The 224,922-nt window shown below is 63.5% G+C and carries 219 protein-coding genes, 1 tRNA gene, 3 pseudogenes and 1 riboswitch (1 of these 224 only partly in view); of the genes and pseudogenes, 129 read left to right on the forward strand and 94 right to left on the reverse strand.

Annotated features, from left to right (window positions below):
• Positions 1-175 precede the first annotated feature (175 nt).
• The 7 genes from M653_RS0100005 to M653_RS0100035 all read right to left on the reverse strand — a co-directional run bounded on the left by M653_RS0100005 (position 176) and on the right by M653_RS0100035 (position 8,348).
• The gene (locus M653_RS0100005; protein ID WP_027141424.1) at positions 176-1,147 is read right to left on the reverse strand and encodes an ABC transporter permease; all 972 of its coding nucleotides are present in this window, start codon (positions 1,145-1,147) and stop codon (positions 176-178) included.
• Positions 1,144-2,688, reverse strand: coding sequence for a sugar ABC transporter ATP-binding protein (locus M653_RS0100010; protein WP_027141425.1), 1,545 nt, complete (start codon positions 2,686-2,688; stop codon positions 1,144-1,146). The genes M653_RS0100005 and M653_RS0100010 overlap by 4 nt, the downstream gene beginning before the upstream one ends.
• Positions 2,689-2,989: 301 nt before the next feature.
• Positions 2,990-4,024 (reverse strand): ABC transporter substrate-binding protein, encoded by a 1,035-nt coding sequence (locus M653_RS0100015; RefSeq protein WP_027141426.1) that lies wholly within the window; start codon positions 4,022-4,024, stop codon positions 2,990-2,992.
• Between the two features lie 90 nt (positions 4,025-4,114).
• Positions 4,115-5,029, reverse strand: coding sequence for a sugar phosphate isomerase/epimerase (locus M653_RS0100020; protein ID WP_027141427.1), 915 nt, complete (start codon positions 5,027-5,029; stop codon positions 4,115-4,117).
• A 35-nt stretch (positions 5,030-5,064) separates the two neighbouring features.
• Entirely contained in the window at positions 5,065-6,597 is a 1,533-nt protein-coding gene (locus M653_RS0100025) for a mannitol dehydrogenase family protein (protein WP_027141428.1), read from the reverse strand.
• Positions 6,594-7,376: an SDR family oxidoreductase gene (locus tag M653_RS0100030; RefSeq protein WP_027141429.1), complete on the reverse strand. Its 783-nt coding sequence runs from the start codon at positions 7,374-7,376 to the stop codon at positions 6,594-6,596. The genes M653_RS0100025 and M653_RS0100030 overlap by 4 nt, the downstream gene beginning before the upstream one ends.
• Positions 7,377-7,454: 78 nt before the next feature.
• Complete coding sequence (locus M653_RS0100035; protein WP_027141430.1) at positions 7,455-8,348, reverse strand: MurR/RpiR family transcriptional regulator; 894 nt, start codon at positions 8,346-8,348, stop codon at positions 7,455-7,457.
• A gap of 179 nt (positions 8,349-8,527) precedes the next feature.
• On the opposite strand from M653_RS0100035, the gene M653_RS0100040 reads away from it, so the two are divergent.
• Entirely contained in the window at positions 8,528-9,712 is a 1,185-nt protein-coding gene (locus tag M653_RS0100040; RefSeq protein WP_027141431.1) for a Gfo/Idh/MocA family oxidoreductase, read from the forward strand.
• Positions 9,713-9,748: 36 nt separating this feature from the next.
• Here M653_RS0100040 and M653_RS0100045 read toward each other — a convergent pair whose 3' ends face one another.
• The 3 genes from M653_RS0100045 to M653_RS0100055 all read right to left on the reverse strand — a co-directional run bounded on the left by M653_RS0100045 (position 9,749) and on the right by M653_RS0100055 (position 14,155).
• Complete coding sequence (locus tag M653_RS0100045) at positions 9,749-12,385, reverse strand: EAL domain-containing protein (protein ID WP_198028671.1); 2,637 nt, start codon at positions 12,383-12,385, stop codon at positions 9,749-9,751.
• A gap of 179 nt (positions 12,386-12,564) precedes the next feature.
• Positions 12,565-13,425 (reverse strand): class I SAM-dependent methyltransferase, encoded by an 861-nt coding sequence (locus M653_RS0100050; RefSeq protein ID WP_027141433.1) that lies wholly within the window; start codon positions 13,423-13,425, stop codon positions 12,565-12,567.
• Positions 13,426-13,690: 265 nt separating this feature from the next.
• Entirely contained in the window at positions 13,691-14,155 is a 465-nt protein-coding gene (locus M653_RS0100055) for an NUDIX domain-containing protein (RefSeq protein WP_027141434.1), read from the reverse strand.
• 182 nt (positions 14,156-14,337) lie between these two features.
• Between M653_RS0100055 and M653_RS0100060 the strand changes: the two genes are divergently transcribed.
• Positions 14,338-14,871: a sterol desaturase family protein gene (locus M653_RS0100060; RefSeq protein ID WP_027141435.1), complete on the forward strand. Its 534-nt coding sequence runs from the start codon at positions 14,338-14,340 to the stop codon at positions 14,869-14,871.
• Between the two features lie 62 nt (positions 14,872-14,933).
• On the opposite strand, the gene M653_RS0100065 is transcribed toward M653_RS0100060, so the two are convergent.
• Positions 14,934-15,317 carry a YkvA family protein gene (locus M653_RS0100065; protein WP_027141436.1) on the reverse strand — a complete coding sequence of 128 codons (384 nt, stop codon included), beginning with the start codon at positions 15,315-15,317 and terminating at the stop codon, positions 14,934-14,936.
• Between the two features lie 230 nt (positions 15,318-15,547).
• Between M653_RS0100065 and M653_RS0100070 the strand changes: the two genes are divergently transcribed.
• Positions 15,548-15,880, forward strand: coding sequence for an excalibur calcium-binding domain-containing protein (locus tag M653_RS0100070; RefSeq protein ID WP_027141437.1), 333 nt, complete (start codon positions 15,548-15,550; stop codon positions 15,878-15,880).
• Positions 15,881-15,883: 3 nt separating this feature from the next.
• Here the strand turns inward: M653_RS0100070 and dinB are convergent, their stop codons facing one another.
• On the reverse strand, positions 15,884-17,131 hold the full coding sequence (dinB, locus tag M653_RS0100075) for a DNA polymerase IV (RefSeq protein ID WP_027141438.1): 1,248 nt from the start codon (positions 17,129-17,131) through the stop codon (positions 15,884-15,886).
• A gap of 116 nt (positions 17,132-17,247) precedes the next feature.
• Positions 17,248-17,664, reverse strand: a complete 417-nt coding sequence (locus M653_RS0100080; RefSeq protein WP_027141439.1) for a helix-turn-helix domain-containing protein — start codon at positions 17,662-17,664, stop codon at positions 17,248-17,250.
• A gap of 122 nt (positions 17,665-17,786) precedes the next feature.
• Here M653_RS0100080 and M653_RS0100085 point away from each other — a divergent pair, with 122 nt between their 5' ends.
• The 7 genes from M653_RS0100085 to M653_RS0100120 all read left to right on the forward strand — a co-directional run bounded on the left by M653_RS0100085 (position 17,787) and on the right by M653_RS0100120 (position 22,993).
• Entirely contained in the window at positions 17,787-18,659 is an 873-nt protein-coding gene (locus M653_RS0100085; RefSeq protein WP_027141440.1) for an NmrA family NAD(P)-binding protein, read from the forward strand.
• Between the two features lie 37 nt (positions 18,660-18,696).
• Positions 18,697-19,284, forward strand: coding sequence for a dihydrofolate reductase family protein (locus tag M653_RS0100090; RefSeq protein WP_027141441.1), 588 nt, complete (start codon positions 18,697-18,699; stop codon positions 19,282-19,284).
• 123 nt (positions 19,285-19,407) lie between these two features.
• Positions 19,408-20,283 carry an SDR family oxidoreductase gene (locus M653_RS0100100; protein ID WP_027141442.1) on the forward strand — a complete coding sequence of 292 codons (876 nt, stop codon included), beginning with the start codon at positions 19,408-19,410 and terminating at the stop codon, positions 20,281-20,283.
• Between the two features lie 108 nt (positions 20,284-20,391).
• Positions 20,392-21,330, forward strand: a complete 939-nt coding sequence (locus M653_RS01000000131860; protein WP_032934879.1) for an alpha/beta hydrolase — start codon at positions 20,392-20,394, stop codon at positions 21,328-21,330.
• 2 nt (positions 21,331-21,332) lie between these two features.
• Entirely contained in the window at positions 21,333-21,863 is a 531-nt protein-coding gene (locus M653_RS0100110) for a dihydrofolate reductase family protein (RefSeq protein ID WP_027141443.1), read from the forward strand.
• Complete coding sequence (locus M653_RS0100115; RefSeq protein ID WP_027141444.1) at positions 21,860-22,792, forward strand: sigma-70 family RNA polymerase sigma factor; 933 nt, start codon at positions 21,860-21,862, stop codon at positions 22,790-22,792. The genes M653_RS0100110 and M653_RS0100115 overlap by 4 nt, the downstream gene beginning before the upstream one ends.
• Before the next feature lie 12 nt (positions 22,793-22,804).
• Positions 22,805-22,993, forward strand: coding sequence for a hypothetical protein (locus tag M653_RS0100120; protein WP_027141445.1), 189 nt, complete (start codon positions 22,805-22,807; stop codon positions 22,991-22,993).
• 86 nt (positions 22,994-23,079) lie between these two features.
• On the opposite strand, the gene M653_RS0100125 is transcribed toward M653_RS0100120, so the two are convergent.
• The 4 genes from M653_RS0100125 to ada form a co-directional block, all read right to left on the reverse strand.
• Positions 23,080-23,823, reverse strand: a complete 744-nt coding sequence (locus M653_RS0100125; protein WP_027141446.1) for a 2OG-Fe(II) oxygenase — start codon at positions 23,821-23,823, stop codon at positions 23,080-23,082.
• Positions 23,820-24,371, reverse strand: coding sequence for a methylated-DNA--[protein]-cysteine S-methyltransferase (locus M653_RS0100130; RefSeq protein ID WP_027141447.1), 552 nt, complete (start codon positions 24,369-24,371; stop codon positions 23,820-23,822). Before M653_RS0100130 ends, M653_RS0100125 begins: the two co-directional genes overlap by 4 nt.
• Before the next feature lie 172 nt (positions 24,372-24,543).
• Complete coding sequence (locus M653_RS0100135; RefSeq protein WP_027141448.1) at positions 24,544-24,771, reverse strand: hypothetical protein; 228 nt, start codon at positions 24,769-24,771, stop codon at positions 24,544-24,546.
• A gap of 13 nt (positions 24,772-24,784) precedes the next feature.
• Positions 24,785-25,873: a bifunctional DNA-binding transcriptional regulator/O6-methylguanine-DNA methyltransferase Ada gene (gene ada, locus M653_RS0100140; RefSeq protein ID WP_027141449.1), complete on the reverse strand. Its 1,089-nt coding sequence runs from the start codon at positions 25,871-25,873 to the stop codon at positions 24,785-24,787.
• 229 nt (positions 25,874-26,102) lie between these two features.
• On the opposite strand from ada, the gene M653_RS1000000134235 reads away from it, so the two are divergent.
• Complete coding sequence (locus M653_RS1000000134235) at positions 26,103-26,285, forward strand: transcriptional regulator (RefSeq protein WP_051442578.1); 183 nt, start codon at positions 26,103-26,105, stop codon at positions 26,283-26,285.
• Between the two features lie 116 nt (positions 26,286-26,401).
• Here the strand turns inward: M653_RS1000000134235 and M653_RS0100150 are convergent, their stop codons facing one another.
• The gene (locus tag M653_RS0100150; protein WP_027141450.1) at positions 26,402-27,094 is read right to left on the reverse strand and encodes a helix-turn-helix domain-containing protein; all 693 of its coding nucleotides are present in this window, start codon (positions 27,092-27,094) and stop codon (positions 26,402-26,404) included.
• Positions 27,095-27,269: 175 nt separating this feature from the next.
• On the opposite strand from M653_RS0100150, the gene M653_RS0100155 reads away from it, so the two are divergent.
• The 3 genes from M653_RS0100155 (at position 27,270) to M653_RS0100165 (ending at position 30,540) form a co-directional block, all read left to right on the forward strand.
• Positions 27,270-27,596, forward strand: coding sequence for a DUF1330 domain-containing protein (locus tag M653_RS0100155; protein ID WP_027141451.1), 327 nt, complete (start codon positions 27,270-27,272; stop codon positions 27,594-27,596).
• Positions 27,597-27,711: 115 nt separating this feature from the next.
• Positions 27,712-28,248 carry a hypothetical protein gene (locus M653_RS0100160; protein WP_198028644.1) on the forward strand — a complete coding sequence of 179 codons (537 nt, stop codon included), beginning with the start codon at positions 27,712-27,714 and terminating at the stop codon, positions 28,246-28,248.
• A 186-nt stretch (positions 28,249-28,434) separates the two neighbouring features.
• Positions 28,435-30,540 (forward strand): EAL domain-containing protein, encoded by a 2,106-nt coding sequence (locus M653_RS0100165; RefSeq protein WP_027141453.1) that lies wholly within the window; start codon positions 28,435-28,437, stop codon positions 30,538-30,540.
• Positions 30,541-30,643: 103 nt separating this feature from the next.
• Here M653_RS0100165 and M653_RS0100170 read toward each other — a convergent pair whose 3' ends face one another.
• On the reverse strand, positions 30,644-30,838 hold the full coding sequence (locus M653_RS0100170; protein WP_032934891.1) for a hypothetical protein: 195 nt from the start codon (positions 30,836-30,838) through the stop codon (positions 30,644-30,646).
• A 403-nt stretch (positions 30,839-31,241) separates the two neighbouring features.
• Between M653_RS0100170 and M653_RS0100175 the strand changes: the two genes are divergently transcribed.
• Positions 31,242-31,805, forward strand: a complete 564-nt coding sequence (locus tag M653_RS0100175) for a cytochrome b (RefSeq protein ID WP_027141455.1) — start codon at positions 31,242-31,244, stop codon at positions 31,803-31,805.
• A gap of 6 nt (positions 31,806-31,811) precedes the next feature.
• Here the strand turns inward: M653_RS0100175 and M653_RS0100180 are convergent, their stop codons facing one another.
• The 3 genes from M653_RS0100180 to M653_RS0100190 form a co-directional block, all read right to left on the reverse strand.
• Positions 31,812-32,936, reverse strand: coding sequence for a serine hydrolase domain-containing protein (locus M653_RS0100180; protein WP_245262027.1), 1,125 nt, complete (start codon positions 32,934-32,936; stop codon positions 31,812-31,814).
• Between the two features lie 215 nt (positions 32,937-33,151).
• Positions 33,152-34,756: an ABC transporter substrate-binding protein gene (locus M653_RS0100185; protein ID WP_027141457.1), complete on the reverse strand. Its 1,605-nt coding sequence runs from the start codon at positions 34,754-34,756 to the stop codon at positions 33,152-33,154.
• Between the two features lie 48 nt (positions 34,757-34,804).
• Positions 34,805-35,938, reverse strand: coding sequence for an FAD-binding oxidoreductase (locus M653_RS0100190; RefSeq protein ID WP_027141458.1), 1,134 nt, complete (start codon positions 35,936-35,938; stop codon positions 34,805-34,807).
• Positions 35,939-36,080: 142 nt separating this feature from the next.
• Here M653_RS0100190 and M653_RS0100195 point away from each other — a divergent pair, with 142 nt between their 5' ends.
• The gene (locus M653_RS0100195) at positions 36,081-36,698 is read left to right on the forward strand and encodes an XRE family transcriptional regulator (protein WP_027141459.1); all 618 of its coding nucleotides are present in this window, start codon (positions 36,081-36,083) and stop codon (positions 36,696-36,698) included.
• A gap of 308 nt (positions 36,699-37,006) precedes the next feature.
• Entirely contained in the window at positions 37,007-37,711 is a 705-nt protein-coding gene (locus M653_RS0100200; protein WP_027141460.1) for an SDR family oxidoreductase, read from the forward strand.
• Between the two features lie 243 nt (positions 37,712-37,954).
• On the opposite strand, the gene M653_RS0100205 is transcribed toward M653_RS0100200, so the two are convergent.
• The gene (locus tag M653_RS0100205; RefSeq protein ID WP_051442579.1) at positions 37,955-39,184 is read right to left on the reverse strand and encodes a cytochrome-c peroxidase; all 1,230 of its coding nucleotides are present in this window, start codon (positions 39,182-39,184) and stop codon (positions 37,955-37,957) included.
• Between the two features lie 211 nt (positions 39,185-39,395).
• Here M653_RS0100205 and M653_RS0100210 point away from each other — a divergent pair, with 211 nt between their 5' ends.
• Positions 39,396-40,931, forward strand: coding sequence for an acid phosphatase (locus M653_RS0100210; protein WP_027141462.1), 1,536 nt, complete (start codon positions 39,396-39,398; stop codon positions 40,929-40,931).
• Between the two features lie 50 nt (positions 40,932-40,981).
• Here the strand turns inward: M653_RS0100210 and M653_RS0100215 are convergent, their stop codons facing one another.
• A complete protein-coding gene (locus tag M653_RS0100215) occupies positions 40,982-41,608 on the reverse strand; it encodes a DUF922 domain-containing Zn-dependent protease (protein WP_084636323.1) in 627 nt (208 codons plus the stop codon).
• Between the two features lie 58 nt (positions 41,609-41,666).
• Here M653_RS0100215 and M653_RS0100220 point away from each other — a divergent pair, with 58 nt between their 5' ends.
• Entirely contained in the window at positions 41,667-42,158 is a 492-nt protein-coding gene (locus M653_RS0100220; RefSeq protein WP_027141464.1) for a hypothetical protein, read from the forward strand.
• Positions 42,159-42,760: 602 nt separating this feature from the next.
• Positions 42,761-43,930, forward strand: coding sequence for a PLP-dependent aminotransferase family protein (locus tag M653_RS0100225; protein ID WP_198028673.1), 1,170 nt, complete (start codon positions 42,761-42,763; stop codon positions 43,928-43,930).
• 6 nt (positions 43,931-43,936) lie between these two features.
• On the opposite strand, the gene M653_RS01000000131870 is transcribed toward M653_RS0100225, so the two are convergent.
• Positions 43,937-44,191, reverse strand: coding sequence for a hypothetical protein (locus tag M653_RS01000000131870; protein ID WP_032934881.1), 255 nt, complete (start codon positions 44,189-44,191; stop codon positions 43,937-43,939).
• Between the two features lie 154 nt (positions 44,192-44,345).
• Between M653_RS01000000131870 and M653_RS0100235 the strand changes: the two genes are divergently transcribed.
• From M653_RS0100235 to M653_RS0100255, 5 genes are all read left to right on the forward strand, one after another.
• Positions 44,346-44,765, forward strand: a complete 420-nt coding sequence (locus M653_RS0100235) for a VOC family protein (RefSeq protein WP_027141466.1) — start codon at positions 44,346-44,348, stop codon at positions 44,763-44,765.
• 362 nt (positions 44,766-45,127) lie between these two features.
• Positions 45,128-46,087 carry an AraC family transcriptional regulator gene (locus M653_RS0100240; RefSeq protein WP_027141467.1) on the forward strand — a complete coding sequence of 320 codons (960 nt, stop codon included), beginning with the start codon at positions 45,128-45,130 and terminating at the stop codon, positions 46,085-46,087.
• Between the two features lie 244 nt (positions 46,088-46,331).
• The gene (locus tag M653_RS0100245; RefSeq protein ID WP_027141468.1) at positions 46,332-46,847 is read left to right on the forward strand and encodes a hypothetical protein; all 516 of its coding nucleotides are present in this window, start codon (positions 46,332-46,334) and stop codon (positions 46,845-46,847) included.
• Between the two features lie 80 nt (positions 46,848-46,927).
• Entirely contained in the window at positions 46,928-47,545 is a 618-nt protein-coding gene (locus M653_RS0100250; RefSeq protein ID WP_027141469.1) for a C39 family peptidase, read from the forward strand.
• Between the two features lie 23 nt (positions 47,546-47,568).
• Entirely contained in the window at positions 47,569-48,648 is a 1,080-nt protein-coding gene (locus tag M653_RS0100255; protein WP_027141470.1) for a D-alanine--D-alanine ligase family protein, read from the forward strand.
• A 54-nt stretch (positions 48,649-48,702) separates the two neighbouring features.
• Here M653_RS0100255 and M653_RS0100260 read toward each other — a convergent pair whose 3' ends face one another.
• Both M653_RS0100260 and M653_RS0100270 read right to left on the reverse strand, forming a co-directional pair.
• On the reverse strand, positions 48,703-49,704 hold the full coding sequence (locus M653_RS0100260) for an aldo/keto reductase (protein ID WP_027141471.1): 1,002 nt from the start codon (positions 49,702-49,704) through the stop codon (positions 48,703-48,705).
• A gap of 556 nt (positions 49,705-50,260) precedes the next feature.
• Entirely contained in the window at positions 50,261-50,569 is a 309-nt protein-coding gene (locus tag M653_RS0100270; RefSeq protein ID WP_027141472.1) for a hypothetical protein, read from the reverse strand.
• Between the two features lie 267 nt (positions 50,570-50,836).
• On the opposite strand from M653_RS0100270, the gene M653_RS0100275 reads away from it, so the two are divergent.
• Positions 50,837-51,079: a hypothetical protein gene (locus tag M653_RS0100275; protein ID WP_027141473.1), complete on the forward strand. Its 243-nt coding sequence runs from the start codon at positions 50,837-50,839 to the stop codon at positions 51,077-51,079.
• A gap of 74 nt (positions 51,080-51,153) precedes the next feature.
• Complete coding sequence (locus M653_RS0100280; RefSeq protein WP_084636327.1) at positions 51,154-52,248, forward strand: PAS domain S-box protein; 1,095 nt, start codon at positions 51,154-51,156, stop codon at positions 52,246-52,248.
• Between the two features lie 58 nt (positions 52,249-52,306).
• On the opposite strand, the gene M653_RS0100285 is transcribed toward M653_RS0100280, so the two are convergent.
• From M653_RS0100285 to M653_RS0100325, 8 genes are all read right to left on the reverse strand, one after another.
• Positions 52,307-52,552 (reverse strand): DUF982 domain-containing protein, encoded by a 246-nt coding sequence (locus tag M653_RS0100285; protein WP_027141475.1) that lies wholly within the window; start codon positions 52,550-52,552, stop codon positions 52,307-52,309.
• A gap of 108 nt (positions 52,553-52,660) precedes the next feature.
• Positions 52,661-52,867: a hypothetical protein gene (locus M653_RS0100290; RefSeq protein WP_027141476.1), complete on the reverse strand. Its 207-nt coding sequence runs from the start codon at positions 52,865-52,867 to the stop codon at positions 52,661-52,663.
• Positions 52,868-53,138: 271 nt separating this feature from the next.
• Complete coding sequence (locus tag M653_RS0100300) at positions 53,139-53,429, reverse strand: hypothetical protein (protein WP_027141477.1); 291 nt, start codon at positions 53,427-53,429, stop codon at positions 53,139-53,141.
• Positions 53,430-53,600: 171 nt separating this feature from the next.
• Positions 53,601-53,846 carry a hypothetical protein gene (locus M653_RS01000000131875; RefSeq protein ID WP_032934882.1) on the reverse strand — a complete coding sequence of 82 codons (246 nt, stop codon included), beginning with the start codon at positions 53,844-53,846 and terminating at the stop codon, positions 53,601-53,603.
• 1,106 nt (positions 53,847-54,952) lie between these two features.
• On the reverse strand, positions 54,953-55,309 hold the full coding sequence (locus tag M653_RS0100310) for a GNAT family N-acetyltransferase (protein WP_245262028.1): 357 nt from the start codon (positions 55,307-55,309) through the stop codon (positions 54,953-54,955).
• A gap of 147 nt (positions 55,310-55,456) precedes the next feature.
• Positions 55,457-55,530 (reverse strand) — tRNA-Gln (locus tag M653_RS0100315).
• 34 nt (positions 55,531-55,564) lie between these two features.
• Positions 55,565-55,861: a hypothetical protein gene (locus M653_RS0100320; protein WP_027141480.1), complete on the reverse strand. Its 297-nt coding sequence runs from the start codon at positions 55,859-55,861 to the stop codon at positions 55,565-55,567.
• A gap of 393 nt (positions 55,862-56,254) precedes the next feature.
• Positions 56,255-57,157 (reverse strand): alpha/beta hydrolase, encoded by a 903-nt coding sequence (locus M653_RS0100325; RefSeq protein ID WP_027141481.1) that lies wholly within the window; start codon positions 57,155-57,157, stop codon positions 56,255-56,257.
• A 336-nt stretch (positions 57,158-57,493) separates the two neighbouring features.
• Here M653_RS0100325 and M653_RS0100330 point away from each other — a divergent pair, with 336 nt between their 5' ends.
• Positions 57,494-57,790, forward strand: a complete 297-nt coding sequence (locus M653_RS0100330; protein WP_027141482.1) for a hypothetical protein — start codon at positions 57,494-57,496, stop codon at positions 57,788-57,790.
• 216 nt (positions 57,791-58,006) lie between these two features.
• On the opposite strand, the gene M653_RS0100335 is transcribed toward M653_RS0100330, so the two are convergent.
• From M653_RS0100335 to M653_RS0100355, 4 genes are all read right to left on the reverse strand, one after another.
• Positions 58,007-58,252, reverse strand: coding sequence for a DUF982 domain-containing protein (locus M653_RS0100335; protein ID WP_027141483.1), 246 nt, complete (start codon positions 58,250-58,252; stop codon positions 58,007-58,009).
• A gap of 12 nt (positions 58,253-58,264) precedes the next feature.
• On the reverse strand, positions 58,265-58,501 hold the full coding sequence (locus tag M653_RS0100340; RefSeq protein ID WP_027141484.1) for a DUF982 domain-containing protein: 237 nt from the start codon (positions 58,499-58,501) through the stop codon (positions 58,265-58,267).
• Between the two features lie 126 nt (positions 58,502-58,627).
• The gene (locus tag M653_RS0100345; protein ID WP_027141485.1) at positions 58,628-59,071 is read right to left on the reverse strand and encodes a GFA family protein; all 444 of its coding nucleotides are present in this window, start codon (positions 59,069-59,071) and stop codon (positions 58,628-58,630) included.
• 216 nt (positions 59,072-59,287) lie between these two features.
• Positions 59,288-59,467: a DUF3606 domain-containing protein gene (locus tag M653_RS0100355; RefSeq protein ID WP_015317039.1), complete on the reverse strand. Its 180-nt coding sequence runs from the start codon at positions 59,465-59,467 to the stop codon at positions 59,288-59,290.
• A 662-nt stretch (positions 59,468-60,129) separates the two neighbouring features.
• Here M653_RS0100355 and M653_RS0100360 point away from each other — a divergent pair.
• Entirely contained in the window at positions 60,130-60,558 is a 429-nt protein-coding gene (locus M653_RS0100360; RefSeq protein WP_027141486.1) for a DoxX family protein, read from the forward strand.
• A 103-nt stretch (positions 60,559-60,661) separates the two neighbouring features.
• On the opposite strand, the gene M653_RS0100365 is transcribed toward M653_RS0100360, so the two are convergent.
• Complete coding sequence (locus tag M653_RS0100365; RefSeq protein WP_027141487.1) at positions 60,662-60,967, reverse strand: hypothetical protein; 306 nt, start codon at positions 60,965-60,967, stop codon at positions 60,662-60,664.
• Positions 60,968-61,057: 90 nt separating this feature from the next.
• The gene (locus tag M653_RS0100370; RefSeq protein WP_027141488.1) at positions 61,058-61,327 is read right to left on the reverse strand and encodes a hypothetical protein; all 270 of its coding nucleotides are present in this window, start codon (positions 61,325-61,327) and stop codon (positions 61,058-61,060) included.
• Positions 61,328-61,812: 485 nt separating this feature from the next.
• Between M653_RS0100370 and M653_RS0100375 the strand changes: the two genes are divergently transcribed.
• The 6 genes from M653_RS0100375 (at position 61,813) to M653_RS01000000131895 (ending at position 67,315) form a co-directional block, all read left to right on the forward strand.
• Positions 61,813-62,211, forward strand: a complete 399-nt coding sequence (locus tag M653_RS0100375) for a hypothetical protein (RefSeq protein ID WP_027141489.1) — start codon at positions 61,813-61,815, stop codon at positions 62,209-62,211.
• A complete protein-coding gene (locus M653_RS1000000134880; RefSeq protein WP_245262029.1) occupies positions 62,204-62,599 on the forward strand; it encodes a hypothetical protein in 396 nt (131 codons plus the stop codon). Before M653_RS0100375 ends, M653_RS1000000134880 begins: the two co-directional genes overlap by 8 nt.
• On the forward strand, positions 62,556-63,251 hold the full coding sequence (locus tag M653_RS0100385; RefSeq protein WP_245262030.1) for a terminase family protein: 696 nt from the start codon (positions 62,556-62,558) through the stop codon (positions 63,249-63,251). Before M653_RS1000000134880 ends, M653_RS0100385 begins: the two co-directional genes overlap by 44 nt.
• A gap of 276 nt (positions 63,252-63,527) precedes the next feature.
• Complete coding sequence (locus tag M653_RS01000000131885; RefSeq protein WP_245262031.1) at positions 63,528-63,923, forward strand: terminase family protein; 396 nt, start codon at positions 63,528-63,530, stop codon at positions 63,921-63,923.
• Entirely contained in the window at positions 63,839-66,151 is a 2,313-nt protein-coding gene (locus M653_RS0100395; RefSeq protein WP_156938137.1) for an SGNH/GDSL hydrolase family protein, read from the forward strand. The genes M653_RS01000000131885 and M653_RS0100395 overlap by 85 nt, the downstream gene beginning before the upstream one ends.
• Positions 66,152-66,232: 81 nt before the next feature.
• A complete protein-coding gene (locus M653_RS01000000131895; RefSeq protein ID WP_051442583.1) occupies positions 66,233-67,315 on the forward strand; it encodes an acyltransferase in 1,083 nt (360 codons plus the stop codon).
• A 27-nt stretch (positions 67,316-67,342) separates the two neighbouring features.
• Here M653_RS01000000131895 and M653_RS0100405 read toward each other — a convergent pair whose 3' ends face one another.
• The gene (locus M653_RS0100405; RefSeq protein ID WP_156938138.1) at positions 67,343-67,633 is read right to left on the reverse strand and encodes a hypothetical protein; all 291 of its coding nucleotides are present in this window, start codon (positions 67,631-67,633) and stop codon (positions 67,343-67,345) included.
• Between the two features lie 205 nt (positions 67,634-67,838).
• On the opposite strand from M653_RS0100405, the gene M653_RS0100415 reads away from it, so the two are divergent.
• From M653_RS0100415 to M653_RS0100445, 6 genes are all read left to right on the forward strand, one after another.
• Entirely contained in the window at positions 67,839-68,552 is a 714-nt protein-coding gene (locus tag M653_RS0100415) for a glycosyl hydrolase 108 family protein (protein ID WP_027141493.1), read from the forward strand.
• Between the two features lie 2 nt (positions 68,553-68,554).
• Entirely contained in the window at positions 68,555-68,755 is a 201-nt protein-coding gene (locus tag M653_RS0100420; protein WP_027141494.1) for a hypothetical protein, read from the forward strand.
• The gene (locus M653_RS0100425) at positions 68,752-68,991 is read left to right on the forward strand and encodes a hypothetical protein (RefSeq protein ID WP_027141495.1); all 240 of its coding nucleotides are present in this window, start codon (positions 68,752-68,754) and stop codon (positions 68,989-68,991) included. The genes M653_RS0100420 and M653_RS0100425 overlap by 4 nt, the downstream gene beginning before the upstream one ends.
• On the forward strand, positions 68,976-69,170 hold the full coding sequence (locus M653_RS0100430; protein WP_027141496.1) for a hypothetical protein: 195 nt from the start codon (positions 68,976-68,978) through the stop codon (positions 69,168-69,170). Before M653_RS0100425 ends, M653_RS0100430 begins: the two co-directional genes overlap by 16 nt.
• A 103-nt stretch (positions 69,171-69,273) precedes the next feature.
• The gene (locus M653_RS0100440; RefSeq protein ID WP_027141497.1) at positions 69,274-69,591 is read left to right on the forward strand and encodes a hypothetical protein; all 318 of its coding nucleotides are present in this window, start codon (positions 69,274-69,276) and stop codon (positions 69,589-69,591) included.
• Between the two features lie 9 nt (positions 69,592-69,600).
• Complete coding sequence (locus tag M653_RS0100445) at positions 69,601-70,230, forward strand: GNAT family N-acetyltransferase (protein ID WP_245262032.1); 630 nt, start codon at positions 69,601-69,603, stop codon at positions 70,228-70,230.
• A gap of 146 nt (positions 70,231-70,376) precedes the next feature.
• Here M653_RS0100445 and M653_RS0100450 read toward each other — a convergent pair whose 3' ends face one another.
• A complete protein-coding gene (locus M653_RS0100450) occupies positions 70,377-71,084 on the reverse strand; it encodes a hypothetical protein (protein WP_027141499.1) in 708 nt (235 codons plus the stop codon).
• 231 nt (positions 71,085-71,315) lie between these two features.
• On the opposite strand from M653_RS0100450, the gene M653_RS0100455 reads away from it, so the two are divergent.
• Together M653_RS0100455 and msrA are read left to right on the forward strand one after the other, a co-directional pair.
• Positions 71,316-72,830, forward strand: a complete 1,515-nt coding sequence (locus tag M653_RS0100455; protein ID WP_245262033.1) for a glycosyltransferase family 39 protein — start codon at positions 71,316-71,318, stop codon at positions 72,828-72,830.
• Positions 72,831-73,017: 187 nt separating this feature from the next.
• Entirely contained in the window at positions 73,018-73,536 is a 519-nt protein-coding gene (gene msrA, locus M653_RS0100460) for a peptide-methionine (S)-S-oxide reductase MsrA (protein WP_027141501.1), read from the forward strand.
• 178 nt (positions 73,537-73,714) lie between these two features.
• On the opposite strand, the gene M653_RS01000000131900 is transcribed toward msrA, so the two are convergent.
• Positions 73,715-74,092, reverse strand: coding sequence for a hypothetical protein (locus M653_RS01000000131900; protein WP_245262034.1), 378 nt, complete (start codon positions 74,090-74,092; stop codon positions 73,715-73,717).
• A 133-nt stretch (positions 74,093-74,225) separates the two neighbouring features.
• A riboswitch (TPP riboswitch) is annotated at positions 74,226-74,339 on the forward strand.
• Here M653_RS01000000131900 and M653_RS0100470 point away from each other — a divergent pair.
• The 8 genes from M653_RS0100470 to M653_RS0100505 all read left to right on the forward strand — a co-directional run bounded on the left by M653_RS0100470 (position 74,330) and on the right by M653_RS0100505 (position 81,121).
• Positions 74,330-74,938, forward strand: coding sequence for a YkoF family thiamine/hydroxymethylpyrimidine-binding protein (locus M653_RS0100470; RefSeq protein ID WP_027141502.1), 609 nt, complete (start codon positions 74,330-74,332; stop codon positions 74,936-74,938). Its footprint overlaps the riboswitch before it by 10 nt.
• A gap of 41 nt (positions 74,939-74,979) precedes the next feature.
• On the forward strand, positions 74,980-75,798 hold the full coding sequence (locus tag M653_RS0100475; RefSeq protein WP_027141503.1) for an ABC transporter permease: 819 nt from the start codon (positions 74,980-74,982) through the stop codon (positions 75,796-75,798).
• Entirely contained in the window at positions 75,795-76,562 is a 768-nt protein-coding gene (locus tag M653_RS0100480) for an ABC transporter ATP-binding protein (RefSeq protein WP_027141504.1), read from the forward strand. Before M653_RS0100475 ends, M653_RS0100480 begins: the two co-directional genes overlap by 4 nt.
• A complete protein-coding gene (locus M653_RS0100485; RefSeq protein ID WP_027141505.1) occupies positions 76,555-77,571 on the forward strand; it encodes an ABC transporter substrate-binding protein in 1,017 nt (338 codons plus the stop codon). Before M653_RS0100480 ends, M653_RS0100485 begins: the two co-directional genes overlap by 8 nt.
• A gap of 244 nt (positions 77,572-77,815) precedes the next feature.
• A complete protein-coding gene (locus M653_RS0100490; protein ID WP_245262035.1) occupies positions 77,816-78,451 on the forward strand; it encodes an isoprenylcysteine carboxylmethyltransferase family protein in 636 nt (211 codons plus the stop codon).
• Between the two features lie 285 nt (positions 78,452-78,736).
• Positions 78,737-78,901, forward strand: a complete 165-nt coding sequence (locus tag M653_RS1000000135190) for a DUF3309 family protein (RefSeq protein ID WP_023768317.1) — start codon at positions 78,737-78,739, stop codon at positions 78,899-78,901.
• A 532-nt stretch (positions 78,902-79,433) separates the two neighbouring features.
• Positions 79,434-80,684, forward strand: coding sequence for an aconitase X (locus M653_RS0100500; RefSeq protein ID WP_027141507.1), 1,251 nt, complete (start codon positions 79,434-79,436; stop codon positions 80,682-80,684).
• Entirely contained in the window at positions 80,681-81,121 is a 441-nt protein-coding gene (locus M653_RS0100505; RefSeq protein ID WP_027141508.1) for a DUF126 domain-containing protein, read from the forward strand. Before M653_RS0100500 ends, M653_RS0100505 begins: the two co-directional genes overlap by 4 nt.
• Before the next feature lie 8 nt (positions 81,122-81,129).
• Here the strand turns inward: M653_RS0100505 and M653_RS0100510 are convergent, their stop codons facing one another.
• A complete protein-coding gene (locus M653_RS0100510) occupies positions 81,130-82,158 on the reverse strand; it encodes a LacI family DNA-binding transcriptional regulator (protein ID WP_027141509.1) in 1,029 nt (342 codons plus the stop codon).
• Positions 82,159-82,516: 358 nt separating this feature from the next.
• On the opposite strand from M653_RS0100510, the gene M653_RS0100515 reads away from it, so the two are divergent.
• From M653_RS0100515 to M653_RS0100580, 14 genes are all read left to right on the forward strand, one after another.
• On the forward strand, positions 82,517-84,130 hold the full coding sequence (locus M653_RS0100515; RefSeq protein ID WP_027141510.1) for an extracellular solute-binding protein: 1,614 nt from the start codon (positions 82,517-82,519) through the stop codon (positions 84,128-84,130).
• Between the two features lie 81 nt (positions 84,131-84,211).
• Entirely contained in the window at positions 84,212-85,072 is an 861-nt protein-coding gene (locus M653_RS0100520; RefSeq protein ID WP_027141511.1) for a carbohydrate ABC transporter permease, read from the forward strand.
• A complete protein-coding gene (locus tag M653_RS0100525) occupies positions 85,069-86,028 on the forward strand; it encodes a sugar ABC transporter permease (protein ID WP_027141512.1) in 960 nt (319 codons plus the stop codon). The genes M653_RS0100520 and M653_RS0100525 overlap by 4 nt, the downstream gene beginning before the upstream one ends.
• A complete protein-coding gene (locus M653_RS0100530) occupies positions 86,025-87,116 on the forward strand; it encodes an ABC transporter ATP-binding protein (protein ID WP_027141513.1) in 1,092 nt (363 codons plus the stop codon). Before M653_RS0100525 ends, M653_RS0100530 begins: the two co-directional genes overlap by 4 nt.
• A gap of 3 nt (positions 87,117-87,119) precedes the next feature.
• Entirely contained in the window at positions 87,120-88,181 is a 1,062-nt protein-coding gene (locus tag M653_RS0100535) for an ABC transporter ATP-binding protein (RefSeq protein WP_027141514.1), read from the forward strand.
• A gap of 35 nt (positions 88,182-88,216) precedes the next feature.
• Positions 88,217-89,314 carry a Gfo/Idh/MocA family oxidoreductase gene (locus M653_RS0100540; protein WP_027141515.1) on the forward strand — a complete coding sequence of 366 codons (1,098 nt, stop codon included), beginning with the start codon at positions 88,217-88,219 and terminating at the stop codon, positions 89,312-89,314.
• Between the two features lie 58 nt (positions 89,315-89,372).
• Positions 89,373-90,287, forward strand: a complete 915-nt coding sequence (locus tag M653_RS0100545) for a sugar phosphate isomerase/epimerase (RefSeq protein ID WP_027141516.1) — start codon at positions 89,373-89,375, stop codon at positions 90,285-90,287.
• Positions 90,288-90,343: 56 nt separating this feature from the next.
• Complete coding sequence (locus M653_RS0100550; RefSeq protein ID WP_027141517.1) at positions 90,344-91,288, forward strand: substrate-binding domain-containing protein; 945 nt, start codon at positions 90,344-90,346, stop codon at positions 91,286-91,288.
• A 58-nt stretch (positions 91,289-91,346) separates the two neighbouring features.
• Entirely contained in the window at positions 91,347-92,351 is a 1,005-nt protein-coding gene (locus tag M653_RS0100555; RefSeq protein ID WP_245262036.1) for an ABC transporter permease, read from the forward strand.
• A gap of 2 nt (positions 92,352-92,353) precedes the next feature.
• Positions 92,354-93,136 (forward strand): ATP-binding cassette domain-containing protein, encoded by a 783-nt coding sequence (locus tag M653_RS0100560; protein ID WP_027141519.1) that lies wholly within the window; start codon positions 92,354-92,356, stop codon positions 93,134-93,136.
• Positions 93,137-93,146: 10 nt separating this feature from the next.
• Positions 93,147-94,328: an aldose 1-epimerase family protein gene (locus M653_RS0100565; protein ID WP_027141520.1), complete on the forward strand. Its 1,182-nt coding sequence runs from the start codon at positions 93,147-93,149 to the stop codon at positions 94,326-94,328.
• An 85-nt stretch (positions 94,329-94,413) separates the two neighbouring features.
• The gene (locus M653_RS0100570) at positions 94,414-95,496 is read left to right on the forward strand and encodes a fatty acid desaturase family protein (protein WP_027141521.1); all 1,083 of its coding nucleotides are present in this window, start codon (positions 94,414-94,416) and stop codon (positions 95,494-95,496) included.
• A gap of 27 nt (positions 95,497-95,523) precedes the next feature.
• Positions 95,524-95,835 (forward strand): MocE family 2Fe-2S type ferredoxin, encoded by a 312-nt coding sequence (locus tag M653_RS0100575; protein ID WP_027141522.1) that lies wholly within the window; start codon positions 95,524-95,526, stop codon positions 95,833-95,835.
• A 58-nt stretch (positions 95,836-95,893) separates the two neighbouring features.
• Positions 95,894-96,694 carry a 3-methyl-2-oxobutanoate hydroxymethyltransferase gene (locus M653_RS0100580; RefSeq protein WP_027141523.1) on the forward strand — a complete coding sequence of 267 codons (801 nt, stop codon included), beginning with the start codon at positions 95,894-95,896 and terminating at the stop codon, positions 96,692-96,694.
• On the opposite strand, the gene hutH is transcribed toward M653_RS0100580, so the two are convergent.
• Together hutH and M653_RS0100590 are read right to left on the reverse strand one after the other, a co-directional pair.
• Positions 96,659-98,176 carry a histidine ammonia-lyase gene (hutH, locus tag M653_RS0100585; RefSeq protein WP_027141524.1) on the reverse strand — a complete coding sequence of 506 codons (1,518 nt, stop codon included), beginning with the start codon at positions 98,174-98,176 and terminating at the stop codon, positions 96,659-96,661. The two genes, M653_RS0100580 and hutH, sit on opposite strands and share 36 nt — an antisense overlap.
• On the reverse strand, positions 98,173-99,174 hold the full coding sequence (locus tag M653_RS0100590; RefSeq protein WP_027141525.1) for an ornithine cyclodeaminase family protein: 1,002 nt from the start codon (positions 99,172-99,174) through the stop codon (positions 98,173-98,175). The genes hutH and M653_RS0100590 overlap by 4 nt, the downstream gene beginning before the upstream one ends.
• Before the next feature lie 115 nt (positions 99,175-99,289).
• Between M653_RS0100590 and M653_RS0100595 the strand changes: the two genes are divergently transcribed.
• The 12 genes and pseudogenes from M653_RS0100595 to M653_RS0100650 all read left to right on the forward strand — a co-directional run bounded on the left by M653_RS0100595 (position 99,290) and on the right by M653_RS0100650 (position 113,655).
• Positions 99,290-100,723 carry a DHA2 family efflux MFS transporter permease subunit gene (locus M653_RS0100595; protein ID WP_027141526.1) on the forward strand — a complete coding sequence of 478 codons (1,434 nt, stop codon included), beginning with the start codon at positions 99,290-99,292 and terminating at the stop codon, positions 100,721-100,723.
• A 272-nt stretch (positions 100,724-100,995) separates the two neighbouring features.
• Positions 100,996-101,982, forward strand: a complete 987-nt coding sequence (locus M653_RS0100600) for an ABC transporter permease (RefSeq protein ID WP_027141527.1) — start codon at positions 100,996-100,998, stop codon at positions 101,980-101,982.
• Positions 101,983-102,069: 87 nt separating this feature from the next.
• Positions 102,070-103,095: a sugar ABC transporter substrate-binding protein gene (locus M653_RS0100605; protein ID WP_027141528.1), complete on the forward strand. Its 1,026-nt coding sequence runs from the start codon at positions 102,070-102,072 to the stop codon at positions 103,093-103,095.
• Between the two features lie 90 nt (positions 103,096-103,185).
• Positions 103,186-105,309, forward strand: a complete 2,124-nt coding sequence (locus M653_RS0100610) for an SMP-30/gluconolactonase/LRE family protein (protein WP_027141529.1) — start codon at positions 103,186-103,188, stop codon at positions 105,307-105,309.
• Positions 105,306-106,358 (forward strand): hypothetical protein, encoded by a 1,053-nt coding sequence (locus M653_RS0100615; RefSeq protein ID WP_027141530.1) that lies wholly within the window; start codon positions 105,306-105,308, stop codon positions 106,356-106,358. The genes M653_RS0100610 and M653_RS0100615 overlap by 4 nt, the downstream gene beginning before the upstream one ends.
• Positions 106,358-107,854, forward strand: coding sequence for a sugar ABC transporter ATP-binding protein (locus M653_RS0100620; protein WP_027141531.1), 1,497 nt, complete (start codon positions 106,358-106,360; stop codon positions 107,852-107,854). Before M653_RS0100615 ends, M653_RS0100620 begins: the two co-directional genes overlap by 1 nt.
• Before the next feature lie 218 nt (positions 107,855-108,072).
• Positions 108,073-108,483, forward strand: coding sequence for a carboxymuconolactone decarboxylase family protein (locus M653_RS0100625; protein WP_027141532.1), 411 nt, complete (start codon positions 108,073-108,075; stop codon positions 108,481-108,483).
• A gap of 146 nt (positions 108,484-108,629) precedes the next feature.
• Complete coding sequence (locus tag M653_RS0100630; RefSeq protein WP_027141533.1) at positions 108,630-109,466, forward strand: metallophosphoesterase; 837 nt, start codon at positions 108,630-108,632, stop codon at positions 109,464-109,466.
• Complete coding sequence (locus M653_RS0100635) at positions 109,463-110,620, forward strand: ABC transporter ATP-binding protein (protein WP_027141534.1); 1,158 nt, start codon at positions 109,463-109,465, stop codon at positions 110,618-110,620. The genes M653_RS0100630 and M653_RS0100635 overlap by 4 nt, the downstream gene beginning before the upstream one ends.
• Positions 110,613-111,536 carry a sugar ABC transporter permease gene (locus tag M653_RS0100640; protein WP_027141535.1) on the forward strand — a complete coding sequence of 308 codons (924 nt, stop codon included), beginning with the start codon at positions 110,613-110,615 and terminating at the stop codon, positions 111,534-111,536. Before M653_RS0100635 ends, M653_RS0100640 begins: the two co-directional genes overlap by 8 nt.
• Positions 111,533-112,363 (forward strand): annotated as a pseudogene (locus M653_RS1000000134240) (carbohydrate ABC transporter permease). The gene M653_RS0100640 and the pseudogene M653_RS1000000134240 overlap by 4 nt, the downstream one beginning before the upstream one ends.
• A 26-nt stretch (positions 112,364-112,389) precedes the next feature.
• The gene (locus M653_RS0100650; protein ID WP_027141536.1) at positions 112,390-113,655 is read left to right on the forward strand and encodes an ABC transporter substrate-binding protein; all 1,266 of its coding nucleotides are present in this window, start codon (positions 112,390-112,392) and stop codon (positions 113,653-113,655) included.
• 48 nt (positions 113,656-113,703) lie between these two features.
• On the opposite strand, the gene M653_RS0100655 is transcribed toward M653_RS0100650, so the two are convergent.
• From M653_RS0100655 to M653_RS0100705, 11 genes are all read right to left on the reverse strand, one after another.
• Positions 113,704-114,591, reverse strand: a complete 888-nt coding sequence (locus M653_RS0100655) for an amidohydrolase (protein WP_027141537.1) — start codon at positions 114,589-114,591, stop codon at positions 113,704-113,706.
• Positions 114,591-115,727: a VWA domain-containing protein gene (locus M653_RS0100660; RefSeq protein ID WP_027141538.1), complete on the reverse strand. Its 1,137-nt coding sequence runs from the start codon at positions 115,725-115,727 to the stop codon at positions 114,591-114,593. Before M653_RS0100660 ends, M653_RS0100655 begins: the two co-directional genes overlap by 1 nt.
• A gap of 92 nt (positions 115,728-115,819) precedes the next feature.
• Entirely contained in the window at positions 115,820-116,701 is an 882-nt protein-coding gene (locus M653_RS0100665) for a MoxR family ATPase (protein WP_027141539.1), read from the reverse strand.
• 9 nt (positions 116,702-116,710) lie between these two features.
• Complete coding sequence (locus M653_RS1000000138060) at positions 116,711-117,712, reverse strand: molybdopterin cofactor-binding domain-containing protein (protein WP_027141540.1); 1,002 nt, start codon at positions 117,710-117,712, stop codon at positions 116,711-116,713.
• A gap of 1 nt (position 117,713) precedes the next feature.
• Positions 117,714-119,081 carry a xanthine dehydrogenase family protein molybdopterin-binding subunit gene (locus M653_RS1000000138065; RefSeq protein WP_027141541.1) on the reverse strand — a complete coding sequence of 456 codons (1,368 nt, stop codon included), beginning with the start codon at positions 119,079-119,081 and terminating at the stop codon, positions 117,714-117,716.
• An 11-nt stretch (positions 119,082-119,092) separates the two neighbouring features.
• Entirely contained in the window at positions 119,093-119,575 is a 483-nt protein-coding gene (locus tag M653_RS0100680) for a (2Fe-2S)-binding protein (protein WP_027141542.1), read from the reverse strand.
• Between the two features lie 54 nt (positions 119,576-119,629).
• Positions 119,630-120,418 (reverse strand): FAD binding domain-containing protein, encoded by a 789-nt coding sequence (locus M653_RS0100685; protein ID WP_027141543.1) that lies wholly within the window; start codon positions 120,416-120,418, stop codon positions 119,630-119,632.
• Between the two features lie 11 nt (positions 120,419-120,429).
• Positions 120,430-120,873 carry an SRPBCC family protein gene (locus M653_RS0100690; RefSeq protein ID WP_027141544.1) on the reverse strand — a complete coding sequence of 148 codons (444 nt, stop codon included), beginning with the start codon at positions 120,871-120,873 and terminating at the stop codon, positions 120,430-120,432.
• Between the two features lie 115 nt (positions 120,874-120,988).
• Positions 120,989-121,816: an AraC family transcriptional regulator gene (locus M653_RS0100695; RefSeq protein ID WP_027141545.1), complete on the reverse strand. Its 828-nt coding sequence runs from the start codon at positions 121,814-121,816 to the stop codon at positions 120,989-120,991.
• A 272-nt stretch (positions 121,817-122,088) separates the two neighbouring features.
• Positions 122,089-123,087 (reverse strand): ABC transporter permease, encoded by a 999-nt coding sequence (locus M653_RS0100700; protein WP_027141546.1) that lies wholly within the window; start codon positions 123,085-123,087, stop codon positions 122,089-122,091.
• Between the two features lie 52 nt (positions 123,088-123,139).
• Positions 123,140-123,883 carry an ATP-binding cassette domain-containing protein gene (locus M653_RS0100705; RefSeq protein ID WP_027141547.1) on the reverse strand — a complete coding sequence of 248 codons (744 nt, stop codon included), beginning with the start codon at positions 123,881-123,883 and terminating at the stop codon, positions 123,140-123,142.
• Positions 123,884-124,330: 447 nt separating this feature from the next.
• Between M653_RS0100705 and M653_RS0100710 the strand changes: the two genes are divergently transcribed.
• Positions 124,331-125,320 (forward strand): sugar-binding protein, encoded by a 990-nt coding sequence (locus M653_RS0100710; protein ID WP_027141548.1) that lies wholly within the window; start codon positions 124,331-124,333, stop codon positions 125,318-125,320.
• A gap of 184 nt (positions 125,321-125,504) precedes the next feature.
• Positions 125,505-126,287 (forward strand): FadR/GntR family transcriptional regulator, encoded by a 783-nt coding sequence (locus M653_RS0100715; RefSeq protein ID WP_027141549.1) that lies wholly within the window; start codon positions 125,505-125,507, stop codon positions 126,285-126,287.
• 21 nt (positions 126,288-126,308) lie between these two features.
• Here the strand turns inward: M653_RS0100715 and M653_RS0100720 are convergent, their stop codons facing one another.
• Positions 126,309-127,247 carry an NAD(P)-dependent oxidoreductase gene (locus M653_RS0100720; RefSeq protein WP_027141550.1) on the reverse strand — a complete coding sequence of 313 codons (939 nt, stop codon included), beginning with the start codon at positions 127,245-127,247 and terminating at the stop codon, positions 126,309-126,311.
• A 120-nt stretch (positions 127,248-127,367) separates the two neighbouring features.
• On the opposite strand from M653_RS0100720, the gene M653_RS0100725 reads away from it, so the two are divergent.
• From M653_RS0100725 to M653_RS0100735, 3 genes are all read left to right on the forward strand, one after another.
• Complete coding sequence (locus M653_RS0100725) at positions 127,368-128,264, forward strand: NAD(P)-dependent oxidoreductase (RefSeq protein ID WP_027141551.1); 897 nt, start codon at positions 127,368-127,370, stop codon at positions 128,262-128,264.
• A 101-nt stretch (positions 128,265-128,365) separates the two neighbouring features.
• The gene (locus M653_RS0100730; protein ID WP_027141552.1) at positions 128,366-129,142 is read left to right on the forward strand and encodes a FadR/GntR family transcriptional regulator; all 777 of its coding nucleotides are present in this window, start codon (positions 128,366-128,368) and stop codon (positions 129,140-129,142) included.
• 162 nt (positions 129,143-129,304) lie between these two features.
• Positions 129,305-129,748, forward strand: a complete 444-nt coding sequence (locus M653_RS0100735; protein ID WP_027141553.1) for an SRPBCC family protein — start codon at positions 129,305-129,307, stop codon at positions 129,746-129,748.
• 41 nt (positions 129,749-129,789) lie between these two features.
• Here M653_RS0100735 and M653_RS0100740 read toward each other — a convergent pair whose 3' ends face one another.
• Positions 129,790-130,080 (reverse strand): DUF3175 domain-containing protein, encoded by a 291-nt coding sequence (locus M653_RS0100740; RefSeq protein ID WP_027141554.1) that lies wholly within the window; start codon positions 130,078-130,080, stop codon positions 129,790-129,792.
• 172 nt (positions 130,081-130,252) lie between these two features.
• Between M653_RS0100740 and M653_RS0100745 the strand changes: the two genes are divergently transcribed.
• The 7 genes from M653_RS0100745 to M653_RS0100775 all read left to right on the forward strand — a co-directional run bounded on the left by M653_RS0100745 (position 130,253) and on the right by M653_RS0100775 (position 138,224).
• Positions 130,253-131,482 carry an MFS transporter gene (locus M653_RS0100745; protein ID WP_027141555.1) on the forward strand — a complete coding sequence of 410 codons (1,230 nt, stop codon included), beginning with the start codon at positions 130,253-130,255 and terminating at the stop codon, positions 131,480-131,482.
• Between the two features lie 159 nt (positions 131,483-131,641).
• A complete protein-coding gene (locus tag M653_RS0100750) occupies positions 131,642-132,670 on the forward strand; it encodes a LacI family DNA-binding transcriptional regulator (RefSeq protein ID WP_027141556.1) in 1,029 nt (342 codons plus the stop codon).
• A 290-nt stretch (positions 132,671-132,960) separates the two neighbouring features.
• Positions 132,961-134,088, forward strand: a complete 1,128-nt coding sequence (locus M653_RS0100755; protein WP_027141557.1) for a sugar ABC transporter substrate-binding protein — start codon at positions 132,961-132,963, stop codon at positions 134,086-134,088.
• Positions 134,089-134,165: 77 nt separating this feature from the next.
• Complete coding sequence (locus M653_RS0100760; RefSeq protein WP_027141558.1) at positions 134,166-135,713, forward strand: sugar ABC transporter ATP-binding protein; 1,548 nt, start codon at positions 134,166-134,168, stop codon at positions 135,711-135,713.
• Positions 135,710-136,690, forward strand: a complete 981-nt coding sequence (locus tag M653_RS0100765) for an ABC transporter permease (protein WP_027141559.1) — start codon at positions 135,710-135,712, stop codon at positions 136,688-136,690. Before M653_RS0100760 ends, M653_RS0100765 begins: the two co-directional genes overlap by 4 nt.
• Positions 136,687-137,673, forward strand: a complete 987-nt coding sequence (locus M653_RS0100770; protein ID WP_027141560.1) for an ABC transporter permease — start codon at positions 136,687-136,689, stop codon at positions 137,671-137,673. Before M653_RS0100765 ends, M653_RS0100770 begins: the two co-directional genes overlap by 4 nt.
• A gap of 2 nt (positions 137,674-137,675) precedes the next feature.
• Complete coding sequence (locus M653_RS0100775) at positions 137,676-138,224, forward strand: gluconokinase (protein ID WP_027141561.1); 549 nt, start codon at positions 137,676-137,678, stop codon at positions 138,222-138,224.
• On the opposite strand, the gene M653_RS0100780 is transcribed toward M653_RS0100775, so the two are convergent.
• The 3 genes from M653_RS0100780 to M653_RS0100790 all read right to left on the reverse strand — a co-directional run bounded on the left by M653_RS0100780 (position 138,219) and on the right by M653_RS0100790 (position 141,067).
• Positions 138,219-139,370, reverse strand: coding sequence for a hypothetical protein (locus M653_RS0100780; RefSeq protein WP_027141562.1), 1,152 nt, complete (start codon positions 139,368-139,370; stop codon positions 138,219-138,221). The genes M653_RS0100775 and M653_RS0100780 overlap by 6 nt on opposite strands.
• 9 nt (positions 139,371-139,379) lie before the next feature.
• Positions 139,380-139,829: an Rrf2 family transcriptional regulator gene (locus M653_RS0100785; RefSeq protein ID WP_023769580.1), complete on the reverse strand. Its 450-nt coding sequence runs from the start codon at positions 139,827-139,829 to the stop codon at positions 139,380-139,382.
• Positions 139,830-140,080: 251 nt separating this feature from the next.
• The gene (locus M653_RS0100790; RefSeq protein WP_027141563.1) at positions 140,081-141,067 is read right to left on the reverse strand and encodes a sulfate ABC transporter substrate-binding protein; all 987 of its coding nucleotides are present in this window, start codon (positions 141,065-141,067) and stop codon (positions 140,081-140,083) included.
• 245 nt (positions 141,068-141,312) lie between these two features.
• Between M653_RS0100790 and M653_RS0100795 the strand changes: the two genes are divergently transcribed.
• Both M653_RS0100795 and M653_RS0100800 read left to right on the forward strand, forming a co-directional pair.
• Positions 141,313-141,594, forward strand: a complete 282-nt coding sequence (locus tag M653_RS0100795) for a DUF1778 domain-containing protein (RefSeq protein ID WP_027141564.1) — start codon at positions 141,313-141,315, stop codon at positions 141,592-141,594.
• Entirely contained in the window at positions 141,594-142,070 is a 477-nt protein-coding gene (locus tag M653_RS0100800; RefSeq protein ID WP_027141565.1) for a GNAT family N-acetyltransferase, read from the forward strand. Before M653_RS0100795 ends, M653_RS0100800 begins: the two co-directional genes overlap by 1 nt.
• A gap of 39 nt (positions 142,071-142,109) precedes the next feature.
• On the opposite strand, the gene M653_RS0100805 is transcribed toward M653_RS0100800, so the two are convergent.
• The 7 genes from M653_RS0100805 to M653_RS0100840 all read right to left on the reverse strand — a co-directional run bounded on the left by M653_RS0100805 (position 142,110) and on the right by M653_RS0100840 (position 154,788).
• Positions 142,110-143,150 carry a sulfate/molybdate ABC transporter ATP-binding protein gene (locus M653_RS0100805; RefSeq protein ID WP_027141566.1) on the reverse strand — a complete coding sequence of 347 codons (1,041 nt, stop codon included), beginning with the start codon at positions 143,148-143,150 and terminating at the stop codon, positions 142,110-142,112.
• A 12-nt stretch (positions 143,151-143,162) separates the two neighbouring features.
• Positions 143,163-144,047, reverse strand: coding sequence for a sulfate ABC transporter permease subunit CysW (gene cysW / locus M653_RS0100810; protein ID WP_027141567.1), 885 nt, complete (start codon positions 144,045-144,047; stop codon positions 143,163-143,165).
• Complete coding sequence (cysT, locus tag M653_RS0100815) at positions 144,040-144,891, reverse strand: sulfate ABC transporter permease subunit CysT (RefSeq protein WP_027141568.1); 852 nt, start codon at positions 144,889-144,891, stop codon at positions 144,040-144,042. Before cysT ends, cysW begins: the two co-directional genes overlap by 8 nt.
• Before the next feature lie 22 nt (positions 144,892-144,913).
• A complete protein-coding gene (locus M653_RS0100820; RefSeq protein ID WP_027141569.1) occupies positions 144,914-145,942 on the reverse strand; it encodes a sulfate ABC transporter substrate-binding protein in 1,029 nt (342 codons plus the stop codon).
• A gap of 213 nt (positions 145,943-146,155) precedes the next feature.
• Complete coding sequence (locus tag M653_RS0100830; protein ID WP_084636336.1) at positions 146,156-146,905, reverse strand: M15 family metallopeptidase; 750 nt, start codon at positions 146,903-146,905, stop codon at positions 146,156-146,158.
• 203 nt (positions 146,906-147,108) lie between these two features.
• Complete coding sequence (gene pbpC, locus M653_RS0100835) at positions 147,109-149,199, reverse strand: penicillin-binding protein 1C (protein ID WP_245262038.1); 2,091 nt, start codon at positions 149,197-149,199, stop codon at positions 147,109-147,111.
• 108 nt (positions 149,200-149,307) lie between these two features.
• Entirely contained in the window at positions 149,308-154,788 is a 5,481-nt protein-coding gene (locus tag M653_RS0100840; protein ID WP_027141572.1) for an alpha-2-macroglobulin family protein, read from the reverse strand.
• Between the two features lie 280 nt (positions 154,789-155,068).
• Between M653_RS0100840 and M653_RS0100845 the strand changes: the two genes are divergently transcribed.
• The 6 genes and pseudogenes from M653_RS0100845 to M653_RS0100870 form a co-directional block, all read left to right on the forward strand.
• Positions 155,069-156,997 carry an autotransporter assembly complex family protein gene (locus tag M653_RS0100845; protein WP_027141573.1) on the forward strand — a complete coding sequence of 643 codons (1,929 nt, stop codon included), beginning with the start codon at positions 155,069-155,071 and terminating at the stop codon, positions 156,995-156,997.
• A gap of 2 nt (positions 156,998-156,999) precedes the next feature.
• Positions 157,000-163,056, forward strand: coding sequence for a translocation/assembly module TamB domain-containing protein (locus M653_RS0100850; RefSeq protein WP_027141574.1), 6,057 nt, complete (start codon positions 157,000-157,002; stop codon positions 163,054-163,056).
• Between the two features lie 253 nt (positions 163,057-163,309).
• The gene (locus M653_RS0100855) at positions 163,310-164,968 is read left to right on the forward strand and encodes an ABC transporter substrate-binding protein (protein WP_027141575.1); all 1,659 of its coding nucleotides are present in this window, start codon (positions 163,310-163,312) and stop codon (positions 164,966-164,968) included.
• A gap of 149 nt (positions 164,969-165,117) precedes the next feature.
• Positions 165,118-166,152, forward strand: a complete 1,035-nt coding sequence (locus M653_RS0100860; protein WP_027141576.1) for an ABC transporter permease — start codon at positions 165,118-165,120, stop codon at positions 166,150-166,152.
• Positions 166,153-166,163: 11 nt separating this feature from the next.
• Positions 166,164-167,321, forward strand: coding sequence for an ABC transporter permease (locus tag M653_RS0100865; RefSeq protein ID WP_027141577.1), 1,158 nt, complete (start codon positions 166,164-166,166; stop codon positions 167,319-167,321).
• A 48-nt stretch (positions 167,322-167,369) separates the two neighbouring features.
• A pseudogene (locus tag M653_RS0100870) lies at positions 167,370-169,583 on the forward strand (ABC transporter ATP-binding protein); the annotation flags it as partial.
• 592 nt (positions 169,584-170,175) lie between these two features.
• Here M653_RS0100870 and M653_RS0100875 read toward each other — a convergent pair.
• On the reverse strand, positions 170,176-170,766 hold the full coding sequence (locus tag M653_RS0100875; RefSeq protein WP_027141579.1) for a transglycosylase SLT domain-containing protein: 591 nt from the start codon (positions 170,764-170,766) through the stop codon (positions 170,176-170,178).
• Positions 170,767-170,982: 216 nt separating this feature from the next.
• Between M653_RS0100875 and M653_RS0100880 the strand changes: the two genes are divergently transcribed.
• Both M653_RS0100880 and M653_RS0100885 read left to right on the forward strand, forming a co-directional pair.
• Positions 170,983-172,521 (forward strand): trimethylamine methyltransferase family protein, encoded by a 1,539-nt coding sequence (locus M653_RS0100880; protein ID WP_027141580.1) that lies wholly within the window; start codon positions 170,983-170,985, stop codon positions 172,519-172,521.
• A 79-nt stretch (positions 172,522-172,600) separates the two neighbouring features.
• A complete protein-coding gene (locus M653_RS0100885; protein WP_027141581.1) occupies positions 172,601-175,027 on the forward strand; it encodes an FAD-dependent oxidoreductase in 2,427 nt (808 codons plus the stop codon).
• Between the two features lie 20 nt (positions 175,028-175,047).
• On the opposite strand, the gene M653_RS0100890 is transcribed toward M653_RS0100885, so the two are convergent.
• Positions 175,048-175,443, reverse strand: coding sequence for a DoxX family protein (locus M653_RS0100890; protein WP_027141582.1), 396 nt, complete (start codon positions 175,441-175,443; stop codon positions 175,048-175,050).
• A 202-nt stretch (positions 175,444-175,645) separates the two neighbouring features.
• Here M653_RS0100890 and M653_RS0100895 point away from each other — a divergent pair, with 202 nt between their 5' ends.
• A complete protein-coding gene (locus M653_RS0100895) occupies positions 175,646-176,137 on the forward strand; it encodes a hypothetical protein (RefSeq protein ID WP_198028646.1) in 492 nt (163 codons plus the stop codon).
• A 45-nt stretch (positions 176,138-176,182) separates the two neighbouring features.
• Here M653_RS0100895 and M653_RS0100900 read toward each other — a convergent pair whose 3' ends face one another.
• Positions 176,183-176,959 carry a VOC family protein gene (locus M653_RS0100900; RefSeq protein ID WP_027141584.1) on the reverse strand — a complete coding sequence of 259 codons (777 nt, stop codon included), beginning with the start codon at positions 176,957-176,959 and terminating at the stop codon, positions 176,183-176,185.
• Between the two features lie 174 nt (positions 176,960-177,133).
• Between M653_RS0100900 and M653_RS1000000134245 the strand changes: the two are divergent.
• From M653_RS1000000134245 to M653_RS0100935, 7 genes and pseudogenes are all read left to right on the forward strand, one after another.
• A pseudogene (locus tag M653_RS1000000134245) lies at positions 177,134-177,650 on the forward strand (gamma-glutamylcyclotransferase).
• 127 nt (positions 177,651-177,777) lie between these two features.
• Positions 177,778-179,127 carry an NAD(P)-dependent oxidoreductase gene (locus tag M653_RS0100910; RefSeq protein ID WP_198028677.1) on the forward strand — a complete coding sequence of 450 codons (1,350 nt, stop codon included), beginning with the start codon at positions 177,778-177,780 and terminating at the stop codon, positions 179,125-179,127.
• A 5-nt stretch (positions 179,128-179,132) separates the two neighbouring features.
• Positions 179,133-179,972, forward strand: coding sequence for a methyltransferase domain-containing protein (locus tag M653_RS0100915; protein ID WP_027141586.1), 840 nt, complete (start codon positions 179,133-179,135; stop codon positions 179,970-179,972).
• 12 nt (positions 179,973-179,984) lie between these two features.
• Positions 179,985-181,298, forward strand: a complete 1,314-nt coding sequence (preA, locus tag M653_RS0100920; RefSeq protein WP_027141587.1) for an NAD-dependent dihydropyrimidine dehydrogenase subunit PreA — start codon at positions 179,985-179,987, stop codon at positions 181,296-181,298.
• 114 nt (positions 181,299-181,412) lie between these two features.
• The gene (locus M653_RS0100925) at positions 181,413-181,931 is read left to right on the forward strand and encodes an Rrf2 family transcriptional regulator (protein WP_027141588.1); all 519 of its coding nucleotides are present in this window, start codon (positions 181,413-181,415) and stop codon (positions 181,929-181,931) included.
• Positions 181,932-181,959: 28 nt separating this feature from the next.
• Positions 181,960-182,418 (forward strand): carboxymuconolactone decarboxylase family protein, encoded by a 459-nt coding sequence (locus tag M653_RS0100930; RefSeq protein ID WP_027141589.1) that lies wholly within the window; start codon positions 181,960-181,962, stop codon positions 182,416-182,418.
• A gap of 69 nt (positions 182,419-182,487) precedes the next feature.
• A complete protein-coding gene (locus M653_RS0100935) occupies positions 182,488-182,865 on the forward strand; it encodes a DoxX family protein (RefSeq protein ID WP_027141590.1) in 378 nt (125 codons plus the stop codon).
• 33 nt (positions 182,866-182,898) lie between these two features.
• Here the strand turns inward: M653_RS0100935 and M653_RS1000000136525 are convergent, their stop codons facing one another.
• The 3 genes from M653_RS1000000136525 to M653_RS0100945 form a co-directional block, all read right to left on the reverse strand.
• Complete coding sequence (locus M653_RS1000000136525) at positions 182,899-183,390, reverse strand: hypothetical protein (RefSeq protein ID WP_156938140.1); 492 nt, start codon at positions 183,388-183,390, stop codon at positions 182,899-182,901.
• Positions 183,391-183,880: 490 nt separating this feature from the next.
• A complete protein-coding gene (locus M653_RS0100940; RefSeq protein WP_027141591.1) occupies positions 183,881-184,603 on the reverse strand; it encodes an SDR family oxidoreductase in 723 nt (240 codons plus the stop codon).
• Positions 184,600-185,439, reverse strand: a complete 840-nt coding sequence (locus M653_RS0100945; protein WP_027141592.1) for an SDR family oxidoreductase — start codon at positions 185,437-185,439, stop codon at positions 184,600-184,602. Before M653_RS0100945 ends, M653_RS0100940 begins: the two co-directional genes overlap by 4 nt.
• Before the next feature lie 103 nt (positions 185,440-185,542).
• Between M653_RS0100945 and M653_RS01000000131915 the strand changes: the two genes are divergently transcribed.
• The gene (locus M653_RS01000000131915) at positions 185,543-186,424 is read left to right on the forward strand and encodes a helix-turn-helix transcriptional regulator (protein ID WP_032934887.1); all 882 of its coding nucleotides are present in this window, start codon (positions 185,543-185,545) and stop codon (positions 186,422-186,424) included.
• Positions 186,425-186,557: 133 nt separating this feature from the next.
• Here the strand turns inward: M653_RS01000000131915 and M653_RS0100965 are convergent, their stop codons facing one another.
• The gene (locus M653_RS0100965; RefSeq protein ID WP_027141594.1) at positions 186,558-187,193 is read right to left on the reverse strand and encodes a TetR family transcriptional regulator C-terminal domain-containing protein; all 636 of its coding nucleotides are present in this window, start codon (positions 187,191-187,193) and stop codon (positions 186,558-186,560) included.
• Between the two features lie 226 nt (positions 187,194-187,419).
• Here M653_RS0100965 and M653_RS0100970 point away from each other — a divergent pair, with 226 nt between their 5' ends.
• From M653_RS0100970 to M653_RS0100985, 4 genes are all read left to right on the forward strand, one after another.
• Positions 187,420-188,748: an aspartate aminotransferase family protein gene (locus tag M653_RS0100970; RefSeq protein WP_027141595.1), complete on the forward strand. Its 1,329-nt coding sequence runs from the start codon at positions 187,420-187,422 to the stop codon at positions 188,746-188,748.
• 71 nt (positions 188,749-188,819) lie between these two features.
• Positions 188,820-190,070, forward strand: coding sequence for a Zn-dependent hydrolase (locus M653_RS0100975; protein ID WP_027141596.1), 1,251 nt, complete (start codon positions 188,820-188,822; stop codon positions 190,068-190,070).
• Between the two features lie 66 nt (positions 190,071-190,136).
• On the forward strand, positions 190,137-191,588 hold the full coding sequence (gene hydA / locus M653_RS0100980) for a dihydropyrimidinase (RefSeq protein ID WP_027141597.1): 1,452 nt from the start codon (positions 190,137-190,139) through the stop codon (positions 191,586-191,588).
• A 2-nt stretch (positions 191,589-191,590) separates the two neighbouring features.
• Positions 191,591-191,968 (forward strand): hypothetical protein, encoded by a 378-nt coding sequence (locus M653_RS0100985; protein ID WP_027141598.1) that lies wholly within the window; start codon positions 191,591-191,593, stop codon positions 191,966-191,968.
• A gap of 26 nt (positions 191,969-191,994) precedes the next feature.
• Here the strand turns inward: M653_RS0100985 and M653_RS0100990 are convergent, their stop codons facing one another.
• Positions 191,995-192,399, reverse strand: a complete 405-nt coding sequence (locus M653_RS0100990) for a cupin domain-containing protein (protein ID WP_015317160.1) — start codon at positions 192,397-192,399, stop codon at positions 191,995-191,997.
• 139 nt (positions 192,400-192,538) lie between these two features.
• On the opposite strand from M653_RS0100990, the gene M653_RS0100995 reads away from it, so the two are divergent.
• From M653_RS0100995 to M653_RS0101020, 6 genes are all read left to right on the forward strand, one after another.
• The gene (locus M653_RS0100995) at positions 192,539-193,330 is read left to right on the forward strand and encodes an ABC transporter ATP-binding protein (RefSeq protein ID WP_027141599.1); all 792 of its coding nucleotides are present in this window, start codon (positions 192,539-192,541) and stop codon (positions 193,328-193,330) included.
• Between the two features lie 43 nt (positions 193,331-193,373).
• Positions 193,374-193,856 (forward strand): endonuclease domain-containing protein, encoded by a 483-nt coding sequence (locus tag M653_RS01000000131920; RefSeq protein WP_051442587.1) that lies wholly within the window; start codon positions 193,374-193,376, stop codon positions 193,854-193,856.
• Positions 193,857-194,735 (forward strand): ABC transporter permease, encoded by an 879-nt coding sequence (locus tag M653_RS0101005; RefSeq protein WP_027141600.1) that lies wholly within the window; start codon positions 193,857-193,859, stop codon positions 194,733-194,735.
• Positions 194,732-195,886: an ABC transporter permease gene (locus M653_RS0101010; protein ID WP_027141601.1), complete on the forward strand. Its 1,155-nt coding sequence runs from the start codon at positions 194,732-194,734 to the stop codon at positions 195,884-195,886. Before M653_RS0101005 ends, M653_RS0101010 begins: the two co-directional genes overlap by 4 nt.
• 40 nt (positions 195,887-195,926) lie before the next feature.
• Positions 195,927-196,898 (forward strand): ABC transporter substrate-binding protein, encoded by a 972-nt coding sequence (locus M653_RS0101015; protein WP_027141602.1) that lies wholly within the window; start codon positions 195,927-195,929, stop codon positions 196,896-196,898.
• A gap of 198 nt (positions 196,899-197,096) precedes the next feature.
• Positions 197,097-197,540 (forward strand): CHRD domain-containing protein, encoded by a 444-nt coding sequence (locus tag M653_RS0101020; protein ID WP_027141603.1) that lies wholly within the window; start codon positions 197,097-197,099, stop codon positions 197,538-197,540.
• A 44-nt stretch (positions 197,541-197,584) separates the two neighbouring features.
• Here the strand turns inward: M653_RS0101020 and M653_RS0101025 are convergent, their stop codons facing one another.
• From M653_RS0101025 to M653_RS0101035, 3 genes are all read right to left on the reverse strand, one after another.
• Positions 197,585-199,234: a thiamine pyrophosphate-binding protein gene (locus tag M653_RS0101025; protein ID WP_027141604.1), complete on the reverse strand. Its 1,650-nt coding sequence runs from the start codon at positions 199,232-199,234 to the stop codon at positions 197,585-197,587.
• Complete coding sequence (locus tag M653_RS0101030; protein WP_027141605.1) at positions 199,231-200,406, reverse strand: CaiB/BaiF CoA-transferase family protein; 1,176 nt, start codon at positions 200,404-200,406, stop codon at positions 199,231-199,233. Before M653_RS0101030 ends, M653_RS0101025 begins: the two co-directional genes overlap by 4 nt.
• A gap of 99 nt (positions 200,407-200,505) precedes the next feature.
• Entirely contained in the window at positions 200,506-201,438 is a 933-nt protein-coding gene (locus M653_RS0101035) for an alpha/beta hydrolase (RefSeq protein WP_027141606.1), read from the reverse strand.
• Positions 201,439-201,625: 187 nt separating this feature from the next.
• Here M653_RS0101035 and M653_RS0101040 point away from each other — a divergent pair, with 187 nt between their 5' ends.
• On the forward strand, positions 201,626-202,621 hold the full coding sequence (locus tag M653_RS0101040) for a ribonuclease (RefSeq protein ID WP_027141607.1): 996 nt from the start codon (positions 201,626-201,628) through the stop codon (positions 202,619-202,621).
• A gap of 49 nt (positions 202,622-202,670) precedes the next feature.
• Here the strand turns inward: M653_RS0101040 and M653_RS0101045 are convergent, their stop codons facing one another.
• Positions 202,671-203,957: a GGDEF domain-containing protein gene (locus M653_RS0101045; protein WP_027141608.1), complete on the reverse strand. Its 1,287-nt coding sequence runs from the start codon at positions 203,955-203,957 to the stop codon at positions 202,671-202,673.
• Between the two features lie 249 nt (positions 203,958-204,206).
• Between M653_RS0101045 and ettA the strand changes: the two genes are divergently transcribed.
• From ettA to M653_RS0101060, 3 genes are all read left to right on the forward strand, one after another.
• Positions 204,207-205,856, forward strand: coding sequence for an energy-dependent translational throttle protein EttA (ettA, locus tag M653_RS0101050; protein ID WP_027141609.1), 1,650 nt, complete (start codon positions 204,207-204,209; stop codon positions 205,854-205,856).
• A gap of 45 nt (positions 205,857-205,901) precedes the next feature.
• A complete protein-coding gene (gene tam, locus M653_RS0101055; protein WP_027141610.1) occupies positions 205,902-206,672 on the forward strand; it encodes a trans-aconitate 2-methyltransferase in 771 nt (256 codons plus the stop codon).
• 118 nt (positions 206,673-206,790) lie between these two features.
• Positions 206,791-207,912 carry a beta-ketoacyl-ACP synthase III gene (locus M653_RS0101060; RefSeq protein ID WP_027141611.1) on the forward strand — a complete coding sequence of 374 codons (1,122 nt, stop codon included), beginning with the start codon at positions 206,791-206,793 and terminating at the stop codon, positions 207,910-207,912.
• An 11-nt stretch (positions 207,913-207,923) separates the two neighbouring features.
• Here the strand turns inward: M653_RS0101060 and M653_RS0101065 are convergent, their stop codons facing one another.
• The 3 genes from M653_RS0101065 to M653_RS0101075 form a co-directional block, all read right to left on the reverse strand.
• Complete coding sequence (locus tag M653_RS0101065) at positions 207,924-208,490, reverse strand: isoprenylcysteine carboxylmethyltransferase family protein (RefSeq protein ID WP_051442589.1); 567 nt, start codon at positions 208,488-208,490, stop codon at positions 207,924-207,926.
• Between the two features lie 116 nt (positions 208,491-208,606).
• Positions 208,607-209,023, reverse strand: a complete 417-nt coding sequence (locus M653_RS0101070; protein ID WP_027141613.1) for a glyoxalase/bleomycin resistance/extradiol dioxygenase family protein — start codon at positions 209,021-209,023, stop codon at positions 208,607-208,609.
• A gap of 11 nt (positions 209,024-209,034) precedes the next feature.
• Positions 209,035-209,457: a hypothetical protein gene (locus M653_RS0101075; protein WP_027141614.1), complete on the reverse strand. Its 423-nt coding sequence runs from the start codon at positions 209,455-209,457 to the stop codon at positions 209,035-209,037.
• Between the two features lie 119 nt (positions 209,458-209,576).
• Here M653_RS0101075 and M653_RS0101080 point away from each other — a divergent pair, with 119 nt between their 5' ends.
• Both M653_RS0101080 and M653_RS0101085 read left to right on the forward strand, forming a co-directional pair.
• The gene (locus M653_RS0101080; RefSeq protein WP_027141615.1) at positions 209,577-210,215 is read left to right on the forward strand and encodes a TetR/AcrR family transcriptional regulator; all 639 of its coding nucleotides are present in this window, start codon (positions 209,577-209,579) and stop codon (positions 210,213-210,215) included.
• A gap of 4 nt (positions 210,216-210,219) precedes the next feature.
• A complete protein-coding gene (locus M653_RS0101085; RefSeq protein ID WP_027141616.1) occupies positions 210,220-210,837 on the forward strand; it encodes an MOSC domain-containing protein in 618 nt (205 codons plus the stop codon).
• Between the two features lie 73 nt (positions 210,838-210,910).
• Here M653_RS0101085 and M653_RS0101090 read toward each other — a convergent pair whose 3' ends face one another.
• The 4 genes from M653_RS0101090 to tsaA form a co-directional block, all read right to left on the reverse strand.
• Positions 210,911-211,750: an SDR family oxidoreductase gene (locus M653_RS0101090; RefSeq protein ID WP_027141617.1), complete on the reverse strand. Its 840-nt coding sequence runs from the start codon at positions 211,748-211,750 to the stop codon at positions 210,911-210,913.
• A gap of 154 nt (positions 211,751-211,904) precedes the next feature.
• Positions 211,905-212,861 carry a D-amino acid aminotransferase gene (locus M653_RS0101095; RefSeq protein WP_027141618.1) on the reverse strand — a complete coding sequence of 319 codons (957 nt, stop codon included), beginning with the start codon at positions 212,859-212,861 and terminating at the stop codon, positions 211,905-211,907.
• A gap of 138 nt (positions 212,862-212,999) precedes the next feature.
• Positions 213,000-213,314 carry a DUF2293 domain-containing protein gene (locus tag M653_RS0101100; protein ID WP_027141619.1) on the reverse strand — a complete coding sequence of 105 codons (315 nt, stop codon included), beginning with the start codon at positions 213,312-213,314 and terminating at the stop codon, positions 213,000-213,002.
• Complete coding sequence (gene tsaA, locus M653_RS0101105) at positions 213,311-213,835, reverse strand: tRNA (N6-threonylcarbamoyladenosine(37)-N6)-methyltransferase TrmO (protein WP_027141620.1); 525 nt, start codon at positions 213,833-213,835, stop codon at positions 213,311-213,313. Before tsaA ends, M653_RS0101100 begins: the two co-directional genes overlap by 4 nt.
• A 176-nt stretch (positions 213,836-214,011) precedes the next feature.
• Here tsaA and M653_RS0101110 point away from each other — a divergent pair, with 176 nt between their 5' ends.
• Both M653_RS0101110 and metF read left to right on the forward strand, forming a co-directional pair.
• Positions 214,012-215,034: a metalloregulator ArsR/SmtB family transcription factor gene (locus M653_RS0101110; protein WP_027141621.1), complete on the forward strand. Its 1,023-nt coding sequence runs from the start codon at positions 214,012-214,014 to the stop codon at positions 215,032-215,034.
• Positions 215,034-215,951 (forward strand): methylenetetrahydrofolate reductase [NAD(P)H], encoded by a 918-nt coding sequence (gene metF, locus M653_RS0101115; RefSeq protein WP_027141622.1) that lies wholly within the window; start codon positions 215,034-215,036, stop codon positions 215,949-215,951. The genes M653_RS0101110 and metF overlap by 1 nt, the downstream gene beginning before the upstream one ends.
• Positions 215,952-216,386: 435 nt before the next feature.
• Here metF and M653_RS0101120 read toward each other — a convergent pair whose 3' ends face one another.
• The gene (locus M653_RS0101120) at positions 216,387-217,304 is read right to left on the reverse strand and encodes a DMT family transporter (protein ID WP_027141623.1); all 918 of its coding nucleotides are present in this window, start codon (positions 217,302-217,304) and stop codon (positions 216,387-216,389) included.
• Between the two features lie 312 nt (positions 217,305-217,616).
• On the opposite strand from M653_RS0101120, the gene M653_RS0101125 reads away from it, so the two are divergent.
• A complete protein-coding gene (locus M653_RS0101125; RefSeq protein WP_027141624.1) occupies positions 217,617-218,837 on the forward strand; it encodes an alanine racemase in 1,221 nt (406 codons plus the stop codon).
• Here M653_RS0101125 and M653_RS0101130 read toward each other — a convergent pair.
• Entirely contained in the window at positions 218,834-219,565 is a 732-nt protein-coding gene (locus tag M653_RS0101130) for an SDR family oxidoreductase (RefSeq protein ID WP_027141625.1), read from the reverse strand. The two genes, M653_RS0101125 and M653_RS0101130, sit on opposite strands and share 4 nt — an antisense overlap.
• A 79-nt stretch (positions 219,566-219,644) precedes the next feature.
• Here M653_RS0101130 and M653_RS0101135 point away from each other — a divergent pair, with 79 nt between their 5' ends.
• Positions 219,645-220,595 (forward strand): LysR substrate-binding domain-containing protein, encoded by a 951-nt coding sequence (locus M653_RS0101135; protein WP_348626221.1) that lies wholly within the window; start codon positions 219,645-219,647, stop codon positions 220,593-220,595.
• A gap of 19 nt (positions 220,596-220,614) precedes the next feature.
• Here M653_RS0101135 and M653_RS0101140 read toward each other — a convergent pair whose 3' ends face one another.
• Both M653_RS0101140 and M653_RS0101145 read right to left on the reverse strand, forming a co-directional pair.
• Positions 220,615-221,793 (reverse strand): lytic murein transglycosylase, encoded by a 1,179-nt coding sequence (locus M653_RS0101140; protein ID WP_027141627.1) that lies wholly within the window; start codon positions 221,791-221,793, stop codon positions 220,615-220,617.
• Positions 221,794-222,017: 224 nt separating this feature from the next.
• A complete protein-coding gene (locus M653_RS0101145) occupies positions 222,018-222,818 on the reverse strand; it encodes a GH25 family lysozyme (RefSeq protein WP_027141628.1) in 801 nt (266 codons plus the stop codon).
• A 289-nt stretch (positions 222,819-223,107) separates the two neighbouring features.
• Here M653_RS0101145 and M653_RS0101150 point away from each other — a divergent pair, with 289 nt between their 5' ends.
• Positions 223,108-224,487 carry a serine hydrolase gene (locus M653_RS0101150; protein WP_027141629.1) on the forward strand — a complete coding sequence of 460 codons (1,380 nt, stop codon included), beginning with the start codon at positions 223,108-223,110 and terminating at the stop codon, positions 224,485-224,487.
• Here M653_RS0101150 and M653_RS0101155 read toward each other — a convergent pair whose 3' ends face one another.
• Positions 224,488-224,922, reverse strand: the 3' portion of a protein-coding gene (locus M653_RS0101155) for a class I SAM-dependent methyltransferase (protein WP_027141630.1). It continues 231 nt past the right edge of the window; 435 of the gene's 666 nt are visible here — the last part of the coding sequence; its start codon lies off the right edge, out of view — the gene reads right to left on this strand; the stop codon is at positions 224,488-224,490.

Consider the following 224,922-nt stretch of genomic DNA (forward strand, 5'->3'; position numbering starts at 1 on the left):
TCCCTTCTCCCCTTGTGGGAGAAGGTGGATCGGCGCGCAGCGCCGAGACGGATGAGGGGTGTGTGACGGAATGAGGCGTTTGCGTTCCCTGGAACACCCCTCATCCGACCTCGCTTCGCGAGGCCACCTTCTCCCACAAGGGGAGAAGGAAGAAGGGCGCGTCGATGTCCACTCATCATTGCCGCCTCCTCATCGTAATAAACGCGCCGAACATCACCACGGCGACCATGATCAGGCCTTCGATGATGGCGGTGACGTTGGGGTCGATGGCGAGCAAGGTGAGATCGGTGCGCACCAGGCGCAGCACGAAGACGGCGACGATGGGGCCGAGCAGGCCGCCCTTGCCGCCGCCGAGCGCCACGCCGCCCAGCACGACCGCGGCGACGCTGGCGAGCAGATAGGGGCCGGGGATGGGCGCGCCGATGCCGGTGCTCATGGTCAGCGCCAGCCCGCCCATGGCGGCGAAGAGGCCGGACAGCGCGTAGGCGATGATGCGTGTGCGGGCGACAGGCACGCCGCTGCGGAACGCCGCCAGTTCGCTCGAGCCGATGGCGTAGATGGAAAGGCCGAGGCGCGAGCGCCGGAGCGGGATCCAGATCACGCAGAGGCAGACGACCAGCACCACCAGCGCCTTGGGCAGCCAGGCATCGATGGTATCAGGCAGGCCCGGTATCGGCACGGTGCCCGAGATCAGCGCCATCAGCCATTCGGCCGCCGCGCCGCCCGGCGCGCCGAGCACCAGAAGGGCGGCGCCCTGCAGCACGAACAGCATGGCGAGTGTGACGACAATGTCGGGCACGCGGGTGACGACGATGAGCAGGCCGTTGAGCGCGCCCAGCACAAAACCCATGGCGAGCACGAAGGGCACCACGAACAGGGCGTATTCCTCCGAGGCGCCGTTCATCATCGAGGCGGCGGTGACGCTGGTCAGCGCCATCATGGCGGCGACCGAGAGGTCGATGCCGCCGGCGATGACGACAACGGTCTGCGCGGCGACGGCAAAGGCGTAGGGTAGCACGGCCCGCGCCAGCGAGCCGAAATCGCCGCTGCCATAGCCGGGCTGGATCAGTTTTGTCGCGATGAACAGAACGATCAGCAGGGTAAACAGGCCTGTTACCCAGCCCTGGCGGCGCAGGAAATGGCTCATGGCGTCGCCCCCGGCGCATCGGAGGTGTTGGCGGTGGGATCGGCCAAAATGCCGATATCGGCCTTGGCGCCGCGCGGCAGGCCGTAGGCGGCGCGCATCAGTGCCGGTTCATCCGCTTCCTCGACAGGGAAGACATCGACGAGGCGGCCGCCGAAGATGACGATGACGCGGTCGCAGACGCGCTGTACCTCTTCGAGTTCGGAGGTGTAGAACAGCACCGACTTGCCATTGCCGGCGAGCTCGCGCAGCAGCTTATAGATCTCCTGCTTGGTGCCGACATCGATGCCGCGTGTCGGGTCGAAGCACAGGATGGTGCGGGCATCCGCCGCGATCCAGCGGGCGATGGTCACCTTCTGCTGGTTGCCGCCGGAGAGGCGCTGCACCTCGCCCTGGGCGCGAGTATCGATCTGCAGGCGCTGGATGGCGCTCTGGACCGTGGCGCGCTCCTTGCGCATGGCAATTGGTCCCCAGTTGCGCAGGGCGGCGCTGAAGGGGAGCGCAATGTTCTCGCGCACCGAGCGCTGCATGGCGAGCGCCTCGGACCGGTCGCCCGGCACATAGGCGATCCCCGATCGGATGGCGTCGATGGGGTGGGCGAATTTCATCGGCTGGCCATCGACCTCGATCGTGCCGCCCGACGGTCTGATCGAACCGGCAAGAGCGGCGAACAGCTCGTCCTGGCCCTGGCCTTCCAGCGCCACCACGCCGGCGACCTCGCCATCCCCGAGATCGAAGGAGACGTCGCTGAGCTTGGTGCCGACGCGCAGGTTGCGTATGGCGATGCGCGGGCGGGCAGGGGGGCGGGCCTTTTCGCTGGCGCTGCGGCCGGCGACATGGGTCTTGAGAATGCGGCTGCCGAGCATCAGCTCGACGATCTTTTCTTCCACGCCCGGCACGATGTCGACGACGCCGACGGTTGCGCCGTCGCGCAGCACCGTGGCGCGGTCGCAGAGCGCGGCGATCTCGACAAAGCGATGCGAGATGAAGATCACGGCGCGGCCGGCGTCGCCCTGGCGGCGCACCACCTCCAGCACTTTTTCGGCGAGGTTGGCGGGCAGTGCCGCCGTCATCTCGTCGAGCAGCAGCACGTCGGGCTCTACGGCCAGCGCACGGGCAAGGTCCAGCACGCGCAGCACGGCCAGCGGAATGTCACGCGCGGTGTCACGCAGGTCGAGGTCGGGAATGCCGAGCTCGCGCACCCAGGCGCGGAACGGCTCGACCGGCGTGCCGGTCAGCCGCAGATTGGACAGCACGTCGAGATCGGGGATCAGCGACGGCTCCTGGTAGACGGGCAACAGCCCGGCGCGCCGCGCGGCGGCGGGCGAGCGTATGTCGCGTGCTTCGCCACGGATCAGGATGCTGCCGGCATTGGCTGATATGGCGCCGGTCAGGATCTTCACCAGCGTCGACTTGCCGGCGCCATTGGCGCCCATCAAGGCGTGCACCTCGCCCGGCAGGACGGAGAGCGACGCGTTGCGCAAGGCGGCAACCGCGCCGTAATTCTTGGCGACGCCCGTGGCGTCGAGGAGGAGATTGGTCAAATCGTGTGGTTCTCGATGAAGCTGTTCAGATGTTTGAAGGAGCTCAATTGCTTTGACAGGTTGGCACTCTACGAGGCCCCCCTCTGTCCTGCCGGACATCTCCCCCTCAAGGGGGGAGATTGGCAGTCGTTTCGACTTTCGCCAACTTTCAACGTTGCAAGACGAGAGCCGGCGCCGGAATTGTCAATCTCCCCCCTTGAGGGGGAGATGTCCGGCAGGACAGAGGGGGGCGACGTAGAACGCCGACCTTCGCATGACGAGGAGGCGACCCGCCGTCCTCGTCATGTAATTCAAACCCGGCTTACTCCCCCGGGCCCTTGCAGGCGACGATCTGGTCCTTGGTGTAAGTCGTCCAGTCCGGGATCGAGATCGAGACCGGCCATTCCGGGCTGAGCGACGGGTCGGCGGCGGCCTTCAGCTTGGCCTTGCCTTCGTCGGTGGCGTTGTCCCACAGCTGCGGGTCGACCAGCACGGTCTGCTGGGCCGGTTTCTTGCCGTCGAGGATCTGCAGGGCGAGCGTCACACCGGCGCCGCCGATCGAGCCGGGGTTGGTTACGGCAGCGCCGACGAGGCCCTTGACCGAGCTCAGCTGGCCGACGAAACCGGCATTGTCGGCGCCGACGACCGGCACCAGCGGCGCCTGCGATTCGACCAGCGCGTCGACGATGACGTTGTCGATGCCCGACGTCCACACGCCGTTGAACGGCGTGCCGGTGGCCAGGAACGACAGCATCTGCTGCTTGGCCTGGTCCTGCTGCCAGCCGGTGAAGACTTCCTGCGCGACCTTCACGTCGGGGAATTCGGCCAGCGCCTTCTTGAAGCCTTTGTCGCGATCGCTATCGGCGGACGCACCGGCCGCACCGCGCATATAAAACACCTCGCCCTTGCCGCCCATCTGGCCGAACAGCCATTTGGCGCCGAGATAGGCATATTGTTCCTGGTTGTTGGAAATGATGTAGGCCGACGGTTCGGTGACCGCCTGGTCGACGGCGACGACGACGATGCCGGCCTTGGTGGCTTCTTCCAGGCCGGCCTTGATGCCGGCCGGATCGGCGGGGTTGACGACGATGGCGTCGACCTTGGCGCTGATCAGGTTGCGAATGTCTTCCAGCTGGCCGGCGGCATCGGTGTTGCGGTGGGCGATGTTGAGCTTGGTCACTTCGCCGGAGGCGAGCGCCTGCGCCTTCATGGCGCACACCATCTCTTCGCGCCAGCCATTGCCCTGCACGGTGTTGGAAATGCCGATCGTGTATTTGCCGGCGGCGGACGACACACCCACCGAGGCCAGCAGGGCCGCGCTGGCAAGCAGCGGGACCATGGTCAGATATTTCTTCATTTCAGTCTTCCTCCACATTTGTTTTTCAGTTCAGTTTTAATCCGTTAAGCCGCGCCACTCACAAACAGAGTCAAGTGGCCCGCCATGCCATCACTTGACGAAGGGACGCAGCACGTCGCGGGCGAGCAGAAAGCCCCGCTTCACCTGATCGTCGCTGCCTTCAAATCGCCTGTCCTCGTGTTCGATGATGACCGATCCGTCATAGCCGGCGCGATAGAGGCCGGAGAAGAAGCCGCTCCAGTCGACATCGCCCAGCCCCGGCATGCGCGGCACCTGCCAGCCTATCCCGGACGAAAGGATTCCGCGCTCGTACAAACCATCATGATCAATCATCAGGTCCTTGGCGTGGACATGGAGCATGTAGGCGCCGAATTCCCTGATGAAGCGGGCCTGGTCGATCATCTGCCAGACCAGGTGCGACGGATCGAAATTCATGCCGACATCGCCGCCCCAGCTCTCCAGGATGCGGCGCCAGACCTGCGGCGAGTAGGCGATGTTGTGCCCGCCCGGCCATTCGTCATAGCTGAAGATCATCGGGCAGTTCTCGAAAGCGAGTTTTATCCCGTGGTCGCGCGCATGAGCGACGATTTCAGGCCAGACTTTCAGCGCGTCCTGCCAGTTGACGTCGACGGTCTTGGACGCATCGCCGCCGCAGAAGGTGTTGACCAAGGGAACGCCCATATTGGCGGCCAGTACGATGACATTTTTCAGATGGCCGATGACCGCCTCGCGGTGCGCGGCATCGGGATGCAGCGGGTTGGGATAATAGCCGAGGCCGGAGATGGACATGTTCTTTTCTGCCAGCGCGGCGGCAATCTCTTTTGCCTGCGAGGCCGACGTGCCGGCAGCGTCGATGTGGCTGGTCCCGGCATAGCGGCGGGTCGCGCCGGAGGTTTTCGGCCAGCAGGCGATTTCCAAGGCCTCGAAGCCGACGGAGCTTGCCCAGCCGGCGACCTCGCCAAGCGGCGTCTCCGCGAACGGTGCGGTGAGCAGTCCAAGTTTCATTATGCCTCCCCTGACCGCGAACCCGCGATCGATGCCTATAATGCCGATTGTTTGGATCGCTTCAACCTCGCGACCTCGTCTTGTTCGAGACTGTGACGGACTGCTGCCATCGGATCGTCCGACAGCAGTTCGCCAAGCGCCGAAGTCGCGGCCTGCCGGAACGTCTCGTTTGAGGCAAGGTCGGGATCGAAAATCGTGTCGATGGCCAGGATGGCGGAAGCCAGAGCCGGCGCATCGTTGCCCGTCGCGTCGGCTATTGCCGCGACCTTGCCGGCATAGGGATCCGACACCGGCCAGCGTTTGCCGAAACGGGCCGAGGCCAGGATCAGATAGGCCATCCAGCCGGCGACCGGCACCGACAAAAGGCCGATGCTGGCCGCCTGGTTCAGCCGATCGCGGATCGGGTTGAGCAGGCGCTGGACGATCTTCTGCGAGCCATCGGTGGCGATCTGGTGGTTGCGATGACGGATGGCGGTGTTGCGCAAGCGGCCGAGGCTCTGGTCGACATAAGCCAGCGGCTCCATGCCAGGCACAGGCGTCAGCGTCGGCAGCGTTTCCTCGACCAGCATGCGCCTGACGAAGACCGACAGCAGCGGGTCGGCGATGGCATCGAATGTGTGTTCGAGGCCAGCCAGTACGCCGAGCGTGGCGAGCGTCGTCTGCGCGCCGTTCAGCACCCGCATCTTGAGATGCTCGAAGGGCGTGACATCGTCGACGAAAGTCGCGCCGGCCAGGTCCCAGCGGGGCACGCGGCCGGCGAACTTTTTCTCGATCACCCATTGCCGGAACGGTTCGCCGACGGCGACGGCGGCATCGCGGTAGCCGAACCACTGTTCGACGCTATCGAGGTCGTCCCGCGTCACCGCCGGCGCGATGCGGTCGACCATGGCTGAAGGGAAGGTGGCGTTGGCGGCGACCCAGTCGGTCAGACCATTGTCGCGCCGTTCGGCAAAGCTCCGCACGACATTTTCCAGGATGACGCCGTTGGTCGGAATGTTGTCGCAGGAGAGCAGTGTCAGCTTCCGGCCATGCGTGGCCCGGCGCATCTCCAGCGCCCGTGTGAGGATGCCGGGCACGCTGCGCGGTGTGTCCGGGTTGGCGAGGTCATGGACGATGTCGGGATGGCCGAGGTCGAGTTCACCGCTCGATGGGATGTGGCAATAGCCTTTTTCCGTCACCGTCATCGTCACCAGTTCGATGTCGGGCGAGGCGAGCGCGGTAAGCGCCGGTGCGGCGCTGTCCTGGCTGTCGATCACCTTCACGATGCTGCCAATGACGCGTGCCTCGACATAGCCGTTCTCGCGGATCAGCCTGGTGTAGAGGCCGCCTTGCCGGCCGAGCGTGTCGGCGAGGGTGGGCGGGCGGATGTTGATGCCGACAATGCCCCAGCGGTCGAATTGCAACGACAAGAGGTCGTCGGTGTATTCGGCCTGATGGCAGCGGTGGAAGGCGCCGACGCCAAGATGCGCCATGCCCGGAGCCAGCGACGCGCGGTCAAAGGATGGTATGCGCACGGCGGCGNGAAGCCGCTCCAGCAGCCCAGGGTCAAGTGTTTCGATGGCATTCACCGGTTCGCCCCGATCACCGACTGCTCCTGGTCGATCACCGCACCGGTCATCGGCCCGGCCGCGTCGGAAAGCAGGAAGACGGCGAGGTTGGCGATATCCTCCGGCCTGAGCAGCCGGCCAAAGGGCTGCGCGGCATTGGCGGCGTCGAGCCAGCCCGGGCCGTTGCCCAGCGTCTCGGCCTGCATGATGCGTTCGGCCGGCGTGTCGGTCCAGCCGACATTGATGCCGTTGACGCGGATGCGGTCGAAGCGGTGGGCGTTGGCGGCATTCTTGGTCAGCGTCGCCAGCGCGCCCTTGGTGGCGGAATAGACGGCAAGCTCCGGCGAGCCGCAATGGGCGTTGATCGACAGGATGTTGACGATCGCCCCGCTTTGGCCGCGCTTCTTCATGTCGGCGATCGCGGCCTGCATCAGGAAGAAGGGTGCGCGCGCATTGACCGCGAACAGCGCCGCCCAGTCGTCCAACGACGCGTCGAGAAACGAGGCGCGGTCGGTCAGACCGGCGGCGTTGACCAGGCCGTCGATGCGGCCGAAGTGGGAAACGCAGAAATCCACCAATCGCGCCGGGGCGGAAGGGTCGGAGAGATCGGCCGGAACGATCACGGTAGGAACGCCCAACCTTGAAATCGCTCCCGCTGCTTCGGCGCCGCGCAGTTTGTCGCGGCCGGTAATCACCAGGCCTTCAGCGCCGGAGCGCGCAGCCGTTTCGGCGATCGCCCGGCCTATGCCTTGCGTGGCTCCGGTGATCAAAATCACCTTGCCGTCGAGCCTGGTCTCCATTCCTCCTCCCGGAACAAAGTTTCTATTTTTTGAAATATGGAACGATAATTCCCGGTAGTCAATTGTGCCAGCAGCGCCTCATGTGCCGCGTCGCGCGGCGACGCCTTGGACCAGCGCCATGCCGACCGCCAGCGATGCCGCCAGCGAGCGGAAACCGGCGAAGTCGGATTCCACCACCTCCAGCCAGCTGTCCGAGAGCCGGATCAGCGGGGAGAAGGTGCTGTCGGTGATGGTGACGATGCGGGCCTTGCGCTCATGCGCCACCGCCACGAGGTCCGGCGTGATCGAATTGTAGGGGCTGAAGGAGACCGCCAGCACCGCATCCTGCCTGCCGATGCAGCCGACCTGGTCGAGCGCGGAGGAGCCGACATTGTCGACCAGCACATTGCGTACGCCTTGCTGCGAAAGCGTCAGCGACAGATAGGTGGTGACGGGGAAGGCGCGCTTGGAGCCGATGACGTAGATCAGGTCCGCTTGTGCCAGCGTCCCTACCATCTTCTCGAAGCTTTCGACATCGAAGCCGCTTTCGATGCGGCCGAGCGAGGCCTGCGAGGCGCCGACCATGCCGTGCAGGAAATGCAGGGCGGCGTTGGGCTCGGCTTCGGCGCGCGGCTCGCCGCGTCCTTCCGGCCAAGATCCCTTGACATGGTCCTTGAACAGGCCCTGGAAATCGGAAAAACCGGAATAACCGAAGATCTGGGCAAAGCGCACCAGCGTCGAGGGCTGGACGCCGGCCTGCGCCGCCACCTGGGCGATGGTGCCGAGCGCCACCTCGCTCGGATGCTGCCACAGGAAGATCGCCACCTGGCGCAGGCGCTTGGGAAAATGCACCGTGCCGGAAGACAGCACGGCGCGCAGCTCCTCATAGTTTCGCGGCTGTATATAGCCAAGCGCCGCCAGGGAACGCCCGCGCTTGCGCGTCGCGGCCTCCTTGGCACTCGATCGTCCGGATGGTTTTCTCGCCCCGCTCATGAATTCAGGCTAGCGCGATACGATCGTTTTACAATATGGAAATTGGAAATCCTGTTCGAAGCGATGTCTTGGAGAGGAATGTAAACGGTTCAAAGTTGGCGCTCTACGAGGCCCCCTCTGTCCGGCAGGACAGAGGGGGCCGCCGTAGAACTCGACGGGGATAGCCAGGAGGAGAAAACATGGTCTACGCAACATCGGATGGATCGACGCGCCAGCGCCTGCGGGTCGGTATGGTCGGCGGCGGCCGCAATGCCTTCATCGGCGCGGTGCACCGGCTGGCCATGCGCCTCGACGACCAGATCGCGCTGGTTGCCGGCGCGCTGTCGTCCGACCCGGACAACGCCGCCGCCTCGGCCGCCGAGATCGGCATCGCGCCGGAGCGCAGCTATGCCGATTACCGCGCCATGGCCAAGGCAGAGGCCGCGCGGCCGGATGGCATCGAGGCGGTCGTCATCGTCACGCCCAACCATCTGCACGCGCCGATCGCCACCGCCTTCCTCGAGGCCGGCATCGACGTGATCTGCGACAAGCCGCTGTCGACGACGCTCGGTGACGCAGAAGCGCTGGTGGCGCTGGCGCGCGCGAAAAAGCGCCGCTTCGTCGTCACGCTCAACAACACCGGCTACGCCATGGTCCGCCAGGCGCGCGAAATGGTGATGGCGGGCGAGCTTGGCCGAATCGTGTCGGTGCATGGCGCCTATATCCAGGACTGGCTGACCAAGCCGATCGACGCCGACGGCCAGAAGCAGGCGGAGTGGCGCACCGATCCGGCAAGGGCAGGGCAGTCGGCGGTGCTGGCCGATATCGGCGTGCACGCCTTCAACCTGGCAAGCTTCATTTCCGGCCGCGAGGCCGAGACGGTGTCGGCCGACCTGTTCACCGCGGTGCCCGGACGCCGGCTCGACGACAACGCCCATGTGTTGGTGCGCTGGACCGGCGGCGCGCGCGGCACGATCCTGGCCAGCCAGACATCGCCCGGCCACTACAACGATCTCTCCGTGCGCATCTATGGCGACAAGGCCGGGCTGGAATGGTCGGGCGCGCGGCCGGAGGAACTGCGCTTTTCCGTCCATGGCGAGGAAACCCGCACGCTGGTGCGCGGCGGCCATGGCTCGACGGCTGAATCCCGCCGCGTGTCGCGCATGCCGGCGGCACACCCGGAGGGCTATATCGAGGCCTTCGCCAATTTCTACCGCGACGCCGCCGATATCATCCGCGCCCACCGTTCTGGTGGCACGGTCGACCCGACGCGCGCGGCGCAGGTGCCCGACGTGATCGATGGCGCGCGCGGCGTGAAGTTCGTCGCCGCCGCGGTGGAGTCGAACGCGGCCGGCGGGGCGTGGACGGCGGCACGGTTTGGGTGAGGTCACTCCAAGCCCAGTCCAGGAATTGGAACGGAATTAGCCGGCGACGGACAACCGGCGAGATAGAACGAATCTTCTCAGTCCGTCGGAATCCAAGGGCTGCCCGAAGGCATAGCCTTGCAGAATGTCGCAGCCAAGCGCTTTAAGCAGTCGGGCGTGCTCCATCGTCTCGACACCCTCCGCTATGATCTCGATGCCGAGGGATTTGCCGATTTCGATGATCGACGACACGACTTGTCTCTGCTGGGGCGAATTCACAATTGGATCGACCAACTGGCGGTCTATCTTCAGGCGGCGAGGCTGCAATTTGAGCAGACTGACGATTGAGGCGTAGCCGGTGCCGAAATCGTCGATTTCGATGTCGATGCCGAGTTGCTTGATCTGCTCGACGTTCCATGTGACCAGGTCATCGTTGTCGTCGAGGAAGATGGATTCGACGAGCTCAAAGGAGAACGTTCCCTTCCTAATGTTGAGATCTCGCAAACTCGCTATGAGTTGCTCATCGTGAAGGCGCCGTGCCGAAACGTTGACTGACACGCGCGGAACGCCAATCTTCTGCGCGGACCATGCTTCGAAATCCAAAAGCGATTGCTGCAGGATTTTCTGGTCTATTATCGAGACGACGTTCAGTTCTTCAGCGGTCTTCAGGAAAACGTCGGGTGTTAGAATGCCCTTCTCAGGGTGGTTCCATCGCGCCAGCGCTTCAACTCCCACGATCTCCCGCGTCCTGGCGCTAAATTGAGGCTGGTAGAATACGATGAATTGATTTCGTTCGAGGCCGGCGAGAATTTCGTCGGCAATTCTTTTCGTGTTGACGATTTCGCTTTGCAACTCGCCGCTGAAGAATTCATGCCGGTTGCGGCCACGTCTCTTTGCCCGGTAGAGGGCGATATCGGCATTCACCAGCAGCTGTCTGGTTTCGGCGCTCGTACCGTCGTCGATTGCAATTCCGACGCTGACGCCAAAACGGCACTGGTGACCGTGGTAATAAACGGGCCTGCGCATCTCTTCGATAATGCGGTCCGCGAGCGCGGCCGCCTGGGCATCGTCATCGTCTATCGTGCAGAGCACGATGAATTCGTCTCCTCCAACCCGAGCGACGAAACCTCGATCGCCGACGTTGGACTTGAGAACGGATGCCGCATGCACCAGCATCGCGTCGCCCGCTGCGTGGCCGAGCGTATCGTTGATGTGCTTGAAGCGGTCCAAATCGACGTGAAGCAGTGCGGCATGGCCGCCGTTCAGCCTGGCCTTTGCCGCGTAATCATCCAGTACCTGGTCCAGGTAGCGCCGATTGGGCAAATCCGTCAGCGAATCGTGCATGGCGACATGTTCCGTGCGCGCCTTGGCAGCTTCGAGTTCCCCATTTTTCGACTCGGCCAGCTGTTTTGCGCGAACCAAATCGGTGTTCAGCATTACATCGGACGTCACGTCCCATTCGGCCCCCACCATTCGTGGCGAATTGTTCGCGGTCTCGTAAAAGATCGCCCTGGACCGGACGTGGCGAATTTCGCCGCCTGGACGAACAACCCGGTATTCCGATGAATATGTGCCTCGTCCGGTCACGGCACTTTCGAAGTCTGTAAGCGCCCGAGGCAGATCGTCGGGATGAATGGCCCCGGCCCAGTCGGAATATCCGCGCTGTCCGCCATCAGCCTCCCTGCCATATATCTCGTTGACGCGATCGTCCCAAGCAAGATGGTTGGTTTCGAGGTCGTGTTCCCAAACGCCGATGGCCGAGGCCTCCAGGGCAAGTTCCAGCCGTCGCGACAGCCGATTCAGTTCCCAGTAGTTTCGCTGCCTTTCATTGATCAAGCGGCCCGCCGCCAGGAAGGGAATCAAAATCAGCGCCGCTGCTGCCGCCATGAGCGCCCGGAGCCGCCAGGCGTTGGCGGGCGTGGCGGGCCAACCGCCCTTGGGAACCGCAGCGATCTGCCAGGAGCCCGATGGAAAAAGAACGTCGGCCGTCACAGGATCGCTTTTGACAACCTGTTCGTCACCGAAGAACCGCAGTCCTTTCGTGCCAAGGGCGTCATTGCCGATGAGGGCTATGTCGATCCCGAGCTCCTTGTCGAGAAGACCGCTTGCCTGGTAGAGGCGCTGCACGTCGACGACCGCGGAAACGATGCCCCAGAACCGTTCGGTGTTGCCCGCGCTTTTAACGAACACCGGAAATCGGCCGATGAAGGCCTGCCCTCCCTGCGCCAGATCGACCGGGCCGGCAAGAATGAGCTTGCGCTCGTCGCGCGCACGCAACGCCGCCGCACGCTGCTGGTCGTTATTGCGGTAGTCGAGGCCGATAGCCTTCTCGTTGCCGGCCATCGGGTACATCAAGGAAATGACCAGGTCGGGCGCGCCGGCAATGTTGCGAAGCTGGGACTCTTCGTTGAACAGTCTGCTGGCAAGCTCAGTGAAACGTTGCTGTCCCATGTAGGGTTCGGTCGTGACTGCCGCGACCAGCCCTCGCGCCAGCTGAAGGTTGCCGTTGATCTTCCCTTCGAGCTTGGCGCGAACGACATTAACCTTGGCCAGGACGTCCGCGCGGGCAACCTGATCCGAAACGATCTTGTTTTGGTGGTCGGCGAGCACCGCGCAAACGGCAATAACCACAACCGCGATCGCCACCGGAATCCTTGCCGGTGAAAAGACGCCCGCCTTAACGCGGGCGATCATACTGGCGAAAAAAGCCAATAAAGCGATGTTCCCTGTGCTTCTCAGGCCCTCTGGTCGAGCCTCATCAAGAGAATATTAGTTCGCAATAACTTAATTTTGACCTTCACAATCTTTAAAAATTTTCCGCCTTCGGAGACTGCTGCGCGGAGAACGCACACCAGAACCTGCCAAATACGAAACTAGTGGCTGTCGAGCTTCTTCTGGGCGATCCGATACGTCCCGACGCCGCGCTTGGTTGCCCCGATTGAATAGGCCATCGGAATCTTGGGAGCGTTTTCGGGAAGGCCGTACATATCCTTGCCGGCCCTTACCGCGAATGAAAAGTGCTGCCAGGACACTGTGTCGTGCTCATTGAGGAAATCAAGCGTCAGGCCCGCGGCGATCAAGGCGTTCACCACGTCGCTGATCGGATGAATCCATTCATAGTAGCGAGGATGCTTCAAGGTGCGCTCATCGCCGGTGTAGGTTAGCTTCTCGTTCCAGACGAGCGGTCGCGCTACAGGCGTTCGCCAATCGTCCTTCAACTCGAGCGCAGCAGCCTTGCGATTGCACTGGAACATCAAGGGATGCCCTTCGGCCATATAGAGCCGGCCGCCGGGCCGCAGAAGATCCGCCACCACCCGGGCCCAGCGGAAGACATCGTCAAGCCAGTTCACCGATCCCCAAGTAACGTAGACGATGTCATAGGTCCGGTCGAGCGCTTCGACAGCCTCGTATAGTGGCGCTTCCACGAAGCGAACGTCGCTGCCCGCCTTGGAGGCGAAAACTCGCGCCGCGGCTATCGCCCTTGGTGAAAAGTCCAGGCCGGTCACACTGCCCGCGCCGAGATTCCTGAGGCTGATCGTGTCGAGCCCGATGTGGCACTGCAGATGGACGATGTCCTTGCCGAATAAGTCACCAATCTCGCGCGTTTCCAGCTCATAGAGATTGGATCCACCAGCCAGCACGTTCTCGATACGATAGCTGCCGGTTCTGTCGGTCGCGTGCAGTTCGGCCCGATCGTCCCAATTCAGGAGGTTCGCATCCATGAACGGTTCCAAACTGTCCCCCGATCTCAGCCGCGGCATGGTAAACAGCTGGTTAACGTAGATTGCAGTGAGCGGGCGTGCACGTCAATCCCAGCGCCTTGCGATGTGTCGCAACTGGCAGGGTAACTGGCGCGGTCATCGCAGATGCGGTGCCCGGTGCCACTTCCGCCGGTACGTATCGCGCATGCCGATGGCGCACTGGGACGGGGCGACGAAGTTTGAGGACGACAGCCAATCTCCCGCTCCTAGGGGTGGTTGGCAGCTTATCGCGACCGCATCAGGCCGCCCCTAACTGCCCTGCCAGATCCGTCAACATCGGGCGCTGGCCCTTCAGGATCTTCACCTCGGCTTCGGCCAACGTGAACCAACCGGCTCTGTCGACCTCCGGGAATTCCTTCATCCTTCCGGACCTCGGCGGCCATTCCATGGTGAAAATGTTGCTCTTCATAGTGGCCACGTCGATGTCGGCCTCGACGGACCAGGCCATGACGATCTTGCCGCCCGGTTGCCGGTAGTCGCCAAGGCGCGCGAAGAGGCCTTCGACCTTTATACCGAGCTCTTCCTCGGCCTCGCGTCGTGCCGCCGCCAGTTCGTCCTCACCCTCGTCGACAAGGCCCTTCGGGATCGACCATGCGCCATCGTCCTTCTTCGCCCAGAATGGGCCGCCGGGATGGACCAGCAGCACCTGGATGCTATTACCGCCGCGGCGATGGATCAGCAGGCCCGCGCTGCGTTTTGCCATGTTTGCACGTCCGTTTGCGGCACTGGTGCGAAGCCGGCCGATCCTGCGTTGACCATTGCCGACCTTGCACCGGGAAATTGCGACGCTATGTCAGTCGCGTCTGCATTGCACCTCATGCGCGAGTCCGGCAATCTGATAATATCGTTTTTGGGGCGGCGTCGAAAGTCAGGTGAGGCGTCTGAATGCAGCTGGGTCTGATCGGCTACTACAGCGACTTCGTGGTCTATCCCCTGGTGATCGCCATATTGGGCGTGGCCGGGCTGATCGAGGCCGGAGAGGAAAGCGCGCCGGACTGGATCGGCACGGCGCTGATCTGCCTTGGCCTGTGGACGCTGATCGAATACGTCCTGCACCGGTTCGTGCTGCACCACGTCCCCTGGATCCGGGACCTGCACGACCGTCACCATGTCGAGGAGCGCAGCCCGGTGGGCACGCCCACCTGGCTCAGCCTCGGGGTGCATGCGCTGGTGGCGTTCCTGCCTGTCTGGATGGTTTCGGACTTCGCGACCGCCAGCGCGGTGAGCTGCGGGTTGATGCTGGGTTACCTCTGGTACATCAGCGTCCACCACATGATCCATCACTGGCATCCGGCCCATGCGAGCTATCTCTATACGCTCAAGCGCCGCCACGCGGTGCATCACCATATCGACGACAACGCCAATTTCGGCGTGACGTCGATATTCTGGGACCGGATTTTCGGCACCGCGCGGCTTTGACGTGGGTCTTTCGACAGGCCACCTACATCATTTGCGGTCCGCCGTGCGGTCGAGCGATGAAATTAAGCCGAGCGATCTGGCCAGAATAACCAGATGAGCGCGGCGGCCATCAGAATCCAAATTCCGACGATGAATGCGAGACCGCCGCGGCTGGTCGGTTTGGATCGGCGAATGGCCTCCGCGCGAAACTCCGCCATCAGATCGGCGGGGATCAACTTCACAGCAAGCAGGATGCCGATTGGTACGATGATCAGGTCGTCCAAATATCCAAGTACGGGAATGAAATCGGGTATCAGATCGATAGGACTGAGCGCGTAGGCGGCGACCGCGCCGGCGGCAAATTTGGCGTACCAGGGAACGCGAGGATCGCGGGCGGCCAGCCACAAGGCTACCACATCGCGCTTGATGGCCTTCGCCCATTGCTTTGCCTTGTAAAGGATAGTCACACGGCAACTCTCTTCTTATGGGACCCCGCACCATAGGTCTCTCGCTTGTTAGCTTCGATTATTGCAACGATGTCCACGATCCGCAAACTGATCCGCTACCCCTGAAAGTGTAGGGGGGCGTCTCTCCCGCTTCCGCTGATCCCTGAACTCGTCGAGAATTCGGTGCAATTCCGGCGTCATTGTCATGGTAGTCGGCTCCAGATAGATTGCGTGGGGGACAGGGGCCGAGAATGCTTCCGACATTGTCGCATTGGCATGCGCCTCGTCGCCATGGGAGGCTGAAATGGGCGGCTCTTTTCGCACCGTTCATCCTGCTGTCTGGCTATATCGTTTACGGTTTTATCGGTATCCAGATCGACTCGCCGCTTTCCGCCGTTAGACATTTCGCCGCGTTCCCGAACTGTGCCGCCGCCCGCGCCGTCGGTCTTGCCCCTGCGCGCAGAGGACAGCCCGGCTATTGGCCAACGCATGATGCCGACAAGGACGGCATCGCCTGCGAGCCCTGGCACGGGGAAAGCGCCAGCGGCGTCAAGGTCCACCGCTACTGGCGCACCGGCAGGTAATCCTCACAGTTCCTTTTGCGCCAGTTCCCTGAATTCGTCGGGCACCGAGCGGGCCGCTTCCAGCGCCACCGTGCCGTAGCCGACCGCCTGTTTGCCGAAGCGCTCGCGGATCTTGTCGATGGCGCGGTCGGCGCCGAAGCGGGCGAGACCCTTTTGGCTGCCCGGGCGGCGCTTCTCGTCGGCGAGGCCGAGCGGCAGGTCGAGCTGCAGTTCGGCGCTTTCCTCCAGATGTGACACCGAGATCGCCAGCAGCGAGATGGTCTTCTCCCGCGGATGATCGGCGAGCACGCCGCGCACCAGGTCGCCGGCAATCTCGGCCAGCATGGCGGTCGCCGAGATCGGCTGCTCCAGCGTGATCGAGCGGGTGACGGCGCTGAGATCGGCAAAGCGCACGCGCACCGTCACCGTGCGGCCGGGGCGGTTCCTGGCGCGCAGCCGGCTGGCGACGCGGTCGGCCAGATGCAGCAGTGTCGGCACGATCACCCGCGCCACGGCCGGCTTTTGCCCGAGCGCCGACTGCGCGCCGGCCGAGTGCGCCCGGCGCTTCGTCTCCAGTCTGCGCGGATCGCGGTTCCAGGACAGGGCCGCAAGCTTTTCGCCGGCGGCGGGGCCGAGCAGCCGGGTCAGTGCGCCGCTGTGCGTCCGGGCCAGCTCGCCGATGGTCTCGACGCCGATCTCGGCCAGCCGGGCCCTGGTTGCCGGCCCGACGCCCCACATCAGCGCGACCGGCAAATCGTGCAGGAAGGCAAGTTCGGTGCCTGGATCGACCACCACCAGCCCGTCGGGCTTGGCAACCTGCGAGGCGATCTTGGCCAAATGCTTAGTGCGCGCCACGCCGATCGAGATCGGCAGGCCGAGTTCGGCCCGCACACGGCGGCGGATCACGGTCGCGATCTCCCGGGGGGAGCCGAACAAATGCGTGCAGCCGGCGACATCGGCGAAGGCCTCGTCGATGGAGATGCGCTCGACCACCGGCGTGCAATCGTCGAGCACCTTGATCGCCGCGTCGCCCAGCCGCTGGTAGTGGCTGAAATTGCCGCCGACGAAGATCAATTGCGGGCAAAGCTCGCGCGCCTTGCGCCCCGGCATGCCGCCGCGCACGCCAAAAGCGCGCGCTTCGTAGGAGGCAGCGAGTACCACGCCGCCGCCAACCGCGATCGGCTTGCCGCGCAATGTCGGGTCGAGCAACTGCTCGACCGAGGCATAGAAGGCGTCGAGGTCGGCATGCAGGATGGTGGCCGTCGTTTCCATCCTGTTCCGCTCATCCGCGATTGCTGATAGACCGAAACAAATAGAGAACAAATGCAGATCGTTGTCAATGCGGGGCCGTAGGATCCGTCCTTCTTCCACGGGGGACGAGGAAAGGCCTAGACAATATGTTCGGCCCGCAGCGCTGCCTTCATGCGTTCCAGCGCCGGCTCGCCGCCGGCCGCCAGTTCTTCTGCGATGCGGGCAAGTTGACCGTCGGCCTTGCGATGCCTGCTGCCCCAGGCGCCGAGCGTGGCCAGCACCGGCAAGAGGTCGATGCCGGCTTCGGTCAGCCGGTAGATCGCCTTCAGCCCGTGGGTGGGATCGTCGCTGCGGGTGAGGATGCCTTCACCCTGCAGCGTCTGCAGCCGCTCGGCCAATGTGCGCGAGGAGATGCCTTCATCGGATTGCAGGAACTCGCGAAAATGCCTTTTGCCAGCGAAGACCAAGTCGCGGATGATGAGCAGCGTCCAGCGGTCGCCGAGCAGTTCCAGCGACAGGTTGATCGGACAACCGGATCTTTCGCGCGTCGACATCTCTATGGTTCCGTTTTTATATCACTTCACTATTGACATCATTATCCATTTGCGTCAAATGGTTCCATAAGTAAATCATTTTTCGGCCGAAGAGCTCGCGGTCTCGACAGGAGGAAGACATCGTGGACCAGGGGAAAACCAGCGCGCCAAGGACCGTCGTGGTTGTCGGCGCCACCAGTGAGGTCGGCGCGCAGGTCGCTTCCGTGCTCACGGGGCAGGGGCATGCGGTGCGCGGCGTGGCGCGCGGTCTGGGTGTCGCGCTCGACGATGCCGCGGCACTCGCATCCGCCTTCTCCGGCGCCGACAGCGCCTATGTGATGATCCCCTTCGATATCACCGCGCCGGATCTCCACCGCTTCGAGGACGAAGTCAGCGGGCGCCTGGCGACGGCGATCAGGACTTCGGGCGTGCGCCGCGTCGTGCTGCTCAGCGGCCTCAATGCCCATCTCAGGATGGGGACTTCGCTGGGCGCCGCGAGGATGGAGGAGCGGCTCGAGGCACTCGGACTCGACGAGCTGGTGTTCTTGCGCGCCTCCTTCTTCATGGAGAACTTTGCCAGAGGCATGGGCTTTGTCGAGCAGGCCGCTTCCGGTGTCTTCGCCACGCCCTTCCGCGGCGACCTGCCGATGCCGCTGATCGCCACGCGCGACGTCGGTCAGCGCGCCGCCGCCTTGCTTGGGTCGGAGCATTTTCCGGCCGGGCGCGTCGTCGAGCTGCATGGTGGCGGGTATCATCCTTTCGAGAAGGTGACCGAAATTCTCGGCAAGGCGATCGGGAAGGCGGTGAGCTACCATGCGGCACCTTTCGCCGATGCTCGCGCCGGCATGATCGCCGGCGGCCTGTCGGCGAGCTTCGCCGATGCGCTGGGCGAGACGGCGGCGAGCTTCAACAAGGGCGAGCGATGGGCGTTGGAAGCGCCGTCGCCCGACAATGCCACGCCGACTACTTTCGAAGCCTGGGCACGCGACTTCGCCCGCTCGCGTGGCGCTGCCTGATCCCTCCCATACTGAATCCGGAAACGAGGACACCCCGATGAAAAAGCTCATTCTTCAGATGCAGATGTCGGTCGACGGTTTCGTCGGCGCCGATGCTGATCACCCGTGGCAGCTCTGGGAGTGGGGCGACGACAATGGCTGGGACGCCGAGCTGAAACAGGATTTCAACGCCGTGTTCGCCGGCATCGACACCATCCTGCTCAGCCGCAAGATGGCCGAGGAGGGTTATCTCACCCATTGGGGCAATGCGGCGAGGAAATATCCGGCCGATCCGTTCTATGCCTTCGCCCGGCGCATCGTCGACGCGCGCAAGGTGGTGCCGAGCGACAGGCTCGAGGCCTCGCGTTGGGAGCGCACGACGGTGGTGAGCGGCGACCTGCCGCGCGAGGTCAACGCGCTGAAGGCGGGCGAGGGCAGCGACATGGCCGTCTTCGGCGGCGCCGGTTTTGCGTCGGCGCTGATCGCGGCCGGGCTGATCGACGAGTTCCAGCTGTTCGTCAATCCTGCCGTGCTGGGCGCCGGCCGTCGCATCTTCGACCAAGGTGGGTTTCGGAACCTGCGGCTGCTTGGTTCTAAGGCCTATGCCTGCGGCATGGTGGTCAGCCGCTACGCGCCGGCAGGCTGATTGCCGGCGCACAGGCCTGGCGGCAAAAAAGACGTTTGGCCGGAATCCTTTGCCCGCTTCTCTTCGTCTTCAAGGGCGGTCGTCGCAAGGGCGGCCGCATCAATCTGAATGGAGAGACAGACCATGATCCTGGTGACAGGCGCCACCGGCTTGAACGGCAAGGCAATCGTGCGCGAGTTCGCGCGGCAGAAGCATAAAGTGAGGGCGCTGGTTCGCGATCTGGACCGGGCATCGGCGGCGGGGCTCGGCGGACTTGCCGGCGTCGACCTGATCGAGGGCGATATGCGCCGGCCGGACACGCTTGGCGCGGCACTTAGTGGCATTGATCGCGTGCTGATGATTTCGACCGCGGCCGAAGACATGGTCGAGACGCAGTGTCGTTTCATCGATGCCTGCAAGCAGGCCGGCGTCGCGCATGTGGTGAAGTTTTCCGGCGCCGAATCCAACATCGGCTATGACGCGACGAAGTTCCGCTTCACGCGCATGCATGAGGAAATCGAGCGCTATCTCGAAGCGGCCGGGATGGCGTGGACCCACCTTCGCCCCAGCCAGTTCATGCAGGTCTATTTGCGCGACGCGCCGACCATCGCCACCGAAGGCGCCTTCCATCTGGCGCTTGGCGACACCGAACTGTCGCCGGTCGATGTCGAGGATATCGCCAAGGTCGCCGTCCGGCTGCTGTGCGACGGTGGCCACGAAGGCGAGAGCCTCGACATGACCGGACCCGAGGCGCTGACGATGAGCGACATCGCGGCGCGGATATCGCAGGCGATCGGCAAGCTGGTCCGCTACGTCGATATCAGCCCGCGGGAGCGCCGGCGCAATCTGCTGGCCGCCGGTGTCCCCGCCGACTTCGCCGACGCACTGGACGAGCAATTGGCGGAGCGGCTTCGGCGGCCGAAATCGCGTGTGCATCTGGCGACGCATGAGATGTTCGGCGTGCGGCCGACGCCGTTCGTCGAATTCGCCCGGCGGCATGCCGCGATGTTTGGAGGCTGAGCGCGTCCGCAAAAAAGCGCCCACCGTCACGTATCCTTTTTGTCTGCCCGTACGTCTCTGCCTTCCGAAGGTCGCGTCTTCCGCGATCCGCAACCCGAGGAGAATATCATGGCGAGCATCGAGAGCGAGGCAAACAGGAACCATTACGCTGTTATGGCGGCCAATGCGGACAAGCTGACCAGCCCGCAGGCGATCATCGACCACAACGATATCCACTGGACGGCGCTGACCGGCGAGCCGCGCGGCGTCGACTATATCGAGGTCGAGGCCGGCGGCATGCCGGCGATGTGGGTGGTGCCGAAAGGCGCCGACGAGCAGCGGGTGCTGTTTTATGCGCATGGCGGCGGCTTCATCGGCGGCTCGATCTACACCCACCGCAAGCTGGTCGGCCATCTCGCCAAGGCCGTCGGCTGCCGGGCGCTGCTCTACGACTATCCGCTGGCGCATCAAGCCAAGCATCCGGCCCAGCTCGAGGCCGCGATATCGGCCTGGAACTGGCTCGTCGACCAGGGCTTCGAGCCCGGGCGGATCGTGATTGCCGGCGACTCCTGCGGCGCGGTGCCGACCTATGGCGTCCTGCAGCGGCTGCGTGCGCAAGGGCGGCCACTGCCGGTCGCCACGCTGATCATCTCCGGCTGGTTCGACATGGCGCTGACCGCCGCCAGCTATGAGACCAACCGCGAAAAAGATCCGGCGTTCGCCAGGGAAGCCGTCGACTGGCTGGCGGCCAATTTCATCGGCGATGCCGATCGGCGTGATCCCGAGGTCAGCCCGCTCTATGCCGATCTCTCCGGCTTTCCACCCCTCTTCCTGCAAGCCGGCGCCGACGAGACGCTGGTCGACGAAAGCCGCATGTTCGCCGAGCGGGCGAGGCAGGCGGGGGTCGAGACGCGGCTCGATGTCTTTGACGGCATGCTGCACTCCTTCCAGATGATGGCCGGGCGGGCGCCGGAGGCCGACGATGCCATTGCCCGCTTCGCCGCCTGGGTACGGCCGATATTGGGACTGACGGCTGCCGGTGAGAAGACCCCGGAAAAGGCGGCGTGAGCATGCGACGGCTGATCGTGTCGAGTTTCGTCTCGCTGGACGGCGTCATCGAGGGGCCGATGACATGGGCCTCGCCGTTCTTCGTCGGAGAGAATGTGGACCACGCCTTGCAGGCGCTTTCGAACGTCGAGTTCTTCCTGCTTGGCCGCGCCACCTACGAGATGTTCTTCGCGCGCTGGCCCGGGATCAAGGGTCCGTACATGGACCGCATCAACGGCCTGAAGAAGCTGGTCGCCTCGACGACGCTGAAGACGGTGTCGTGGAATGCCACGCTCATCAACGGCGACGTGGCCGAGGCGCTGGCGGCGCTGAAACGCCAGCCGGGCGGCGACATCCTGAAATATGGCGTGTCGCAGCTCGACCGCACCTTGCTTTCCGCGGGGCTGGTGGACGAGTATCATCTGTCGATCGTGCCGACATGGGTCGGGCACGGCAAGCGCGCCTTCGACGATGTTGGCCCCATCAACCTCGATCTTGTCGGCACGCATCGTTTCGACAATGGTGTGGTGACCCTGATCTATGTGCCGCGATGAACCAGCAGATCCGCAAATCTTTCGACACGGCGCAAGGCATGCGGGCCTGGCCTGAGCCCGACCGCGTGTTCGACCTGCGCTATGCCGCGTTCCTGGAGACCGTTTCGCATCTGCGCGCCAGGCTGCATCGCTATTGCGCGCGCATGACCGGCTCGGCGCTGGATGGCGAGGACATCATGCAGGAGGCGCTGTTCGAGGCCTATCGCAAGATCGAGCTGCTCGACGATGCGCAAGCGCTACGGCCGTGGCTTTTCCGCATCGCGCACAACAGGTGCATCGATTTCATCCGCAATCGCCGCACGCGGCACGCGGCCGAGGCCTCCTATGCCGGCGACGACATCGTGCTGCCGGTCGAGCCGGCCGGTCCGGGGGCCGGCCGCGCCATCGAGCGCCTGGTCGTGCATCTGCCACCGAAGGAGCGCGCCTGCGTGCTGCTCAAGGATGTCTTCGACCATTCGCTGGAGGAGATCGCCGACCTCGTCGGTTCGACATCGGGCGGCGTCAAGTCGGCGCTCAATCGCGGCCGCGCCAAGCTCGCCGCCTTGCCGGCGCAACCGGTCGCGGCGCCGCCACACGATCCTGAACTGGAGCGGCTGCTCGACCGCTATGTCGCGCTCTTCAATGCGAGGGACTGGGACGGCGTGCGGGCGCTGACCAGCGCCGATGCGCGCCTGCAGGTTTCGGACTGCTACAACGGCCTGCTCTCGGCCTCGCCCTACTTCGTGGAATATGAGCGCAACGAGCTGCCCTGGCGCATGCGGCCGGGCGCGTTCGAAGGGGAGATCGTGCTGGTCGTCGACAGGCAATATGGCGAGGTCTGGCGGCCGGCCTATCTGGTGCGGGTCCGTGCCGATGGCGGCGTGATCAAGAGCATTGCCGACTATTACGCGTGTCCCTGGATCCTGGAGATGGCGGCCGCCGACGGATGAGGAAGCTCGGCATTGAAGACCTTCGGAAATAGCAGTGGCGAGAAGAAGTTCTTCTGCAAAATGCGCGTGGGGATGGCCTATGTGGGCAGCACTAAGATGATTGGGTTTACCTCCGCAGGTGGGCAGGTTTCACTGAATCCCAAGGTCTACGAAAGCCATGCCGGGGACATGACGATGCCATACCCCAGCTTTCGGATTTGAAGGCTGGCAAGCCCAGCACGCGAGATGTCGGCAATTGCGCTCCGGCGAAATGATCCGCCGAGGCCGGCGGGGACTTCTGTTCGCACTCACTTCGCGTCATGAAAAATGATGCCGACAGTATGGCGCATGCCTGAGCGCAGGCGACTGACGCCGTGGCGCAGATTGACGCGGTAATTGCCTTTGCTTCCCTGCACCGGCCGGTTGTGGACGGCGAAAGCCACCGCGTCGCCCTGGCGCAAGGGCACCACTTCGACCCGGCTCTGCATGCGCGGCCGCTGTTCGGTCAGCGCGAATTCGCCGCCGGTGAAATCCTCGCCGGGCTCGGAAAGCAGGATCGCCACCTGCAGCGGGAAGGCGAGGTCGCCGTAGAGGTCCTGGTGCAGGCAGTTGAAGTCGCCAGGCACATATTGCAGCAAGAGCGGCGTCGGCCTGACCTGGCCGGCGGCATGGCACTGTTCGAGAAACGCTGCATGCGTGCTGGGGTAGCGCATGGCGATCCCCATGCGCTCGTTCCACCGGTTGGCGACCTCGGCCAGCTTCGGATAGAGGGCGCCGCGCAGGCCGCCGATGAGATCGGGCAAGGGATAGCGGAAATAACGGTATTCACCCTTGCCGAAGCCATGCCTGGCCATGTGGATATGGCTGCGGAAATGCTGCTCCTGGGGGTAGAGGCCGGCGAGCTGCCGGCACTCTCGCGGTGACAGCAGCTTTTCCATCACCGCGCAGCCGAAGCCGTCGAGCTCGGCCGTGAGTGCCGGCCAGTCGTAGGCGGCGATGCGTGTCTCGGCGGCTTCGACCAGCGACGATGCAACCCTGGCGTCGGCGTTCATATCGCGGCCTCCCTTTCCAGCAAGGCGCGCTTGCGTTCGATCCCCCAGCGGTAGCCGGACAGCGAGCCGTCGGCGCGTAGCACGCGGTGGCAAGGAATGCCGAGCGCGATGGCGTTGGCGGCACAGGCCGTCGCCACGGCGCGAGCGCCGTCCGGCATGCCGAGGCGCCGGGCAAGGGCGGTGTAGGTGGTGGTGGCGCCGCACGGGATCGTGCGCAGCGCCTTCCACACGCGCTGCTGGAAGGGCGTGCCGTGACGCATGTCGAGCGGCAGGTCGAGACCGGCGCCGGGCGTTTCGATGAAGCGCGCTGTCGCCGCGAGATCGTCACGCAAGCCGGCATCGTCTTCGAGCAGAACCCTGCCGGGGAAGCGGTCGGCGAGGTCCTGTTCCAGCGTATTGGTGTCGAAACCGATCAGGATGCCGCAGACGCCGACGGGGCTGCGCGCCACGAGGATGTTTCCAAGCGTGGACTGGCCGATGGCATAGGTGATGGTGTCGAGGGCGACGCCGGCGGCTGTCGCCGGCATATGGGTTTGCATGTGGTTCATTGCCTTCACTCCTTGTTGTGCCTGAACCCTAGCCACGGGCCGGATGTTCCTCACTCCGGTGCTTGCTTTCAAATTGAAATTTCAGCTCACGAGCGCTCACCACGACCGCCGAGTTCTGTAGCCCCCCTCTGTCCTGCCGGACAGAGGGGGCGCCGTAGAGCGCTAAGTGTATCTAAGCGACACGCGTGACGGACACTTCGCCGAGCACGAACACTTCGCCGGTCATCAACCGCAGCTCGAACTCACCGCTCGCCGTGCGGCCCCACTCGGCCTTGCCATGCTCAACCAGCTCTCCCATGGCGGCCATCACCAGCGTCTTCGCGTCCTCTCGGCTGACGGCGGCGCCGTTGGCGACCTGGCTGTTCGCACCGGTGGTGGAAGACCTGGCCATCGCGCGCATTGCCGAATCCTCGTCAAGCCCGCGAAGGCCGGCCGGCTTCGCGGTCGAGCAGCGCGCGTTTGCGCTCCGCACCCCAGGCATAGCCCGACAGGGCGCCGTCCTTCCTGATCACGCGGTGGCAAGGGATGGCGACCGCAAGGCCGTTGGCCGCACAGGCGGCGGCGATGGCGCGGGTCGCCTTCGGCGCGCCGATACGCCGCGCGATCTCGGCGTAGCGGCCGGCAGGGATGTCCCGCAAGGCCTGCCAGACGCGCTGCTGGAACGCGGTGCCGCGCACGTCGAGCGGCAGGTCGAGACCGAGCGCCGGCGCCTCGACGAAGCCGACGACGCGGGCGACCAGCGCCTCGTAGTCGCTGTCGCCGCCGACCAGCCGTGCCTTCGGGAAACGGTCCTGCAGGTCGCGCACCAGCGCGTCGGGATCCTGGCCAAGCAGGATCGAGGCGACACCCTTCCGGCTCGAGGCGACCAGGATCGTGCCGAGCGACGTTTCGCCGACGGCGAAGCGGATCTCCTCATTGGCGCCGCCGGCGCGATAGCGCGTCGGCGTCATGCCGAGCATGCCGGTCGATTTTTCGTAGAAACGCCCGCTCGAATTGAAGCCGGCATCGTAGATCGCCGATGTCACGCTGACGCCGTCTTCCAGGCCCTGGCGAACCCTGGCGGCACGCTGGGCCGCTGCATAGTCTTTCGGCGTCAGCCCGGTGACCGCCTTGAAAACGCGGTGGAAATAGCCGGGGCTGCGGCCGGCGGCACCAGCCAGTTCGGCGAGCGAGGGTTCCGCCTCGCTCGCCTCGATCCTGCGGCAGGCATCGGCGACCATCGCGGCGTTGGCGGCCTCGAGCGAAGGGCCGTCCGGACTGCAGCGCCGGCATGGGCGAAAGCCTGTCGCCTTCGCCGCCTGTAAAGTGTCGTGCAATTGGATATTGGCGGGGTTGGCGCGCCGCGACGGACAAGACGGCCGGCAATAGACGCCGGTCGTCGCCACCGAATACCAGAATTTCCCGTCGGCCGACTTGTCGCGTGCCACGATGCACGCCCAGCGCGGATCGTGGGCCACCGGCAGCGGCGCGGGTTGCAGATGTTTGGCCAGGGTGATGAACATAGTCCATTGAAGCCGCCAAAAGCCGGCCTCGCCACCCGTTTCCTGCCAACTGTCAGGAAGGAAAGCTTGATCAATGTTCGTGACGTTTTGGTGGGGGAGACCGGAATGCTCTATAATTTCTGGTGCCTTGAATGGGCGCTTTGGCAAACGATCTGATTTCAACCGAGATACACCCAATTTCCCTCCCAACTCGGGCAAAGAACGACAAAGTTGATCCGGAGAAGGTGTGATGGAAAACATTCGACCCATTAAGACCGAAGCCGATTACGATTGGGCGATCGCCGAAATCACCAAATACTTCGAGAATGAGCCGGAGATCGGCTCTCCCGACGGTGATCGCTTTGGCGTTCTCGCAACTCTGATCGAGGCTTATGAGGAAAAGCACTACCCGATTCAGGCACGATCCCGTTGAATCCATTCATTCGCACATGTTCAACCTGTCGCGAAAGGCTTCGGCCGAGGTGATCGGATCATCGCCTCGGGCAAACGAATAGGCCTTCTCCACGCGCTTGCCGACAGCGCCGGCTCCTACGCCGCGCGTTTGGGCTCCACCGCGAACGGGCTGAGGCCGAGCCAGGTCTGCATTTGCCTGCCGATGGCCTGGTCGCCGGTCAGGACGACCTTCGCGCCGGCCTTTTCGACGGTGAGCACTCCCATCCAGATCGCCGTCATCGTGTGCAGGTCGGTCGAGACATAGAGGTCGACGTCGAAGCCCGGATCGTACCAGCACAGGTCGACTTCACCGTGCTTTTCGACGATCAGCCACCAGGAGCGTTTGGAGGCGGGGAGCTCCTGATACAGGAATTGTATCACTGTGCGTCCCTCGGGCAGCGGCGAGGGGTTCAGGTTGCGCCGCATGTCCCACATCAGCAGCGACGGATCGAGGTTCTTCAGGGACAGCCTGGACTCGACCCATTTCTGGCCCCAGAAGCCCATCGCCTCGACGACCGGGCGCAGATCGCGGCCGGCCTCGGTCAGCCGGTAGTCGAAAATGCCTTTTTCTCCCTGGACCTCCTTGCGCTCGACGATCCCCGCCAGCTCAAGCTCCTTCAGCCGTTGCGACAGAAGGGTCGGCGACATTTTGGGCACGCCGCGGCGCAGGTCGTTGAAGCGGGTCGAACCCGCCACGAGCTCGCGCATCAGCACCATTGTCCAGCGGGTGCACAGCACCTCGGCGGCCATCGATAGCGGGCAGAACTGTTTGTATCCGTGCTGGGTCATGGCTGTGCCTCTCCCTCGAACCTTGGGAGAACATTAGCCCTTCGCGATTGAGGCGGCGAGTACAGAAACTGTACCGGCCCAGTACAGATCGCGGACTGGCTGGCGCGGGCCTTGCCATGCGAGCCCTTTGGCCGGTGCACGGGATACCCCTGTGCGCCGCAACCAGGAGACCACAATGACTGCTTACGTTATCGCCGACATCAAGATGAGAGACCCGAAATGGGTCCCGGCCTATGCCGCCTCGGTGCACGACCTCGTCCACAAGCATGGCGGCAAATATCTGTCGCGCAGCGGCAATGTGAAGACCCTTGAAGGCATGCCGCTCGACACGACACTGATCGCCCTGATGGCTTTTCCGTCGGAAGCCGCGGCGCGCGCCTTCACCAACGATCCGGCCTATGCGCCTTTCGTTTCGGCCCGTCAGGACGGCAGCGACAGCCGTTTCCAGCTGATCGACGACACCGATCTGGCTGGAACGATCCCTTATCTGCCGAAGGGATGACCGGCATTCGCCGCGTCGTTTTCGGGATCTCCAAGCAGCAACAGCCACGGCGCTTGCCTGTCGCGCCGCCGTATTGTCGGCGGCCGGCCAGCCGTGCTTTTTCAACAGGAATGGAATGGATATGAAATCAAACTTTCGCAACGGGCTTGTCATGGCGGGGGCCATGCTGGCCGTCTGCACGACCTTTGCCCAGGCGCATCAGGAGGCGCCGGCGGGCGCGCCGGATGCCAGTCTGCTGGCCGAGAAGGTGCGGGCTGCCAACAGCCGGTTTCTCGACGTCAACGCCGCGACGGCGGAAGGCTATGCGCCTATTCCCTGCGCCAGCGGCATCACCGGCGGCGCCATGGGCATCCACTATGTCAATGGCGGGTATCTGAAGGACGACAAGATCGACATCGCCCGTCCCGAAGCGGTGATGTACGAGCCGATGGCCGACGGCACGCTGAAGCTGGTGGCGGTCGAATACATCGCCTCGAAGGGGCCGGCCTCGCTCGAGGGACAGCTGTTCAACTTCAACAGCGCGCCCAACCGCTATGGCCTCGGTGAGTTCTACGAGCTGCATGTCTGGGCCTGGAAAGGCAACCCGACCGGCACGTTCGCCGACATGAACCCGAAAGTGTCATGCGAGCACGCGATGGCGCCGAGCCAGTAACCGGCATGGCCAGGCGGCGCCAATGCCGCCTGGCCATTGTCCCGAGGTTCCTGTCGACCCCATGAAATCAGCGATGCAGGCGTAGCAGACGGCTCTTGCTGCCTCCGACCCGTCCGCTGCCCGGTAACTGTTTCTTCTCTGGTTTTGCCGCAGATTGCCCGTGGGGTGGGGCAGGCGAAACGGACGATGGCGGGTCAGGGCAAGAAAAGTCGCAATGGAGCGTTCTGGGCCAAGGCCCTGGAGAGCGCCGATCTTGGCGTCTGGGACTGGAATCTTCGCACCGGCGACTGCTTCTATTCGGCGACCTGGGCGCGGATGCTGGGTTACGAGGAGGGCGAACTCGCCAATGCCAGCGACCTGTGGCTGCAACTGACCCATCCCGACGACCGGGAACGGGCGCTGGCCAGCGGCGACCGCCACATTGCCGGGCTGACCGACGCCATCGAGACCGAACTCAGGCTCAAGCACAAGCAGGGCCATTGGATATGGGTGCTCGACCGCGGCGGCATCGTCGAGCGCGACGCCGACGGCAAGCCGCTCAGGCTGATGGGTGTGCAGACCGACATCTCGAAACAGAAGGCGGCCGAAGCCGCGCTCGAACAGGTCAATATCCGCTTTCGCCTGGCGCTCGCCGCCAGCGGCAGCGGCATCTGGCACTACGACATCGCCACCAACAAGAGCTATTGGGACGCGCGCACAAGGGAGATATTCGGCCTCGTCGCCGTGACCGACGAGGTGACGGCCGATCTCTGGCACAGCTACCTGCATCCCGACGACAAGGACGCCGCCGAACGCGCCCACAGGGTGCCGTTGGAAACAGACGGCGTCATCGCCGCGCAGTACCGCATCATCAAGCGCGACGGCCAGATCCGCCACGTCGAATCACTGCTGCGTTTCATCTCCGCCGCCGGTGCCGCCGGTCAGATCCTCGGCACGGTGCGCGACATCACCGAGGACAAGGTGCGCGAACAGGAGCTGGCCTTCGCCGCCCGTCACGACGCATTGACCGGACTCTGGAATCGCACCGCTTTCGACAGGCTGCTCGCCGACCACATCGCCACCGGCGCGTCTCTGGCGGTGTTCTACATCGACCTCGACTACTTCAAGGCGCTCAACGATTTCGCCGGCCATGCCGCGGGCGATCTGGCGCTGAAGAGCGTCGCGGCGGGTATTGGCCGTTGCTTGCCGCCGTCGGCGCATGCGGCGCGGCTCGGCGGCGACGAGTTCGCGCTGATGGTGCCCGATTGCGATACCGTGCAAGCCGAACAACTGGCCGGCGCCATGCTGGCGGCCGTGCGCGACGCCGATCTCGGCCTTGCCGCCACGTCACGCCGGCTGGCGGCCAGCATCGGCATCGCCATCGTCCGCGACCGCGTCACCACGGTTGCCGACGCCCTGGCCTGCGCCGACGATGCCTGCTACGCGGCCAAGGCCGCCGGGCGTGATCGCTTCGCGCTGTTTTCGACCGATGCCGCCTCCGGTTCGGGCGGCCTCAACGCGGCACGGCTCGCCGCCGACACGGTCGACGCCATGGACGACGGCAGGCTGAAACTGTTCGGCCAGGAGATCCACCGGCTAGGCAGACCCTGGGAAGAGAGCCGCCATGTGGAGGTGCTGGCGCGGCTTGACGGAAAGGGCGGCCGGCTGATCCCGCCCGGCGAATTCATACCGGCGGCGGAGCGCTTCGGCGTTGCCGCGCGGCTCGACCGCTGGATCATCCGCACCGCGCTGTCGCGGCACGGCGCGGCGATGAAATCCGGCGCGATCACGCTCGGCTTCAACCTCTCGGCGCAGACGCTGAGCGATCCCGGGCTGTGGGACTTCGTCGACAGCATCATCGAGGAAACCGGGGCGCCGCATTCGGGCATCGGCTTCGAGATCACCGAAACCGCCGCCGTCACCAATTTCGATGCCGCCGAAACCTTCGTGCGCAAGGCGCGCGAGCGGCGCTGCAAGGTCAGCCTCGACGATTTCGGCGCCGGCATGAGCTCGTTCGAATATCTCAGGCGCTTTCCGGTCGATGCCATCAAGATCGACGGCTCGTTCATCGAGCACGTCATGGAAAGCCGCTTCGACCGCGAGATCGTTCTGGCCATCGCCAGCATTGCCCGCAGCCTCGGTTGCGCCGTCGTGGCCGAGAAGATCGAGCGGCAGGACACGGTGGCCATGCTGGACGATATGGGCGTCGAGTTCGGCCAGGGCTTCCTGCTGCACCGGCCCGAACCGCTGGAGCGGATCGTGGCACGCGCGGCGCAACTAGCGGGTGCCGCATCGAGTCGCAAGGCGTCCTGACGGACAACATGCATGTCGCTCCCAAGCGGCCTGGATAACGACATTCGTGAAGACGAAGACTTGATGCGCGCAGCCCGAATCCGCTCAGCGCGGCGGGTTTTGTTCAGCCGTGTCGGCGCGCCGCTGGTCGGGGAAACTCCAGCACCCCGGGTTCCGGCTTCCTGTGCTGTGCTTCCGCCACCGTCTCGATCAACAGATCGAGGGCCTCGCATGTCGAACGGCTCGTCTCGTCATTGCCGCGCAGATAGTGGTAGGCGCGTTCGAGATGAAGACGGGCGGCTGAAAAATCACTGTTCAATGGTCCCTCCATGATACCGCCCTAATGTATCTTGGCCGGCCTGGCGCAATTTGAGGTGAATATCCACAGGCGCCTTTTATTCAAATGCCGGCGGATGCCGCGCGGCTGGCGGCGGCACGTCGTCTAAGGAGTGGCGGCGCCGCGGCCTTGCGCGGTCTGGCGGCGCGCCTACTGCTTCTGATTTTATGCATGTCGTTGTCCCGAAACCGAGGACACTTCCGGGCGACATGCATTAGACTGCGCTCTTTTGTCCGAGCATGAGCTGAACCTTGTCAGGCCGCGCCGCCGGCGAACTCGGTGATGCCCGCCATTCGCGCAGCAAACCCATGTCGCCTGAGGAACAGCTGAAATAAGGCCACATTCGAGGGCGAGGGGAGATGTCCAACTGTTTCGGAGCTCTCGCATGTCGCTGTCCGGCACGACAACCCGCTATGGACGCCTCGCCCAGGCATTTCATTGGCTGACGGCACTGCTGGTGCTCATTGCTTTCCTGGTCTCGGCGGGTGGCCCTCCGGAGCGGGTCTATTCAGCGGTCAGGGCGCCCACGCTGCTGCTGCACGAGTCGCTCGGCTTTACCGTTTTCTGCTTGCTGGTCATTCGCCTGGTCTGGCGCCGGTTCGATCGCATTCCCGAGGCGCCGGCCATGCCCGCCTGGATGGAGGTCGCCTCGAAGGCAACGCATTGGGCGCTCTATGCGCTGCTGTTCGCGGTTCCGGCGACAGCCATGGTCGGCGCCTTGTTCGGCGGCCACCCGGTCACTGTCTATGGGTTGGGCGCGATCGGTCCGTTTTCCGGCACCTGGGGCGCGCCGCTGGCGGAGATCCATGGCACGCTCGGCGATATCATGATGTGGCTCGCTGGCCTGCACGCGGCCGCTGCCATTCTCCATCACGTCTTCCTTCGCGACCGGGTGCTGAGCCAGATGCTGCCGGGCCTGCCCGATCCATCGTCCGGGCAGGGCGGCTGAACGCGGTCAGTCGAGGATGATGCGGATCGCCTGGTCGACCACCGGGTGCAGGCCACTGGCCTGGAAGGACAAGCGGTTGCCGGAACCGACATTGCTGGTCATGGCGACGGTGAGGTCTGTCTCGGGATCGTGCAGCATGACGGCGACATAACCCGGAATGCTGCCCTGGTGGCCGTAGAAGGCGCGGTCGGCATAGGCGCTCTGGAACATGCCCGCGCCGGTCTCGCGCATGCGGGTGCCTGGAAAGCTCGCCGGCACGCGGTGTTCGAACATCTCGGCGAAGAACGGCGGTGACAACAGGTTCCCAGAAAACAGGCCGCGCATGAAACCCACCATGTCGGATGGCGTCGACACCATGTCGCCGCAGCCATAGGCGGCGCCGAACGGGAAGGAGTCGGACGAATCCTGCAGCTCGTCGGAATAGGGCAGCACGCCGTCCATGCGCCACATCTCGCCGCCCGAGGCGATGTCGGTGGGCGCGTTCGGCGCCGGCGGCGGCCGGTGGTAATAGCCGCGCACCATCGACTTTTCCGGAAACGCTTCGGTCGCCGGCGACCAGGTGTTTTCCAGCCCGAGCGGCTGCAGGATCGCGCTTCTGGCATAGGCGCCCAGCGGCTGGCCGGTGACGGCCTCGATCACCATGCCGGCCAGGACATAGCCGGTGTTGTTGTAGACGGCTGGCCCGCCCGGCGCCTTCTGCTTGTCGGAGGCGAAGGCGATGTCGACCAGCTGTCGCGGCGTCCACTGCCGGCCCGGGTCCATCGGAATGTAGTATTCGAACTCCGGCAGGCCGCTGCGGTGGTTGATCAACTGGCGCACTGAAATATCGCCGGCGCCCGGCAGGTCCGGGAACCAGGATGAGATCGGCGCGCCGAGGTCGAGCTTGCCGGTCTCGGCGAGCTTGACCAGAGCGGCGGCGACGAAGGTCTTGGTGCAACTGCCGATCTTGAACAGCTGGTCTGGCGTGACTGATGTGCCATGCGCGCGGTCGGCGAGGCCGGCGGTAAGGGCGGTCGGCGTTGAGTCACCCTTGGCGTAGGCCAGCGAGGCACCCACCGCGCCGTCGGCAAGGTAGCTGTTTAGGAGGGAGGTCAGGTTTTTTGGCATGATGGTCTTGCTTTTGTGGAGCACGGGATTTTCGCAAATCTGCTGGCGTTGTGCCCTTGGAGAGGCCCCCTCATCCGGCCCTTCGGGCCACCTTCTCCCCGTCGGGGAGAAGAGGCGCGCCGTGCTTGATTAGGCTCCCTGTTAAAGCTGTTGGTAGAGGAGCCGAGCGCTCGACCACCTCTTCTCCCCACCGGGGAGAAGGTGGCCCGAAGGGCCGGATGAGGGGGCGGCGCCCAGCCTCACTCCGCCATGTCGACGGCGGCGAAATTCTGCCGGCCGAAGGGGTCGAGCACGTAGTTGAGCACGCTTTTGCGGATCGGGATCGCGACCATCGAATGGGCGATCGGCGCCACCGGCACTTCGGCCTTCAGGATCGCTTGCGCCTTCCCGTAGATCGCGGCGCGCTCTTTCGGGTCGGCTGCGACGCGGCCCTCGTCAAGCAGTTTCTCGAAATCCCTATCGCACCAGCGCGATCGGTTGGAGCCGCCCTTCACGCCGTCGCAGGAGAGGAGATAGCTCAGCATGTTGTCGGGGTCGCCATTGTCGCTGCTGCCGCCGAGCAGAAAGGTGTCCTGTTCGCCCGCCGCGGTGCGCTTGAGATATTCGCCCCATTCGAAGCTGACGATCTCCGAATGCACGCCGACCTTGGCCCAGTCCGCCTGGATCATCTCTGCCATGCGCTTGGCGTTGGGGTTATAGGGGCGCGACACCGGCATCGCCCACAGGCTGACCTTGAGGCCGCTTTCGTGGCCGGCTTCCTTCAGCAGTTTCTTCGCGCCCTCGGGATCATAGTCGATGCCGGCATCGGTGACGGCACCGAGCTGCGCCGGCGGCAGGACGCTGCCGGCCACCGTGCCGGCGCCGGCGTAGACGGCATCGACGATAGCCTTGCGGTCGATGGCCTTGGCCAGTGCCGTGCGCACGCGAACGTCGCCCAGCGGCTGGTGCTCGACATTGAAGCCGAGGATGCCGATGTTCTGGCCCTTGAGATCGAGGACCGTGATGCCGGGATCGGCACGCAGGTCGGCGACCGCACTTGGCGGCGGCGGCGCGGCGACCTGGCATTCATTGGCCTTGATGCGCTCGACGCGGGTGGTTGGCTCGGGCGTGACGGCGAAGACCAGCGTGTCGATCTTCGGCGCTCCGCGCCAGTAATCCTTGTTGGCGGCGTAGCGGACCTGGCTGTCGGGCACATAGGCCTGAAGCACGAAAGGCCCGGTGCCGACCGGCATGCTGTCGATCAGCTCCGGCGTGCCGGCCGCCACCATCTTTTGCGTCTGCTCCAATGACAGGATGGAGAGGTAGTCGAGCGCCAGCCCGGCCAGGAAGGTGACATTGGCTGCCGTCAGCGTGAAGCGCACGGTGTTGTCGTCGACCTTGTCTATTCTGTCGATCAGCGTGCCCATGCCGAGCGCGTTGAAGTACTCGTAAGCGCCGCCGCCGAGCTTGTGATAGGGATTGTTGGCATCGCGCTGGCGGTTGAAGGTGTAGAGCACGTCATCCGCGTTGAAGTCGCGCGAGGGCGTGAAATGCTCGTTCGACTGGAATTTCACGCCGTGCCTGAGATGGAAGGTGTAGGTCTTGCCATCTGATGAAACATCCCAGCTTTCGGCCAGCGCCGGTCCGACCTCCGTCGTGCCCGGCTTGAACTCGACCAGCCGGTTGAAGATCGTCTTGGCGGCGGCGTCCATGGTGGAATCGGCGATGCCGATCGCCGGGTTGAAGGTCTCGGGATTGGCCTCCGAGCAGTAGACCAGCGTCTTGGCGTAGGCCTGCCCGCCGACGAGGACGGACGAGGCCAGAAGAGACGGGGCAAGCACTGTGCGCAGAACGGTGGATTTCATCGCAAACGCTCCTGATGACACTTTACGGGTTGAGGGAAGGGCTGAAATTCATGGGGCCGCCGCCGGGACAAGAAAGCGATCAGGCGCCAGCGCCGCGGCGGTGACGCCGAGCGCCGTGACATCCCCCGGGATGGACTGCCCGCGCATCAGCGCCGCGCTCAGCCTGGCCAAGGTCAGCGAAACCTGGAAACCGTAGCCGCCCTGGCCGCCGAGCCAGAAGAAGCCTGGCAGGCGCGGGTCGAAGCCGGCGACCGGCGTGCGGTCGGGCGCGAAGGTGCGCAGGCCCGCCCATGGCGTCGACGGACGCCCGATGCGCATCGATGTCGCCTGTTCGATGCGGTCGACGGCGATGGCGACGTCGATGTCTTCCGGCCAGGCGTCGCAAGGCTCGGAGTCCGTCTCGTCGGCAAGCGAGCCGATCAGCCTGCCGGCATCGGGCTTGAAGTAGAACTGCTCGTGTAGGTCGACCACCAGCGGCCAGCCGGCGATATCCATTCCGGCGGGCGGATCGAACAGGAAGGCGGTGCGCCGTTTGGGCTGGAAGCCGAGGCCCGGCAGCCCCGCCATGCCGGCGACGACATCGACCCAGGCGCCGGCGGCGTTGACCACGATGTCGGCCGAGTAGACGCCGGCGCTCGTTTCAACCCGAAAAGCGCTGCCGTCGCGTGATATGGCGCGGACCTCCTCGCCGGTGCGGATGATGCCGCCGCTGGCTTTCAGCGCCGAGGCGCTGGACCCCAGCATCTTGCCCGTGTCGACATCCACCGCGTCCGGCTCATAGACGCCGCCGCAGGTGGTTTCCCTGGCAATGACCGGAACCAGCGCGTGGAGCTCGGCCGCCGCCAGACGGCGCACGCTGGGCACCAGCGCCTGCAATTCATGAGCCAGCTTGTCGATGGCGGCATCGTCGCCGACCCAGCCGACGTGCAGCGCGCCACGCCGGTGGGCGACGAAGCCGCCCTCGACTATCGCCTGCCGGCTGGCCAGCGTCAGCCCGCGCACCAGCCGGTTGCCATAGGTCTCGGTGAACAGAGCGGCGGAGCGGCCGCTGGCATGGTAGCCGAGATGCGGTTCGCGCTCGATGACGGTGACATCGGCCCAGTCCGCCACCTCGGCGGCAAGGGAGAGGCCGGCGATGCCGCCGCCGATGACGATGATCTTCGCGGGAGAATTCGACTGCATCCACCAGTCGTAAAAATAATTTCGTATCCAGTCAATATTTAGCGTATAAGAAAATTGTTAGTGTTGTTGATGGCCCGCTCGAGTTCGACTACCTAGGGTGAACCTCGCGGTAGTGACGTGGCGCCGCTTCATGGAGCTGACAATGTCGGAGCAACCGAATCTCGGTGATTGTCTGCGTGCCCTGAGAAAAAGACATGGCTGGACCTTGCAGGAGGTCAGCTCTCTCACCGGCGTCGCGGTGTCGACGCTATCCAAGGTCGAGAACGACCAGATGTCGCTGAGCTACGACAAGCTGTTACAGATCTGCGAAGGGCTCGGTATCCATGTGACGGAGCTGCTCAGCGGCGACCGCAAGCAGCCGGCGGCGCGCACCCGCCGTTCGGTGACCTCGCAGTCCAACACACTGCGCCAGCTGACCCGCAACTACGACTACCGGTATCTCGCCACCGACCTGGTGCGCAAGCGCATGGTGCCGATCCACGCCTATGCGCGCGCCCGCACGCCGGAAGAGTTCGGTCCGCTGACCCGGCATGCCGGCGAGGAGTTCCTGATCGTGCTCAAGGGCGAGATCGAACTGCACACCGACCAATACGCGCCGGTGCGGCTGAAAGCGGGCGAGAGCGTCTACATCGATTCCACCATGGGCCACGCCTATCTCTCGGTGGGCGAGGGCGACGCCGAGATGCTGTGCGTCTGCTCCGGCGACGAGCCCGACATGGAAGGCACGCTGCTCTCCGTGCTGGAGACGGTGGAGGGGTAGGGGGCTGAATGTCAGCGCTGCCCCTCACCTGCCTGCCGGCATCCTCTTCCCGTATAGAGACGGGGAGAGGGGCGCTGTCATCTGTGATTTCGCCAATCATCAGCGTTGCAGGAGTCGAGCCGCGTTGCAGCCAGCTTCTTTTCTCCCTGTCACTATGCGGGGAGAAATGCCCGGCAGGGCAATGAGGGGGCAGCGCCACCGGCTCTCGTTTTTCTGCAGGTCCATTCTGCCTTTCTGGTTCGAACTGGCCGACGAAACCAGCTATATGACTCGCTGAAAACTCCCGCCAACTCGAAGAGGAAAACCCAATGAATTCAGAAAAAACAGCTGTCATCGTGGCCGGTGGCAGCGGCATGGGCGCGGCGGCGGCCAAGCGCCTGGCGGCGGATGGGTTCAAGGTGGCGATCCTGTCCTCGTCCGGCAAGGGCGAGGCGCTGGCCAAGGAATTGGGCGGGCTCGGCGTCACCGGCTCCAACCAGTCGAACGACGACCTGCAGCGTCTCGCCGACCTGACGTTGGAGCGCTATGGCCGCATCGACGTGCTGGTCAACAGCGGCGGCCATGGGCCGCGCGCGCCGATCCTGGAGATCACGGATGAGCAGTGGCACACCGGCATGGACGTCTACCTGATGAACGTCATCCGGCCGGTGCGCATCGTGGCGCCGCAGATGGTCAAGCAGAAGGGCGGCGCCATCATCAACATCTCGACGGCCTGGGTAGCCGAGCCGAACGCGATGTTCCCGACCTCGGCCGTGTTCCGCGCCGGCCTTGCCGCCTACACCAAGATTTTCGCCAACACCTATGCATCAGACAATGTGCGCATGAACAATGTGTTGCCCGGCTGGATCGACAGCCTGCCCACCACCGAAGAGCGCCGCGACAACGTGCCGATGCAACGCTACGGGACGAGCGAGGAGATCGCCGCGACCATTGCTTTTTTGGCTTCGGAAGGGGCCGGGTATATTACCGGGCAGAGTATCCGCGTGGATGGGGGTGTTATCCGGGCGCTGTGAGGGATTTGGTCCGATTTTTTGGAGACGCCGGCGGGCCAGCGCCCCCCTCTGCCCTGCCGGGCATCTCCCCCTCAAGGGGGGAGATTGGCAGCTTTGGCGCCGGTTCTTTTCCTCAACACTGAAAATTAGCGAAAGCCATGGTGAGATCCGATCTCCCCCCTCGAGGGGGAGATGTCCGGCAGGACAGAGGGGGGCGCTGGCCCGCCGGCGTTCCGTTTTGGGTGCCATGCTCGTCCCGACGCTTCAGTGGCCCGCCACCTGATCCGCATCCGTCAGCGTCCGCAGAAACGCCACGATGTCGTCGATCTCGGTGTCGTTGAGCGCCGGCTTGTCGCCGGGCTTTTTGCCGTTGAAGGGCGGATCCTGGTTGAGATTTCCCCAGTAAGCCTTTGGCAGATCGTCATATTGCCTCACCGTGCCGTCTGCATTCCTGGGATACCAGTGGCCGGGGTCGGTGTCGCGGCTGGCGTAGAAGGCGACGGCGTCGCGCAGCGTGTGGAAGTAGCCGTTGTGGAAGAAGCTCTTGCGCAGCGCGACATTGCGCAGCGTCGGTGTCTTGAACAGGCCGCAATAGCCGGTGCGGCCGTGAAAATCGGTGCGCAGCGGGCCGCACAGGCCGAGATCGGCATAGGCGGGGTCGGCGTTGGCCGGGATCGCCGGATTGCGCGGCACGGCGATGGCGATCAGGCCGAAATCGGTGAATTGCGGCGGCTCGCCGTCATTGGCGGGTTCGCTGAGGTGGCAGGAGGCGCAATTGCCTTTCGCCTCGTCCTCGAACAGGGCGCGGCCGCGCCGTTCCTGCGCCGACAGCGTCGCCTTGCCGGCGAGGAAGGCGTCGTAGCGGCTGGAATAGGGATAGAAATCGGCGGCGCTCTGCTCGAACGTGCCGAGCGCCTCGGCGGCGGCGTCGAAGGCGTCGCCCGGGCGGTCGAAGACATCGTTGCCGAAGGTTGCCTTGAACTCGTCGGCATAGGCCGATCTACGCAGGGCGGCGGTGACAGCCCCCGCATCCTTGTTGGCCATCTCGAAAGGCGAGAGCAGGGGGATTTTCGCCTGATCCTTGCCGTGGTCGGCGCGGCCGTCCCAGGTCAGGCCGCCGGTCGGACCGTTATCGACGCTCTCGTCGCCTTCATCGTCGGAATCGTAGAAGTGCTCGGTGAAGGCGGGAGCGGCCTGGAGATAGCGCAGCGAGGGCACCGCGCGCACGCCGGGCTGGTCGAGATGCGGCCCGCCCATCTCGACCGGCGTGGCCGAGGCCGGTCCGAAAGCATGGCGCGGATCATGACAGGACGAGCAGGCCTGCTTGCCCGAGGCCGATAGCGCCGGGTCGAAGAACATCTTTCGGCCAAGCATGGTCAGCGCCTCGGCACGCGCGAAGGCTTGCGCGCGCGATAGCGGACCGGGATGGACGCCATCCGCCGTATTCGCGGGCGCGGCACAGCCAAATGTCGCGATCGCGGCAATCGCGATCATCAGGCTTTTCCATCGTCTTCTGGTCATGGAGCATGGTCCGCTTTGGCCGGGAAATAGAAATGGAGTGCAACGGATTGATGACCGGCCCCAGTGCTCACGAAACCGTGTTCGCCGCGGCGGCGGATGTCACAAAGGTGACAAGGCATCCACGTTAGCTGCCCCGATGGTTCCCGCGCCCCTCCAGCCACAGTCAAGCCACGAGGTCTTCCCGATGACGAGGCTCAAACTCCTCACTTCCTTTTGCCTGGCCGGTTCGGCCCTGCTTCCCCTCGCGGCGGCCAATGCCGCCCCTGCCGGCTTCGACAAGATCGACACTGTCGTCGTCATCTATGCCGAGAACCGCAGCTTCGATAATCTCTATGGCGGCTTCCCCGGCGCCAACGGGCTGGCCAATGTCTCGGCCGATCAGGCGCGCCAGCTCGACCGCGACGGCAAGCCGCTCACCGAGCTGCCGCCGGCCTGGGGCGGGCTGACCGGAAAGGGCGTCACGCCCGTGGTGACGGAGGCTGAGACCGCGCATCTCGCCAACGCTGCCTTCGCCATTGACGATCCCAAGGGCTTCAACGAAGGCACCAACGTCATCACCCATGATCTGTGGCACCGCTTCTACCAGGAGCAGATGCAGATCGACGGCGGCAAGAACGACAAATTCGTCGCCTGGGCCGATTCCGGCGGCCTGGTCATGGGCCATTATGACGGCTCCGTCCTGCCGATGTGGCAGGTCGCGAAGAAGTATGTGCTGGCCGACAATTTCTTCCAGGGCGCCTTCGGCGGCTCTTTCCTCAACCATTTCCAGCTCGCCTGCGCCTGTACGCCGGTCTACCCGCACGCCGACACCAGCCCGATCAAGGGCCAGATCGCCGTGGTCGAGGCCGATGGCACAACTCTGAAGGTTGCCGACAATTCGCCGGCCTCGGCACTGGGCGGCGTACCGAAATTCGCCAATGACGGCGCCATCACGCCCGACTTCCATGCCGTCAACACCATGCAGCCGCCCTATCAGCCGAGCGCCAACAAGCCGGCCGAGGGCGGCGACAAGGCGCTGGCCGACCCGGCCGCGCCCACCACGCTGCCGCCGCAGCACGACATCACCATCGGCGATCTGCTGTCGCTGAAGGGGGTGAGCTGGGCCTGGTATGCCGGCGCCTGGCAGGCAACGCTCGACGGCAAGAACGCGACGCCGGTGCCGAACTTCCAGTTCCACCACCAGCCGTTCAACTATTTCGCCGCCTACGCGCCCGGTACCGCCGCGCGCACCGAGCATCTGCGGGACGGCGGCCTGGACGGCGCCGACTTCATCAAGGCGATCGACGACGGCAAGCTGCCGGCGGTGAGTTTCTACAAACCGCAGGGCAATCTCAATGAACATGGCGGCTATGCCGACGTGACCAGCGGCGACCGGCATCTGGCCGATCTCGTCGCGCATCTGGAGAAGAGCCCGCAATGGGGCCACATGCTGGTGGTCGTCACCTATGACGAGAATGGCGGCTTCTGGGATCATGTCGCGCCGCCCAGGGCCGACCGGTGGGGCCCGGGCAACCGCATCCCGGCCTTCATCGTCTCGCCCTATGCCAGGATGGGCACGGTCGACCACACGCAATATGACACGACGTCAATCCTGCGCTTCATCACCGCGCGCTACGACCTGCCGGTACTGACCGGCATCGTTGCCCGCGACAAGGCGCTGGCCGCCAATGGTGAGCCGCCGATGGGGGATCTGAGCGCGGCGCTGGACCTCAGCCGATAGGCCGGAGCGCACTGCGGATACGCCGCCGCGCCGCAGGGCGCGGTGGCCTTTCAGCCGCCGTTCACAAGCGCAAGAATGAGCTTCTGCAGATTGCCGCCCTGGCCGAGTTCGACGCGGTCGAAATCGCGGCTTGCCTGGCGCTGCGCCTGCGAGAGCGCGGACAGGCGTTTGGTCATCTCGACCCGGATCTTGCTGCATTTTGGGTCGTCGGGAACGGTCAGGCCGACTGTCGCCGCCTCGATCTTGCGCGCCATGTCGACAATGGTCGCGCCGTGCACCTTTTCGTGGGCGCTGACGCCGGCGAGGAAAACCTCCCAGTTCTTCTGGATGGCGGAGGGCAGCGGCGATGAGGGGCTGGGCAAGGTGTAGGTGATGATGAGCTTGGGCTTCGCCGAAACCAGCACGCAGGCTCCGGCACGCGCCTGATAATCCCTGGTCCAGGTCAGCTTGAAATTGGTGTGGGCGATGGCGCGGGCAACGCCGGCATTCGGCCCGTTCTGGCCGATCGACCGGTAGAGCTCCAGCCCGGACTGGCCTGAAATGGCGTAGGTCTCGACCTTCTCGACCGGCTTCCATTCGGCCTGCGCGGCGAGCGGCGAGGCCACCAGGGCGGCTGTCACAAGACACAGGCGAAAACAAGCTCTCAACACCAAGGCGCCCCGCACATGCAATGCCATTCAACGCCTTTTCCTATATGCTGCCGGCGGGTGCTGCAAATGCCCGAAGGGGGAAGTCATGAAAAGATATGTCGTTGCCGCCGGAGCCTTGGCGGCATTGCTTGGCGCGGAGCCGGCCTTTGCCGCGTCCTGCGGCTGGAGCGCGAAGATGGAAGAAGACGAGGGTGGCAGCGTGCTGACGGCTTCCGTCTGCGGCGGGCCGAAAGGCGACGCGCATCTGATGTTGACCTGTTTCGACAATCCGGTTCTGAGCTACGACCTGGGTGCCAGCGGCCAGCAACTGGAACCGGGCATCAGCGGTTCGTTCGACTTCAAGGCGGATGGCAAGACGGTGACCAAGACGCTGCGACTGGAGGCCATGTACAATGATTTCGTGGTCGATCTCGCCAAGGCCGATCCGTTGCTCGACCTGCTGCGTTCGAAGGGGGATGTGTCGGTCAGCGCGGCCCAATATGGCGCTATCAGCTTTCCGCTGAAGGGATCGAGCGCGGCCATCGGCAAGGTGCTGGCGCAGTGCGGCAAGGCCAAGCCCGCGGGGGATGGGGATTGATCGGGTGCTGTGCGGCAGCTGTGGCGGCTATCCATATTGTCGTCATCCTGACATCTGAACATCAGCCCGCCACTAGCCCATTGTCACATCCAACTTCGCGAGCGGTGACGCCTCTTCCTTCTCCCCTTGTGGGAGAAGGTGGATCGGCGCGTAGCGCCGAGACGGATGAGGGGTGCCGAAAGAAATAATCCGTTGATAATTCAGCGTAATGTGGTGTCGCGAGAAGCATGTTGCCAAGCTGGAACACCCCTCATCCGACCTCGCTTCGCGAGGCCACCTTCCCCCACAAGGGGGGAAGGGGGAGCTGAACCTTGCCGCCGGGGACGGGTGGCCGTATCTCATCCGCTATGGCCAACATCCAATTATGAAAGCTTGGGCTTCACCGCCAGCCATATTGGCTACAAGAAGAGCCTTTAGCGGACGCCAGCACGCTGTCGCCGGTTCCGGCTTGGCGGCGACTGGCGTATAGCGGAAGCCTTTCAGGCACTATTCAAATCGCCCGGCAAAGCGGATATAGGTCAGTTAGGTTGACCTATATAAGAAAAACGTCGGGGAGGCATGTCTTGACCCTTTTGAACCTGTTGGCTTCGCGCTCGTCGCGTATGAAAGCGTCGGAAATCCGCGAGCTGCTGAAGCTGCTCGATCAGCCTGACATCATCTCGTTCGCCGGCGGCATTCCCGATCCGTCGCTGTTTCCGGCCGACGCCATCCGCGATGCCTATGGCGATGTGCTGGGCGGGGCGGAAGCCGGGGCGGCCCTGCAGTACCAGGTTTCGGAAGGCTATCTGCCGCTGCGGCGCTGGCTTGCCGGGCAGATGGGCAAGCTCGGCATTGCCTGCGACGAGGCCAACATCTTCATCACCTCCGGCTCGCAGCAGGCGCTGGATTATCTCGGCAAGCTGTTCCTGTCGCCGGGCGATACCGCGCTGGTGACATGGCCGACCTATCTCGGCGCGCTGCAGGCCTTCAACGCCTACGAGCCGCGCTACGACCGGTTGCGGCCCGAGGGCGGCAACATGACGCCGGCGACCTACCACACCGCTGGCGCCGCCAATGGCGGGCGGGTGAAATTCGCCTATCTGGTGCCCGACTTCGCCAACCCGACCGGCGCCACGCTGGATCGAAAGCAGCGCGAGGCGGTGCTCGACCTTGCCGGCGAGCTCGACATCGCCGTCATCGAGGACGCCGCCTATCGGGCGCTGCGCTATGATGGCGAGGGTGTGCCGCCGATCCTGGCGCTCGACTGCGCGCGGTCCGGCGGCATCGACAAGGCGCGCACGCTCTATTGCGGCTCGTTTTCGAAAATCCTGTCGCCGGGCATGCGCGTCGGCTGGGTCTGCGCGCCGCGCCACGTGGTCGAAAAACTGGTGCTGATGAAGCAGGCTTCGGACCTGCACAGCCCGTCGGTCAACCAGATGGTGATGCACCGCGTCGCCGAATCCGTGTTCGACGGCCAGGTGGAAAAACTCATCGGCGCCTATCGCGAGCGCCGCGACGGCCTGCTCGATGCGCTGGAAGTCAACATGCCGGAGGGCGTGAGCTGGAGCCGCCCGGAAGGCGGCATGTTCGTCTGGGTGACGCTGCCGGAAGGCACCGATGCCACGGAACTCCTGGCGCGGTCGGTGAAGGAGGCGCGCGTCGCTTTCGTGCCCGGCAATGCCTTCTACGCCGACGGCACCGGCCGCAACACGCTGCGGCTGTCGTTCACGCTGGCCGACCGCCGCGCGGTGAGCGAGGGCATTCCACGGCTGGCGGCGCTGTTCAAGGGTTAGCCAAGCTTACGCCGGCACGTTCACCAACTGCTTGAGCTTCGCGAGCCTGGCGCGGGCGAGCTTGCGGATCGGCTTTTGGAAACCCTCTTCGCCGGTTTCGACGACGAAGACCAAGGTCTTGAAGTCCAGCATGAACTCGTCGATGGCCCGCGCCGTCTTTTCGGACCTGTCCTTGAACCGGCGCAGCAATGCGTTCGCTTCCTCGATGTCGTCGGCGCCGGCGCTGTCGACCAGCGCTTCAAATCTCTGAAAACAATCCAATCGCCATCCTCCCGCCGCGCCACCAAACTTCCGGTCAGCCGAAAAGTTCCGTCGGGTCCAAAAAATTGTCGCTGGTTGTCAGCAGATGCAGGCGCCCCGCGTTGACGCCTTGCCGCCGGCGCCTAAATTCGAGGCCTTGCGAGGAGGAGCTTTCATGGAACTGCATCGCGGCCGGCTCATCGACCACCTGCAGCTCGTGGTCCGGGATCTCCCCGCCAGCCGGCGTTTCTACGAGGCGCTCTTCCAGGTGCTCGGTATCCCGATCGGCGGCACCGGCGAGGATTACTTCTGGGCCGACGAATTGTTCATCTCCAGCGTCGACAGCCGGGCCGCACAGGGAAAGCTGACCGGCCGCCATCATCTGGCCTTCCAGGCCAGGGATCACGCCATGGTCGATGCCTTCTACGAGGCCGGACTCGAGGCCGGGGGCACGGACAATGGCGCGCCCGGCGAGCGGCCCTATCATCCCGGCTATTATGCCGCCTTCCTGCTCGACCCGGACGGCAACAACATCGAGGCCGTCCACCACGGCCCGGCCAACCGGAGTGCGGCTTCCGTGAAGATCACGTTCTAGGGCGTATTGATATTCAGGTGAGGTCAGCCTGCAAATGCCGGCTTCCTGCGCTTCCGGTGCTCATATACCCAAACGTACGCTCCGCTCCGGTTCTCGGAATCCACCATTTTCGGCTCGGCCTGACCTGGATCTCAACACATCCTAGGCGGTGACCGCAGGCGAGGCCGGGTGATTCCCATCCCGCATTCCTGGTATTTTGGAAATCGAACGCGGGGCCGGCGAATCGGATCGGATGCTTGATCTGGGCGGCACTGAAATTGTCCTGCAGGGCATGGATAGCGTCGCCTCTGGACAAGAGGCAAATCGGTCCCATACGGTGCGGCTTCAGGGAAGACGCGTGCGCGGGAAAGGCCGGTTGGTCATTGAAAAAGAATGTCTTCTCGTCGGTCGACCTGCCGCCGCATCTCGACGACCGCGCGCGCTTCGCGCTCTGGCAGGACATCCATGTTGCGGAGATATGGTCGGTCGAATACGCCATCTCCGGCAACGTGCCGTTCCAGGCGGATATCGAAGCCACCGCCATCGGGCCGCTGGTGCTGGGGCGGATGGCAGGGACGATCAGGCATGCCAGCCGCAAGACGCGCAACATCGCCGATGACGGCCGCGACGGCTATCTGCTGCTGGTCAACGACGGCGACACCAAGCTGAGCGGCGTGCAGACCGGCCGCGACTACAGCATCGGCAGGGGCGAAGGCGCGCTGGTCTCGGCTTCGGAAGCGCTGGAAATGACCGGCGGCGACCGAAATGTCTGGACCAATGTCGTGGTGCCGCGCGAAATCCTGGAAAATGCCTTCCCTCATGTCGAGGATCGCCTGGCGCTGACCATCGGCGCCGACAATGAAGCGCTCGATATGCTCAAGCGCTATTGCGGCTTCCTGGAAGCGGGACCGGCATTGCTCTCGCCCGACCTTGTCGCCCACGCCACCGAGACGATCGTCGACCTGATCGGGCTGGCGACCGGCGCCAAGGGCGAGATCGCCGAGCTGGCGGGCGTGCGCGGCCTGCGCGCGGCAAGGCTGCAGGCCATCCTGCAGAAGATGCGGGACAACTTCGCCGATCCCGCCATCTCGGCCCAGCACATCGCCCAGCATTTGCGGCTTTCCGCGCGCTATGTCCATGATCTCCTGCAGGAAACGGGATCCAGTTTCGCCGAGCATATTCTCGAACTGCGCCTGCAGAGAGCCCATCGCATGCTGCGCGACCGGCGCAACGACAGCATGCGGGTCAGCGAGATCGCGCTGTTGAGCGGTTTTTCCGACGTCTCCTATTTCAATCGCTGTTTCCGCCGCCGCTTCGGCTCGACGCCGAGTGGCGCCAGGTAGGGCGATTCATCGTTTCATTGAATCGCAAGCGGGCTTTTCCCGCGCCGGCACGTTTGCAAGCAGCGAGAGATGGCGAAGACTGGTTCCGATCAGCTTTGCCGATCGCTGCCTTGCGTTGCCAATTCGGTGGCTCCGGTGCTAACCGTGAAAATGGCGGACGGGAATCGGCGAAGCAATGCGCGCCGCCTTTCTCAACAACATCCCGAACAGAACATCTCTTGCCTACCGTGGAGAACCGATTTTTATGCAGAAATCAACCAGGGCGATCCGTGTCGCCGCGCCGTTGCTTGCGATTTTGGGCATGGCCGCACCATTCATATTACCTATTACTCATATATCTTCCGCGCAGGCCCAGGAGGAATATCTTCCGACCCAGAAGGACTTTGTCGGCAAATGGCAACTCAGCGGCGCGACCACCCGGCCGCCGCGCGACTTGAAGGATGCGCCCACGCCGGAACAGGAAGCGGCTGCCAGTGAGTTCCAGCAGACGGTGACCGCGTTTTACGGCGCGTTCGATTATCTGGAGATTACCGCGGACGGCCGTTACAATTTCCATCAGCCCGGTGACCCGACATCGGGTTCCTGCGTCTGGTGCGGGACCTGGTCCTTCAGCAAGAGTTCGGCGTGGCTCAAGCTGGACACGGCGCCCAGGCTCGATATCTACGCCAAGGGCGGCGACATACAGATGACCTACACCGCCGAACCCGATGAAAAATCGAAATACGCCTGGCTGGTGTTCGGCTGGACGAAGGTTGAGTAGACGGCGCGCGACGCTCCGGGAAATTCGCGGGTCCGAGCGGCTTTTCACCCATCTCGTATTCGGCGGCCCGAGGAGTCCACATGAGTTCATTGCCTGAAGCCGTGCCGTTTTTCAGTCAGTGGGAGACGCCCGACATGACGCTGGCGGTGCTCGCCGACGGCGCCGAAGCCGCGTTGCGGCGGGATCCGCTGTGGCAGGGATCGGGTGCCGCCACGCTCGACGAATACGCGGTCTGGGCAGCCAATGTCTGCGGCATGGCTTGCCTCAAGATGATCCTGGCGACGCGCGGCCAGATCGTGCCGACGATCGAGCTGGCAAGACGGTGCACCGGATATGGCGGCTATGTCGTCAATGAAGGCTCGATCAAGGGCCTGATCTATGCGCCCTTCGTCACTTTCGTGAAGCAGGAATTCGGCCTCGAGGCCGAGGTGATGACCGATGTCGCGGCAGCGGACGTCCCGGGGATCCTCGCCCGGTCGCGCTTCTTCATCGCTTCGGTCAGCAGTTCGATCCGCTGGCCGGAGCGCGAGCCGCCGTCGAAGGGCGGTCATCTGGTGCTGGTCACGGCGGCATCGGACAATGGTTTTCGCTTCCACAACCCATCCGGCCATACCAGCGCCACACAGGCGGACGCAGTGTTGGCGCCCATCGATTTCGATCGTTTCTTCGCCAATCGCGGCATTGCCGTCAGCATTTGATTTTTGACAGTTGAGGGATTTCGATGACCGGAAAGATCAGGGTTGCCATCCTCTATGGCGGTCGCTCGGCCGAGCACGAGGTGTCGCGGCTGTCGGCGGCCAATGTGCTGAAGGCGATCGACCGGACGCGCTACGAGGTGGTGCCGATCGGCATTTCCAGGGACGGCAGATGGCTGCTGCAGCCGGCGTCCGAGGCCTTCGGCGAAGGGGCAGGGGCTCCAGTGTCGGAGGACGGCGTGGAAGTCGCCCTGCTGCCCGGCGGCAAGGGCCGGCTGATCTCGGCGTCGCACAAGGAAACGGACCTGCCGCCGGTCGATGTCGTCTTTCCCGTGCTGCACGGTCCGTTCGGCGAGGACGGCTCGGTGCAGGGCTATGCCGAGGTTGCCGATGTCGCCTATGTCGGCTGCGGCATCCTCGCTTCGGCCGCCGCCATGGACAAGGACGTCGCCAAGCGGCTGCTGCGTGAGGCCGGCCTTGCCGTCGCCCGCTCGGTCACCGTGCTTAGAGGCGATGTCGGTTCATTCCAGGAAATCGCCGGGGCGCTCGGGCTGCCTTTCTTCGCCAAGCCGGCGCGCCAGGGCTCGTCCTTCGGAGTGAGCAAGGTAAACGACAGGGATGGCTTCGAAGCAGCCATCGAAACCAGTTTCCGCTATGACGGCAAGGCGTTGATCGAGGAGTTCGTCGAAGGCCGCGAGATCGAGTGCTCGGTGTTGCAACGGGCAGACGGCTCGCTCACGGTGTCGCTGCCAGGCGAGATCATCCCGGCCGGCAAGCATGGCTTCTACACTTACGAGGCCAAATATCTCGACGCCGACGGCGCAGTGGTCAAAGTGCCCGCCGATATTCCCGCCGCGGTCGCCGACAGAGCGCGGGACATGGCGGCGCAAGCCTTCAAGGCGCTCGGCTGCGAGGCCATGGCGCGCGTCGACTTCTTCCTGCGCGCCGACGGCTCCCTGCTGGTCAACGAGGTCAACACGCTGCCCGGCTTCACCGACATCTCGATGTACGCCAAGGCGCTGGCGGCGATCGGCATCGGCTACAGCGAGGTCATCAACGCGCTGATCGAGCACGCGCTGGCAAGGCATAAAGTGCGCACAGTCTGAAGTCTTCGCCGATCGAGATACAAGCCAGGCTGATCCCGTTTGCGCTCCGAGCGCCTACCGATCGACCATCGCCATGCCGCGCTCGGTGTAGCGCGGGCCTGAGATTTTTCCCGGCGCCAGGGCATCGTCGAGCGCGGCCATTTCGGCGGCGTCGAGTTTCAATGATGCGGCGGCGACGTTTTCCTCCAAATATCTGATCCGCTTGGTGCCGGGGATGGGCACGATGTCGACGCCAAAGCCGTTGCCCTTCTCCAGCAGCCAGGCCAGCGCGATCTGGCCGGGCTTGACGCCCCGGGCTGTGGCGATGTCGCGCACCTTGGCCGCCGCGTCGACATTGGCGTCGTAGTTTTCGCCCTGGTAGCGCGGGTCGTTGCGGCGGTAATCGCCCTCGGCGTAGTCCTCCGCGCGCTTGACCTCGCCGGTGAGAAAACCGCGGCCGAGTGGCGAGAACGGCACCAGGCCAATGCCGAGTTGCCCGAGCAGCGGGATGATCTCCGGCTCCAGATTACGCTCCCAGAGCGAATATTCGCTCTGCAACGCCGACACCGGGTGAACGGCATGCGCCCGGCGGATGTTGGCGGCACCTGCCTCCGACAGGCCGAAGAACCGCACCTTGCCTTGTGCGACCAGCTCGCCGACAGCGCCCGCGACATCCTCCAGCGGCACCGCCGGGTCGACGCGGTGCTGGTAGAGCAGGTCGATATGATTGGTGGCGAGACGGCCAAGCGAGGCTTCCACGACCTCGCGGATATGCCCGGGCCGGCTATCGACTCCCACCTGTTTACCGTTTTCGATGCGGAAGCCGAACTTGGTGGCGATGGTCACCTTGTCGCGCTTGCCCTTCAACGCCCGGCCGAGCAGGGCCTCGTTGGTGTACGGGCCATAGACCTCGGCGGTGTCGAGGAACGTGCAGCCGAGTTCGATGGCGCGGTGCAGCGTGGCGACGGATTCGGCCTCGTCAGCCGGGCCGTAGGACTGGCTCATGCCCATACAGCCGAGACCAATGGCCGAGACTTGCAGCCCCTGGCTGCCGAGCTTGCGTGTGTCGAGGGTCATGGGTGGAGCTCCGGGAGGGAAGGAAGGAGGTGGCCGGGATTATATAAGGCGCTCGCTCAATTCCCACAGGGTGTTCGGCGCGGTCTCGACGAATAGTATTGGGCATGACGCTGTACGCGGCGGCTTCGCCATCGAACTACGGGCTGTCGCGCGTCACGCTGAAGCGAATGTGCGAAAGGACATCTAGGCCCAGGGCTTCGACGATAGTCGGGCTTCATTCCGACTTGGGTGTGGTTGCCCAGCGGACCGCTCCGCCCAAGTCTGGCGGTAAGCGCACTGTGCTCACATATTTGAAGCGACGTCACGGGAGGAGGGCGGCTTTGGCTTGTGTTCCGGTCGCGTTCTCGCGGTCTGGTGGGCAACGCGGGAAACGGGTTTGACAGGATTTCCGGCGACTGGTTTTTGTGTCTTGCGGCGTTGAAGCCAGTTGGAAGACAGTTCGGCAAGCAGACTGCGCAGGGCCTTCACAACATCCTCCTGTATCGGGCGATCAAGTAATTTCCGAAGGCCGGACTCGTTCCATGGCCCATGGATCTGTCGCCGTCTCGGGCTTTGGCTATTGCATCGAGCCTGGTCGATGAAGATCGTGATGGACTGTCGCACTCTCATCGCCGTTCTCGACGAGACCGGGTGGGGGCGAAGCCAATCCGTCGCCAAAAGTGTCGAATTCGATCGCCGCGCCAAGCAGTTGAGCAGCCTGCATGACCAGATGTTCAATGTCCTCGAGGGCGACATTCTCGGCCAGGTTCCTGAGCCTGATCCTTTCCGCCACTGCCGTCAGTTCGATGATGCCAACGGTCCTGAACGCTGCGCGGACAGTCGAATAGACGTCTTCACGCAGCCGTGTGGAATAGTCGTATCGCATCGAAACCTCCCAAAGCGAGTTGGTTTCCTCAAGGCGGCAGGATGCGCCCGATACCCGGGCCTGACAAGTTAAAATTGAAAAATCCGCAAATAAAATCAGCTAGTTAGCAGAGTTACGCGAACGGGCAATCTGCGTTCGATGCTCATCATAGGTACAAAGCTACATTCCCGCATTCGCGGCGCTTGACGCAAGATGAGCGAATTCCTAATTGTAAGTGGAATGAGACAGTTACTAACTGTGCGACAAATCTTGTGCGGGGAGGTGGATATGGTTGAACTGGAACGCCCGGAACGATTGCAGGTGATGTTGACCCAGGATGAGCTGGCAGCGCTGGAAAACTGGCGTTTCGACAAGCGCATGCCCAGCCGTTCGGCTGCGGTGCGTGAATTGCTGCGCCGTGGCCTTGCCTCAGACGGGTTCCTGACGGCCGAGATGGGGGCCAAGTCGCAGGAGTTTGGCGTGCTCAGGCCCAATGGCGATGGCAAGACGCCGCCGGAACAGGCGGAGTGAAATACGTTAAGGCCTATCCATCCTCGCGCCGGCGATTGCCTTGATCCGTTTGCGCCTTATCTGATCGGGAGAAGATGCAATTGCGGGTGGCGATGAACGACGTCGACGGCAGCGACAGACAGGGGGCGACCGCCGATGCCCGGCTCGCGGCAATTGTCGATTCCTCGTTCGATGCCATCATCAGCAAGGACCTGAACAGCATCATCCAAAGCTGGAACCAGGCGGCGGAACGCATGTTCGGCTATACCGCCGAGGAGGCGATCGGCCAATCCATCCTCATGCTCATCCCCGATCACCTCAAGAACGAGGAGATCGAGATCATCAGCAAGATTCGCAGCGGCGACCGGGTGGCGAGCTTTGAGACGACGCGCAAGCGCAAGGATGGCGTGCCGATTTCCGTCTCGCTGACGATCTCGCCGATCAAGAACAGCAATGGCGAGATCATCGGCGCCTCGCAGATCGCCCGCGATATCTCCGCCGCCAAGGAGAGCGAGCGCCGCATCAGGCTGCTGATGCGGGAGGTCAACCATCGAGTCAAGAACCAGTTCGCGGTCATCCTGTCGATGGTCAGGGAGACCAGCAAGCGCTCGACCGATCCAGGCGAGTTCGAGGAGTTGATCCGCGCCCGCATCATGGCGCTGTCGCGGTCGCACGATCTGCTCGTCACCTCGGAATGGGCGGGGGCGAGCCTGTTCGACCTGATCCAGGAACATCTCAAGCCCTTCGGCCTCGAGGAGCAGATATTGCTCTCCGGCCCGGTCCTGACGCTGCAGTCGAACGCGGTACAGAACCTCGGCATGGCCTTCCACGAACTGGGTACGAACTCGTCCAAATATGGCGCGCTGGGCAGCGAAGGCGGCCGGGTGGAGATCACCTGGACAATCGACTCCGGCGCGCAAAACCCTGGCTCCATGGGCGAGCGTGAATTCCAGTTGACCTGGGAGGAGACGTCGACGCCGCATCCCGGCGACCGGCGGGACCAGACCGCGCGCAAGGGGTTCGGCACCGTCGTGCTGCAGCGGGTGGCGCCGCAATCGCTGGGCGGTTCCGCCATTCTGGAGCGGTCGCCCGGCTATTTCAAATGGCGGCTGAGCGCGCCCTTGGCATCCATCGTCGTGGCGCCGATCGGTAGCGAGGCTGACGGCGATTCGCCGGGTTCCGGCATCTAGGGCGATCCGCCGGTCTGGAACGCCGCCCAAAATCCGTGGCCCAAAATCCGTGCTCGACCTACTCGACCAGGATATGGGCCTCGCGCGCGGCTTCGACAAAAGCCTCCCTGGCGACATCGGGCGGCACGTCGCCGCTCGTTGCGCGGCGGCAGGCGCGCAGCGCGGACTGATGTTTCAGACTGCCGGCATCGCGCCAATGTGTCGTCAGCAACTCGATGGCCTGTTGTGTGTTGGACAGGTTTCGGGTGGCTCCGGCAACGCCGACCGAAACCACGACGGGCTTGGAGAACCACGCGGTTTGCATTGGAACCTTGACCCTGTTGCAGGCATGGAACGTGTTTGGCCGCGCGAGGTTTCGTTGCCGCCGATCACTGTAGCGTGAACTCTCCGGCATCTCCCGGCGAAACAATGCCTAGAGGATGTTGGTCGTCACCTCGACGACAATCGCGGCGCCTTCCAGTCCGCCGTTGGGAACATGCACGACGCGCGAGACCCTGAGGTCCTGTGGGCTGCCGTCGACCGACAGGGAAACGCTCTCGCCGATGCGCGGCACGGCCTGGAAAGTGACGTTGGTGGCGTCAGGCCGGTTGTCGATGGATATGCGGCAGTTGACGGTCATGGGAATGTCTCCTGTGTCTGGCCATGCCGGTCGTTAACGCCGGGTCCCTCAAATGGTTTCAGGAGGGCCGGAACAAACCCGAGAGCCCGCCGATGCCTGCCGGCCAACTGGCGACGTTGGTCGCGGCCCGGCGGCTTCGGCATCCGGACTTGTCGTTGCTGGCGGGCTTCTAAAGCGCGTCGCGTCGAAACGGATTCATGCGACGCGCTTTAGGTCCTTATTTTGATGCATGTCGTTCCCCCAAACCGAGGTCACTTTTGGGCGACATGCATTAGTTGCTGGCTCTCGGAACGAAATAGTTGGTGGTGACCGCATCGCTGCCGGTTCCCCGCGTGACTTGAACCGCGGCATAGCCTTCCGGAGGAATCGAGCCAGTCGCCGTCTGGTCGACCTGCTTGCATCGGCCGACCATTTCGCCGTTCGGCCACGGTGCCAGTCTGGCTTCAAGTGCCGCTTCGCATTCCTCCATCGATGAATAGACGACCGGGCGCGTCTCCGTGGGCCGACAGAGCGATGCGCTGCATGAAAGCATCACCATCACCGCCACGGTTCCCGGATCCATGGAATTCTCCTGTTGGCCGACAATGAACGCGCAACAGGCCGCGAGGTTTCATGCGGGCCCAGCGCGCCGCGACGGCTGGAGTCAAGCACGAGGTCTGATAGCGCCCTCACGTTTTACAAAGGCCCAGCGCCTCGGTCTCCGGGCCTTTGGATAGGGGAAATGTTGGGCACGTTAAAGGCCGAACGAGGGTAACGCCCAAGCGTTTTCGTACCCAAGGTGCGGCTTGGCATTCGTTGCGTCAGTCTGGGTTGCTGTGGCGGTTCCCGTTGCAATGCAGTCCAATTTTGCCGCCACTGGCGCCTTGATCGACAGACAAGCACATGCCTTGGCAGCAGTGACTGTCGCCTTTTTTCCATGCGCCGCAGCGACACTCGACCCGGCGAGGACAAGCGCCAGGCAAATGAAGGCGATCTTCATGAGGATCTCCTATTTTAGTGTTGGCTAATTTAAAGTTAACGTAACGTTAACTGGCCGTCAATCGCGAGCGAGGTCCTGGGGCTGAAGCCACCTTCCTCCTGCCGGAAGGATCATGGCCGGTTCTTTACCTGTCCCGGATTGAGTCCGAATCGATGGGAGAGGATCGGGAGCGGCATGACCTTCGGCGCCGCACGCTCGCGCGCTCCGGCACGCGGTGATCAGCACCTCTATAACGATGGCTTTTTCCCAAGCCCTTCACTCCCCGAAGCAGAGGATGCTTCCGTTGCGGGAGAGAGTCCAGACAAGCATTAGTAAGTGCTAAAGAGCTCCTGGAAGACGTGCCTTGGCTGAATTATGATTTGGCCATGAGCTTTTTAACAACTTCAGTAACGGTTGATTCAACCATTACTGGTATTTATTCCAGAGTGTGGTGGCGGCTCCGACAAAAGCGGGCGGGGCTAGTTGCCGAAGCCGCCTGCGCAGTCCGGTGGGATCTGACCGCGCTGTCTCAGAATAGGACAGCGCGGTCAACGATCCGTTAATCGGGCGTCAACCGCCACTTGTCAGCTTTCCCACCCATGGTGATGATCGCCCCGCCCTTGGATCGGCCTTTGGCCGTGGATAGCTCGGGCGGGCTCCGGTAGAGCTTGAGCACAGCGTGCTAAACTCGGGAGCCGCGTGGAACATTGTTGCGTACGGTATCCGGCGAGCAGCGCATAGCTTGCAGAAGCTTTAGCCCTCGATCTCAATCTTGAATGCTCGCACGCCGGCGTGGCAAAGCGCATGCCGGCTCGGCATCCAAGAAGGAGAGTTGCCTGGGAGGACGCCGAGCCTAACCGACGAGATTAGCGGGGGGCCGCGTCGTCTCGCCGGCTAAGGGTTTATGCGCTCTTTAAGGCAACTCGCACAAAGCATCCGAACGAACTAAGGGGTCAGCCGATCGGTGGTGCATCACTGACCGCTGTTCTGGCGCTGCTGGTTCCTTAGAGGGTGCTTCCTGTAATAGATGCGAAGCATCCGAATGAACGAGACGTCCTTGCGCTTCGCAAGGCGTAGGACCGCCGGGCGGGGGGAACCGCTCTCCGGCGGGGGTCTGCCAGCCCCTGTTAATAGTTCTTCATCGCTCGGTGCGGCATGGCGGCTTCCTCAAACTCGTCGCCACATGCGACGAAGCCCAGCTTTTCGTAAAGCGCGGTCTTGTCGGCCTGGGACGTGAGGTAGAAGCGGTTCTCGCCACGTGACCGCGCTATCCGCATCCCCGCCTGCATCATCCGCAAGGCGATGCCATTGCCCCTTGCATGGCGTAGCACGGCGACGCGGCCGAACTTGGCATGTTCGGTCAGAAAGACAATCCGCAGCGTGCCGACGACATCGCCTCCGTCGATGGCGACGACGTGAGTGGCCCCCGCGTCATAGGCGTCCCGTTCCACCGTCTCGGGCACGTTCTGCTCGACAATGAACACTTTGCGCCGGACCTCCAGCGCGAGGGCCCCTAGGTCAGAGGCAATGGAAACGGGTAGAATTGTTAGATTGGCCATAACGTTCGCAGATGTTTAGTTGATGAATATTCGATGAAATCGGCTTTGTAGCGCCTAGACTGTTGAAATTGCTGGTTCCCGCTCATGGGCTCGAACCACGATTCACGCCTTCAAAGGGCGCTGTCCTACCATTAGACGAAGCGGGAAAGCTGGACCTTATGGCGCCCAGGCAGCTTGCGGTCAATTCGGGAAATTGTTGACCGGCTCTTCGCAGCGATAGACCGGGCAGTCGCCATCGCGGGACGGGACATAGGCCGACATCGGCACTTCAGGCCAGTCGCACTCATTGCCGAACTGCCTGACATAGCGGTCATAGGTGTTGCGGCCGGTGGTCAGCACCACGGCGCGATGGCTCTGGATCATGGCCCGGATCTCGCCGCAGCCCATGGAGCGGCTGTCGGGGCGGGCATCGGCCAGACCGGTCGTCGCGAGCACGGCGCCGATGGCCGTCAACAGGGTCAGAGCACGAGCGGACATGACGGTTCTCTTTGGTTTGACAAAATTGCACAGGCGGCCGGTCCGGATTCGCACTGGAACGGCCGCTTGCATTGTCGCACACAACCCCTTTCGTGTCCGTTGGTTCCGCGACCGGTCGTACGGCGCGCGCATTAGGGCGCGGCGCCGGCGGGTGCGCAACCAAATCAGGCGTTGCGCATTGCTGGGCATGGACGGCAGGAAGCCCTACGAAACACCGCAATGGCGGCCCGGAAACGAGGGCCCTCCGGCGATGTGCTGTTCCTTCTGCGGCGGCCGCGACCATGGTTTCGAGGAGTGTCCGCGCATGCCCGATCCTCTCCGGCCCGATGAGCCCGAAGGCGAGTCTACATCGGAAGAATCAGCCGGCCGATCCGAGGCGCCCTTGGCGGGTGGCTAACCGGCGCCAGCCGCGCCGAAGAAATCGATCAGCGCGCCAGCCGTTTGCCCGGGCGCTTCCTCGGGGAAGAAATGTCCGCCTGACACCGCGCGGCCCCGCACGTCATCGGCCCAGTTCCGCCATAGCGCCAGCGGTCCGCCTTCGCCGGCATACCATTCGGCGAGCGCGCCTTGCCCGCTCCACAAGGCCAGCACCGGACAGGCGATGCGCCGGCCGGCGGCTTTGTCCGCCCGGTCGTGGTCGCGGTCGAGCGTTGCCGCCGCCCGGTATTCCTCGCAGATCGCGTGGATGTGGGCGGGGTCGCGCAAGGCATCGACATAGGCCTGGCGGATGCCGGCGGGAAAGACATCGGGCGGCGAACCCCAGCCGCCCAGCGCATTGTCGACGATGGCGTCGGCGGCGCCCGCCAGGATCTTTTCCGGCAAGGGCTCGGGCTGCGCCAGCAAGGACCACGGCCAGTAGCCGAGGGCCAGCCGGGCATCGGCCCTGTCCCAGGCGTCGGCCGTGGGCACGATGTCGAGCACGGCGAGTTTTTCGATGCGGTCGGGATGGTCGAGCGCCAGACGGTAGGCGACACGCCCGCCGCGGTCATGGCCCGCGACCATGAAGGAGGTAAAACCGAGTTTGGCCATCATCGCCACCATGTCCGATGCCATGGCCCGCTTGGCATAGGGCGCATGATCGGCGGCCGACGGCGGGCAGGCGCTGCGGCCATAGCCGCGCAGGTCGGCGCATATGACGGTGAAACGCTCGGCAAGCACCGGCGCAATATCGCGCCACATCTGATGGGTTTGCGGAAAGCCGTGCAGCAAAAGCACCGCCGGTCCGGCGCCGGCGCGGCGCACGAAAATGCCGGCGTCCCCGGTGTCGACGTCCATGGCTTGGAACTGCTCGAACATAGCTGGCCTCCGGCACAGGCAACGACTGGAGAACGGGGTTGGTTGCAGCGCCTTTCGCGCGACAAGTGGCCCCGGGTAAAGCCGGGCGCCACGCTGATCATGCTGGTGCTTCCGCACCAGCTCGAACCCAAGGCCGGCCTTGGGAAGAGGGCGACAAGAACGCCGCTCCGGCTCCAACGGGCCGGTTCCGCGAATAAGCGTCCTTTCCAACCCTTGGGGCCAACCCTGGGGGCCAACCTTGGGGGCCAACCCTTGGGGCCAACCTTTTGGGCCGACGGGCGTTGTCTCCATGAAGGGAAGGCCGCCGCGGGCGGCCATTCAACGAAGGAGGCCGAGATGAAACCTCTCGCCATTGCGTCATGCGCCGCGATGCTGGCCCTGGCGGTGCCGGCAACGGCACAGGCGGCGCAACAGATACCGAACCAGCAGACCGACAAATGCCGGGCACAAATGGATCAGGGCGGCAAGCAGCAGCCCGGCGGCGGCGACCTCAGCGAAAAGCTCAACGATTGCGGCGGCGTGCTGAAGCCGCCGCCCACCGGCGACCAGGGCATGGCCGCGCCGGCGCCCGACGAAGGCAATACCCCGATAATCAAGCCGGGCGAAGTGCCGCCCCAGCCGCCGAAGCAGTAGAGCTAGAGCAATTCCAGGAAAAGTGTGAGCGGTTTTCCGTCCGGAATTGCGTCAAAACAAAGAGATAGAGCGGTTCGCCGTCTCCGTGAAACGGTGAACCGCTCTGGTCAGACGACATCGTCAGCGAGGCAGCGGAACCTCGCGGATCAGGAACAATGATCGAACCTGGTTCCACAAGAAGCAGGCGAGTTCGCCTGCTTTTTGGATTTGCTTGACTTACCTGACCAGAAGGCCGGCGTGATCGCACAGCGCGGTGAAGGCCTCCTGCGCCTGTCCCACGCCTTCATTGTTCTGCAGCGCCGACTCGATCTTTTCGCGCGCGGCTTGATAGAAAGGGCCGCGCTTCGCTTGTGGCCAGTCGATCAGGATCTCACTGGCGTCCTGGAGCGTGGCCACCTCACGGATCGTGTCCGCCCCATGCGGCTTGACCCGCAGCGGTGTCGACAGCATCAAATCCGGCATTTTTATTTCCCGCTATTGGAGGATGCGCGCTTCGCGCGCGGCGTCGATCATCGCCCGCATCGCCTTTTCCGGCGCCGCCCAGCCATCCAGGGCATCGCGGCAGCTGCGCATTGCCGCCCGGTAGCGCCGGCCTTGGCCGGCCGGCCAGTCACCAAGGCACTCCAGCCCCTCCCAGGCGCTGCGCACCACGCGCTCCTGCTCAGGGGCCAATTTGAGGCGGATCGGTCGGGGAAACATCTTGTCGTTCAACGGCCGTCTCCATGAATGGTGCAAATCGGCAAACCGGCTGAAGCCGACATGCACCGAGGAAGCGGCGGATAACGTGGCCGACAAAGGAGGGTTCCGGGCCCCGACGATCAATTTTCAATCTTGCTTTCAGTCGCGCGCAACGGCATCCGACAAGGGTCTCGGCGCGGGCAGATCCGCGCCCTGCGCCCGCGGCCGGTCATGCTCGAACTGCTCGGCGCCAGGCAAGGCATGCAGCCAGGTTTCGCGCCGGCCGGTCCACAATTCATATTGCGGTGCCAGGTCCGTCGGCACGACGTCGAGGCTGCCGAGCATCACCTCGGCCTCGTTGTCGTCGACCCAGGCGACGCGGCTGCCGCAGGTCGGGCAAAAGCTGCGCGTGCCGTAGCTGGCCACTTGGCCCGATGTCTCGAAAGCATCGCGCGGCCAGATGGCAAAGGCCGAATAGACCGAACCGCCCGCCTTGCGGCAGTCCTTGCAGTGGCAAAGGCCGACCCGCGAGGGCTGGCCGGTGACGACGAACTGAACGCCGCCGCACAGGCAGCTGCCGGTCCTGCTTGATATCTCGGACATGGTCGCGGCCCCTCCCTTTTTCGCCAGTCTGGCTTCGTCAGTTTGGCATACCGCGGGCCGGGCGGGACAGATGCTCGTCTGCCATTTCGTTGGCCAGGATGAGAAACCGGGAAAAAGACATCCTGTTCACCATACCGCCGGGCCCGGTTGACGCGGCCCGCAGCATCCTCCAACGCGACGCCGGCGAAATGGTTGCCGCCTCGCGGCCGCCTTCTTCTATCCGCGCGCGGCCATGTGGTTGTCGAGCTTCTTGCGCGAGGGGCCGTAGCGCTTGATGATGGTCTGCGCCTCGCTCTGCGGAATGCCATATTTGCGCGCGAAGGCGGCGACCTCGTAAGTCTCTTCGCTCGAGACCAGCTTGCGGTCCTGTTTGGTCTTCGATTTGTCGTCGGGCATGGCGGGCCTCACTTTCTGTAAGCCGCATGGTCGCGCGGACGCCTGGATGTCGCGGTCAGACATAACACGGATCGGCCATGCTGGTTCCATGGCGGATGGCGGATGACCGCCGGGCACTTACCGCCGGCCCCGCTTCAGGCCGATGGAAGGCCGGGGCCGGCGCCACGGCTGTCGGGCGCCCCGCATTCGGCGCAGGGCGCGCTGGCGCCGGGGCAGCCGCGGGAATGCGTGCCGGCGGGACAGCAAAGACCGTTTGAACTCGCCCAACGCGGGCACTGGAAAACCTGTCCGGTGCCGGCGCAGCCATCGCACTCCAGGACCGGCGACCGGACCAGATAGGACTTCGTCCCCAACCTGAGGTTTGCGCCCAAAACTCGACCCACCCAAAATTACTGCACGGAACACGCCGCGCATTAGCCTCAGCTAATAATATCATGTTGCTGGTTACGGACAAGTTCCAGGATCGTTAATCGTTCGTGAACGCCTGGCGCGTGTTACGGCGACCGGCAATCGGCGCCTTGGGCCTGCTTGCTTCCCCTTCGAGGGGTGCCGTACACACCATCAGCCGTCAAACCGAAGTCGGAGAGAAAAATCGCTGGCCGATGTCGGAACCGCGCGCGGCGGCGCGTCCTTGGGGCTGATGAAACCGGAGGAATACAACCATGCCGTCGCAAATCACACAATCGCCGTGGCAGACCGCGGCCCTTCTCGTCGCCCGCCTGATCTTCGCGGCCGTCTTCCTGATGGCGGTGACCTTCAAGTTCATGGGCATGGAGGCCACGGCGGGCTATATCGCGGCCGCCGGTTTCCCGTTCCCGCTCTTCCTCGCATGGTGTGCGGCGATCCTGGAGGTTGCGCTGGTGCTGTGTTTCCTCAGCGGTGCCTTCTTCACCCAGGCCGCGCTGGTCGCCGCCGCCTATGTGCTGTTCCTGGCCTTGGCCTTCCACGGACCCAGCCACTGGGCCGGCAACCAGGCCGAATTCGGCTTCTTCGTCGACCATTTTTCGTTCCTGGCCGGACTGCTTTTCGCGGCGGTCCATGGACCGGGAAGAATCCTGACGCTGAACCTGGGATGGCCGGGCAGGGCTTAAGTAGCCCGCCCGGGGCAGGGCCTAGCGGCCCGCCCGAGGCAGGGCTTAAGAGCCCGCCCGGGGCAGGGCGTAAGAGTCCGCCAGGCGAAGCGCGAGGAGGACCTTACATCTGGTCGTTATAAGGCTCCTTCATCTGGCCGACCATGCGGGCCAGCTTCGAAAAGGACGGCATGTCCGCCTCCGGCTGGCACTGGTTGGCAAGTTCCAGCAGCCGGATCGGGAAGTTGACGGCGTCGCGGCTCGACGCCGACATGCCTCCGGACCGCTCCTCGCCGGTTTCCAAGGCCTCGGCCTTGCGCAGCGCGATGTCGATCTCCTCCGATGTGAGCACCCCCTTTTTGACCAGGACGTGGTTGATCGAGGCGACGGCCATCAGCAGGCCTTCGAGTTGCAGATTGGCGACGTTCATGGCGATTGCTCCAGTGGCTGGGTTCCAAACGCGCGAGCGGCATTTCCGATCCGGCGTGGGGAAGCGCCGTGGCCTTTTGGTGACATGCGTCTACTCCTCCGTCAGGCGCTCGCCATATTCGCGCCACAGCGCCTTGACCTCCAGGCTGCCGAGGCGCGGGATCGAGGGGTCGCCGCAATCTATGGCAACGGTGCCGATGTCGTAGTTGGGGTAAGCCCCGGCGACGAAGCGGATCGCTTCGCCAAGCGAATGCACCCGGATGATCGGATCCGCCTGGCCCCGGCCAGTGCTGCGCACACCGGAAACCGTGGCCGGAGCGTGCCGCATCCTGAAGACGGATGCCATGGCTGGTCTGTCCATCGTCCTCTCCACAAGGCCGTGCGACGGGAAACATTCCATGAGCTGCCGCTGATGATTTCACAGGAGCCGGCTGATGAAAAGCGGGATGAATGTCTGGGCTGGCGTCATGCTCTCTTGGTAAAATGTGAATTTTTTCCTAGAAGCCGTTGACGGGCTGAGGGCAGCCATGCTACATATTTGTTCATGGTGCTGATTTGCGCCAACGACCCGCCGCCAAGGCGGGTTTTGTGTTTCTGCCGCCATGCCTAGGGACGCTAGTGCGGTTGCAAATTTGAATGCCGGCGGGACAGCGCCCCCCTCTGGCCTGCCGGCCATCTCCCCCTCTTGGGGGGAGATCAGATACAATCGCGACCTTCGCCAATCGCCTGCGCTCCAAGACTCGGCGAGGCGTCCAACCTGCCAATCTCCCCCCAAGAGGGGGAGATGTCCGGCAGGACAGAGGGGGGCGCCGTAGAGCGCTACCTCCGCGAGATGCGAGAAATCCCATGACACGTTACGCCACCATCATCACCGGCGACGACGGCCTTGAGGTCGTCAGCGCCATCGGCCAATTCGAGGGCGCGGCGCCTCGGGCGCGCCTCGGCCGTGTCGAGGCGGTTGCGCCCGGCGTGCTGATCGGCATGGTGCGGGAGGCGGCGGGCGGTTTCTATTTTCCGCAAGCAGGCATCGACAGCCGCGCTGTCGGTCTTGTCATGGCCAGGCTCAAGGCGCGAGCCAATGCTGCAAAACCAGCAAGCGCGGCAAAACCAGCCAGCTCGGCAAGGCAGAAGGGTGCCAAGCGGGCCAGGAAGAAATCCGCCCGCTCGAAAAAGCCGGCCAGGCGGGCCAAGCAGGCGCTGCCGGAGCCTGCCGCCGGTGATGCCAAGGCGCAGACCCATGACTGACGAAACCGGGCCATCGCGCGCCAAGGCAAGGCCGGCGAGGCGTAAATCCTCCAACCCGGCGGCCGCGAAAACGCCCCACCCGAAGCGGGCGAAAAAGACACTGGGCGACGATTTTCTCGCCGCCGTGCGGGCCGATTTCCGGGCGCATGGCGCCGGTGTCCTCGCCGAGGTGCGCACCGACAAGCCGGACCAATATCTGAAGATCGTGCTTTCGGTACTGCCCAAGGACATCGATGTCGCCATCAACCAACTGGACACGCAGAGCGATGAGGAGATCCGCAACCGCATCCGCGCCCTCGAAGCCATCCTCCGGCCGTTCCTCGACGCCGATCCCGGCGCCGCTGATGCCGGCGAGCGCGGAATATCTGGCGCTGCTGGCGGAGCTTGACCGCCGGCAGCGCGCAAACCAGCTCGCCGCCTACAAGCCGTATAAACGCCAGGCTGAATTTCACGCGGCTGGCGCGATCAACCGCGAGCGGCTGTTCATGGCCGGCAACCAGCTCGGCAAGACGAGGGCAGGCGGCGCCGAATGGGCGATGCACCTGACCGGGCGCTATCCCGCGTGGTGGAAAGGCAAGGTTTTCGAGACGCCGGTGCGGCTGTGGGCCGCCGGCGTCACCGGCGAGGGCACGCGCGACAACCCGCAGCGCGTGCTGGTCGGCCCGCCGCAGCAGCAGGCGGCATGGGGCACCGGCATGATCCCGGCCGATGCGATCGCCGACACCATCATGGGGCGCGGCGCGCCGGGCGCGCTCGACAGCGTCGTGGTGCGCCATGGCGGCGGCGGCGATGTGCAGGCCGGCGAGAGCGTGCTGTCGTTCAAGAGTTTCGAAAAGGGCCGCGAGAAATGGCAGGGCGAGACGCTGCACGGCGTCTGGTTCGACGAGGAACCGCCGCTCGACATCTATTCCGAAGGCCTGACCCGCACCAACGCCACCGGCGGCATCACCATCGTCACCTTCACGCCGCTGCTCGGGATGAGCGATGTGGTGTTGCTTTTCCTGTCGGCGGGGGAGGTGGAGCGGATGGGTAAGGGGTGAGGCCGTCTTTTTCCTTCTCCCCCTGTGGGAGAAGGTGGATCGGCGCGAAGCGCCGAGACGGTTGAGGGGTGATGGCGGGAACACCGGCCTCGCCAAGCTGGAACACCCCTCATCCGACCTCGCTTCGCGAGGCCACCGCCCTGGGCGAGTCACTGGCCCCGCCCGCCCTTCGGGCCCACAAGGGGAGAAGGTAAGTGATGTCGCACCAAGCCCGAAAACCCGGTTCAACCAACGCGGTGCGACACTGGGCTGGTAGAATGATTCAGGGGAAAAAAAATGACCCGTCACGTCACCTTCATGACCATCGACGATGCGGCTCACTACAGCGCCGAGCAGCGCGCGGCGATCGTCGCCGCCTATCCCGAGCATGAGCGCGAGGCCCGTGCCCGCGGTATTCCGGTGCTGGGTTCGGGCCGCATCTTCTCGGTCGCCGAGGCGCTGATCGCCTGCGAGCCGTTTCGCCTGCCGCGCTACTGGCCGCGTCTCGGCGCGCTCGATTTCGGCTGGGACCATCCTTCGGCCGCGGTCGAGCTCGCCTGGGATACGGAAGCCGATGTCGTCTACGTCACCAGCGCGAACCCGTGCGTTTGGCGACCACGGTCAACATTGCCCTCCATGGGCTGCAAACCATCGATGGCGTGGCCACCGCCGTGGGCGACCGCGTGCTGGTGAAGAACCAGGCCACGGCTTCCGAGAATGGCATCTACACCGCCAGCGATGGCCAGTGGTACCGCGCGGCGGACGCCCGTAGCGCACGCACCCTGCAGAAGGGCACGACCGCCTTTGTCCAGGACGGAGCCTCGAACGGAGAGATTACGTTTCGGTTCAACACGATGGACCCGGTCATCGGCACCGACGCAATCGACATCACAGGGGACGGCGATGCCCTTCTCAGGGCGGACCTTCTCGACGAAGACGATATGGCGTCCGACAGCGATTCGAAGGTCCCGACGCAGCAAAGCGTCAAGACCTACGTCGATGGAAAAGTGTCGCCGCGATACACTACCGAGTTCGGCTTTGTGGACGACGGTATCACCAACAATGATGCCGCGTGGAACCTTGCCGTAGCAAGTTTAACGCAGGGCCAGATACTCGTCACCGTCAAGCAGCATGCCACGCACAATTACAAGTTCTTCGCTGTCGGGGATTTTACGGCCCTGGCGATTGACGCTACCAGCGGCCCGACTTTCACCGGCGATTTCGTCTACAACTACGGTACGACGAACATTAAAGCCGGCAATCTGAAACTGCTCAACACCGGAGCAACTTCGTGGAAGCGTGGTTTCGACATAGTGCCGAAGCCTGACAACAGGCGGCCCAAGGAAACCTTCCTTCACGCGCAGAATTTCGACCCAGCGGCGGTCGTGCCGATTGACCTTTCCAACGCAAGTCTTGAACGCATAGCATGGCCGGCCGGCGACACCTGGGCAGTCGGGCCAGCCGGGGCAATGCAGACGGCGACACAGGCATCCTTCGACCTTGGCACTATCGCCACCGCCTTCTGGTACGGGGCTTTTGTGCCGGCCAAGTCGGGAGGTGAGTACAAGGCTTGCTGGCACGGCAACGGCACCACTCGCGGCATCATGGTCCGCACTGAAGCCGGATATCGTATCGCCTACGGCACGACCCTTGCCGAGGCCGTGACTTACACGACACGCACCTATGGTGTCGGTTCCTCCTCTGCTTCCCTTCCGTCCGTAATGAACAACGACAACCAGGACGGCTATCGACTACCCAATGCCACGCTTGGGGTGCGCATTATCAGTCCCACGAAGTTTTGCTTTACGCTCAATGGGATAGACATCACAACACAGCAAACAACCGCTAGCCCAATCGTTGATGTGGGGATGGTAGTCTTTCAAAACCCCGGCGAGACTGGGAGCGTCGTTACCGACAATTGGGTGCGGGTGGATAATGGACCGGCTCCGGTGCCGAACGGCCAACGTATTCTCATCTTCGGCGATAGCATCACGGATGGCGTCAATCCCGGCTGGCCCGAGTGGCTTGCTTGGTTCCTGCAGGGCTCCTGCGGTCTGCAAGTCGATTACGTCAACAACATCGCAGTGGCGGGGCAGACGGCAGAACAGCAAGACACCATTATGGCTGGCATGAGCTTGTCCGGATACACATTGGCGATTGGTATGGTAGGCACGAACAACATTCAGGGACAAACGGCCAGCTTCCCGACCGTCATGCAGAGCATCATAAACCGTCTGGCGAATGCCTTTATCCCACTGGTGGTTGCGGTGCCGCCGCTGTTCTACAACAGGGCCGATGCAGTTCGGAATGGCGCGGTCGGCCAAAACTCCGTTAATGGCGGGTTCGGCTCGTATTATCGAAACGTCATCATGAAGACCATCGCGGATAAGGCAGCTCAAGGCTATCTGGTCGGGATGGTCGAAGCCGCGCAAGCCATGACGCCAGCTCTTGCCTATCATCTCGCCTGGAACGCTACCGGGATGATGCAGACTGGGGCCGTATTCGACAATATCCATCCAGACATGCAGAATCGTATCGCCTTCGCCTTCGCCCTGGCGCGCAAAGCGATGGCCCTTCTCGCTCCGCCCTATGACAAGAGCTTGCCGTTTACCGCCATTCCAGCCAGCTGGTACAGGAACAGCTGGCAGGCTCTTACCACGCCAGTTTTTTGGCTGGATGCCACAGGCAGGAAGCATCTGGACGGGATCATCAACACGGCCGCCGGCCCAACTGCGGATGGCACCCAAGTGTTGCAGTTGCCAAAATACATGTGGCCGCAGCGGGCACAATGGCAACCGGTGATCACACAGAAGGCCAATGTGCAAAGCTGGCTGGATGTTACCACGGCAGGGGTGGCTACTGCTTACGGGGTCGATGCGACAAACAAATTCATCCGGCTTGGCGACGTGAACTGGGATTGATGCAGAGTCAGGAGCGGCCAACATGGTTGCCGCACGCGGCCGTCGCTGGTATCGCTCTGCCGCGGGGAGAAGGCAGGATCGGTGCTCTATAAGAACATTCAAGGCCTACGAGCAGTCGCAGCATTGATGGTGGTGATAAGCCATATCTATTGGCCTATCCTGCCGATGCGCATTCATTGGACACAACAATTTGTGACTGCGGTCGGCCCCGGCGGCGTCGACCTGTTCTTTGTGATATCGGGCTTCGTGGTGTTCCTCGCCGCTCAAAGGCTTGGTGACAAGGCGGAGATCGTTGGCCGGGTGAGCGCGTTCCGCGAGTTCGCGATTAAGCGAGTATTTCGAATCTATCCTATTTATTGGGTGGTGTTTGCTATCGCAACGCTTCTCATGCCATGGGTAGAGTTCTCGCCGGCCTTCATCAAGGTGGCACCTACATGGCAGCAGGTGCTTCTGATCAACAGCCCCAACAGTCGCGTCCAAGCGGCGTGGACGCTGCAATACGAAATGTATTTCTACGCCATGTGCGCGCTCGGGATCCTGTTCTTTCCTCGCAGGATTGCTCTGATACTTGGTGCATGGTTCGCGATGGTTGCCGCTGCTTCGATGGCGTCGTGGTTCGGAGTCTCTACATCGTCTTCGTGGCTGAATATCCTCGCGTTGGAGTTTGGCCTTGGCATCGTGATTGTCCTTCTGGCCTCACGGAAGTATTCGGAATATGCAGTCGCAGCGATCGGAGTGGGATTGGCTGGTTACCTCTGGGGCGCGATATATTTCAATCTTAATGGGGGGTGGACCCTGCCGAGTTCGTGGCGCGTCGTCTGCTTCGGCCTTCCGAGTGCGCTGATCGTCTATGGTTTCGTCGCCCTCGAAATCAGGCAGATGTGGACGTTCTCGAAAGGATGGATCGCGCTAGGAGATGCTTCGTACTCGCTCTACCTATGGCATCAGGTGCTTTTCGCAACAATCGCTGCGTGGCTTGTTGCTGGCGATCTGATCAATAGAGTGCCAGCCCCAATCTACGGCGTTGCATTCGTCTGTGTGGCGGTGCTGGTCGGGTTTCTCAGCTTCAATCTAATTGAACAGCCTATCAACAAAAGCGCATGGCTTGCGCGTCTGGCCAAGGGATCGAGTGGAATTGTGGCGCGTGAGCCGTTGCCCGCCTAATTAGAAATGCCGACTGCCCTTTCGCTCTCAGGGCGCGCCGACCAGGTTTTTGAGGTGGTCAGCCTCATCCTTGGTCATTTTCCGGTATTGCCAGCGGTCACCCGACCAGCGGCTCATGATAGGGACGCCGGACACGTCCACCCCATCTTCGACCGTAACATACGCATCAGGGGTGTAATATTGCCACTGGCCGTCCTTGCTCAGCCCGAATGGGCCCCCTGACCAGACGAAGAAGACCACTGCGGCCAAGAAGACTGCAAAGCTTGCCGTGATCCGCTCTGATTGCCTGAGCGTGACCATCGAAGTGAAATAGCTCATCCGCATCCTTGCGCAATCAACCGCCAGCCCGAAACCAGTTCGTCCGCCCGCTGACAACCTGCGTCACCCGGACCATTCCCCTGAAGTCGGCTCCCGGCCAAGCGTTGCCGCCGCCTCATCAAAGGTCTCGGCCTGAACATCGGTTCGCTTCACGGCCACGCCGTCCACTGTGAACTGCATCTCCTGACCATAAAAGGAAATCCCCATGGACCGCAACTTCGCGCGGGCGCTTGCGCTCGTCTTGAAATCCGAGGGCGGCTGGTCGGACAATCCGGCCGATCCGGGCGGCGCTACGATGAAGGGCGTCACACTCGCCAACTTCCGCCGCTATGTGAAAGCCGACGCCAGCAAGGCCGATCTGCGCAAGATCGGGGATGACCAGGTTGCCACGGTTTACCGCCGCTTCTACTGGGATGCCGTGGCCGGCGCGGAACTGCCCGACGGCGTCGACTATGCCGTTTTCGACTTCGCCGTGAACAGCGGCCCGGGCAGGGCGGTCAAATACCTGCAGGCAACCCTGGGCATCTCCCAGGATGGCCGCATCGGGCCAGTCACGCTCGCCGCGGCCAGGGCAAGACCGGCCGGCGTCGTGATCGACCAGCTCTGCGATGCGCGGCTGGCGTTCCTGCAACGCTTGCCGACATGGGCGACATTCGGGCGCGGCTGGTCGGACCGGGTCAAGTCGGTGCGATCGCAGGCCTTGCTGATGTCGGCGCCGGCGGTTGTGTCCGCGCTGCCCGCAAAGCCGCCGCCGGAAGCGGCTCCGCCCAAGGCCGCGATGCCCGAGGGCAATGCGCCGGCGCCTGACAGTTCCGGCATGCCGATGGCCGCGAAGACAGGTGGGATCATCGCCGCCTGCCTGATCGTCGTCCTCGCCGCCTGGCGCCATATTGCTATCGCCCTTGGAGGGATGTTTTGACCATGGCCACCGTCACCCAGCCGACTATCCGTCCAACCAACAAGCTGACGGCTGCCACGATCGCTGCCGCGGCCATCTCTGTTTCCGGCGTCTTCGTGCGCAATGTCTGGCCTTCCTGGTACGACGCCGAGACATGGGCGACGCTTCTGCCGATCGCGGTCTTTGCCGTCGGCTACCTGGTGAAGGATGAGCCAAACCGATGAGCACGCTGCTTAATGTCCTGCTCACCAATCCGACCATCCTGGGCGTTGGTGCCGCCATACTGGCGGCATTCGGCTGGGGAGTTCGTCAGCGGCTGGCCGGCCAACGGGCGGAGCGCGTCCGACAGGCCGCCACCGAAGCCGAGGCGCGCGAGGTTGCCGACCAGGTCCAGAACGACATCGGTGCGCTGCCCGCCGCCACCGCCCGAAAGGAGCTCAAATCATGGGCAAGGGATTGATGCTCGCCTCCGCCGTGGCCGCGCTGGTTGGCTGTACCACCGCCAAGGGCGGATTTTGCGTGGTGTCTAGCCCGCTGCGCCTGTCGGCGGCCGCGATCAACGCGCTGTCGGATGCCGAGGTCAAGGCGTTGCTGGCGCACAACCGCAAGGGCGAAAGACTGTGCGGATGGAAGCCATGACCGTCATCTTCCTTCCGATGGGCTCGGTCCTGCTGCTTGGCGGCGTGACCATTTTCAGCGCTGGATCGATCTTCGGGTTTCTCGTTGCGAGGGCGGTGAAATGATGCACGATCTGTTCGACCTGCTCGGCATCAAGGGGCCGGTGGTTGCCGCCGGTCTTGCCGGCGGCGTCCTGCGGGCTTTGTCGCGTCATCGCTACAAGCTGCGCGAGATGGTGGCATCGCCAATCTGCGGCGCGCTCGCCGCGGCCTATCTGACGCTGCCCGTGGTCCAGTATGCCCACGCCACCGGGCTGCCGCTGGCCAGTGACGACACGACAACGCTGGCGGCGGCTTTCCTCATCGGCGTCTGCGCCATGTGGATCTCGGATATATTGTTCGAGGTGATCGTGCGGAAGTTCAGGCCAGCGGCGGAGGAATGATCCCGGGCCTTGCCCGACGTTGAGAATCCGCGGCTCGGTCGAGCCAAAGCCCGCCTTGGCTCGAGCCAAGGCGGGCTTTTTGCATTTGTGGCTCCCCGCTGGCTGTTGTTATATCCCAATGCAAGGCTGCCGGGTTCGTGGCGGCACTGGTCCGGCACGGGCTCGCGGATGCAGATTGAGAGATATGACGGGGACCGCGAGGCGCTGCTGCCGCTGTTTGCCCTTGCCGACGATTCTCACACGCAGATCTCCCGTTATGTCGAGCAGGGCGAAGTCCTGGTTGCTCGCGAGGGCGGCGAAATCGTCGGCCATGCGCAGATCATCGATACAGGCGATACCGGCGCCTTCGAACTCAAGAGCATCGCCGTCACTCAAGCGCGGCAAGGTGAGGGACTGGGCAGGCTTCTCGTGGCTGCGGCAATCACCCGCTGCCGCGAGCGCGGGGGCCAGCGCCTGATTGTCTCGACGGCAAGCTGCGACATTGGCAATCTGCGCTTCTACCAATTGTATGGCTTTCGGATGAGCCGGATCGTGCGGGACGCTTTCGGACTGTCGACCGGCTATCCCGAAGGTATGCTCGTGGATGGCATCACGCTGCGCGACCAGGTGGTCTTCGAATATGACCTCAGCGCCGATTGAGGATGGCGGATGCCCACCTGCGTTGCAGTGCCATTAGACTAGCGACAGCCATCGCAAGACTAGCGACAGCCATCGCAGACAATCAATAGCCCGCTCCGGTTCGCCGGGCGGCTATTTTGCGTTTCGGCCGGATATCTTGGCAAGTCCTAAGCCAGGATGTTGACGGCGCGGGCCGCGACCAGCGCGATCGTCAGCAGCGAGATCATGGCCTCGGCCATCATCAGCAGCTTGGCGCGTTGGGAGAGCGGCAATGTGTCGGTTGGCGAAAACGCGGTCGCATTGGTGAAGGCGAGGAAGAAATAGTCGACGAAGCCCGGCAGCCAGTCGCGGATTTCGCGGTCGCTCAGGGTCATTTGCGGAAACAGGAAATCGGCATGGGCGCGTGTGACGAGGCCGCAGGTCGGCGGCCCGCCACGGTCGGTGCTCCAGAACCACAAGGCAAAGACGATAACGTTGGTGACCCAGATATTGAGCGCGTCGACCAGCAGCGTCTGGCCGCTGGAGCCGGCATGGCCGGCCAGCAAGGCACGCACCAGAAGCGCCAGCGAGCCGCAATTCATGACGCTGACGAGGCCGGTCATCACCAGAGCCGCCCTGCGGATCATCACGCGAAACCGGCCAACCAGATACCAGTGCTCCTCCTCGACCGCTTTCTGGGTGGCGACCTGCGTCCAGGCGGTGGCTACGGACAGGGGTACGAGCAGGGCGGCCTCCAGCGCCGGCGCCAGCCAGCGGGGGCCGAACGAAAGATCGTTGATGACCAGAAGCTGCAGGCAGATGATGACAAGGACCGCCGCGCGCGCCAGCCAGAAGTCGAGCGCGCGGTGGTGGATGACGGCATGCTGGTGACGCATCGAGTATCCGGGATGTTCAAGTGGGATCAGTGTGCGGGCTGTTCTGCCCGGCGACGGCAGTGAGAGACCGTAGATCCCGCTCAATCTTGGTCTTGCAATGACCTGCAAGTATACTTTTTTGTAAGCTTTGATGTTTTGGGCTGTTCGGCAAACCAGGCGATGTGGTCTAAGCGCCGCATGGCGGGAATTGACGACTCCATCGATCGTTGGATGCCGGCAGGGCTGCCTGCCGTGGAACTGGACTCGTCGTCGGTCTGGTCCGCCCTGCTTCGGCACCCCTGGGGTTTGCTGGCGCTTTTGTGCCTGGCGCAGACCCTGTGCTGGACGGTGGTGCCAACACTCATCAATCCCGCACCGCCCGGTGATGTTGTGGAAGGCTTCATGTGGGGCCGCGAATGGGTGCTTTTAACCTACAAGCATCCGCAACTGCCCGGCTGGCTGCTCGAGACCAGTCATCTTCTGACCGGATCGTTCCGCTGGCCGCAATATCTGCTCGCTCAGCTGACGATTTCGGCCACCTTCGTCCTGGTCTATCTGCTGGCCCGCGACATGCTCGGACAACGGCGCGCGCTGGCTGCCGTGCTTTTGATGCCATCGATATATTTCTTCGGCTGGCCGACGCCGCAATTCAATCACGACTATGCGCAGATGCCGTTCTGGGCCGCGATCTGCTGGCTGTTGTGGCGCGCCGGCCGCGGCGACGGGCCAGGCTGGTGGCTGGCGCTCGGACTGGTGTCCGGCGTCGGGCTCTACGCCAAGTTCTCTACCGGCCTGCTGCTCGCCTTCGGCGCTCTCTGGCTGCTGTACGAGCCGCGCGCGCGCAGCCGGCTGGCGACACCCTGGCCATGGCTTGGCCTGGCCGTTTTTCTCGTGGTCGCCGCGCCGCTGGCCATCGCACTCTACCGCATGGATTTCCTGCCGTTGACCTATTTCGCCGACCGCGATGCGTGGGTGAGCGAGCACCGAGCGCGGCTCTACTATATCGGCGTCCAGATCGCCGGGCTTTCCGGCTTTCTCCTGGTGTTGGCGCTATCAGGGCTCTTGCGGCGCTCACCAGCCCCGCAAGAGCCGGTCGAGCGCGGCACGCTCGTCTATCTCCTATGGATGGGGCTTGGGCCCGCGGCGCTGGTCATGGTGGCCTCGCTGTTCACCGGCACCGGCGAGGCCTGGAGCGCGCCGATGTACAATCTTGTCGGTGTGGTCGCTCTGGCCTTTCTCGGTCACCGGCTCGGCGCCGTCGAGATGCGAAAGCTGGCGATCTGCGCCTTCATCTGCATCGTCACCATGTCGGGCGCCTATGCGGCAATCCGCTGGACGGACTGCAATTTGCGCGGGCGCATGGACGCCGTCTGCTGGCCCGCGCAGCCGATCTCGGACGAGGCCGAGGCAGTCTGGCACGCGGCGGCGCCCGGTCAGCTCGACATCGTCGGTGGCGACACCAATCTTGCCATGCTGGCGGGCCTCAATGCCTATGACAAGCCGTCGATCTTCACCGACCTCGATATGCGGTTCGCCCCCTGGATCACGAGGCAGCGGTTGCGCGACCATGGCATGCTGATGATTTGGCGGGGTCATGGCGTGCCGCCACAGTTGCGGGCATGGTTGGACAACATCCCGGTCAAGACGGTTCTTTTCAACTGGTCGCGCGAGGCGCCGCCGGTAGCGATCAGTTTTGCCGCCATTCCGCCTGGTACGCGATATCTGCCGGTTGCCGCCAGCAGCCGGACCCGGCATCCGCGCGTCTAACGCGGGCAGTGTCATGCGCCGGTTCGTTAGGGGGCGCCTTCCATCGGTATGACCGAATGGACGCTCGTCTGACTGGACGAACCGGGCGACAATGCCCATTTATGGGGATATCCAAATTTGTGGTCGCGCAATTCCTCGGGGAAAGCCGCTACACTTTTCCTGGGATTGCCTTTTGAGGAGACGTTACATGGCGACTTCGAGCGAACGTGCAGTGCTTGCCGGTGGCTGCTTCTGGGGCATGCAGGATCTGATCCGGCGCTTCCCGGGCGTCCTCGCCACCCGTGTCGGCTACAGCGGCGGCGACGTGCCGAACGCCACCTATCGCAATCATGGCACGCATGCCGAAGCCATCGAGATCACCTTCGATCCGGCGAAAATCGGCTTCCGCCAACTTCTGGAATTCTTCTTCCAGATCCACGATCCGACGACGCGCAACCGCCAGGGCAACGATGTCGGCATGAGCTATCGCTCGGCAATCTACTACACCAGCGAGGAGCAGAAGCGTGTGGCGGAGGACACCATCGCCGATGTCGATGCCTCCGGCCTGTGGCCCGGCAAGGTTGTCACCGAGCTCGCGCCGGTCGGTGCGTTCTGGGAGGCCGAGCCCGAGCACCAGGATTATCTGGAGAAATATCCCAACGGCTACACCTGCCATTTCATCAGGCCAGGCTGGAAACTGCCGGTTCGCGAAAAGGCAGTTTCATAAGATTTTTTGGCGGCGGGCAGAAGCTCCCGCTGGTTGCCACAAGACCATATCAATAGCGGCTGTTAACCACCGCCCGGCGGTTGACAGTTCGAATCGGCGCGAGGGGTGCCGCCGGCCCACTGAAATCGATGCGCATGGAAATCGCGGAACCTCAGTCCGCGATTTCCATGCGCGAAAACTATTTCCCGCAGTTGCTGTCGTTAACGGTCGGCGCGGTCGCATTGCCATTGGCATCCGTCTGCGCGCCCTGCGGATTGTTCGGGCAATTCTGGTCCGCGTTGGAATTCATGTCACCCGGCGCGATGGTCGTACTGTTGGTTGCGCCCGGATCGATTGTATTGGGCGAAGCAGGGGTAGCTGGGTCTACAGTGACCGACTTGCCGCTGCCGCCGAAGCCGCGAGGATTTTCATAAGCATGGTTTGTCTCCATTTCTATGAATTCGTCGCCAGAGCGGTTAACGGGCTTCGCGGAAGCAACTGACCGCTCTATCTCTTTGTTTTGACGCAATGCCGAAACCGCTTCACACTTTTCCTGCGATTGCGTCTGGTGGGACAACCCCTCGGCATTGCGAAGGTTCCAGACAATTTCCGAGCCGGCGGCACCCGGTTGCGTCTGCGCTGGCGCAATGCTTTTGGCGCAGCTTGCTGAAAAAACAGCTTCCCCAACCGATCGAATGGTGCTTTAACGCCGCCATCCACAGGGGTGCTCCGTACGGTCGGGGCTGAGACGGGGGCGGCAAGCCCACAGACCCTAGAAGCTGATCTGGGTAATACCAGCGGAGCGAGGCGGGCGATGTTTTCAGGTGCACAGGTTTCCCTATATCCAATGGCCGACGATTTTGTCGGCGTCATCCTGGGTGCGCTCGGCGCGCTCGATCCGTATCGCGCCAAGCTCAGGATCGAGACCGACGACATCTCGACGCTGCTGGTCGGGTCCCCCGAGGTGTTGTTCCCGGCGCTGCGCGACCTTTTCGTGGCTGCGTCCGGCAGCGGCAAGCATTGCGTGCTGTCGGCCACCATTTCGCGTGGCTGTCCGGGGGAGCCGGACGATCCGATCTGCCGCTCCGACACGTTCGGCGGACCCGCCGGGCCACTCGGACCACGCAAGCAAGCGGCCATCACCGCCGTGCGCGGCGCGCCCGCCACTGGGCAGCCAGCGGCGGCGCAGTTCTCGCTCTATGTGATGGGCACGGACGACCACATGGACGAGATCTATGGCTGCATCGATTTCCTGAAGCAGTCCGGTGTCTACGATCGCTCCAAGAATTTCTGCACCAAGCTGCGCGGCGATGCCGGCGCGATCTTCTCGGCGCTCGATGAAGCGTTCTGCCGCTTCGGACCAGGCGCCGGCCACGTAACACTCGACGTCACGGTTTCGGCCAACAGTCCCACTGCCGTCTGAACCGCTCGCGCCGAAGCGCGCGCCGTCAAGGTTATCCTCTCGTGGTTTCATCGTCATTCAACCCGCGTCAACTCGCGGGCTTCTTCGCCCAGGCAGCGCCGGCCGTGATAACGATCGGTCTGGTGCTCGTGGCTTGGGAACTCTACGCAAACCATTCCGGCGTCAAGCCGACGGTTCTGCCGGCGCCCTCGCGCGTCTTCGAACAGGCGATGCTCAATCGTGACGCGCTGCTCGACAATGCCATTCCCACCATGCGCGCCACGCTGATCGGTTTTGCCTGTTCGCTCAGCGCCGCCTTCGCGCTGTCGATGCTGGTCGACTTCTTCCAGCCTTTGCGGCGCGCGCTGTTTCCCGTGTTTATCGTCAGCCAGACTTTGCCGCTGGTCGCCATTGCGCCATTGGTGGTGCTTTGGTTCGGTTTCGGGCTGACGCCCAAGATCATGCTGGTGGCGCTGGTCACCTTCTTCCCGATGCTGGTGGCCCTCGTACAGGGCTACGAGGCGACCGAGGTCGAGATTGGCCAGATGCTGCGCGCCATGGGAGCAGGGCGCTGGCGGGTCTTCATGCTGGCACGGTTGCCTTCGGCGCTGCCGTATTTCTTCGCGGGCCTCAAGATCTCCATCACCTACGCCGTCGTCGGCGCCATCTTCGCCGAATATGCGGGCGCGGCCAAAGGGCTGGGCATCTACATGCTCAACGCCAAGAACAATTTCCGTCCCGACCTGGTGCTCGCCGCCGTCGGCGTCAGCGCCGCGCTCACCCTCGTCCTGTTCGGACTGACGGCGCTGCTCCAGCGTCTTGCCATGCCCTGGGAACAAGCCGCGGGCAGGCAAGCCGCCGGAAAAGGCCCGCAAGCATGAGCCGGCTCGAATTGCGGCATATGCGCAAGGCCTTTGGCGGGCTCGAAGTGCTCGCCGACATTTCACTGCGCGTGGATGCCGGCGAATTCGTCTCGATCCTTGGGCCTTCGGGTGCCGGCAAGTCGACGCTGTTCCAGCTTTTGACCGGCGCCGAGCATGGCGAGGGTGAGATGTTCTTCGACGGCGCGCCGCTCGATGATCACGGCAGGCATTTCGCCTTCATGCCGCAGCGCGACGCGCTGATGCCGTGGCGGCGCATCCTCGACAACACGACGCTGGGGCTCGAGGTGCAAGGCGTCGGCCGCAAGGAGGCGCGGACGCGGGTCGCGCCGCTGTTTGCCGAGTTCGGGCTCGCCGGCTTCGAGCGGCATTTTCCAGCGCAGCTTTCGGGCGGCATGCGCCAGCGCGCGGCGCTGCTGCGCACTGTCGTGCAGGAACGCGACATGTTGCTGCTCGACGAGCCGTTCGGCGCGCTCGATGCACTGACCCGGGCGGCCATGCAGCGCTGGCTCGAACAGATGTGGCGGCATCATCGCTGGACGGCGATGCTGATCACCCATGATGTGCGCGAAGCCGTGTTCCTGTCCGACCGCATCTATGTGCTGTCGGCGCGGCCGGCCCATGTCGTGCGCGAAATCAAGGTGCCACTGCCGCGCCCGCGTGATCCGACCAGCACCGCCACACGGCAGGCCGGGGCACTCGAGGCCGAAATCCTCGATATTTTGCTCAACCTCCAGCCATCCAAAGGACATGACCATGACTGACTTGACGCGCAGGCAAGCCCTGCTGCTTACCCTTGCCGGCAGCGTACCGCTGATCACCGGATCGAGCCGCTCCTTCGCGGCAACGCGGAAGGTTACCGTCGCGCTCGACTGGACGGTCAACACCAACCACATCGGGCTGTTCGTCGCCCGCGACAAGGGCTTTTATCGCGAGGCCGGCCTCGAGGTCGACATCCTGCCCTATAGCGATACCGGTGCCGGCACGCTTGTCGCCAACCGCGTCGCCGATTTCGGCATCAACGGCACCATCAGCCTGTTCACCCAGAGGACCGCTGGGGCCGACTTGAAGGGTGTCTATGCCGTCGTGCGGTCCGAGACAGGCCGGCTGGTGTTCAATGCGGCGCGCAGCGAGATCAAAAGTCCGAAGGATCTGGATGGCCTGACCTATGGCGGCTTCGGCAGTGCCTGGGAGAACGCACTGATTTCAACCATCATCCGGCATGATGGCGGCAAGGGCGATTTCGAGACGGTGACGCTCGGCACTTCCGCCTACGAGGCGCTGGCCAACGGCTCGGTCGACTTCACGCTCGAAGTGTCGACCTGGGAGGGCGTCGAAGCCGAACTCAAGGGCGTCAAGCAGCGCAGCTTCGTCTACGCCGACTATGGCGTCCCCGACGAGCACACGACGCTTATCTCTTCGAGCGAAGCCTATCTCCAGGCAAATCCCGACCTGGCGTCATCCTTCATCCAGGCAACGCGGCGCGGCTATCAGTTCGCGGTCGATCATCCGGAGGAGGCCGCCACGCTGCTGATCGCCGCCAACAAGGATGCCCTGAGCAATCCGGCGCTGATCCACGCCTCGATGAAGACACTGATCGAGGGGCACTATCTGCGCGGGCAAGACGGCACCATCGGCATCATGGATCCGGCCAAGATGGAAGCGATCGGCTCCTATCTCCTTGCTGCCGGCATCCTGCACGACGCCGATGGCAAGATCGTCGCGCAACGGCCCGATTTTGCGAAATATTTCAGCAATGTGTACCTCAGATAGGCATCAATGCGGAAACCGCGAAAGGATCGTCCGATGCTGGACGCCGGGATGTTGCCAAGGTTGCGGCCCCGACAAACCCCGGGGTGCCGCCCTCACCTTCGATCCGGTTTGATGCCGATCTGATCTTCTCGGTTAACGGCCCGGCAATGGTTGCGTGCGAGGGTCGCCCCGAGGGATCATCGGGATGCTTGCCTTGCTCATGTTAAAAAGCGACACACTTTCGCCTGCAGCAGATAACCGGTTTTTGTCCGCGGCCCGCAAGCGCGAGATTCTGCTCGACCTGCGCGAAGGTTTTTTTCGTGTCTGCGCCTTGGTGTGCGCGGGGCTGTTCGTCTATCGCGGCGTCTATCAGCTTATCGAGGATCCGACCCGGCTCAATGCCGCGCTGGTGGCGATTTCCGAGATACTCACCTTCACCTGGCTGCTTCTGTCGCGGCGTCCGGTGACGCGTGACTGGAATCCGCTGACGGTCATCGTTTCGGTGTCAGCCAGTTTTGGCGTTGCGTTGATCACCCTCCAACCAGGCATTGCACTCATCCCCCTTTATGTCGCCGCGCCGTTGCAGTTCATCGCACTGTTGTTCGTTATCTGGGGCAAGATCTCGCTGGGGCGCTCTTTTGCGATCCTGCCCGCCAATCGCGGTGTGATGACGGGCGGTGCCTATCGGCTGGTGCGGCATCCTATCTATGCCGGTTACCTCGCCGGCCATGTGCTCTACCTCCTGTCGGCCTTTTCCTTCCACAATCTCGCGGTCTATGCGGTAATTACCTATCTCCAGCTTTACCGCATCTTGCGCGAGGAGGCCTTGTTGGCCACCGTGGCGGAGTATCGCGCCTACATGGAACGCGTGCACTACAGGCTGTTCTATCGGCTATTCTGAGAGCAAGATCGCCAAGGCACTGTTGGCGGACCCATTTTTGGGCTGTTCAGGGGCGGGTCGCCTCAACATCGCCCAGTGAATCAAAGACTCCCGGCAAAAGCCAGGGTTGTCAGCAGTCCGAGCCCGCCGTCCAGGCGGGCTTTTCTGCGTTTCGGGGCTGAATGTTCCGCAGCTGCAATGGTCCGGCGGAACGCCAGCCCCCCTAAAACGTTCATACCTTGCAACATCCGAAATGGCGCGATGTTGAAACAGCGCGAAAGCGCGCATTCAGGAGCAGGGAAGGCCATGGGTCTAGGAACGATACTGATCATTATTCTAATCCTCGCGCTGCTCGGCGGCTTCAGCGGTCTCGGCGGTGGCCCGTTCTACGGAACCGGTTATTATGGTGGTGGCGGTCTCGGACTTGTGTTGCTCATCGTCATCATCCTTGTCGTTCTGGGACGCATTTAGCAGTTCGATCACGGCGGCAATCGCAATCGCGTGACCACGCTCACGTCGCCGGGCACCGGATTGTGATGCAAGCAAGCCGGCTTGTGATCCGGCATTCTGCGGGCCTCGCGTATGGTGATTGCGGTCCACACCCCCGTGGAAACAAGAGGAGAAGGTCCCACCCTTTCATCCTCCTCCAAGGCTCGCCCCGGCGTCCCCGGAGCGGGCTTTCCTTTTTCATCAAGGCGATTGCCTCGAAGTGCTGGCTCGCCGCAGGGTGACGCTGGGCCACCTGCGGTGAAGCGTCCGTCCGAGCCGATCGCTGACAGAGTTCACATAGCTGCGCGTGCCCTCGACGAGCCGCTCGGCGCGCTCGACAAGGCCTTGCGCTTCCATGCAGTCGGCTGTCATCGCCGGTTTCACAGATGTTCCACGTTGCAAAAAGTGTAGTAAGGCTGAAGCTGCCAATCTCCCCCCTCGTGGGGGAGATGCCCGGCAGGGCAGAGGGGGGCGCTGTCCCGCCATAAGGTTGGGTAGAGTCCGGAGCACACCGATGACTTTGGAACTGAGTGCGCTGGACAAATCCATGCTCGGCAGTGAGCAAGGCCCTTCGGTCGCCGCCGCCATGAAGATCCTGATCGCCTTTTCCAAAGCCGTCGGCGCCGGCAGCCTGCTCGACATCACCGGTGCCCATATCGATGGCTGCCTCTACCACGGCAAGGCAGGACTCGATTTCGTCGAACGGCTGGTCGAGCGCGGCGGCCGTGTGCGTGTCCCGACGACGCTGAATGTCGGCTCGTTCGACCTTATCCATCCCGGCATGGTGAAGATGCCCGTCGCGGAAGAAGTGCCGGCGCGGCGGTTGATGAAGGCGCATCTGGAGCTTGGCTGCCAGGCGACCTTCACCTGCGCGCCTTATCAGACCCGCTTCCGGCCTGAATTCGGCCAGCAGATCGCCTGGGGGGAATCCAACGCCATTGTCTTCGCCAATTCGGTGATCGGCGCGCGCACCAATCGCTATGGCGATTTCATCGATCTGTGCTGCGCCATGACCGGGCGCGCACCGGCCTGGGGTCTGCATCTGAGCGAAAACCGGCGCGGCCGTATCCTGTTCGAACTCGACATCGCCGGTTCAGAGCCGAGCGACAGTCTGTTTGTCGGCGTCGGACTGATTATCGGGCAAGCCTGTGGCGACCGCGTTCCGGTGATCGCGGGCCTGCCGAAACCGCGTGACGAGGATCAGCTGAAAGCGCTTGGTGCCGCGGCGGCAACGACAGGCGCGGTGGCGCTGTTCCATGCCGTCGGCATCACACCGGAGGCCGGAACCGTCGACGAGGCCTTTCAAGGCACGGTGCCCGAGGAGATTGTCCACATCAACCGTGCCGACATCGACCATGCGTTGTCCAGGCTGTCGATTGTGCCCGATGGCGCGCCGCTCCGTGCCGTGTCGCTGGGCACGCCGCATTTCTCGCATGACGAATGGACGCGCTTGCTGCCGCTGCTGCGTGCCGTCGCGCCTGACAGGGGCATTCCGATCTATGTCAACACGGGCCGCGCGACGCTGAGCCGGCTGCGGGAGGAAGGGTCGCTCGACGGCATGGAGGCGTTCGGCCTGATCCCGGTCGCCGACACCTGCACCTACGTCACCTCGATCCTCGAGCGGCTCGACGGCGTGGTGATGACCAATTCCGGCAAATGGGCGCATTACGCACCGGGCAATATCGGTGTGACCGTCGCCTTCGCCGATATGAAGGACTGCATCCAGTCCGCCGCGGCCGGCCATGTCGTGCGGGGTGCGTCATGACGCAGCCGATTGAAGTGAAGGTCGTTGAAAGAGCCGGGACATTCCAGCTGACCGGCGCCGCCGAAGGGGAGGCTTTGGTGTTTTCGCAGCCGCTCAGCTTCTGGGGCGGCATCGATGCCGAGACAGGTGAAATCATCGATCATTCGCATCCGGGTCTTGGCAACAACGTCGCCGGCAGGATCCTCGTCATGCCGAGCGGGCGCGGCTCGTCGTCGTCATCCTCAGTCTTGGCCGAAGCGATCCGTCGAGGCACGGCGCCCGCCGGCATTCTCTTGGAGCGGCCGGACTCGATCCTTGCCGTTGGCGCTATCGTCGCCGAGTTTCTCTACGGGATCAGCATGCCGCTGGTCGTGTGCGACATAGCCGGTATTGGTTCCGGCGAACGCATTGCGGTTGGTGTTCGCGAGGACGGTGGGGCGAGCGTGCGCAAGATCTGAGACTTGCCTCAAATCTCCGGGATGTTCTCCTTGAAGATCACCTGCAGCCTCGGCTGGTGCAGTTCATAGGGTAGGCCCCTGACCGCATGGGTCAGGATGTTGAGCGCCTCGCGGGCCTCGACGCGCGGATTCTGGTCGATGACCGCGTCGAGCGTGCCGTCGAGCAGCAGTTCCTTGGTGCCGTCCGTCGCCTCGTGGCCGAGGAAAACCATTGATTGCGCACGGCCGCGCTCCTTGAGCGCGCGCGCGATGCCGGTGTTGCCGGCGCCGACATTGTAAATCGCGGCAAGGTCGGGATGCCGTTCCAGAAGGGCCGACGCCTCCGAATAGGCCTTTTCGCGATCGTCGAGCATTTCGCGCATCTCGACGATCTCGAGATTGGGCGATTCCTCTGTCAATATGTGCCGGAAGCCCATCTCTCGTTCCTCATGGCCGCGATAGGAGAGCGAGCCGGCGAACAGCGCCACCTTGCCGGGGTGCCCAGAACCCATGAAACGGTTGAGCAGATAGCCGGCCAGCCGCCCGGCGGCGCGGTTGTCGATGCCGATATAGGCGACCCTCGGCACATGCAGGATGTCGGAGGCGATCGTCACCACCTTGACGTTGTTGGCCGACAGCGAGCGGATCGCCTCGCGCACCGTTGGATGGTCGAGCGCGATGACGCCGACGCCTTGCGTCTGGCCCCGCAGATCCTGCAGCAGGCGGGCGAGCCGGTCGGGATTGAAGCCCTCTATGCTGGCGATATGGACGTCGAGATCGGGGCGCGCCAGGGCCTGCGCCTCGATGTGGCGGTGCAGCATCTTGATGAAGGAATTGGTGCCCGCCGGCAGCGCGAAGTCGAGCCGGATGATCTCGCCGGGCATAGGTCGCAGCGACGCTCCGTTTGAGCTCTCGGCGATGTAGCCGAGGCGCTGCGCCATTTCGAGCACGACCTCGCGCGTGCGAGCCCGCACGCCGGGGCGGTTGTTGAGCACGCGGTCAACGGTGGCGGCGGAGACGCCGGCTTCCCGGGCTATGTCAGTCAGGGTGGAACGCACCGTCTTTCATCTCCTCAATGCATCAAGATCAAGCAATGCCGGCTGCAGGCCTGATGACGTCAGCCGCCTCGTTATCCGCGATTCTGATGGAAAATGATGTATCCGGCCTTAGCCGATGCGCAAGCCGTTGGGCTAAAATCGAGTCGCCCGGTACGATCATGCAGGGAAAGGAAACACATTTCCCATCAGATCGAGGCATCTGGAGAGGTATAGGAATCCCGGTATGGTGCATTTCCCTGCCTCATTGCCATGTTATGAGGTATTTTGATTATTTATGATGTTGACAGTCTTCCGATAGTGCCGTCAATATCCCTCATAGGCTCGTGGAGGAAACATTGGGCCTGAGGGAGGAATTCCAATGTCTGATCTGATCCGCATCTCGCGGCGCCGGTTGCTGGCGTCCGGAGGAAAGGCGGCGGTATTCGTAGCCGCCGCAGGTGTCGCACCGCAATTCATCCGTCCCGGCCGCGCTTATGCTGCCGATGCCCTGGCGCCCGGCATGATCGGTGGGCCGACCGGCTTCGACGGCGCCGAGCGTTATCAATACGGCCCCGACACGCCTGAGGGTCGCGCCGTCGAGGCCGCCAAGGCGCTGAAGGGCGCCGGCAAGGCGCCGGCCAAGATCGTGCTTGGCCTGTCGGACGGCTCGATCGGCCAGCTCACCCAGCCTTTCCCTGCCGGCGCGCCGTCGATCAAGGAGCTCTGGGAAAAGGAGACCGGCATCCCGATCGAGATCGTCGGCCTGCCGAACGGTCAGGAATTCACCAAGACCATGCAGGACATCTCCACCAAGGGTGGGGCCTACGATATCTATTCGACCGAGTGGAACCGCCTTGGCGATCTCGCCGAGACCGGCGGTATCGCCAAGCTCGACGATTTCGTCGCCCAGTATAAACCCGAGTGGGACGATCCCAAGACCGGCTATGTCGACGGCGCCAAAGGCGTGTCGCTGCTCAACAAATATCGCGGCTCGAACTATGGCGTGTCGCTGGACGGCGACTTCCAGACCTGGGTCTACCGCACCGATCTGTTCGGCGACGAAGCCGAGAAGAAGGCCTTCAAGGACAAATACGGCTATGATCTGGCGCCGCCGAAAACCTGGAAGCAGCACGGCGATATCGCTGCCTTCTTCCAGCGCCCGGACAAGGGCCTGTTCGGATCCACCGACCTGCGCAACCAGGGCTGGGGCTACACCAACTGGTACCAGCGCTATGTCTCGATGGCCTCGCCCAACCAGTTCCTGTTCGGCGACGACGGCAAGCCGCGGATCAATTCCGAACACGGCATCGCCGCCACCAACGAATATGTTGAATCGCTTGCCCATCATTCGCCGGACGCGATTTCATGGGGCTGGCCCGAGCAATACGGCAATTTCGCCAAGGGCGGTGCGGCGATGACCTGCGCCTTCTCCAACCTGCCGAAATTCCTCGACAATGCCGGCAACAAGGACTCCAAGGTCACCGGCAAGATCGGCTCGATGCTGCCGCCCGGCCGGGAGATCGACGGCAAGCTGATCAGCCGCTCCGTACTCTGGTTCTCACTGACCGGCATGGTCTCGTCGCAGTCGAAGAACCAGGAGGTCGCCTATCTCCTGCTGCAATGGCTGGGTTCGGCCCGCATCTATGCCTGGATGAGCGCCAACCCCGGCGGCTATCTCGATCCGTTCCGGCTTTCGGACTTTTCCGATCCGCTGGTGCGCCAGACCTATCATGCCTACCACATGGACGTTGTGCGCGAGACGGTCGCCCGCACGGTGCCAACCATCAACTATCCCGGCGCCACCGCCTTCCACAACGCGCTGGACGAAAACCTCATGGCCTCGCTGACCAAGGCCAAGACGTCGGAGCAGGCGATGGCCGACACGGAAGCCGAGTGGAAGAAGATCGCGCGGCGCATCGGCGAAGACAAATTGCTCGAAGCCATCAGGACCAACAAGGAGGCTTGGCCGACCGTTCTCGATCCGATCAGCTGATCCGTCTCCCTGGATCAGAGACGGAGGGGAGGGACGAAAGGTTTTCCCCTCCGCAACCGACGCCACCAGCAAAGCAGCCAGATGAAGCGTTCCGTCCCCTTCGAGATATTCCGCTACGCCGCGATCCTCGCGGCGATGGGTGTCACGCTGGTGCCCATCTTGTGGATGGTCTCGATGGCCTTCAAGCCGATCGCCGAATGGTCGGCGACCGGTGCCGACCTGACATGGTGGCCGAAGAACCCGACGCTCAGCAACTTCCAGTTCGTATTCGGCGAGTCCACCAACAATCTGATCGTCGCGCTCGATCGCACCGCGCTGAAGCCGATCCTGTCGTCGCTTCTGTCGGCGGTGTTCGGCACCGCGATCGCCATGTCGGCCGGCACCGCCGCCGCCTACGGCCTGTCGCGCTTCGGCTCCGGCCAGAACCTGCCGTTGGCGCTGATTCAGCTCAGGCTGTTTCCGCCGATGGCCGTCATGATCCCTGTCATGATCATGTGGGCATTCCTCAACTTCACCGACAGCTGGTGGGGGCTGGCGCTGATTTACGGCATCGTCACGCTGCCGTTCGCCTTCTGGCTGATGAAGACCTTCTTCGACGACATGCCGCGAGAGATCGAGGAAGCCGCCTTGGTCGAGGGCTGCTCGCGGCTGCGCGTCTTCACCCGCATCACGTTGCCGATGATGCGCGCGCCGCTGGCGAGCGCTGCCCTCTTCGTCTTCATCCTCAACTGGTCGGACTATCTGATCGCGTTGCTGCTCACGACGCGCGAATGGGTGACGATCCCGGTCTACATGGCCTCGCTGTCGTCCTCGATGACCGGCCAGCTCTACGGCGCCAAGGCGGCGCTTGGGCTCATTGCCGCCGTGCCGCCGGTCATCATGGGAATCGCCATCCAGCGCCATCTGGTGCGCGGGCTGACTTTCGGAGCGCTCAAGCAATGAGCGCCGTGACCGCAACGATTTCTGAGGACGAGACGGGCGCCGCGCGCGGCAGGCCAGCCCTGCGTGACGAGGGCACGCGGCTGGGCTTTCGGCTGACCTTGCCGGCGCAGATCCTGGTGCTGTTCATCTCGGCCTTTCCGCTCTTGATGCAACTCTACATCAGCGTCACCGACTGGTCGCCGCTTTCGGGCCTCGGCTGGTGGAACGCCTGGGACATGTGGAACAGCTTTGCCAACTACACCGATCTCGCCGCCGACGCACGGTTCTGGAGCGCGCTGAAGCGCACGGTCATTGTCATGATCGTCTGCGTGCCGGCGGAATTCCTGTTGGGCCTCGCGCTGGCGACGCTGTTCGCCGACGATTTCCCCGGCAAGCGCATCTTCTATTCGATCCTGCTGATGCCGATGATGGTGGTGCCGGCGGTGGCCGGCTACATGTTCTTCATGCTGTTCCAGTCGGGCGGCCCGGTGAACGACATCCTGTCGGTCCTATCCGGCACACGTGTCACCGTCGCCTGGCTGTCGGACCCGACCCTGGCGCTGATCGCGGTGATGATCGCCGACATCTGGCAGTGGACGCCGCTGATGTTTTTGATCCTGCTTGCCGGCCTGGTCGGCGTGCCGGAGGACCAGGTCAAGGCGGCGACCTTGCTCGGCGCCAATTCCTGGCAGCGCTTTATCACCATCGTGCTGCCGAAAATGAAGACGATCATCATCATCGCGCTGGCGATAAGGGTGATCGAGAACTTCAAGATCTTCGATACGCTCTACATCATGACCGGCGGCGGCCCCGGCGTCGCCACCGAGACGATCTCCGTCTACATCTACAAGGTCACCACGCAGGACCTGATCTGGGGCTATGTGGCGGCGATCGCGCTGGCCATTCTGGTGGTGCTCTCCATCGTTGCCGTGTTCGCCATGAAGCGCATGGCGCGGGCAAGGCAGGTGCCGGCATGAGCACGATCCAGCTCAAGCACCTCACCAAGACATTCGGCGACTTCACGGCGCTGAAGACGATGGACCTCGATATCGCCGACGGCGAGTTCATGGCGCTGCTCGGGCCGTCCGGCTGCGGCAAGTCGACGACGATGAACATGATCGCCGGCATGGAGGAGCCGACCAGCGGCAAGATCCTGTTTGGCGAACGCGACATGGCCGGCGTGCCGATGGGCCGTCGCGGCGTCGGTTTCGTCTTCCAGAACTATGCCATCTTTACCCATATGACGGTGCGCCAGAATCTTGCCTATGGACCGAGGATGCGTGGTGCCGCCAAGGCCGAGATCGATCGTCGCGTCGGCGCCGTTGCCGAGCTGCTGCAACTGACGCCGCTGCTCGACCGCAGGGCCGACCGGTTGTCGGTCAACATATTGCAGCGCGTGGCGATCGGCCGGTCCGCAATCATGGAGCCGGCGATCTTCCTGCTCGACGAGCCGCTGTCCAATGTCGACGCGGCCTTCCGCGCGGTCATGCGCACCGAACTGAAACAGCTGCAGCGTCAGTTCAGGCAGACCATGGTCTACGTCACCCACGACCAGCTCGAAGCCATGACCATGGCCGACCGCATCGCCGTCATGGACCACGGCGTGCTGCAGCAGGTCGGCACGCCGCTCGAGGTCTACAACAATCCGGCCAATGTCTTCGTCGCCCGCTTCATCGGCGCGCCGGGCATGAATCTGCTCAAGGGCAGGCCGGCGGAGAGTGACCGGGGTCTGGTCGTCGATCTCGGGCCGCTGGGTGTCACACCGCCGCTGCCGGACGACCTGGCGGCCAGCTTGCGCGGCGCACGCGGCGAGGTGCTCTACGGCTTCCGGCCGGAAGAGGTGACCCTGGCGCAAGACGGGCGCGGGCTTGCCATGCCGGTCACCTTTGTCGAGCGCATCGGCGCGCGCACCGTCGTTCATCTCGGCCGGGGCGAAGGCGCCGTGAAAGCGGTGTTCGACAATGATGTCGGGTTGTCGATCGGGCAAACCGCGGTCGTCGCACCCGCGGCGTCATCGGTGCGCGTCTTCGACGCCGCCAGCGGCGTTGCGATGAGAGCGGGCTGAACCATGGCCGACATCGTCTTCCGCAATGTCACCAAACGCTACGGCACGACGCTCGCCGTCGACGATGCCTCGTTCACCGTCAACGACAACGAGTTCTTCTGCTTCTTCGGGCCGCCGCTGTCGGGCAAGTCGACAATCCTGCGCCTGGTGCTCGGGCTGGAAACGCCGGATGCCGGCGAAATCCTGATCGGCGGCAAGCCGGTCAACGCGGTGTCGCCGGCCGAGCGCAACGTCGCCATGGTGTTCCAGAACCTGGCGCTGTTCCCGCATATGAGCGCGCTCGACAATGTCCGCTTCCCGCTGGTCGAGCGCCGGGTCGCCGAGCTCGATATCAAGAAACGCGTCGCCGATGTCGCGGCCAAGCTGCATATCAGCCATATCCTGCACAAGCCGCCGGCGCAGCTTTCGGGCGGCGAGCGGCAGCGCGTGGCGATCGCGCGTGCGCTGGTGCGCGACCCCAACGCCTATCTGATGGACGATCCGATCTCGGCGCTCGACGCGCGGCTGCGCGAGGAAACGCGCGTCGAGCTGAAGCGCATCCAGCGCGAGCTCGGCAAGACGCTGATCTATGTCACCCACGACCAGGAAGAGGCGATGTCGATCGCCGACCGCATCGCTATCCTGGACAATGGCCGTATCAGGCAGATCGGCGCGCCGGTCGAGATCTATGACCGTCCGGCCAGCACCTATGTGGCGCGGCTGCTCGGTTCGCCTGTCATGAACATCCTCAAATCCGTTCGTGGCGAGGGCAGTGTCGAAGCCGCCGAAGGCGTGATCCGCATTGCCGACAAGACGGCTCCCGCCGATGCCGTCGAGATCGGACTCAGGCCCGAAGATATCAGGGTCAAGCCGTGGGCGGATGGCGGCTCGGGTCGCCCGGCGCGGGTGTTCGAGGTCGAGCCGCTTGGCGGCTACACCGTGGTGACGCTCGCCGCCGGGCAGGCGCGGCTGAAGGCCTTGCTGCGCGGCCAGCCTGACATCAGGCCCGACGCGATGGTGGCGATATCCTGCGAGCCGGCACGGGTGCATTATTTCGGACAGGGCGGAGGCGCGTTGGCAAGATGAATGCGGCCGCGAGGACAGGATTTCGGGAGGAAGGCATGACAGACAAGGGCTTCGAGCCGGACGTGAAGGTCCGCACGAAGGAATTCAGGATCGGTTGCGTCGGCGCCGGCATGATCATGGCCGAGTGCCATCTGGCTGCCTACAAGGAGGCGGGATTCCCGGTGGTGGCGATCGCCTCGCGCACCAAGGCGAATGCGCAAAAGGTCGCCGACCGTTGGAGCATCCCGACCGTCCACGATACGCCCGAACAGCTGATCGAGGACGCAAAGGTCGAGATCATCGACCTCGCCTTTCCGCCCGACCAGCAGCCGGCGCTGATCCGCCATGCGCTGAAGCAGAGCCACATCAAAGGGATCCTGGCCCAAAAGCCATTGGCGCTGTCGGTCGAGGAAGCCGTCAGGCTGCGCGATGAGGCGGCGAAGGCCGGCAAGATCCTCTCGGTCAACCAGAACATGCGCTACGACCAGTCGATGCGCGTGTTGAAGCAGATCATCGACAGCGGCGCGCTGGGCGACATCGTCTTCGCGCAGATCGACATGCATGCCATCCCGCACTGGCAGACCTTCCTTCAGGGCTATGACCGGCTGACACTCGCCAATATGAGCGTGCATCACCTCGACGTGCTGCGCTTCCTGTTCGGCGATCCCGACGAGATCACGACGCTGACGCGCAAGGATCCGCGCACGAGATTCGACCATTCCGACGGCATCACCGTCTCGACCTTGCGCTTCCCGTCCGGCGTGCTCGCCGTGTCGCTGGAGGACGTATGGTCGGGTCCGCGCCAGGACGGCTACAAGGACGATCAGCACATCAACTGGCGTGTCGACGGCACCAAGGGCGTCGCCAAGGGCACGATCGGCTGGCCGACGGGTGCCGCCTCGACGCTGACTTACGCCTCGGCCGAGACGACCGGCGGCGAATGGATCAGCCCAAGCTGGGAGACGATGTGGTTCCCGCATGCCTTCATCGGCGTGATGGAGCAGTTGCAGCACGCCGTGAAGACCGGCACGCCGCCGGCGCTAACCGTCGCCGACAACGTCAAGACCATGGCGCTGGTCGAGGCGGGCTACCGCTCGATCGCGTCGGGCCGCACCGTCAAGCTCTCCGAAATCTCGACAAACTCAATCAGCTGAAATCACCGGCAGCTGAAATCACTGGCAACTGAATCGCTTACTGGGAGGAATTCACATCATGATGCAAGCAGGCATTTTCACAGGCTATTTCCCGTACGGTCTCGAAGAGACGACGAAGAAAATCCGGGGGCTCGGTTTCAACACGGTGCAGCTCGACCTGCATTTCAGGGATGTCGACCTGTCGGCCGGCCAGATCACCAAGGAGAAGGCCAAGCAGGTGCGCGACGTCTTCCGCGACCACAATCTGCCGGTCTGCTGCGTGTCGGGCTACACCAACATCATTCATCCCGACAAGGCCGAGCGCGAGAAGCGCGTCGGCTATCTCAAGGAGATCATCCGCAATGCGCGCGAGTTCGGCTCGCCTTACGTGATTTCGGAAACCGGCACCTACAACACCGAATCCGACTGGGTGCATCACCCCAAGAACAAGACCGAGGAAGGGTTCGAGGAGTGCCGCAAGGTGATCGCGGACCTTGCCCAGACGGCCTATGACCACGGCGCGGTTTTCCTGCTCGAAACCTATGTCAACAACGTCGTCGGCTCGGTCGAGGAGACGGTGAAGATGTTCGCGCAGGTCGACCATCCCGGCCTCGGCCTGCTGATGGACCCGACCAACTATTTCGAGACCCACAACATCGACCGGATGGATCAGATCCTGAACCAGGTGTTCGACACGCTGACCGACAAGATCAAGATCGCGCACGCCAAGGACGTCAAGCGCTCGGGCGACGACAAGTCGGAGAAGCATGCCGACATCGGCGACGCCGACGCGATGGAAAGCCACACCTTCCGCGGCGTTGGCGAGATCGAACTGCCGGCGCCCGGCCTCGGGTCGCTGAACTACGACCTCTATCTCCAGCGGCTGGCCGAGAAGCATCCGAACATCCCTGTGATCATCGAGCATCTGTCGGAGGACGACGTACCGCGCGCCAAGACATTCCTTGATGGGAAATTCCGCGCCAACGGCCTGTGATGGCCGGCCGCGCCGCCCGGTGCATGGCGGCGCGGCTTCAAACAAGGGAGGAAAGAATGTTGAAATTCGCATTGAAATTGGCGGCCGCCGCGACAGTGCTCGCCGGCGTTGTCCTTGGCACGGCGGCGCAGGCGCAGGACGGCCAGAAGACCTTCTATCTCTTGTCGCATGGCGGTCCGTCGGATGCGTTCTGGATCGACTGGAACGCCGGCGCGACCAAGGCCTGCGACCAGCTCAAGGTGACCTGCAAGATCTCCTTCAGCGGCGGCGACATGGCGGCGCAAAAGGAAGCCTTCAACTCGGCGCTTGCCGCCAAACCCGACGGCATCGCCACGACGTCGGCGCAGCCCGGCCTGTGGACCGAAGAGGTGAAAGCGGCAAAGGCGGCCGGCATCCCGATCGTGTTCTTCAACACCGACGATCCGGCGACAGGACGGCAGGCCTATGTCGGGGCCGACCTTAGGGAAGCCGGCGTCACCTGGGCCAAATACCTCGTCGACCACAAGATGGTGAAGCAGGGCGACAAGGTCTTCCTGCCGGTAGAGGTTCCCGGCGCCAGCTACCAGCAACTCGAGACCGAGGGCATCGCCAGTGTTTTCGGTCCGTTGGGGATCAAATATGACGTGGTCGACTGCGGCACCGATCCGGCTGGCATCATCGCCAAGATGACCGACTACATGGTCGCCAACAATCCGCCGGCGATCATCGCGCTCGGCGATTCCGTGGCGGCCAGCGTCAAGCGCGTCTTCGATGGCGCCGGTGTGCCGGCAGGCAAGATCCCGGTCGTCGGCTGGGGCAATTCCAAGGAGACGGCGCAGGCCGTCAAGGACGGCTTCGTCAACGCCGCCGCCTGGCAGTACCCGTCGGCGCAAGGCTTCATGCCGGTGGCGCTGCTAGGGCTTGCCGCCTCTGGCGAGCCGATCGGCTACGACGTCCACACTTTCGGTCTCTACGACGCCTCCAGCGTCGAGCCGATCCTGAAACTCTACGACAAGAAATGAGAAAACCAGCGCCCGCTGCGAAGGCGGCGGGCGTCTTTCAAGCATGGTCCAAGCAGTCATGACAATTGCCGCAGAAGACGAAGCGCCGAGAGTGAAGGGCAGATCGCGCCTGATGCGCTCGCCGCAATTCTCCTCCTTCGTCATCCTCATCATTTTGCTGGCGGTGTTCGCTGTCGCCGACGCCAATTTCCTGTCGCCGCTCAACATCTCCAACATGATGGCATTCCTGCCCGAACTCGGCATCATCGCGCTCGGCATGACACTGCTCTTGACGGCAGGCGAATTCGATCTTTCCGTAGGCGCGGTGTTTGGACTGGCGCCAGTGGTGGTGATGCTGCTGGTGCAGAATGGCGGCGTGGATATAGGTGTCGCGCTTCTGGCCGGACTCGTGCTGTGCATCTCGATCGGCGCGATCAACGGGCTGATCGTCACCAAGATCGGCATCTCCTCCTTCCTGGTGACGCTGTCGATGCTGCTCGTCGTGCGCGGGGCAGCGCTCTACATCACGCAAGGCTTTCCGCTGAAATCCTGGGACCAGCCGGGCTTCTTCGTGACGCTGCTCGCCGGCAGCTTCAACATCGGTTCGTTCCGCTTCTATACCTCGCTGTGGTGGTTCATCGGCCTGTCGCTGTTTGCCATCTACATCCTGCGTTACGCCAAGCTCGGCAACTGGATCAGCGCCATCGGTTCTAATCGCAACGCGGCGGTGGCGCGCGGCGTTCCCGCCGACACCGTGAAGATCTGGCTGTTCATCGCGACCTCGGTGCTGGCCGGCCTTGCCGGCATGATCAGCGCCTTCCGCATCTCGGCCGCCTCGCCGGTGGCCGGCACCGGCTATGAGCTGGAGGTGATCGCCATGGTGGTGGTCGGCGGCACGGCGCTGACCGGCGGACGCGGCACCATCCTTGGCACAATCGTCGGCGCGCTGATGCTGCGCGCCATCCGAAACGGCATCGTGCTGATTGGCGTGCCGGGGCTCGCCTACAACATCTTTGTCGGCCTTATCATCCTCGCCATGCTCATCCTGCACGCTTTGCTGCAGAAGAACGCCGCAAGGGGCTGACGATGATGCAAGACGTACTTCGGCTGCAGAACCTGCAAAAGTCCTTCGGCAGCGTGCGCGCGCTGAAGAACGCCTCGCTGACACTGCGGGAAGGCGAGGTGGTGGCGCTGCTGGGCGACAATGGCGCGGGCAAATCAACGCTGATCAAGGCGATCTCGGGCGTGTTCCCTGTCGACCGGGGCGATATCTTTGTGCGTGGCGAGAAGGTTTCGATCCGCTCGACGCGCGATGCGATGGACCTCGGCATCGAGACCATCCACCAGGACACGTCGCTGGCGCCGGACCTCAGCATCGCGCGCAATCTTTTCCTCGGCCGCGAGCCGGTCAATTTCGGTTGGCTCGGCGTGTTCGCGCCGCTCGATCTCGCGAAGCTGCGCAAGGCCGCTTCCGAATTGCTGAAACGCGTTGGCATTTCCAAGAAGCTCGACGCCGACGCGCTGGTCTCGACGTTGTCGGGCGGCGAACGTCAGTCGATCGCCATCTCGCGCGCCATGCAGTTTGCAGCCAAGGTCATCATCCTCGACGAGCCGACCAACAATCTCGGCGTCGAGGAAACCCACGGCGTGCTGCGTTTCGTCAAGGAGGTGCGCGACGCCGGCCATTCGGTGCTGCTCATCACCCACAACATCCACCATGTCTTCCAGGTCGCCGACCGCATCGTCGTCATGCGGCGGGGCGAGATCGTCGCCGAACAGACGGTCGCCGACACCGATCTGCTGACAGTGGAAAGCATCATCACCGGCGCCGACATGTCGGCCCTGCTCAAGGAGGCGAGGGCAAAGTGAAGGGCGTCGCATGGTAGAGCTTTACGGCAAGACGCTGTCGCGCCGGCAGGTGGCCGAGCGATCAGGCATGCTGTCGCAATTCGCCGGCGTGCGGCTGATGACGCTCGGCGACGGTGTGGAGCGCGGCATCCGCATGCTCGAATTCCGCACCGGCTCGGGCCTGCGCTTCACCGCGCTGGTCGACCGGGCGCTCGACATCGCCGATTGCGACTATAGGGGGCAGGCGATCGGCTGGCATTCGCCGAGTGGTTTTCGCAACCCCGGCCTGCATGAGTATGAAGGGGAAGGGGGGTTGGCCTGGGCGCGCTCTTTCTCCGGCCTGCTGGTCACCTGTGGCCTCGATCATATTCTGGCCCGCGAAGACGTGCCGGCCGACAGCTACAACTACCCGGGCAAGAAGACGGTGCTCCATTCGCTGCATGGCCGTGTCGGTACGATCCCGGCGCGGCTCACCGGCCATGGCGAGCGTTGGGACGGCGACCGTTGCGTGCTGTGGTCCGAAGGCCTCGTCCAGCAGTCGACGGTGTTCGGCGAGGATCTGCATCTCATCCGCCGCATCGAGGCCGATGTCGGCGGCAACGAGATCCGGCTTTCCGACCGCGTCGTCAATCACGGCTTCAGCCGCACCCCGCATATGTATTTCTACCACGTCAATGTCAGCCATCCCCTGTTGGATGAGGGCTCGCGCTATCTGGCGCCGATCCGCGACGTCGTCTGGGCCGGCCATGCCGGCGAGCGCTACGAGGCACAGGGGGTTGGCTATCGCACGGCGCCGGCGCCACAACCAAGCTTCAGCGAGCAGGTCTGGCAGCATGAGATGGCTGCCGATGCCCATGGCGAGGTGCCGGTGGCCGTCGTCAACGACCGTATTGGGCTCGGTCTCGAACTGGTGACGCGCAAGGACCAGTTGCCGTGTGCCTATCAGTGGCAGAATTTCCAGGCCGGGCAGTACGCGCTGGGCATAGAGCCATCGACCCACCACGTGCTCGGTGATCTCGCCGCCCGCGAGCGCGGCGAGATGATCTGGCTGGAGCATGGCGAAAGCCGGGCGTACGACGCGGTGTTCCGGGTTCTCGATGGCGCCGGTGAGATCGCAGCGGCCGAAGCCAGGATCGCGGCTATCGCCCGACAGCCCACGCAGGATTATCCTCGGCCTTCCGGAAACTTTCCAAGACTGGCCGGCAGGACATGAGCGCGACATTTATCCAAAGCAAGCCCTCCGGCCGGCGGACCGGATTGCCAGCGGTGCGCGACGGTTGGAGGTCAGTGTGACGACGATGGCAAAAAAGCGCGACTACAGCCTTGTCGGCGAAAGCACCAGGGCGGCGATCGAGACCGGGCTTGCCTCGGCCGAATGGTACCATACCGACGTCCCGCGCAAGACGATGAAGGAGCTGATGCAGCGTTCCGACGGGCCGGCGATCCGCGACACCGTCATCTGGATTGTCGCGATCGTCGGTTCGGCCGCCGGTATCGTCTGGTTCTGGGGTTCGTGGTGGATGGTGCCGTTCCTGTTCGTCTACGGCGTGCTCTACGGCTCGTCGAGCGACTCGCGCTGGCACGAATGCGGCCATGGCACGGCCTTCCGTACGCGCTGGATGAGCGATGTCGTCTACCACATCGCCTCGTTCATGCTGATGCGCAATCCCGTGCAATGGCGCTGGAGCCATGCCCGGCACCACACCGACACCATCATCGTCGGCCGCGATGCCGAGATCGCCGTCATGCGTCCGCCGGATCTGTTGAAGGCCGCGCTTGCCTTCACCGGCATTCTCGATTTCCGCTATTCGCTGCCGACGCTGGTGCGCCAGGCATTCGGCACGCTGTCGGACGAGGAGAAGAGCTATATCCCCGAGATGGAACAGCATAAGGCCGTGGTCGCCGCCCGCTGGCACGTCGCGATCTATGTGGCGACAATCGCCCTGGCGATCGCGCTGAGGTCATGGATACCGCTGGTGCTGATCGGTCTGCCGCGCCTCTACGGCACCTGGCACATGGTGACGACCGGCCTGCTGCAGCATATCGGCTTGGCCGACAATGTCGTCGACCATCGGCTCAACACGCGCACCGTCTACATGAACCCGATCAGCCGGTTCATCTACTGGAACATGAACTATCATGTGGAACACCACATGTTCCCGATGGTGCCCTATCATGCGCTGCCCAGGCTGCACGAACTGATCAAGCATGATCTGCCCGCGCCCAATCCCTCGATGTGGCATGCCTATCGCGAGGTCTGGCCGGTCCTGCTCAGGCAGCTGAAATACGAGGATTACTACCTCAAGCGCGAATTGCCGCCGACGGCGAGGCCCTATCGCGGCGAATTCCACGAGGTCGATATGTCGGCGGCGGCCGAATAGCGATCGCGATGGTTGCAGGAGATTGAGATGGCCGATTGGGTTGAAGCTTGCGCGGTGGACGATGTCGAGGAAGAGGATGTCATCCGCTTCGACCGTGGTGGGCGGAGCTTCGCGATCTATCGTTCCCCGGACGACGAATTCTTCGCCACCGATGGTTTTTGCACGCATGAGAAGGCGCATCTGGCCGACGGGCTTGTGATGGACGACATCATCGAATGTCCCAAGCACAATGGCCGCTTCAATTACAAGACCGGCCAGGCCAAGGGCGCGCCGGTCTGCGTCAACCTCGCGACCTATCCGGTGAAGGTCGAGGCCGGTAAGGTGATGATCCAGATCTGAAGCGGGGGCATGATCAACCGATCGGCATCGCGATGGTAACCAACAGAGGGACGTTTTAATGAGCCGAAAGAGACCGACCGTCGCCGATTTGCGCGCCATGAAGGGCAAGCGGCAGCTGACCATGCTGCGGGTGCTGACCCTGGACGAGGCGGAGGCCGCCGAACGGGCAGGGGTCGACATCGTATCGGTGCCTCCCGAACTGGTGCTCAATCCGCAATACCGCGATGCGGCACCCAGCCTATTCACCATGCCCGGCGACAATTTCTTCGAAATCGGCACCGCGGATGATTTCGTCCGCTGGGCCTTCCGGCTCTATAAGGCAAGCGCCGACGCGGTCTATTGCAGCGCCGGCTACGCAACCATCAAGCGGATGGCGGACGATGCCATTCCCGTCATCGGCCATGTCGGCCTCATTCCTTCCCGCGCGACCTGGACCGGCGGCTTCAAGGCGGTCGGCAAGTCCGCCGACACTGCGATGCAGGTGTTCGAGGCGGTGAAGCAACTGGAGGCGGCCGGCGCCATCGGCGCCGAGATCGAGGTGGTGCCGGTCGAGGTCGCCAAGGCGATCTCGGAGCGCACGTCGCTGATCATGCTGTCGATGGGCGCGGGCACGGGCTGCGACGCGCAATATCTGTTCGCCGACGACATCCTTGGCCAGAACAGGGGTCACATGCCCCGCCACTCCAAGGTCTATCGCAACTTCGCCGCCGAGTATGACCGGCTGCAGGCGGAACGGGTGGCGGCATTTTCCGAATTCGTTGCCGACGTCAACGGCGGCGCCTATCCCGAGGACCGGCACATCGTGCACATGGATCCGGCCGAGCTACGCCTGTTCCTCGACAAGGTCGGCCGGGGATAAGGCCGGCTGCCACGCACTGCCGGCCAGTGCGGCGTGGAGTGCTTCCGCATCGACGCCGAGCGGCCGGTCCTCCTTCAGCGTCAGAACGAGCGCGCGTATCAACGTGTGGACAGCTGATGTGCGTGGCGCCAGCGTCAACCCTTCACGCAAGTCGATTGCCTGTGCCGCCGCCATCAGTTCGAAAGCGATCAGCCGGCGCCACAGCGCGATCATGTCCGCGCATTTCGATATCGCCAGCGGCGTCTGCGTGGCGTGATCCTCGACGCCTTCCGAAACCGGGAGAAAATCGAGCATCACCGGATTGGCCTTGTGGCGGATGGCGGCCAGGATCGATGTCGCCGTCTTCTGCAGCGGCACGAAGCCGGCCGAGGCGCCACCGACCGGCGACAGGTACCTGGGCAGGCCGTTGCGGCCCGAACCGGTGAGCTGGATGAAGCGGGCGGCACTTGCGGCGGCGCATTGCGCGATTGCGAGGCCTAGTGTCTCGAAGGCGAGCGCCAGCGCCGCCGTGTGGAAGTTGCCAGTCGACATCACCACGCCGTCGTCGCCCAGCACCAGCGGATTGTCGGCGGCGGCATTCAGTTCGATCTCGACGGCGCGTCTTGCCTGGCCGATCGCCTCGATCAGCGCGCCATGGATCGAGGGCATGCAGCGGATCGACAGCGGATCCTGTATGGTGGTGGGCGCCGGCGCTTCGTCGCGGGCGAGAAGATCGTGCAGCGCCTTGGCGGCTTCCTGCTGGCCGGCGGCCGGCCGCGCCATGTGCAGGCGGGGATCGAGGATGGCGCGATTGGCGCCGATCCCTGCCATGGTCAACGCGCCAGCCTGCTGCTGTTGGGCCAGAGCCGACAGCGCGTCCGTGACAACAAGCGCGCCGCTGCCGGCGGAGACGGCGGATGCGTTGATCAGCGACAGCCCATCCTTGGGCGCCAGGCCGATGGGGCCGAGGCGGGCCATCATCAGCGCCTTGACCGCCGGCATGCGCCTTCCCTGATAATCAGCCTCGCCTTCGCCGATCAGCAGGCGAGCAAGCGCCGTCATCAGCACAAGGTCGCCGGCGCCGATCGAGCCCAGCGACGGCATCACCGGATGGACGCCGGCGTTGAGCGCATCGGCCAAGGCGACAAAGACTGACGGGGAGAGGCCGGATCCGCCGGCCGACAGCATTGTCAGGCGGGCGAGCATGGTTGCCCGCACGGTCTCGACCGGCAGGGCCTCGCCGACCGCGCCGCTGCGGCCTTCGAGCAACTGGCGCTGGAAGGCGCTGGCGTCACCCTCGACCGATGTGCCGAGATTGGCGCCGAGCCCGGTGTTCAGGCCGTAGATCTGCTGGCCGGAGGCCGCAGCCTGATCGAGCACTTTTCGCGCCTTCTCCAGCCTGCCAATGACATCGGGTCCGATTTCCACCTTGCGCGCCTCGCGGGCGACAGCGGCGACATCGCCGATTCTGATGCCAGCCCCGGTGAGGACGAGCGTGCTCATGCGAAGCGCAACCTTTGGCCGATGCCTTGCGCCTGTGCTTTGGCCAGCATCGCCTTGCCGAGCGCAATGTCGGACAGCGACAGGCCGCGATGCCATAACAGGATTGTTTCGTCGTCACTTTGCCGTCCTGGCTTGAGTCCAGCGGCGATCTGGCCGAGTTCGGCATGCAGCGTTGCTTCGCTCAGCCGTCCGGCCTCGACATGGGCGCGCAGCGAGCCGAACTTACCGCCTTTGCACTGGCCCCAATCGTCGACGACTATCTTCTGCATGATGTCGGTCAGCGACAGCTCCACCGCGCTCATCGTGCCATAGGGGACGACCAGCGCGCCCGGCTTGATCCATTCTGTCTTCAGCAACGGCTGCGGCTCGGGCAGGCGCGATGCTTCGACGACAATGTCGGCGCCCTTGACGCAGCTCTCCCAGTCGGCGACCGCAGTGACGGGTTTGCCGAGGTCGGCGGAGAGTTTTGCTGCAAAGCCATCGCGGCTTTCCGGCCGGCGCGAATGGACGCGGATTTCGTCGAAATCGAAGAGATGGTCGAGCAGGCGCACGTTCCAATAGGCGGTGCCGCGTGCGCCGATATGGGCGAGCACCTTCGAATTATTACGAGCTAGCTGTTTGGCGCCGATCGCGGTGACGGCGCCGGTGCGCATGTCGGTGATGACGGTGGCGTCGAGGATGGCGCGCGGCGTGCCGGTGCGCGGGTCGAACAAATTGAGGATGCCGAATTCCGACGGCAGGCCATGAAGATAGTTGTCGACATAGTCGCCGACGATTTTCACGCCGGCCGCGTCGAGCGGCGCCACGTAGCCGCGCAAGACATTGAAATGGCCGTGGAAGGACGGGTCGGGTTCGAGGTGGACACGCGGCTCGATCACCGTCTGGCCCTTGCCTTGCGCAACGAGCCCGGCCTCGACCGCGCCGATGATCTCGGCATCGGTCATGGCAAGCGCTTCGATGTCCAGGGCATTGAGGTAGTCGATATAGATGGGCTTCATGCGCACGCTGTTCCTCGGCCACCCCGCCCATCCATAACAGGCCGCGGCGCGACACGAAAGTTTGTTGGCTGTTGTCTGGACGCAGTCGGCCAAATGCTGTTCAAAGCGGTCCGTCATGACCGCCATTTCCGAGACCGAAGCTTCAGCCGACCCAGCCGGGGATTCGCGGCGTGTGGCGCTGATCGTCGCCATCGCCTTTTTCATGCAACTGCTGGATTCGACGATCATCTCGACCTCGCTGCCGCAGATGGGCGCCTCCTTCGGCGTGCCGGCGGTGGCGATGAGCATCGGCATCACCGTCTACATGCTGACCATGGCGGTGTTCGTACCGCTGTCGGGCTGGCTCGCCGACCGTTTTGGCGCACGCAACATCTTCCTCGCGGCAATCGCGCTGTTCACTCTGGCTTCGCTCGTCTGCGGCTTCTCGCGGAATCTGACGGAATTCGTCATTGCCCGTGCCGTGCAGGGCCTGGGCAGCGCGCTGATGACACCGGTCGGCCGCATCCTGGTGCTGCGCAACGCGTCGAAATCCGAATTGCTCAACGCCACGGCGCTGATCTCCTGGCCGGCGCTGTTCGCGCCTGTCGTCGGGCCGGTGCTTGGCGGCTTCATCACCACCTATCTGTCCTGGCACTGGAATTTCTTCATCAACATCCCGCTCGGCATGATCGGGCTGGCGCTGGTCGCCCGTTTCATCCCGGGCGACCGTGAAGCCGATGCCAAGCCACTCGACTGGCCGGGTTTTTTCCTGACCTCGCTGGGGCTCGCCTGCCTGCTCTATGGCCTCGAGCGCATCGCGCATCCGGAAGATGGCGCCTGGCCGACGGTGGGGCTGATCGTTGCCGGCATCGTCGTCGGCTGGGTAGCGGTGCGGCATCTCCGCCGCGCGCCGCATCCGCTGCTCGACCTCTCCTCGTTCAAGGTGCAGACCTTCGCCATCTCGACGCTTGCCGCCGGCACCATCTTCCGGGTGGCGATCAACGCCACGCCGTTCCTTTTGCCGCTGCTGTTCCAGGTCGGCTTCGGGCTATCGCCGGTCGATGCCGGCATGATGATCCTGGCCTATTTCCTCGGCAATCTCGGCATGAAGACGGTGACGACGCCGACGCTGCGCCGCTTCGGCTTTCGCTCGGTGATGGTCGTCAACGGCATCATCGCGTCCGCATCGATCATGGCGTGCGCGGCGATCTCGCCGCAGACGCCTCAGGCCCTGGTGGTGGCGCTGATGCTGATCGCCGGCCTGACGCGCTCGATGCAGTTCACCGCGCTCAACACGCTGGCCTTCGCCGATATCGCGGCGGGGCAGCGCAGCTCCGCGGCGACATTGTCGTCGATGCTGCAGCAGGTGGCGATGCTGTTCGGCGTTGCCGTGGCGGCGGCGATCCTCAACCTGTCGCAGATCGCCAGGGACCGGCCGGCGCTCGATCTCGTCGATTTTCGAGCAGCCTTCCTGGTGATCGGCGTCATCGCACTGGTTTCGTCGTTCCGTTTCCTGGTGTTGCCGAAGACCGCCGGCGCCGAGGTCTCGGGCCATATTGCCGGAAACTGAAATCGAATTTTCCCGCCGATCGCTGGGTTAGATTCCGTCTTCGCCTTTGGGCTTGGTGCGGTATCTTCGCAGGCACGGGCGATGATGCAAACAATTGCCAAAAGCGCAGGAGTTTCCGGGCATTGCGCCAGATTCGGCAATCAATGCGTCCACTTTGCGAATCTCATCGCCAGCCCACCTTTTGAACGCAGATTCATTTGACGAAGCGGCGCTGAGCCGATTAGCTTTCTCCCCCAGGGATGGCGGCGCTGCCACCGGGGTGAAAGCAGACAATGAACATGGGCGGCTGGCTGAACTTCAGGAGCCTGAATCAGGAAGGCATTGTCTTTGCCATAGCGGTGGTGCTGTTCGTTGCCGCGGCTATAGGCCTGCCTGGCTTCATCGATCCCAACAATCTCGTCGCCATCGTCCGCTCGGTCTCGGTGCTGGGTATTCTGGCGCTGGGCATGGCGGTCGTCATCATCGGCCGCGGCATTGACCTGTCGGCGGTGGCGATCATGGCGATGTCGGTCGCCTGGTATCTGCAACTGCTCAATACCGGAACGCCGGATGGACTGGCCTTCACCTATGTGCTGGCCGGCGTGCTCGCCATCGGCCTGCTCAACGGCTTTCTCGTCGCCTACGCCGATGTGCCGGCGATCTTCGTCACGCTGGCAACCGGCTCCTTCGTCTTCGGCTATGTCCGTTCGCAATTGATCACCCAGGACGCGGTGCCGGTGCCGCAGGGCCATTGGGTGGAACTGCTCGGCGGCCTGCGCTTCCTCGACGTCCCGATCGAGGTGTTCGTCTTCGCGGGTCTCGCCTTCCTGTTCTTCCTGTTCCTGCGCTACACCAAATGGGGTCGCTATATCTATTTCGCCGGCGACAATCCGGTCGCGGCGCGCAATATCGGCATTCCGGTACGGCCGATGCTGGTGCTGCGCTATGTGCTGTCCGCTTTCGTGGCGCTGATCGCCGGCCTTTTGACCGCGGCCAGCCTGCATTCGATCAACACGCGTGTCGTCAATTCGACGCTGCTCTACGACATCGTGCTGGTGGCGGTGATCGGCGGCATCGGGCTGTCGGGCGGGCGAGGCGGGGTGCGCAACGTGCTGGTCGGGGCAGCACTCATCGGCATCCTGCTCAACGCCATGACCATCATCGATATTCCGCTGCTCTACCAAAACCTGATCAAGGCGGCGATCCTGCTTGGCGCCATCATCGTCGACGGCATCATCAATCCACGTGACGAACAGACAGCGCAGCAGGGCGACATTTAGAGCAGATGGGCTAGCCCATCTTGCTCGGGGTACCCGGCGCGATCGGGGCGATCGGCCGGCAATGAAAACCGAACCAGAGGATGACACATGAAACTGATCAGAACACTCATGGCGGCGGCCACGGCCCTCGCCGTCACCGCCTTCGTGGCGCCGACCTTCGCCGCCGACGATCCAGGCCCCGCTGCCTATGCGCAAGCGCTGAAAGGCAAGCGCGTCATGCTGGTGCCGCTGGCGATGGGCTTCGACCTGGCGCAGGGCTGGGCGCATTATCTGAAGAAGGAAGTCGAGGCCTGGGGCGGCACGTTCGAGACGCGTGATCCGAACTGGGTGGTCGATGCCGGAGCGCAGGCGATCACCGATGCGATCTCGTCGGACACGAGGCCCGATGTGCTGATCATCCATGCGCCGGACCTCAACTCCTATTCCAAGCTGATGAAGAAGGCGCAGGCCGCCGGCACCTATGTGATCCTCGTCGACAATCCGGCGAATTTCCCCGCCGACGCCTTTGTCGGCAGCGACTGGGACCGGCTCGGCCAACTCGAAGCCGAAGCCGCGATCAAGGGCTGCGGCGAAAACTCGTCCAAGAAGATCGGGCTGGTGCAGGGCGACCAGGCCAACTCTTCCAGCCTCTACCAGTATGCCGGCATCATGAAGGTGCTGGACAAGCATCCCGATTTCAAGGTCGTGGCCAAGCCCGACTCCAACTGGGATGCCACGACCTCGCGCAACGTGACGACGACCATGCTGCAGCAGAACCCGGACATCTGCTCGATCATCGACTTCTGGGATGGTGACGCGACCGGCGCATCCGCCGCGATCCGCGACGCCAAGCTCGACGGCAAGGTGTTTTTGGTCACCACCGGCGGCGGCGAAAAGGCGGCCGATTGCGACAAGCTGCAGGACGGTACTTACGGTGCTGTCGTCATGACGGAACTTGCCCGGCAGTCGGGCGACATGAACGCTATCATCAAATTCCTGCTGCAGAGCGGCCAGCCGGCCGGCACTTCGCACACCTACATCTATACGCTGGAGAAGGCGACGACGAAGGCCGATCTCAAGCCGGACAGCTGCTGGGACCTGAAGGCGCTGCAGGCCGAAGCGGCGGCGAAGTAAGCCGATTGCCTTCAGCTGATATCAGCGAGGTGGCCGGACAATCCGGCCACCTCTTCTCTTTCCTTGTTCTCTCGTGCCCGCAGTGACCTGATGACCTTTCGCGAACGCCTGCAGTCCTGGCGCTACAATCTCGTGCCCGACCATCTGGTCGGCGAGATCCTGACCAAGCGCTGGACCGACAACGCCATTCCGTTCCTGGCGCTGGTGGCGACGCTCGGCGTGTTCGGCGCGATCATTCCAGGCTTCTTCAAGCTCTCCTCGCTGCAGGAATCGACCCGGCAACTCGGCGAATTCTCGATGGTGGTCACTGGCATGACCGTGGTGATGCTTGGCGGCGGCATCGATCTCTCGGTCGGCTCGATCTTCGCGCTGTCCTGCTTTTCCGCGGTCTATGTCTTCTTCATCCTCGAACAATCGATCTGGCTGGCGCTGGCCGCCTCGCTCGCCACCGGTCTAGTCTTCGGCGCGATCAACGGCTATCTCGTCGGGTACCTGCGGCTGCGTGCCTTCCTCACCACGCTCGTCACCTTCATCTTCGGTCGGGCGCTGTTCGACATCCTCGTCACCACTTACGCAGCCGATGTGCAGCTTTCGACCGCTACGTCCGACGTGCTCGATTTCATCGGCGACAGCACTTTCTGGGGCCTGTCCGTTTCGGTGTGGCTGGCGATCATCCTTGCCATCGCCACCCATGTCGCGCTGACACGCTCACGTCCCGGCTGGCATGTGCTGGCGGTGGGTGGCTCCCGGCGCTCGGCGCACAATGCCGGCATCCGGGTGCGCCGTACCGTGTTCATGACCTATGTCTTTTCCGGGTTCTGCGCCTCGATCGGCGGCTTTCTCATCGCTTGCCGCCTGAGCGGGGCAGGGCCGGGCACAGGCCTCAACCTCGAGATCATGGCGCTGACGGCGGCGGTGGTCGGCGGCGTCAGCCTCGGCGGCGGGCGCGGCTCGGTGATCAAGGGCCTGATGGGCGCCATCATCGTGCTCACCATGACCAACGGGCTGATCCGGCTTGGCTACGGCACCGGCACCAACCAGATGGTATTGGGCATCATGCTGGCGGTGGCGGTGACTATCGACATCCGCTGGCTGAAGAACCGCCACAAGGTGCTCAACGAGGTCTATGTCGCGCCGGTCTATCTCAAGATGGGCAAAACACAGTCCTCGGTGCCGGGCTCCGGCACGCCTTACGCCCTCGACAACCGACTATCGGCTGCCGACCATATCGGGCTCGGTGAGCTGGAAGGGCCAGAAGACGTCATCCTCGACCGCGATGACAATCTCTATTGCGGCACGCGCCATGGCGAAATCGTCCGCTTCTTCGCGCCGGACTATGTCAGGTCGGAAGTGTTCGCCCATATTGGCGGGTTTCCGCTGGGGCTGGCTTTCGACAAGTCGGGCAATTTGATCAGCTGCGTCGGAGCCATGGGACTGTATTCGGTTTCGCCGCAGCGCGAAGTGAAACGGTTGTCGGCGGAGACGTCGCGCTCCTGGACGTCGATCGTCGACGATGCGCGGCTGCGCGATCCCAATGATTGCGACATCGCGCCGGACGGCCGCATCTATTTTACGGACTCGACCAAGCGGTATGATGCCCATGATTGGGCGCTGGATTCGATCGAAAACCGCGCCACCGGCCGGCTGCTGGTCTACGATCCGAAGGACGGTTCCACGAAGACGCTGCTCGACGGCTACCGCTACACCAATGGTGTCTGCATGGCGCATGACGGCAAGTCGCTGTTCTTCGCCGAAAGCTGGGCCTGCCGGGTGCACCGCTATTGGCTGGAAGGGCCGAAGGCTGGCACCGCCGAATGCGTCATCCGCGACATGCCGGGTTATCCCGACAACATCAACCGGGCGTCGGACGGCAATTACTGGATGGCGTGGCTGGGCATGCGCACGCCGAGCTTCGACCTCTCGCTGCGCCATCCCGACATGCGCAAGCGCATGACGCGCCGGCTGCCGCAGGACGAATGGCTGTTTCCCAACATCAACACCGGCGGCGTGGTGAAATTCAACGAAAAGGGCGGCATCGTCGAGGCGATGGGCGACTTGACAGGCGGTGCGCACCCGATGGTCACCTCGATGCGCGAGCACAAGGGATATCTCTTCGTCGGCGGCATCCTCAACAATCGCATCGGCTGCTACAAAATTGCCGGCGCCGACCCGAGCTGGACCAGCCCCGCCTCCTACTGGGGAGCGAAGCCATGATCCTCGGTCCGATCCTGGATATGTTTCGTGGCAAGGCGGTGACTATCCCGCCGCTCGACGGCGCCTTCCGTCCCAACACGCGGCTCGATGATGCGCCGGCGTTCGCCGAGCTGACCGAGCCGGACAATCTGCTGGTTGCCGATGGCCGGCTGCTGGCCTCAAGCGGCAACGCCGTCCACGCGATTGTCGTTGGTGTAGCACCTGTCGCAGTCGAGACCTTTCCGTCTCCAGTCGCGGCGCTGGCGCTGTCGCCTTCAGGCGAACTGACGGTGGGGCTGGAGAGCGGCAAGCTGTTGATCGCGGGCAGGGAGGTGTCCTTGCCGGCAGGGATTGGCTGCATCACCGCGCTTGCCTATGCAGGAGATGGTACGCTGTGGCTGGCCAATGGTTCGGCCGAATTCGCGCCGTCGCAATGGGCCGCCGACCTGATGAAGAAGGGCGCGTCCGGTTCGCTTTGGGCGCGGGCGGCGGGTGGTGAGTTCCGCAAAGTGGCCGGCGACATCGCTTTTCCCTATGGACTTCACATCCTCGGCAGCGATGTGCTGGTCAGCGAAAGCTGGCGCCACCAGCTTGTCCGTTTCGATGGCGCGACCGGCAACCGCTCGACGGTGCTGACGCATCTGCCCGGCTATCCCGCGCGGCTGTCGTCTGCTGGCGATGGCGGGGCGTGGCTGACGCTGTTCGCCCCACGCAACCGGCTGATCGAATTCGTGCTGCAGGAGACGCATTACCGTCAGGACATGATCGACCAGGTGCCGCCGGCCTACTGGATTGCCCCGGCGCTGGCATCCAGCCGCAGTTTCCTCGAGCCGCTGCAATGCGGCGGCATCCGCACGATGGGCATTCACAAGCCGTGGTCGCCCAGCCGCTCCTACGGGCTGGTGGTCCGGCTCGACCGGGAGATGCAACCACAATTCAGCCTGCACAGCCGCGCCAACGGCACGCGCCACGGCATCTGCAGCGTGGTGGAGAAAGGCGGCGAGCTGTTCATTGCTTCCAGGGGTGGCGATTGCGTGCTGGCCGTCGACCTTGCCTCGGGAGGTTTCTGATGGAACCGATCGTTCGCCTCGAAAACGTCACCAAGAATTACCGCGGCGTGCCCGCGGTGAAGAACGTCAGCTTCGAGCTACGCAAGGGCGAAATCCATGCGCTGCTCGGCGAGAATGGTGCCGGCAAGTCGACACTGACCAAGATCATCGCCGGTGTGGTCGATGCCACGTCGGGCAAGATGTTCCACAAGGGGCGGGAGATCGCCTACGCCTCGCCGCATGCGGCGCTCGAGGCCGGCATCGCCATGGTGTTCCAGGAGACCAGCCTGGTGCCGTCGATGACGGTGGCGCAAAACCTCTATCTCGGTACTGAAAAATTCCTCAACCGGCTGCGTGGCACGTATATTTCAGCACAGCAGTTCCTGCAGTCGCTGAATTTTCCGGTCGATCCCAACGCCATGGTGGCGACACTGGGCGCCGCCAAGCGGCAGATGGTCGAGATCGCGCGCGCCGTGCACCACAATGCCGAGATCATCATCTTCGATGAACCGACGGCGACGCTGACGCCGGAGGAGAAGCGGCATTTCTTCGCGCTGATCCGGCGGCTGAAGGCGAACGGTGTATCGATCGTCTTCATCAGCCATGCTCTCGAAGAGGCTCTGATGATCGCCGACCGCATCACGATCCTGCGAGACGGCGAACTGGTTATCACCGACGACACATCAACCTTCGACCGCGACAAGATCGTCGCCGCCATGGTTGGGCGCACGCTGTCGGGACAGATTTACCGCCAGCGCGACGAAGCCAAGCTGCGCAAGGCCGGCAAGAAGGTGCTCTCGGTGCAGGACATCTCGATGAGCAATGTCGTGCGTAACAATTCCTTCTCGATCTTCGAAGGCCAGATCACCGGCGTGTTCGGGCTGATCGGTTCCGGCCGCACCGAGACCTTCAAGATCGTGTCGGGCATCTACAAGCGCGATTTTTTGCGCGGTGGGGCGATCGAGCTGGACGACAGGCCGGTGCGCTACCTCGTACCGAGCGAAGCGGTGGCGGACGGCATCGTCTATGTCACCGAGGACCGCAAGAGCGAAGGTATTTTCGAGACTATGGGCATTGCCGAGAACCTGTTCGGCGGGCTGCTGGCGGCAGGCCGCCAACAGGCGTGGGTGATCAACCAGCAGGAGATGCGTCAGCTTTCGGCGGAATGGACCAAGACGCTGAACATCAAGGCGATCAACGACAATGCGCGCGTGGTCGAGTTGTCCGGCGGCAACCAGCAGAAGGTGGTGATCGGCAAGGGACTGGTACAGAAGCCGCGCATCGTCATATTCGACGAGCCGACGCGCGGCGTCGATGTGGGCGCCATCGCCGAGATCCACCAGATCATCAACAGGCTGGCCGACGAGGGCCTCGCGGTCGTTGTCATCTCGTCCTATTTGCCGGAGATCATGAATCTGTCGGACCGGATTCTCGTGTGTCGGCAGGGCCGCATCGTCGAGGAGTTTTCCCCGGCGGAGGCGACGGAGGAGAAGATCATGTATGCGGCGGTGCATTAGGGTTATGGCCAGTGCGGAATCCGACAATTAGCTGGGATGCTGCTCCATTCGTCATCCTAGGGTCTCCGCGACGGAGCTTCGCTCCTGCTTCGCCCTAGGATGACGAAGTCGTGGGCCAGACTCCAAGGTTCTACTCTACATTGGAAAATGAATCATTCGAAGCAATTAGCCGCATTCGCTCGTTACCCGATTCAATTGCCCAAAGGGAAGGAAACACCATGGCCACCACAAGACTCCTCAGCGATGCCGAGGTGGAGAAGATCCCGGTAGTGAAGGCGGTGTTCGATGACATCAGGGCGACGCGCAAATCGGATTTCGTCAACAATTTCTGGCGGGGGCTCGCCAATGATCCGGCGGTGTTGAAGCGCATCTGGGAGCAGCTGAAGGTGGTGATGGTCGCCGACAGCGCCATCGACCCATTGACCAAGGAAATGATCTATATCGCGGTATCAACGGCCAATGGCTGTTCCTACTGCGTTCATTCGCACACGGCGGCAGCGCGGACCAAGGGCATGACCGATGTACAGCATGGCGAACTGATCTCGATCATCGGGCTCGCTGGCCAGACCAATCATCTGGTCACGGCCATGCAGATCCCTGTCGATCCGCAATTCGAGGTGAAGAGCTAATCTAGGAGCCAGCCGGCCAATCGGCGTGGAAGGAAAATTTGTCCCCAGCCTGTTAAGGAAGTGACATGTAACGGCTCTAAGGAGACCCCACGCGAAGTCGCTCGCCGGTGGTTTTTCCGGCAGCCGGCTTTCGCAGTGGAGCCGGCATGAAAATCGTCCAGATCACCGATACCCATTTCAGCCCGACCAAGCCGCATTTCAACGGCAATTGGGAGCCGCTGGCCGCGTGGATCGCGCAAAGCGGCGCCGATCTCGTCATCCACACCGGCGACCTCAGTGTCGACGGCGCCGACAAGGATGCCGACATCAGCTTCTGCATGGACCTGATGCGGGAGATTTCGCTCCCGATGCTGCTCGTGCCTGGCAATCACGATGTCGGCCATCTGCCCGGCTCGTTGCAGCCGGTCAATGCGGAACGTCTTGAGCGCTGGCGCCGGCTGGTCGGTCCCGATTACTGGATGGAGGACGCTGGAAACTGGCGATTTATCGGCCTCGACAGCCTGCTGATGGGCTTTGATGATGCCGAGGAAGAGGCCCAGTTCGAATGGTTGCGGACTGTGCTGGAAAGCCGCGGCGGCCGTCGCGTCGCGCTTTTCGCCCACAAGCCGTTGTTCATCGATCAGCCGGGTGAGGGCGACACCGGCTACTGGAGCGTCAGGCCGGCGCAGCGCCAGCGTCTTTATGACCTGATCGGTTCCCATGATGTTGCATTGTTCGCCAGCGGTCACCTGCACCGGGCATGGCAAGGCAAATACCAAAACACCGCGCTGATATGGGGGCCATCGGCGGCCTTCGTCGTCGGCGCAATGGAGCGCGACATGCCGGGCGAGCGGCTGCTCGGTGCGGTCGTGCATGATTTCGGCGGCGCAGTCACCAGCGAGATCGTCGCAATCCCAGGCATGAGCTTCCATGTCCTCGACGACGTGGTCGAGGAGGTCTACCCGCACGAGGCGCACAAGGTCCGCAGGAAGGTCGCATCATGAGCGCGCTCTCGCTTCGCGATCTGAACAAGTCCTTTGGCGGCAATGCGGTCCTGAACGGCGTCAGCCTCGACGTCGAAGCGGGCGAGTTCATCGCCCTGGTCGGCCCCTCGGGCTGCGGCAAAAGCACCTTGCTGCGCATTTTGGCGGGGCTTGATCATGCCGACAGCGGCGAGATTTTCGTCGGCGGCAAGGACATGTCGGCGGTCGCCGCGGCCGATCGCAACATCGCCATGGTGTTCCAGTCCTACGCGCTCTATCCGCATCTGACGGCCAGCCAGAACATCGCGGTTCCACTGGCCATGAAGCGGCTGAGCCGGACGCAGCGGCTGCCGTTGGTCGGCTCGGTCCTGCCGGGCCAGAAAGAGATCCGCGCCGGCATTTCGCGCGATGTCCGCGAGATGGCAACCGTGCTGAAGATCGATCATCTGCTCGACCGCAAGCCGGGACAGATGTCGGGCGGGCAGCGGCAGCGCGTGGCCTTGGCACGCGCCATGGTGCGCCACCCCAGCATCTTCCTGATGGATGAGCCGCTTTCGAATCTCGACGCCAATCTGCGCGTCCATGCCCGCGGCGAGATCGTCGAACTGCACCGCCGCGCCGGCGTGCCGACGCTCTACGTGACGCATGACCAGGCCGAAGCGCTTTCGATGGCCGATCGCGTGGCGGTGATGATTGGCGGCAACCTGCTGCAGCTGGCCGCGCCCGAAGCGATCTACAACGATCCCGCCCATATCGAGGTTGCGCGCTTCGTCGGCCAGCCGAGGATCAACATCATACCGGCACGCGCCGAAAATGGCCGTGTCGATTTCATGGGCATCCGGCTGGCCTTGCTGGAGAAGGTGGCGAATGGCGCTGTCAGCCTCGGCATCCGGCCTGAATTCGTCAAACTGTCTCCCAGCGGGCGGAGCGGCCTTGCCGGGCGGATCGAGCGTCTGGAATTCCTCGGGTCGGAGGTCGTTGCCCATTGCCGGCTCGACGCGACCGGCGACATCGTCATCGCCAAGCTGGCACCGCACGAGGCGAAGGACTTGATCGCGGGAATGCCGGTGGGTGTCCTTCTGTCACCCGAGCAGGCGATGGTCTTCGGGCCGGAGGGGCGGCGGCTGCGCACCGCGAGTGCTACGCTCGCACGCCAGGAGCCGGCCTATGTCTAGTATCGCGCTGGCGGGCAATGTCCCGAGCGCCGCGGCCCTCCACAGGCGCAGCGAGGATCGCACCGCCTGGCTGCTGGCGGCTCCGGCGATCGTGCTGTTGCTGCTGTTCGTGCTGCTGCCGGTGGTTGCCGTTATTTTTCTCGGCTTCACCGATTTCGAGCTCGGCTATGGCAAATTTCGCCTGGTCGGCTTCGAGAACTACGCGCATCTCCTGACCGACCGCACCTTCCGCAGATCGTTGTGGAACACGTCAGTCTATACCGCGATCGTGGCACCCGTCTCGATCGTGCTCGGTCTCGGCGTTGCCTTGCTGATCGAAGGCGAACCGCGCGCGCGCGGCTTCTTCCGTACCGTCTATTTCCTGCCCGTGGCTTCGCTGATCGTCGCCATGGCGACTGTCTGGCAGTACCTCTTCCATCCGACGATCGGACCACTCAACGCGCTGCTTGCGCTCGCCGGCATTCCCGGTCCGAACTGGCTCGGCGCCTCGAGCACCGTGCTCTACAGCCTGTCGATCATCGGCGTCTGGCAGTCGGTCGGCTTCAACATGGTGTTGTTCCTGGCGGGCCTGACGGCGATCCCGCGCGAACTCTATGCCGCCGCACATGTCGACGGCGCGAAATCGGCGCTCGACCGGTTCTTCCTGGTCACCTGGCCGATGCTCGGACCGACGACGCTGTTCGTCGTCACCATCAGCATCACCAATGCGGTGAAGGTCTTCGAGACCGTGAAGATGCTGACCGATGGCGGCCCCAACAAGGCCTCCGAAGTGCTGCTGTTCACCATCTACCAGGAAGGTTTCGTCTATCTGCGCGTCGGCTATGCCTCGGCAATGACGGTCGTCTTCCTGGCGATCCTCGTCGTGCTGATGCTTCTCCAATACCGCGTGCTCGACCGGCGGGTGCATTACACATGACCAGCATCCCGGCCGGCCGCATCATCCGTTTTGCCCTGCTTTCGCTCGGCGCGCTGATGATCCTTGCGCCTTACATTTTCATGATCTCGACCGCGGGCAAGACGCAGAGCGACATCTTCACCTCGTCGCTGTCGCTCATCCCCGAGCATTTCTACTTCGCCGAGAATTTCGCCAAGGCGCTGAGCAAGGTGCCGATGGCAACGCTGCTGTGGAACGGCGTTGTCGTCTGCGGCCTGATCTTCTTCTTCCAGGTGCTGGTCGCCATTCCTTGCGCCTACGCCATGGCCAAGCTGAAGTTCCGCGCCGCTCGGCTGATGATGGTGCTGGTCATGCTCGGCCTGCTGGTGCCGATCCATGCCACGGCGCTGCCGCTCTAGGTCGCCTTCGACAGGATGTCGCTGCTCAACAGCTACACCTCGCTGGTGGCGCCGTTCACCATCTCGGTGTTCGCGATCTTCATGTTCCTGCAGTTCTTCCGCGCCATGCCCGACGACCTCATCCACGCGGCGCGGCTCGACGGCATGTCCGAACTCGGCATCGTCGCGCGCGTCATCGTCCCCAACGCCTGGCCGGCCGTCACCGCCTTCGCGATCTTCTCGGTGGTCGCGCACTGGAACGATCTCTACTGGCCGCTGATCGTCGTCAGCAAGCAGGCCTACGCCACGCCGCCGCTCGGCCTGATGTATTTCCGCGCCGCCGAGGCAGGCGACGACTATGGCGCGCTGATGGCCGCCACGCTGATCATCACCCTTCCACTCGTCGTCGCCTTCCTGTTCGCACAGAAGCGCTTCGTCGAAGGCATCACCATGACCGGTCTCAAAGGCTGACCGGGTCGAACCAGGAGCACGAGCATATGAAGCAACTTCCCAGGATTCTCGCAGCGGCGGCGGTTTCGCTGGCGTTCGCCGTTCCGGCCTATGCCGACACGACGCTGACGGTTCATTACCCGATGCCCGGCTTCTTCAAGAACGTGATGGACACGATCTCGAAGAAGTTCATGGAAGAAAATCCTGACATCAAGATACAGTTCGCCAGCCCGTCCGCCACCTATGAGGAAGGCATCCAGACCATCCTTCGCCAGGCCGGCACCGACGAAATGCCCGACATCACCTTCATCGGCCTCAACCGCCTGCGGATGCTCAACGAGCGCGACGTTGCCGTCGATCTTGGCCCGCTGGTCAAGAAGGAAGGCAACATGGCGGAGCTCGGCTTCTCCGACACGATCCTGAAGCTGGCGCAGGTCAACGGCAAGCAGGTCGGGCTCGCCTTCGCCACCTCCAACCCGATCATGTATTACAATGCCGACCTGGTGAAAGCCGCGGGCGGCGATCCGGACAATCCGCCCAAGACCTGGGACGAGGTCATCGCGCTCGGCGGCAAGATCAAGGCGCTCGGCAATGGCGTCGACGGCATCGACTTCCGCTGGCAGGGCGACGACTGGATGTTTTCGGCGCTGCTGTTCGGCGCCGGCGGAAAGATGCTGAACGAGGACGAAAGCAAGGTCGCCTTCAACGGGCCGGAGGGCGAGAAGGCAATGGAAATCCTGCAGCGGATGGTGAAGGAGGGCGGCATGCCGGTCTTCACCAAGCCGGCTGGCGAGCAGGCCTTCGCGGCCGGCAAGGTCGGCTTCGAATTCCAGACCACCGGCGCCCTGGTCAACACCATCAAGAATGTCGGCGACAAGTTCACGCTGCGCACGGCCAAGATCCCGCTGATCGATCCAATCAACGGCCATCTTCCGACCGGCGGCAACGCCGTGGTCATCCTGACCAAGGATGCGGCAAAGCAGGACGCCGCCTGGAAGTTCGCGAAATTCGCCGCTGGTCCCTACGGCGCATCGGTCGTCGTGCCGGGCACGGGCTATGTCCCCAACAATGAGCTCGCGGCGAAATCGCCGGAATATCTCGGCGATTTCTACAAGAAGAACCCGCTCTTCCAGGCCGGGCTCAGCCAGATGCCGCGGATGATTCCGTGGTATGCTTTCCCGGGCACCAACGGTGTGAAGGTGACGCAGACCATCGTCGACAATCTGTCGCGGATCGTCGATCAGTCGGCGACCCCGAAGGAAGCGCTCACTGACGCGGCAAGCGATGTCGAAGGCATGCTGCCGACGCAGTAAGGGCTGTGCAGGGTATCGCCGCGCCAATGGCGCGGCGGTCCCGGGCGATCAAACCGGCCGGTAGACCCGCTCCGCCGTGTTCCAGAAGATATCTGCTTCGGCGGCCGCACCATGCTTTGCCACGGCATCGCGATGCGCCATGATCAACTCGGCGTGGCTGGTCCAGAGTTTCTCGATGGGGAAGTTCGAGCCGAACATCAGGCGATCCGCGCCCAATATCTCGATTGCGTTGTCGACGATATAGGCGATCAGCGCCGGGTCGTTGCGGTGGTCGAAGGTGCCCAGACCGGACAGCTTGGCGTAGAAGTTCGGCGCCGCCGACAGCGTGCGCAGGCCGGCCTTCCAGGCTTCGGTGGTTTCCGCGTCCATGCCGGTCAGCATGCCGGCATGGGTGAGAATGAAATTGGTTTGCGGGTTCTCGCCGACCAGCGTCAGTCCGTCCTTCATCTGGCCAGGAAAGAGCTGCAAGTCGAAGGACAGGCCGTAGTCTTTCAGCCGGGCGACATTGGCGCGTACTTTTGGATCGATGACCTGATCGGCCGAGGCAGCGAAGCGGAAGGCGGGCGTTTCGTGCCAATGCAGTTGCATGCGCACGCCGCGCAGCAGTGAATATTTTTTCAGCCGGTCGATCTGGGGCCTGACATCGTCGACCGTCATGTCGGTGTAGCCGACGATGGCGTGCGGCCAGCCGGTCTCGTCAGCCGTTTTCTGCAGGAAGGCAACTTCCTTTTCGAAATCCTCCTTGGCCCAGTTGGTCTGGACATAGACGGCCTTCTCGACACCCGAACCCTGCTGGTCGGCGAGAAACTCCTCGATCGGGTAGTCGCGGCGGATTGGCTCGTAGGGGCCGAAGATGCGCGGCACCATCGGTCCGACCAGCCAGGGCTGGTCCTGCTGGCGCCAGATGTGGAAATGCGCGTCGATGGCTTTCTGCATCACGATACCCTTTTCCAGATGGTCTCGGCCGCCGGGGCGGGGCGGGCAAGCGACAGAATGAAATCGGTGAGGCTGTTCACCGACGAGCCGTCCACCAGATCGTCGAGCACTGGCAGGATGGCGCGGAGTGCCGCCGTTGCCGGCTGGAAGCGCGGGTCGCCGGCCAGAGGTGTCGCCAGCGACAGCCGGAAGGCGCGGGCGCTCAGCCGGCGGATGGCCGTCTCCAGTTCGGCATGGTCGCCGCGCTCCAGCGCGTCGGACAGGATGACGATGGCCGCACCACGCGCAAAAGAGGAGAAGCGTGGCACCGATAGAAAAGCCAGCAGCGTCGGTCCCATGCGGGTTCCGCCGTCCCAGTCGTCGACCTGGGCGGCCGCGCGCGCCAGCGCCTGCTCGCGATCGCGGATGCGCAACGCCGTGGTGATGCGGGTCAGACGCGTGCCGAAAGTGAAGATTTCCGCCCGATCCGTGCCCTGCACAGCGGCATGCGCGAGCTTGAGGTAGTCAGCCGTGTGGAGCTTCATCGAGCCGGAAACGTCGATCAGGATCAGCAGCTTGCGCGGCAAGGCCTGGCGGCGGCGCAGCAGCGGCGAGGGGACATCGCCATCGGCGCTGACGATTTCCCTGAGCGAGCGGCGCAGGTCGAGCTTGCCGCGCGAATGGGTGCGCACCGTGCGGAAGGAGCGGCGCGCGGGCAAGGCGCTCGACAGTCGGCGGCGAAAGACGGTCAGCCTGTCGCCGCCGCGCTGGAAGTCGCGGCTGCTCAACTGCTCCAGCGCCGACGAAAGCTCACCGCCTTCCTGTCGCTGCTCGGCCTCGATCCGCTCGTCGTCGGCGCCGCCATCATCCTTGATGCGGGTTTCCTCGTCGGCGTCGCCTTCCACCACGGCTGATGTGCCGCCGTAAAAATGGCTCTGGAAATGCGCCTCGAATTCGTCGTGGCGGTCAGGTGGCGGCGCCAGGGTGGCCAGTGCTGCTTCGCGGATATCCGCCATCGAACGTGGTCCAAGCAATGTCACCGCCTGCATGAAGCCGGAGACTTGTTCGGGGGCGATGGCGAAGCCGTAGCGACGCAGCAGCCGGGCGAAGGCGAGGAAGGGTGCGGCGGCGCGGGGCAAGCTTGTTTCCCGCATCATTGCGTGGCGCCCCCCCTCTGTCCTGCCGGACTGTCCGGCAGGACAGAGGGGGGCACTGTCCCGCCAGCGTTGCGGATTGCGCCGGTGGGATCTCACGCCAGCGCCTCCTCGACGATGCTGCCAAGCTCGGGCGCGATGTAGGAGAGGTCTTCCTCGTCCTTGATCAGCACGCCGATGGCGCGGCGGAAGGCTTCCGGCCACGGGCTGCCGCCTTTTTCAAGAATGGTGGCCGCGTTCGCCCATTCGACCGCCTCGGCGATGCCGGGCGGTTTGGCCAGCGGGCGCGCTCGGATGGTCTGCACCGCTGTCGCCACGGCGCGTGCGGTGGCCTGGGCGACATTGCCGGCGCGCAGCATGATGATGGCGGCCTCCCGTTCGGCGTCGGGATAGCCGATCCAGTGATAGACGCAGCGGCGACGCAGCGCCTCGGCAAGTTCGCGGGTGCGGTTCGAGGTCAGGATGACGATTGGCTGTGCCTCGGCGCGGATGGTGCCGCGCTCGGGAATGCTGATCTGGAAGTCGGAGAGGAATTCCAGCAGCAGCGCCTCGAATTCATGGTCCGAGCGGTCGATCTCATCAACCAAAAGCACGCGTTGCCGCGGCGCCTTCAACACCTGCAGCAGCGGCCGGGCAATGAGGAAACGGTCGTCATAGATGTCGATCTCATGCTCGCCGGCATGGCGAATGGCGAGCAGTTGGCGCTGATAATTCCACTCGTAGAGCGCGTGCGCGGCGTCGATCCCTTCGTAGCATTGCAGACGCACCAGATCGCGGCCGAGCAGCTCGGCGATCGCCTTGGCAGCTTCCGTCTTGCCGACGCCCGGCGCGCCTTCGAGCAGCAGCGGCTTGCCGAGCCGGATGGCAAGAAAGATGGCGGTTGAAAGACTGTCGTCGGCCAGATAGCGCGAGGCGGCGAGATGCTGCGCCACCGCCTCCGGCGAGGTCGCGACAGTCTCGGTGTTCACCTCGGACATTTCTGGCACTCAGTTCGCTTGCGCCTTCAGCGCGCGCAGAATGCGCTCGGGCGTGATCGGCAGCGTGTCGATGCGCACGCCGACGGCGTCGAAAACGGCATTGGCGACCGCCGGCATTTGCGGGTTGGCGCACATCTCGCCCGGACCCTTGGCGCCATATGGTCCGTCGGCCGAAGGCCGCTCCAGCACGATGATCTCGGTCTCGGCGAGGTCGCCGGGGCCAGGCATCAGATACTGGTTGAAGTCGGTGCCGCCATGGTCGCGGTTGGGATAATAGGGCTCGGTCGTCTCATAGAGCGCGTGGCTGATGCCCATCCAGGAGCCGCCGACCAGCTGCTGCTCGACCATTTTCGGATTCAGCGCACGGCCGATCTCGAAGACGTTCTTCACTGTCAGCACCGTGACTTCGCCGGTCTCGTCGTCGACCTCGACTTCCGCCACCGTGCAGGCATGCGCGTAGCAGGTCGACGGCTTCATCGCGCCGGTTTCCTTCTCCGGATAGGAGCGCGGGATCAAAAACATGCCGCGGCCGGAGATCGAGCGGCCGCGCTTGAAATGCGCCGACAGCGCGACATCGAAGATCGAGATCGACTTCTGCGGCGCGCCCTTGACCAGTATGTTGCCCTGGCCGTCGGTTTCGAGGTCCGAGGCGTTCACCTCCAGCTCTTCGGCCGCCACTTCCAGCATCACCTGGCGGGCTTCCCTGGCGGCCTGGATGACGGCATTGCCGGCGCGGTGGGTGCCGCGCGAGGCGAAGGTGCCCATGCAATGCGGGCCGGTATCGGTGTCGGCGGTGTCGACAACGACGCGGTCGGTCGGCACGCCGATCGTCTCTGCGCAGATCTGCGCCATGATCTGCTTCATGCCCTGGCCGAGATCGACCGACGACAGCGTCACCATGAAATTGCCGGTCGGGGTCGAATGCACCAGCGCCTGGGTCGGGTCGCCGCCAAGGTTCATGCCGGTGGGATAGTTGATCGCGGCGACGCCGCGTCCGCGCCTGATCGCCATCTCAAGCTCCATTCTTGTAGGAGGACATCGCCATGTATTTCTCCGCGACCGGCCAGTTGGCGACGCGCGCGGCTTCCTGCATGCATTCGATCAGCGCCGCACCCTCCGTCGGCTGGCGATGCGCCTTCATGTCGCCGTCGCGATAGGCGTTGATGAAACGGAATTCGAGCGGGTCCATGCCGATCAGCCGGGCCAGCTTGTCCATCTGCACCTCCAGCGCGAAGTCGCCGATGGTGACGCCGAAGCCGCGCATGGCCGACGATGGCGTGCGGTTGGTGTAGACGCAGTAGGTGTCGATCCAGACATTCGGGACGGTGTAGGGACCGGGATAATGGCCCGCCCCCTTCTGCGCGCCATAGGGCGAGTGGCGGGAGTAGGCGCCGGCATCGGTGTAGCCTGTGACTTTTCTGGCGACGATGCGGCCGTCCTTCATGACGCCGTCCTTGATGACGACTTTTTCGGCCGCGCGGGGCGATGAAATCTGCATCTCCTCCTCGCGGCTGTAGATAAAACAGACCGGTCGCCCGGTTAATTTTGCGCCGAGGATGGCGATCGGCTCGACGATGACATCAACCTTGCCGCCGAAACCGCCGCCGACCGTGCCGCCGACGAAATGCAGCTTGCTGCCCGGCATCTGCAGGATGATCGATGTGTTGTCGAGGGTGAAGAACATCGCCTGCGTGTTGGTGTGGCAGGTGAAGCGGTCATTGCCTTCAGGCGCCACCACGCAGCCGGTGGTCTCGGTCGGCGCGTGCTCGATCGGCGAGGACTGATAGCTTTGCTCCAGCACGTGATCGGCTTGAGCAAAGCCAGCCTCGACATCGCCGAAGCGCACCTTACGGCACGCGCCGCTGTCATAGAGGTAATAGTTCTGGCCGTGATATTCGTTGACGATGGGCGCGCCGGGCTTCAGCGCTTCCTCCATATCGAAGACGGCGGGCAGCACTTCATAGTCGACCTTGACCTTGGCGGCGGCTTCCTGCGCGGCACGCTCGGTTTCGGCCAGCACCGCCACCACGGCCTCGCCCTTCCAGCGCACCTTGCCGTCGGCCAGCACCGTCTCGTCCTCAGGGCCGACCTGGATGAGGATCAGGATGGTGTAGACATTGTGCGGTACATCCTTTGCTGTCAGCACCTTGATAACGCCTGGGTGTTTTTCGGCCTCGGAGGTGTCGATCGAGCGGATGCGGGCATGGTGGTGCGGGCTGCGCACCATCTTGAGGTGCAGCATGCCGGGGAAATTACGGTCGGCGAAATAGGCGGTTCTGCCGGTGACGTGGCCGGGCGAATCCGAGCGTGGCCGGGGCTGGCCGATCTCGTGCAGATCGTCCTTGCGGACATCGGCGAAGTAGCTCTTGCGCAGTTCCATTCTTTGGTCCCTCAGGCCGCGTTCTGCGGATTGGCGCGGGCGGCGGCGAGCACCGCCCGGATGATCGGCTCGTAGCCGGTGCAACGGCAGATGTTCCCAGACAGCGCCTCGACGACGTCCTCGCGGCTGGGATTGGGGGTGTGGTCGAGCAGCACCTTGGCCGCCATGATCATACCCGGCGTGCAGAAGCCGCATTGCGTGGCGAATGTGTCGAGAAAAGCCCGTTGCAGCGGGTGCAGCACGCCGCCTACGGCAAGGCCCGACGTGGTGGTGATCGTTGCGCCGTTGCAGGTCTCGGCCAGCATCAGGCAGGAGAGCCTCAACTCGCCGTCGATGATGACGGAGCAGGCGCCGCACGTGCCCTGATGGCAGCCGCCCTTCGGCGAGGTGTCGCCGATCTTGTCGCGCAAGGCATTGAGCAACGTCGTGCCGCTGTCGATGAATTCGGCCTTTTCAGACCCATTGAGCGTGAATTGAACCGGGACTTTTGCCATTCTTCCTCCTTGCGTGCCTGCCCCGCAGGGCAAGCGCGCGCCCCCCACGTGTGATTAGCTGAGCAACAGCCTGCCGAGGTGGACCGGCAGGACTTCAGCGCGATACCAGGCGCTGGCGATGGGATCGGTGATGGGCGCGGTGCCTTTGGTGGCGGCGGCCAGCGCTGCCGCGATGCCGTGCGGATCGAGCGTCCTGCCGAGCAGCGCCTTTTCCGCTGCCTTGGCACGCATCGGCCGATCGGCCATGCAGCCGAGCGCGATCCGCGCCGAGGACACGGTCCCGTCTCCAGCCTGTTCCAGAACGACGGCGATGCTCAGCACCGCGACTCCCTTGGGCTTGACCCGCGACACTTTGAGGAAGCGGAAGCTGTCGGCCTTGGTGAAACTGACCGACGTGACGATGGCGCGACTATCGTCCCGTCCGGCCAGGAAGGTCTCGATGGGTGTTTCGCCCTCATCGGTGCCGACCGTTGCATCGAGCGCCAGCAGGGCGACGGCGAAATCACCATAGGGCGCCGGCGCGAACAGATTGCCGCCGACGGTCGCCATATTGCGGATCGCCGGACCGCCGACGGCGCGGGCGGCCTTGGCAAGGGTACCGAGTTCCGGATGGCGGGCGATCTCCGCCATGGTTACCGAGGCGCCGATGCGGACCTTACCGCGGCTGACTGCGATGGCCGACAGCGCCGGGTCGGTCGACCTGACAAGGCCGGAGACCGAGACGTCGCCTTCATTGGCCGCGCGGACCACGAGTGTACCCCCGCCGAGATAGCGCGTGCCGGCGGACTTCAGGGCGGCATCCGCGTCCTTCACCGTCGAGAATGTCTGCAGCGCCAGCGCCATGGCCCGCTCCTTCAGCCCTGGCCGGCGAAATGGCTCTTCAATGCATTGAAGCCGCCTTGAAAAACATTGGTTCCCATGCCCTCGGCCAGCTTGTCGGCTTCCTCCGGGGCCGCGTCGAAACTGGCGGTCCATTCGGCATAGGTGCGGTTGCCGTCGGTGACGCGCCTGAGCTGCAGCGTCGCCTTGTGGTTGGTGAGCGGCTGCGGCGTTTCCAGGATGGAATAGCTGACCAGGAAATCGTCATCGGAAAAGTCGAGCAGTTTTTCGCGCAGGCGGGCGCCGCTGGCGAGCTGGAAGTTGCGCACGCAGCCGATCGTGCTGGCATCCTTGCCGTCCTCGATATGGCTCTCGACCATCCGCGGATGCCAGCCCGGCAGGCCGTTGAAGTCGCGTATGCGCGCCCAGACCTTTTCGACCGGCGCGTCGATGACGCTGGAGATGGTGACTTTCGCCATAAAATGTTCCCTTCCGAATGATCGTTGCGGCAAGGGTAGGGCGCCAGAGCGGGCAGCGCTTATCAATGCGTCTTGAGCGTGTATCAACCAGTCTGAAAAACAGATGGCTGCCGGTTCAGGCCGTCGCCCGCGCGGCCTCGCGGTAGAGCGTCGGCGGCACGCCGACATGATCGCGGAAGAAGCGCGAGAAATTGCCTTGCGTGGTGAAGCCGAGATTGCAGGCGACAGAGATCAGCGGCTCCCGCGACCATTGCAACTGTCGCACCGCTTCCTCCATGCGCAGCGTGTTCCAGTAGACGTTGGGCGTCAGATTGGTCTGTTCCTTGAACAAGGCGAAGAAATGCGGCCTGGACAGGCCAACGGCGCGGGCGACGTCATCGAAGGAGATGCGCTCGCAGACATTGGCCTTCATCAGCTGGATCGCCTTGCGGACGCGGAAATCCTGCATCGTGTTTATGCGGCAGCGCGCCTCCTGCGGTGCCGAAGCGTCGGCGGCATCGAGCACCGAGTCGATGAAGCGCTCGATCTCGTAATTGGCGACATCGTCGACGCTTTCATTGTCGGTGAGATGATCGAGCAGGCTGGCGGCGGCCTGGTGCAGCCAAGGTTCGAGCGCGATCGCCGCCTGCGAGAACAGCGGCGCGCCGGACGGCAGGTCGCGGCGCCGGCGCGCCCAGTCCGGGTCGATGTAGAAGGCCAGGAACAGGCCCGGCCTGCCATCCTGGGACAGGACGTGGCTATGCGGCTGGAGCGAGTTGATGCCGGCGGCGGTGCCCGGGCCGAGGCGGACCGTCTCGCGGCCGATTGTCATCTCGCCGGCGGTGCCTTCGAGCCAGATGATCAGATGTGCCTCGACATGGGCATGGGTGACGAAGTCGCTCGCGACATTCAGGACAGAAACATGTCCGAACCGGCCCCAGTAGAGCCTGATCGCTTCCGTCATGGGTATATCCTCCCGCAAGCGACTGGCCTCCCTTCGCCTGCAGGGGGATTGTGCGGCTGAGTGCTGGCTCGCGTCAAGCTACGGTGCCGGGACGTGCGCTCGCAAGGGTTCTTGTCGACGGATTTTCAGACTGAGCGATAGGAGGCGAAAGGAATAGCGCTCCAGCACGGTGTTTCCAGCGGAGTGAGGCGTCGGTATTCCCTGGAACATCCCTCATCCGACCTCGCTTCGCGAGGCCACCTTCCCCCACAAGGGGGGAGGAGGATGCAGCGCTAGTCGCTGCGCCTGAAATTGCGGATGCGGTCGAACAGAACCGCCAGCAGGATGGCGCCGCCGATGAAGGTGCCTTGCCAGAAGGCATTGATGCCAAGCAGGCCAAGGCTGTTGCGGATCACCTCGATGAGGGCAGCACCGACGATGGCGCCAAAGGCGGTGCCGACGCCGCCGGCCAGATTGGCGCCGCCGATGACGGTGGCGGCGATCACTTGCAGTTCCATGCCGTTGCCGAGATTGGTGGTGACGGCGCCGAGCCAGCCGGTCTCGATGATGCCGGCAATACCGGCCGACAGCGCCGAGATCATGTAGACGGCGACCTTGATCTGGCGCACCGGCACGCCGGTCAGCGTCGCGGCGTGCTCGTTGCCGCCAATGGCGAAGATATGGCGGCCGAACTTCGTCCAGCGCAGGATGAAACCGGTGATCAGCGCCAGCAGGATCATGTAGAGCACCGGATTGGCGATGCCGAACACCCAGGCGCCGCCGCCAAGCGCCAGCAGCTTGTCGTGGTCCGGCCCGAACTGGAAGACGACGGTGTTGTTGGAGGCGACCATGGCAAGGCTGCGGGCGATCGACAGCATGCCGAGCGTCACCACGAAGGGCGGAAAGCCCAGGTAGGCGATAAAAATGCCGTTGAAGGCACCAATGACGAGCGCGGTGGCGATCGAGGCCAGAATGCCGATCTCGATCGAATAGCCGGCATGCATGGTGACGGCCAGCACCATCGAGCACAGGCACAGCACCGAGCCGACCGACAGGTCGATGCCGCCGGTGATGATGACGAAGGTCATGCCGAGCGCGACGATGGCGACGAAGGTGATGTTGCGGGTGATGTTGTAGAGGTTCTTCGAGGTGGCGAAGGCGTCGGTGGCGAAGGACAGGAAAATACAGGCCAGGATGACGGCGATCACCACCCAGAAAGTCTGGCTGGAGAACAGGCGCGACAGGAAGCTGTGCTGCTTCTGCGCAATCGTCTGGTCAACGGTGACTGCCATTATAGACCTTTCCTGCGCTGCCGATGCGCGGTGAAATCCGGGTTCGCCATGGTCATGCCACCTGCTCGATGGCGCCGGTGATCAGCCCGGTGACTTCCTCGGGCGAACTCAACGCGATCGCCTTGTCGGCGACCTTCCTGCCGCGCCGCATGACGATGACGCGGTCGGCGACGTCGAAGACGTCGGGCATGCGGTGGCTGATCAGCACCACCGCGATGCCCTGGTCGCGCAGATGACGGATGAGGTTCAAGACTTCGGCGACCTGCCGCACCGAGATTGCCGCCGTCGGCTCGTCCATCAGAACGATCTTGGCCTGTGACAGCATGGTGCGGGCGATCGCCACCGCCTGGCGCTGTCCGCCCGACATCTGCTTGACGAGGTCGCGCGGGCGGGTCTCGGATTTCAACTCGGCGAAGATCTGACCGGCGCGCTTGTACATGGCGGCATAGTCGAGGATGCGGAACGGGCCGACGCCACGGCGCAATTCGCGCCCGAGATAGACATTGGCCGCCGCCGTCAGATTGTTGCAGAGCGCCAGGTCCTGGTGGACGATCTCGATGCCGTGCTGGCGCGCCTCGACAGGCTTGTGCAGGATCAGTTCCTTGTCATCCATCCGCATCGTGCCGTGGCTCGGCCGGAAGTTGCCGGCTATCATCTTGACCAGCGTCGACTTGCCGGCGCCATTGTCGCCCATCAGGCCGACAACCTGGCCCGGTTCGATCGACAGCGACACGTCGTTGACAGCCTGGATGGCGCCAAAATGCTTCGAGATGTTGGTGAGTTCGAGAACCGCCACCAGTCTTTGCCTCCCATGTCTGGCCCCTCCGCCCAAGGACAGGCGACGGCTTCCATTGGCTTTCCCCAGCTCCTCCCGGGGACAGCGATGCGGTCATTTACGCGAATGGCGTCGCGGGCGTCAATTGTCGAACAGGCAATTGTCAGACGAATAGTGCAGTACTGTTTTGAAAAATCCGTTTTGTAGGACAAATAGCAATTGACGTTGGCTGCAAGCCGATATTAGTTGAGCGTCGGAGGAAGACATGCCGGCTTTGACGATGCCATCGACGCGCTACCGGTAGAAGGGCTTTGGCGATCTGCCGGCGTCATCGCTGAGCTGGTCGCATCTGAAAATACTTATCGGCCTAGCCGGATTGAATGAGCGCACGCGTCTCAGTCATCTCGCATCCGGGCTGGTTTGTGTGGCGGGCACGCCGTGTCCGTCTGTTTCCAAGGGAGGACTGACATGAGGAAAACAGTATTGCTCGCCGCCGTCGCCGCCATGGCGTTGGGCGCCGGGCCGGCTTTGGCCAAGAAGCAACTCGTCATCGTGGTGAAAGGTCTCGACAATCCGTTCTTCGAAGCCATCCATCAGGGTTGCGAGAAGTGGAACAAGGAAAACGCCAGCTCGGAATATGCATGCTTCTACACCGGTCCGGCATCGACTTCCGACGAGGCCGGCGAGGCGCAGATCGTGCAGGATATGCTGAGCAAGGCCGACACGGTGGCGATGGCGATCTCGCCGTCCAACGCGCCGCTGATCGCGCAGACGATCAAGAGCGCCAATCCGTCGATCCCGATCATGACCGTCGACGCCGACCTCGCCAAGGAGGACGCGGCACTGCGCAAGACCTATCTCGGCACCGACAACTATCTGATGGGGAAGAAGATCGGCGAGTACATCAAGAAGGCCAAGCCGAATGGTGGCACGATCTGCACCATCGAGGGCAATCCCGCGGCGGACAACATCCTGCGCCGCGCGCAAGGCATGCGCGACGCGCTGACAGGCAAGGAAGGCCTCACGGCACTTGCCGGCGAAGGCGGCTGGACGGAAGTCGCCGGCTGCCCGGTGTTCACCAATGACGACGGCGCCAAGGGCGTTCAGGCGATGACCGACATCCTCGCCGCCAACCCCAAGCTCGATGCGTTCGGCATCATGGGCGGCTGGCCGCTGTTCGGCGCGCCGCAGCCCTATCGCGACCTGGTCGGACCGCTGAAGGACCGGCTGGCAAAGAACGACTTCGTCATCGGCGCCGCCGACACGATCGGCGACGAGGTGGCGATCGCCAGGGATGGCCTTGTCACCGCGCTGGTCGGCCAGCGGCCTTTCGAAATGGGTTACAAGGCGCCATCGGTGATGATCGACCTGATCGAAGGCAAGAAGGTCGACGATCCGGTGTTCACCGGTCTCGACGAATGCACCAAGGACACGGTCGATACCTGCATCCAGAAATAGGCCGAGATTCGGGGCGCTCGCCAACGGGCGCCCCGTTTCCTCCAATTCTTCAACAGGACGCCTTGGTTGGGGCAGCAGGCTCCGGCTTTGACGCGTCCGTGGTTTGGATTTTCGGCAACGGATCGGTGCGCCGCGCGGGTTCAGATCAATCCGGGTGACGGGCGGCCGACCTATTGGAACGTGGATGCCGGACGAGAAGGCAAAGAGAAAAGCCGGCCGAGCCAAGGCGCAAGCCAGTGGCGATCCGGCAGCATTGCGCAGGGCGGATGCGGCGCACTTTCCCGGGTCCAGCGTCCATGCCTCGCTCGCCAGCGAGATTGGCCTCAGGATCGTGCGCGGCGACTACCCGCCTGGCAGCATTCTGCCCAATGAGGCCAAATGGGCCGAAACCTTCAATGTCAGCCGTTCGGCGGTGCGCGAGGCGATCAAAATGCTGATGGCCAAGAGCCTTTTGGCGTCGCGCCCCAAGATCGGCAGCTGGGTCGAGCCGAAGGAGCGCTGGAACCTGCTCGACCGCGACGTGCTAGCCTGGTACGCGACCGCGCCGGATCGCGAGGCGTTTCTGCGCATCGTTCAGGAGTTCCGCCACATCATCGAACCGGAGGCGTCCGCCTTCGCCGCCATGCGGCGTAGCGACGAGCAGATGGCCGAGATCAGCCTGGCTTGCCGCGAGATGGGCGAGGCGGCCAACCTGCCCGAGCGCATTCGTGCCGACACGCGTTTTCATCTCGCCATCCTGCGGGCCTCGGGCAACGACCTTCTGGTGCCGCTCGGCGTGCTGATCGAATCGGCGCTCGACCATCTCTTCGTCTTCACCACGCGCCAGGTCGGCGATCAGCGGCGGGCGCAGAAACTGCACGAGGCGATCGAGAAGAGCATCCGCCTGCAGCGGCCCGCGGCGGCGCGCAACGCCGTGCACAAGCTGCTTGCCGACACCGATGAGGGGATCGGAAGGGGCCGGCGGTAAGGCCCGCCGGCGGTTCGGGTCTCAGATCGTCTGCTTCTTTCCGTCCTTCATCGGCATCAGGTCGACGCCATTCACTTTGGCGATGTGCGTGGCCAGCATCGGCACGAACTGCTCGACCGGACCGGTTGCGTGGGCGCCGGCGAAGGAGTTCTTGGTGGCGTTGCCGAGCGGGTTGGCGATGCCGGCCGCACCGGCCATCGATTCCAGATAGGTCAGGTCCTTGAAGGCGTTGGCGATGGTGAATTTGTGGGCGTCGCGGTCGCCTTCCAGCGTCCAGCGCATGAACGTCTGGTAGAAACCGCAATCCATGCGGCCGTTGCGGATGACGCTGTCGAAACGCGGCGGCGAGATGCCGACCTTCTCGGCCAGGGCCAATGCCTCGGAATAGATCGCGGCATAACCCAGCGAGATGAAATTGTTGAGCAGCTTCATGCGGTGGCCGTCGCCGGTGTCGCCGATATGAACGATGCGGCCGGCCCAGGTGTCGATCACCGGCTTGACCCTGGCGAAGACGGCGTCGGGCGCGCCGACCATGGCGTCGAGCGTGCCTTCCCAGGCTTCCTTCGGGGTGCGGCTGAGCGGGGCGTCGACATAGTCGACGCCAAGCGCGTTGAGTTCTGCGGCAAGTGCAACCGTCGAGACCGGATCTGAGGTGGAGCAGTCGACGACGACCGACCCCTTCTTCAACCCCTCCTTGAGGCCGCCGGGACCGCGAATAATGGCCTCCACCTCGCGCGAGCCGGTGACGCAGATGAAGACAATATCGGATGCCGCCGCCACGTCGCGGGAGGTCGATGCCTCGTGGGCGCCTCGGCCGAGAAGATCCTCCGCCGGCTTGCGGTTTTTCCGGCCGAGGAAGGTCAGGGAATACCCCTTGTCGACGATGTTCTTGGCGATGCCGTGACCCATCAGGCCAAGGCCAACAAAGCCGATCTTCTCGCTGGTGGCGGTGGTGTTCATGCTAGCTGTCCTGTTTTGCGATTATCGATAATGTTGCCGCTGTTTTAGCCATAGACGGTTGCAGAAAGCAATATTGTCTGACAATACACGTCAATCCCAGGACTTTCGTGGAGACCAGAAATGACGAAGCGGATCATGTTCACCGGCGGCAGCGGCAAGGCTGGGCGCCATGTCGTGCAATATCTGGTGGAGCAGGGCTGCCAGGTGCTCAACATCGACACCAGGCCGCTCGACAATCCCAAGGTGCGCACGCTGATCACCGACATCACCGACAGCGGCCAGGTGTTCAACGCGCTGTCGAGCTATATGGGGCTGCACGAATTCGATCCGTCGCTACGGCCGCAGCCGGTCGACGCCGTGGTGCATTTCGCCGCGATCCCACGCATCATGATCACGCCCGACAACGAGGTGTTCCGCATCAACGCGATGGGCACCTACAATGTCATCGAAGCCGCGGTGAAGCTCGGCATCCGCAAGGTGATCATCGCTTCCAGCGAGACGACCTACGGCCTGGTGTTCGCCAACGAACCACGCGACCCCACGCATTTCCCGCTCGACGAAGATTACGATGTCGATCCAATGGACAGCTATGCGCTGTCCAAGATCGTCAACGAGAAGACGGCGCGCGCCTTCGCGCAGCGCAATGGCACAGACATCTATGCCTTGCGCATCGGCAACGTCATCGAGCCGCATGAGTATTCGCTGTTTCCGAAATGGTTCGCCGATCCGGGCTTTCGCAAACGTATTGCCTGGAGCTACATCGACGCGCGCGACCTGGGGCAGATCACGCTGCGCGCCGTCGAGAAGGACGGGCTGGGCTACCAGGTGTTCAATGCCGCCAATGACGACACCTCGTCCGATCTGCCGACCGCCGAACTCCTGAAGCGGTTCTATCCCGGCGTGCCGGTCAAGAGCGAACTCGGTGAATATGAGACGCTGCTGTCGAACCGCAAGGCGCGTGACATGCTCGGCTTCCGGCCCGAGCATAGCTGGCGCAAATACGTCAAGACAGCCTGAGCGTGGTCGAATCACGGCTGGGTTGTGCATAGAAGCCGGCTTTGCCGCCCCACGGCCGCACCGCGCTTGACAGCTTCCCTAAACCGGCCTTTCTGGAACTCATGCGGGACGCGAGGCCGAACAAGGAAAAATCGCCCAAAAAGGCTGTAGCCGCCGAGCGCCCGACCGGCGCTCGCCGGCCCGACGCGGCGCGTATCCCGGGCTCCAGTGTGCATGCGTCGCTGGCGAGCGAGATTGGGCTGCGGATCGTGCGCGGCGACTATCCGCCCGGCACCATCCTGCCCAATGAAGCCAAATGGTCGGAGACCTTCAGCGTCAGCCGGTCGGCGGTGCGCGAGGCGATCAAGATGCTGATGGCCAAGAGCCTGTTGGCATCGCGCCCCAAGATCGGCAGTTGGGTCGAACCGAAGGAACGCTGGAACCTGCTCGACCGCGATGTGCTTGCCTGGTACGCGACGTCGCCGGACCGCGAGGTGTTCTTGAGGACGGTGCAGGAATTCCGCCACATCATCGAGCCGGAAGCGACCGCCTTTGCCGCCATGCGGCGGACCGACGAGCAGATGGCCGAGATCAGCCAGGCCTGCCGGGAGATGGGCGAGGCGAAAAGTTTGCAGGAACGGACCCGCGCCGACACCCGCTTCCACCTCGCCATCCTGCGCGCCTCGGGCAATGATCTGCTGGTGCCGCTCGGCGTGCTGATCGAATCCGCCTTCGATCACCTGTTCACCTACACGACCCGGGAACTCGACGATTTGCAGCTCGCCCAGAAGATGCACGAGGCAATCGAAAAGAATATCCGCCTGCAGCGGCCCGATGCGGCGCGCAATGCCGTGCGCAAGCTGCTGGCCAATACCGACAACGTCATACGTTCGCGGTAGAATTCACCGGCACAGCCATTCGGCACCCAGGCGTTTCCGCCTTGCAGGCCGTCGAAGCAAATTCAGGCCGGCACCGCCAAAAATTCGAACGCCTGTGTCGGATGGGCTGTGCGGTCCACGTCCTTGGGGTATCGAACAGGAAACCAGGAAGGAGAATTTGACATGCCCAGCACCGTTCGTCTGCATCGCGTTCTGACCACCAGCCCGGAGAAGGTCTACCGCGCGTTCCTCGAGGCGGATGCCCTTGCCAAATGGCTTCCGCCGAACGGCTTCACCTGCACGGTCCATCACTTCGAGGGCAAGGTCGGCGGTACGTTCAAGATGTCGTTCCGCAACTTCACCACTGGCGACAGCCACTCGTTTGGCGGTGAGTATGTCGAACTCGTCGCGGGCGAACTCCTGCGCTACACAGACAGGTTCGACGATCCCAACCTGCCCGGCGAGATCGAGGTGACCGTGACGCTGAAGAAAGTGTCCGTGGGCACCGAAGTGAACATCACCCAGGCCGGCATCCCTGATGTCATTCCCGCGGAAGCTTGCTATCTCGGTTGGCAGGAATCGCTACGGAACCTGGCCAAGCTCGTCGAACCCGAGATCAAACAATAGGGCGCCCCATTTAGTCAGGTGCCATTGGCGGGCGAGGGCGGCTAATCCTCCTTTGGACGCCCGAATGCGGCGCGCAGTTCGTCCTTGGCGTCCTCAAGGATCTTCTTGCGCGCCGCGGGCAGGTTTTTGCCGGCCCTGTTGATGTAGAAATTCAGCATCGACATGGCGGACTGGAAGGGCTCGGCCTTGCGGCGATGGCTGTGTTCGGCCGACCGCTTGAGCGAGGCGGCGATCTTCTTGGCGTCGTCGGATTCGAAGACATGCTCCTCGAGATCCATCGCATTGCTGTGCTCGGTCACCTCGGCCGACCATTTCTGCTTGGTGGCGGTCATGGCTGGGACTCCTTTGCAGGGTTGCTGATCGGAAACTCCAGATGTTGGCGTCGGTTCCCGCATTCGTATCGGCCTGGAGCGACGGATTGCCCGCTGTGGCGCTGCTGTGCGCCGAGAATGCGTCGATAGTGGCCAAAACAGCAACGGTTGAGACCGCCGACAGGAAACGCCTTTGACGCGAACCGACGTGAGCCGGCCCAGCCCCGGCATCGATAGTTCCTACGCCTGGATGCGGCTGGCCATCTCGATGCTGCTGGCGACGATCGGTGCGGTCGGCATGTGGGCCGTTGTCGTCGTGCTGCCGGCGGTACAGGCCGAGTTCGGCGTCGACCGCGCCGCGGCATCCATGCCCTACACCGCGACCATGGTGGGCTTCGCCGCCGGCAATGTGCTGGTCGGCCGCGCCATTGACCGCATGGGCTACTGGATCCCGGCGCTGTTTTCCTCGATCGCGCTCTCCGCCGGTCTCCTGCTCGCGGCTCTGTCGACCTCGATCCTGCAATTCACCCTTGCCCAGGGGGTGCTGATCGGTGTCGGCACATCGGTGATCTTCGGGCCGCTGATCGCCGATATCTCGCACTGGTTCAACCGCCGGCGCGGCGTGGCTGTCACGGCGGCGGCGGCCGGCAATTACCTCGCCGGAGCGATATGGCCCACCGTCATGCCGACGCTGATCAAGGCGGAAGGCTGGCGCTTCACCTATGCCGCCATCGGCGTCTTCTGCCTGGTCACCATGGTGCCGCTGGTGTTGTTGCTGCGGCGCGGCGCTCCGGAAGCGACGGCCGCCGGCTCGCCCGGAAGCCGGCCTGTGCAGCCGATTTCACTGTCGCCGGCGATGCTGCAGATATTGCTGGTCGTCGCGGGACTGGGCTGCTGCGTGGCGATGTCGATGCCGCAAGTGCATATCGTCGCCTATTGCATGGACCTCGGCTACGGCATGGCGCATGGCGCCGACATGCTGTCGATCATGATGGCCGCGGGCGTCGTCAGCCGGCTTGCCTCGGGCTTTGTCGCCGACCGCATCGGCGGCGTCAAAACGTTGCTTATCGGCTCCGTGCTGCAATGCCTGTCATTGCTGTTCTATATCCCGTTCGACGGGCTCGCCTCGCTCTATGTCGTGTCGCTGGTCTTCGGCCTGTCGCAGGGCGGCATCGTGCCTTGCTACGCGATCATCGTGCGCGAATACCTGCCGGCCAAGGAGGCCGGCCAGCGCATCGGCATCGTCATGATGGCGACGATTTTCGGCATGGCGATCGGCGGCTGGATGTCGGGCTGGATCTACGACCTGACGGGCTCCTACGCCGCCGCGTTCCTGAACGGCATTGCCTGGAACCTGCTGAACATACTGGCGATTGGGCTGTTCATGTGGAAAGCGAGGCACAGGGCGGCCGTAGCCGCCTGAGGAAGGCCAAGCACAGCCACTCAATGGCTCAGCTTGACAACAGGCAGTCACTGCGCGACGCCAGGGCCGATGGGTGCTGAAACAGGCCGGTGAGATGGCGACAGCTGGAAAGATCGCATTGCGGGCGTGCTTGAATGGCCAGGCGCATGGGCCAAGGCCTTGATCAAGCCGCGCTCGCGCCGGGGCGGTGGCCGCCCGACCCTATCTGACGTGGCACGCAAGGCCGGCGTCGGCGCCATCACCGTTTCACGCGCGCTGCGCGAGCCGGAGCGCGTTTCCGAGGAACTGCGCCGCCAGATCCTGGCCGCCATCGAAGAGCTCGGCTATGTGCCGGATCCCAACGCGCGGGCATTGGCCTCGGCGCGGGCCGAGGTGTTCGGCGTGCTGGTGCCTTCGCTGACCAACAACGTCTTCGCGGAGGTGGTGCGCGGCATCTATGACAGCCTGTCGGACAGCCCGTTCCGCATCCAGCTTGGCAACACGCACTATTCCGGACTGGAGGAAGAGCGGCTGCTGCAGGTGTTTGGCTCCCAGCGGCCGGCAGCGCTGATCGTTGCCGGCATCGACCAGACACCTACCTCGCGAAAGCTGTTGGAAAATGCCGGTTGCCCGGTGGTTCAGGTGATGGAGACCGGACCCGATCCCGTGGACATGATGGTCGGTTTCTCGCATCTCGAAGGCGGCAGGACGGCGACCCAGCACCTGATCGAGGCGGGGTATCGCCGGATCGGTTTCATCGGCGCGCGCATGGACCCGCGCTCGCAGCGGCGCCTGGCTGGTTACCGGCTGGCGATGGAGAAGGCCGGCCTGCTGGACCCGCGCCTGATCACCACCACGCCGGTGCCTTCCAGCGTGCCGCTTGGCCGCGAGCTGTTCCGCGATGCGCTTGCCAAAATGCCGACGCTCGACGGCGTGTTCTGCAACAATGACGACATCGCGCTCGGCATACTGTTCGAATGCCATCGCGCCTCGATCGACGTGCCGAAGACCATCGGCATTGTCGGCTTCAACGATCTCGACATGATGCAGGTGGCCTTTCCCTCGATCACCAGCATCCGCACCCATCGCTACGAAATCGGCAGGCGCGCGGTCGCCATGGCGCTGGCGGCGATATCGGGTGACAGGCCGGAGCAGCGGGTCGTCGACCTTGGTTTCGAGCTCAAGCGCCGCGAGAGCACGGCACGTTGAAGCAGTTTAGAACCTGCTGAAATCAGCCTTTACAGGCATTCTTGGTAGCGCTACCATTCCAGCCGGTGTGAAGTCCGACTGCTGTTTATTATACATAAGCGACAGAATGTTCCTTGTTTATTATTGATAATATGATACTTTCGTTGCAGCTTAAGGAAGCAACAAGGAGGAACAGGTCGGCCGGGGCCACCTGACGTGCGTGGCGGGCCAGGGCGGGAGGTGCTGGGGCGAACACGTCATTGTACTGCAGCTAAACAAACAAGTCAGAACTGCAATTGGGAGGAATATCGATGATCAAGTCACTCGTTGGTGGCATCGTTGCCGCCACTGCATTCGTCATGTTGAGCTCAGCGGCGATGGCCGCAGGCCCAGAAGTCGTCAAGGGACCAGCAGCCGAGCCGGACTGCTTTGCCCCTTGGGCAGCCGATACGCAATTCTTCAAGTTCCCCAAGAAGGCCGGCCCATATCGCATCGCGCTCGCCAACGGCTATATCGCCAACACCTGGCGTATCCAGATGGTGCAGACCGCCAAGGCGTATGCGGCACAGCCGGATGTCGCCAAAAAGCTGAAGGAATTCAAGGTTGTGTCGACCGGCGAGGACGTCCCGGCGCAGATCTCCGCGATCAACAATTTCATCGATTCCGGCTTTGACGCGATCGTTGTCAACGCGCAGAACCCGACCGCCTTCGGGCCAGTCATCAAGCGCGCCAAGGAGGCAGGGGTCGTGCTGGTCGCCTTCGACAACATTCTCGACACCAAGGATGCTATCAACGTCAATGTCGACCAGAAGGGCCTTGGCGCATTGTGGGGCAAGTGGTTGGTCTCACATGTCCCGAACGGCGGAAAGGTGCTCGAAGTGCGCGGCGTCGCCGGCACTTCCGTCGACACGGACCGTCATGCCGGCATCCACGAGGTGCTCGACGGCTCGGGCAAGAAATGGGAAGTGACCGAAGTGGTCGGCAAGTGGGACGACGGCGTTGCCCAGAAAGCTACGGCGGACGCGATTGCCACCAACGGACCCTTCGACGGCATCACCGGGCAAGGCGGCGACACCGGCATCGTCCAGGCGATGATGGATGCCAAGCATCCATTCGTTCCGTTCGGCGGCGAGACGGAGAACGGTTTTCGCAAGTTCTGCGCCGCGCATGCCGCCGACGGCTTGAAGTGCTCGTCCGCCGGCACCGGCCCCGCCCAGGTGGCCGTGGCAATCAAGACGGCAATCGCGGCCCTCGAAGGCAATGTCGTGCCGCAATCGGTGAAGCTGCCGCTGGCCATTGTCGAGGATCCGAACTTCAAGGCAGGCCAGGATTTCTTCCCCGACCAGTCCGACAATTTCTTCGTCGGCAACTCCTTCCCGACCTGCGGCATCAATTTCAGTGCCCAGGAAATCATGGGGCAGAGCAAGGAAAACCAGTAATCACTGGCTATCGGCTGGCGCCGCGGATGACCCCGCGGCGCCAGCCTGCAATCCCACAATCGCCCCGGGGAGGGTTGATGGACGGTGCGGCTCCACTCTTTCGCATGGAAGGCATTTCCAAGCGCTATGGCGGCGTGCGGGCGCTGGAAAAGGCCGAGCTGACGGTTTCCACCGGCAGCATCCACGCCATCCTCGGTGAAAACGGCGCCGGCAAGTCGACATTGATCAAGGTCATGGCCGGTGTCGTGGCGCCCGACGAAGGCCGCATGATGCTGGATGGCCGCGAAGTGACCTTCGCCTCGCCCGGCGCGGCGAACAAGGCCGGCATCGTCTGCATCTTCCAGGAATTGTCGCTGATCCCCGAACTCAGCGTCGCCGACAACATCGTCATTTCGGATCCGCCCAAACGCTTCGGTATGATCGACCGCAAGGCGCAACGCCGCGTCGCCGAGGACGCGCTGGCGCGCGCGGGCGCCGCCGACATCCATCCGCTGGCGTTGGTCAAGGACCTGCCGCTGTCGCGCCGGCAGATGGTGGAGATCGCCAAGGCGCTGGCACGCAAACCACGCATCCTCATCCTCGACGAGGCGACGTCGGCGCTGACGGCAGCGGATGTCGCGAAGATCTTCGGCGTGCTGAAGCGGCTGCGCTCGGAAGGGCTGGCGCTGCTCTACATCTCCCACCGCATGAACGAGATCGCCGAACTGGCCGACCACTGCACGGTGTTCCGCAACGGCCGCAATGTCGCCAGCTACAAGGCCGGCTCGAAAAGCGACAACGAGGTGGTCGAGCTGATGATCGGCCGCGAATACAGCCATATTTTTCCGCCCAAGCCGGCGGCGGCACCGGCCAGCGCCGCCCCCCGGCTCCAGGCGCGCAAATTGTCCTGGGCCGACCGGCTGGATAACATCTCGCTCACCGTCAGGGCAGGCGAGGTGGTCGGGCTCGGCGGGCTCGACGGCCAGGGCCAGCGCGAATTGCTGCTTGCTTTCTTCGGTGTGCTGCGCGGCCTCTCGGGCGAGGTGCTGATCGACGGCAAGCCGGTGACGATCACCAGTCCGGCGGCGGCCCGCGAGGATGGCATCGGCATGGCGCTCATCCCGGAAGACCGCAAGACCGAAGGACTGATGCTGCCGATGACGGTGCGCGAAAACCTGTCCTTCGCCGTGCTCGACCGACTGTCGAAAGGCGGTATCATCGACCGTGCCGCCGAACAGCGGCTCATCGACGACATGGTCGGCCTTCTGGCGATCAAGACGGCGGGGCTCGATATTCCGGTCGGCGCGCTGTCGGGCGGTAACCAGCAGAAGGTGGTGATCGCCAAATGGCTGATGCGCCAGCCGCGCATCGTCCTGCTCAACGATCCGACGCGCGGCATCGACGTCGGCACCAAGCAGGAAATCTATCAACTGATGCGCAAGCTGGCGGACGCGGGCGCGGCGATCCTGTTCTATTCGACCGACTATGACGAGCTGATCGGCTGCTGCGACCGGGTGCTGGTGCTCTATGACGGGGCGGTCAAGCGCGAACTGGTCGGCGCCGAAATCACCGAACGAGCGCTGATATCGAGCGCGCTCAACATCCATGGCGAGGAGAGCCCCGTGGGCCTGGGAGCAAGCGTGTGAAAGATTGGCGCTATTGGCTGGCCGAGCAGCGCGGAACGCTGCTGGCGCTCGGCATCTTCATCGTCATGTTCGTCATCTACACCTCGAACCATCCGGCGGGCTTCACCGCCAATGTCGTGCAGACGGCGGCGAACAAGGGCGTGCTGCTCGCCTTCGTCGCCATGGCGCAGACACTGGTCGTCATCACCTCCGGCATCGACCTGTCCGTCGGCATGATCTTCCTGCTCACCAACTGCCTGGCCTCCTGGCTGGTGGTCGGCACGCCGATGCAGACCACACTCGGCGTCATCGCCGTGCTGGTGGCGGGACTTCTGTGCGGCGCCATCAACGGCGCCATCGTGATCTACGGAAGGCTGCAGCCGATCGTCGCGACCATCGCCACCGGGGCGGTCTATTACGGTATCGGCCTTTTGCTGCGGCCCTTTCCGGGCGGCTCGGTCAACGAGGACCTGGCCGATGCTATGACAGGACGTCTGTTCGATCTGGTGCCGGCAAGCCTGGTCGTGCTGCTGGCGGTCGTGCTGTTGATCTGGGTGCCGTTCAGCCGCTCGGTACTCGGCCGTGCCGCCTACGCGGCCGGCTCTTCGGAGACGGCTGCCTATATGTCGGGCGTGCCGATAAGGCGCGGCAAGTTCGCAGCTTACACGCTTGCGGGGCTGCTGGCCGCGATCGGCGGGCTGTTCCTGACCTTTTTCACCTATACGGGCGAGGCCGCCTATGCCAGCGGCAACGCCTATACGCTGTTCTCGATCGCGGCCGTGGTGCTGGGCGGTGTGTCGCTGTTCGGCGGCAAGGGCAGCGCCATCGGCGCCATCTTCGGCGCGCTGGCCTTCCGCACCATCGGCGACCTGTTGTTCGTGTTCGATTTCGATCCGCTCTGGCAGCCGCTGTTCCAGGGCGTTATCCTGCTGGTCGCCGTCAGCCTCGGCGCCTTTGCCCTGTTTCGGGTCCGCAACCGGCTGGAGTGGTTCCTGTGAGCGATACGACATTGGGCGGCATTGCCAGCCGCATGCCGAAATTCATCCGCCGCGCCGATCCGGCGGTGCTGACCGCCTTTGCCTGTATCGTGGTGTTGCTGTTGGTGGGCAGCCTCTATTCGCGCAGCTTCCTGTCGCCTGAATATCTCTTGCAGCAGCTCAAGGTCGCCTCGTTCCTCGGCGTCATCGCCACCGGCATGATGCTGGTCATCCTGCTCGGCCAGATCGACCTGTCGGTACCGTGGTCGGTGGCGGCGGGCGCGATGATGGCCTGCGCGGCGGCCGCCTACGGTCCGGCCGGGGTGGCGCTGGCGATTCCGTTCGGCATCTTCTGCGGCGTGCTGATCGGCATCGTCAATGGCATCGGCGTCGCCTATCTGCGCATCCCCTCGATGATCATCACGCTCGCCACCAACGCCGTCGCGCAAGGGCTGATGGTGGTCTACACCGGCGGTTTCTCGCCGCAGGATTCGGCCACCGGCGCCATGCGCTACCTGGCCACCGGCTTCACCATTCCGGGCGTCCCCAACGCGGTCATCATCTGGGCGCTGATCGGGGCCGCAATGGTGTTCGTGCTGACCCGTAGCGGCTTTGGCCGCGCGGTCTATGGCATCGGCAACCGCGAGCGCGCCGCCTATCTCTCCGGCATCGACACAAGACGCGTGGTGATGATCGCCTTCGCCGTCTCCGGAGGACTCTCCGCCTTTGGCGGCGTGCTGCTGGCCGGCTACGCCTCCAAGGCGGCGCAATCGATGGGTGACGCCTATCTGCTGCCATCGATCGCGGCCGTGGTGCTCGGCGGCACCTCGATCCTCGGCGGACGCGGCTCCTATCTCGGCACGGTCGCCGGCGTGATCCTGATCACACTGCTGCAGTCTATCCTGTCGGTCATGCAGATGCCGGAAGCGGGACGGCAGATCATCTATGGCGTCGTCATCGTCGCCATGCTCCTGCTCTATGGCCGCGCGCCGGCGAGCCGCTGACGGTGGACGAAAACGCAGCGCAGGCACCGACGGGCGCTTCCGGTTTGGCGCCTTCGGCCGTCGTGATGATGGGCGTCGCCGGCTGCGGCAAGTCAGCCGTCGGTATCGCGCTGGCCGACGCGCTGGGTGCCGTCTTCATCGAGGGCGACAGGCTGCATCCGCCCGAAAACGTTGCCCGCATGGCGCGGGGCGAACCGCTCACCGACCAGCTGCGCGAAGGCTGGCTCGACGCGATCGGTGAGCGCATCGCGGCGTCGATCGCCAAGGGACAGGGCGTGGTTGCAGCCTGCTCGGCGCTGAAGCGCGGCTATCGCGAGCGTCTGCGCGGCTTCTGCCCTGATATCATCTTCCTCTATCTGGAGATCGATCCCGCCACCGCGCGGCAGCGGGTCGCCGGCCGCAAGGGCCATTTCATGCCGGCAAGCCTGGTCGACAGCCAGTTCGCCATCCTCGAGCCGCCAGGTGCCGATGAGGGAGCATTGACGCTCGACGCGACGCGGCCAATCGACGAACTCGTCGCCCAGGCAATGCGCTCGATGCGCCGGTCATGAGCCTTCTTCTTCGCTGAAGCCGATCCTGTCCTGAGCCTCTGTCAACCGTTCATGGCGCGACCAGGACATCATCTGCTCGGGGCACTGCTTCAGCGCCTGCAGCAGGCGGTCGCGTTTCAGCAGGATATAGTGTGCCTGCAGGGCCATGTTCTTGGCTCCGTCCCTGGTGGTGTCCACTGCCGGGAGCGCCGGTGCCGCCGGCATCAGTTCCGGGCTCAAGACGGCCCGGTATTCCCGGAAGGGCACCACCTCGAAAGTCGACATGGCAAACAGGGCCGTCTTGCCTCGTGCGGCGAAATTCGCCGGTGCCGAGGCAAGGTGTGTCCAGCCGCTTTCGCCCAGGGCGGTTTCGGTGAAGGTCGAGCCGGCGTGGATGGTGTTGGTCATCAGCACGACGCCGTTCTGCTTCAACGTCTTTTGAATGCGGATGGTGACCTGATAGGCGTCGTCGCGGTCGAAGACGATCCGGCTTTTCAGGAACCGGTTCTCGACATGAACCATTGGCGGGTTGAGGAAGCGCTGGCCGAATGCCGTCTCGGACACGCCATGCGTGTTGACGCTGACCTGATGCGCTTCGATGCCGGCCTCATGTATGGCGCGCTTGCCGACTATCGTTTGGGCGGTGAATTGATCGCACCAGAGGATCGCGCCGTGGCCGCGTTGCAAGGCTGCCTGCAAGCCCTCGAGGCCTTCCAGCCGGATCGTCGGCGTCCAGCGGCCGGCGACCAGATGCGCGGCGAGTTGCATGCGGCGGCGATGGCGCGCCGCGAGCAATGCCTCGAACAGCTTGCGTGCATCGATGCCGTCGCCGAGCACCGCGCGCGTTGCGGCGGCATAGAAGCGGAAATCCTTGCGCATATGGCGCTTCAGCCGAAATCTCGATGCCCAATCGCAGATCGGCGACCACCAGCGAACCGGCAGTGCTGCCGCGACCGCGAGATAGAAGAGAGCAATCAGGCTCTCGCGAAGATCCCTGGTGGAGAAGCGGCGGAGTCTGCCGGGACTAACCACCTTGCGGCTGAAAAAGCGCACGTCCTCGGCATATTCGGGGACAAAGACGTCGGCGATGATCTCGGTGCGAAAGCTGGTTGCCGATGACTGCTTGCGTGCGGCTTTTCGGGATTTCGTAAACCTCGACAGCCTCATCCACCGGCTCTAGATCTGCGATGTCAACTCGACTGGGAAATCGTCGTTGTCGGCATCGCGCATGGCGGCGAGGCTACGGTTGTCCAGCACCTCGGCAATCGCCTGGCGCACTTCCAGCATCATGTGCCGGACCTGGCAGGTCGCTTCATCACAATCCTCGCAGCGCTGGTACTGCGTGCGGCTGGCGCAAGGTATCGGCGCCAGCGGCCCGTCGAGCACGCGCACGACGTGGCCGATCTTGATCTCGGAAGCGGGGCGGGCGAGACGGTAACCGCCTTCCTTGCCCTTGCGGCTCTGGACGAAGCCGGCGTTGCGCAATTCGCCCAGGATGGCATCTAGGAATTTCTTCGGGATGTTGTTGGCGACGGCGATGTCGTTGACGAAGGCCAGTTGGCCAACCGGAAGATTGGAAAGATGCACGAGGGCCTTGAGGCCGTATTTGCCTTTTTTCGTCAGCATGCCCGAGTCAACCCGTTGAAGCCCCAACCAACCCGCATCTGGCGGCTGTTTGTGTGCAAATGATGACGGCGTTGCTTCCGCACGCCGCCGTTTCGCGAAACAATGCCATTGGAAGGCATGTTAGGCACAAACGCATTGATTCTTTGTAACGTTTTGCACGAAGGGCGCCGGCTTTACCTATCGGCTGAATAAACGAGGAAAGCCGGCTCAGGGCCGGCTTTCCTCGATCTTTCTATCGGGCAGCGGAGACTTTACCGGCTGCCATAAGCCTGATCGAGCAGACCGCCGGCGGCGAAATGCGCTTTTTGGACCTTGTCCCAGCCGCCGAAGACGTCTTCCACCGTCAGCAGGCGCACATCTGGAAAATCGGCCTTGTATTTGGCCGCGACAGCCGCGTCGCGTGCGCGCAGGCCATTGTCGGCGGCGATGCCCTGGCCCTCGGGTGTATAGAGGAAGTCGAGGTAGCTCTTGGCCAGATCACGCGTGCCGTGCTCGTCGGCGACCTTGTCGACGATCGCCACCGGGAATTCCGCCAGAAGGCTGACCGAAGGCGTGACCTGCTCGAATTTGTCGTCGCCGTATTCCTTGCGGATGCCGCGTGTCTCGGATTCGAAGGTGATCAGCACGTCGCCGATCTCGCGCTGCACGAAGGTGGTGGTCGCTGCGCGCCCGCCAGTGTCGAAGATCGGCACGTTGTTGAACAGCTTGGTGATGAATTCCTTCACCTTCGCGTCGTCGCCCTTGAAGGCTTCCTTGGCGTAGGCGGTGGCCGCCAGATAGGTGTAGCGGGCATTTCCAGACGTTTTCGGGTTGGGGAAGATCACCTGCACGTCGTCGCGCACGAGATCGTTCCAGTCCTTGATGTGCTTGGGGTTGCCCGCGCGGACGAGAAACGAAGGCAGTGAATAGAAGGGCGAAGCGTTGTCGGGAAAATCCTTCTGCCAGTCGGCCGAGACGAGGCCCTTCTTGACCAGGAAGTCGACGTCGGTGACCTGGTTGAAGGTGACGACATCGGCACCGAGGCCTTCGGCGATGGCGCGCGCCTGCGCGGAAGTGCCGGCATGCGACTGGTCGATGCTCACACCCGGGTGCTTGGCGATAAAGGCCTTGTTGACCTGCACGAAAAGTTCGCGGCCGACGTCATAGGAGGCGTTCAGCAGCTTGTCGGCCGACCAGGCTTGGGAGGATGCGAGGAGGAGGCCGGCGGCGGCGGCAACGCCGATGAAAAATCGCTTCATGAAATGGCTCCGGATGTCATGCTCTATTACCAGACCATAGCCGGGGCGCAGAGGAGCGGCGAGGCATAGATTCAGGGCTTGGCGGCTGTTGCTAGAAAACCGTTTCCCACACGCGCACATCGTAGTTTTTTCTTTCACGTGGAGTCATTTTTTTGAGGCCGTCCTCTTCAGTCTCTTCCGAGAGAGGCGACAAATGGATACACATTGTGTATGCCCCATGTTATGATGTTCGAAAGGAGTCTTCCATGGCGAAAGCCGCACCCGAAACCCACGCCAAGCCCGTCAATCTGCGCATCCGAGAGGACATACGTATACTGATTGACCGTGCCGCAAAGATACGCGGGAAGACCCGTTCCGACTTCATGATCGATGCCGCTTATCGTGCGGCCGAGGATACGCTGCTCGACCAAACATTGATCAAGGTGGATCCCGAGAGTTACCGGCATTATCTCGACATCCTCGATGAACCGCCAAGCGGGGAAGGTTTTGCACGCCTTATGGACGTGCCCAGGCCTTGGCGGGACTGATGCCATCGGCGCCCACGCCGCTGGCGGAACACCACGATCTGGAATTTTTTCAAAGCGGAACAGAAAGCCTCGATCATTGGCTTCGCCGTCGGGCACGGGCCAACCAGGTCAGTGGCGCATCGCGGACCTATGTGGTGGCGGAAGGCACACGCGTTGTCGGCTACTATTGTTTGTCTTCGGGCGGGCTTGATCTGGCGGAAGCGCCCGGCGTCATTCGCCGCAACATGCCGGATCCCATTCCAATGGTCGTGCTCGGACGTCTCGCGGTGGATGCAAGCTGGCAAGGGAAGGGGCTGGGTGCGGCGCTTCTGCAAGACGCCGTCCTGCGCGCCGGTCAAGCCGCGACGATCCTGGGGATTCGCGGAGTTTTTGTTCATGCCATATCGGATGAAGCGAAAGCCTTTTACGAGCACTACGGCTTTGCGGCTTCCCCGAAAAATCCCATGACCTTGGTGTTGTCGTTGAAGGCCAGATGAAAGGGTAAGCGACCGCCACCGAACCAGGATATTCCCTGGCTAAGCAGCCGGGAACAGTTTCCAGCGCCCCGGCCGGAAGGCCACCCGGCTCTTTTGTGCCGCCGGATGATCGACCGGCAGTTCGATCTCGACCCGCTGGCGTTCGCCACCGATTTCGAGCTCCACGCGCCGTGTGCCGGCAACGCGGCGGCTGGCGGCCACGGTGCCGGCGATGCAGCCGCTGCAGCCGTCCAGCAGTTCGACATCATGCGGGCGAAAATACAGCATCGCATCGCCCTGGGGCGCGTGCGGCGCCGACAATCCGATCGGACGGTCGGCGAGCCAGATCTCGCCATTCTCGATCTTGACCGGAAGCGAGCTCGATTCACCAATGAAGCCGTAGACGAAGGGCGAGTTCGGCGTGTCGTAGATGTCGTCGGCGGTGCCGACCTGCTCGACGCGGCCCTGGCTCATCACCACGACGCGGTCGGCAAGCTCCAGCGCCTCTTCCTGATCGTGGGTGACGAAGACGGTGGTGTGGCCGGTAGCGTCATGGATTTCGCGCAGCCAGCGGCGCAGTTCCCGGCGCACCTGCGCATCGAGCGCGCCAAACGGCTCATCGAGCAGCAGCACCTTGGGTTCGATGGCCATGGCACGGGCGAGCGCCACGCGCTGGCGCTGGCCGCCCGAAAGCTGCGCCGGATAGCGCTTCTCCAGACCTGAAAGCTGGACGAGATCGAGAAGCTCGGACGCGCGGCGGCGGATTTCGGCTGCCGGCGGCCGCGTCGGCCCGTGCCGCACCTTGAGGCCGAAGCCGATATTGTCGGCCACCGTCATGTGCCGGAACAGCGCGTAGTGCTGGAAGACGAAGCCGACATTGCGTTCCTGGATCGACTTTTGCGAAGCGTCCTCGTCGCCAAAGAAGATTTTTCCACGCGTCGGGCGCTCCAGTCCGGCGATCAACCTGAGCAAGGTCGTCTTGCCGGAGCCGGACGGTCCGAGCAACGCAATCAGTTCGCCCGACTTGATGTCGAGCGACACGTCGTGGAGCGCCGGAAACCGCTCGAATTCCTTGCGCACATTGGCAACGCGAACTTCCATGCAATGAACCTTCTAATGTCCGCGCGTCGCGGCGAGTTCGGCGCCGTAGCGCATCTCGAGCAGAGTTTTCAAGACCAGCGTGACGAGCGCCAGCCCGGCAAGCAATGAGGCGACGGCGAAGGCGCCGACGGCATTGTATTCGTTGTAGAGGATTTCGACATGCAGCGGCATGGTGTTGGTCAGGCCGCGTATGTGGCCCGACACCACCGAAACCGCGCCGAACTCGCCCATGGCGCGCGCATTGCACAGAAGCACGCCGTAGAGCAGGCCCCATTTGACATTGGGCAAGGTCACATACCAGAACGTCTGCCAGCCATTGGCCCCGAGCGAAAGAGCCGCTTCCTCGTCGCCATTGCCCTGTTCCTGCATCAGCGGGATCAGTTCGCGGGCGACGAAGGGGAAGGTGACGAAGACGGTGGCCAGCACAATGCCCGGCACGGCGAACAAGATCTGGATGCCATGTGCCTTCAACCACTCGCCGAGCAGCCCCTGGGCGCCGAACAGAAGCACGTAGACCAGGCCTGAAATGACGGGGGAGACCGAGAAGGGCAGATCGATCAACGTGGTCAGGAAGGCCTTGCCCTTGAACTCGAACTTGGCGATCGCCCAGGCGGCCGAGATACCGAAGACGATGTTGAGCGGTACCGAGATCGCCGCGACCAGCAAGGTCAAGCGGATCGCCGAACGGGTGTCCGCATCGCTCAGCGATTCCAGGTAGGTGCCAACGCCCTTGGCGAAGGCTTCCTTGAAAACGATGATCAGCGGCAGCAACAGGAAGACGGCGAGAAAGACGAAGACGACGGTCATCAGCACGGCCCGTGCCGGCCGGCTTTCGGTCACTGCCGCCGAGCGGCTTTCATGGAACGGTTCGTAGGATTTGATCTCGGGTTCAGCCATAGCGCTTGCGGCTCCATGTCTGCACCAGATTGACGATCAACAGCATGATGAACGACAACGCCAGCATGATTGCCGCGATTGCGGTCGCCGCCGGGTAATTGTATTCCTCGAGCCGGATGACGATCAAAAGCGGCGCGATCTCGGATTTGTAGGGCAAATTGCCGGCGATGAAGATGACCGAGCCGTATTCGCCGACGCCGCGCGCGAAGGCCAGCGAGAAGCCGGTGATAATGGCCGGCGCCAGGCCCGGAAAGAGCACGCGGGTGATGATCTGAAAGCGGCTGGCGCCGAGCGTGGCGGCGGCTTCCTCCACTTCCTTGTCGATCTCTTCCATGATCGGCTGCACGGTGCGCACGACGAAGGGCAGGCCGATGAAGATCAACGCGATGACGATGCCCAGCGGCGTGTAGGCGACCTTGATGCCGAGCGGCATCAGCAGCTTGCCGATCCAGCCATTCGGCGCGTAGAGCGTGGTCAGCGCGATGCCAGCCACCGCCGTCGGCAGCGCGAATGGCAGGTCGACCATCGCATCGACGATGCGGCGGCCGGGAAAACGGTAGCGCACCAGCACCCAGGCGACGAGCGTACCGAAAACGACATTGACGACAGCCGCGATGAAGGCGGTGCCGAAGCTGATTTCAAGTGCGTTGAGCGTGCGGCGATCGGTGGCGATGGCCCAGAAATCGGCCCAGCCGAGAGCGGCCGAACGCCAGATCAGCCCGGACAGCGGGATGAGGATGATGAGGGTGAGGTAGGCAAGCGAGAAGCCGAGCGTCAATCCGAAACCCGGAATGACGCTCGGCTGTCTGAACCGCCACCCCGCCTGTGCGGGTGCTGTGGTCATGTCGTCCCGATCTAGGTTTAGCTCACTGGGCCGGTTTGTAGATCTGGTCGAATATACCACCGTCGCCGAAATGATAAGGCTGTGCCTTCTTCCAGCCACCGAAAAGCGGGTCGTCGATGGTGATCAGCTTGATAGGCGGCAGCTTGGCGAGATCCTCGGGCGGAACCAGATCGGGCTTGGACGGCCGGTAGTGGTTCTTGGCGATGATGGTCTGGCCTTCCTTGGAATAGAGGTAGCTCAGATAGGCCTCGGCCACCTTGCGCGTACCCTTGGCGTCGACATTGGCATCGACCACTGCCACCGGCGGCTCGGCCAGGATCGAGGTCGGCGGATAGACGATGTCGAAATTGTCGGCGCCAAACTCGTCGAGCGCCAGATAGGCATCGTTTTCCCAGGCGATCAGCACGTCGCCCAGGCCTTTTTGCGCGAAGGTCACGGTCGAGCCGCGCGCGCCGGTGTCGAGCACGGGAGCATTGGCGTAGAGCTTGCCGACGAATTCCTTGGTCTTGGCTTCGTCGCCGCCATCGTTGGCGTTGGCATAGGCCCAGGCCGCGAGATAGTTCCAGCGCGCGCCGCCCGAGGTCTTGGGGTTGGGCGTGATCACCTGCGTGCCGTCCTTGATCAGATCGTTCCAGTCGTGGATGCCCTTGGGATTGCCCTTGCGGACAAGGAAGATGATCGTCGAGGTGTAAGGCGCTGAATTGTTCTCGAATTTGGTGCGCCAGTCGGGATTGATCTTCTTTGACTTGGAGACGATGGCGTTGATGTCGCCTTCGAGCGCCAGCGTCACCACATCGGCGTCCAGGCCGTCGATCACGGCGCGGGCCTGGGCGCCCGATCCGCCATGTGACTGCTGGATGGTCACCGTCTCGCCGGTCTCTGTCTTCCAATGCGCGGCGAAGGCCTCGTCATAGGCCTTATAGAGCTCGCGCGTCGGATCGTAGGACACGTTGAGAATGGTGGTGTCGGCAAACGCGAAACCGAGCGTGCCGAACTGGACAGATGTGGCGACCAGTGCGCCGAGCAGTTTCCGGAAATGAGGTTTGGTCATTTCTGCCTCCGTTGAACCCGCGCCAAATCTACCGAATTGATAGAAATAAGATGCATTGAATGTTTGCCTTTTTTGCCTTCCTGAAGAAAATCTTCGGCGATCTGTCGCGGCAATGGGAAAATATTTTCCTTGCAGCTGCTCCGCACCGGAGCCGGTCCGCCATCCGGCCAATCTAGGGATGCACGGCTGCCGGGCAAGTCTGTGTTGGGCAGCTTACTCGGCGGTCACGGGGAAATCGAAGCGCTGCTTGGGAAATGGCTCGTGGGCGAGCGCAAAATGCCACCATTCGCGAGCATAGTTCTTGAACCCGCCAGCACGCATGGCATCGACGAGCAGCTTGCGGTTTGCCGCTGCTTCGGTGCCGAGCGGGCGATGCGCGGTCTCGCTCATCGTGTCGAAACAATCGAAGCCGGTGCCGAAATCGAGGGTGTTGGCATCGACAGCGCCGCAGGCCGATTTCGGCACGGACGGACTGTCGGCAGGCGCGATAGCAACATCGACGGTTGAGCCGCGCGAATGTGCCGACTGCCGGGCGACGTAGCCCTCGGTGATGAGGTCGCTGCGCTTGATCTTCGGATACCACTGCGGATCCGGCGGTCCACCCGCGGTCGTCCAATCGCCCATGTCGGCCACGGCGCGGGCAGGGCGGTAGCAGTCGAACACGACCAGCGTCATGCCCCTGGCGATCATCGCCTTCTGAACGCTGGAGAGTGCCTTCGCCGCCTCCTCGGTGAGAATGCAGACAGGTGCGTTATAGCCGTTCACCTTGCGGTGCAGGAAATTGTGGGAGCTGGCGTAGCGAACGTCCTGGCGGATGGATGGGGCGATATCGGAGAGGCGGACGAAGCCGGCAGGGAGGGGATCGGCGAAGGCAGAGTGGGTGACCATCAGCAATGTGACGAGAATGGCTGCGACCTGGCGCAGGGCATAGCCAAGCAGGCCCCCCTCTGCCCTGCCGGGCATCTCCCCCTCAACGGGGGAGATCGGCAACTTTGACGCCGAGCTCAGTCGTCGAACGTTGGCGAAATCAACGAGGAAGTCCGATCTCCCACTCGAGGGGGAGATGGCCGGCAGGCCAGAGGGGGGCGCCTCGCACCAGGCGTCAGGCGAGCTATCCTTCTATCCCCCATCTCAAAAAGCCAATGCGCTGAATCCCTTGACGCACTCTACTCAACGAACACTTTTACACTCGCCGCTCGTCCAGCCGCGTCGATGACGGTCAGCGTCGAATAACCCGCGCCGTCGGGCTGCCAGGTCGCGGTGCGGCGGCGGTCGAGGCCGATGAGGGGCTTGCCGTTGGCCAGCCAGCGGAACGGCGCGCGGCCACCTTGCAATTTCAGCACCAGTGGCGAGGCGTCGGCCGAATTGGTGGCGAGATCGACGCGGGCGCCGTCCGGCGGGAAAATGATGGTTGGCGCGGGTTCGGTCGGCGTCGCCTGCACCAGGCCATCCGCGCCGGCGCCGAAGCGGGCAAGCGTCACCGGAAGGTCCTCGCGCTTGGGGGTAAAGGCGCCAGGCGGCTTGCCCGGCAGCGGCACGGTCGCCAGCCCCGAGCGGACAAAGCCCTCGAACAGAATCGGAGCGGCCGAGACATAGCCGGAAAGACCCGGCACCGCGCCGGCATCGGGCCGGCCGACCCAGACACCCAGCACATAGCGGCCGTCGAAGCCCACCGACCAGGCGTCACGGTAGCCGTAAGAAGTGCCGGTCTTGTAGGCGATGCCACGCTGCAAAGCGCCTTCGGGTGGCTTCACACCCGAGAGGATGTCGATGATTTGCCAGTTGGCCTGGTCGTTGAGGATGGTGGTGGTCGAACTCACGGCGTTGGCCGGTTCGGTGCCGTCGCGCAGAGAGTGCGTCTTGCCGCCATTGGCGAGCCCTGTGTAGAGCTGGACCAGGTCGCGCAGCGTGACGCCGACGCCGCCGAGGCCGATGGCCAGGCCCGGCGCTTCGTTGACCGGCAAGATCGGGTTGACGCCCGCCTGGCGGAAGCGCGCTGTCAGCCGCGCCGGGCCGACCGCGTCGAGCACGCGGATCGCCGGCACGTTGAGCGACAGTTGCAAAGCCTGGCGGATGCTGACATCGCCCTGGTAGCCCATGTCGAAATTCTTCGGCCTGTAGCCGCTGAAATCAACCGGGCTGTCCTCGATCAGCGTTTCCTGCGCCACCAGTCCCTGCTCGAAGGCGAGGCCATAGATGAACGGCTTCAGCGTCGAGCCGGGCGAACGCACGACCTTGGTCATGTCGATCCAGCCGGAACGGCTGGCATCGAAGAAATTGGCCGAGCCGACCTCGCCCAGAATCTCGCCGGTGCGGGCGTCGGCGAGCACCATGGCGACGGAGAGACGCGGCCCGAGCTTGGTGGCGGCGTCGCGCGCCACCTGTTCCAGTCCTTGCTGGACGCTCTTGCGGATCGTCAGCTTGAGCGGCTGACCGGGGACGGCCTTGGGAAGCATCGCATAGGAGGCATGCGCGGCAAGCGCCGGCAAGGTGCGCCGCAAGCCGGACACATCGTCGAGTGCCGCGCGTGCCGCCTCGCGTTCGCCGATCAGGCCTGATGAGACCATGCGGCTCAGCACACGATCGCGCGCTGCATGGGCGATCTGGAGATTGCGGTCGGGCCGGCGCTTTTCCGGCAGTTGGGGGAGGGCAACGAGAAGGGCGGCCTCGGAAACGGTCAGCCGCTTGGGTTCCTTGCCGAAATAAGCGAGCGAAGCGGCGCGCACGCCCTCCAGATTACCGCCATAGGGCGCCAGTGTCAGGTAACGCTCGAGGATCTCGCGCTTCGACAGCCGCCGTTCGATCTGGATGGCGCGCAACATCTGCTTGATCTTGGAGCCGAGGCTGCGGCTCTCGCGCGGCTCGATCAGCCGGGCGAGCTGCATAGACAGGGTCGAGCCGCCGGAGACGATGTGGCCGCTGGTGGCGAACTGGCCGGCGGCGCGGGCCAGCGCCAGCACATCGACGCCCTCATGGTCCCAGAAGCGCTTGTCCTCATAGGTGACCAGCATGTCGACGAACTGCTTGTCGATCTGGTCGAGCCGGGTTTCGAGCCGCCAGTAGCCGTCCGGGGTGGCGAAGGCGCGCAACAGCTGGCCGTCGCGGTCCTGGACTTCGGTGGAGACGGTGAGCTTTTCAGGAAGCGGAGGCGGGAAGGCGCGATCGAGCTCCCAGAGGGTGGCGGTGACGATTGCGATGAACCCGGTTAGTGAGGCTGCCACGATGGCAGTGCGGCGGAGGAACCTTTTGGTGAGCATGGCGCTGCCCCTCATCCGCCTGCCGGCACCTTCTCCCCGTATAGGGACGGGGAGAAGGTAGCTGTGATGAACGTAACCGCCATGTGCATGATCGTTTCCACCGGCACCTTACGGTACCTTGATCTCCATCATGCCGGTGGCGGTGCGGGCCGAATATTGCGGCCGGTACATATCCTCCACCGTTGCCGCCGGATGAGCGTAGGTGCCCGGCGTCACGGCGCGCACGACATAGGCAAGCGTCAGATTGTGGTCGTGGTCGCCGTCGGCCGGGTTGAACGCCGCGACAAACCGGTCGTCGCGGAATTCCAGATGCGCGGCGTCGGTCTGTGCCAGCCAGGAGAAGTTCGTCAATTGGGCGCTGGAGACGAGGCCTGGATTGTCGATCTCGAAGCCGGCCGGCAACAGGTCGGTGACCAGCAGGCGCGACGGCCAGCTGTTCTGTTCCGTCACCTTGAGCACGACGACATAGCGTTCGTTCTGGGTGGCCTCGGTCACATTGGCTTCGGTACCGTCGAGCTTGTAGTAGGTGCGGGCGATGGTGAAGCCGTCGCCGCCGGCCGGCAAGGGCTGGATCGGCGACGCCACGGTGGTGACGACGGCCTGCAGCGGGGGCTTGCCGGGGTTGGCGATTTCGAGCGGGCTGTCGACCAGTTCCGAGCCGTTGACCTGGTTGGAATAGCCGCCGGAATGCGGCGCGCCATTGACGGTCAGCGTGATCGAATCATTGCCCTCCTTCAGCGCACGGGCCGCCAGCAGCATCCAGGAATCGTCCTGGGTGCTGGTCCAGCGGGCTTCGGCGCGTTTCCTGGTCACCAGCTTGATCAGTTCGGGCACGATCGTCGATACCGGCTTCGATTCCGCCGCCAGCGACAGCATCGCCGCGCCGTCACGCAACGCCGAGCCGTAGTCGGAGCGGTACCAGTCGTAGTCGGTGCTCGACTTGGCGAGCTGCAGCGCGGTCCTGAACGTCGCCTCCGAACGCTGCGTGTCGCCATAGAGCGCCAGGCTCGCCGCCAGCTGGGCAACGGCCATAGGACTGGAGAACGCTTCGAGCTGGGTGTCGGCGTAGTAGCGCAGGTCGCCGATCGAGGCCTTCTTGTTGCGGGCCAGCACATAGAGGGCGTAGGCGATCTCGCTGCCACGGTCCTGTACGCTCTGGTCGTAGCCGAGCGAGTTCTGCAGGTTGTTCAGGGCCTGGTTCATCGCAAGAGCCGGCACGTCGTATTTCTGCTCCCGTGCCCTGGTCAGGAACTCGCTGACATAGGCGTCGAGCCACAAATCGCCGGAGCCCGGACCCCACAGGCCGAAGCTGCCGCTCGATGATTGGTAGCTCAGGACCTTGTAGATCGCATCCTGGATGCGGCCGTGCAGGTCAGGGTCGCTTTCCATGCCGATGCCCGATGCCATCTCGTTGACGTAGAGAAGCGGCATGGCGCGGCTGGTGGTCTGCTCGGCGCAACCATAGGGGTAGCGATCGAGCGTCATCAGCAGCGACGGCACGTCGAAGGCCGCCGCCTGCGAAACGCCGACGCTGACCGAAGCGCCCTCAAGCAGGCTTGCGGCCAGCAGTTCCTTGTCGACGCGCAACGCGCCGCCATTGCCCTTGAGATCGACGACAAGGCGCGTGGTGACCGGCAATTGGGCCGGGCGCACCGGCACATAGAGCGTCTGCTCGACCTTGGTGCCGTCGGCGTGTGCCAGCTTGATGGTGAGCGACGCATTGCCCGCCGTCTTTGCGATCAGCGGTACCGTCAGGGTCTGGCGCTTGCCCTGGGCGAGCGTCAGCTTCTGGGGCAGGGGTTTGTCGCCTGTCGACAGGTCGCCCGTCGTGTCGATCGACAGCGCATAGTCGCCGGCGGGGCCGTCCGTGTCGGCTACGTCGAGCCGCATGACGGCATTGTCGCCAGGCGCCAGGAAGCGCGGCAGGCCGGCGGTGATCACTACGGGATCACGTACGATCACGTCCGACTGGGCATGACCGACCGCCTCCTTGGTCCAGGCGACGGCCATGACGCGCACGGTGCCGTTGAACTGCGGAATGTCGAAGTCGATCCGCGCCTTGCCATTGGCATCGAGCTGGACCGGGCCGGAGAAGAAGGCGACCAGCTTTTCGGTGGGCGGGCTGCCTTGCGCCTGCATGTTGGCGCCGTCGCCACCAGTCCTGAGCTTGCCGGCGGTGCCCAGCGAGCCATCGATCAGGCGGCCGTAGATGTCGCGGATCTCCATACCCAGCATGCGCTGGCCGAAGAACCAGGTCTCCGGATCCGGCGCCTTGTAGTTGGTCAAATTGAGGATGCCTACATCGACGGCGGCAACCATGACATAGGCGTTGGTGCCCAGCTGCACGCCGGCCACGGAAACCGGGATCGACAGCTGCCGGCGCGGCATGGTCTTGTCCGGCGGCGTGAGCGTGATGGCGAGCTTCTTGGCGCCCGGATCGACGGTCAGCCATTTCACGCCGATGGCGCGGGCGGGCATGCGGGTTTCCTGCGCATCGCCCGGCCGGAATAGGGTTGCGGTGACATAGGCGCCGGCGCCCCAGTCGTCACCGACCGGGATGTCGACGGTGCTGCCGCCAGCCGGCACGGTCGCCGTGATGGTCTTCAGCAGCTTGTCGGAGCCGATGTTGATCAGAAGTTCGCCAGCAAAATGCGGCGAGATTTTCAGCTTGGCCACTTCGCCGGCGGCATAATTATCCTTGTCCAGGGCAATCTCCAGGCCGTCGGGCGTTTCTGTGGTGGTCGAGGCGACATACCAGCCGGCGTCGAACTCATAGCTGGTGGCGGGCCCCTCCGGGTCCGATGTCTCGACCTCGAGCCTGTACTGACCCCAATCGACCGGTACTGAGACGGTTGCGTCGCCATCGGCGCCGAGGTCGACCTGACCGTTGGCGATCGACTTGGTCAAGGTCACCGGCTCGTAGTTCCAGGAGTTGTTGGAGCGGTACCATTGGTAATTGCGTTCGACCTTGACCAGCGTCCACTGCGCGCCTTTCAGTGCCTCGCGCTTGCCGTCGGGATCGACGGCGATCAGGCTGAACTTGGCCGTGCCGCCTTGCGGCACTTCACCGTCGGCGAAGTCTGGACGGATGCCGATCATATGGCCTTGCGGGCGGATGCCGATGTTGAGCGAGCGCTCGATGGCGCGGCCGCCGGTTTCGCGCATGCGCACCGTCACCTTGCCGTCGACCAGCTTGGTGGTCGAGGGCAACTGGTCGACGGTAACAGGGAAGGTCGCCTTGCCGTCATCGCCAACCACCGGCAGATCGGTGAGCGGCGTGACCGTGGGCTCCGCCGACTGCTCGTCGGCGAGGCCGAAGGAAAAGTTGGGGAAGCGGTCCCAGTCGCGCGACGTCGACAGTGTGAGTTCGCCTTCCAGCGCCAGCCCCGCCGCCGGCGCGCCGTAGAGGAAGCGGCCGTCAATGTCGATGTTGGCGGTTTCGCCCCGCGCGATTTCCTGCTTGTCGGCCTTCATGTCGAATTCGATGCGATCCGGCACGAAGTCCTCGACCAGGAACATCTGGCTGGCAACCGCCGGCTGCTTGGGGTCGGTGTAGATCGACACCGACCATGTGCCGCGCATGGCGTTGGGTTCGAGCGGCAGGTCGACGGCGTGGCCGCCGGCCGAGGCGCCGTCGCTGACGATGCGGCGGTCCTCGACGCCATCGGGGCGCGAGAAGATGAAGGTCAGCGGCAGGTTCTCGACCGCCTTGGCCGCACCGTCGCGGGCAAGGGCGGCGACGTGGACGTCCTCACCGGCGCGGTAGATGCCGCGTTCGGTCCAGGCATAGACGTCGAGCGCGCCCGGTGCGGCGCGTCCGGTGACGCCACGGTCGGACAAGTCGAAGCCGGCCTTGGCCATGTCGAGGAAGACGAAATCATTGTCGCCCTGCTTGGCCATCAGCACGGCCGGCACCATGCCGCCGTCACCGCGCGTCAGGCCGGGGTTGAAGACGGCGTGGCCGTTCGCATCGGACGTCGCGGTGCCGAGAACCTCGTTGTTACGGGCAACCAGCGTCAGTTCGGCGCCCGGTATCGGTTTGGCGCTGCCAAGCGAACGGGCAAAGACATTGAGCCCGTCCTGGCCGGTATAGGTCGACAGGCCAATGTCGGAGACGACGAACCACTGCGTGGCCAGCGAACCGTAATCGTCGCTCTTGTCGTTGACGGGCTGCGCGGTCAGCACATAGACGCCGGGCTTGCGCTGCGGCAGCGCTTCGTCGACCGGGAACGAGGTGGTGACCTCCTTGTTGAGGTCGTTAACGATGTCGAGCTGGCCCTGCCAGACCGGCGCGCCCATCTGCTCGGAAATGTTGGAGATGTCATAGCCGTCGAGCTGGTGCAGGAACTGATAGCCCGACAGAAGCTGCGCCAGCGAACGATCGCCGATGCGGTAGAGCTTCATTTCGGCGGCGTTCATGTTGACGGTGACGACCGGGATGCCGCGGCGCGCGCCGGCCGGCAGCACGAAGCTGTCGCCGGTGAAGCGGGCGGACGGCGCGCGGTCCTGCACATAGATCGACAGCACCACGGGGGCGGCGGTCACTTCGCCGATCGCGGCCGGCAGGCCGGCGCGGAAGGTGACGTCATAATGCTGGCCGTGTTCGAGCCCTTCGACGCAGATCTGCTTGTCCTTGGCCTCGACGCCCTTGGGCGGTGCGTTGTCGACGGTGACGAACTGCGTGTAGTCGACGCCGGTCTTGACCAGATCCTCGGAGAATTGCGCGCAGATGCGCGGCGCGCTGGTGTCGGCATCGACAGAGTGATCGATGACACGGAACCCCTTGCGGGCCTTCAGATCGGCATAGTCGGCCTGCACCGCGGGCGCGCTTTCCAACGCAAGGCTGGCCTCATAGGCCTGGAGCGCCGGCCGGTAGAGATCGCGCTTGTCGAGACCATTGCCGAGCAGCGCCAGCACTTCGGCGCGCGTCTTGGTGGTGCGCAGCAGCTTGTAGGCGTTGAAGGCGGCCGATGTGCCGTTTGCCGGCAAAGTCGAGGCTTCGGAGGTGTTCGCGGCAGGCTGCACGGCCAGCGTTTCGCGCGCCAGCCTGAGCCAGAGCTGGCCATCGTCAGGCATGACCGAAACAGCGGCCTCGTATTTCTGCATGGCGGCGCGATGATCGCCGGCCAATACGGCCTGTTCGGCGGCATTGGTCAGCGCCGCCATGCCCTCAGTCGGCTTGTCGAAGGCCGGCCCAAGCAGCTTGGTGCGATATTGCTGGGCCTGGTCGGCCATCCAGTTGGGAAAGAAGGCGAGTTCCGGCGGCGCGCCGATATCGGGATCGCCGTCGATGTTGACGACCTTGCCGGCGATCGCGCCGGTGAAGGATTTCAACTGGTTATAGTCGGATTTGAGAAAGCACCATTTGGCCTTGGTGTTGTAGGTCAAGGCGCGGCAGGCCGGATCGCCTAGACATGTCGTCTTGCACTGGTCGAGCGTGACGTTCTGGTCCGACCTGAGGTCGAAACCGAAATAGTCGGAATTGTCGGTCGTTGCGATTCGCCGGGCGTCGGCCGCTTGCGCGACGCTGCCCCAGGCAAAGAAGAGAAGGACGAGAATCGACAGACCACGAGCCGCGCGCATTGCCATTACACCCTCCAGACAATTGCAGACGTCCGGGCATGATCAAGCTTCAGTCAGGCTTGTCAACGCGCGAACGCGGCAGGTGCCGCCTGCCAACGGTTTATTTTCCGGCCAAGGACCGGTATGCGGACAGTAACCTCCATAGGACAGGGGATCACGCATTCTTGCGGAAACGCAGAAGGTGTGAATTCCAAGCCCGTCCTATTTCAGACAATTGGATTGTGGCCCCTTTACGAGCGCTTCAGAACTTCATTCCAATTTTAGGTTTACGAACTAGGTTATCTTAATGCCGGCGCATGAAGAGCAGATGTCAGGAGGGACCGCGCCAGGGCGCGTGCTTCCGCGCGCCCTGCTTTTAGCGATGCTGTGTTCGTCGGCGCTGCTTTGCGAAGCGAGGCACGCGGCCGCGTTCGAGCTTTTCGGCATCAAGCTGTGGGGATCCTCCAGCGACGAGGACGCCGATATTGCCGATCCCCTGCGTTACGCGGTGACCATCTCCGCACCCGATGCCGACAAGGACCTCGTCAAGAAGCTCGAAAACGCCTCGGCGCTGAAAGGCGATGAGGACCGGCCGGTTTCGGGCTCGCTCGGGCTGATGGCCAAGGCGCGCAGCGACCGTGAACAGCTGGTCGCCGCACTTTATGCCGACGCCCGTTATGAAGGCGTCGTCACCATCACCATCGACGGCAAGCCGCTCGACGAACTGCCGCCGGACGCCGAATTCAAGGGTCCGCAGCCCATTCCGGTGGCGATCACCATTTCGGCCGGCCCCAAATTCACTCTTGGCAATATCAGGCTGGAGGGCGACGCGGCGGGGCTGATGAGCGCCGACTATGGGCTGATAGCTGGCGGCGACGCCGGATCGGGCGCGGTGCTGAAGGCCGAGGCGCTGATCGTGCGGACGCTGAAGGAGCAGGGCAGGCCGCTGGCCAAGGTGACCGACCGGCAGATCGTCGCCGACCATGCCACCTCGACACTCGGCGTGACGCTGACGGTCGCAGCCGGGCCGGTCGCCGGCTATGGCGCGACCACCGTGGAAGGCACCGAGAAGGTCGACCGCGACTTCACCGAATACATGACCGGGCTGAAGCGCGGCAAGCAGTACTCGCCGCAGGAGATCAGCGACGCGCGCGACAGGCTGCTGGCGCTCGAGGTCTTCAACAGCGTGACGTTCAAGGAAGCCGACAAGCTCGACGCCGAAGGCAACATCCCGATCGACGTCCAGGTCAGCGAGCGCAAGCCGCGCTTCTTCGGGCTCGGCGGCACCTTCTCGAACACCGAAGGACTTGGCCTGGAGGGGTACTGGGGCCATCGCAACCTGTTTGGCCGTGCCGAAAAGCTGCGCATCGACGGCGCCATCAGCGGCATCGGCAGCAACAATCTGTCCGAACTGAACTACAATGCCGGCATCATGTTCGAGAAACCCGGCGTCATCGGGCCGGCGTCGAAATTCTTCGCCAGCGTGAAGACCGTGCTCGAGCATCCGGACGCATACGACCATTTCTCGGTCAAGGGGAGCACCGGCCTGTCCTACGAACTCGACAAGAGGCAGACCGTATCGGCCGAGGTCGCGCTCGATTATTCGCGCATCCACGACGCTTTCGGCAAGCACACCTACCTGATCGCCAGCATTCCGCTGCAATATGTCTATGACAACAGGGACAGCAGGCTGAACCCGACCAGGGGCTTCAGGGTGCTCGCCTATGCCGAGCCGAGCTACGACATATTGAGTGGTGCCGCCTTCCTCAAACTGAAGGGCGAGGGATCGGCCTATCAGTCGCTGGACACGGCCTCGAAATTCGTGCTTGCCGAGCGTGTCGCCATCGGCTCGATCGTCGGTACCGGGCTGCAGAGCGTCCCGGCCGACCGGCGCTTTTATTCCGGCGGCGGCGGCTCTGTGCGCGGCTATGCCTATCAGGGCATCGGTCCCAAGGATTTCACGGGCCAGCCGATCGGCGGCCTGTCGTTCTTCGAGACCTCGGTGGAGATGCGCATCGCCGTCACCGACACGATCGGCATCGTGCCCTTCGTCGATGCCGGTACGGTGTCGACTAGGTCGGTTCCCAATTTCTCCGACGTCAAGGTCGGTGCCGGCGTCGGCCTGCGCTATGTCACGCCGTTCGGACCGTTGCGCATTGACGCGGCCGTGCCGCTCAACCGTGATCCCGGCGACCCGCATTTCGGCATCTATGCCGGCATTGGCCAGGCGTTCTGACGATGAAAACGGTCTGGCGCATCCTTCGCATTGTCCTTTACACGCTGCTGATCGTGGTCGCGGGTGCGATCGGCGCGCTCGTCGTGCTGACCAAGACCGAGCGCGGGCGCGATAACCTCGCCGGCATCATTTCGCGGCTGGCCTCGAGCGACGATCGCAAGGTTACCGTCAGCGGTATCGACGGCATCTGGTCGGGTAATCTCAGCGTCGACCATGTCGTGCTGGAGGACCGCGAGGGCGCGTGGCTGGTGGCGCGCAAGGTAGCCGTCGACTGGTCGCCGACGGCACTTTTGTCGAAAAGCTTCAGCGCCGATCGCATCGCGGCCGAGCGCATCGAACTGGCGCGCCTGCCGGTGGCCGGTACGCGGCCGCCGGCGCAGAGCGGCACGACGACGCTGCCGGTCTCCATCGACATCAAGCAGATCGACCTGCCGGAAATCGCGCTTGGCGAGCAGCTGGCCGGCAGTGGCATCGCCGAGCTCGCGGCCAAGGGAATGCTCAAGGCCGATGCCGCGCCACTTGCGGTCCAGACGGTGCTCAACGTCACCCGCCACGACGGTAAACAAGGCAATGTCGATGCCAAGATCCATTTCGCACCCACCGACAACAAGCTGGACCTCGACCTCAAGGCGTCGGAGCCGGCCGGCGGCATCATTGCCAACCTGCTCAAGCTGCCGGATGCGCCACCGGTCGATATCGCGGTTTTGGGCAGCGGCCCGCTTGCCAACTGGAGTGGTGTCGGTACCTTCCTCGTCGACCATCGGATCGTCACCCAGCTCACCGGCCGCCACCAGCTTACCGACAAGGGCAATCATGTCGAGGCAAAGGGCGACGGCGATTTTGCGCGCTTCCTGCCGGAAAACCTGAAGTCGCTGTTTGCCGGCAAGACCAGCTTCGATATCGCGGGCACCGCCACCTCGGCTGGCGGCATCAGCATCGACCGGGCCAGCATCGAGAGCGATGCGGTGCACGGCACCGCCTCCGGCATAGCCGATCCCGCCGGCGCCAGCGACCTGTCGGTCGAACTCGCCGCCAAGGGTCCGCCCGTGGTGATCAGCGTCGGCAGCAAGGCGCAGCCGATCACGCTCGCGATCAAGAACGCCACCGCGCGGGCCTTCGGCGACGGCAAGGCGCCGATCGTCGACATTGGCGCGTCCTTCGTTTCGATCGTCGTCGGCGGCACGCGGCTGGACGATCTGGCGGCGCAAATCCATTCCGATGGTTTCGATATCCAGAACCGCGCCGGCCCGGTTGCCGTCAAGCTGGAGGCTGGCGGCCTGGAAACCGACGTCGCGACCTTGGCGCCGCTGGTCACCGGCAAGGTCAATGTCGATCTGGCCGGTTCAATCAGCAAGGACGCCATTGTTGCCATCGATCAGGGTACGCTGCGCTCCGATGCGCTCAATGCGTCGCTGACGGCGACGGTAGCGCTCGCCGACATGTCGATGCAGCTCAAAATGAACGCCGATGCCGTGGCGACCGCGTTCCCGCAGCAGATCGCCTCGGTGCTCGGCGGGCGGGTGAAATTCTCGGCCACGGCATCGCGCGATCCGCAGGGCTCTTTCGCCGCGAACTCGATCGAACTCACTTCGGGATCGCTCAGCGCCAGCGGTACGGCCAGTATGCAGGGCACGGACATCCAGGCCGACATCAAGGGCAAATTGGGTGACGTTTCAGTGTTGTCGCCGACGGTCGGCGTGCCGGTTACCGGCGGGGTCGATTTCGCACTGTCGGCGACCGGCGCGATCACCGCGCCGGATTTCACTGTTAGCGCCGACAGCGACAGCCTGACCGCTTCGGGCCGCACGGTGAAGGCCATCAAGCTGACCGCGAGCGGCAAGGCCGACATAACGAGCCCTTCCGCCAACGTCTCACTGACCGGTGCCGTCAACGACCAGCCGCTCGACATCAAGGCTGCCCTGGTGACCAGCGAGGGCAAGCGTTCGATCAACGGCTTCCTGGTCTCGCTGGGCGACAACAAGGTCTCGGGCGACCTGGCGCTCGACGACAAGTTCATGCCCTTGGGAACGCTGACGCTCGCCGCGCCGGCAATCGACCAATTGGCCGCGCTGGCCGGCCAGGCGGTGACCGGCGACATCAATGGCACCATCCTCTTCGCCAAGGACGGCGACGCACCCTCCATTGCCATCGATGCCAAGAGCACGTCGGTCGCGCGTGGCGAGGTGACGGCCAAAGCGATCGCCATCAATGCGCTGATCGCCAATTATCTCAAGGCGCCGGCGATCTCGGGCACCATCAAGGCCGATGCGGTCACTTCGGGAAGCACCGAAATCAGCGGCATCGGCGTCGATCTCAAGCGCGACGGCGACTGGACCAATTTCACCGGCGGCGCCACAATCGCGGGCATTCCGGCGACCGCTGCCGGCCGGGTGAAGATCGCCGAGGGCACTACCAGCGTCGAGATTGCCTCGGGCGACGCCACCATTCGCGGCATCAAGGCGGCAATTGCCGAACCGTCGGCTCTGACCATCGCCGACGGCACAGCCAACATCGAGAAGCTGGCGCTCGATATCGGCGGCGGCAAAGTGGCGCTCTCGGGCAGCGCCGGCGAGACACTCGATCTCGCGGCACAGGTCTCCGCATTGCCTGCCACGCTTGCCAATGCGTTTTTGCCAGGCCTGGATGCTACGGGAACGCTTGATGGTATCGCTGAAGTGAGCGGCGCCCCGGCAGCTCCCGACATCCGGTTCAACGCGAAACTGGCCGGCGCCGAGACCAGCCAGACCCGGCAGGCAGGGCTCGGACCACTCGCCGTCGATGCGGTCGGCAGCTACACCATTGCCGGCGGCGTCGCCCTCGACCGTGCCACCCTCTCCGGCGAGAAGGTCTCCGGCCAGGCCGCCGGCACCATCAACCCGAACGGGGCCAGCGATTTCGCGATCGATCTGACCTCGTCCGGCCCCAGCCTGCCGCTGACGGTCGGAAGTATCGAGAGCCCGGTCAAGCTCGAGGTCCGATCAGTGTCGGCCAAAATTGCGGGCGAAAGCACGCATGCCCGGCTGGACTTTTCCGCGATCGTGTCTTCGGTCGTCACCAGCCCGGCGAAGGTGGACGGACTTACCCTGACGCTGCACTCGGACGCATTCGATCTCAGGAACCGCGCCGGGCCGGTTTCCGGAACGGTGTCGGTGGACAAGGTTGGGCTCGACAATGCAACGATCGCGCCGCTCATCGCAGGCAAGGTCACGGCGGCGCTCAGCGCCCGGCTGAGCGCCGACGCCGTCGCCATCGACAGCGGCACGCTGAAAAGCGACGCGCTCAGCAGCCAGGTCGCCGGCCAGGTCTCGCTGCGTGACGGTGCCATCGATCTCAACCTGAAGGCGGATGCGCCATCGTCGGCCCTGCCGGCGGCGGCACGCGGCATGCTTGGCGACCGCGCCCAGATAAGCGCCACGCTGAAGCGCGAGCCCAACGGCAATCTCAACATAGGCGGATTGAAGCTCACTTCGGGCGCGCTGAGTGCCGACGGCCAGGCAAGCCTTGCCGACAACAAGGTGACCGCCGACATCAGGGGAACGCTGAGCGACATCTCGCCATTGTCGAAGGATGCCAAGGGCGCCATCGCTTTTGCGCTGAGTGCGCAAGGGCCGGCCATGGCGCCGGACCTGTCGCTTTCCGTCAACAGCGACAAGCTCTCGGTGGCATCGCGCGAGATCATCGGATTGAAGCTCACGGCGACCGGCAAGGCCGATGCTGCCAACCCTGCAGCCAATGTGCAGCTCACCGGCATTGTCGCCGGCCAGGCGCTGCAGGGGAGTGCCGTGCTGGCGACGGCGGACGGCAAGAGCGCCATCAACGGCCTGCTCCTCTCGCTTGGCAAGAACAGGATTTCAGGCGATCTGGCGCTGGACGACAAGTTCGTGCCTGAAGGCACCATCTCACTCGACCTGCCCGATATCGGCCCGCTCGCCGCGCTGGCCCTTGAAAAGGCAGAGGGCGATGTGCGCGGCACGATCGCCTTCTCCAGGAATGGCGCGGCGCCCCAGGTCGCCATCAAGGCGACTACCGCCTCCATCACGCGTGGCGACCTCCAGGCAAAGGCCGTTTCCATCGATGCGCTGATCGCCAACTATCTCGCCGCGCCAGTCATCTCCGGCAAGATTCACGCCGACACCGTCACATCGGGCGGCACCGTGATCAGCGGCATCGATGTCGATTTGAAGCGCGACGGCGACTGGACCGGCTTCTCCGGTGGCGCCACGGTCAAGGGCATTCCGGCGAGGGCCGCCGGCCGCGTGAAGGTGGCCGGCGGCACCACTACGATCGAGCTCGCTTCGGGGCAGGCGACGGTCCAGGGCATCAAGGCGGCCATCGCCCAGGCCTCGACCGTCAGCATCGCCAATGGCACGACGACGCTTGACAGGCTGGTGCTCAACCTTGGCGGCGGCACCGCGACGGTGACCGGCAAGGTCGGACAGGCGCTCGACATCAATGCGGTCCTGGCGCGCGTGCCGATGTCGCTCGCCAACAGTTTTTCGCCCGGTCTCGATGCCGCGGGTTCCATCTCCGGCACGGTGAAGGTGACGGGCGCACCGGCGAGCCCCGCCGTTGCCTTCAACATCGACGCGGCCGGCGTGCAGACATCGCAGACCCGCGGCGCGGGCGTCGGCGCGGTCAGTGTTTCCTCGTCGGGTACCTTTGCCGGCAACAAGCTGGCCTTCGACGCCAATATCAGCGATGGAGCCGGGCTTGGTCTCAAGGGCGGCGGCACGGTGACGACCGCGGGCACGCCCGCGCTGGCGCTCGATTTCAACGGCGCCGTGCCATTCGGCCTCCTCGGCGAGAAGCTTGCCGCGCAGGGCCTGGCGCTGACCGGTAACGCCAGCGTCAATGTCCAGGTGCGCGGTCCGGCGACATCGCCCGTGATCGGCGGCAGCGTCAAAACCTCGGGCGCGCGGCTGGTCGACGCACGCTCGGGCCTTGCGGTCAACGATATCGCGGCGGACGTCTCGATAGGCAACGGCGTTGCCAGGATCAACCGGTTGACGGGAACGCTGTCGACGCGCGGCAGCCTGTCGGCCAGCGGTACGGTTGGCATCAATCCGGCGCAAGGGTTCCCGGCCGACCTGGCGATCAAGCTCACCGATGGCCGCTACACGGATGGACGCGTGGTGACCGCAAACCTTGGCGGCGACCTGACGATCAAGGGGCCGCTGACGTCGGCACCGGCCATTGCCGGCACCGTCAACCTGGCCAAGACCGTCATCACGGTTCCGGACAGATTGCCGGGCTCGCTCTCGGCACTCGACGTCAAGCACAAGAACGCGCCGGGTGCGGTCAGGGCACAGGACAAGGCGCTGCGCCCGGCGACGACCAGCGGCAAGAGCAGCGGTAGTGGCCTTGCGCTCGACGTCACGGTCAATGCGCCGAACCAGATTTTCATCCAGGGCAGGGGTGTCGACGCCGAACTCGGCGGCTCGCTCAAACTGACCGGCCCGGCCTCGTCGCCGCAAGCCGTCGGCACCTTCACCTTGCAGCGTGGCCGGCTGTCGATCCTTGGCAAGCGGCTGACCTTCACCGAAGGCACGGTGGGATTCTCCGGCTCGCTGGTGCCCTACCTCAACCTGACGGCGACGACGACCACGACCGGCGCAACCGTCACCATCGTGGTGTCGGGCGAGGCGACCAATCCAAAATTCACCTTCAGTTCGGTGCCGGCGCTGCCGGAGGATGAAGTGCTGGCGCAACTGATCTTCGGGCGGTCGATGTCCAACCTATCGCCGCTGCAGATCGCGCAACTGGCAGAAGCGGCCGGCCAACTGGCTGGTGTCGGCGGCTCGACGTCGCTGCTGGAGAATCTGCGCAGCGCCATCGGCGTCGACGATCTCGACGTCATCACCGATGACAAGGGGGGCACTGCGGTCTCGGCCGGCAAGTATCTCAACGACCGCACCTATGTGACCATCCAGAAGGGCGACAAGCCGGGTTCCGGCAAGGCGACCATCGACCTCAATGTCGGGCGCGGCGTCAAATTGCGCGGCGAGGCGACGGACGCCGGCGAAGCCAAGGGCGGAATATTCTACGAGAAGGAATATTGACGATCTGGCCCTTCGTCCTGGCCGCAACTGGCGCTGTCGTAACCAGTGCGAATGTCTCAGTTTAATCGCCCGAAGAGATTTTGGCGAAATCTGGGCGCACTAGCAATTTTGCGCCAAGACTGTCGCTATCACGCGAACTGCCCCCCTTTCAAAGTTGCACATTCGCTAACATGTTCCCAATCCATGTCGTCTTTGACATCATGGCCTGGATGCGGAATGTTAATCGGCGGAAAGCCAACAATGGGAGTTAGTCATGACAATCTATAAGAGCAATGGCGACAGCGTTCCGGATCACATCCTGGCGATGGCCGAAGAAGCCAAGTCAGGCAAGGTCGACCGCCGCGAATTCCTCGCGCTCGCCAGCGTCTTCGGCGCCTCGACGGCCATGGCCTACGGGCTGCTCGGCCTTGCCGCTCCGACCCCGGCCAAGGCCGAGGACGTCCAAGGCAAGAAAGGCGGCGTGCTGAAGGTCGCCATGTCCGTCAAGGATCCCAAGGATCCGCGTACAGCAGACTGGTCCGAGATTTCCAACGCCGAGCGCCAGGCGCTCGAGCCGCTGGTGAAATACACCAAAGAGTACACCTTCGCGCCATATCTGCTGGCAAGCTGGGACATCAACGACGACGCCACCGAATACACGCTGCATGTGCGGCCTGGCGTCGAATGGAACAATGGCGACAAGTTCACCGCCGATGACGTGATCTACAATTTCACCCGCTGGGCCGACAAATCAGCGGAAGGCAACTCGATGCCGGGACGCCTTGGCAGTCTCGTCGATGAGACGACCAAGAAGTTGCGCGAAGGGGCGATCGTCAAGGTCGACGACATGACCGTCAAGTTGAAGCTGTCGAAGCCCGACATCGCCATCATCCCGAACCTGTGCGACTATCCCGGCCTCGTCGTCCACAAGACCTTCGACGAGAAGGGCGCCAACTTCAAGAACTGCCCGATCGGCACAGGTCCGTTCGAGCTCGTCTCCTATGATGTCGGCCAGAAGGTGGTCTACAAGCGCCGCACGACCGGCAAGTGGTGGCAGGGCGAAGCCTTCCTCGATGGCGTCGAGTTCATCGACTACGGCACCGATCCGGCCGCGACGGTCTCGGCCTTCGAATCGGGCGAAGTGCAGACCAACCACGAAACCACGGCCGATTACGTCAAGATCATCGAAGGTGTCGGTGCGCCGGCTTCGGAAGTCGTGACCGCGGCCACCGTGGTCTCTCGCTTCAACATCAATGCCAAGCCCTATGGCGACCAGAAGGTGCGCCAGGCGATGTGCCTCGCCGTCGATAATTCGGTCGTGCTGCAGCTCGGCTATGGCAATGCCGGCACGCCGGCCGAAAACCACCATGTCGCGCCGATCCATCCGGAATATGTCGAACTGCCGAAGATCAAGCGCGACATGGCCAAGGCCAAGCAGATGCTGACGGAAGCCGGCGTGATCGATTTCGAGCACGAGCTGATCAGCAATGACGAGGACTACCACAAGAACACCACCGACGCGATCGCGGCCCAGCTGCGCGAGGCCGGCATCAAGGTGAAGCGCACCGTGCTGCCGAGCTCGACCTTCTGGAACGACTGGACGAAATACCCGTTCTCGGAAACCAACTGGAACATGCGTCCGCTTGGCATCCAGGTCATCGCCATCGCCTACCGCTCCGGCGAAGCCTGGAACGAGACGGCCTATGCCAATCCGGACTTCGACAAGAAGGTCAACGAGGCCCTCGGCATCGCTGATGCGGAGAAGCGCAAAGTCGTGATGAAGGACATCGAGACGATGCTGCAGGAGTCCGGCATCATCATCCAGCCTTACTGGCGCAAGCTCTACATCAACATCAAGCCCGAGGTGAAGAACCACTCGATGCACCCCACCTACGAGCACGACTTCGGCAAGGTTTGGCTCGATCAGGCGTGACCCACAGCTTGACGAATACGAGGGGCGACTGGCCCCTCGAATTCGCGGGATCGTCGCCGTTGCACTGGATGCAGCGGCGGCGTGACGTCGCAAGGTTTTCGAAACAGGGTTGACCATATCTGACCCCAACCCGGCCGGCAGGGGGTACAATGTTCTCATTCATCATCAGACGCATCGGCACTATACTGCTCACGATGCTGTGCCTGACGCTGGTCGTTTTCTTCCTCGTCAATCTCGAACCCAATCTGAAGAAGCTGGCGATCAGCCAGACCGAAATGCACACATCGGCCGAGCAGCTCGAAAGCTGGCTGGTCAATCACGGCTACCGCCAGAACTTCTTCGCTCGCTATGGCCAGTGGCTCGGCGTCGTGCCCAAGCAGCCGATCACGGATCCGGCGACGGGGAAGACGACACAGCGCTTCTCTTTCTGCAACGACCCGACGGTGCCGACATTCTCCGGTGTCATCGAGGGCGATTTCGGCTGCTCGACCAAGTTCAAGACCACGGTTGGGGCCAAGCTGTTCCCGGCGCTCGGCGCTACCGGCATCCTGATGTTCTGGGTGCTGGCGGTGATGGTGCCGGTCTCGCTGCTGATCGGCATCCTTGCCGGCATGCGCGAGGGCTCGCGCACCGACCGCGTGCTGTCGGTCGCGTCGATCGCCTCGACGGCGACACCTGAATATGTGTCGGGCGTCATCTTCACCGTCGTCTTCGCCTCATGGCTCGGCTGGCTGAACGGTTCTGCCGCCTCGGCGAGCCAGGGTATCACCTTCTACAACTTCACGCTGCCGGTCATCACGCTGGCGATCTACGGCATCGGCTACATCGCGCGCATGACGCGCGCCTCGATGGTCGAGGTGATGACGCAGCAATATATCCGCACGGCACGCCTGAAGGGGCTTTCCTTCAAGAGCGTCGTGGTCAAGCACGCGCTGCGCAACGCGTTGATCGCGCCGTTCACCGTCATCATGCTGCAGTTTCCATGGCTGCTCACCGGCGTCGTCATCGTCGAGGTGATGTTCCGCTACCAGGGCTTCGGCTACACGCTGGTCGAGGCCGCGGGCAACAACGACATCGATCTTCTGCTCGGCTGTTCGCTGGTCTCGGTGTTCATCGTCTTGATCACGCAGCTCATTTCCGACGTCGGCTACGCGTTCCTCAATCCGCGCATCCGCGTTCAGTAGGGAGAAGGCGCATGCAAGCTCAATATATCGGCGCCTCCACCATCATCCTCGAAGTGTTCTGGCGCTTCTGGCCGGTCTGGGCCGCGCTTTTCATCGTCATGGGCGCGAGCTTTCTCTACAAGAAGAAGCTGGCGCTCTATGGCCAGCTGTTCGACAGCGGCGTCGGCATGGCGGGCGTCTTCATCTGCCTGTTCTGGCTGTTCACGGCGATCTTCGCCTCGACCATCTCGCCTTTCGATCCGCTCGGCCAGGTCCCGATCATGAAGGACACGCTGCCCGGCGCCATCGAACCGCAATCGGGGCTTGTCTACCTGTTCGGCGGCGACAAGCTGGCGCGCGATGTGTTCTCGCGCATGGTCTATGGCAGCCAGATCGTGCTGATCATCGCACCCGCGGCGACCGGTTTCGCGCTCATGGTCGGCATCACGCTCGGCCTGCCGGCCGGCTATTACGGCGGCAAGATCGATTCCATCCTGTCGTTCCTGGCCAACCTCGTGCTGGCTTTCCCGGTGATCCTGCTGTTCTACCTGCTGGTGACGCCGGGCATCATGGACACGCCGATTCCCTATGCGCTGGCCGGTGTCTTCTTCCTGTTCCCGATCATCTTCTTCAGCGTGCTGTTCTGGACCCGCTACAAGAACCGGCCCGACCGGATCTATATCCTGCTTGGCCTGACGCTGATCATAGGCGGCTGGATCTACCTCGGCCTGGTCTTCGACAGGGATCCGCTGCACATCGTCCACATCGATCCCAACCAGCTCAACATTTTCGTGGCTGTGGTGTTCGCCTCCAGCCCCGGCGTGTTCCGCATCGTGCGCGGCCTTGTGATGGACATCAAGACGCGCGACTATGTGGCGGCGGCGCAGACGCGCGGTGAATCGCCGTGGTATATCATGCTGTGGGAAATCCTGCCCAATGCGCGCGGACCGCTGATCGTCGATGCCTGCCTGCGCATCGGCTACACCACGATCCTGCTCGGCACGCTGGGCTATTTCGGCCTGGGGCTTGCGCCCGAGAGCCCGGACTGGGGCACCGCGATCAAGGACGCCAGCCGATTGCTGCGCTCCTTCATCCATCCGGCGCTGCCGCCGACGATCGCGCTGATGTCGTTCGTGCTGGGGCTCAACCTGTTGGCCGATTCGCTGCGCGAGCAATCGATGAAAGACTGATTGACGGGCCTTGACCCGCGTCTGGTAAAATTTGGATTGGAGCGACCCATGAACGAGGCAGTTCGAAATCCCGCCAAGCCGACCAATGGGCCGACCAATGGGCCGATCATCGAGATCGAGAACCTGTCGATCTCCTTCTTCACCCGCAAGGGCGAGATACCAGCCGTGATGGATTTTTCCTGCACGGTCATGCCGGGCGAGGCGATGGGCATCGTCGGTGAATCCGGCTGCGGCAAGTCGACCGTATCGCTCGGCATCATGCGCGACCTGTCCAACATCGGAAAGATCGTCGGCGGCAAGATCAAGTTCCAGGGCAAGGACATGGGCGAGCTCTCCGACGAGGAACTGCGCGCCATCCGCGGCAACAAGATCGCCATGATCTACCAGGAGCCGATGGCCAGCCTCAATCCGGCGATGAAGATCGGCCAGCAGCTGATGGAAGTGCCGTTGATCCACGACAAGGTTTCGAAGGAAGAGGCCTACTCCAGGGCGCTCGAAATGGTGCGCTCGGTCAAGCTTCCCGATCCCGAGCGCATGATGCGCTCCTATCCACACCAGCTTTCCGGCGGCCAGCAGCAGCGCATCGTCATTGCCATGGCGCTGCTGTCGAAGCCGGCGCTGCTTCTGCTCGACGAGCCGACCACCGCGCTCGACGTGACCGTGGAAGCAGGCATCGTCGACCTGGTGAAGGGGTTGGGCGAGAAGTTCGGCACCTCGATGATCTTCGTCTCGCACAATCTCGGTCTGATCCTTGAAACCTGCGACCGCATCACGGTGATGTATTCGGGCGAGGCGGTGGAGACGGGCAAGATCAAGGACGTCTTCGACCGGATGCGCCACCCCTATACGCAAGGGCTGTTCCGTTCGATCCCGCTGCCGGGCGCCGACAAGAACTCGCGGCCGCTGATCTCTATCCCCGGCCAATTGCCACTGCCGCACGAGCGGCCGAAGGGCTGCAATTTCGGTCCGCGCTGCCACCATTTCGTCGAGGGCGTCTGCAACGCCGCCGAGATCCCGATGATCGAGGTCGCGGGTCACGAAGGCCATTTCTCGCGTTGCGTACGCTTCAACGAGATCGACTGGGACGCGCTGCCGCCCGGCGCCAAGAAGGTCAATGAACGTGTCGTGCCCGGCGCGCCGGTGCTCAAGATCGAGGACCTTCGGAAATATTATAAGGTCGGCGGCAGCGAGGTGTTCGGCTCGAGCGAAGGCCGCGTCGTCAAGGCCAACGAGACGATCTCGTTCATGGCGCGCGAATCCGAGACGGTCGCCATCGTTGGCGAATCCGGCTGCGGGAAGTCGACGCTGGCCAAGGTGCTGCTCGGGCTGGAGACGGCCAGTTCCGGCAGCGTGACGCTGGGCAACAAGGAAATCCAGTCGACCGGCATCGAGAAGCGCAGCGTCGACACTGTGTCGTCGATCCAGATGGTGTTCCAGAATCCGTTCGACACGCTCAACCCCAGCCATTCGGTCGGGTCGCAGATCATCCGCACGCTGGAAAAATTCAATGTCGGCAAGACGGTCGCCGACCGGCGCAAGCGCATGCTGGAACTGCTCGACCTGGTGAAACTGCCCAGGGCGTTCGAGACGCGCAAGCCGCGCCAGCTTTCCGGCGGCCAGAAGCAGCGCATCGGCGTGGCACGCGCCTTTGCCGGCGACGCCAAGGTGGTTGTGGCCGACGAGCCGGTTTCGGCGCTCGACGTTTCGGTGCAGGCGGCGGTGACCGAACTGCTGATGGACATCCAGCGCAAGAACAAGACGACAATGCTGTTCATCAGCCACGATCTGTCCGTCGTGCGCTACATCGCCGACCGCGTCGTCGTCATGTATCTCGGCTATATCGTCGAGCAGGGCACGACCGACCAGATCTTCGCACCGCCCTATCATCCCTATACCGAGGCGCTGCTGTCGGCGATCCCGATCGCCGATACCAGCGTGGTCAAGAAACACATCGTGCTGGAAGGCGACATACCCTCGGCGATGAACCCGCCGTCCGGCTGTCCGTTCCAGACACGCTGCGGCTACAAGAAGCTGGTTCCCGACAATTTGTGCGAGACCAAGGTGCCGCCGGTCAAGAATCTCGGCGACGGCCATATGAGCCTATGCTGGCTTTCCGACGACGTGCTCAAGACCATGGAGCCTGTGATCAAGTTCGACAAGGAACACGCCGCCCATGAGGGCGTGCCGGACGATGCGCCGCATGGCGACGGTCCGGGCTTTGCCGGTACGCCGCCCAACCGACCACATGGCAAGACGGCCAGTGCGGAAGCCGACGCCGTGGGGGAGGCCGCCGAGGAGGCCGAAGCCGTTTCGCGTGCTCGCCGCCACGAAGTCCGGGATGACGCCTCCGAGACCGGCGATGCCTCTCCGAAGCCCGCCAACGCCACCTCCGCGCCGTTCACGCCAAGGACGCTTGGAGACGGCCGCCAGGCGGAGAACGCACGCGTGGCACCAATTGGTGAGCCTGCGGTGAGGCAGACCAAATCAAGCCAAAGTGCGACAAAGGCGAGCGCGACTGCGGAGCCAGCCCGTCTGGCCGGCGCAAATGTCGACAAGAACCGCCCGTCGGGCATCGCCAGGCCTGCCAAACCCGATGACCTCAAGCTGATCTCCGGCGTCGGCTCGAAGACGGAAGGCATCCTCAATGGCCTCGGCATCTTCACCTACGCTCAGGTCGCCGCATGGAAAAAGGCAGAGCGCGAGTGGGTTGACGATCATCTGAGATTCCACGGCCGTATCGAGCGCGAGGACTGGGTCAGGCAGGCAAAGGCGCTAGCCAAGGGCGGCGAGGCTGAATACATCAAGGTATTCGGCAAGAAGCCGCGCTGAAAGCCACGACCGTTGCGGCAACCCTTTAGTTGCCGCACTGGCTCAGTTGCTGTGCATAGTCGCGGGCCATCTTGTCGGTGGCCTTTGCATAGCCCTGGACGCCGGCATCGCCACGATTGCCTCGGCCATAGGCGGTCCAGCCGAGATAGTAGGCGAGATAGAGGTTGTAGGTGTCGTTGCGCGCGACGCCGTATGCGTCTGATGTCTTGGAATGATACCAGCCGACGAAGTCGACGGCGTCGGCGAATTTCGTCCGCCGCGCCGCCCAGTTGCCGGTCTCGCTCTGATATTGCGACCAGGTTCCGTCCAGCGCCTGCGAGAAGCCGGTGGCCGACGAGACGTGCTTCCACGGAATGAAACCGAGCAGTTTGGTGCGCGGCGGCCGGGCGTTGCTCTTGAAACCGGATTCCTTGCGCACGGTGGCCATCAGCACCGGCACCGGCACGCCGTATTTCTGGGACGCGCGCTCGGCGGCCGACTGCCAATTGTCGAACCAGCCGTCATTCTGGTCGAAGACGGCGCAGACATTGTTGATGTGGCTGGGCGCGGTGGCGCAAGCCGAAAGTGCCAGCAGCGCACACACCGCTACAATTTTACTAAAACTCGACCTACGCATTGGATGAGCAATAAGCCGAAATCATAAAGGGAATCTTGCTGCCGCCGTTAACGCCTGGTCGGCACGAGCAGGTGAGAAAATGCCATATCGGTATTCCGACGCCAATTGTCGTCATTTCTAAACAGGCATCGCAGATATGCCGCCTTGGCTAAAATCACGCCGGCAAACGGCGTATTTCTGACAGACCGGCCGCGCTGCCGAAGCTTTGATGCCGGCATGACCGAACCAAGACGCAAGCGCGGCGCCGAGCGCACCAGCAACAGGGGGCCAGCGCCCATCGCGCAGCTGCCGCCCAGACGGGTGACGAATCCGTATCCGCCGATGGCGTTGCTGTCACCAGACCAGATCGAGGCGATCCATCAGGCGTCGATGCATATGTTGGAGAATTTCGGCATCGAGGTTATGAGCCCGCGTGCGCTGTCGCTGTTCGAGAAAGCCGGCGCCAAGGTCGATCACGCCTCGGCCAATGTGCGCGTCGATCGCGGCATGGTCGACGAGGCGCTGAAGACGACGCGATCTACCTATTCGCTGACCCCACGCAACCCGGCCAAGTCAATCCATCTCGGTGGCAGCACCATCAATTTCACGCTTGTGGCCGGTCCTCCCAATGTGCACGACATGGAGCGTGGCCGCCGTGCCGGCAATCTGCGCGACTATGCCGATCTCACCCGGCTGGCGCAGCATTTCAACTGTATCCACATGCTTGGTAACCAGGTCTGCGCGCCGGTCGAGCTGCCGGCCAACTCACGCCATCTCGACACCTACTTCACCAATCTGACGCTGACCGACAAGAGCTTCCATGTCTCGGCGATCGGCCGGGGCAGGGCTCTGGACGGCATCGAGATGATGGCGATTTCGCGCGGGCTGACGCTGGATCAGATGCGGGGCGATCCCGGCATCGCCACCATCATCTCGGTCAACTCGCCGCGCCGCTTCGACGAGATGATGGCCGAGGGGCTGATGACCATGGCCGAGTACGGCCAGTCGGTGGCGGTGACACCGTTCACGCTGATGGGGGCGATGAGCCCGGTGACGCTGGCCGGCGCCATGGCGCAGCAGAATGCGGAGGCGCTGTTCGGCGTTGTACTGACGCAACTCGTGCGTCCCGGCGCGCCTGTGATGTACGGCGCCTTCACGTCCAATGTCGATATGAAGTCCGGCGCGCCGGCTTTCGGCACGCCTGAAAATACCAAAGCCAACATCGCCTCGGGACAATTGGCGCGGCGCTACGGCCTGCCATACCGGACGACGCCCGGATCGGCTTCCAACGCCGCCGATGCGCAAGGCGCCTATGAGACGCTGATGGCGCTGTGGGGCGCGGTGCTTGGCCATGGCAATCTCGTCTACCACGCCGCCGGTTGGCAGGAAGGCGGGCTGACGGCGTCGTTCGAGAAATTCATCATCGACGTCGAGATGATCCAGCACATGATGGAGTTTTTGCGCCCGATCGTGGTCGACGAGGCCGAGCTTGCCGTCGAGGCGCTGGGCGCGGTGCCGACCGGCGGTCATTTCTTCGGCGAGCCGCACACGCTGGAGCGCTATGCGACCGCCTTCTACCAGCCAATGCTCTCGAACTGGCAGAATTTCGAAGCCTGGCAGGAAGCCGGCGGCCTCGACGCGACCGCGCGCGCGACGCGGCTGTGGAAGAAGGCGCTGGCGGATTATGTCGAACCGACGATGGACATTGCCGTCCGTGAAGAGCTCGAGGCCTATGTGGCCAAGCGCAAGGAAGCGATCGGGCAGGGCGAGCCGTGATTTCCTTGGCGCCGGCGCGCGGCTCCTGCTGTCCCGATTCATATCTCCCATCCAACTCACTGATATCAGAGAAAAACCCATGAAATCGCATGCAAAAGTCGTGGTCATTGGCGGTGGCGTCGTTGGGTGCTCGGTGCTGTTTCACCTCGCCCGCCATGGCTGGACCGACATCGTGCTCCTGGAGCGCGATGAATTGACATCCGGCTCGACCTGGCACGCAGCCGGCGGCATGCACACGATCAATGGCGACCCCAACGTCGCCAAGCTGCAGAAATACACAATTAACCTCTACAAGGAGATCGAGGAGCTGTCGGGGCAGGCGACCGGCGTCCACCTGACCGGCGGCGTCCTTCTGGCTGCCACGGAGGCGCGGCTTGACTGGCTGCGAGGGGTCGTCGCCAAGGGCCGTTATCTCGGCATCGAGCTGGAGGAAATCTCGCCGAAAGAGGCGGCCGAGCTGATGCCGTTGCTCGACCCCAGCCAGTTCGTTGGCGCCGTCCGCAACAAGGAGGACGGCCACCTCGATCCCTCGGGCGTTACGCACGCCTATGCCAAGGCGGCGCGAAAGCTGGGCGCCGAGATCGAACGTTTCACCAAGGTGGAGGACATCGTGCGCCGTCCCGACGGGATGTGGCGCGTCATCACCAACAAGGGCGAGGTGGTGGCCGAACATGTCGTCAATGCCGGCGGCCTGTGGGCGCGCGAGGTCGGCCGCATGGTCGGGCTCGAACTGCCAGTCCTGGCGATGGAGCACATGTACCTGATCACCGAGGATATGCCGGAGGTCGCGGCCTGGAATGCCAAAACCGGCACCGAGGTCATCCACGCTGTCGATTTCGACGGCGAGCTCTATCTGCGCCAGGAGCGCGGCGGGATGCTGATGGGCACCTATGAGAAGGCCAACAAGCCGTGGTCCGAGTATCAGACGCCGTGGAATTTCGGCCATGAGTTGCTGGCGCCGGACATCGACCGCATCGCGCCGTCGCTCGAGGTCGGCTTCCGGCATTTCCCGGCTTTTCAGAACACCGGCATCAAGCAGATCATCAACGGGCCTTTCACCTTCGCGCCCGACGGCAACCCGCTGGTCGGGCCGGTGCGCGGCCTGCCGGGCTTCTGGGTCGCCTGTGGCGTGATGGCCGGCTTCAGTCAGGGCGGCGGCGTCGGGCTCGCGCTTTCCAACTGGATGATCGAGGGTGACCCCGGCGCCGATATCTGGGCGATGGACGTGGCGCGCTACGGCGACTGGGCGACCATGGCCTACACCAACGCCAAGGTGCGCGAGAATTATTCGCGGCGCTTTTCGATCCGCTTCCCCAATGAGGAATTGCCGGCCGGGCGGCCGCTGAAGACGACGCCCGTCTATGATTTGTTATCGGCCAAGGGCGCGCAATGGGGTGTCGCCTATGGGCTGGAGGTGCCGCTCTGGTACGCACCGGAAGGCGTCAAGGACGAGTTCTCATGGCGGCGCTCGAGCGACTTCACCCATGTCGCCGCCGAAGTCGCGGCGGTGCGCTCAGGCGTCGGCCTGTCGGAGATATCGAGCTTCGCCAAATACAAGGTGACGGGCGAGGGGGCGGCGGCCTGGCTCGACCGGATGCTCGCCTGCAAGCTGCCGAAGCCCGGTCGCATGACTCTGGCGCCGATGCTGAAGGAAGACGGCAGGCTGATCGGCGATTTCACGCTGGCCAATCTGGGCCCNGATGGCTGGTTCCTGGCCGGCTCCGGCATTGCCGAGCAATATCACATGCGCTGGTTCGAGCAGCATCTGCCTGACGATGGCTCGGTCCATATCGAAGCGCTGGGGCAAAAGCTCACCGGCTTGTCGATTGCCGGTCCCAGGGCGAGGGACGTGCTGGCGAAAGCCACGCGCTCCGACATATCGAACGCGGCGTTTCCCTTCATGGCCATTGGCAAGATGGATATCGGCATGGCGCCGTGCCTGGTCGGCCGCGTCAGCTACACCGGGGATCTCGGCTACGAGATCTGGGTGGCGCCGGAATATCAGCGTGCCGCCTATCAGGCGCTGATCGCGGCGGGGGCGGAGTTTGGCATCGGCCTGTTCGGTTCGCGCGCGCTCAACGCGCTGCGGCTGGAGAAGAACTATGGTTCATGGGGGCGCGAATACCGGCCGATCTACGGGCCGCTGGAAGCCGGACTCGATCGTTTCGTCGCCTACGGCAAGGACGCCGATTTCATCGGCAAGGCGGCGGCGCTGGCCGAGCGCAAACAGGGCGGCAAGTTGCGGCTACGCGCCTTCATCGTCGATGCCAAGGATGCCGATGTCATCGGCGACGAGCCGATCTGGTTCGGCGGCGTGGTGCGCGGCTGGGTGACGTCGGGCGGCTACGCCCATCATTCGAAGAAGTCGGTCGCCGTCGGCTACGTGCCGAAGGAGATCGCCGACGAGAGCGACGGCTTCGAGATCGAGTTGCTGGGCAAGCGGCATGCGGCGCGCATGCAGGCGGCGCCGCTGTTCGATGCTAATTTCGAACGGATGCGGGGGTGAGAGCGCACCCCCGCATGGGATCATGCGTTGCGGCGGTTGTCGAGCGCAAAGGCGCCAGCGCCGGCGAAGACCAGATAGAGAAAGATAAAGCAGAACGAGATCGCCGAATCGCCGCCGTTGTTGACGGGGAAAAAGTCGCGCGGCATATGCGCCACGAAATAGGCGATCGCCATTTCGCCGGCCAGAAGGAACGCGACCGGGCGGGTGAAAAGGCCCAGTGCCAGCAGAATGCCGCCGAGGAATTCGAGGATGCCGGCTGCCAGCGGCAGTCCGCTCAACGCGGCGGCGGCGTGCTCGCCTGCGGGGAAATTGAACAGTTTCTGGCTTCCGTGCTCGACGAACTGCAGCGCGGTCATGATGCGCAGAACGCCAAGCGCCTGCGGCTGGTATCTGGCAAGGCCATCGAAAAGCTTCATCCAAAACTCCATTTGGCTTCTCGGCTCGGCCATAGGTTATCGCCCGGCTATGGACCATTCACTTCCCCTGGCCTGCCATCAACAATAGGTGATTGGAAATGTTCCCCAGCCTGACCTTTGATATTGTGCCAGCCAGGGTTGTAGTTGTATCGCTATGGTTGTATTGATTTATGGACACTCCAGACATGTGGGTCCCCTCGCCATGAAAAAAGTCGCCATCGGCCTGTTCGCAATCCTTATGGGCACCACCAGCTTCGCCATGGCCGAGGACGCCGGCTGCGAGGCCTTCAAATGGCCGGTGACGCGGGAACAGGCGCTGTTTGCGGCTGCGCCCTCAACGCCGTCCGGAGCGACGCTCGCGGTGGGTGCCGCCGCGGATCTGGCGCTGGTGCCGGCCGACAAGGCCGGTTTCGCGGTGCCGCCCGAACGGGCCCCCGCGGAAGGCACGTTCGGCGCCGTAGCCAGCTTGGCGGTTCCGCCGGAGGGGGCCATCCAGATCAGCCTGTCGGGCGAGGCCTGGATCGATGTGATCCAGGACGGCCATGCCGTGAAATCGGCGGGTTATAGCGGTGTCAAAACCTGCCCCGGCATCCGCAAGAGCGTGCGGTTCAAGCTGGCGGCCGGCCAAGCCACCGTCCAGTTCAGTGGTGCCAAGAAAGAGACCCTCAAGGTCGCGGTGCTGGCGCCGGAATGAGCCGACGCCAGCAGGCGTGATTTCAGTGGTTGGCGTAAGCGCTCGCTACCGCACCGGCGCCATCAGAGCGAAATGCGCGCCTTGCGGGTCCTGGCATTGCACGATCCAGCTGCCTCCGGGCACCTCCATCGGTCCCATCAGGATATTGCCACCATTGTCGGTGACGCGTTTGGCGGCCGCGTCGATGCCGGTGACATTGAAATAGAACTGCCAGACCGGCACCGGTATCTGCTCGGGCTTGTTCATGATGCCGCCACCGGATTCAGGGCCGGCGGTGAAGGTCTGATAGATGCCCATCGGGCCCATATCGAATTCGCCGGCATTGGTCCAGCCGAACTGGCTGGAATAGAAATCGAAGGCGGCCTTCCAATCGCTCGTATAAAGTTCGTGCCAGCCAATATGGCCAGGCGTGCTGGCCGGCACAACCGGCTGGTCGGGGCCGTTCGGCTGCAGGAACATGAAGGTCGCGCCTTGCGGATCGGCGACGACGGCGAAGCGGCCGACGCCTGGAATGTCGTCGGGCTGGCGGTGAACGGTACCACCAGCTTTCTCCAGCGACGCCGTAGCGGCATCGACATCCCTTGCATGGATATAGCCCAGCCAGGCGGGTGGCATACCCATATTGGCCGCATCCTCAGGCATCGTCATCAGGCCGCCGACGCCACGCTCGCCGACATTCATGACGATATAGCGCGGCATGCCTGGGGCCTTGTCGAAGGGCTCGGCCCTCCAGCCGACCACTTTTGTGTAGAAAGCCTCCGCGGCGTCGAGGTCCGACGTCACCAGTTCGTACCAGAAGAAGGGCATCGGGGATTTTGGCATGGTCGGTCTCCTCACCGTTGTGCACTGATCGTCGTTCGATCCATCCTAGGACGATCTTGACGACAGAAATCCGACATCTGGGCTAGAAATCGGGAACGGCAAGGCCAGCCTCCTGGTATCTTGCGCGCCTTGCGATTTTCACCTTTGCTTGGCCTGAGAAGGGGGCCTCGATCCATGCGGCAGATGTCGCTTACAGCCGAGCTTGTCGCACTGTGCCATCGCGAGGAGGCCGATCCCGGGCCCAGCGGCAGCTGGACGCAGCTGAGCGACGAGGATTTCCGGGTCCTTTCCGCGCGGCTGTCCGATGAAGCCGATGCGGGGCCGCTATGGGTGTTCGCCTATGGCTCACTGATCTGGAAGCCGGCTTTCGAGTCCGTCGAACGCCAGCGCGCCACCGCCCATGGTTACGGCGCAAGGGCATCTGCGGGCGCTGGGTTTCTGGGTCGGGGTGACGGGGAGAGGCACTTCGCTCGGGCAGCCGCTGGAGACAGTGGCGCAAGTGCTGGCGCGCGCCTGCGGTCATGTCGGCTCCGGCGCGGAATATCTTTACAACACGGTCAGCCATCTCGAGGAATTCGGCATCCGCGACCGCAATCTTTGGACATTGCAACAATTGGTAGCCGAAGAGATCAGGTCGATCCACGGCATTGGCATGGTCGGCAGCTCCATCCCTGCGTTACCGTCATCTTAACTTGAATTGGACTGTCATCTTTTAGTTCAGCCTTTTCAGCGGCTTGCGTCAAAAATTGACCAATTGATAAAAAAACAAAACGTGCTAGCCTTTCCCAAAACGAAAACATGGGGAACTGAAAATGCCAGTGGGCCAGTTCAAAAAGGGTATTGTCGGCGGCCGGCTCCTGCCGGACCAATACGCGGACAATTTTTCCGACCTGCATCCGCCGCTCGATCATCACGAGGCGCTGGTCGAATCCGACCGCTGTTATTTCTGCTACGACGCGCCGTGCATGAATGCATGTCCGACCTCGATCGACATCCCGATGTTCATCCGCCAGATCTCGACCGGTAACCCGATCGGGTCGGCCAAGACCATCTTCGACCAGAACATCCTGGGCGGCATGTGCGCCCGCGTCTGCCCGACCGAGACGCTGTGCGAGGAGGTCTGCGTGCGCGAGGTGGCGGAAGGCAAGCCGGTGCAGATCGGCCGTTTGCAGCGCTACGCCACCGATGTCGCGATGAGCGAGAACAAGCAGTTTTACCCACGCGCCGAGCCAACGGGCAAGACGGTCGCCGTGGTCGGCGCCGGCCCGGCCGGCCTTGCCGCGGCGCACCGGCTCGCCCGCCACGGCCATGACGTGACCATCCTGGAGGCGCGCCCGAAGGCCGGCGGCCTCAACGAATATGGTATCGCCGCCTACAAGAGCGTCGACAACTTCGCCNAGGCCGAGGTCGACTATGTCACCGCGATCGGTGGCATCGACATCCAGAACGGCAAGACGCTCGGCCGCGACTACCAGTTCTCCGACCTGATCCGCAATTACGATGCGGTGTTCCTCGGCATGGGGCTTGGCGGCGTCAACGCGCTGCGCGCCGATGGCGAGGAAGCCGCCGGCGTCACCAACGCGGTCGAATTCATTGCCGAGCTGCGCCAGGCCAGCGACCTCTCAGGCTTGCCGGTCGGCCGCCGCGTCGTCGTCATCGGCGGCGGCATGACGGCGATCGACGCCGCCGTGCAGTCGAAGCTGCTTGGCGCCGAGGAGGTGACGATCTGCTACAGGCGCGGCCAGGAGCATATGAACGCCTCCGAGTTCGAGCAGGACCTGGCCGCCGCCAACGGCGTCACCATCCGCCATTGGCTGCAGCCGAAGCGGGTGATCGCCGAAGGTGGCAAGGTCAGTGCCATCGAACTCGAATACACCGCGCTCATCGGGGATAAGCTTGCCGGCACCGGCGAGACGCTGACGCTGGTTGCCGACCAGGTGTTCAAGGCCATCGGTCAGAGTTTTGTGCCGGTCGCCCTCAACGGCAGTGGGGCGTCAATCGACCTCGAAGCCGGCCGCATCAAGGTTGACGAGGAAGGGCGCACCTCGCTGGCCAAGGTCTGGGCCGGCGGCGACTGCATTTTTGGTGGCGACGACCTGACCGTCTCGGCCGTGGCGCAAGGGCGCGATGCGGCCGAGAGCATCCACAGGAGCCTGACCCAGGGATAAGGATCATGGCCACGGTGGAACCGGGCATTGCCCGTCACTACGAGATTTCAGGCCTGGAGCGGATTCTTGCCGCGCTTGCCGATACTGGTGTGGAAATCGCCTTTCTGAGCGCCGACGATCTCGCCGCAGTCGACGAATTCCACATTGGCGGCGTGGCCGCCACCAGGGAACTTATCGATCGGATGGGGCTGAAGCCCGGCGCCAGGCTTCTCGATATCGGTTCCGGCATAGGCGGCCCGGCCCGTTTTGCCGCGAACAATGCCGGCGCCGACGTCACCGGCATCGACCTGACGCAAAGCTATGTCGACACCGCGGCCAGCCTGTCGAAACGGGTGGGAATGGACGGCAAGACGCGCTTCGTGCAGGGCAGCGCGCTGGACATGCCGTTCGACAAGGCCAGCTTCGATGCGGCAATGATCCTGCATGTCGGCATGAACCTTCCCGACAAGCGCAGGCTGATGAGCGAGGCGGCCCGTGTGCTCAAGCCCGGCGGCGTCTTCGCCATATATGACGTGATGCGGCTCAAGGACGGCGCGCTGACCTATCCGCTGCCATGGGCATCCGACGAGACCATGTCCTTTGTCGCCGGGCCAGACAACTATCGTTCGACAGCTACCGCGGCGGGTTTCTCGGTGACCGCGGAGCGCCCGCGCGGTGCTTTCGCCATCGAATTCTTCGCGAAGATGCGGGCCCGCATGGCCGCCGCGCAGGCCGAGGGCAAAAAGCCGCCGCCCGGCGTCGGCCTCGTCATGGGCGAGGATGCCCGCACCAAGATCGCCAATCTCACCGCCGCGCTTGAGGGCGGCATTCTTGCTCCCGTGGAAATGCTCCTTCGTCTCGGTTGAAAGGGACCTGTCATGGCTGACATCCGCAACAATTTCGTCGGCATCAAATCGCCCAATCCGTTCTGGCTGGCCTCGGCGCCGCCGACCGACAAGGCCTACAACGTCATCCGCGCTTTCAAGGCGGGGTGGGGCGGTGTGGTCTGGAAGACGCTCGGCGAAGAGGGGCCGCCGGTGGTCAACGTCAACGGCCCGCGCTACGGCGCGATCTGGGGCGCCGACCGGCGCCTGCTCGGCCTCAACAACATCGAGCTGATCACCGACCGCGATTTGCAGACCAATCTGCGCGAGATGAAGCAAGTCAAGATGGACTGGCCCGACCGCGCGCTGATCGCATCCATCATGGTACCTTGCGTCGAGGAAAGCTGGAAATCCATCCTGCCGCTGGTCGAGGAGACCGGAGCCGACGGCATCGAGCTCAATTTCGGCTGCCCGCACGGCATGTCAGAGCGCGGCATGGGGGCGGCCGTCGGCCAGGTGCCGGAATATATCGAAATGGTGGTGCGCTGGTGCAAGCAATATACGCGCATGCCCGTCATCACCAAGCTGACGCCCAACATCGCCGATATCCGCAAACCGGCGCGAGCAGCGCATGCCGGTGGCACCGACGCGGTGTCGCTGATCAACACAATCAATTCGATCACCGGTGTCGACCTCGACAGTTTCGCACCGATGCCGACCATCGACGGCAAGGGTTCGCATGGCGGCTATTGCGGCCCGGCGGTGAAGCCGATCGCCATGAACATGGTGGCCGAGATCGCGCGCGACCCCGAAACCCGCGACCTGCCGATCTCGGGCATCGGCGGCATCACCACATGGCGGGACGCCGCCGAATTCATGGCGCTCGGCGCCGGCAACGTGCAGGTCTGTACGGCGGCGATGACCTATGGCTTCAAGATCGTGCAGGAGATGATCGCCGGCCTCGAAAACTGGATGGACGAGAAGGGCCACCGCTCGCTCGACGACATCATCGGCCGTGCCACGCCAAACGTCACCGACTGGCAGTACCTCAACCTCAACTATGTCGCCAAGGCGCGTATCGACCAGGACGCCTGCATCAAGTGCGGCCGCTGCCACATCGCCTGCGAGGACACCTCGCACCAGGCGATCACCAGCATGGTCAACGGCATCAGGCATTTCGAGGTGATCGAGGCCGAGTGCGTCGGCTGCAATCTGTGCGTCAATGTCTGCCCGGTCGACAATTGCATCACCATGGAGCCGCTGGCGGCCGGTGCGTTGGACCAGCGCACCGGCAGGCCGGTGTCGCCGGTCTATGCCAACTGGACGACGCATCCGAACAATCCGATGGCCAAGGTGGCGGCGGAGTAGGGAGCAAATATTCGACGAGAAAAGCGGCGTCTTCGGGCGCCGTTTTTTTCAGTTCCCTATTGCAGATAGGAATTATCCACGATAAGATATATCCATGAATTGGAGATAGGCATCATGAAGCTGGGCGAGGGCGTTGAAGCGGCCATTCACTGCGCGGCCACGCTGGCCAGTGTCGAGGGCAACAGCACGATGCCGGGCGCGGCCCTGGCGGAGGCCTTCGGCCTGTCGCCGACCTATCTCCTGAAGCATCTCAACATGTTGAGCGCGGCGCGGATCCTGGAATCGGTGCCGGGTCCCGCCGGCGGCTACCGGCTGGCGCGGGCTGCCGAGCGCATCACGCTGCTCGACATCGTGCTGGCCGTCGAAGGGCGCGAGCCGGCGTTTCGCTGCGGCGAGATCCGCCGCAACGGTCCGGTCAAGATCGACGCCTCGGCCTATGTCAAACCCTGCGGCATCAATGCCGCGATGCTGAAGGCCGAGCGCGCCTACCGGGCAGCGCTCGCAGAGGTGAAGCTGTCCGACATCGTGGCGGACTACGCGGCGGAAGGCGACCCCAGATCGTTTGCCGCGAGCTGCGCCTTTGTCGAGCGTCATCAGCGGCCGCAGAAATCCCGTTCAACCAACCAAGCCTAACCTCCCCAAAGATGCGAAAGGAAAGACGATGAAACAGAGACTGCAATTTTTCGCCAAGGCGCCGGAAATCATGAAGGCGGTGTCGGCACTCAACAAGGCGGTCGACGAATGCGGACTGGAGGTGAGCCTGCTGCACCTGATCAAGCTCAGGGCCTCGCAGATCAATGGCTGTTCCTTCTGCGTCGAGATGCACAGCCGCGAAGCCAGGCGCGACGGTGAGACCGAACAGCGGCTCTATCTGGTCGCTGCCTGGAAGGAATCGCCGCTCTTCTCCGAGCGCGAACGCGCCGCCTTCGCCTGGACCGAGGCGGTGACGCTGATCGCCAAAAATGGTGTGCCGGACGAACTTTATATCAGCACGCTCGAGCATTTTTCGGAAGAGGAACTGGTCAAGCTGTCCGTGGCGGTCGGCATGATCAACACCTGGAACCGGCTCTGCATCCCGTTCCATGCCATCCATCCGATGCCGGCCGCCAAGGCGGCCTGACCGTCCTGGTGTCTATTGGAGCGCCGCCGAGGAAGGCGGCGCTCCTACTGTTTTCAAAGGGAGAGTTTAATGCCCGTCGATTTGCCTTCGACCTTGCTGTTTCTCGGCCGCCTGCTGCTCGGCGGCGCCTTTGTCTTCGCCGGCCTGCGCAACATCCAGAACGCCGCATTCCTGACCGGTTTGATGGCCGCGCGTGGCGTGCCAAAGACTCGGTTGGCGCTGTGGGCCGGCATTGTCCTGCAGATCATCGCAGGGGTGCTGGTGATGGCCGGTCTCTGGACCGCGATTGCCTGCACGGTGCTGGTGATGTTCCTGATCGTGGCGACGCCAATGTTCCATAATTTCTGGGATCATCAGGGTCCAGACCGGGCAGCGCGCATCAACGGTTTCGTGGGCAATGTCGCGCTGAGCGGAGGGTTTTTGACGCTGATTGCGCAGTCGCTTTAAGGTATCGAATACAAGAATGCGGCCTCGGCAATACTACGCGGCACTTTTCTTCGACGCAGCGATCGACGCGGCCCAACTGATAGCAATAATGTCTTTCTCGGTAGATCGAAAGGGCTTCAACGCCTCCACCATTTGTAGCAAGTTGGCCCTTTTGTGTGATCGATTTCTAGGAGTAGGTAGCGAAGCCGCATACGCCTCCACTTCTTCAAATGTGCAGATATCGAGATTTTTGTAGACTAGTTCGCCTTGCTCATTCGGTATGCGAATCTGAGGCGATACATTGAAATTGCTCCACAGCGTGAGCTGGCTCGCTCCTATGCTGGTCGGGCCCCTCTCGCGTGCGCGTGAGAGTTCTCGTGCGAGAGCCATCCTCACAAGATCATCTCTTGCTTCGAGCACGGCGTCAGGATGTTCCATGAGGACCGCAGCAACTACTGTGTCTGATGAGGCTCCAGGATTTCCTAGTTCACTAGCTTTCGCGATGAGTAAGTTTCGTACTTTGGCCAGCGCTTGCCGACGAGCCATTTAACGACCTCGTTGTTTCACGAATCAGATAAAGTTATAGCGTGATCGCGACAATTCGCCGCGTCAACCACTAAAACAATTCATGAACAGCATAAGGACACATGCGGAGGTATGGTGACGCTTCCTAACTCCGCGATCGATGGCCGTAAGAGCAAGGCTGCCGCGAGCCGTCGGATGCGAGAACCCTTGTTCCCATTAATATGCCAATTGTTGCGGCTTGGTACCGATTGGGCCTGACACCATTCTTTCTTAGAAAAGATGAATACAGGTTTGGTCCGTGCCAAACATCTAAGGCCGCCGCTTCGGCCGCCAGGTATTCGTCGGACGTGTTGGCCGGCGTTTTGTTGGCCGAAAACTCAATCACATTGTCACGAAAGTGCATACCAACCCCGTTCTAGAGTTTCGGATAAAGTATTGAATACACTTATATAAATAGGTTAACGCACCACTAACCCTATCTGCCGAAGTCGGGCAGCAGCGCGAGCATCGCTCAGGCCGCGAACCGCAGGCCGCCATCACAGGTCAGCACCTGGCCGGTCATGAAGCTGTTGGAGACGAGGAAGGCTATCGCCGAGGCGACGTCCTCGGCACGGCCGATGCGGCCGACCGGCGTTTTCCCCGCATATTCGGCGAAGACCGCCTGCCGCTGCTCAACCGGTAGAAAATCCCACCACGGCGTGTTGATGACGCCGGGCGCAACCACGTTGACGCGCAGCGGCTTCAGTTCCACCGCCAGGATCGGCGCGACGGTCAGCAGCATGCCGTTGATGGCGCCGATGCCGGCGACGCCCGGCATCGCGACTTGGGCCGACACCGCCGAAATGAATGTGACCGATCCGCTCTTGCTTAGCGTCGGCAAGGCGGCCTGAAGGCAGGAGAGTTGCGGGCGCACCTTCTCGTCGACGCCCCCGCCGATGTCTGCAAGGTCGAGGGTTTCGAATGGACCGAGGCCCTTGCCGCCGCTCGCCGCCAGAACGAGATGGTCGAATGGGCCGAGGCGCTCGAAGAACTGGCGTACCTCATCCGGCTTCGAAGCGTCGAAGGCGGCCTTCTCGGCAGCGCCGCCAAGGCTCTTCCAGGCGCTGCCGAGCTTGTCCTGGTTGCGCCCGGTGATGGTCACCTTCATGCCCGGGCCGAGCAGTTTGCGCGCTGTCGCCAGGCCGATGCCGGACGAGCCGCCGATGATGACTGTGTGTTCGGTTCTGTCGGTCATGACTGTTCTTCCTTCGATTTTGGCGAAGCCAACCCGACGAGGTCGAGGCTCAGGCTGCGCAATTGTTGTCTTGCCCTGGCGTCGTAGGCCTGGGCGTCGGCGCGGGATTCGCGCAGTCCGTCGAAATAGAGGCCGCCGCGGCCTTCGAGCGCGGATGAGGTGGCGAGGTTCAAGATAGCTTCGGCGCCCGTTTCGACGGAGCTCCACGGCGTCACGCCCGCCTGTCGGACCATGGTGGTGTTCATGTAGCTCGCCGGATGCAGCGCGTTGACGGTGACGCCGCTGCCTTCCAACTGCTCGGCCAGATCGATGGTGAACAGGATCTGCGCCAGCTTGCTCTGGCAGTAGGCGCGCACGCCGCTATAGCCGCGGGTCAGCATGACATCGCCGAAATCGATCGCCTGCTGGCCGGCGGACGCGACATTGACGATGCGTGCCGGGGCGCTCGCCTTCAGCAGCGGCAGAAGCTCCGAGGTCAGCAGGAAGCCGGCGAGATAGTTGACGGCAAAGCGCAGTTCGTAGCCATCGGCGCTTGTCTGTCGCTTGTCGCCGGCGGTGCCGACGCCGGCATTGTTGACGAGGATGTCGAGGCGGGTTGTGCTGCTGCGCACGGCCTCGGCGAGGCGTCTTACCTGCGCCAGCGAAGCGAGATCGGCCGCGAGAAACTCGGCCTTGCCGCCGGCGGCTTCGATGTCGGCGATAGCGGCCTTGCCGCGTGTTGCATCGCGGCCATGCACCAGCACCCGTGCGCCGGCCGCACCCAACCTTTGCGCCACGACCCGGCCGACGCCGTCGGTCGAGCCGGTGATGAGGATGGTCTTGCCTTTCAATTCCATGTTCAGAGCCTCCTGTTGTTGCCCTGAACGCAAGATGGGGCGCTTCGCCCATGTCAAACAGTTCAAACTTTATCCTGGTATCAATACTGCTATAATAGCCGGCATGAACGCTCCCGCTGCCTCCACCCGATCAGCCGACGAGAGCCGCCGGCACGAACTCGGCGCCTTCCTGCGTTCGCGCCGGGAAAGGCTGGCGCCGTCGGCCACCGGCATCGCGACAGGTCCGCGACGGCGCACGCCGGGCCTGCGGCGCGAGGAAGTGGCGATGATCGCCGGTGTCGGCACCACCTGGTACACCTGGCTCGAACAGGGCAGGGATGTGCGGCCCTCGGTGGAAGTGCTGGCGGCGCTCTGCGAGGCGCTTCGCCTCGACGCTGTCGAGAAGCGGCATCTGTTCATCCTGGCCGGCCGCCAGCAGCCGGAGCGTCGTGTGGCGGCGCCGGAAAAGGTCGACGCCACGCTGTTGCATATGCTGCAAAGCCTGGTGCTGCAGCCCGCCTATGTCGTCGGCCGGCGTTGGGACGTTCTTGCCTGGAACGAAGCGGCTGTGGCGGTGTTCGGCGACTATGGCCTGCTGGAGGGCGATTGCAGAAATATCGTCCACATGGTGTTCACCAACCCGCACCACCGCCGCCTGCTGGTCGACTGGGAAGAACTCGCCCGCGTGGTGCTCGCCTCGTTTCGTGCCGAAAGCGCCAAATATGTCGGCGATCCCGATTTCGAACGGCTGATCGCGCTGATGATGAACTCAAGTCCCGAGTTCCGCGACTGGTGGCCCCGGCGCGACGTGGCGCGAAAACTGACCGGCGTGAAGCACGTCCGGCATCCCAAGGCGGGCTTGATGGCTTTCGAGCATATGAGCCTGTCGATCGACGACGGCTCGGACATGCGGCTGATCGTCTATACGCCGCTCGCCGAGCAGAACTCGATCGCCAAGCTACAACAACTGCTGGAGGCGATGCCGGCCGAACGGCGTAGCGCCTAAGACCCTCAGCTTCGTCATCCCCAGGTCTGCGCCGCGTCGCTACGCTCCTTGCTCCGCCCGTGGATGACGAAATGATGAGCGCCTCCGCTAACCTCCACGGTCAGCAAGAACCAAGCAACCGGTGGGTCGGTCGCTAGCCGTTTGGCTTCAGCCCATCGAGGAACAATTGCTCCAGGAAGCGGGCAGCGTCCTCGAAGCGGCCGTCGCCGCCGCGGTTCGGCCCCAGAACGGCGCGGACCTGGACGTCGAAATCGGCATAGTGCTGCGTCGTTGCCCAGATCGCGAAGATCAGGTGCCAGGGATCGGTCCGGGCGATCTTGCCGGCACGCATCCAGCCCTTGATGACGGCGGCCTTCTCGTCGACCAACGTCTTCAACTCGCCCGCCAACAGCGGCATGATGCGCGGCGCTCCCTGCAGGATCTCGTTGGCGAACAGCCGGCTCTCGCGCGGAAAGTCGCGGGCCATTTCCAGCTTGCGCCTGATGTAGCTCCTGAGTTCGGTCATCGGATCGCCGATGTCGTCGAGTTCCCTGAGCGGCGCCAGCCAGGTTTCGAGCAGCCGCTCCATCAATGTCTCGTGAATGTCCTCCTTGCGGCGGAAATAGTAGAGCAGGTTCGGCTTCGACATGCCGGCGGCTTCGGCGATCTGGTCGATGGTCGAACCTCGGAACCCGTTGGTGGAAAACACTTCGAGCGCGGCCTCCAGGATCAGTTCGCGCTTTTCCACCTGGATGCGGGTGCGGCGAGGGGCTTGCGTGCTCGTGGTCACCGTTGCGGACCCTCGCATCGACGCTCATCTGGACCAATTCTCTGGACCAGTTTTTCTCCAACCTGTGGAACGCACTTCAGGAGCCGCATTTCCGCTAGTAATCCATTGACCGCCGACATGGCGGTGCTAACGTTTGTCCAATCGGTCAAAATTTGCGTAGCATGAAAGCGCGGCAAAGACCAAGCGTTGGGCGCAGCGAAACAGGTTACAAGGGGAAGTCTTGGTCATGTCCAACCGGCTGAAAGTCACGCCGAACGATCTCAGCGCATTCTGGATGCCGTTCACGGCAAACCGGCAGTTCAAGCAGGCGCCGCGCATGTTCGTGTCCGCCAAGGACATGCATTACACGACCAGCGACGGCCGCAAGGTGCTGGACGGCACCGCCGGCCTGTGGTGCGTCAACGCCGGCCATTGCCGGCCGAAGATCACCGAGGCGATCCAGCACCAGGCCGCCGAACTCGACTACGCCCCCGCCTTCCAGATGGGCCATCCGATCGTGTTCGAGCTGGCCAACCGCCTTGTCGACCTCGCGCCCAAGGGCATGGACCATGTGTTCTTCACCAATTCCGGTTCGGAATCGGTCGAGACGGCGTTGAAGATGGCGATCGCCTATCACCGCGTGAAGGGAGAGGGCTCACGCACCCGGCTCATCGGCCGCGAGCGCGGCTATCACGGCGTCAATTTCGGCGGCATCTCGGTCGGCGGCATCGTCACCAACCGCAAGATGTTCGGCACGTTGCTGGGTGGCGTCGACCACATGCCGCACACGCATCTGCCGGAGAAGAACGCTTTTTCGAAAGGCGTGCCGGAGTATGGAGCGGAGCTCGCCAACGATCTGGAGCGTATCGTCGCCCTGCATGACGCCTCGACCATCGCGGCCGTCATCGTCGAGCCGGTCGCCGGCTCCACCGGCGTTATCCTGCCGCCGAAGGGCTATCTCGAGAAGCTGCGCGAAATCTGCACCAAGCACGGCATCCTGCTGATCTTCGACGAGGTCATCACCGGTTTCGGCCGCCTTGGCGCGCCGTTCGCCGCCGACTATTTCGGCGTCACGCCCGACATCATGACCACCGCCAAGGGCGTCTCCAACGGCGTCATCCCGATGGGCGCCGTGTTCGTGAAGAAGGAAATCCACGACGCCTTCATGACCGGCCCCGAGCACATGATCGAGTTCTTCCACGGCTACACCTATTCGGGCAATCCGATCGCTTGTGCGGCCGCACTCGGCACGCTCGATACCTACAAGGAAGAGGGCTTGCTGACGCGTGGCGAGGAACTAGCGCCTTACTGGGAAGACGCGCTGCATTCGCTGAAGGGCGAGCCGCATGTCATCGACATCAGGAACATCGGCCTGATCGGCGCGATCGAACTGGCGCCGATCGCCGGCAGCCCGACCAAGCGGGCGTTCTCGGCTTTCGTCAAAGCCTTCGAGCGCGGCGCGCTGATCCGCACCACCGGCGACATCATCGCACTGTCGCCGCCGCTGATCATCACCAAGGGCCAGATCAACGAATTGATCGACCATGTGCGGGAAGTGCTGCGGTCGATCGACTAGACTTGCCTTTACCTGGGCGGGTGGCGATGGGAACCGCCACCCGCCCAGAACATGAAATGGAAGGACTTTGAATGGCGGCACCCGGCGAAAATCTGCGAATCAATTCAGACCGTTTGTGGGATTCCATCATGGAGATGGCGAAGATCGGCCCCGGCATTGCCGGCGGCAACAATCGCCAGACCGTGACCGACGAGGACGGCGAGGGCCGGCACCTGTTCAAGCGCTGGTGCGATGCGGCCGGGCTCGAAATGGGTGTCGACGAGATGGGCACCATGTTTGCCCGCCGCGAAGGCACGGATCCCAGCCTGCCGCCGGTCTATGTCGGCAGCCACCTCGATACGCAGCCGACCGGCGGCAAGTATGACGGCGTTCTCGGCGTGCTCGGCGGTCTGGAGATCGTGCGCTCGCTCAACGACCTCGACATCAAGACCAAACACCCGATCGTCGTCACCAACTGGACCAACGAGGAAGGCGCGCGCTTCGCCCCGGCGATGATGGCCTCCGGCGTGTTCGCCGGCGTGCTCGACCAGGCCGATGTCTACGAGCATACGGACAAGAACGGCAAGAAATTCGGCGAGGAACTGGAGCGCATCGGTTGGAAGGGCGCCGAGAAGGTCGGCGACCGCAAGATTCACGCCTTCTTCGAACTGCATATCGAGCAGGGCCCGATCCTTGAGGACGAAGATATCGACATCGGTGTCGTCACCCACGGCCAGGGCCTGAAATGGCTGCAGGTAACGCTGACCGGCAAGGAAGCGCATACCGGCTCGACGCCGATGCCCAAGCGCCGCAATGCCGGGCTCGGCATGGCCCGGGTGATCGAACTGGTGCACGAGATCGCCATGGACTACCAGCCTGACGCCGTCGGCGCGGTCGGCCACATGGAAGTCTATCCCAATTCGCGCAACATCATCGCCGGCCGCACCGTCTTCACCATAGACATCCGCTCACCGGAGAAGGAAGTGCTCGACGCCATGGATGGCCGCATCCGCGAAGGCATCGACACGATCTGCGATGCGCTCGACATCCGCTATGAGATCGAGCAGGTCGGTCATTTTGATCCGGTCACCTTCGACAAGGGCTGCGTCAAGGCGATCCGCGACGCCGCAGAGCGGCTCGGTTATACGCATCGCAACATCGTCTCGGGCGCCGGCCACGACGCCTGCTGGATCAACCGCGTCGCGCCGACCGCGATGGTGATGTGCCCATGCGTGGATGGGTTAAGCCACAACGAGGCGGAAGAGATCACCAAGGAATGGGCCGCGGCCGGCGCCGACGTTCTGTTCCACGCGGTGGTGGAGACGGCCGTTATCGTGGAGTGAATTTAGAGATTTACCCTCAACGCCGCTCACCAAGAAGCGCGAAGAGAAGAACAAGGGAACAGCAAAATGACCAAAGTCATCAAGAACGGCACCGTCGTCACAGCCGACCGCACCTGGAAGGCCGACGTGCTGATGCAGCACGGCAAGATCGTTGCCATCGGCTCGGACCTGCATGGCGACCATGAGTACGACGCTACCGGTTGCTATGTCATGCCGGGCGGCATCGATCCGCATACCCATCTTGAAATGCCCTTCATGGGCACTTATTCCGCCGACGATTTCGAATCCGGTACGCGTGCGGCCCTGGCCGGCGGCACGACGATGGTGGTCGATTTCTGCCTCCCGTCGCCTCAGCAATCACTGCTCGAAGCCTTGCAGATGTGGGACAACAAGACCTCGAAGGCAGCCTGCGACTATTCCTTTCACATGGCGATCACCTGGTGGGGCAAGCAGGTGTTCGACGAGATGGCCACCGTCGTCGACAAGGGCATCACCTCTTTCAAGCACTTCATGGCCTACAAGGGCGCGCTGATGGTGGACGACGACGAGATGTACGCGTCGTTCCAGCGCTGCGCCGACCTCGGCGCACTGCCGCTGGTGCATGCCGAGAATGGCGATGTGGTCGCCGCCCTGTCGCAGAAGCTCCTCGCCGCCGGCAACAATGGCCCCGAAGGACATGCCTATTCGCGCCCACCGGAAGTGGAGGGCGAGGCGACCAACCGCGCCATCATGATCGCCGATATGGCCGGCGTGCCGCTTTATGTCGTGCACGTCTCCTGCGAGCAGAGCCACGAGGCGATCCGCCGGGCGCGCCAGAAAGGCATGCGGGTGTTCGGCGAGCCGCTGATCCAGCACCTGACGCTGGACGAGAGCGAGTATTTCGACAAGGACTGGGACCACGCGGCGCGCCGCGTGATGAGCCCGCCCTTCCGCAACAAGCTGCACCAGGATTCGCTATGGGCGGGCCTGCAAGCCGGATCGCTGCAGGTGGTGGCGACCGATCATTGCGCCTTCACCACCGAGCAGAAGCGTTTCGGCGTCGGCAATTTCACCAAGATCCCGAACGGCACGGGGGGCCTCGAGGACCGGCTGCCCGTGCTATGGACCAAGGGCGTCAACACCGGGCGGCTGACGATGAACGAGTTCGTCGCGGTGACATCGACCAACATCGCCAAGATCCTCAACATGTATCCAAAAAAGGGCGCCATCGTCGAAGGTGCCGATGCCGACATCATCGTCTGGGATCCGAAGCGCAAGAAAACGATTTCTTCGAAGAAGCAGCAGTCTGTCATCGACTACAATGTGTTCGAAGGCGTCGAGGTGACGGGCTTGCCGCGCTTCGTCTTCTCGCGAGGCGAGTTGTCGATCGAGGAAGCCGAGGTGAAGGCAAAGCCCGGCCATGGTGAGTTCGTCGGCCGCGAGCCGAACGCCGCGGTCAACCGAGCGCTGTCGACCTGGAAAGAGATCACCGCGCCGCGCAAGGTCGAGCGGACCGGCATTCCGGCGACCGGGGTTTGACGGTGAGGCGCGCGGGGTTCTATCTCACCGCCGTTCTTGTTCTGGCTGCCGGCTCCGCCTCGGCGGCCGGCATCGACCTGTCCAAGCCCTATGGCAACAAGACCGGCTGCATCAACAAGAATGGTCAGAAGGTCTATGCCGAGGACATGCTGCTGCTGACCGACACCGACTTCATCACCATCGCCAGCGCCTGTACCTTCACTGAAAAGCAGGTACAGGCCGACGGTTCGCTGGTGGCGAAGGCGCAATGCCAGGCGGAAGGCGAGGAAGGCCAGTCGACGATCCAGTTCACCATCAAGCGCAACGCCAAGAACGCCAAGAAGCTGGTGATTGCCGACGAGGACGGTACCATCTACGGGGAAGTGTCACGGTGCCGATGACGGCCAGCGTCCCTCGTTCGAGGATATCAAGCGACCAGTGCATCCAGTTCCGGCAACAGGACAACGCTTTCCTGTTCGTTGGGGTCGGTGCGGGCGATGACGGCCGACGAGGGGGCGTTGCTCAGATTGGCCGGCAAATGCGGCACGCCGGCCGGAATGTAGAAGAGGTCACCGGCCTTGACGACGATGTGATGCTCCAGCCGGTCGCCATACCAGGTATGGACCTCGCCGGAGAGCACGTATATCGCCGTTTCATGGTTCTCATGCAGATGCGCCTTGGCGCGGGCGCCGGGCGGCATGGTCAGCACATGCATGCAGATGCCGGAAGAGCCGACCGACTCGGTGGCGATGCCTGCGAAATAGGTTAGACCCTGCTTGCCTTCATAAGTGCTTTCAGGGCGGATAAGATGACAAGTGGGTTTAGGCGACATCGGGGAAACTCCGGGCGTCGATTGAGTGGGACAAGCTCAGCAGGGCTGGGGCCAATGGGACGGGTCGAATGGAAAACAACATCGCGATAAAAGCAATCGGAATCGGGATGGCGCCGCGGGAACAGGCAGGCCGCAACCGATGACAGGAATTTCGCCAGCCGTCGTTTCGGCAAGCAAACTTGGGCTCACCTTCCAGACCAATGACGGGCCGGTGCAGGCGCTATCCAATGTCGACCTGACCATCGGCAAGGGGGAGTTCGTCTCCTTCATCGGGCCGTCGGGCTGCGGCAAGACCACTTTGCTGCGCGTCATTGCCGATCTGGAGAAGCCGACCTCGGGGGCGATTTCGATCAACGGCATGACAGCTGAACAGGCGCGCGAGAAACGCGCCTACGGCTATGTCTTCCAGGCCGCCGCCCTGTTTCCCTGGCGCACCATCGAGCGCAACGTCGCGCTGCCGCTGGAGATCATGGGCCTGTCCAGGGCCGAGCAGGCGGAGCGCATCAAGCGCACACTCGACCTCGTCAATCTCAGCGGCTTCGAGAAGAAATATCCCTGGCAGCTTTCCGGTGGCATGCAGCAGCGCGCATCGATCGCGCGTGCGCTCGCCTTCGACGCCGACCTCCTGTTGATGGACGAGCCGTTCGGCGCGCTGGACGAGATCGTGCGCGACCACCTCAACGAGCAATTGCTGGAACTGTGGGGACGGACGAACAAGACCATCTGCTTCGTCACGCACTCCATCCCGGAGGCGGTCTATCTGTCGACACGCATCGTCGTCATGTCGCCACGTCCGGGCCGGGTCAGCGACGTCATTGAATCGACGCTGCCGAAAGAGCGGCCGCTCGGCATCCGCGAGACGCCGGAGTTCCTGGCGATCGCCGCACGGGTGCGGGACGGGTTGAGGGCAGGGCATAGCTATGATGATTGAGTGGGGGCAGGATGAGTTTCCTCCTCTCCCCCCCGGGGAGAGGATGGCCGGAGCGAAGCGGAGGTCGGGTGAGGGGGCGGCGCCGACAGATCCGACCAAGAGGAAGATCGGGGCAACCGAACGCGCCCGAAGGCTGCGGGTTGAAGAGACCGAGGCTGAATACAGACTTTGGGGCGAACTGAGAGGCCGTCATCTCAACGGTTACAAATTTGTGAGGCAAGTGCCTCTCGGACCTTTCATCGCCGATTTCGTTTGCCGCGAGAACGGCCTGATTGTCGAACTTGACGGCAGCCAGCACGCGGATTCTCCAGCCGATGCCGTGAGAACCGCTTGGCTGAACGGCCAAGGGTATTCCGTTCTGAGATTCTGGAACCACGAAGTGTTGGCCGAGCGCCGAGCGGTCCTTGATACGATCTTGGCTTGCCTTGACGGAAAGATTTCTACCCCCTCACCCGACCTCCGCTTCGCTCCGGCCACCCTCTCCCCGTTGGGGAGAGGAGGGCGCCAGCCCGGCGAGGATCGCTAGATGGACACCTTCCGCGACAAGCTTATCCCGGTCACCTCGATCCTCGTTGGCGTCGTCGTGCTCTGGTACGTTTTCGCCGTCTTCCTCAACGCGCCCTTCCAGCGCGATCTCGACCGGCGGGCCAACGAAACCTCGACCTTCAGCGAACTCATCGGCAAGACGTTGTCGCAGCCGAAGCCGACGCTGCCGGCGCCGCATCAGGTGGCGGTGAATTTCTTCGAGAATACGTTTCTGCGGCCCATCAATTCGAACCGCAGTCTTGTCTACAACGCCTGGGTGACGCTGTCCTCGACGCTGCTCGGCTTTGCCTTCGGCACCGCGCTCGGCATCGTCATTGCGGTGGGCATCGTCCATGTGGCGACGCTCGACCGCAGCCTGATGCCGTGGATCATCGCCTCGCAGACCATTCCGATCCTGGCGGTGGCGCCGATGATCATCGTCGTGCTGGCGGCGGTCGGCATCACCGGCTTGGTCCCGAAGGCGATGATCTCGACCTACCTGTCGTTCTTCCCGGTAACGGTCGGCATGGTGAAGGGGCTGCGCTCGCCCGAGATCATGCATCTCGACCTGATGCACACCTACAATGCCAGCCAGGCCCAGACCTTCTGGAAGCTGCGCGTGCCGGCCTCGGTGCCGTTCCTGTTCACCTCGATGAAGGTTGCGGTGGCGGCAAGCCTGGTCGGCGCCATCGTCGGCGAACTGCCGACGGGTGCTGTCGCCGGCATCGGCGCCAAGCTGTTGGCCGGCGCCTATTACAGCCAGTCGATCGACATCTGGTCGGCGCTGGTCGCCGGTTCGATCGTGGCGGCGCTGCTTGTGATGGTGGTTGGCATCGCCGGCCGCCTCGTCGACCGCGCCATGGGCGGGAGGCCGGCATGAACCGGCTGAGACCTTCCTGGCAAGCGGCGCTGGCGGCCCTGGCGTGCCTGATCGCCGTTGCGCTCGGAGCGATCGCAGCGCCAAAAGTTGATCCGCTGGCGCAGCCTGCGGGGACGTTGATCTATCCCTATGCCACGACGAGCTGGCTGATCTTCGGCGCGCTGCTTCTCGCCGCTTTGATCCCGATGGCCAAAGTGCCGCCCATGGCCGAAGCTGTCGTGCTTTTCATCGGTGCGCATCTGGCGGCCTGGCTGCTCATCGGGGGCATTGCCAGCTTCGAAGGTCTGGCGCGGGCGCCATATTTCCTGCTGCTCGCGGCCGCCTGGCTGCTTGGCTGGCGTTGCGTCGCGGTCTTGTCTGGACTGCGCCCGACGGACGGCTCGACGCGGACCGCTTTGCGTCTGATCATTCCGGCCATCTTCGGTGCCTGGATCCTGATCATCTGGGAGGCGGTAACGCGTGGCGCCGGCATTCCTTTCATCCTCCTGCCACCGCCGAGCGCCATCGGCGCGCGCATCGCCGGTTCGCTGCCGATCCTCGGAGCCGATGTCCGGCAGACCATCTTCAAGGCGGTGCTCTTCGGCTATGTCGTGGGCAGCGGCGCGGGCTTCGTCACCGCTGTTCTCGCCGATCGCGTGGCGTTCCTGCGGCGCGGGCTCTTGCCGATCGGCAACATGGTCTCGGCGCTGCCGATCATCGGCGTGGCGCCGATCATGGTCATGTGGTTCGGCTTCGACTGGCAGTCCAAGGCGGCTGTCGTCATCATCATGACCTTCTTCCCGATGCTGGTGAACACGGTCGCCGGGCTCGCCGCGTCCGGCCATATGGAGCGCGATCTGATGCGCACCTATGCGTCTGGCTATTGGCCGATGCTCATCAAGCTGCGGCTGCCGGCGGCAGCGCCTTTCATCTTCAACGCGCTGAAGATCAACTCGACGCTGGCGCTGATCGGCGCCATCGTCGCCGAGTTCTTCGGCACGCCGGTCGTCGGTATGGGCTTCCGCATTTCGACCGAGGTCGGGCGGATGAACATCGACATGGTCTGGGCCGAAATCGCAGTTGCAGCACTTGCGGGTTCGGTCTTTTATGGCGTGGTCGCCCTTGTCGAAAGGGCCGTCACGTTTTGGCATCCCTCTGTCCGTGGTGGATAGGGGCGGTGGGTTTAGGGCACTAACTTCAGAGGGTAAAAAAATGAAAAGACTTATTATTCCAGTTCTGGCCGGCGCGATGTCGCTGGCCGCGTTCCAGGCAATGGCCGCCGACAAGGTGACCTTGCAGCTGAAATGGGTCACGCAGGCGCAGTTTGCCGGCTACTATGTCGCCAAGGCGAAGGGTTTCTATGAGGCCGAAGGCCTCGACGTCGACATCAAGCCGGGCGGCCCCGACATCGCGCCCGAGCAGGTGATCGCCGGCGGCGGTGCCGATGTCATCGTCGACTGGATGGGCGGCGCGCTCGCCGCGCGCGAAAAGGGTGTGCCGCTGGTCAACATCGCCCAGCCGTTCAAAAAGGCCGGCATGGAGCTGGTCTGCCCGAAGGACGGCCCGATCAAGAGCGAAGCCGATTTCAAGGGTCATACGCTGGGCGTCTGGTTCTTCGGCAATGAATATCCGTTCTACGCCTGGATGAACAAGCTTGGCCTCAAGACCGATGGCGGCCCCGATGGTGTCACCGTTCTCAAGCAGAGTTTCGATGTGCAGCCGCTGATCCAGAAGCAGGCCGACTGCATCTCGGTCATGACCTACAATGAGTACTGGCAGCTGATCGACGCCGGCTACAAGCCCGAACAGCTCACCGTCTTCAACTACTCGGCGATGGGCAACGACCTGCTCGAGGACGGCCTCTATGCCTCGGAAGACAAGCTCAAGGATCCGGCCTTCGAGGACAAGATGGTGCGTTTCGTGCGCGCTTCGATGAAGGGCTGGAAATACGCCATCGACAACAATGACGAGGCGGCAGGCATCGTCATGGACGGCGGCGGCCAGGACGAAAACCACCAGAAGCGGATGATGAGCGAAGTCGCCAAGCTGATCGACAACGCCGACGGCAAGCTCGACCCGGCGACCTACGAGCGCACCGCCAAGGCGCTGCTCGACCAGAAGATCATCACCAAGGAGCCGAAAGGCGCCTACACCACCGCCATCACGGACAAGGCGGTCAAGTAAAGCCTGGCAGGCGCAATCAACAGCGCCTGCGACCGGTTTGACGGCTGACACCAAAAGGGGCGGGCGACCGCCCCTTTTCCATTCGCTCCGATCACAAAACCGTGTGCGGGGATACATTGTGCCAACCAGCCGTTGCATTGAAGCATGCGCGCGGCGGGAGCCGCGACGCATAGCTTCAATTTCAATCGGAGGCTCTTCATGCGCGCACACCCCTTCCTGCCGGCGCTATCGGCGCTCGCCATTTCCACCGCTTTCCTGTTCGCATCACCGGCCATGGCCGAGATGGTAAAATACAAGGCGACCCTCGATGGCGGCCAGCAGAGTCCAGCTGTCACCACCAAGGGCAAGGGGACGGCCACTCTCACCTTCGACACCACGAAGAAGAAGCTCAGCTGGAACGTGAAGTATTCCGGCCTCAGCGGCCCGGCGTCGGCCGCGCATATCCACGGCCCGGCGGCAATGGGTGAAAACGCGGATCCCGTGATCCCGTTCAAAGGCAAGCTCAAGAGCCCGATCAAGGGGTCGGCGACGCTGACGGATGCGCAGGCCGCCGACCTGGAGGCCGGCAAGTATTACGTCAACGTACACACGGCGGCCCACAAGGACGGCGAGATCCGCGGTCAGATCGAAAAGGCAATGTAGCGGCCGAAGGCCGGCGGGCGCCAGGGAACTCGGCCTGGCTGCCCTTAAGCCTTGTCGCGTATCTGCGTCATCGTCCGGGTCGGCGTTATCGCTTCGGGATCGAGCCTGATCTCGACGATCGCCGGCTTGCCGCTGGTTCGCGCGCGCTCGAAGGCAGGCGCGAAATCAGCTGTTTTCTCCACCGTCTCGCCATGGCCGCCATAGGCGCGGGCAAGTGCTGCAAAATCGGGGTTCTTCAGATCGGTGCCGACGACACGACCGGGATATTCGCGCTCCTGATGCATGCGGATGGTGCCGTAAATGCCGTTGTTGACGACGATCACCACGATCGGCAGATCGTACTGCACGGCAGTGGCGAATTCCTGCCCGTTCATCAGGAAGCAGCCGTCGCCGGCAAAGGCGACCACGGTGCGCTCCGGATAAAGCGCCTTGGCCGCGACCGCCGCCGGCGTGCCGTAACCCATCGAGCCCGACGTCGGCGCCGCCTGTGTGCCGAAGCGGCGGGAGCGGTGGAAGCGATGCACCCAGGTCGCATAATTGCCGGCGCCATTGGTCAGGATGGCATCGTCGGGCAACACTTTCTCAAGATAGTCCATGATCGGACCCATCTGCACCGCGCCGGGGCCGGTCTGTGGTGGCGTCGACCATTCGAGATAGGCCGCGTGGTGCCTGGGCGTCTCGGCCGCCCATGATGGCGTTCCGGCGGGTTTGCGCTTGGCGAAAGCCTCGACGAAAGCCGCTGGCGAGGCGTTGATCGCCAGCGTCGGGCGGTAGACCCGGCCGAGTTCGCCCGCATCGGCATGGACATGCACCAGTGCCTGGTCGGGATAGGGGCTCTTCAGCAACGTGTAGTCCGAAGATGGCATCTCGCCCATGCGGCCGCCGATCAAGAGAGCGACGTCGGCCTGCTTGATGGCCGCCGCCAGCTTCGGATTGATGCCGATGCCGACATCGCCGGCATAGTTTGGATGAAGATGATCGAACAGCATCTGGCGGCGGAAGGAACAGCCGACAGGAAGCGACCAGGCCTCGGCGATCTCATGCATCCGCGCCACGGCATCCGCGTTCCAGCGCGTGCCACCCAGGATGACCAAGGGACGCTTCGCGCCGGCAAGCAGCATTTCCAGTGCGTCGAGTTCGGCCTCGCCGGGATAGGTATCGACCGGCGTGTGCGGAAGTGCTTCCGGCGCTTCGACCATGCTGGTCAGCATATCCTCCGGCAGCGAGATGACGACCGGGCCGGGGCGGCCCGACGTCGCCACGGCGAAGGCGCGGGTGACGAATTCAGGGATGCGCGAGGCGTCGTCGATCTCGACCACCCATTTGGCGATGTCGCCGAAGAACCTGACGTAATCAACCTCCTGAAAAGCCTCGCGTTCCTTGGCGTGGCTGGCGACCTGGCCGATGAACAGGATGAGGGGAACCGAATCCTGCATGGCGATGTGGATGCCGGCCGAAGCGTTGGTGGCGCCGGGGCCGCGGGTGACGAAGCAGATTCCGGGCTTGCCGGTCAGGCGGCCCTGACAATCGGCCATCATGGCAGCACCGCCTTCCTGGCGGCAGACGATGGTGCGGATCGAGGAATCATGCAGGGCGTCAAGCACCGCAAGGTAGGATTCGCCCGGCACACAGAAGATACGGTCGGTGCCGTTGGCTTCGAGGGCGTCGACGATCAGTTGTCCACCGGTCTTCATTTCCCAGACTTCTCCAGTTCGGCAAGGATTTCGTCAGTGTGCTCGCCAAGGCGCGGCGAGGGGCGCTCATAGGTGAGCGGTGTGCCCGACATCACCATCGGCGCGCGCACCGACGGCAGGCGGTTGCCATGGCCGTCGTCGAGGTCGAGCCGCATGCCGCGGGCAATGGTCTGCGGATCGGCGAACATCTGGCCGATCGTGTTGATCGGACTTGCCGGCACACTGGCGGCTTCGAGCTTCGCCAGCAGCGGATCGCGATCCCAGGTCTTAAGCGCCTCGATGATGCGTGCGCGAAGGTCCACGCGGTTGGCGACGCGGGCCGGATTGGTGGTGAAATCGGGATTGGCCGGCAAATCGTCCAGCCCGACCGCGGCGCAGAATTTGGCGAACTGGCCGTCATTGCCGACAGCCAGGATGATGTGGCCGTCCCTGACCGGAAGCACTTCGTACGGGGCAATGTTCATATGCGCATTGCCCATCTGCACCGGCGACTTGCCGGAAACGAGATAGTTGAGGTTCTGGTTGCCGAGCGCCGAGATCTGAGTGTCGAACAGCGCCATGTCGATGTGCTGGCCTTCGCCGGTCTGTCCGGCATGACGAAGCGCGGCCTGGATGGCGATGACCGAATAGAGGCCGGTGAAGATATCCGAGATGGCGACGCCGGCCTTCTGCGGCTCGCGGCCGGCCTCGCCGGTGATCGACATCATGCCGGCCATGGCCTGAATGATGAAGTCATAACCGGCGCGGGGCGCATAAGGCCCATCCTGACCAAAGCCGGTGATGGAGCAGTAGACCAGGCGAGGGTTGATCTTCTTCAGGCTGTCGTGGTCGAGCCCGTATTTCTTCAGGCCGCCGAGTTTGAAGTTCTCGATCAGCACATCCGCCGTCGCGACCAGCCGGCGCACCGTCTGGGCGCCTTCCGGCGTCGAGAAGTCGATGGCGATGGAGCGCTTGCCGCGGTTGCAGGAATGGTAGTAGGCGGCCGACAGGTTCTCGCCGTCATGGCCCATGACGAAGGGCGGACCCCATTTGCGGGTGTCGTCGCCGCCATCGGGACTCTCGACCTTGATGACATCGGCGCCGAGATCGGCAAGCAACTGCCCGGCCCAGGGCCCGGCAAGAATGCGGGCGAGTTCGACGACGCGGACGCCTTTCAGCGGGGGTTCGGCCATAAATCACCGTGTTTGCCGCAATCATCCTGATTGCCGCGAAAGCAGAGCCTCTATCAAGCCCGGCAGCGGCTGTCACGGTCCTTGCAATGGGCCAACCTGTCACGCCTTCAAGACAGTGTCCGCCCAGTTGGCGAAATCGTCCATGATGGTGTCGCGGTTCACCTCGTTCAGGCTTTCGTGGCGGGTTTCGGCGTAAACCTTTGAAACCAGATTCGAAAAGCCCATCCTGCGCATGCGACTGGCGAGATGGGTGATGCCCTTGCCGTAGTCCGAGGCAGGGTCATTTTCGCCGCCGGCGATGGCGACGGGGATGTCGCGGCGAACGGCGGCAAAGCCTGCATCCTTGCCGCCGTTCAGCGCCAAGGCGACCACATCGCGCCACATCGAGATGGAGGCATCCCAGCCGCAGAGCGGATCGGCGATATATTTCGCCACCTCCGCCTCGTCGCGCGACAGCCAGTCGAACAAGGTGCGATGGTTGGGCACCGCCTTGCCCCAGGCCTGGAAGGTAAGTTTCGGCAGCAGGCGCGACGGGACATCGGAGCCCAGCCGCATCCGTTCCCAGGCAAGGATACCGAGCGCCACCTGGCCGAGCAGGCCTTGCGAGAAATTGCCGTTCCAGATCGCGGCGGCATGGATGCGTTGCGAGTAGCGTAACAGGTAGTTCAGCGCCACGGAGGCGCCCATCGAGTGGCCGAAAAGGATCACCGGCAGGTCAGGCTGCTCGCGGGCGATGAGATCGTGGATGGCGTCGACATCGGCGATCACCTTGGCCGGGCCGTCCTTGTCGGCGAATCTGCCGAGCGGCGCGTCGGGCGCCTTGGTTGCTCCATGGCCACGGTGGTCATGGACATAGACATGGAAGCCCNGGGCGGCGAGGAAACAGGCGAAGCGGTCGTAGCGCGCGGCGTGTTCGGCCAGGCCGTGATTGATCTGGACCACCGCACGCGGAGGAGTGTCGGCCTGCCGGACGAACAGATTGAGGTCGGCGCCGGTCGGCGAGCGAACCACGCGCTGCTGGCTGAATGGCATGCCGGCCGGTCTCTCCCTGGTTCCGCCCTCGTGATGTCCAAACTGTGTGCGCCGGTGCCAGATTTGCGTCAATCCGGCCTGCCGGTTTTTCCGCGACGATCTTTCTTGCCACGAGCCCGCAAAATATCGCAATTCTGACATGGAGACAGCTTCAGTCTGTCGCCCACTTTCCAGCAGGGGATTCTCCATGCGCATTGCTGTTGTCTTCGGATTGACCTTGCTGGCGGGCGCGGCGCATGCCGACGTCAAGATGAGCGGCACTTTCGTGGCCGACGCTGCCTGTCCGGCGACGCAGGCGATCAAGAACGGCAAGAACCCCGGCAATGTCTCGACGGATGCGGGCAAGACCTACCAATTGCTGGCCGGCAACAAGGACGCCCCGACCCACTACCTCATCCTGGTGCCCGGCGCCGATCCCGAGCGCCGCTGGGTGAAGGTCAGCTGCGGCCATCTCTCGGGCAGCAGTGCCGCGACCGTGCCGGCGGCACCGGGCGGGCAAGGCAAGCCCGCGCCCTCGGGGAAACCCGAATATGTCTTCGCATTAAGCTGGCAGCCGGCCTTCTGCGAGACCAAGTCGAACAAGACCGAATGCAAGGCGCAAAACCCTGGTGAGTTCGATGCCACCAACTTCACGCTGCACGGTCTGTGGCCGCAGCCGAACGGCAATTTCTATTGCCAGGCTTCGGCCAGCGACAAGGCCAATGACAATCCGGCTCACTGGCAGGACCTGCCACCGGTCGACCTCGATGCCGACACCCGCACCGAGCTCGACAAGGTGATGCCCGGCACGGCCTCGAAGCTGGAACGGCATGAATGGATCAAGCACGGCACCTGCTACGGCAAAAGTCAGCAGGAGTATTTTTCCGACGCCCTTCATTTGATGCGTGAGGTCAACAGCTCGCCGGTGCGCGACCTCTTCGCCAAAAATATCGGCGGCAAGCTGACCGCGGATCAGATCCGCGGCGCCTTCGACCAGGCCTTCGGCGCGGGAGCAGGGGACCGGGTGCGGGTGTCCTGCCTTATCGATCCGTCGAGTGGCCGGCGGCTGATCGGCGAACTGACGCTTGGCCTTGCCGGTCCGATCGGCCCGAACAGTTCGCTCAAGGACCTGCTGCTGGCCTCGGTGCCGACCAACAAGGCCGGTTGCCCGACCGGGACGGTCGATCCGATCGGCTTCCAGTAAGTGCGGGATCGCCGCTTCCGGTAAGCCGGCGCGGCCGTCGCGGAGAGAGCTAGATCTGGGCTGACCTGGTCCAGGCAATGGCGGCGTCGGCCTCATGCCCACCGGGTTCGCCGACGACGCGGTCGCGTCCGGTCGATTTCGCCTTGTAAAGGCGCTGGTCGGCGAGCGCGAACAGATCGGCCAGGCACTGCGTCGTTTCGCTGACGGTGGAAACGCCGGCGCTGACGGTCAGCTCGAAGCGGCTGGTGGCGGCCGATGCCTTGAGCGCGGTGCGGACGCTTTCGCCAAACAGCCTGGCGACGGAATGCGGACGCGAACTGAGGATGGCGAATTCCTCGCCGCCGATCCGGAACACCTGGTCCTCGGCGCCTGCCGCCTCGCAAAGTACGGTTGCGACCGCCTTCAGGACCTTGTCGCCCTCGGCATGGCCAAAACGGTCGTTGATCGACTTGAAGTGGTCGACATCGACGATGAGCAGGCTGAGCGGCCTCGCCGTGCGCAGGCTGGCCTGGACGGCGGCTTCACCGTCGGCATCGAAGCGTCCCCTGTGCAGCAGGCCGGTTAAGCCGTCGCGGCCGACATGCTCGACCAGCGCTTCGTAGCGTTCGCGATAGGTCAACGTCTCGAAAATGTCGGTCAGGCCACGCGGCATCTGGACGTCGCGGACCTCGAACCATTTGAGATAGGCCACCAGCATAGCGCTAAAAGTCAGTGCCGCCGCCATCTTGGCGAACCAGCCGCCGAAGAAGACCGCAATCGGGGCGCCGGCAACAAAATGCAGCGCGGTGAAGAAGCCGGCCTGGTCGAAGGTGAGCACGCAGGCAACCGAAATCAGGATGCGCACGAACCGTGCCTTGCGCAGCGTGCGCCCAAGCTTTTCATAGAGCAGGATGATCAGGATGGCGTCGATGACCAGCAGCGTCGTGCCCCACACCATCAGCCAGCCCATCTCGTCGATGAAGCCGATGTCGGGGAGCCGGCCATCGGGAAGCGGAGCGATGGCGTGCAGGCGCAGGAGCAGAACCAGTCCGATCATCAACGCATTGCCGAACAGCAGGCCATAGATCGGCTGACGCACGGTGGCGGCATCTTCCTTCATGTAGAGCAGAAGGAGCATCACCAGCTTGCCGGAAAAGAGCACCGCCGAGCCCGGCGACACCATGCCGAACGGCAGGGCGACATAAAAGACGCTGGCCAGATAGGTCTCCAGGAAATGCATGACGCCAAGCGCGCAGACGAAGACGCCAAGGCCGATGCGCTTGCGGAAGCGGAAAAGCGTCACCATGACGCTGAAGTAGACGACCGCTTCGGCAAGGAGCAGGAAACTGTTCAGCAATGCCGTCGATCCGATCTCTCTCTGGAAGTCGCGGCAAGCCGGCGATTCCACCCGATCCTGTTTTGACGCGGAAGGGTTAACCAGGGATTTCCGTGCGCCATCGACCGGTTGAAAACTTGGCTGTCGGTGCACACTTGTCCGTGTGGTTGGCTCGATGTGGCAAAAGCGATTGCCGTCCGGCGCCGCATCGCCTACATAGCGGCCAACCTCCACTCAATTCGACAAATCCAGTCATTCAGGGAAGCGCGCGTGGCACGCCAGTTCATCTATCACATGGCCGGCCTCAACAAGGCCTACGGCACCAAGAAGGTGCTCGAGAACGTTCATCTGTCCTTCTACCCCGACGCCAAGATCGGCATCCTCGGCCCGAACGGCGCCGGCAAGTCGACGATCCTCAAGATCATGGCCGGCATCGACAAGGAGTGGAGTGGTGAAGCGTGGCTCGCCGAAGGCGCCACGGTCGGCTACCTGGCGCAGGAACCGGCGCTCGACCCCGACAAGACCGTGTTCGAGAACATCATGGAAGGTGTCGCGGCCAAGACCGCCATCATCGAGCGCTACAACGAATTGATGATGAACTATTCCGACGAGACGGCCGACGAGTCGGCCAAGCTCCAGGACGAGATGGACCGGCTGAACCTTTGGGATCTCGAACAGCAGGTCGAGATGGCGATGGAAGCGCTGGGCTGCCCGCCCAAGGATGCCAATGTCACCAAGCTGTCGGGTGGCGAGCGCCGCCGCGTCGCGCTCTGCCAGCTGCTGCTGCGCCAGCCTGATCTTCTGCTGCTCGACGAACCGACCAACCACCTCGACGCCGAGACGACAGCGTGGCTGGAAAAGCATCTGCGCGCCTATCCCGGCGCCGTGATGATCATCACCCACGATCGCTACTTCCTCGACAATGTCACGGGCTGGATCCTGGAACTCGATCGCGGCCGCGGCATTCCGTATGAGGGCAACTACACCAAATATCTCGAAGCCAAGGCCAAGCGCCTCAAGCAGGAGGGCCGCGAGGACGACGCCCGCCAGCGCGCCATCGGCCGCGAGCGCGAGTGGATCCAGTCGAGCCCGAAGGCCCGACAGACCAAGTCCAAGGCGCGTATCCAGGCGTTCCAGGACCTGCTGGATGCAGCCGACAAGCGGCGGCCGACGGATACGCAGATCGTCATTCCGCATGGCGAGCGGCTCGGCAACGTGGTCATCGAGGTCGAGGGCCTGTCGAAAGGCTTCGGCGACACACTGTTGATCGAAGGCCTCGAATTCAAGCTGCCGCCGGGCGGCATTGTCGGCGTCATCGGTCCGAACGGCGCCGGCAAGACGACGCTGTTCCGCATGATCACCGGCCAGGAAAAGCCTGATGCGGGCTCAGTGCGCGTCGGCGAGACGGTGAAGCTCGGCTATGTCGACCAAAGCCGCGATGCGCTCGATCCGTCGAAGACCGTCTGGGAAGAGATCTCGGGTGGCGCCGAAGTGGTCAAGCTCGGCAAGTTCGAGGCCAACACCCGCGCGTACTGCGCTTCGTTCAACTTCCGTGGCGGCGACCAGCAACAGAAGGTCGGCAATCTCTCCGGTGGTCAGCGCAACCGCGTGCACCTGGCCAAGATGCTGAAGACCGGCGGCAATGTGCTGCTGCTCGACGAACCGACCAACGATCTCGATACGGAAACGCTTGCCGCACTCGAAGACGCGCTGGAAAATTTTGGCGGCTGCGCCGTCATCATCTCGCACGATCGTATGTTCCTCGACCGTCTGGCGACGCACATCCTCGCCTTCGAGGGCGACAGCCATGTCGAATGGTTCGAAGGCAATTTCGAGGACTACGAGCAGGACAAGATCCGCCGGCTCGGGCCCGAAGCCGTCAACCCGCACCGCATGACCTACAAGAGGCTGACGCGGTAAGGGGCACCGGGGCGGCGAATTCTCAAGCAGGTATGAGGAGTTCGAATGGCTGATTGGTCCGCGGCCCAATATCTGAAATTCGAGGACGAGCGCACACGGCCGGCGCGTGATCTCGCAGCCCAAGTGCCGGTGGATTTTCCGCGCCGCGTCGTCGACATCGGCTGCGGGCCGGGCAATTCGACCGAACTTCTGGTCGAGCGCTGGCCGGATGCGCAAGTGAGCGGCTTCGATACGTCTCCCGACATGATCGAAAAGGCAAGGGCGCGCCTGCCCAATGTCAGCTTCGACCTCGCCGATGCCTCGACATGGCAGCCGGCCGAGCCGGTCAACGTGATCTTCGCCAACGCGGTGTTCCAGTGGCTGCCGGAGCATCCGGCGGTGTTCCAGCGTCTGATGGGTTTTCTGGCGCCCGGTGGCGCGCTGGCCGTCCAGATGCCTGACAATATGGCCGAGGATTCGCATCGGCTGATGCGGGAAACCGCGGCGCAAGTGCCTTTTGCGGCAAAGATCAGGGATGCGGCCCGCGCACCGCTGCCGCCGGTGTCGTTCTACTACGACCTGTTGTCGCCGCTCTCCGCTCGGCTCGACATCTGGCACACCATCTACAACCATCCGCTGGCCGACGCCGAGGCGATCGTCGAATGGGTGAAGTCGACCGGGCTGAAGCCGTTCCTCGATCCGCTGGACGCGGACGAGCGCAAGCTGTTCCTCGACAGCTACACGGCCAAGGTCGCCAAGGCGTATCCGAAGACCGCCGATGGCAAGGTGCTGCTGCGTTTCCCCCGCATTTTCATCGTCGCCAAGCGGGCGGGATAGGCTGGCGTAAACCTTGGTTTAAGCCTGCGTAAACCGGCCGAGTGAGAAAAGTGTTGCGCCGAAGCGTTTCGGCGCCCACATGAAGCCGCAATGCCCGCGGACGGGACGGACTGGAAACATGCATCGCGTCATCATCAGCGGCATCGGCGCTGAAATCCCCAAGCCTGTCATCACGAATGAGGAACTGGTCGCCAGCTTCAATGCCTGGGTCGACACCGAGAACGCGCGGCGCCAGGCTGCCGGCGAGACGCTGCTGCAGAAATCGGATGCCGACTTCATCGTCCATGCCTCGGGCGTGCGCGCCCGCCATGTGATCGAGCGGGAAGGCATTCTCGACCCGACCCGCATGGCGCCGTGCATTCCGGCGCGCCCGGACGACGCGCTCTCGCTGCAGGCGGAATTCGGTGTCGCTTCGGCCAGGAAGGCGATCGAGCACGCCGACATCGAAGCGTCGGACATCGATCTGGTGATCTGCTCGTCCTCGCATCAGCAGAGGCCGTATCCGGCCATCGCCATCGAAATGCAGGAGGCGCTGGGCACGAGGGGAGCCGGCTTCGATATGGGACTTGGCTGTTCGTCCGCGGCGGCTGCGCTGCACATGGCGGTCAATCTGGTGCGCTCGGGCGCGCACAAGCGCATCCTGGTGACCACGCCCGAGATCATCACGGGCCATCTCAATTTCCGCGATCGGCAGACGCATTTCATCTTCGGGGACGCTTCGGTGTCGATGGTGGTGGAGGGGCTCGCCCAGGGCGAGAAGCGGCCGGGCCGCTTCGAGGTGCTGGACACGCGCATCTGGACGCAGATGTCGAACAACATCCGCACCAATCTCGGCTACCACACGCGTACCGCCCAGGACGATCCCTACATGATCAACCTGGAGGGCAACCTCATCAAGCAGGTCGGCAACAAGGTGTTCAAGGAAGTCACCGTCGCCGGGCACAAATTCATCGTCGAATTCCTGGCCGAGCATGGGCTGACGCCACAGGCGGTCCGGCGCTTCTGGCTGCACCAGGCCAATGCGCGCATGAATGCCATGATCCTGAAACTGGCCTTCGGCCATGATGTCGGCCATGACCGCGCGCCTATGGTGCTGGAGCGGCTCGGCAACACGGCGGGCGCCGGCGCCATCATCGCGCTGTCGGAGAACCATGCGGATATGAAGCCCGGCGATTTCGGTCTGATCTGCGCCTTCGGCGCCGGGTATTCGATAGGCGGCGCGCTTATCAGAATGCTTTGAGTAATGTCGCGTCAGGCAGGCGTGAACGGAACCAGCATCGGCACCCGCCTGGCGTAGTCGTCGTAGGCGGGGCCGAGTTCGTCGCGCAGGAAATGCTCCTCCAGCCTCGCCTTAATGACGACGCCGATGATGAGGAGGGCCGTACCTGCGATGCCCCAGAGCGTGCCCTTCGCCACCATGGTGGCGAGCACTGCCAGCAGCAGCCCGGTGTAGATCGGATGCCGGACCAGGCGATAGGGGCCGGTGTCGACCACGCGATGATCCGCCTTGGCGGTGACCGTGGCGGACCACAACCGCCCGAGATGGATCCGCGCCCACCACGCGAAGCCGATGCCGACCGCGATCAGGCCAACGGAGGCCCAGGCTTCGGCAAGGGTCGGCATCCACAATCTCAGCCTGCCTTCATAGCCATGCGCTGGAAGGAACAGCAGGACGGTGCCTGCCAGCCAGAAGACGCGATAGCGAGCCTCCGCCCCGATGGTGGCGCGCTTTTGCGCCGGATCGGCCCATAGGGCAGCCGCCATCCATGTGACCACCCAGATCAACCAAAGCGCTGCGATCGCCGCTCCGGGACGCATGAGAACCTCCGTCGACGGTCCGGATTTCACCATGAAGCCGACGCAGCGCGGCGACAATTGGGCGCGGCGGCGTTTTTCGGTAAGAAGGTTGTGATCGAGCGGTCTGCGACCGGCGTCTATTCTTTGGAGCAACTGAACATCCACTGCACGCCGAAGGCGTCGACCAGCATGCCGAAGCTGGTCCCCCAATATTGCCGGGCAAACGGCACTGTGATCCGGCCGCCCTCGGCCATGCGTGCGAAAAGCTCCTCGCGGGCGAAAACCGCTGGCGCCGCGGTCGGTCCATCGAATTCCAGCATCATGGCGGAGCCCTTCATCGGCTCCGCGTCGTCATTGTCCGAGGCGTGGAACAGCACACCCGGACCTTCGAAGCGTGCATGCAGGACTTTTGCGCGCATGGCTTCGGTGCGCACCGGCATATTGTTGTCGCCCCAGCGCAGCAGGATCGTTGCCCGGCCAAGGCCGCATTGTTCGTAGAAGGCCAGCGCGGGCTCGCAGTTGGTGGTGAAGAACAGCGAAGGGGAGAGCCGCATCATCCTGTTCATCACCGCGCGGCGGCGGTGGCGGCCGCGATGAGCGCGTCGCCGGTATATTGCCTGTCACCGATGCCCCAGCCGCCGTCGGGCGCGTTGACGATGTTGATCCAGGTGTTTTCCGGCTTGTGGCCCGGTACGCAGAGTTCGCCGACAATCCGGGCGGCGGCGGCAATGAAGATCTTGCGGGCTTCGATTGAGCCAAGGGCGATATTGGGTAGCTTCAACTCGACCATCACGACCGGCCGGTTGGCGCCACCCGCAAAAATGTGGCGCGGCGGCAGGATATGGACGGTGCCGCCGACGATCGCGGTGAAGAATGAATTGCCGGCGGCGCCGGAGGCTTCGATGAGGGCAGCGCTCAGGCGTGGCAGGATTTCGCGCTCTCCAGCGGGAGTGAGTACGCCTTCCGGCGCGGTCACGGTGATCGGCATTGCTTTTCTCCTTGGGTTGCACGGCTCTCGCCGGGAGGTCATCTTCCGGTTTACCTGGTTGCGTATCGATTGATATGTTATGAGGGAAAGGTGAGTCAACAGGTTTCGTATCGATCGCTATGGAAAGCTCGGACAAACCACGCGGCGGCCGGCCGCGCGCATTCGACCCCGACCGGGTGCTCGATGCCGCGATGCATCTTTTCTGGGAGCACGGCTATGAAGCGACGTCGCTGGCCATGCTGCGCGAAGCGATGGGGCTGACGCCGCCACAGATCTACAACGCCTTCACCGACAAGGAGACTTTGTTTCGCAAGGCGTTGAAGCGCTACCACGAGACCGAGATAGGCTTCGCGCTGGAAGCGCTGAGCGCGCCGGTATCGACGGGGGAGGCGATGCGGCGCTTGCTGCTGGGCGCGGCTGAAGCCTATTCCAGGCCCGGCAAGCCGGGCGGCTGCCTTTTCGTCAGCGGCGCGCTGGCGGCCTCGCCGCAGGCGCAAGCCATTGCGGATGAACTCAAGGCCTACCGCAAGGCGAGCGAGGCGGCGATCGCGGCGCGGCTGGCCAAAGGCAAGGCAGAAGGCGAATTGCCGGAAAACCTCGCCGTCGAAGGCTTCGCCAAATATATTGCAGGGGTCATGAACGGCATGTCGATCCAGGCACGGGACGGCGCATCGGTGGAAGAATTGCGCGTTATGGCCCGAACCGCTCTTGCGTTGCCGGGTGAAGGGCAAAACCAGGGCACGTCATCCAAGGAATGAAGTCATGCTGGATCTCTTTCCCGAGGCTGAAAAGCCGGCCGAAATCATTCCGGCAAAGAAGCTTACCGCCCGCGCGGCCGCGCTGTATGTCGCGCCAGCGGACGATTTCCAGACGCGTCCGGTGGACGAATTGCGGCTCGGCTTCGACGGCATTTCAGGCGACTTCCATGCAGGACCGACGCGCCGCTCCGGCGGGCGCGAGCCCTGGTATCCGCGCGGCACCGAGATGCGCAACGAACGGCAGATATCGATCGTGGCGGCGGACGAATTGGGCATTGTCGCTGAACGGATGGAACTCGCCGAAATCAAGCCGGAATGGATCGGCGCCAATCTGGTGATCGACGGCGTGCCGTATCTGTCGATGCTGCCGGCCGGCACGCTACTGTTCTTCAAGGGCGGCGTGACGCTCAAGGTCGACGCCCAGAACGGGCCATGCCGCTTCGCCGGGCGATCGATCGCTGAAAACGCTGGAATGGCCGACATCGAAGCCGGCGCGCTGTTGTTTCCCAAGGCGGCGAAGCGGTTGCGCGGCGTGGTCGCCTGGGTTGAAAGGCCCGGCATCGTCAGGGCCGGCGAAGAGATTTCGGTGCGGGTGCCGGAACAATGGATTTATCAGGCATAGTCGCGCGCTCGCATCGTGGCTGAGGTGAGAGCTACGCCGCCTGTGAGGCGGCGGCGCAGTAAAACACCTGATGTCAGCCTTTGCGGTTCTTGTTGGCGCCTTGCGCCATGACGGAGACGTGGTCCCACTTGTCCCAGGTGGCGAGGCGGTTGGCGTATTCCTGGCGTATCATCGGCAGGCCGCCATCGCCGAAGAATACCCGCAGCGGCGGCTCGTCGGCATCGACGATGGCCAGCATGGCCGGACCGGTCGCCTCGGGATCGCCGGCGACCGAGTTGGCGCGGCGCTCGGCCATCCTAGCACGGGCAGGCGCATAGGCCTCGATCGGCTTGGAAACCTTGGCCGATGCTCCCGACCAGTCGGTGGAGAAGCCGCCCGGCTCGACCAGCGTGACATGAATGCCGAATTCCGCGACCTCGATGCTGAGCGACTGGCTGAAAGCTTCCAGCGCCCATTTCGAGGCATGATAGAGGCCGAGCGAGGCAAAGGCGTTGACGCCGCCGATCGACGAGATCTGGATGATGTGGCCGGACCGCTGCGCGCGCATGATCGGCAGGGCGGCCTGGGTGACCCACAGCGCGCCGAACACATTGGTCTCGATCTGGTCGCGGGCTTCCTGCTCGCTGACTTCCTCGATGGCGCCGAAATGGCCGTAGCCGGCATTGTTGATGACGACGTCGAGCCGGCCAAAGCGCTTGTGCGCCTCGGCGACAGCGGCATCGACGGCTTTCTTGTCGGTGACGTCGAGCTGAATTGCGGCGACGTTGTCGCCATATTTAGCGACGAGATCGGCGAGCGTGCCGATGTCACGGGCGGTCGCGGCGACGCGGTCGCCGCGCGCCAACGCGGCCTCGGCCCAGACGCGGCCAAAGCCTCTCGACGATCCGGTGATGAACCAAATCTTTGATGTCATGATGTGGAATCCTTGCCCCTGCAGGCGCAATTTCTGGATGAAAGCGGAGGCTTCTCCGCTTTCGGGCATATACGGCCTATCCCGTGATTTTCCAGAGGCGGGCGGAAATCTTTTTGAACTTGGGGCTTTCCAGTAGAACAAGAAATCGTGTGAATCAGGGGTAGTTCACCAAACTCGACCAGGCCGGGTCGTCGTGCTTTTGCCAATAGAGCGCCATCAGCCGGCTGGTGATCGGCCCGACCTTGCCGTCGGCGATGTCGGCATCGTCAATCTCCGTCACCGGCATGATTCCGCCGGCGGTCGAGGTGATGAAGACTTCGTCGGCGCCGCGCAGCATGGCCACGCTAACATTCATGGCCGTCGCCGAGAGTCCGATCTCTGCGCAAAGATCGAAGACGGTGCGGCGGGTGATGCCCGGCAGCACGCCGATGGCCGGTGTCGACAGTCTGCCGTCCTTGACGCAGAAGATGTTGAAGCCAGGACCCTCGGCGACATTGCCGTTGAAGTCGAGAATGAGGGCCGTCTCGGCGCCGCGATCATAGGCATCGTAGAGGCCGCGCACGAGGTCGAGCCAGTGGTAGTTCTTGATCGCCGGATCGATCGAGGCCGGCGGAATGCGCACCTTGTCACTGATGGCGACACGCAGCCCGCGCTGCAACTGCTCGGCATTGGCGACCGAGCCGAACGGCACGGCGAACGCCATGAAGCGGTTGATCGCCTGGCGCGGATCGCGGCTGAAGGTCGGCGAGGCGCCGCGCGTGCACAGCATCTCGACATAGGCGGCGCGATGACCCGACAGCGCGACGCAATTGTGCAGGACCTCGGCCACGCCATCGTGATCGAACGGGATCGTCATGCGCAGCTTTTGCAAGCCGCCGAAGAAACGGTCGAGATGCAGATCGAGGCGGAAGAAGCGGCCGTTCCAGACATGCACCGTATCGTAGGTGGCGTCAGAGTGCAGAAAACCCCAATCCAGCACCGAGACCTTGGCTTGCGACATCGGCAGGTACTGGCCGTCGAGGAAGGCAATGCCGTCGGGATAGGAATGCGGGTCGACATGACGGTCGCCCACCACAGGCTGCGGCGGTGTATCCTGTGCGATTTGGCTCATCGGCAGCTCCTTGCCATCACGTCACAAGCTATCGGCGGCAGGCCGAGTGCATAGAGCCAGTAGTCGGACTTCAGTCATCCTCGAGATGACGATCGGGCCAGCATTTACGAGTGAGCACCATTCCGCCCGGCAATAGCGTCATTCCTCCTCGTCATCGGCGTCGAGCAGGCGGGTGGCGCGCCAGCGCGTGAGCACGATGTTGGTTTGCTCGATGACGAAGAAACGCGCCGAGTCGCGATCATAGCCCTCGGCCAGCAGCTTTTCGTAGTCGGTGTGCATGTGACGGATATGGGCAATCGTCGCCAGCCAGACCGCGATCGTCGGCGGCAAGGTCTTCATATGCATGGAGCCGGCGTCGGTGCGGATCTTCTCCATGTCGGCATAAGGCGCCAGCGGCAAAAGTGCAGTCAGCGCCTTGGCGATGGCGCGGCGGCGGCCGGTCGGCGCGCTCATCGCTCCTCGCGCCCTTCAACGGTCGCCTCCGATATAGCGTCGGTCGAGGCGAAATAGGGCTTGATGTCGACGACCGGAGTGCCGTCGAGCACGTCGATAGCGTCGAGATCGATGCGCCCAGTGGCAATGTCCAACCCGACGAGCTTGGCTACATGCAGGCCGATTGGGTTTGGCCGGGCAGGGGAGCGCAACCCGAATACGCCTTTTGCTTCAGCCGCATGGCGGGGTTTTTGAACGATCAGATTCCGCGGCGCGTGATGCAGCCAGGACAGGATGACGACGTGGCTGGCGCGGTCCAGCCCACGCAGCCCTTCGCGATAGGGCGCTTCGATGGTGAGCGCCGCCGGCTGTCCCGTTTCGCGCGCGGCGCGCATGTTTTTCGGGCAGCTTTCCCGGGTAGTCCATGGCGAGGCGATACGGCCGATGAAGACGATGCCGCTATCGGGCGGCATCGTTGCCGGATCCTGGTCCAGCCTCTGCTCGCCTTCACGTGCCTCGAACATCTCACGCTGCCCGGTCATTGCCTGTCTCTGTGCTGCTGCATGCCATTGTCTTCAAACCGCCAGACGTTTCGGGGTGACCTGGACCAGGAAATCACGCATGCGGCATTTTCTGGTCCGGAAGCGACATAGCGCTTGCAAGGCCGCCAAAATCGACATAAACATATGTTTATATCTTTTTCAAAGAGAATACGCTGATGCATGTCTCGCTCGACACCATGGTGGATACGCTTAAGGCGGCGGCCGAATCCAGCCGCCTGCGCATATTGGCATTGTTGTCGCGCGGCGACCTCACCGTTTCCGACCTTACCGAAATTCTCGGCCAGTCGCAGCCGCGTGTCTCGCGACACCTGAAGCTGCTGCTCGAGGCGGGGCTGATCGGCCGCTACCAGGAAGGGTCGTGGGCCTTCTTCCGGCTGTCGGACGCCGATTCGGCGCGAGACTTCGTGATGGGGCTGGTTTCCAGCATTCGCGGCGCCGACCCGCAGGTCGAGCGCGATCTGGAGCGGCTGACCTCGGTCAAGCGCAAGCGCCAGGACCGCGCCACCGCGTATTTTTCGCAGAACGCCGCAAGCTGGGATCATATCCGCTCGCTGCATGTGCCCGACCGCGCGGTCGAGGCCGCGATGCTGAAGCTGGTCGGCAAGCGGCCGTTCCAGTCCATGCTCGACCTTGGCACCGGCACCGGGCGGCTGCTCGAAATCTTCTCGCCGCTCTACCGGCGCGGCATCGGCATCGACATGTCGCGCGAGATGCTGACCGTGGCGCGCGCCAATCTCGACAAGGCCGGGGTTTCGAATGCGCAGGTGCGGCAGGGCGATATCTTTTCGCCGCCTGTCGAGCGCGATGCCTTCGATCTCGTCACCATCCACCAAGTGCTGCACTATCTCGACGATCCGGCCCGCGCCATCCATGAGGCGGCGCGGCTTTTGCGCCCGGCCGGCCGTCTGGTCATCGTCGATTTCGCGCCGCACGCGCTGGAGTTCCTGCGTGACGAGCACGCTCATATGCGTCTCGGCTTTTCCGACCGGCAGATCGGGGACTGGTTCTCCGAAGCCGGCCTCGATCTCGAGGATGCCCAGGAATTCGAACCGCGCAGCGGCAACGAGGCCAGGCTCACCGTCAAGCTTTGGCTTGGCCGCGACCGGCGCCTGCTGATCGCCGATCCCGCCAACGCCAGCCAGCAGACCAGAGTGAGCTCGATAGGGGAAATCGCCTGATGAACCAGTTTCGTTTTTCCCGCCGTCCCGATATCGGCGACAAGGTCAGGGTTTCGTTCGAGTTCTTCCCGCCGAAGAACGACGAGATGGAAGCGAGGCTATGGGACACGGTCACAAGGCTGGAGCCGCTGAAGCCGAAATTCGTCTCGGTGACCTATGGCGCCGGCGGCTCGACGCGCGAGCGCACGGCGCGCACCATTGGCCGCATCCTGAAGGAGACCAGCCTGACGCCGGCGGCGCACATGACCTGCGTCGATGCTGCCCGCCATCAGGTCGATGCTGTGATCCAGGAATTCACCGACATGGGTGTCAAACGCTTCGTTGCCTTGCGCGGCGATCCGGCGGAAGGCGTCGGCGCTGCCTACCGTCCGCATCCGGACGGCTACGCCAACGGGGCCGAACTGGTCGGCGCGCTGAAGGACGCCGGCGATTTCGACATCTCGGTTTCGGCCTATCCGGAAAAGCATCCGGAAAGCCCTGACTTCGCCACCGACATCGACATGCTGAAGCGCAAGGTCGACAATGGAGCGACACGGGCGATCACCCAGTTCTTTTTCGACAACGATCTCTACGAGCGTTACGTCGAGCGCGCGCGCCGCGCCGGCATCTACATCCCGATCGTTCCCGGCATCCTGCCGGTGCACAATTTTACCCAGGTCGCCAATTTCTCGGCGCGCTGCGGTGCACTGGTGCCGGCATGGCTGGCCGAGCGCTTCGACGGTCTGCAGAACGATCCGCAGACGCATGCGCTGGTGGCTTCCGCCGTGGCGGCCGAACAGGTGCTGGACCTAGTCGAGCGCGGCGTTGGCGATTTTCACTTCTATACGATGAACCGGGCCGATCTGGTGTTCGCCGTCTGCCACATGATCGGCATCCGCTCGCATGAGGCGGAGGTGGCGGGTTCCGCTGCTGCGTAAGGCTCGGCTGGAAAAGCAAAAGGCCGGGTAAAAAAACCCGGCCTTTCGAATTGGTTAGACTATCTGGTGCTGGTCTTCCCCGTCTTGGCGGGTTCAGGGAAGGACGCCCATAATGAGGGCGCCGATGAAGGCAAACGCAGCACAAATCATCAATGCGTTGATTGGCCTCGTAAGTCCCATGACATAGCCTCCTCTTAAAGAGCTATGCCTTGGAGTCTAGGTTCATTTGTGCCACAGGCAAGCGGAAAATGTGCTGCATTGCGACGTGATTGTGAGATTCGCGACCTCTGTTTTGCCGTTAACCGTTGAAACCCTTCGGGAAAAACCCGCTTCAGGCCTGTGAATAAATTATGGCGATGGCGTGTCGATGCTGTGTCATGGCAGCGCTACCCCTGCGAAAGTCGGCTTCGACTTTCGCGATTGCACATGCCGGCCCTAACGGCGACCGAACACTCGTCCATCGATTGTGAGAAGACCGAGTCCGATAAGCACCACGCCGCCGATCTCGAACAATTCCAGCCGTTCGCCAAGGAACAGAAAACCGAGCAGCATGGCGCTGGCCGGCACGATCAGCGTGACCAGCGAGGCGTTGGTGGCCCCGGCCGAGGCGACGAGGTTGAAGTAGAGGATGTAGGCGAAGGCCGTCGACAGCAGCGACAGCGCCAGCACCGCCGTCCACACCGGCGGCGAGGCCGAGAACAAGCCGGCCGGGCCGTGGGCGAAGAGCACGATCGGGGCCATGATGATGGTCGAAGCCGTCAATTGTCCGGTGGCGACGACCGGCGAGGGCACGCCCTTGAAGCGGCGGGCGACCATCAGCGCAACGCCATAGGAGAGCGAGGCGCCGATCAGCGCGAATTTGGCCCAGACAGGGCCGCCGAGCCCGGCGAGCAGGCCGGGGCCGATCATCACAGCCGTGCCGGCGACACCGAGGGCGATGCCGGCGAGCTTGTTCCAGGACAGCTTTTCATCTGATGTCAGGGCGTTGGCGAGGATCAGCGTCCAGAACGGCGTCGTGGCATTGAGCACGGAGGCGACGCCGGCACCCAATTGGGTCTGTCCGGCGAAGATCAGCGAGAAGGGGACGACGTTGTTGGTGAAGGCCAGCAGGAAGAACAGGCCGGCATGCGGCAGGGCGAGACGGAAGGAGGGGCCGCGCAGGCCGAGATAGAGCTGCAGCGCCAATGCGGCGATGGCGACGCGAAACAGAACCAGCACCAGCGGGTGAAGCTCCGCCACCGCGATGCGGGCGAAGAAGAACGAGCCGCCCCAGATCGCGCCGAGCAACAGCAACTGCCCCCAGTCCCTGAGCGTCATCGGTCCGCGTGCTGCGGATGCTGCTGCCACAGCCATGTGATTTATCCTCCCCGGACGGCTCGAATGCCGGCCAACCAGGCAGAAGCCATATCGGGTCCGGCGGCAAGGGCCACCCGAAACTTGACCGACAGCCAAGCTTCCCGGCAAAAGGCTGGTGCCGCACCGTCAGCAGCGCGAGACACAGAATTGTTTTCATTGCAGCGCCGCGCGTCTCCAGAGACGCGCAAAGGACGCTGCGAGATTCATTCCTGGCGCATGATCCTTTCCGAAAGTCGAAATTGACTTTCGGGGTCATGCGCTAGCCGCTAGCTTGGATTAAGTGTGCGAGCTGAAGTCGGGGATTCGTCCATGCAGCGATTCGAGAATGCAAGCGAGGCGGCACTGGCGCTTCGCCCGGACGATCCGGTCTATTGTTTCCGCCCGCAGGTGCTCAAGGCCGACGCCTTGCAGTTCATGGGCATGTTCCCCGGCAAGACCGCCTATGCGGTCAAGACCAATGGCGAGCAGATCGTGCTGAAGACGCTGGTCGAGGCCGGCGTCACCGCCTTCGACGTCGCTTCACCAGGCGAGTTCGCCGCTGTGCGCGCCGTCTCGCCCGATGCCGAGATGCTCTACATGCACCCGGTCAAGGCGCAGTCGGACATCAAGCTGGCGCTGGAAAAATACGGCATCCGCGTCATCTCGCTCGACCATGAGGACGAGATCACCAAGCTGACCCGGGTGGTGCGGGCGCTCGATATCGACCCGGGCGCGGTCAGCGTCTTCGTGCGTGTGCAGACCAAGGGGCATGCCGCCTACGAACTGTCGAAGAAATTCGGCGCTGGGCCTGCCTATGCGGTCGAACTCGCCGAGCGGCTGAACCGCACCGGCTACAAGGTCGGCCTCTGTTTCCATGTCGGCAGCCAGATCGAGGATCCCGACACTTATGAGCGGGCACTGGCCTCGGCCGACTGGGTGCGCAACCGGCTGACCTTCGACATTGCCGGGCTCGATGTCGGCGGCGGCTTTCCGGCCGAATACGGACATGATCCCAACCGCAAGCAGATCGCGATGCCGTCGCTCGGCCAGATCATGTCGCGGCTTTCCGGCGACCTGAAGGAATATCAGTTCGATCAGATTCCGCTGGTGGCGGAGCCGGGCAGGGTCATCGTGGCGCGCTGCCTGTCGCTGATCGTGCGCGTGCTCCTGCGCAAGGGCAAACGGCTCTACATCAATGACGGCATCTGGGCGTCGCTGTCGGATTCATGGACCGGCAAGATCACGCTGCCGGCACGCTTCATCCCCGATCCGGCGATCCGCGCGCGCAATGGCGACGAGAACAAAATCGTGCCGTTCAAGGTGTGCGGCGCGACCTGCGATTCCGTCGACATCCTGTCGCGGCCGTTCTGGCTGCCGGAAACCGTCGACACCGGCGACTGGATCGAGATCGGCCATATCGGCGCCTACTCGCTGTCGCTCAGGACCCGCTTCAACGGCTTTTATCCCGACACGTTCGTCGAGGTGACGACGCCCTTCGACGAGGGCGACGCGCCGCAAGGTTTTGCGAGCTTGGAGACGATGGCGGATTAAGCCACGCCACCGCCGGCCTGGATGTTCTCGCCTGTCAGCCAGCGGGCCTCGTCGCTGGCCAGGAAAACGGCAACGTCGGCGACATCGCGCGGCGCACCAATCCTGCCGAAGGGCGACATGCCGGCCGCCACGGCGCGGTCGCGCTCCGGCAGAAGGTCTGTGTCGGTGAAGCCTGGCGATAAACTATTGACGGTGACGCCGCGTGGACCAACCTCGCGCGACAGCACCCGCATGAATTGTTCCACGGCGCCCTTGCTGCCGAGATAGAGCGCGGTGTGGGTGAAGAACATTTTTGTCCCGCCCGTGGAGACCGCGATGATGCGACCGCCGTCCCGCACACGGCGAGCGGCCTCCTGAAGCGTGAAGAAAGTGCCTTTGGCGTTGGTATCGAAGACAAGGTCGAAATCCGCTTCACTGGCCTCGACCAGCGGTTTGATCACGGCGACGCCGACATTGGCGACGACGATGTCGAGACCGCCCAATTGGCTTTCTGCTTCGTCGAACAACCGGTGGACGTCGGAGACATTTGAAATGTCGGCCTGGATGGCGATTGCCTTGCCACCCTTGCCGATGATGGCCGCCACAACGTCGTCAGCGGCCTTGGCATTGCCGACATAGTTGACGGCGACGCTGGCACCGTTGGCGGCGAGCCCTTCGGCAATGGCGCGGCCGATGCCGCGCGAACTGCCGGTGACGATCGCGGTTTTGCCCTGAAGCGTTTGAGACATGATCAATTCCTTTCGACCGTTCGTGACCGCGCGATGCGGCTTCCGTGGTCGAAAATAGGCCGAAGCCATTGATCACATAATGGGCTATTATCTGACTTGCCTGTTAAGCCTGGGGTACACAATGCGCGGGTCCGAATTTTCCGAACTCAAAGCATTCGCGATGATCGTGGAGGAGGGCAGTTTCATCCGCGCCTCTGCCAGGCTCAGGATTTCGCCACCGGCCCTCAGCCAGACAATCCGGCAGTTGGAGGCACGTCTCGGTGTCCGCCTGCTCAATCGCACGACACGCAGCGTATCGCCGACGGCGGCCGGCGACACGCTGTTCACGCGGCTTGGCCCTGTTTTCAGGGAGTTGGAAGGCGCGGTCGCGGATATTCATGCCTCACGCGATCAGCCGGTGGGTTCGCTGCGCATCAACGTGCCGCGCGTCGCCGCGATGCGGTTCATCGCGCCGATCCTGGGCGATTTCCAGCACGTCTATCCCGATATCAGCCTGACGGTTATCGTCGACGACATGCTGACAGACATTGTCGAAGGACGCTTCGATGCCGGCATTCGGCTCGGCGAGCGGCTGGAAAAAGACATGGTGGCGGTGAAGCTGAGCGGGGACCTGCAAATGGCCGCGGTGGCCGCTCCCGCCTATCTCGCGGGACGCAGCACGCCTCGTCATCCCGGCGATCTGCACCATCATCGCTGCATCAACTTCCAATGGCCAGGCGGCGGCAACATATACCGATGGGAGTTCGCGCGTGGCAAAAGGGCGCTGGAAATCTCGGTCGAAGGCAGGCTGACCGTCAACGACACCGACTTGCTGCTCAACGCGGTGCTGAGCGGTGCCGGTATTGCATACATGATTGATTATCAGGTCCGTCCCTGGATCGAGAACGGTCAGCTGGTCCGGTTTCTGGAGGCCTGGTCGCCCAGCTTCCCCGGCTTCTACCTGTACCATCCGAGCGTGCGGCATGTGCCGCCAGCCTTGCGGGCGTTCATCGATTTTGTGCGGGAGAGGAAGGGAGTGAGTGGCGGGTAGCTTCCCTACCGACCTTCGCTTACAATTTTCCCAGCAACTCCGGCGTCGGCCAGCCATCCACCGGCAGGCCTAGCCGCATCTGCTCCTTGCGGATGGCTTCGCGGGTGTTGGTGCCCAAAATGCCGTCGACCGTACCGACGTCGTAGCCCCTGGCCTCGAGCTTGGTTTGCAATGCCTTCATCTGCTCGTTTTCGAGACCCGGCTCGGGATTGCGCGGGTCGAGCGGCGGCGCGCCCGCCAGCCGCGCGGCAAGGTTTGCCGCGGTCAGCGCGTAGGTGAAGGACTGGTTCCATTCGAGATAGACGTCGAAATTCTCGTAGGTAAGGAAGGCCGGACCCTTGCGGCCCATGGGCAGCGCCAGGCCGGCCTTCAGGCCCTTGTCGATCAGCGGCGAACCGTCGGGGTTGGTGACGCCCCACTGCGCCCATTGTGTCAGCGGCATTTTGTTGGTGCGGCCGGTCTGGTCCCATGGCATCTCGTCGGGCACGCGCACTTCCTGGATCCAGGGTTCGTCACGCTTCCAGCCGCGCGACAGGACCTTGTTGCCCGTGGTCATGATCACGTCGGGAGCGCTGTTTCTAAGATCAATCTTGCCGTCGCCGTCGCCATCGACGCCGCGCGCAAGATAGTCGGACGGCAGGATCTGCGTCTGGCCGATCTCGCCGGCCCAGGCGCCGGTGACATCGGCCGGCAGCACGCCGCGATCGATCAGTTCCAGCAGCGGCACCAGTTGCTGGCGGAAAAGCTGCGGGCGGCGGCAGTCATGCGACAGCGTCATCAGTGCGCTCAGTGTATGGAAGTCGCCCTGCACGGCGCCGAAATCCGTTTCAAGCGCCCAGAAGGCGGTGATGACAGGCGCCTGGACACCGAACTGCTGGTCGGCGCGGGCGAAGACATCGGCGTATTTCTTCATGTTCGCCGCACCTTGCTTCAGCCGGTAGGCAGAGATCATGCGGTTGGAAAATTGGACGAAAGTTTGCGTGAAGACGCCCTGCGCGCGGTCGCGCGCCAGAGCCCTCTCGTCGATCCTGGCGTCCTCCAGCGCATCGAGACCGACGGCGCCGACACCGGCAGCCTTGGCTTCCGCCGCCACGCCCTGTTTCCAGGCTTCGAAATCGCCGCCGCATTCCTGCGCCATCGCCGGCAAGGCCGTGGCGCACAAAAATAGCGCCGCGAGGGCTTGGGAACGCAGTCGCATCAGCTTCCTTTCGAAACGAAGAGGGCATTGTCGTGCCTAGAGCCCAACGCCCTGCGGTTGCACTCTCTACCGCTGGCAGTGTCGAAAAGCAGGCGGCAGGCCCGGTGTCAACGGGTCTTCTGCTTCAGCCCTATTTGAGGCGCCTTTGCCGCCGTTGCCACGGCGTCAACGGGTCTTCTGCCGCGGCCCCTCTTCCAGGCGCCTTCGCTGCCGTTGCCACGGGGTCAGCGGGTGTTCTGCCGCAACCATTTGTTCCAGGCGGCTTCCGAGCCGTTGAAGACGTTGATGTCGGACTTGCCGGTCATGCCGGGGACGATGCCGGTTCCGGTGTACTGCCAGAAGGTGAAGGGGTGGCTGCCATATTTCTCGCGCGGGTGCCCGGCGACGGAGCGCAGCCAGTAGGGATATCCGCGGAAGCTCGACAGTTCGTTGTCCTCGAAGAAATCGACCGAGGTGTAGATGATCGGCTTCTTGCCGTAACGCCGCTCGACGATCTCAAGGAAGGTGGTCATCTCAGCGCGCACCGTGGCCGCGTCGGGGCGCAGGTGGCAGGTCGGCGAGTTCGGGTTCCATTCCATGTCGAGAACCGGAGGCAATGCGGAGCGGTCGACGGGGACATTCTGGATGAACCAGCGCGCCTGCACGGCGGCGGGCGTGCAGAAATAGAAGAAATGATAGGCCGCGCGTGGAATTCCGTTGGCTTTCGTGCGCGCCCAGTGCTCGCTGAAATATTCATCGAATCGGTCGCCGCCTTCGGTCGCCTTGATGAAGGCGAAGGAGATACCGCTGGCCTTGGCGGTCGGCCAGTCGATCGATGTCTGGTATTTGGAGACGTCGGTGCCGTGGACTGCATAGTTCCACGGCGCGCCGCTGTCCCACTCATGCGGCTTGGAATCGGCAAAGCGCGGCGCGCGCACGGCCACCGTCGGACTGCTCAACGCGGACGGCGACAGCGGCGAGAGATCGTCCACGGTCGAGCAGGCGCCGAGCAGCGTCAGCATGAAAAGGACCGCAAGACGGCGCATCGCAACTTCCAAGCCGGAATCAGCCGGTCGCTGATGGGTCTGTGCACTTGATGGCCGAAGTTGGTCTGGCCCCCTCCAGGCGATCGCCCCACGCATCGCCCAGCCTATCCGCTTTTCGTGCATGTCGTTGTCGCAAAAATGCTGCGCACTTTTGGGCGACATGCATGCCTGTGATCGCCGATCATGGTTGATATCTGGTTTATGGCGCTCGACAAGAAGCCCAATTTTGCGGAAGCAATGGCGGCAATTCGATGACATAAACGTCAGGCGAGTGCCTGGGAGGCAATGGATGCGGATCATCGTCAAGATCGTCAAATGGCTGCTTGGCCTGATCGTGCTGGCTATCGCCGCGCTGGTTGCCTGGCTCTATATCGCGCCGCCGGAACTCATCCGCGTCGGCTCGGGCTATTCGGCCAAGATCGTCTGCTCCAACGTCTTCATCGCCGGGCGCGACGCCAACGAGGTGCTGGCCGTCGATGTGCAGGCGCCCGGCCACCCGCTGCTGCGCTTGATGCGGGTCTCCGTCGACAAGAACCGGGGGACGGTGTCGGCCGGCCTGCTCGGTTTCCTCGGCAAGAGCGAGGCGGTTGCCCGCGACGGGCTGGGCTGCGTCTCGGTTCCCGACGGCGATGTCGGCAAGGCGCGGCGCACCGCGGTCTATGCCGAACCCGCGGCGACAAGCCAGGATGCGCTGTGGCCCGAGGGCGAACGGGTCGATGCCTCTCAGAACCCTGAAATCTTGAAGATCGTCGCGGACGACGCGATGGCCGGCACCGGCATGCGCGCGATCGTCGTGGTCAAGAACGGGCGGGTCGTCGCGGAACGCTATGGCGACGGCTTTTCGGTCAAGACGCCATTGCTCGGCTGGTCGATGACCAAGACGGTGAACGCCGCCATCGTCGGCACACTGATCAGGGACGGCAAGCTGGCGGTCGACAACAAGGGCCTGTTCACGCCCTGGAAGGTGGACGGCCGCGCCGCGATCAGCCTTGCCGACATGATGGCGATGTCGAGCGGCCTGGAGTTCAACGAAGACTATGGCGACGTCGCCGATGTGACGCGCATGCTCTACCTCGAACCCGACATGGCGGGTTTTGCCGGCTCCAAACCCCTCACCGGCGAGGTCGGCAAGGTGTTTTCCTATTCCAGCGGCACGGCGGTGATGCTGTCGCGCCTCTGGCAGGACGCGATCGGCGACAGGGCCAAGGCATTGACGTGGCCGCGCATGGCGCTGTTCGAGCCGCTCGGCATGCACAGCGCGGTGTTAGAGACCGACGAGCAGGGTACTTTCGTCGGCTCGTCCTATCTCTATGCCACGGCGCACGACTGGGCCCGGTTCGGCCAGTTCCTGCTGCAGGGCGGGGTATGGAACGGCAACCAGGTCCTGCCTGCCGGCTTCGTCGACTGGATGCGCGAGCCGGCATCCGCCTCGAAAGTCTACGGCAAGGGCCAGTTGTGGATCGAAGCGCCGGGCGACGAGGAAAATCCCGGTGCCGGCGTCGCCGCCGGCCTGCCGAAGGACACTTACTGGATGGAAGGCCATGACGGGCAGACCGTCGCCATCATTCCATCCGAGCAATTGGTGGTGGTGCGGCTCGGGCTAACGCCGGCCAAGCTCAACTATCGGCCGCAGGCGTTGGTGGGGGCGCTGGTGAAGGCGCTGCGTTAACTAGCTCCGTGGCCCGATCACGGCCAGCCAGGCATAGCCACGATAAAGCGTGCGAAAACGGAATGTTGCGCCGGTTCGCTCGGCTTCCGATTCCAGAACGTCGCGCAGGGATTCGCGCGGCGTGACGTGGAATTTTTTCAGCCAGCCGCGCAGCAAGGTGCGGAACCAGCCCGGCAGACCTTCCTGCTGGCCGAAATCGACTATGTGCAGCGAGCCCGTCGGGGCCAGCGCGGCAAGTGCTGCCGAGACCGTCTTCTCCCAGCCCGGGATCATCGACAGCGAATAGGATACGAAGATGCGGTCGAACCGTTCGATGCCACAAAGGGCCTCTGCATCGAAATCGGTGGCGTCGCCCCTTGCCAGCTTGACGCGATCCGAGAGGCCTTCGCGGTCGATTGCCTTGCCGGCCGTTTCCAGCATTTCGGCCGAAATATC

The organism is Mesorhizobium sp. WSM3626, from assembly GCF_000513935.1.
Lineage (GTDB): Bacteria > Pseudomonadota > Alphaproteobacteria > Rhizobiales > Rhizobiaceae > Mesorhizobium > Mesorhizobium salmacidum.

Excerpts from the sequence above, each read along its gene's own strand:
- M653_RS0100005 (WP_027141424.1), bottom strand. The coding sequence starts at position 1,147 with ATGAGCCATTTCCTGCGCCGCCAGGGCTGGGTAACAGGCCTGTTTACC.
- M653_RS0100015 (WP_027141426.1), bottom strand. The coding sequence starts at position 4,024 with ATGAAGAAATATCTGACCATGGTCCCGCTGCTTGCCAGCGCGGCCCTG.
- M653_RS0100020 (WP_027141427.1), bottom strand. The coding sequence starts at position 5,029 with ATGAAACTTGGACTGCTCACCGCACCGTTCGCGGAGACGCCGCTTGGC.
- M653_RS0100030 (WP_027141429.1), bottom strand. The coding sequence starts at position 7,376 with ATGGAGACCAGGCTCGACGGCAAGGTGATTTTGATCACCGGAGCCACG.
- M653_RS0100035 (WP_027141430.1), bottom strand. The coding sequence starts at position 8,348 with ATGAGCGGGGCGAGAAAACCATCCGGACGATCGAGTGCCAAGGAGGCC.
- M653_RS0100040 (WP_027141431.1), top strand. The coding sequence starts at position 8,528 with ATGGTCTACGCAACATCGGATGGATCGACGCGCCAGCGCCTGCGGGTC.
- M653_RS0100045 (WP_198028671.1), bottom strand. The coding sequence starts at position 12,385 with ATGATCGCCCGCGTTAAGGCGGGCGTCTTTTCACCGGCAAGGATTCCG.
- M653_RS0100055 (WP_027141434.1), bottom strand. The coding sequence starts at position 14,155 with ATGGCAAAACGCAGCGCGGGCCTGCTGATCCATCGCCGCGGCGGTAAT.
- M653_RS0100060 (WP_027141435.1), top strand. The coding sequence starts at position 14,338 with ATGCAGCTGGGTCTGATCGGCTACTACAGCGACTTCGTGGTCTATCCC.
- M653_RS0100070 (WP_027141437.1), top strand. The coding sequence starts at position 15,548 with ATGCTTCCGACATTGTCGCATTGGCATGCGCCTCGTCGCCATGGGAGG.
- dinB (WP_027141438.1), bottom strand. The coding sequence starts at position 17,131 with ATGGAAACGACGGCCACCATCCTGCATGCCGACCTCGACGCCTTCTAT.
- M653_RS0100080 (WP_027141439.1), bottom strand. The coding sequence starts at position 17,664 with ATGTCGACGCGCGAAAGATCCGGTTGTCCGATCAACCTGTCGCTGGAA.
- M653_RS0100090 (WP_027141441.1), top strand. The coding sequence starts at position 18,697 with ATGAAAAAGCTCATTCTTCAGATGCAGATGTCGGTCGACGGTTTCGTC.
- M653_RS0100100 (WP_027141442.1), top strand. The coding sequence starts at position 19,408 with ATGATCCTGGTGACAGGCGCCACCGGCTTGAACGGCAAGGCAATCGTG.
- M653_RS01000000131860 (WP_032934879.1), top strand. The coding sequence starts at position 20,392 with ATGGCGAGCATCGAGAGCGAGGCAAACAGGAACCATTACGCTGTTATG.
- M653_RS0100110 (WP_027141443.1), top strand. The coding sequence starts at position 21,333 with ATGCGACGGCTGATCGTGTCGAGTTTCGTCTCGCTGGACGGCGTCATC.
- M653_RS0100115 (WP_027141444.1), top strand. The coding sequence starts at position 21,860 with ATGAACCAGCAGATCCGCAAATCTTTCGACACGGCGCAAGGCATGCGG.
- M653_RS0100125 (WP_027141446.1), bottom strand. The coding sequence starts at position 23,823 with ATGAACGCCGACGCCAGGGTTGCATCGTCGCTGGTCGAAGCCGCCGAG.
- M653_RS0100130 (WP_027141447.1), bottom strand. The coding sequence starts at position 24,371 with ATGAACCACATGCAAACCCATATGCCGGCGACAGCCGCCGGCGTCGCC.
- M653_RS0100135 (WP_027141448.1), bottom strand. The coding sequence starts at position 24,771 with ATGCGCGCGATGGCCAGGTCTTCCACCACCGGTGCGAACAGCCAGGTC.
- ada (WP_027141449.1), bottom strand. The coding sequence starts at position 25,873 with ATGTTCATCACCCTGGCCAAACATCTGCAACCCGCGCCGCTGCCGGTG.
- M653_RS1000000134235 (WP_051442578.1), top strand. The coding sequence starts at position 26,103 with ATGGAAAACATTCGACCCATTAAGACCGAAGCCGATTACGATTGGGCG.
- M653_RS0100150 (WP_027141450.1), bottom strand. The coding sequence starts at position 27,094 with ATGACCCAGCACGGATACAAACAGTTCTGCCCGCTATCGATGGCCGCC.
- M653_RS0100155 (WP_027141451.1), top strand. The coding sequence starts at position 27,270 with ATGACTGCTTACGTTATCGCCGACATCAAGATGAGAGACCCGAAATGG.
- M653_RS0100160 (WP_198028644.1), top strand. The coding sequence starts at position 27,712 with ATGGATATGAAATCAAACTTTCGCAACGGGCTTGTCATGGCGGGGGCC.
- M653_RS0100165 (WP_027141453.1), top strand. The coding sequence starts at position 28,435 with ATGGCGGGTCAGGGCAAGAAAAGTCGCAATGGAGCGTTCTGGGCCAAG.
- M653_RS0100175 (WP_027141455.1), top strand. The coding sequence starts at position 31,242 with ATGTCGCTGTCCGGCACGACAACCCGCTATGGACGCCTCGCCCAGGCA.
- M653_RS0100185 (WP_027141457.1), bottom strand. The coding sequence starts at position 34,756 with ATGAAATCCACCGTTCTGCGCACAGTGCTTGCCCCGTCTCTTCTGGCC.
- M653_RS0100190 (WP_027141458.1), bottom strand. The coding sequence starts at position 35,938 with ATGCAGTCGAATTCTCCCGCGAAGATCATCGTCATCGGCGGCGGCATC.
- M653_RS0100195 (WP_027141459.1), top strand. The coding sequence starts at position 36,081 with ATGTCGGAGCAACCGAATCTCGGTGATTGTCTGCGTGCCCTGAGAAAA.
- M653_RS0100200 (WP_027141460.1), top strand. The coding sequence starts at position 37,007 with ATGAATTCAGAAAAAACAGCTGTCATCGTGGCCGGTGGCAGCGGCATG.
- M653_RS0100205 (WP_051442579.1), bottom strand. The coding sequence starts at position 39,184 with ATGATCGCGATTGCCGCGATCGCGACATTTGGCTGTGCCGCGCCCGCG.
- M653_RS0100210 (WP_027141462.1), top strand. The coding sequence starts at position 39,396 with ATGACGAGGCTCAAACTCCTCACTTCCTTTTGCCTGGCCGGTTCGGCC.
- M653_RS0100215 (WP_084636323.1), bottom strand. The coding sequence starts at position 41,608 with ATGGCATTGCATGTGCGGGGCGCCTTGGTGTTGAGAGCTTGTTTTCGC.
- M653_RS0100220 (WP_027141464.1), top strand. The coding sequence starts at position 41,667 with ATGAAAAGATATGTCGTTGCCGCCGGAGCCTTGGCGGCATTGCTTGGC.
- M653_RS0100225 (WP_198028673.1), top strand. The coding sequence starts at position 42,761 with ATGAAAGCGTCGGAAATCCGCGAGCTGCTGAAGCTGCTCGATCAGCCT.
- M653_RS0100235 (WP_027141466.1), top strand. The coding sequence starts at position 44,346 with ATGGAACTGCATCGCGGCCGGCTCATCGACCACCTGCAGCTCGTGGTC.
- M653_RS0100245 (WP_027141468.1), top strand. The coding sequence starts at position 46,332 with ATGCAGAAATCAACCAGGGCGATCCGTGTCGCCGCGCCGTTGCTTGCG.
- M653_RS0100250 (WP_027141469.1), top strand. The coding sequence starts at position 46,928 with ATGAGTTCATTGCCTGAAGCCGTGCCGTTTTTCAGTCAGTGGGAGACG.
- M653_RS0100255 (WP_027141470.1), top strand. The coding sequence starts at position 47,569 with ATGACCGGAAAGATCAGGGTTGCCATCCTCTATGGCGGTCGCTCGGCC.
- M653_RS0100260 (WP_027141471.1), bottom strand. The coding sequence starts at position 49,704 with ATGACCCTCGACACACGCAAGCTCGGCAGCCAGGGGCTGCAAGTCTCG.
- M653_RS0100270 (WP_027141472.1), bottom strand. The coding sequence starts at position 50,569 with ATGCGATACGACTATTCCACACGGCTGCGTGAAGACGTCTATTCGACT.
- M653_RS0100275 (WP_027141473.1), top strand. The coding sequence starts at position 50,837 with ATGGTTGAACTGGAACGCCCGGAACGATTGCAGGTGATGTTGACCCAG.
- M653_RS0100280 (WP_084636327.1), top strand. The coding sequence starts at position 51,154 with ATGCAATTGCGGGTGGCGATGAACGACGTCGACGGCAGCGACAGACAG.
- M653_RS0100285 (WP_027141475.1), bottom strand. The coding sequence starts at position 52,552 with ATGCAAACCGCGTGGTTCTCCAAGCCCGTCGTGGTTTCGGTCGGCGTT.
- M653_RS0100290 (WP_027141476.1), bottom strand. The coding sequence starts at position 52,867 with ATGACCGTCAACTGCCGCATATCCATCGACAACCGGCCTGACGCCACC.
- M653_RS0100300 (WP_027141477.1), bottom strand. The coding sequence starts at position 53,429 with ATGGATCCGGGAACCGTGGCGGTGATGGTGATGCTTTCATGCAGCGCA.
- M653_RS01000000131875 (WP_032934882.1), bottom strand. The coding sequence starts at position 53,846 with ATGAAGATCGCCTTCATTTGCCTGGCGCTTGTCCTCGCCGGGTCGAGT.
- M653_RS0100320 (WP_027141480.1), bottom strand. The coding sequence starts at position 55,861 with ATGTCCGCTCGTGCTCTGACCCTGTTGACGGCCATCGGCGCCGTGCTC.
- M653_RS0100325 (WP_027141481.1), bottom strand. The coding sequence starts at position 57,157 with ATGTTCGAGCAGTTCCAAGCCATGGACGTCGACACCGGGGACGCCGGC.
- M653_RS0100330 (WP_027141482.1), top strand. The coding sequence starts at position 57,494 with ATGAAACCTCTCGCCATTGCGTCATGCGCCGCGATGCTGGCCCTGGCG.
- M653_RS0100335 (WP_027141483.1), bottom strand. The coding sequence starts at position 58,252 with ATGCCGGATTTGATGCTGTCGACACCGCTGCGGGTCAAGCCGCATGGG.
- M653_RS0100345 (WP_027141485.1), bottom strand. The coding sequence starts at position 59,071 with ATGTCCGAGATATCAAGCAGGACCGGCAGCTGCCTGTGCGGCGGCGTT.
- M653_RS0100355 (WP_015317039.1), bottom strand. The coding sequence starts at position 59,467 with ATGCCCGACGACAAATCGAAGACCAAACAGGACCGCAAGCTGGTCTCG.
- M653_RS0100360 (WP_027141486.1), top strand. The coding sequence starts at position 60,130 with ATGCCGTCGCAAATCACACAATCGCCGTGGCAGACCGCGGCCCTTCTC.
- M653_RS0100365 (WP_027141487.1), bottom strand. The coding sequence starts at position 60,967 with ATGAACGTCGCCAATCTGCAACTCGAAGGCCTGCTGATGGCCGTCGCC.
- M653_RS0100370 (WP_027141488.1), bottom strand. The coding sequence starts at position 61,327 with ATGGACAGACCAGCCATGGCATCCGTCTTCAGGATGCGGCACGCTCCG.
- M653_RS0100375 (WP_027141489.1), top strand. The coding sequence starts at position 61,813 with ATGACACGTTACGCCACCATCATCACCGGCGACGACGGCCTTGAGGTC.
- M653_RS1000000134880 (WP_245262029.1), top strand. The coding sequence starts at position 62,204 with ATGACTGACGAAACCGGGCCATCGCGCGCCAAGGCAAGGCCGGCGAGG.
- M653_RS0100385 (WP_245262030.1), top strand. The coding sequence starts at position 62,556 with ATGCCGGCGAGCGCGGAATATCTGGCGCTGCTGGCGGAGCTTGACCGC.
- M653_RS01000000131885 (WP_245262031.1), top strand. The coding sequence starts at position 63,528 with ATGACCCGTCACGTCACCTTCATGACCATCGACGATGCGGCTCACTAC.
- M653_RS0100405 (WP_156938138.1), bottom strand. The coding sequence starts at position 67,633 with ATGAGCTATTTCACTTCGATGGTCACGCTCAGGCAATCAGAGCGGATC.
- M653_RS0100415 (WP_027141493.1), top strand. The coding sequence starts at position 67,839 with ATGGACCGCAACTTCGCGCGGGCGCTTGCGCTCGTCTTGAAATCCGAG.
- M653_RS0100420 (WP_027141494.1), top strand. The coding sequence starts at position 68,555 with ATGGCCACCGTCACCCAGCCGACTATCCGTCCAACCAACAAGCTGACG.
- M653_RS0100425 (WP_027141495.1), top strand. The coding sequence starts at position 68,752 with ATGAGCACGCTGCTTAATGTCCTGCTCACCAATCCGACCATCCTGGGC.
- M653_RS0100430 (WP_027141496.1), top strand. The coding sequence starts at position 68,976 with ATGGGCAAGGGATTGATGCTCGCCTCCGCCGTGGCCGCGCTGGTTGGC.
- M653_RS0100440 (WP_027141497.1), top strand. The coding sequence starts at position 69,274 with ATGCACGATCTGTTCGACCTGCTCGGCATCAAGGGGCCGGTGGTTGCC.
- M653_RS0100450 (WP_027141499.1), bottom strand. The coding sequence starts at position 71,084 with ATGCGTCACCAGCATGCCGTCATCCACCACCGCGCGCTCGACTTCTGG.
- msrA (WP_027141501.1), top strand. The coding sequence starts at position 73,018 with ATGGCGACTTCGAGCGAACGTGCAGTGCTTGCCGGTGGCTGCTTCTGG.
- M653_RS0100470 (WP_027141502.1), top strand. The coding sequence starts at position 74,330 with ATGTTTTCAGGTGCACAGGTTTCCCTATATCCAATGGCCGACGATTTT.
- M653_RS0100480 (WP_027141504.1), top strand. The coding sequence starts at position 75,795 with ATGAGCCGGCTCGAATTGCGGCATATGCGCAAGGCCTTTGGCGGGCTC.
- M653_RS0100485 (WP_027141505.1), top strand. The coding sequence starts at position 76,555 with ATGACTGACTTGACGCGCAGGCAAGCCCTGCTGCTTACCCTTGCCGGC.
- M653_RS1000000135190 (WP_023768317.1), top strand. The coding sequence starts at position 78,737 with ATGGGTCTAGGAACGATACTGATCATTATTCTAATCCTCGCGCTGCTC.
- M653_RS0100500 (WP_027141507.1), top strand. The coding sequence starts at position 79,434 with ATGACTTTGGAACTGAGTGCGCTGGACAAATCCATGCTCGGCAGTGAG.
- M653_RS0100505 (WP_027141508.1), top strand. The coding sequence starts at position 80,681 with ATGACGCAGCCGATTGAAGTGAAGGTCGTTGAAAGAGCCGGGACATTC.
- M653_RS0100515 (WP_027141510.1), top strand. The coding sequence starts at position 82,517 with ATGTCTGATCTGATCCGCATCTCGCGGCGCCGGTTGCTGGCGTCCGGA.
- M653_RS0100520 (WP_027141511.1), top strand. The coding sequence starts at position 84,212 with ATGAAGCGTTCCGTCCCCTTCGAGATATTCCGCTACGCCGCGATCCTC.
- M653_RS0100525 (WP_027141512.1), top strand. The coding sequence starts at position 85,069 with ATGAGCGCCGTGACCGCAACGATTTCTGAGGACGAGACGGGCGCCGCG.
- M653_RS0100530 (WP_027141513.1), top strand. The coding sequence starts at position 86,025 with ATGAGCACGATCCAGCTCAAGCACCTCACCAAGACATTCGGCGACTTC.
- M653_RS0100535 (WP_027141514.1), top strand. The coding sequence starts at position 87,120 with ATGGCCGACATCGTCTTCCGCAATGTCACCAAACGCTACGGCACGACG.
- M653_RS0100540 (WP_027141515.1), top strand. The coding sequence starts at position 88,217 with ATGACAGACAAGGGCTTCGAGCCGGACGTGAAGGTCCGCACGAAGGAA.
- M653_RS0100545 (WP_027141516.1), top strand. The coding sequence starts at position 89,373 with ATGATGCAAGCAGGCATTTTCACAGGCTATTTCCCGTACGGTCTCGAA.
- M653_RS0100550 (WP_027141517.1), top strand. The coding sequence starts at position 90,344 with ATGTTGAAATTCGCATTGAAATTGGCGGCCGCCGCGACAGTGCTCGCC.
- M653_RS0100555 (WP_245262036.1), top strand. The coding sequence starts at position 91,347 with ATGACAATTGCCGCAGAAGACGAAGCGCCGAGAGTGAAGGGCAGATCG.
- M653_RS0100560 (WP_027141519.1), top strand. The coding sequence starts at position 92,354 with ATGATGCAAGACGTACTTCGGCTGCAGAACCTGCAAAAGTCCTTCGGC.
- M653_RS0100565 (WP_027141520.1), top strand. The coding sequence starts at position 93,147 with ATGGTAGAGCTTTACGGCAAGACGCTGTCGCGCCGGCAGGTGGCCGAG.
- M653_RS0100570 (WP_027141521.1), top strand. The coding sequence starts at position 94,414 with ATGGCAAAAAAGCGCGACTACAGCCTTGTCGGCGAAAGCACCAGGGCG.
- M653_RS0100575 (WP_027141522.1), top strand. The coding sequence starts at position 95,524 with ATGGCCGATTGGGTTGAAGCTTGCGCGGTGGACGATGTCGAGGAAGAG.
- M653_RS0100580 (WP_027141523.1), top strand. The coding sequence starts at position 95,894 with ATGAGCCGAAAGAGACCGACCGTCGCCGATTTGCGCGCCATGAAGGGC.
- hutH (WP_027141524.1), bottom strand. The coding sequence starts at position 98,176 with ATGAGCACGCTCGTCCTCACCGGGGCTGGCATCAGAATCGGCGATGTC.
- M653_RS0100590 (WP_027141525.1), bottom strand. The coding sequence starts at position 99,174 with ATGAAGCCCATCTATATCGACTACCTCAATGCCCTGGACATCGAAGCG.
- M653_RS0100595 (WP_027141526.1), top strand. The coding sequence starts at position 99,290 with ATGACCGCCATTTCCGAGACCGAAGCTTCAGCCGACCCAGCCGGGGAT.
- M653_RS0100600 (WP_027141527.1), top strand. The coding sequence starts at position 100,996 with ATGAACATGGGCGGCTGGCTGAACTTCAGGAGCCTGAATCAGGAAGGC.
- M653_RS0100605 (WP_027141528.1), top strand. The coding sequence starts at position 102,070 with ATGAAACTGATCAGAACACTCATGGCGGCGGCCACGGCCCTCGCCGTC.
- M653_RS0100610 (WP_027141529.1), top strand. The coding sequence starts at position 103,186 with ATGACCTTTCGCGAACGCCTGCAGTCCTGGCGCTACAATCTCGTGCCC.
- M653_RS0100615 (WP_027141530.1), top strand. The coding sequence starts at position 105,306 with ATGATCCTCGGTCCGATCCTGGATATGTTTCGTGGCAAGGCGGTGACT.
- M653_RS0100620 (WP_027141531.1), top strand. The coding sequence starts at position 106,358 with ATGGAACCGATCGTTCGCCTCGAAAACGTCACCAAGAATTACCGCGGC.
- M653_RS0100625 (WP_027141532.1), top strand. The coding sequence starts at position 108,073 with ATGGCCACCACAAGACTCCTCAGCGATGCCGAGGTGGAGAAGATCCCG.
- M653_RS0100630 (WP_027141533.1), top strand. The coding sequence starts at position 108,630 with ATGAAAATCGTCCAGATCACCGATACCCATTTCAGCCCGACCAAGCCG.
- M653_RS0100635 (WP_027141534.1), top strand. The coding sequence starts at position 109,463 with ATGAGCGCGCTCTCGCTTCGCGATCTGAACAAGTCCTTTGGCGGCAAT.
- M653_RS0100640 (WP_027141535.1), top strand. The coding sequence starts at position 110,613 with ATGTCTAGTATCGCGCTGGCGGGCAATGTCCCGAGCGCCGCGGCCCTC.
- M653_RS0100650 (WP_027141536.1), top strand. The coding sequence starts at position 112,390 with ATGAAGCAACTTCCCAGGATTCTCGCAGCGGCGGCGGTTTCGCTGGCG.
- M653_RS0100655 (WP_027141537.1), bottom strand. The coding sequence starts at position 114,591 with ATGCAGAAAGCCATCGACGCGCATTTCCACATCTGGCGCCAGCAGGAC.
- M653_RS0100660 (WP_027141538.1), bottom strand. The coding sequence starts at position 115,727 with ATGATGCGGGAAACAAGCTTGCCCCGCGCCGCCGCACCCTTCCTCGCC.
- M653_RS0100665 (WP_027141539.1), bottom strand. The coding sequence starts at position 116,701 with ATGTCCGAGGTGAACACCGAGACTGTCGCGACCTCGCCGGAGGCGGTG.
- M653_RS1000000138060 (WP_027141540.1), bottom strand. The coding sequence starts at position 117,712 with ATGGCGATCAGGCGCGGACGCGGCGTCGCCGCGATCAACTATCCCACC.
- M653_RS1000000138065 (WP_027141541.1), bottom strand. The coding sequence starts at position 119,081 with ATGGAACTGCGCAAGAGCTACTTCGCCGATGTCCGCAAGGACGATCTG.
- M653_RS0100680 (WP_027141542.1), bottom strand. The coding sequence starts at position 119,575 with ATGGCAAAAGTCCCGGTTCAATTCACGCTCAATGGGTCTGAAAAGGCC.
- M653_RS0100685 (WP_027141543.1), bottom strand. The coding sequence starts at position 120,418 with ATGGCGCTGGCGCTGCAGACATTCTCGACGGTGAAGGACGCGGATGCC.
- M653_RS0100690 (WP_027141544.1), bottom strand. The coding sequence starts at position 120,873 with ATGGCGAAAGTCACCATCTCCAGCGTCATCGACGCGCCGGTCGAAAAG.
- M653_RS0100695 (WP_027141545.1), bottom strand. The coding sequence starts at position 121,816 with ATGACGGAAGCGATCAGGCTCTACTGGGGCCGGTTCGGACATGTTTCT.
- M653_RS0100700 (WP_027141546.1), bottom strand. The coding sequence starts at position 123,087 with ATGGCAGTCACCGTTGACCAGACGATTGCGCAGAAGCAGCACAGCTTC.
- M653_RS0100710 (WP_027141548.1), top strand. The coding sequence starts at position 124,331 with ATGAGGAAAACAGTATTGCTCGCCGCCGTCGCCGCCATGGCGTTGGGC.
- M653_RS0100715 (WP_027141549.1), top strand. The coding sequence starts at position 125,505 with ATGCCGGACGAGAAGGCAAAGAGAAAAGCCGGCCGAGCCAAGGCGCAA.
- M653_RS0100720 (WP_027141550.1), bottom strand. The coding sequence starts at position 127,247 with ATGAACACCACCGCCACCAGCGAGAAGATCGGCTTTGTTGGCCTTGGC.
- M653_RS0100725 (WP_027141551.1), top strand. The coding sequence starts at position 127,368 with ATGACGAAGCGGATCATGTTCACCGGCGGCAGCGGCAAGGCTGGGCGC.
- M653_RS0100730 (WP_027141552.1), top strand. The coding sequence starts at position 128,366 with ATGCGGGACGCGAGGCCGAACAAGGAAAAATCGCCCAAAAAGGCTGTA.
- M653_RS0100735 (WP_027141553.1), top strand. The coding sequence starts at position 129,305 with ATGCCCAGCACCGTTCGTCTGCATCGCGTTCTGACCACCAGCCCGGAG.
- M653_RS0100740 (WP_027141554.1), bottom strand. The coding sequence starts at position 130,080 with ATGACCGCCACCAAGCAGAAATGGTCGGCCGAGGTGACCGAGCACAGC.
- M653_RS0100755 (WP_027141557.1), top strand. The coding sequence starts at position 132,961 with ATGATCAAGTCACTCGTTGGTGGCATCGTTGCCGCCACTGCATTCGTC.
- M653_RS0100760 (WP_027141558.1), top strand. The coding sequence starts at position 134,166 with ATGGACGGTGCGGCTCCACTCTTTCGCATGGAAGGCATTTCCAAGCGC.
- M653_RS0100780 (WP_027141562.1), bottom strand. The coding sequence starts at position 139,370 with ATGAGGCTGTCGAGGTTTACGAAATCCCGAAAAGCCGCACGCAAGCAG.
- M653_RS0100785 (WP_023769580.1), bottom strand. The coding sequence starts at position 139,829 with ATGCTGACGAAAAAAGGCAAATACGGCCTCAAGGCCCTCGTGCATCTT.
- M653_RS0100790 (WP_027141563.1), bottom strand. The coding sequence starts at position 141,067 with ATGAAGCGATTTTTCATCGGCGTTGCCGCCGCCGCCGGCCTCCTCCTC.
- M653_RS0100795 (WP_027141564.1), top strand. The coding sequence starts at position 141,313 with ATGGCGAAAGCCGCACCCGAAACCCACGCCAAGCCCGTCAATCTGCGC.
- M653_RS0100800 (WP_027141565.1), top strand. The coding sequence starts at position 141,594 with ATGCCATCGGCGCCCACGCCGCTGGCGGAACACCACGATCTGGAATTT.
- M653_RS0100805 (WP_027141566.1), bottom strand. The coding sequence starts at position 143,150 with ATGGAAGTTCGCGTTGCCAATGTGCGCAAGGAATTCGAGCGGTTTCCG.
- cysW (WP_027141567.1), bottom strand. The coding sequence starts at position 144,047 with ATGGCTGAACCCGAGATCAAATCCTACGAACCGTTCCATGAAAGCCGC.
- cysT (WP_027141568.1), bottom strand. The coding sequence starts at position 144,891 with ATGACCACAGCACCCGCACAGGCGGGGTGGCGGTTCAGACAGCCGAGC.
- M653_RS0100820 (WP_027141569.1), bottom strand. The coding sequence starts at position 145,942 with ATGACCAAACCTCATTTCCGGAAACTGCTCGGCGCACTGGTCGCCACA.
- M653_RS0100830 (WP_084636336.1), bottom strand. The coding sequence starts at position 146,905 with ATGCCCGGCAGGGCAGAGGGGGGCCTGCTTGGCTATGCCCTGCGCCAG.
- pbpC (WP_245262038.1), bottom strand. The coding sequence starts at position 149,199 with ATGCTCACCAAAAGGTTCCTCCGCCGCACTGCCATCGTGGCAGCCTCA.
- M653_RS0100840 (WP_027141572.1), bottom strand. The coding sequence starts at position 154,788 with ATGGCAATGCGCGCGGCTCGTGGTCTGTCGATTCTCGTCCTTCTCTTC.
- M653_RS0100845 (WP_027141573.1), top strand. The coding sequence starts at position 155,069 with ATGCCGGCGCATGAAGAGCAGATGTCAGGAGGGACCGCGCCAGGGCGC.
- M653_RS0100850 (WP_027141574.1), top strand. The coding sequence starts at position 157,000 with ATGAAAACGGTCTGGCGCATCCTTCGCATTGTCCTTTACACGCTGCTG.
- M653_RS0100855 (WP_027141575.1), top strand. The coding sequence starts at position 163,310 with ATGACAATCTATAAGAGCAATGGCGACAGCGTTCCGGATCACATCCTG.
- M653_RS0100860 (WP_027141576.1), top strand. The coding sequence starts at position 165,118 with ATGTTCTCATTCATCATCAGACGCATCGGCACTATACTGCTCACGATG.
- M653_RS0100865 (WP_027141577.1), top strand. The coding sequence starts at position 166,164 with ATGCAAGCTCAATATATCGGCGCCTCCACCATCATCCTCGAAGTGTTC.
- M653_RS0100875 (WP_027141579.1), bottom strand. The coding sequence starts at position 170,766 with ATGCGTAGGTCGAGTTTTAGTAAAATTGTAGCGGTGTGTGCGCTGCTG.
- M653_RS0100880 (WP_027141580.1), top strand. The coding sequence starts at position 170,983 with ATGACCGAACCAAGACGCAAGCGCGGCGCCGAGCGCACCAGCAACAGG.
- M653_RS0100890 (WP_027141582.1), bottom strand. The coding sequence starts at position 175,443 with ATGAAGCTTTTCGATGGCCTTGCCAGATACCAGCCGCAGGCGCTTGGC.
- M653_RS0100895 (WP_198028646.1), top strand. The coding sequence starts at position 175,646 with ATGAAAAAAGTCGCCATCGGCCTGTTCGCAATCCTTATGGGCACCACC.
- M653_RS0100900 (WP_027141584.1), bottom strand. The coding sequence starts at position 176,959 with ATGCCAAAATCCCCGATGCCCTTCTTCTGGTACGAACTGGTGACGTCG.
- M653_RS0100915 (WP_027141586.1), top strand. The coding sequence starts at position 179,133 with ATGGCCACGGTGGAACCGGGCATTGCCCGTCACTACGAGATTTCAGGC.
- preA (WP_027141587.1), top strand. The coding sequence starts at position 179,985 with ATGGCTGACATCCGCAACAATTTCGTCGGCATCAAATCGCCCAATCCG.
- M653_RS0100925 (WP_027141588.1), top strand. The coding sequence starts at position 181,413 with ATGAAGCTGGGCGAGGGCGTTGAAGCGGCCATTCACTGCGCGGCCACG.
- M653_RS0100930 (WP_027141589.1), top strand. The coding sequence starts at position 181,960 with ATGAAACAGAGACTGCAATTTTTCGCCAAGGCGCCGGAAATCATGAAG.
- M653_RS0100935 (WP_027141590.1), top strand. The coding sequence starts at position 182,488 with ATGCCCGTCGATTTGCCTTCGACCTTGCTGTTTCTCGGCCGCCTGCTG.
- M653_RS1000000136525 (WP_156938140.1), bottom strand. The coding sequence starts at position 183,390 with ATGGCTCGTCGGCAAGCGCTGGCCAAAGTACGAAACTTACTCATCGCG.
- M653_RS0100940 (WP_027141591.1), bottom strand. The coding sequence starts at position 184,603 with ATGACCGACAGAACCGAACACACAGTCATCATCGGCGGCTCGTCCGGC.
- M653_RS0100945 (WP_027141592.1), bottom strand. The coding sequence starts at position 185,439 with ATGGAATTGAAAGGCAAGACCATCCTCATCACCGGCTCGACCGACGGC.
- M653_RS01000000131915 (WP_032934887.1), top strand. The coding sequence starts at position 185,543 with ATGAACGCTCCCGCTGCCTCCACCCGATCAGCCGACGAGAGCCGCCGG.
- M653_RS0100970 (WP_027141595.1), top strand. The coding sequence starts at position 187,420 with ATGTCCAACCGGCTGAAAGTCACGCCGAACGATCTCAGCGCATTCTGG.
- M653_RS0100975 (WP_027141596.1), top strand. The coding sequence starts at position 188,820 with ATGGCGGCACCCGGCGAAAATCTGCGAATCAATTCAGACCGTTTGTGG.
- hydA (WP_027141597.1), top strand. The coding sequence starts at position 190,137 with ATGACCAAAGTCATCAAGAACGGCACCGTCGTCACAGCCGACCGCACC.
- M653_RS0100990 (WP_015317160.1), bottom strand. The coding sequence starts at position 192,399 with ATGTCGCCTAAACCCACTTGTCATCTTATCCGCCCTGAAAGCACTTAT.
- M653_RS0100995 (WP_027141599.1), top strand. The coding sequence starts at position 192,539 with ATGACAGGAATTTCGCCAGCCGTCGTTTCGGCAAGCAAACTTGGGCTC.
- M653_RS01000000131920 (WP_051442587.1), top strand. The coding sequence starts at position 193,374 with ATGGCCGGAGCGAAGCGGAGGTCGGGTGAGGGGGCGGCGCCGACAGAT.
- M653_RS0101005 (WP_027141600.1), top strand. The coding sequence starts at position 193,857 with ATGGACACCTTCCGCGACAAGCTTATCCCGGTCACCTCGATCCTCGTT.
- M653_RS0101010 (WP_027141601.1), top strand. The coding sequence starts at position 194,732 with ATGAACCGGCTGAGACCTTCCTGGCAAGCGGCGCTGGCGGCCCTGGCG.
- M653_RS0101015 (WP_027141602.1), top strand. The coding sequence starts at position 195,927 with ATGAAAAGACTTATTATTCCAGTTCTGGCCGGCGCGATGTCGCTGGCC.
- M653_RS0101020 (WP_027141603.1), top strand. The coding sequence starts at position 197,097 with ATGCGCGCACACCCCTTCCTGCCGGCGCTATCGGCGCTCGCCATTTCC.
- M653_RS0101025 (WP_027141604.1), bottom strand. The coding sequence starts at position 199,234 with ATGAAGACCGGTGGACAACTGATCGTCGACGCCCTCGAAGCCAACGGC.
- M653_RS0101030 (WP_027141605.1), bottom strand. The coding sequence starts at position 200,406 with ATGGCCGAACCCCCGCTGAAAGGCGTCCGCGTCGTCGAACTCGCCCGC.
- M653_RS0101040 (WP_027141607.1), top strand. The coding sequence starts at position 201,626 with ATGCGCATTGCTGTTGTCTTCGGATTGACCTTGCTGGCGGGCGCGGCG.
- tam (WP_027141610.1), top strand. The coding sequence starts at position 205,902 with ATGGCTGATTGGTCCGCGGCCCAATATCTGAAATTCGAGGACGAGCGC.
- M653_RS0101060 (WP_027141611.1), top strand. The coding sequence starts at position 206,791 with ATGCATCGCGTCATCATCAGCGGCATCGGCGCTGAAATCCCCAAGCCT.
- M653_RS0101065 (WP_051442589.1), bottom strand. The coding sequence starts at position 208,490 with ATGCGTCCCGGAGCGGCGATCGCAGCGCTTTGGTTGATCTGGGTGGTC.
- M653_RS0101070 (WP_027141613.1), bottom strand. The coding sequence starts at position 209,023 with ATGCGGCTCTCCCCTTCGCTGTTCTTCACCACCAACTGCGAGCCCGCG.
- M653_RS0101075 (WP_027141614.1), bottom strand. The coding sequence starts at position 209,457 with ATGCCGATCACCGTGACCGCGCCGGAAGGCGTACTCACTCCCGCTGGA.
- M653_RS0101080 (WP_027141615.1), top strand. The coding sequence starts at position 209,577 with ATGGAAAGCTCGGACAAACCACGCGGCGGCCGGCCGCGCGCATTCGAC.
- M653_RS0101085 (WP_027141616.1), top strand. The coding sequence starts at position 210,220 with ATGCTGGATCTCTTTCCCGAGGCTGAAAAGCCGGCCGAAATCATTCCG.
- M653_RS0101090 (WP_027141617.1), bottom strand. The coding sequence starts at position 211,750 with ATGACATCAAAGATTTGGTTCATCACCGGATCGTCGAGAGGCTTTGGC.
- M653_RS0101095 (WP_027141618.1), bottom strand. The coding sequence starts at position 212,861 with ATGAGCCAAATCGCACAGGATACACCGCCGCAGCCTGTGGTGGGCGAC.
- M653_RS0101100 (WP_027141619.1), bottom strand. The coding sequence starts at position 213,314 with ATGAGCGCGCCGACCGGCCGCCGCCGCGCCATCGCCAAGGCGCTGACT.
- tsaA (WP_027141620.1), bottom strand. The coding sequence starts at position 213,835 with ATGACCGGGCAGCGTGAGATGTTCGAGGCACGTGAAGGCGAGCAGAGG.
- M653_RS0101110 (WP_027141621.1), top strand. The coding sequence starts at position 214,012 with ATGCATGTCTCGCTCGACACCATGGTGGATACGCTTAAGGCGGCGGCC.
- metF (WP_027141622.1), top strand. The coding sequence starts at position 215,034 with ATGAACCAGTTTCGTTTTTCCCGCCGTCCCGATATCGGCGACAAGGTC.
- M653_RS0101120 (WP_027141623.1), bottom strand. The coding sequence starts at position 217,304 with ATGGCTGTGGCAGCAGCATCCGCAGCACGCGGACCGATGACGCTCAGG.
- M653_RS0101125 (WP_027141624.1), top strand. The coding sequence starts at position 217,617 with ATGCAGCGATTCGAGAATGCAAGCGAGGCGGCACTGGCGCTTCGCCCG.
- M653_RS0101130 (WP_027141625.1), bottom strand. The coding sequence starts at position 219,565 with ATGTCTCAAACGCTTCAGGGCAAAACCGCGATCGTCACCGGCAGTTCG.
- M653_RS0101135 (WP_348626221.1), top strand. The coding sequence starts at position 219,645 with ATGGGCTATTATCTGACTTGCCTGTTAAGCCTGGGGTACACAATGCGC.
- M653_RS0101140 (WP_027141627.1), bottom strand. The coding sequence starts at position 221,793 with ATGCGACTGCGTTCCCAAGCCCTCGCGGCGCTATTTTTGTGCGCCACG.
- M653_RS0101145 (WP_027141628.1), bottom strand. The coding sequence starts at position 222,818 with ATGCGCCGTCTTGCGGTCCTTTTCATGCTGACGCTGCTCGGCGCCTGC.
- M653_RS0101150 (WP_027141629.1), top strand. The coding sequence starts at position 223,108 with ATGCGGATCATCGTCAAGATCGTCAAATGGCTGCTTGGCCTGATCGTG.